192 protein-coding genes, 1 pseudogene and 2 riboswitches are annotated in these 200,765 nt (G+C 64.1%); of the genes and pseudogenes, 91 read left to right on the top strand and 102 right to left on the bottom strand.

Going from position 1 to position 200,765, the window contains the following annotated elements; genetic code table 11:
• Positions 1–258 precede the first annotated feature (258 nt).
• Positions 259–921, bottom strand: a complete 663-nt coding sequence (locus ABEH27_RS15340; protein WP_346614409.1) for a class I SAM-dependent methyltransferase — start codon at positions 919–921, stop codon at positions 259–261.
• A gap of 294 nt (positions 922–1,215) precedes the next feature.
• On the opposite strand from ABEH27_RS15340, the gene ABEH27_RS15335 reads away from it, so the two are divergent.
• From ABEH27_RS15335 to ABEH27_RS15325, 3 genes are all read left to right on the top strand, one after another.
• A complete protein-coding gene (locus tag ABEH27_RS15335) occupies positions 1,216–3,381 on the top strand; it encodes a methyl-accepting chemotaxis protein (protein ID WP_346614408.1) in 2,166 nt (721 codons plus the stop codon).
• 113 nt (positions 3,382–3,494) lie between these two features.
• Complete coding sequence (locus tag ABEH27_RS15330) at positions 3,495–3,695, top strand: DUF1289 domain-containing protein (protein WP_346614407.1); 201 nt, start codon at positions 3,495–3,497, stop codon at positions 3,693–3,695.
• An 80-nt stretch (positions 3,696–3,775) separates the two neighbouring features.
• The gene (locus ABEH27_RS15325; protein ID WP_346614406.1) at positions 3,776–4,411 is read left to right on the top strand and encodes a LysE family translocator; all 636 of its coding nucleotides are present in this window, start codon (positions 3,776–3,778) and stop codon (positions 4,409–4,411) included.
• Positions 4,412–4,449: 38 nt separating this feature from the next.
• Here the strand turns inward: ABEH27_RS15325 and arsH are convergent, their stop codons facing one another.
• Genes arsH through ABEH27_RS15310 form a run of 3 tightly spaced genes read right to left on the bottom strand, consistent with a single transcriptional unit; the run spans position 4,450 to position 6,021 of the window.
• A complete protein-coding gene (gene arsH / locus ABEH27_RS15320; RefSeq protein WP_346614405.1) occupies positions 4,450–5,151 on the bottom strand; it encodes an arsenical resistance protein ArsH in 702 nt (233 codons plus the stop codon).
• A 14-nt stretch (positions 5,152–5,165) separates the two neighbouring features.
• The gene (locus ABEH27_RS15315) at positions 5,166–5,636 is read right to left on the bottom strand and encodes an arsenate reductase ArsC (RefSeq protein WP_346614404.1); all 471 of its coding nucleotides are present in this window, start codon (positions 5,634–5,636) and stop codon (positions 5,166–5,168) included.
• 37 nt (positions 5,637–5,673) lie between these two features.
• A complete protein-coding gene (locus tag ABEH27_RS15310; RefSeq protein WP_346614403.1) occupies positions 5,674–6,021 on the bottom strand; it encodes a metalloregulator ArsR/SmtB family transcription factor in 348 nt (115 codons plus the stop codon).
• A 134-nt stretch (positions 6,022–6,155) separates the two neighbouring features.
• Between ABEH27_RS15310 and ABEH27_RS15305 the strand changes: the two genes are divergently transcribed.
• On the top strand, positions 6,156–6,311 hold the full coding sequence (locus ABEH27_RS15305; RefSeq protein WP_346614402.1) for a DUF2986 domain-containing protein: 156 nt from the start codon (positions 6,156–6,158) through the stop codon (positions 6,309–6,311).
• A gap of 40 nt (positions 6,312–6,351) precedes the next feature.
• Here the strand turns inward: ABEH27_RS15305 and ABEH27_RS15300 are convergent, their stop codons facing one another.
• A complete protein-coding gene (locus tag ABEH27_RS15300) occupies positions 6,352–6,786 on the bottom strand; it encodes a GFA family protein (protein ID WP_346614401.1) in 435 nt (144 codons plus the stop codon).
• Positions 6,787–6,892: 106 nt separating this feature from the next.
• Between ABEH27_RS15300 and ABEH27_RS15295 the strand changes: the two genes are divergently transcribed.
• Positions 6,893–7,777, top strand: coding sequence for a LysR family transcriptional regulator (locus tag ABEH27_RS15295; protein ID WP_346614400.1), 885 nt, complete (start codon positions 6,893–6,895; stop codon positions 7,775–7,777).
• A gap of 3 nt (positions 7,778–7,780) precedes the next feature.
• Here ABEH27_RS15295 and ABEH27_RS15290 read toward each other — a convergent pair whose 3' ends face one another.
• The 5 genes from ABEH27_RS15290 to ABEH27_RS15270 all read right to left on the bottom strand — a co-directional run bounded on the left by ABEH27_RS15290 (position 7,781) and on the right by ABEH27_RS15270 (position 13,135).
• Positions 7,781–8,164: a tautomerase family protein gene (locus ABEH27_RS15290; protein WP_346614399.1), complete on the bottom strand. Its 384-nt coding sequence runs from the start codon at positions 8,162–8,164 to the stop codon at positions 7,781–7,783.
• A gap of 188 nt (positions 8,165–8,352) precedes the next feature.
• Positions 8,353–9,597, bottom strand: a complete 1,245-nt coding sequence (locus ABEH27_RS15285; protein WP_346614398.1) for an OprD family porin — start codon at positions 9,595–9,597, stop codon at positions 8,353–8,355.
• A gap of 116 nt (positions 9,598–9,713) precedes the next feature.
• Positions 9,714–10,643: a dihydrodipicolinate synthase family protein gene (locus ABEH27_RS15280; protein ID WP_346614397.1), complete on the bottom strand. Its 930-nt coding sequence runs from the start codon at positions 10,641–10,643 to the stop codon at positions 9,714–9,716.
• Between the two features lie 141 nt (positions 10,644–10,784).
• Entirely contained in the window at positions 10,785–12,167 is a 1,383-nt protein-coding gene (locus tag ABEH27_RS15275) for an MFS transporter (RefSeq protein ID WP_346614396.1), read from the bottom strand.
• A 125-nt stretch (positions 12,168–12,292) separates the two neighbouring features.
• Positions 12,293–13,135, bottom strand: a complete 843-nt coding sequence (locus ABEH27_RS15270; protein ID WP_346614395.1) for an IclR family transcriptional regulator — start codon at positions 13,133–13,135, stop codon at positions 12,293–12,295.
• 372 nt (positions 13,136–13,507) lie between these two features.
• Between ABEH27_RS15270 and ABEH27_RS15265 the strand changes: the two genes are divergently transcribed.
• On the top strand, positions 13,508–14,272 hold the full coding sequence (locus ABEH27_RS15265) for a hypothetical protein (RefSeq protein WP_346614394.1): 765 nt from the start codon (positions 13,508–13,510) through the stop codon (positions 14,270–14,272).
• Between the two features lie 7 nt (positions 14,273–14,279).
• Here the strand turns inward: ABEH27_RS15265 and ABEH27_RS15260 are convergent, their stop codons facing one another.
• The 3 genes from ABEH27_RS15260 to ABEH27_RS15250 form a co-directional block, all read right to left on the bottom strand.
• Entirely contained in the window at positions 14,280–16,616 is a 2,337-nt protein-coding gene (locus ABEH27_RS15260) for a TonB-dependent receptor (RefSeq protein ID WP_346614393.1), read from the bottom strand.
• 78 nt (positions 16,617–16,694) lie between these two features.
• Positions 16,695–17,813, bottom strand: a complete 1,119-nt coding sequence (locus ABEH27_RS15255; protein WP_346614392.1) for an aryl-sulfate sulfotransferase — start codon at positions 17,811–17,813, stop codon at positions 16,695–16,697.
• Between the two features lie 59 nt (positions 17,814–17,872).
• Positions 17,873–18,892, bottom strand: coding sequence for an ABC transporter substrate-binding protein (locus ABEH27_RS15250; RefSeq protein ID WP_346614391.1), 1,020 nt, complete (start codon positions 18,890–18,892; stop codon positions 17,873–17,875).
• Between the two features lie 31 nt (positions 18,893–18,923).
• Between ABEH27_RS15250 and ABEH27_RS15245 the strand changes: the two genes are divergently transcribed.
• The 11 genes from ABEH27_RS15245 to ABEH27_RS15195 all read left to right on the top strand — a co-directional run bounded on the left by ABEH27_RS15245 (position 18,924) and on the right by ABEH27_RS15195 (position 28,135).
• Positions 18,924–20,060 (top strand): helix-turn-helix domain-containing protein, encoded by a 1,137-nt coding sequence (locus tag ABEH27_RS15245; protein ID WP_346614390.1) that lies wholly within the window; start codon positions 18,924–18,926, stop codon positions 20,058–20,060.
• Between the two features lie 182 nt (positions 20,061–20,242).
• Positions 20,243–21,094 (top strand): STAS domain-containing protein, encoded by an 852-nt coding sequence (locus ABEH27_RS15240; RefSeq protein ID WP_346614389.1) that lies wholly within the window; start codon positions 20,243–20,245, stop codon positions 21,092–21,094.
• Positions 21,095–21,098: 4 nt separating this feature from the next.
• Positions 21,099–21,461: an STAS domain-containing protein gene (locus tag ABEH27_RS15235; protein ID WP_346614388.1), complete on the top strand. Its 363-nt coding sequence runs from the start codon at positions 21,099–21,101 to the stop codon at positions 21,459–21,461.
• On the top strand, positions 21,458–21,862 hold the full coding sequence (locus ABEH27_RS15230) for an ATP-binding protein (protein WP_346614387.1): 405 nt from the start codon (positions 21,458–21,460) through the stop codon (positions 21,860–21,862). Before ABEH27_RS15235 ends, ABEH27_RS15230 begins: the two co-directional genes overlap by 4 nt.
• Positions 21,853–22,869 carry an ATP-binding protein gene (locus ABEH27_RS15225; protein WP_346614386.1) on the top strand — a complete coding sequence of 339 codons (1,017 nt, stop codon included), beginning with the start codon at positions 21,853–21,855 and terminating at the stop codon, positions 22,867–22,869. The genes ABEH27_RS15230 and ABEH27_RS15225 overlap by 10 nt, the downstream gene beginning before the upstream one ends.
• The gene (locus tag ABEH27_RS15220; RefSeq protein ID WP_346614385.1) at positions 22,862–23,734 is read left to right on the top strand and encodes an ATP-binding protein; all 873 of its coding nucleotides are present in this window, start codon (positions 22,862–22,864) and stop codon (positions 23,732–23,734) included. Before ABEH27_RS15225 ends, ABEH27_RS15220 begins: the two co-directional genes overlap by 8 nt.
• On the top strand, positions 23,724–25,670 hold the full coding sequence (locus ABEH27_RS15215) for a response regulator (RefSeq protein WP_346614384.1): 1,947 nt from the start codon (positions 23,724–23,726) through the stop codon (positions 25,668–25,670). The genes ABEH27_RS15220 and ABEH27_RS15215 overlap by 11 nt, the downstream gene beginning before the upstream one ends.
• 66 nt (positions 25,671–25,736) lie before the next feature.
• On the top strand, positions 25,737–26,009 hold the full coding sequence (locus ABEH27_RS15210; RefSeq protein ID WP_346614383.1) for a PepSY domain-containing protein: 273 nt from the start codon (positions 25,737–25,739) through the stop codon (positions 26,007–26,009).
• 295 nt (positions 26,010–26,304) lie between these two features.
• Positions 26,305–26,904 carry a hypothetical protein gene (locus ABEH27_RS15205; RefSeq protein WP_346614382.1) on the top strand — a complete coding sequence of 200 codons (600 nt, stop codon included), beginning with the start codon at positions 26,305–26,307 and terminating at the stop codon, positions 26,902–26,904.
• Positions 26,904–27,332 (top strand): phage holin family protein, encoded by a 429-nt coding sequence (locus tag ABEH27_RS15200; protein WP_346614381.1) that lies wholly within the window; start codon positions 26,904–26,906, stop codon positions 27,330–27,332. Before ABEH27_RS15205 ends, ABEH27_RS15200 begins: the two co-directional genes overlap by 1 nt.
• Positions 27,329–28,135: a DUF3618 domain-containing protein gene (locus tag ABEH27_RS15195; RefSeq protein WP_346614380.1), complete on the top strand. Its 807-nt coding sequence runs from the start codon at positions 27,329–27,331 to the stop codon at positions 28,133–28,135. Before ABEH27_RS15200 ends, ABEH27_RS15195 begins: the two co-directional genes overlap by 4 nt.
• A gap of 29 nt (positions 28,136–28,164) precedes the next feature.
• Here the strand turns inward: ABEH27_RS15195 and ABEH27_RS15190 are convergent, their stop codons facing one another.
• The 7 genes from ABEH27_RS15190 to galB form a co-directional block, all read right to left on the bottom strand.
• Positions 28,165–29,511: a cation:proton antiporter gene (locus tag ABEH27_RS15190; protein ID WP_346614379.1), complete on the bottom strand. Its 1,347-nt coding sequence runs from the start codon at positions 29,509–29,511 to the stop codon at positions 28,165–28,167.
• 100 nt (positions 29,512–29,611) lie between these two features.
• Positions 29,612–31,813, bottom strand: a complete 2,202-nt coding sequence (locus tag ABEH27_RS15185; RefSeq protein ID WP_346614378.1) for a xanthine dehydrogenase family protein molybdopterin-binding subunit — start codon at positions 31,811–31,813, stop codon at positions 29,612–29,614.
• On the bottom strand, positions 31,810–32,811 hold the full coding sequence (locus tag ABEH27_RS15180; protein WP_346614377.1) for a xanthine dehydrogenase family protein subunit M: 1,002 nt from the start codon (positions 32,809–32,811) through the stop codon (positions 31,810–31,812). Before ABEH27_RS15180 ends, ABEH27_RS15185 begins: the two co-directional genes overlap by 4 nt.
• The gene (locus ABEH27_RS15175) at positions 32,808–33,335 is read right to left on the bottom strand and encodes a (2Fe-2S)-binding protein (protein WP_346614376.1); all 528 of its coding nucleotides are present in this window, start codon (positions 33,333–33,335) and stop codon (positions 32,808–32,810) included. The genes ABEH27_RS15180 and ABEH27_RS15175 overlap by 4 nt, the downstream gene beginning before the upstream one ends.
• 77 nt (positions 33,336–33,412) lie before the next feature.
• Positions 33,413–34,501, bottom strand: coding sequence for a 4-oxalomesaconate tautomerase (locus ABEH27_RS15170; RefSeq protein WP_346614375.1), 1,089 nt, complete (start codon positions 34,499–34,501; stop codon positions 33,413–33,415).
• A gap of 2 nt (positions 34,502–34,503) precedes the next feature.
• On the bottom strand, positions 34,504–35,220 hold the full coding sequence (locus ABEH27_RS15165; RefSeq protein ID WP_346614374.1) for a 4-carboxy-4-hydroxy-2-oxoadipate aldolase/oxaloacetate decarboxylase: 717 nt from the start codon (positions 35,218–35,220) through the stop codon (positions 34,504–34,506).
• Positions 35,217–35,951, bottom strand: a complete 735-nt coding sequence (galB, locus tag ABEH27_RS15160) for a 4-oxalmesaconate hydratase (RefSeq protein WP_346614373.1) — start codon at positions 35,949–35,951, stop codon at positions 35,217–35,219. Before galB ends, ABEH27_RS15165 begins: the two co-directional genes overlap by 4 nt.
• A gap of 151 nt (positions 35,952–36,102) precedes the next feature.
• On the opposite strand from galB, the gene ABEH27_RS15155 reads away from it, so the two are divergent.
• Complete coding sequence (locus ABEH27_RS15155; RefSeq protein ID WP_346614372.1) at positions 36,103–37,338, top strand: LysR family transcriptional regulator; 1,236 nt, start codon at positions 36,103–36,105, stop codon at positions 37,336–37,338.
• Here the strand turns inward: ABEH27_RS15155 and ABEH27_RS15150 are convergent.
• Together ABEH27_RS15150 and ABEH27_RS15145 are read right to left on the bottom strand one after the other, a co-directional pair.
• A complete protein-coding gene (locus tag ABEH27_RS15150) occupies positions 37,280–38,542 on the bottom strand; it encodes a gallate dioxygenase (protein ID WP_346614371.1) in 1,263 nt (420 codons plus the stop codon). The two genes, ABEH27_RS15155 and ABEH27_RS15150, sit on opposite strands and share 59 nt — an antisense overlap.
• Positions 38,543–38,564: 22 nt before the next feature.
• Positions 38,565–39,902 (bottom strand): aromatic acid/H+ symport family MFS transporter, encoded by a 1,338-nt coding sequence (locus tag ABEH27_RS15145; protein ID WP_346614370.1) that lies wholly within the window; start codon positions 39,900–39,902, stop codon positions 38,565–38,567.
• 354 nt (positions 39,903–40,256) lie between these two features.
• Here ABEH27_RS15145 and ABEH27_RS15140 point away from each other — a divergent pair, with 354 nt between their 5' ends.
• The 3 genes from ABEH27_RS15140 to ABEH27_RS15130 are packed head-to-tail and all read left to right on the top strand — an operon-like array spanning position 40,257 to position 42,347.
• Positions 40,257–40,721, top strand: coding sequence for a hypothetical protein (locus ABEH27_RS15140; protein ID WP_346614369.1), 465 nt, complete (start codon positions 40,257–40,259; stop codon positions 40,719–40,721).
• Between the two features lie 53 nt (positions 40,722–40,774).
• Positions 40,775–41,620 (top strand): DUF692 domain-containing protein, encoded by an 846-nt coding sequence (locus ABEH27_RS15135; protein WP_346614368.1) that lies wholly within the window; start codon positions 40,775–40,777, stop codon positions 41,618–41,620.
• A complete protein-coding gene (locus ABEH27_RS15130; RefSeq protein ID WP_346614367.1) occupies positions 41,613–42,347 on the top strand; it encodes a putative DNA-binding domain-containing protein in 735 nt (244 codons plus the stop codon). Before ABEH27_RS15135 ends, ABEH27_RS15130 begins: the two co-directional genes overlap by 8 nt.
• 168 nt (positions 42,348–42,515) lie before the next feature.
• Here the strand turns inward: ABEH27_RS15130 and ABEH27_RS15125 are convergent, their stop codons facing one another.
• Complete coding sequence (locus ABEH27_RS15125; RefSeq protein WP_346614366.1) at positions 42,516–43,154, bottom strand: TetR family transcriptional regulator C-terminal domain-containing protein; 639 nt, start codon at positions 43,152–43,154, stop codon at positions 42,516–42,518.
• Between the two features lie 232 nt (positions 43,155–43,386).
• On the opposite strand from ABEH27_RS15125, the gene ABEH27_RS15120 reads away from it, so the two are divergent.
• On the top strand, positions 43,387–44,538 hold the full coding sequence (locus ABEH27_RS15120) for an MFS transporter (RefSeq protein ID WP_346614365.1): 1,152 nt from the start codon (positions 43,387–43,389) through the stop codon (positions 44,536–44,538).
• Here the strand turns inward: ABEH27_RS15120 and ABEH27_RS15115 are convergent.
• Positions 44,526–44,924: a hypothetical protein gene (locus tag ABEH27_RS15115; RefSeq protein ID WP_346614364.1), complete on the bottom strand. Its 399-nt coding sequence runs from the start codon at positions 44,922–44,924 to the stop codon at positions 44,526–44,528. The genes ABEH27_RS15120 and ABEH27_RS15115 overlap by 13 nt on opposite strands.
• A 234-nt stretch (positions 44,925–45,158) precedes the next feature.
• Here ABEH27_RS15115 and ABEH27_RS15110 point away from each other — a divergent pair, with 234 nt between their 5' ends.
• A complete protein-coding gene (locus ABEH27_RS15110; RefSeq protein WP_346614363.1) occupies positions 45,159–45,638 on the top strand; it encodes an isochorismatase family protein in 480 nt (159 codons plus the stop codon).
• A 62-nt stretch (positions 45,639–45,700) separates the two neighbouring features.
• Here ABEH27_RS15110 and ABEH27_RS15105 read toward each other — a convergent pair whose 3' ends face one another.
• Both ABEH27_RS15105 and ABEH27_RS15100 read right to left on the bottom strand, forming a co-directional pair.
• Positions 45,701–46,402, bottom strand: a complete 702-nt coding sequence (locus tag ABEH27_RS15105) for a DUF3053 domain-containing protein (protein WP_346614362.1) — start codon at positions 46,400–46,402, stop codon at positions 45,701–45,703.
• 96 nt (positions 46,403–46,498) lie between these two features.
• Positions 46,499–47,452, bottom strand: a complete 954-nt coding sequence (locus tag ABEH27_RS15100) for a LysR family transcriptional regulator (RefSeq protein ID WP_346614361.1) — start codon at positions 47,450–47,452, stop codon at positions 46,499–46,501.
• 146 nt (positions 47,453–47,598) lie between these two features.
• On the opposite strand from ABEH27_RS15100, the gene ABEH27_RS15095 reads away from it, so the two are divergent.
• From ABEH27_RS15095 to ABEH27_RS15080, 4 genes are read left to right on the top strand one after another with little or no spacing between them, the layout of a single operon-like run.
• The gene (locus ABEH27_RS15095) at positions 47,599–48,426 is read left to right on the top strand and encodes an amidohydrolase family protein (RefSeq protein ID WP_346614360.1); all 828 of its coding nucleotides are present in this window, start codon (positions 47,599–47,601) and stop codon (positions 48,424–48,426) included.
• A 42-nt stretch (positions 48,427–48,468) separates the two neighbouring features.
• The gene (locus ABEH27_RS15090; protein WP_346614359.1) at positions 48,469–49,818 is read left to right on the top strand and encodes an MFS transporter; all 1,350 of its coding nucleotides are present in this window, start codon (positions 48,469–48,471) and stop codon (positions 49,816–49,818) included.
• Positions 49,815–50,555 carry an SDR family NAD(P)-dependent oxidoreductase gene (locus ABEH27_RS15085; protein ID WP_346614358.1) on the top strand — a complete coding sequence of 247 codons (741 nt, stop codon included), beginning with the start codon at positions 49,815–49,817 and terminating at the stop codon, positions 50,553–50,555. Before ABEH27_RS15090 ends, ABEH27_RS15085 begins: the two co-directional genes overlap by 4 nt.
• Positions 50,552–51,352 carry a TIM barrel protein gene (locus tag ABEH27_RS15080; RefSeq protein ID WP_346614357.1) on the top strand — a complete coding sequence of 267 codons (801 nt, stop codon included), beginning with the start codon at positions 50,552–50,554 and terminating at the stop codon, positions 51,350–51,352. Before ABEH27_RS15085 ends, ABEH27_RS15080 begins: the two co-directional genes overlap by 4 nt.
• Before the next feature lie 13 nt (positions 51,353–51,365).
• On the opposite strand, the gene ABEH27_RS15075 is transcribed toward ABEH27_RS15080, so the two are convergent.
• The 3 genes from ABEH27_RS15075 to ABEH27_RS15065 are packed head-to-tail and all read right to left on the bottom strand — an operon-like array spanning position 51,366 to position 53,929.
• Positions 51,366–52,115: an ABC transporter ATP-binding protein gene (locus ABEH27_RS15075; RefSeq protein WP_346614356.1), complete on the bottom strand. Its 750-nt coding sequence runs from the start codon at positions 52,113–52,115 to the stop codon at positions 51,366–51,368.
• Positions 52,116–52,118: 3 nt separating this feature from the next.
• The gene (locus tag ABEH27_RS15070) at positions 52,119–52,937 is read right to left on the bottom strand and encodes an ABC transporter permease (protein WP_346614355.1); all 819 of its coding nucleotides are present in this window, start codon (positions 52,935–52,937) and stop codon (positions 52,119–52,121) included.
• Complete coding sequence (locus ABEH27_RS15065; RefSeq protein ID WP_346614354.1) at positions 52,937–53,929, bottom strand: aliphatic sulfonate ABC transporter substrate-binding protein; 993 nt, start codon at positions 53,927–53,929, stop codon at positions 52,937–52,939. Before ABEH27_RS15065 ends, ABEH27_RS15070 begins: the two co-directional genes overlap by 1 nt.
• A gap of 460 nt (positions 53,930–54,389) precedes the next feature.
• Here ABEH27_RS15065 and ABEH27_RS15060 point away from each other — a divergent pair, with 460 nt between their 5' ends.
• Genes ABEH27_RS15060 through ttdB form a run of 3 tightly spaced genes read left to right on the top strand, consistent with a single transcriptional unit; the run spans position 54,390 to position 57,305 of the window.
• Positions 54,390–55,721, top strand: coding sequence for a dicarboxylate/amino acid:cation symporter (locus tag ABEH27_RS15060; protein ID WP_346614353.1), 1,332 nt, complete (start codon positions 54,390–54,392; stop codon positions 55,719–55,721).
• A gap of 49 nt (positions 55,722–55,770) precedes the next feature.
• Positions 55,771–56,670 carry a L(+)-tartrate dehydratase subunit alpha gene (gene ttdA / locus ABEH27_RS15055; protein ID WP_346614352.1) on the top strand — a complete coding sequence of 300 codons (900 nt, stop codon included), beginning with the start codon at positions 55,771–55,773 and terminating at the stop codon, positions 56,668–56,670.
• Positions 56,671–56,696: 26 nt separating this feature from the next.
• Entirely contained in the window at positions 56,697–57,305 is a 609-nt protein-coding gene (gene ttdB, locus ABEH27_RS15050; protein ID WP_346614413.1) for a L(+)-tartrate dehydratase subunit beta, read from the top strand.
• A 51-nt stretch (positions 57,306–57,356) separates the two neighbouring features.
• Here the strand turns inward: ttdB and ABEH27_RS15045 are convergent, their stop codons facing one another.
• Together ABEH27_RS15045 and ABEH27_RS15040 are read right to left on the bottom strand one after the other, a co-directional pair.
• A complete protein-coding gene (locus ABEH27_RS15045) occupies positions 57,357–58,871 on the bottom strand; it encodes an MDR family MFS transporter (protein WP_346614351.1) in 1,515 nt (504 codons plus the stop codon).
• Between the two features lie 50 nt (positions 58,872–58,921).
• Complete coding sequence (locus ABEH27_RS15040; protein WP_346614350.1) at positions 58,922–59,584, bottom strand: CerR family C-terminal domain-containing protein; 663 nt, start codon at positions 59,582–59,584, stop codon at positions 58,922–58,924.
• 273 nt (positions 59,585–59,857) lie between these two features.
• On the opposite strand from ABEH27_RS15040, the gene ABEH27_RS15035 reads away from it, so the two are divergent.
• Positions 59,858–60,178 carry a hypothetical protein gene (locus ABEH27_RS15035; RefSeq protein ID WP_346614349.1) on the top strand — a complete coding sequence of 107 codons (321 nt, stop codon included), beginning with the start codon at positions 59,858–59,860 and terminating at the stop codon, positions 60,176–60,178.
• 149 nt (positions 60,179–60,327) lie between these two features.
• A complete protein-coding gene (locus ABEH27_RS15030; protein WP_346614348.1) occupies positions 60,328–61,143 on the top strand; it encodes a transporter substrate-binding domain-containing protein in 816 nt (271 codons plus the stop codon).
• 2 nt (positions 61,144–61,145) lie between these two features.
• Here ABEH27_RS15030 and ABEH27_RS15025 read toward each other — a convergent pair whose 3' ends face one another.
• Genes ABEH27_RS15025 through ABEH27_RS15010 form a run of 4 tightly spaced genes read right to left on the bottom strand, consistent with a single transcriptional unit; the run spans position 61,146 to position 66,250 of the window.
• Positions 61,146–62,168, bottom strand: a complete 1,023-nt coding sequence (locus ABEH27_RS15025) for an XdhC family protein (protein ID WP_346614347.1) — start codon at positions 62,166–62,168, stop codon at positions 61,146–61,148.
• A gap of 12 nt (positions 62,169–62,180) precedes the next feature.
• A complete protein-coding gene (locus ABEH27_RS15020) occupies positions 62,181–63,527 on the bottom strand; it encodes a cytochrome c (RefSeq protein WP_346614346.1) in 1,347 nt (448 codons plus the stop codon).
• Between the two features lie 18 nt (positions 63,528–63,545).
• Positions 63,546–65,795, bottom strand: coding sequence for a xanthine dehydrogenase family protein molybdopterin-binding subunit (locus tag ABEH27_RS15015; RefSeq protein ID WP_346614345.1), 2,250 nt, complete (start codon positions 65,793–65,795; stop codon positions 63,546–63,548).
• Positions 65,795–66,250, bottom strand: coding sequence for a (2Fe-2S)-binding protein (locus ABEH27_RS15010; RefSeq protein WP_346614344.1), 456 nt, complete (start codon positions 66,248–66,250; stop codon positions 65,795–65,797). The genes ABEH27_RS15015 and ABEH27_RS15010 overlap by 1 nt, the downstream gene beginning before the upstream one ends.
• Before the next feature lie 245 nt (positions 66,251–66,495).
• Between ABEH27_RS15010 and ABEH27_RS15005 the strand changes: the two genes are divergently transcribed.
• The gene (locus ABEH27_RS15005; RefSeq protein ID WP_346614343.1) at positions 66,496–68,682 is read left to right on the top strand and encodes an OsmC domain/YcaO domain-containing protein; all 2,187 of its coding nucleotides are present in this window, start codon (positions 66,496–66,498) and stop codon (positions 68,680–68,682) included.
• 237 nt (positions 68,683–68,919) lie between these two features.
• The gene (locus ABEH27_RS15000; protein ID WP_346614342.1) at positions 68,920–69,732 is read left to right on the top strand and encodes a class I SAM-dependent methyltransferase; all 813 of its coding nucleotides are present in this window, start codon (positions 68,920–68,922) and stop codon (positions 69,730–69,732) included.
• 28 nt (positions 69,733–69,760) lie between these two features.
• Here ABEH27_RS15000 and ABEH27_RS14995 read toward each other — a convergent pair whose 3' ends face one another.
• Positions 69,761–70,060 (bottom strand): hypothetical protein, encoded by a 300-nt coding sequence (locus tag ABEH27_RS14995; RefSeq protein ID WP_346614341.1) that lies wholly within the window; start codon positions 70,058–70,060, stop codon positions 69,761–69,763.
• A 188-nt stretch (positions 70,061–70,248) separates the two neighbouring features.
• Here ABEH27_RS14995 and ABEH27_RS14990 point away from each other — a divergent pair, with 188 nt between their 5' ends.
• From ABEH27_RS14990 to ABEH27_RS14975, 4 genes are all read left to right on the top strand, one after another.
• On the top strand, positions 70,249–70,677 hold the full coding sequence (locus ABEH27_RS14990) for a DUF2231 domain-containing protein (protein WP_346614340.1): 429 nt from the start codon (positions 70,249–70,251) through the stop codon (positions 70,675–70,677).
• Positions 70,674–71,966: a sorbosone dehydrogenase family protein gene (locus ABEH27_RS14985; protein ID WP_346614339.1), complete on the top strand. Its 1,293-nt coding sequence runs from the start codon at positions 70,674–70,676 to the stop codon at positions 71,964–71,966. The genes ABEH27_RS14990 and ABEH27_RS14985 overlap by 4 nt, the downstream gene beginning before the upstream one ends.
• A 75-nt stretch (positions 71,967–72,041) precedes the next feature.
• Positions 72,042–72,620, top strand: coding sequence for a hypothetical protein (locus ABEH27_RS14980; protein ID WP_346614338.1), 579 nt, complete (start codon positions 72,042–72,044; stop codon positions 72,618–72,620).
• Positions 72,621–72,775: 155 nt separating this feature from the next.
• On the top strand, positions 72,776–73,294 hold the full coding sequence (locus ABEH27_RS14975) for a DMT family transporter (RefSeq protein WP_346614337.1): 519 nt from the start codon (positions 72,776–72,778) through the stop codon (positions 73,292–73,294).
• Here ABEH27_RS14975 and ABEH27_RS14970 read toward each other — a convergent pair whose 3' ends face one another.
• Positions 73,295–74,203 carry a LysR family transcriptional regulator gene (locus ABEH27_RS14970; RefSeq protein WP_346614336.1) on the bottom strand — a complete coding sequence of 303 codons (909 nt, stop codon included), beginning with the start codon at positions 74,201–74,203 and terminating at the stop codon, positions 73,295–73,297.
• Between the two features lie 643 nt (positions 74,204–74,846).
• Between ABEH27_RS14970 and ABEH27_RS14965 the strand changes: the two genes are divergently transcribed.
• On the top strand, positions 74,847–76,061 hold the full coding sequence (locus ABEH27_RS14965; RefSeq protein WP_346614335.1) for a YeeE/YedE family protein: 1,215 nt from the start codon (positions 74,847–74,849) through the stop codon (positions 76,059–76,061).
• A gap of 65 nt (positions 76,062–76,126) precedes the next feature.
• On the opposite strand, the gene ABEH27_RS14960 is transcribed toward ABEH27_RS14965, so the two are convergent.
• From ABEH27_RS14960 to ABEH27_RS14950, 3 genes are all read right to left on the bottom strand, one after another.
• On the bottom strand, positions 76,127–76,456 hold the full coding sequence (locus ABEH27_RS14960; protein WP_346614334.1) for a hypothetical protein: 330 nt from the start codon (positions 76,454–76,456) through the stop codon (positions 76,127–76,129).
• Positions 76,457–76,531: 75 nt separating this feature from the next.
• Entirely contained in the window at positions 76,532–77,182 is a 651-nt protein-coding gene (locus ABEH27_RS14955) for a DUF998 domain-containing protein (protein ID WP_346614333.1), read from the bottom strand.
• A 93-nt stretch (positions 77,183–77,275) separates the two neighbouring features.
• Positions 77,276–78,013, bottom strand: coding sequence for a GntR family transcriptional regulator (locus ABEH27_RS14950; protein WP_346614332.1), 738 nt, complete (start codon positions 78,011–78,013; stop codon positions 77,276–77,278).
• Positions 78,014–78,130: 117 nt separating this feature from the next.
• Between ABEH27_RS14950 and ABEH27_RS14945 the strand changes: the two genes are divergently transcribed.
• The 3 genes from ABEH27_RS14945 to ABEH27_RS14935 all read left to right on the top strand — a co-directional run bounded on the left by ABEH27_RS14945 (position 78,131) and on the right by ABEH27_RS14935 (position 81,678).
• The gene (locus ABEH27_RS14945; RefSeq protein WP_346614331.1) at positions 78,131–79,486 is read left to right on the top strand and encodes an adenylosuccinate lyase family protein; all 1,356 of its coding nucleotides are present in this window, start codon (positions 78,131–78,133) and stop codon (positions 79,484–79,486) included.
• Between the two features lie 60 nt (positions 79,487–79,546).
• Complete coding sequence (locus ABEH27_RS14940; RefSeq protein ID WP_346614330.1) at positions 79,547–80,848, top strand: cation:dicarboxylase symporter family transporter; 1,302 nt, start codon at positions 79,547–79,549, stop codon at positions 80,846–80,848.
• An 80-nt stretch (positions 80,849–80,928) separates the two neighbouring features.
• Positions 80,929–81,678, top strand: coding sequence for a FadR/GntR family transcriptional regulator (locus tag ABEH27_RS14935; protein WP_346614329.1), 750 nt, complete (start codon positions 80,929–80,931; stop codon positions 81,676–81,678).
• A 189-nt stretch (positions 81,679–81,867) separates the two neighbouring features.
• Here the strand turns inward: ABEH27_RS14935 and ABEH27_RS14930 are convergent, their stop codons facing one another.
• The 11 genes from ABEH27_RS14930 to ABEH27_RS14880 form a co-directional block, all read right to left on the bottom strand.
• Complete coding sequence (locus ABEH27_RS14930) at positions 81,868–83,448, bottom strand: aldehyde dehydrogenase (NADP(+)) (RefSeq protein ID WP_346614328.1); 1,581 nt, start codon at positions 83,446–83,448, stop codon at positions 81,868–81,870.
• A 23-nt stretch (positions 83,449–83,471) separates the two neighbouring features.
• On the bottom strand, positions 83,472–85,025 hold the full coding sequence (gene garD / locus ABEH27_RS14925; protein WP_346614327.1) for a galactarate dehydratase: 1,554 nt from the start codon (positions 85,023–85,025) through the stop codon (positions 83,472–83,474).
• Positions 85,026–85,100: 75 nt separating this feature from the next.
• On the bottom strand, positions 85,101–86,465 hold the full coding sequence (locus ABEH27_RS14920; protein ID WP_346614326.1) for an MFS transporter: 1,365 nt from the start codon (positions 86,463–86,465) through the stop codon (positions 85,101–85,103).
• A 105-nt stretch (positions 86,466–86,570) separates the two neighbouring features.
• The gene (gene kdgD, locus ABEH27_RS14915) at positions 86,571–87,482 is read right to left on the bottom strand and encodes a 5-dehydro-4-deoxyglucarate dehydratase (protein WP_346614325.1); all 912 of its coding nucleotides are present in this window, start codon (positions 87,480–87,482) and stop codon (positions 86,571–86,573) included.
• An 843-nt stretch (positions 87,483–88,325) separates the two neighbouring features.
• A complete protein-coding gene (locus ABEH27_RS14910) occupies positions 88,326–89,135 on the bottom strand; it encodes a type 1 glutamine amidotransferase (protein WP_346614324.1) in 810 nt (269 codons plus the stop codon).
• Positions 89,136–89,615: 480 nt separating this feature from the next.
• Positions 89,616–90,398, bottom strand: coding sequence for an amino acid ABC transporter ATP-binding protein (locus tag ABEH27_RS14905; protein WP_346614323.1), 783 nt, complete (start codon positions 90,396–90,398; stop codon positions 89,616–89,618).
• A 22-nt stretch (positions 90,399–90,420) separates the two neighbouring features.
• On the bottom strand, positions 90,421–91,665 hold the full coding sequence (locus ABEH27_RS14900) for an FAD-binding oxidoreductase (RefSeq protein ID WP_346614322.1): 1,245 nt from the start codon (positions 91,663–91,665) through the stop codon (positions 90,421–90,423).
• A 14-nt stretch (positions 91,666–91,679) separates the two neighbouring features.
• Positions 91,680–92,390 (bottom strand): ABC transporter permease subunit, encoded by a 711-nt coding sequence (locus tag ABEH27_RS14895; RefSeq protein ID WP_346614321.1) that lies wholly within the window; start codon positions 92,388–92,390, stop codon positions 91,680–91,682.
• Positions 92,387–93,106 carry an ABC transporter permease subunit gene (locus tag ABEH27_RS14890; RefSeq protein ID WP_346614320.1) on the bottom strand — a complete coding sequence of 240 codons (720 nt, stop codon included), beginning with the start codon at positions 93,104–93,106 and terminating at the stop codon, positions 92,387–92,389. The genes ABEH27_RS14895 and ABEH27_RS14890 overlap by 4 nt, the downstream gene beginning before the upstream one ends.
• Positions 93,107–93,221: 115 nt before the next feature.
• Entirely contained in the window at positions 93,222–93,974 is a 753-nt protein-coding gene (locus ABEH27_RS14885) for a transporter substrate-binding domain-containing protein (RefSeq protein WP_346614319.1), read from the bottom strand.
• Positions 93,975–93,995: 21 nt separating this feature from the next.
• Positions 93,996–94,859: a MurR/RpiR family transcriptional regulator gene (locus ABEH27_RS14880; RefSeq protein WP_346614318.1), complete on the bottom strand. Its 864-nt coding sequence runs from the start codon at positions 94,857–94,859 to the stop codon at positions 93,996–93,998.
• Between the two features lie 143 nt (positions 94,860–95,002).
• On the opposite strand from ABEH27_RS14880, the gene ABEH27_RS14875 reads away from it, so the two are divergent.
• The 9 genes from ABEH27_RS14875 (at position 95,003) to ABEH27_RS14835 (ending at position 111,130) form a co-directional block, all read left to right on the top strand.
• Positions 95,003–96,028 carry an Ldh family oxidoreductase gene (locus tag ABEH27_RS14875; RefSeq protein ID WP_346614317.1) on the top strand — a complete coding sequence of 342 codons (1,026 nt, stop codon included), beginning with the start codon at positions 95,003–95,005 and terminating at the stop codon, positions 96,026–96,028.
• Positions 96,029–96,146: 118 nt separating this feature from the next.
• Positions 96,147–97,343: an amino acid aminotransferase gene (locus ABEH27_RS14870; protein WP_346614316.1), complete on the top strand. Its 1,197-nt coding sequence runs from the start codon at positions 96,147–96,149 to the stop codon at positions 97,341–97,343.
• A gap of 273 nt (positions 97,344–97,616) precedes the next feature.
• Complete coding sequence (locus tag ABEH27_RS14865; protein ID WP_346614315.1) at positions 97,617–98,897, top strand: serine/threonine transporter; 1,281 nt, start codon at positions 97,617–97,619, stop codon at positions 98,895–98,897.
• A gap of 168 nt (positions 98,898–99,065) precedes the next feature.
• The gene (gene tpx / locus ABEH27_RS14860) at positions 99,066–99,566 is read left to right on the top strand and encodes a thiol peroxidase (RefSeq protein WP_346614314.1); all 501 of its coding nucleotides are present in this window, start codon (positions 99,066–99,068) and stop codon (positions 99,564–99,566) included.
• A gap of 286 nt (positions 99,567–99,852) precedes the next feature.
• The gene (locus ABEH27_RS14855) at positions 99,853–101,145 is read left to right on the top strand and encodes an MdtA/MuxA family multidrug efflux RND transporter periplasmic adaptor subunit (protein ID WP_346614313.1); all 1,293 of its coding nucleotides are present in this window, start codon (positions 99,853–99,855) and stop codon (positions 101,143–101,145) included.
• Positions 101,142–104,240, top strand: a complete 3,099-nt coding sequence (locus tag ABEH27_RS14850; RefSeq protein ID WP_346614312.1) for an MdtB/MuxB family multidrug efflux RND transporter permease subunit — start codon at positions 101,142–101,144, stop codon at positions 104,238–104,240. Before ABEH27_RS14855 ends, ABEH27_RS14850 begins: the two co-directional genes overlap by 4 nt.
• Positions 104,237–107,344, top strand: a complete 3,108-nt coding sequence (locus ABEH27_RS14845; RefSeq protein ID WP_346614311.1) for an efflux RND transporter permease subunit — start codon at positions 104,237–104,239, stop codon at positions 107,342–107,344. Before ABEH27_RS14850 ends, ABEH27_RS14845 begins: the two co-directional genes overlap by 4 nt.
• Positions 107,341–108,828: an efflux transporter outer membrane subunit gene (locus ABEH27_RS14840; RefSeq protein WP_346614310.1), complete on the top strand. Its 1,488-nt coding sequence runs from the start codon at positions 107,341–107,343 to the stop codon at positions 108,826–108,828. Before ABEH27_RS14845 ends, ABEH27_RS14840 begins: the two co-directional genes overlap by 4 nt.
• Positions 108,829–109,042: 214 nt before the next feature.
• Positions 109,043–111,130 carry an EAL domain-containing protein gene (locus tag ABEH27_RS14835; protein ID WP_346614309.1) on the top strand — a complete coding sequence of 696 codons (2,088 nt, stop codon included), beginning with the start codon at positions 109,043–109,045 and terminating at the stop codon, positions 111,128–111,130.
• On the opposite strand, the gene ABEH27_RS14830 is transcribed toward ABEH27_RS14835, so the two are convergent.
• The 3 genes from ABEH27_RS14830 to ABEH27_RS14820 form a co-directional block, all read right to left on the bottom strand.
• Positions 111,127–111,387: a DUF1652 domain-containing protein gene (locus ABEH27_RS14830; protein WP_346614308.1), complete on the bottom strand. Its 261-nt coding sequence runs from the start codon at positions 111,385–111,387 to the stop codon at positions 111,127–111,129. The two genes, ABEH27_RS14835 and ABEH27_RS14830, sit on opposite strands and share 4 nt — an antisense overlap.
• 292 nt (positions 111,388–111,679) lie before the next feature.
• A complete protein-coding gene (locus ABEH27_RS14825; RefSeq protein WP_346614307.1) occupies positions 111,680–112,354 on the bottom strand; it encodes an RHS repeat-associated core domain-containing protein in 675 nt (224 codons plus the stop codon).
• A gap of 82 nt (positions 112,355–112,436) precedes the next feature.
• Entirely contained in the window at positions 112,437–113,084 is a 648-nt protein-coding gene (locus ABEH27_RS14820) for a DUF1345 domain-containing protein (protein WP_346614306.1), read from the bottom strand.
• A 161-nt stretch (positions 113,085–113,245) separates the two neighbouring features.
• Between ABEH27_RS14820 and ABEH27_RS14815 the strand changes: the two genes are divergently transcribed.
• Positions 113,246–114,160 (top strand): tyrosine-type recombinase/integrase, encoded by a 915-nt coding sequence (locus ABEH27_RS14815; protein WP_346614305.1) that lies wholly within the window; start codon positions 113,246–113,248, stop codon positions 114,158–114,160.
• A 482-nt stretch (positions 114,161–114,642) separates the two neighbouring features.
• Here the strand turns inward: ABEH27_RS14815 and ABEH27_RS14810 are convergent, their stop codons facing one another.
• Positions 114,643–115,833, bottom strand: coding sequence for a type II secretion system F family protein (locus ABEH27_RS14810; RefSeq protein ID WP_346614304.1), 1,191 nt, complete (start codon positions 115,831–115,833; stop codon positions 114,643–114,645).
• Between the two features lie 11 nt (positions 115,834–115,844).
• A complete protein-coding gene (gspG, locus tag ABEH27_RS14805) occupies positions 115,845–116,270 on the bottom strand; it encodes a type II secretion system major pseudopilin GspG (RefSeq protein WP_346614303.1) in 426 nt (141 codons plus the stop codon).
• A 192-nt stretch (positions 116,271–116,462) separates the two neighbouring features.
• On the opposite strand from gspG, the gene ABEH27_RS14800 reads away from it, so the two are divergent.
• The 4 genes from ABEH27_RS14800 (at position 116,463) to ABEH27_RS14785 (ending at position 121,793) form a co-directional block, all read left to right on the top strand.
• The gene (locus ABEH27_RS14800; RefSeq protein ID WP_346614302.1) at positions 116,463–117,056 is read left to right on the top strand and encodes a transglycosylase SLT domain-containing protein; all 594 of its coding nucleotides are present in this window, start codon (positions 116,463–116,465) and stop codon (positions 117,054–117,056) included.
• A gap of 98 nt (positions 117,057–117,154) precedes the next feature.
• Positions 117,155–118,615, top strand: coding sequence for a HAMP domain-containing sensor histidine kinase (locus ABEH27_RS14795; RefSeq protein ID WP_346614301.1), 1,461 nt, complete (start codon positions 117,155–117,157; stop codon positions 118,613–118,615).
• Between the two features lie 288 nt (positions 118,616–118,903).
• On the top strand, positions 118,904–120,400 hold the full coding sequence (locus ABEH27_RS14790) for a HAMP domain-containing sensor histidine kinase (protein WP_346614300.1): 1,497 nt from the start codon (positions 118,904–118,906) through the stop codon (positions 120,398–120,400).
• Positions 120,369–121,793, top strand: a complete 1,425-nt coding sequence (locus ABEH27_RS14785; RefSeq protein ID WP_346614299.1) for a sigma-54 dependent transcriptional regulator — start codon at positions 120,369–120,371, stop codon at positions 121,791–121,793. Before ABEH27_RS14790 ends, ABEH27_RS14785 begins: the two co-directional genes overlap by 32 nt.
• Positions 121,794–121,856: 63 nt before the next feature.
• Here the strand turns inward: ABEH27_RS14785 and ABEH27_RS14780 are convergent, their stop codons facing one another.
• The 3 genes from ABEH27_RS14780 to ABEH27_RS14770 all read right to left on the bottom strand — a co-directional run bounded on the left by ABEH27_RS14780 (position 121,857) and on the right by ABEH27_RS14770 (position 124,248).
• On the bottom strand, positions 121,857–122,156 hold the full coding sequence (locus ABEH27_RS14780) for a hypothetical protein (RefSeq protein WP_346614412.1): 300 nt from the start codon (positions 122,154–122,156) through the stop codon (positions 121,857–121,859).
• An 87-nt stretch (positions 122,157–122,243) separates the two neighbouring features.
• A complete protein-coding gene (locus ABEH27_RS14775; protein ID WP_346614298.1) occupies positions 122,244–123,596 on the bottom strand; it encodes a GntP family permease in 1,353 nt (450 codons plus the stop codon).
• 112 nt (positions 123,597–123,708) lie between these two features.
• Entirely contained in the window at positions 123,709–124,248 is a 540-nt protein-coding gene (locus ABEH27_RS14770; protein ID WP_346614297.1) for a gluconokinase, read from the bottom strand.
• 206 nt (positions 124,249–124,454) lie between these two features.
• Between ABEH27_RS14770 and ABEH27_RS14765 the strand changes: the two genes are divergently transcribed.
• Together ABEH27_RS14765 and ABEH27_RS14760 are read left to right on the top strand one after the other, a co-directional pair.
• The gene (locus ABEH27_RS14765; RefSeq protein WP_346614296.1) at positions 124,455–125,474 is read left to right on the top strand and encodes a LacI family DNA-binding transcriptional regulator; all 1,020 of its coding nucleotides are present in this window, start codon (positions 124,455–124,457) and stop codon (positions 125,472–125,474) included.
• Positions 125,475–125,574: 100 nt separating this feature from the next.
• Positions 125,575–126,894, top strand: coding sequence for a PAS domain-containing methyl-accepting chemotaxis protein (locus tag ABEH27_RS14760; protein WP_346614295.1), 1,320 nt, complete (start codon positions 125,575–125,577; stop codon positions 126,892–126,894).
• Here ABEH27_RS14760 and ABEH27_RS14755 read toward each other — a convergent pair.
• The 7 genes from ABEH27_RS14755 to ABEH27_RS14725 form a co-directional block, all read right to left on the bottom strand.
• On the bottom strand, positions 126,869–130,144 hold the full coding sequence (locus ABEH27_RS14755) for a transporter substrate-binding domain-containing protein (RefSeq protein WP_346614294.1): 3,276 nt from the start codon (positions 130,142–130,144) through the stop codon (positions 126,869–126,871). The two genes, ABEH27_RS14760 and ABEH27_RS14755, sit on opposite strands and share 26 nt — an antisense overlap.
• A 13-nt stretch (positions 130,145–130,157) precedes the next feature.
• Positions 130,158–130,772, bottom strand: a complete 615-nt coding sequence (locus tag ABEH27_RS14750; RefSeq protein WP_346614293.1) for a response regulator transcription factor — start codon at positions 130,770–130,772, stop codon at positions 130,158–130,160.
• Positions 130,773–130,995: 223 nt separating this feature from the next.
• Positions 130,996–131,238, bottom strand: coding sequence for a DUF1272 domain-containing protein (locus tag ABEH27_RS14745; RefSeq protein WP_346614292.1), 243 nt, complete (start codon positions 131,236–131,238; stop codon positions 130,996–130,998).
• A 66-nt stretch (positions 131,239–131,304) separates the two neighbouring features.
• The gene (gene cobM / locus ABEH27_RS14740; RefSeq protein ID WP_346614291.1) at positions 131,305–132,057 is read right to left on the bottom strand and encodes a precorrin-4 C(11)-methyltransferase; all 753 of its coding nucleotides are present in this window, start codon (positions 132,055–132,057) and stop codon (positions 131,305–131,307) included.
• 31 nt (positions 132,058–132,088) lie between these two features.
• Entirely contained in the window at positions 132,089–132,499 is a 411-nt protein-coding gene (locus ABEH27_RS14735; protein WP_346614290.1) for a cobalamin biosynthesis protein, read from the bottom strand.
• Positions 132,499–133,209, bottom strand: coding sequence for a CbtA family protein (locus ABEH27_RS14730; RefSeq protein WP_346614289.1), 711 nt, complete (start codon positions 133,207–133,209; stop codon positions 132,499–132,501). Before ABEH27_RS14730 ends, ABEH27_RS14735 begins: the two co-directional genes overlap by 1 nt.
• Positions 133,210–133,218: 9 nt before the next feature.
• Complete coding sequence (locus ABEH27_RS14725; RefSeq protein WP_346614288.1) at positions 133,219–133,404, bottom strand: CbtB-domain containing protein; 186 nt, start codon at positions 133,402–133,404, stop codon at positions 133,219–133,221.
• Positions 133,405–133,511: 107 nt separating this feature from the next.
• A riboswitch (cobalamin riboswitch) is annotated at positions 133,512–133,736 on the bottom strand.
• 179 nt (positions 133,737–133,915) lie between these two features.
• A riboswitch (cobalamin riboswitch) is annotated at positions 133,916–134,127 on the top strand.
• 99 nt (positions 134,128–134,226) lie between these two features.
• Here ABEH27_RS14725 and cobW point away from each other — a divergent pair.
• The 4 genes from cobW (at position 134,227) to ABEH27_RS14705 (ending at position 140,730) form a co-directional block, all read left to right on the top strand.
• Positions 134,227–135,297 (top strand): cobalamin biosynthesis protein CobW, encoded by a 1,071-nt coding sequence (gene cobW / locus ABEH27_RS14720; RefSeq protein WP_346614287.1) that lies wholly within the window; start codon positions 134,227–134,229, stop codon positions 135,295–135,297.
• 3 nt (positions 135,298–135,300) lie between these two features.
• A complete protein-coding gene (cobN, locus tag ABEH27_RS14715; RefSeq protein WP_346614286.1) occupies positions 135,301–139,062 on the top strand; it encodes a cobaltochelatase subunit CobN in 3,762 nt (1,253 codons plus the stop codon).
• A 1-nt stretch (position 139,063) separates the two neighbouring features.
• Positions 139,064–140,065, top strand: a complete 1,002-nt coding sequence (locus ABEH27_RS14710; RefSeq protein ID WP_346614285.1) for an AAA family ATPase — start codon at positions 139,064–139,066, stop codon at positions 140,063–140,065.
• 98 nt (positions 140,066–140,163) lie between these two features.
• Positions 140,164–140,730: a VWA domain-containing protein gene (locus ABEH27_RS14705; protein WP_346614411.1), complete on the top strand. Its 567-nt coding sequence runs from the start codon at positions 140,164–140,166 to the stop codon at positions 140,728–140,730.
• A 106-nt stretch (positions 140,731–140,836) separates the two neighbouring features.
• Here the strand turns inward: ABEH27_RS14705 and ABEH27_RS14700 are convergent, their stop codons facing one another.
• Positions 140,837–141,103, bottom strand: a complete 267-nt coding sequence (locus ABEH27_RS14700; RefSeq protein ID WP_346614284.1) for a hypothetical protein — start codon at positions 141,101–141,103, stop codon at positions 140,837–140,839.
• 163 nt (positions 141,104–141,266) lie between these two features.
• Positions 141,267–141,452, bottom strand: coding sequence for a hypothetical protein (locus ABEH27_RS14695; protein ID WP_346614283.1), 186 nt, complete (start codon positions 141,450–141,452; stop codon positions 141,267–141,269).
• On the opposite strand from ABEH27_RS14695, the gene ABEH27_RS14690 reads away from it, so the two are divergent.
• A complete protein-coding gene (locus ABEH27_RS14690) occupies positions 141,447–142,772 on the top strand; it encodes a sigma-54 dependent transcriptional regulator (RefSeq protein WP_346614282.1) in 1,326 nt (441 codons plus the stop codon). The genes ABEH27_RS14695 and ABEH27_RS14690 overlap by 6 nt on opposite strands.
• Positions 142,773–142,808: 36 nt before the next feature.
• Here ABEH27_RS14690 and ABEH27_RS14685 read toward each other — a convergent pair whose 3' ends face one another.
• The 10 genes from ABEH27_RS14685 to ABEH27_RS14640 all read right to left on the bottom strand — a co-directional run bounded on the left by ABEH27_RS14685 (position 142,809) and on the right by ABEH27_RS14640 (position 153,732).
• Positions 142,809–145,010, bottom strand: a complete 2,202-nt coding sequence (locus ABEH27_RS14685) for an LTA synthase family protein (protein WP_346614281.1) — start codon at positions 145,008–145,010, stop codon at positions 142,809–142,811.
• A gap of 132 nt (positions 145,011–145,142) precedes the next feature.
• Positions 145,143–146,423 (bottom strand): hypothetical protein, encoded by a 1,281-nt coding sequence (locus ABEH27_RS14680; protein WP_346614280.1) that lies wholly within the window; start codon positions 146,421–146,423, stop codon positions 145,143–145,145.
• A 46-nt stretch (positions 146,424–146,469) separates the two neighbouring features.
• Positions 146,470–147,216 (bottom strand): hypothetical protein, encoded by a 747-nt coding sequence (locus ABEH27_RS14675; protein WP_346614279.1) that lies wholly within the window; start codon positions 147,214–147,216, stop codon positions 146,470–146,472.
• 32 nt (positions 147,217–147,248) lie between these two features.
• The gene (locus tag ABEH27_RS14670; protein ID WP_346614278.1) at positions 147,249–147,929 is read right to left on the bottom strand and encodes a C39 family peptidase; all 681 of its coding nucleotides are present in this window, start codon (positions 147,927–147,929) and stop codon (positions 147,249–147,251) included.
• 67 nt (positions 147,930–147,996) lie between these two features.
• On the bottom strand, positions 147,997–149,493 hold the full coding sequence (locus ABEH27_RS14665; protein WP_346614277.1) for a heme utilization protein: 1,497 nt from the start codon (positions 149,491–149,493) through the stop codon (positions 147,997–147,999).
• Positions 149,494–149,542: 49 nt separating this feature from the next.
• Complete coding sequence (locus ABEH27_RS14660; protein WP_346614276.1) at positions 149,543–150,121, bottom strand: adhesin; 579 nt, start codon at positions 150,119–150,121, stop codon at positions 149,543–149,545.
• A gap of 1 nt (position 150,122) precedes the next feature.
• Positions 150,123–150,560 carry a hypothetical protein gene (locus ABEH27_RS14655; RefSeq protein WP_346614275.1) on the bottom strand — a complete coding sequence of 146 codons (438 nt, stop codon included), beginning with the start codon at positions 150,558–150,560 and terminating at the stop codon, positions 150,123–150,125.
• 297 nt (positions 150,561–150,857) lie between these two features.
• Positions 150,858–151,409 (bottom strand): AAA family ATPase, encoded by a 552-nt coding sequence (locus ABEH27_RS14650; RefSeq protein ID WP_346614274.1) that lies wholly within the window; start codon positions 151,407–151,409, stop codon positions 150,858–150,860.
• Positions 151,406–151,984, bottom strand: coding sequence for a nicotinamide riboside transporter PnuC (gene pnuC, locus ABEH27_RS14645; protein WP_346614273.1), 579 nt, complete (start codon positions 151,982–151,984; stop codon positions 151,406–151,408). Before pnuC ends, ABEH27_RS14650 begins: the two co-directional genes overlap by 4 nt.
• Positions 151,985–152,097: 113 nt before the next feature.
• A complete protein-coding gene (locus ABEH27_RS14640; protein ID WP_346614272.1) occupies positions 152,098–153,732 on the bottom strand; it encodes a methyl-accepting chemotaxis protein in 1,635 nt (544 codons plus the stop codon).
• A 299-nt stretch (positions 153,733–154,031) separates the two neighbouring features.
• Here ABEH27_RS14640 and ABEH27_RS14635 point away from each other — a divergent pair, with 299 nt between their 5' ends.
• On the top strand, positions 154,032–154,862 hold the full coding sequence (locus ABEH27_RS14635) for an undecaprenyl-diphosphate phosphatase (protein WP_346614271.1): 831 nt from the start codon (positions 154,032–154,034) through the stop codon (positions 154,860–154,862).
• 1 nt (position 154,863) lies between these two features.
• Entirely contained in the window at positions 154,864–155,292 is a 429-nt protein-coding gene (locus tag ABEH27_RS14630; protein ID WP_346614270.1) for a DUF1294 domain-containing protein, read from the top strand.
• 10 nt (positions 155,293–155,302) lie between these two features.
• Here ABEH27_RS14630 and ABEH27_RS14625 read toward each other — a convergent pair whose 3' ends face one another.
• Positions 155,303–155,662, bottom strand: coding sequence for an MmcQ/YjbR family DNA-binding protein (locus ABEH27_RS14625; RefSeq protein ID WP_346614269.1), 360 nt, complete (start codon positions 155,660–155,662; stop codon positions 155,303–155,305).
• On the bottom strand, positions 155,655–156,557 hold the full coding sequence (locus ABEH27_RS14620; RefSeq protein WP_346614268.1) for a LysR substrate-binding domain-containing protein: 903 nt from the start codon (positions 156,555–156,557) through the stop codon (positions 155,655–155,657). The genes ABEH27_RS14625 and ABEH27_RS14620 overlap by 8 nt, the downstream gene beginning before the upstream one ends.
• 131 nt (positions 156,558–156,688) lie before the next feature.
• Between ABEH27_RS14620 and ABEH27_RS14615 the strand changes: the two genes are divergently transcribed.
• Positions 156,689–157,300, top strand: a complete 612-nt coding sequence (locus ABEH27_RS14615; protein ID WP_346614267.1) for an FMN-dependent NADH-azoreductase — start codon at positions 156,689–156,691, stop codon at positions 157,298–157,300.
• A gap of 129 nt (positions 157,301–157,429) precedes the next feature.
• Positions 157,430–158,476, top strand: a complete 1,047-nt coding sequence (locus tag ABEH27_RS14610) for a dienelactone hydrolase (RefSeq protein WP_346614266.1) — start codon at positions 157,430–157,432, stop codon at positions 158,474–158,476.
• Here the strand turns inward: ABEH27_RS14610 and ABEH27_RS14605 are convergent.
• From ABEH27_RS14605 to ABEH27_RS14590, 4 genes and pseudogenes are all read right to left on the bottom strand, one after another.
• The gene (locus tag ABEH27_RS14605) at positions 158,438–159,631 is read right to left on the bottom strand and encodes an MFS transporter (RefSeq protein WP_346614265.1); all 1,194 of its coding nucleotides are present in this window, start codon (positions 159,629–159,631) and stop codon (positions 158,438–158,440) included. The genes ABEH27_RS14610 and ABEH27_RS14605 overlap by 39 nt on opposite strands.
• Positions 159,632–159,779: 148 nt before the next feature.
• Positions 159,780–161,366 (bottom strand): ABC-F family ATPase, encoded by a 1,587-nt coding sequence (locus ABEH27_RS14600; protein ID WP_346614264.1) that lies wholly within the window; start codon positions 161,364–161,366, stop codon positions 159,780–159,782.
• Positions 161,367–161,399: 33 nt separating this feature from the next.
• Positions 161,400–161,684: pseudogene (locus tag ABEH27_RS14595) on the bottom strand (integrase); the annotation flags it as partial.
• A gap of 66 nt (positions 161,685–161,750) precedes the next feature.
• Positions 161,751–162,470 carry an SOS response-associated peptidase family protein gene (locus ABEH27_RS14590; protein WP_346614263.1) on the bottom strand — a complete coding sequence of 240 codons (720 nt, stop codon included), beginning with the start codon at positions 162,468–162,470 and terminating at the stop codon, positions 161,751–161,753.
• 101 nt (positions 162,471–162,571) lie between these two features.
• Between ABEH27_RS14590 and umuD the strand changes: the two genes are divergently transcribed.
• Positions 162,572–163,000, top strand: a complete 429-nt coding sequence (umuD, locus tag ABEH27_RS14585; protein WP_346614262.1) for a translesion error-prone DNA polymerase V autoproteolytic subunit — start codon at positions 162,572–162,574, stop codon at positions 162,998–163,000.
• Positions 162,990–164,264 (top strand): Y-family DNA polymerase, encoded by a 1,275-nt coding sequence (locus ABEH27_RS14580; protein ID WP_346614261.1) that lies wholly within the window; start codon positions 162,990–162,992, stop codon positions 164,262–164,264. The genes umuD and ABEH27_RS14580 overlap by 11 nt, the downstream gene beginning before the upstream one ends.
• A 230-nt stretch (positions 164,265–164,494) precedes the next feature.
• Here ABEH27_RS14580 and ABEH27_RS14575 read toward each other — a convergent pair whose 3' ends face one another.
• Positions 164,495–164,842: a hypothetical protein gene (locus ABEH27_RS14575; RefSeq protein ID WP_346614260.1), complete on the bottom strand. Its 348-nt coding sequence runs from the start codon at positions 164,840–164,842 to the stop codon at positions 164,495–164,497.
• A 29-nt stretch (positions 164,843–164,871) separates the two neighbouring features.
• On the opposite strand from ABEH27_RS14575, the gene ABEH27_RS14570 reads away from it, so the two are divergent.
• From ABEH27_RS14570 to ABEH27_RS14555, 4 genes are all read left to right on the top strand, one after another.
• The gene (locus ABEH27_RS14570; RefSeq protein ID WP_346614259.1) at positions 164,872–165,204 is read left to right on the top strand and encodes a hypothetical protein; all 333 of its coding nucleotides are present in this window, start codon (positions 164,872–164,874) and stop codon (positions 165,202–165,204) included.
• 63 nt (positions 165,205–165,267) lie between these two features.
• Positions 165,268–165,564 (top strand): hypothetical protein, encoded by a 297-nt coding sequence (locus ABEH27_RS14565; RefSeq protein WP_346614258.1) that lies wholly within the window; start codon positions 165,268–165,270, stop codon positions 165,562–165,564.
• Between the two features lie 177 nt (positions 165,565–165,741).
• Positions 165,742–166,074 (top strand): hypothetical protein, encoded by a 333-nt coding sequence (locus ABEH27_RS14560; protein WP_346614257.1) that lies wholly within the window; start codon positions 165,742–165,744, stop codon positions 166,072–166,074.
• 295 nt (positions 166,075–166,369) lie between these two features.
• Complete coding sequence (locus ABEH27_RS14555) at positions 166,370–166,729, top strand: hypothetical protein (RefSeq protein WP_346614410.1); 360 nt, start codon at positions 166,370–166,372, stop codon at positions 166,727–166,729.
• A gap of 45 nt (positions 166,730–166,774) precedes the next feature.
• On the opposite strand, the gene ABEH27_RS14550 is transcribed toward ABEH27_RS14555, so the two are convergent.
• Positions 166,775–166,981, bottom strand: coding sequence for a hypothetical protein (locus ABEH27_RS14550; protein ID WP_346614256.1), 207 nt, complete (start codon positions 166,979–166,981; stop codon positions 166,775–166,777).
• 196 nt (positions 166,982–167,177) lie between these two features.
• Here ABEH27_RS14550 and ABEH27_RS14545 point away from each other — a divergent pair, with 196 nt between their 5' ends.
• Both ABEH27_RS14545 and ABEH27_RS14540 read left to right on the top strand, forming a co-directional pair.
• Entirely contained in the window at positions 167,178–167,966 is a 789-nt protein-coding gene (locus tag ABEH27_RS14545; protein ID WP_346614255.1) for a lipopolysaccharide biosynthesis protein, read from the top strand.
• Between the two features lie 84 nt (positions 167,967–168,050).
• Positions 168,051–168,551: a methylated-DNA--[protein]-cysteine S-methyltransferase gene (locus ABEH27_RS14540; RefSeq protein WP_346614254.1), complete on the top strand. Its 501-nt coding sequence runs from the start codon at positions 168,051–168,053 to the stop codon at positions 168,549–168,551.
• A gap of 26 nt (positions 168,552–168,577) precedes the next feature.
• Here the strand turns inward: ABEH27_RS14540 and ABEH27_RS14535 are convergent, their stop codons facing one another.
• The 3 genes from ABEH27_RS14535 to ABEH27_RS14525 form a co-directional block, all read right to left on the bottom strand.
• Entirely contained in the window at positions 168,578–168,820 is a 243-nt protein-coding gene (locus ABEH27_RS14535; RefSeq protein WP_346614253.1) for a hypothetical protein, read from the bottom strand.
• Positions 168,817–169,560 carry a carbon-nitrogen hydrolase family protein gene (locus ABEH27_RS14530; protein WP_346614252.1) on the bottom strand — a complete coding sequence of 248 codons (744 nt, stop codon included), beginning with the start codon at positions 169,558–169,560 and terminating at the stop codon, positions 168,817–168,819. The genes ABEH27_RS14535 and ABEH27_RS14530 overlap by 4 nt, the downstream gene beginning before the upstream one ends.
• A 78-nt stretch (positions 169,561–169,638) precedes the next feature.
• Entirely contained in the window at positions 169,639–170,154 is a 516-nt protein-coding gene (locus ABEH27_RS14525) for a DUF3016 domain-containing protein (protein ID WP_346614251.1), read from the bottom strand.
• A 74-nt stretch (positions 170,155–170,228) separates the two neighbouring features.
• On the opposite strand from ABEH27_RS14525, the gene ABEH27_RS14520 reads away from it, so the two are divergent.
• Positions 170,229–170,954: a metallophosphoesterase gene (locus tag ABEH27_RS14520; RefSeq protein WP_346614250.1), complete on the top strand. Its 726-nt coding sequence runs from the start codon at positions 170,229–170,231 to the stop codon at positions 170,952–170,954.
• On the opposite strand, the gene ABEH27_RS14515 is transcribed toward ABEH27_RS14520, so the two are convergent.
• Entirely contained in the window at positions 170,902–171,516 is a 615-nt protein-coding gene (locus ABEH27_RS14515) for a LysE family translocator (protein WP_346614249.1), read from the bottom strand. The two genes, ABEH27_RS14520 and ABEH27_RS14515, sit on opposite strands and share 53 nt — an antisense overlap.
• 64 nt (positions 171,517–171,580) lie before the next feature.
• Positions 171,581–172,423, bottom strand: a complete 843-nt coding sequence (locus ABEH27_RS14510) for an AraC family transcriptional regulator (RefSeq protein ID WP_346614248.1) — start codon at positions 172,421–172,423, stop codon at positions 171,581–171,583.
• Positions 172,424–172,670: 247 nt separating this feature from the next.
• Between ABEH27_RS14510 and ABEH27_RS14505 the strand changes: the two genes are divergently transcribed.
• Positions 172,671–173,294, top strand: coding sequence for a LysE family translocator (locus ABEH27_RS14505; RefSeq protein ID WP_346614247.1), 624 nt, complete (start codon positions 172,671–172,673; stop codon positions 173,292–173,294).
• Here the strand turns inward: ABEH27_RS14505 and ABEH27_RS14500 are convergent.
• The 9 genes from ABEH27_RS14500 to ABEH27_RS14460 form a co-directional block, all read right to left on the bottom strand.
• The gene (locus ABEH27_RS14500) at positions 173,291–175,630 is read right to left on the bottom strand and encodes an autotransporter outer membrane beta-barrel domain-containing protein (RefSeq protein WP_346614246.1); all 2,340 of its coding nucleotides are present in this window, start codon (positions 175,628–175,630) and stop codon (positions 173,291–173,293) included. The genes ABEH27_RS14505 and ABEH27_RS14500 overlap by 4 nt on opposite strands.
• Positions 175,631–175,765: 135 nt before the next feature.
• Positions 175,766–176,041 carry a peptidylprolyl isomerase gene (locus ABEH27_RS14495; protein WP_009686637.1) on the bottom strand — a complete coding sequence of 92 codons (276 nt, stop codon included), beginning with the start codon at positions 176,039–176,041 and terminating at the stop codon, positions 175,766–175,768.
• Positions 176,042–176,148: 107 nt separating this feature from the next.
• On the bottom strand, positions 176,149–176,628 hold the full coding sequence (gene eco, locus ABEH27_RS14490; protein ID WP_346614245.1) for a serine protease inhibitor ecotin: 480 nt from the start codon (positions 176,626–176,628) through the stop codon (positions 176,149–176,151).
• 55 nt (positions 176,629–176,683) lie between these two features.
• Positions 176,684–177,454 (bottom strand): 3-hydroxybutyrate dehydrogenase, encoded by a 771-nt coding sequence (hbdH, locus tag ABEH27_RS14485; protein ID WP_346614244.1) that lies wholly within the window; start codon positions 177,452–177,454, stop codon positions 176,684–176,686.
• A gap of 46 nt (positions 177,455–177,500) precedes the next feature.
• Positions 177,501–178,517: an ABC transporter permease gene (locus ABEH27_RS14480; RefSeq protein WP_346614243.1), complete on the bottom strand. Its 1,017-nt coding sequence runs from the start codon at positions 178,515–178,517 to the stop codon at positions 177,501–177,503.
• Positions 178,517–179,575, bottom strand: coding sequence for a microcin C ABC transporter permease YejB (locus tag ABEH27_RS14475; protein ID WP_346614242.1), 1,059 nt, complete (start codon positions 179,573–179,575; stop codon positions 178,517–178,519). Before ABEH27_RS14475 ends, ABEH27_RS14480 begins: the two co-directional genes overlap by 1 nt.
• Positions 179,572–181,497 (bottom strand): extracellular solute-binding protein, encoded by a 1,926-nt coding sequence (locus ABEH27_RS14470; protein WP_346614241.1) that lies wholly within the window; start codon positions 181,495–181,497, stop codon positions 179,572–179,574. The genes ABEH27_RS14475 and ABEH27_RS14470 overlap by 4 nt, the downstream gene beginning before the upstream one ends.
• A gap of 13 nt (positions 181,498–181,510) precedes the next feature.
• Positions 181,511–181,792, bottom strand: a complete 282-nt coding sequence (locus ABEH27_RS14465) for a peptidylprolyl isomerase (protein ID WP_039602126.1) — start codon at positions 181,790–181,792, stop codon at positions 181,511–181,513.
• A gap of 80 nt (positions 181,793–181,872) precedes the next feature.
• Complete coding sequence (locus tag ABEH27_RS14460) at positions 181,873–182,934, bottom strand: 3-deoxy-7-phosphoheptulonate synthase (protein ID WP_346614240.1); 1,062 nt, start codon at positions 182,932–182,934, stop codon at positions 181,873–181,875.
• Between the two features lie 635 nt (positions 182,935–183,569).
• Here ABEH27_RS14460 and benA point away from each other — a divergent pair.
• The 12 genes from benA to ABEH27_RS14400 all read left to right on the top strand — a co-directional run bounded on the left by benA (position 183,570) and on the right by ABEH27_RS14400 (position 194,310).
• Positions 183,570–184,928: a benzoate 1,2-dioxygenase large subunit gene (benA, locus tag ABEH27_RS14455; protein WP_346614239.1), complete on the top strand. Its 1,359-nt coding sequence runs from the start codon at positions 183,570–183,572 to the stop codon at positions 184,926–184,928.
• Positions 184,925–185,410 carry a benzoate 1,2-dioxygenase small subunit gene (gene benB / locus ABEH27_RS14450; RefSeq protein WP_346614238.1) on the top strand — a complete coding sequence of 162 codons (486 nt, stop codon included), beginning with the start codon at positions 184,925–184,927 and terminating at the stop codon, positions 185,408–185,410. The genes benA and benB overlap by 4 nt, the downstream gene beginning before the upstream one ends.
• 70 nt (positions 185,411–185,480) lie before the next feature.
• Complete coding sequence (benC, locus tag ABEH27_RS14445; RefSeq protein WP_346614237.1) at positions 185,481–186,491, top strand: benzoate 1,2-dioxygenase electron transfer component BenC; 1,011 nt, start codon at positions 185,481–185,483, stop codon at positions 186,489–186,491.
• 46 nt (positions 186,492–186,537) lie between these two features.
• The gene (locus ABEH27_RS14440; RefSeq protein WP_346614236.1) at positions 186,538–187,299 is read left to right on the top strand and encodes a 1,6-dihydroxycyclohexa-2,4-diene-1-carboxylate dehydrogenase; all 762 of its coding nucleotides are present in this window, start codon (positions 186,538–186,540) and stop codon (positions 187,297–187,299) included.
• Positions 187,300–187,350: 51 nt separating this feature from the next.
• On the top strand, positions 187,351–188,472 hold the full coding sequence (locus ABEH27_RS14435) for a muconate cycloisomerase family protein (protein WP_346614235.1): 1,122 nt from the start codon (positions 187,351–187,353) through the stop codon (positions 188,470–188,472).
• Positions 188,473–188,626: 154 nt separating this feature from the next.
• Entirely contained in the window at positions 188,627–188,917 is a 291-nt protein-coding gene (gene catC, locus ABEH27_RS14430) for a muconolactone Delta-isomerase (protein ID WP_346614234.1), read from the top strand.
• 40 nt (positions 188,918–188,957) lie between these two features.
• Entirely contained in the window at positions 188,958–189,872 is a 915-nt protein-coding gene (gene catA, locus ABEH27_RS14425; protein ID WP_346614233.1) for a catechol 1,2-dioxygenase, read from the top strand.
• Between the two features lie 216 nt (positions 189,873–190,088).
• Positions 190,089–191,174 (top strand): metal-dependent hydrolase, encoded by a 1,086-nt coding sequence (locus ABEH27_RS14420; protein WP_346614232.1) that lies wholly within the window; start codon positions 190,089–190,091, stop codon positions 191,172–191,174.
• Positions 191,175–191,177: 3 nt separating this feature from the next.
• Positions 191,178–191,879, top strand: a complete 702-nt coding sequence (locus ABEH27_RS14415; RefSeq protein WP_346614231.1) for a TraX family protein — start codon at positions 191,178–191,180, stop codon at positions 191,877–191,879.
• A 66-nt stretch (positions 191,880–191,945) separates the two neighbouring features.
• On the top strand, positions 191,946–192,857 hold the full coding sequence (locus ABEH27_RS14410; protein WP_346614230.1) for a LysR family transcriptional regulator: 912 nt from the start codon (positions 191,946–191,948) through the stop codon (positions 192,855–192,857).
• A 99-nt stretch (positions 192,858–192,956) separates the two neighbouring features.
• Positions 192,957–193,937 carry an LLM class flavin-dependent oxidoreductase gene (locus ABEH27_RS14405; protein ID WP_346614229.1) on the top strand — a complete coding sequence of 327 codons (981 nt, stop codon included), beginning with the start codon at positions 192,957–192,959 and terminating at the stop codon, positions 193,935–193,937.
• Between the two features lie 160 nt (positions 193,938–194,097).
• Positions 194,098–194,310 carry a cold-shock protein gene (locus ABEH27_RS14400; protein ID WP_016499620.1) on the top strand — a complete coding sequence of 71 codons (213 nt, stop codon included), beginning with the start codon at positions 194,098–194,100 and terminating at the stop codon, positions 194,308–194,310.
• Positions 194,311–194,369: 59 nt separating this feature from the next.
• Here ABEH27_RS14400 and ABEH27_RS14395 read toward each other — a convergent pair whose 3' ends face one another.
• Together ABEH27_RS14395 and ABEH27_RS14390 are read right to left on the bottom strand one after the other, a co-directional pair.
• A complete protein-coding gene (locus ABEH27_RS14395; RefSeq protein WP_346614228.1) occupies positions 194,370–195,467 on the bottom strand; it encodes an alkene reductase in 1,098 nt (365 codons plus the stop codon).
• Between the two features lie 128 nt (positions 195,468–195,595).
• Entirely contained in the window at positions 195,596–196,606 is a 1,011-nt protein-coding gene (locus tag ABEH27_RS14390) for an aldo/keto reductase (RefSeq protein WP_346614227.1), read from the bottom strand.
• A gap of 274 nt (positions 196,607–196,880) precedes the next feature.
• Here ABEH27_RS14390 and ABEH27_RS14385 point away from each other — a divergent pair, with 274 nt between their 5' ends.
• Positions 196,881–199,061, top strand: coding sequence for a PQQ-dependent dehydrogenase, methanol/ethanol family (locus tag ABEH27_RS14385; RefSeq protein ID WP_346614226.1), 2,181 nt, complete (start codon positions 196,881–196,883; stop codon positions 199,059–199,061).
• Between the two features lie 8 nt (positions 199,062–199,069).
• Positions 199,070–200,503 (top strand): aldehyde dehydrogenase, encoded by a 1,434-nt coding sequence (aldA, locus tag ABEH27_RS14380; RefSeq protein WP_346614225.1) that lies wholly within the window; start codon positions 199,070–199,072, stop codon positions 200,501–200,503.
• The last annotated feature ends 262 nt before the right edge of the window (positions 200,504–200,765 follow it).

Here is a 200,765-nt window from a genome sequence, read left to right as displayed (position 1 = left end):
ACGGGCTCGATGCCCTAGGAGCGGCTCCGCTTCAAGACCTTCCCTCGATGATCAGTCGAGAACTTTCGCCTCTTGGGAGGCGAAAGTCGAGATACAAGGAGCGGCTTCAGCCGCGAAGCAGGCGCCGTGGTGGATGGCACCGGCTTCGCCGGTGTTCGCGGCTGAAGCCGCTCCTACAGGATCCCCGCCATATCAGTAAGTTAGCGTTTGTTTTGTGGGAGCGGGCTTGCCCCGCGAATGGGCGGCGCAGCAAAGCACCTATTCAGCGACCAACAATAAAGATTGCGGCACAGCACTTTGAGGATGCTGCGGCTCCTGCAAGTTCACCAAGCGCAACCCCGCCATATCCAGCGCATTCAACCAGCTGGCCAAGGTGCGGAAATACCACGGCATCGGCTGCCACTGGCCGGCAAGCCCGGCAAACGATTCTTCGCGCCAACCATCCTGGTAATCCCCGTTCGCCATGCTCCAAGGGTGCAGGGTCTGGATCACCATCGTGCCGCTTGGGGCCAATAGCGCTTTCATCGCCGCCAGCAGGGGGATGATGTCCTGGTGCAGCAAGGCGAAGTTGGCGCAGATCAGGTCGTAGTCGCCGCCAATGTCCACTTCTTCAGCGGCCAGTTGTTCATAGCTGGCTTTATGAACCGCTGACGAACCGGCTGCGCGCGCCGCTTCGACCAGCACAGCATCACCGTCCACTCCGACAGCATCGATGCCCCGGTCAGCCAAGGCGCGAAGCAACCAGCCTTCGCCGCAACCAAGATCGAGGACGCGTTCAGGCTGGCGGCCGAGAATCGCCAGCAGGATGGCCTGGTCGGTGACCTGCCGGCGGCTTTCGATGGCGCCGCCGCGAACGGCGTCGATCCAGGCTTTGGCATTGAGCTGCCAGCTAAGCTGCAAGTCGGCTTCAATGGACGGCATGGCGGTATCCTGGCGTGACGTTCACCAAGCATAAATGCCCCGGAGCGGCTCCCGCTACCCCCGCCAGCCACCGCCACGCGGGGTTCACATATTCGCCAGCTCCAGGCTGCTCAGCCCCTGCTGCGGCTTGACGGCGCGTCGCTCCGGATGGGCGCTCGGTGTGATCGAAGCACCTAATTGGTGCGCAGCACATGTGCGTTGCGTAGCCCAAACGTCGAAATCGTTAGCATGCATACGAGTTGGCGCACTCCTTGCTGTCACTTTGCCATTTTCATGTCGCATGTGGTGAAGATAATGTCGCTTTCAAGTAGTTCCATGCCGTTGTCATCAAGCGAAAAGCGTTGGCTCCCCTGGTTGGGGAAAACAGGCAAACTCAGCATGGGCTGGGCCTGCTGGCTCAACCGGGCCAGCTACCCCGTGATCGAGCAAACGTTTGAAGCCATCGCCCAGACCCGCATGCGGTTGCTGCACAGTTGGGCCCGTGAACAGTGGGAGCACTTGAGCGAACTGGCCGATCACCTGACGCCGGGGTTCGCCAATCTCGACAGTAAGGCACTGCACAGCAAGCTTGCGCAGGCTGAAGACTTCTCGGAACTGTTCGTCATCGACTGCATCGGCACGGTCATCGCCTCGACCTGGCCGCAACGCGAAAAGCAGCGGGTCGAGCAAACCGCAGCCGTGGCCGAAGGGCTCAAGGCAGCGTTCCTGCACGGCCCCTACAGGGACCCGCTGACCCTGCAGATTGGCCCTTCGTCGTCGCGCTTTCACGATGAAGTCACCTTGATGTTCTATCAGCCGCTCAAGGCCAACGGCAAGGTGGTCGGCTGCCTCTGTGGCCGGGTGCCCAACGATGTGTTGGGGGACCTTATCCAGCGTGAGGCCGGGCACATCTTCGCCGAGTCGGGCGACAACTACCTGTTCATGGCGCACTCGCGCTTCGACCCTGCAGTCCAGCCGGGCACCGCGTTGTCACGCTCGCGTTTCGAAGACGCTACGTTCACCCAGGGCGAAAACCTCAAGAGCGGGGTGCATACGCGCTGGGCCACCGTGCAGGTTCAACGCCATACGGAGCTTGAGCTGCGCTTCACCGACCCGGCCACGCAGCAGCTTCACCCCGGCGTGCGGGAAACCATCCGCCACGGCGCCAACCTGTTCGTCACCTCCCCCGGTTATTCCGACTACCGCCATGTACCGGTAGTGGGCAAAGGCGTGACGTTCCAGCTGCCCGGTTCACCGGACCGTTGGGGGATGATGTGTGAAGCCGACCTGGAAGAAGTCTACCGTCGGCGCTCGCTCAGCTACGGGCTGATGAAACCGTACATTGCGATCATGGCCGGGCTGTTCGGTTGCAACTTCCTGGTGCAACACTACGCCGGCCTGGCCCAAGGGCTGAACGATGCATTGGCAGCCTTGAGCATGCTGGGGGCCACGCTGTTGTTCAGCGTGGTCGGGCCCCGAAGGCTGGCGGCCAGGCTCAATGACATGAGCGGGGTGCTGCGGACCATCGCCGAGGGTGAAGGCAACCTGCGCCAACGCCTGGACACCACGGCCATGGCCAATGACGAGACCGGCGACATGGCGCGCTGGATCAACAGCTTCATCGACCGCCTCGATTCAGTGGTGGGGCAAGTGGTCAAGGCCAGCCGCACGGTGGGCGCCACCAACCAGATGATGCTGGGGCGCAGCCAGGAGGCGAGCGTCAGCTCTGCCGAGGTAGCCGATGCAGTGCACCAGATGATGATCATCATGGAGGATCAACTGGGCGAACTGCAGCAAGCTTCGGTCAGCGCCGAGCAGATGAAACAGGCCATGGATGAGGTGGTCAGCCGTGCCCGTGAGCAATACCTGGCGGTGCAGGAGGGCACCCAGTCGATTCGTGATGTGGTGGCGCGCTCAGCCTCCAGCGTGCAGTCGCTCGACAGCAGGATGACGCAGATCGGCAACATCACCGGGCTGATCAGCGACATCACCAACCAGACCAACCTGCTGGCCCTCAATGCCGCCATCGAGGCCGCGCGGGCGGGTGAACATGGCCGCGGCTTCGCAGTGGTGGCCGATGAGGTACGCAGCCTGGCCCTGCGCACTGCGCGCGCCGCCGATGAAATCCGGGAAAAAGTCGAAGGCCTGCAGAACGAAACCCAACAAGCAGTGAGCTTCATGGAGGAGGGCGTGCAGAACGTCGATGACAGCCTGCGCCTGGCTGAAGGTGCGTCGTCGGAAAACGTACAGTTGCATCAAGCGGTGGAAGGCATGTTCGCGATCATTCAGCAGCTTCACAGGCGCAGCCTCGTATATGGCAAGACCATCGAGCAGGTCAACCAGTCTTCCAGCGAAATGCGCCAGACGGCGGTGGTGTTGCAGAACAGTGCAGAGACGGTGAAGGTCAATGCCAACAAGCTGCAAAAGCTGGTAGGGCAGTTCGAGGTCAGCAGCGATATCGAACGGGTGGCTGCGGCGTGAACTGCAGTGTGGCTCGATGACTTGGGCGCGAGTTTGTGGGCGGCGGTCTACTTGCGATTCACCCAACGCTGCTGCCTTGCGTTACCATCCGCACCCCGCAAACGGAGCCGCCCATGGCCAAGGACATCGACAACCCCTGCGTCTCGCTCTGCCAGCTCAACAGCGAGCTGTGCGTGAGCTGTGGCCGAACGCGGGATGAGATACGCAAGTGGCGCGGCATGAAGCGCCCGGAGAAAATGGCCACGGTGCAGCGGGCCGCCACGCGAATGAAGGCCATCGTCAAAAAAAGCGCCAAGCGCAAGGGCAGCGACTGATTCATTACTCGTCACCGCCTGTAAAGCTGCGCCTGGATCTCAGGTAAGATGCACGCTCCGTATTCAACGAGCCATGCAACATGGACCCGCACTCGCTTCTCGCCTTCACCCTGGTTGCCGCGATCGCCATCGCCAGCCCGGGTCCCGCCACCCTGATGGCCATCAACAACAGCCTGGCCCACGGGCAGCGCAGCGCGGTGTGGTCGTCGCTGGGCAATGGCAGTGGCCTGTTCTGCCTGTCGGCGGCGGCCATGCTTGGCCTGGGGGCGCTGCTTGCCAGCTCCGAAATGCTGTTCAACGCAGTCAAGGTCATCGGCGCAGGCTACCTGTTCTACCTCGGCGCCCGGCAACTGCTGAAAAAAACCTCGACCCCGGTTGGCACTGCAGAGGCCAGTGCCAGCAAGCCCACCCCGTTCAAACTGTACAAGTCGGCATTCCTGACCGCCGTGACCAACCCCAAGGCGACGATGTTCTTCACCGCCCTGTTCCCGCAGTTCATCGACCAGAGCGCCGCGCTGCTGCCGCAGTTTCTGGCCCTGACCGGCATCTTCGTGGCCTTGTCGCTGGCGTCTCTGAGCCTCTATGCCGCGCTGGCCGCGCGGGCTAAAGGGGTATTGACCCGGCCTGAGTCGTCGCGCTGGGTCAACCGCGTGGTCGGTACCACCTTCATCGGTTTCGGTGCCGCGATTCTGGCCATGCGCCGCCAGGCCAGCTGAGCGCAGGAGCGAGGTTCAGCCGCGCTACGGCCAGGGTTTCAGATGGAACGTTGATTGACCCGCGCCGACAGCTGCTCGGCGCTTTCCTTGCGCTCGGAATAGCGGTCCACCAGCGCGTCCTTGCGATCGCGCAGCAGCAGGGTGAACTTCAGCAGTTCCTCCATCACATCGACAACCCGGTCATAGTAGGCCGAGGGTTTCATTCGCCCCGCCTCGTCGAACTCCAGATACGCCTTGGGCACCGAAGACTGGTTAGGGATGGTGAACATGCGCATCCAGCGGCCCAGCACCCGCAGCTGGTTGACCACGTTGAACGATTGCGAACCGCCGCAAACCTGCATCACCGCCAACGTCTTGCCCTGGGTGGGGCGAACGGCACCCAGCGCCAATGGCACCCAGTCGATCTGCGCCTTGAACACGGCAGACATCGCCCCGTGACGCTCTGGTGAGCACCACACCTGGCCCTCCGACCACTGCATGAGGTCGCGCAACTCTTGCACTTTGCAATGCTCGACTGGCGCATCGTCGGGTAGCGGCAATCCCGATGGATCGAAGATGCGGGTCTGCGCACCGAAGTGCTCCAGCAGGCGGGCGGCTTCCTCTACCAGAAGGCGGCTGAACGAACGCTCTCGCGTGGAGCCGTACAGCAGCAAGATGCGCGGCTTGTGGTTGCTGGCGCGGGTTTCGGGTGGGGCATCGCCGAGCAGGGAAAGGTCGAGGTTGGGCAATTCATTGTGCATGCAGTTGTACCTGTTCAGAGCGAGCCGATGCGGTCCAGCTCGTGCTTGAGTTGTTGAGGGCCGAGCTGGTCGAAGGCGAGCGCGAAGAAGGCGCTGCAGCGCACTTCGATGCGCAGCAGCGTGGCGACAAAAGCGGCGTTGATCTGTGCATCGTCCCCTGCCACGTCGGACGGGTCTTCAAGCCCCCAGTGCGCCTTCAGGGCAGCGCCGAAGTACACCGGGCAAGTCTCGCCGGCTGCCTTGTCGCAGACTGTGATGACCAGGTCTGGCGGGTTGCCTTCGAAGGCATCGTTCCCTTTGCTGCCAAGGCCGTCGATCGAAATACCCGCCTGCTGCAGCGTGGTGAGGCTGCGCGGCAATACCTGGCCTTTGGGAAAACTGCCGGAACTGACAGCTTCAAAGCCTGCCGGCGCCAGGTGATTGAACAGCGCTTCGGACAGGATGCTGCGGCAACTGTTGGCCGTGCACATGAACAACACTCGCATCGATAACTCCTGCCGCTGTGTGGCGGCGTCAAAGGGCTCAGCAGCAGGTGGCTTCACGGACGGGACGCCCGTCCATGGTTTTCAAGCGTGCGCAGTCGTGCGCCAGCCAATCGGCATTGGCCTGCAGCGTGACGTGCAACATCTCGCCCACCCAAGCCGGCAGGGCAGGGTTGAGGCGGTAATAGACCCATTGGCCTTGACGACGGTCCAGCAACAGGCCGCTGTTGCGCAGTTGCGCCAAGTGCCGGCTGATTTTCGGCTGACTGTCATCCAGCGCGCACATCAGTTCGCAGACGCACAACTCGCCCTGGCTGGCGATCAGCAGCGTCGCGCGGGCACGGGTTTCGTCTGCCAGGCTCTTGAAGACTTCAGGAGGGGTGATCATGGGGCATCCATATATGTGAATATGCGTATATACGCATATTCGGATTTCTATCGCAAGCCCTCATCCGCAATGTGATGTTGGTTACGCGCACGCGTATGATGCCAATTGATCAAACCTGTAAACCGAGTGTCACCATGAACCGTCGCAAAAAAATCAACCAGCTACTGAAAGCCCACCAGAAAAAAGCCGCGGCGAAGCTGGCGCCCAAGAGCAAGCCCAAGTACATCTGCAAGGCCGACCGATTGAAGATGGAGGCGCAGGCTGCAGCCGAGCAGAGCACCGTTTCCTAGGGCTGAGGCCGCCTGCCTGGCGGCCGCTACCCCAGGTGTCTCACCCCATCAACGCAGCCGCGAAGGCTTCGGCTGTTGGTGTTTCCTGCCACTGGGCAACGCCGTCCGGCAGGGTTACCCACTGCTGTTTGCGTCGGGTCCAGATATGCGCGACAGGGGTGAGGTGCGCTGCGCCCTCCAGCACGCCGGCGCGCACCACCCGCATGCCGGGCGCGGCTGTCGTCTCGTTGAACATGCGGGTATGGCAAACGCCACAGGCATATTGCGTCGACGTCTGCCCCTCATGTTCATGGGTGTAGGTGCTGGGTTCCCCGGTTAGCTGCACCGCTGACGCCACGCACAGCATGTGCAGGCCGAACGCGCTGCCGCTCCAGCGCTGACAATTGAGGCAGTGGCAGGCATACAGGGGAGGGCGCGCAGCGGCTTCGATTTCGAGCGCGAGTTGCCCGCAGCGGCAATGACCGGTGAATCGCATGATGTTAGTCCTTACAATGGCGTCCGAGATGAATCAGGGGCGCATCATCCTCGTTGGCCGCCCCCGGTAGAAGAGCGAAAAGGGAGCAGCCGTTGGTCAAGAATGTATGAGCGGGCTTGAATGGGAAAGCCAGCGGGTGTTTCTGGCGGTGCTGCGTTCCGGCAGCCTGAGCGGCGCGGCGAAGCTGCTGGGGATTGCCCAGGCCACGGCGCGGCGCCGGCTCGACCACCTGGAACGCTCGCTGGACCTGAGCCTGTTCACCCGCACGCCTGCGGGCCTCACGCCGACCACCGCGGCGCGCGGGCTGATCGAGCATGTCGAGCGTATGGACCATGCTGCGCAGGCGTTCAGCCGCATGGCCAGCGCCGAAACGGCCACCGACAGCGGCACGGTGCGGGTAACTTGTGGCAACTTGCTGGGCGTCGAGGTGCTGCCTGGGTTATTGCGCGACTTTCATCATCGCCACACCGGCGTGAAGCTGGAGTTGAGCATCGGCGACGCGCTTGAAGACATCGCCAGGCTGCAGTCGGACATTGCCGTGCGCCTGCTGCGCCCGGTTGAAGCCGACATCACCGTCAGGCGCGTCGGCAGCTTGCGCATCGGCGTGCATGCCAGCGCCGAGTGCCTGCAGCGCTACGGTAAACCTGAAAACCTCGATGCGTTGCGCCGCGGCCCGCTGATCGGCCCTGACCGGCGCTCGGCCGATGTGCGCCGGTGGGTTGAAACAGGGCTATGTGAGCCGGACCAGTATTTCGCCGTAGCATCCGACAATCATCTGGCCCAGCTCGCTGCGCTGAAGGCTGGGCTGGGTTTCGGCCTGTGCCCGACCTGCATCGGCAAACAGCAGGGGCTCACCCACGTGCTACCCGACAGCTTCGGTTTCGAGGTCGATGTGTGGATCGCGATGCACAGCGACCTGCGCCGGGTCAAGCGTATCGCTCAGGTGTTCGAGGTGTTGGGCGAGGCGTTGCATGACCACCTGAACGCGTGAGCGTCAAAGGGCATACTGGGCGATGCCGTTGCCAAACGACCAGTTCTCTTTGCGTACCTCGACCAGGTTGATGAACACATCCTCCATACGCACCCCGGCTTCGCGGTTGAGCCCTTCGGCGATGGCCAGGTACAGCGCCTTTTTCTGTTCGACCGTACGCCCCTCGCTGAGCGTGATCTGGATGAACACCTGGCCATCGGTGCGCTGGATGCCCAGGTACTGAGGGTCATACACCAGGCGGTCGCCGTCGTGCTCGGTCAGCACCTGGAAGTTGTCGTGATCGGGGACATTGATCGTTTGCTTGAGGGCGGCGTAAACGACGCCACCCAGCTTCTGCAGGTGAGTGGGGTCGGGGTGTCTTCTGATGTCGATGCGTACCAGAGGCATGGGCGGCTCCTAGGCTTGAAAGCTTGGCAGGTCAGCTCACCTGCGAGCTTAGCCAACGCAAGCCACCGCCGCTGGCCGATCATCATCGATGGCGACCTTGCTTGAACGCTGCCACTGCGGCGCTCGCGGGCTTTGTGGGAGCGGCCTTGCCGCGGCTACAAAACAGCCAAGACTGGCCAGGCCAGATGTCAGAAGATATCGATCGGATAACTGATGATCACCCTGTGCTCATCGTAGTCGCTGGCGTTGAAGCCACGGCGAACACTCGCGTTGCGCCAGCGGACTGATGCATTTCGCAGCGCCCCGCTCTGGATCACGTACCCGATCTCCGTCTCCCTGACCCATTCCGTGCCATTGTCCACGGCCGATGTCTTCACGTTGCGGCCCTGCACGTAGCGCGTCATGAATGTCAGGCCCGGGATGCCATAACCCACGAAGTTGAGGTCATAGCGAACCTGCCAGGATTTTTCCCTGGCGTTATCGAACGCATGGTTGAACGTGTTGTTGGCCAGGTAACTGCCACCGGTGCCGGTGATTCTCATCCATCCGCTATCACCGCTGACATCCTGCAGGCCGATGCTCACGGTGTGTTGCCGCACAGTGAGGCCGATCAGTGCGGACGCCGTCTTGTTGTGCAGGCGCCCTGCCTTTGCGCGCCCATCGTCGCTGCCCTGGAAATAGGCAAGGTTTGCGTTCAGTGCTATCCCGGGCGCGAGCTGCCAACCTTGCATCAGGCCCACATAGTGCTGCTCGTAGATATCCTTCAGCTGCCCTGACGCCAGGCGCAACTGGGTCTTTTGCGTGGGTAGCCGATAGTCAGCGCCCACGAATCGGAAGGCATCCGAGCGGGCATTTGCGAACGCCAGGTCTTCCATCGAAGAGTCGTTGCGCAAGCTGGTGCTTGTGAACTGGCCAGCGTACAGGCTCCAGTCCTTGAGCGCTTCAGAGGCAAGCTGTGCGCCCCTGAACGTTTGCGGCAGCGCGCGGAAGTCATCTGCTGTAACAAGAGGAAGATTGGGCATCCATTCACCCGCTTTCAGTTCAGTGGCTGAAAACTTCGCTTTGAAGGCGATGCCCAGTCGGCCAAAGTTGCGTGCGGGGCGTCCGTCATCATCTTTGGGCAGCAACAGCGCGCCGTAATGCCCCGCGCCGCCGTCGAGCTTGATGGCATATTTGCCAAGCACATCGATGCCCACGCCTGAACGCCCTGAGGTGAAGCCGGATTTCAGGTCGAAGATGAAACCTTGTGTCCACTCGCGTGCGTAGTGTTGAGGGGTGTTCGGTGACGTGAAGTTTCTATCGAACAAGAAGTTTCTGGTCGTTAGCGTCGCTTTCGTGTTGTCGATGAAGTCATTGCCATAAGCCTGCGCAGCGCCCATGGCGAAGGGAATCACTAATACCGTGATGCGCGAACCCGCGTGTATTTTCAACATGCCAACCCTTGTTATTTTTATTGATGGGTTCAGGAGGTGACAAGGCCCTGTCAACACAGGGCCTTGTTTGTCTCAGTGGTTGAGTGCGGCGCCTGGGCCAGGCGCCAAGGGTTCGTTCAGATCAAGCCAGCCGAACGCAGTGCGTCGGCGATTTCACGATCTGCGCCTTCGGCAAGTGGCAGCAGCGGCGAGCGTACCGTGGCATGGTCCAGGATGCCGCGGGCAACCAGGCCGTGCTTCAGGGCCACGGTGCCTTCCATGTGCGAGCCACGGTGGTAGACGTTGCGGGTCACCGGCAGCAGCTTGTCGTGAATGGCGCGGGCAGCCGGGTAGTCGCGACGCTTGCCGGCAGCGATCAAGTCGATCAGAGGCTCTGGGGTCAGGCCGCCGTAACCCACCAGCGCGCCATCGACGTCGAACATGGTGTGCAACAGGTATTCGTCGTGGCAGGTGAGGATCTGCAGTTCAGGCACTTCTTTGCGGATCACCGGGATTTCGGTGTCCCAGCGGCGCATGTTGCGTACGCCGTTTTTCATGGCGAAGACGCCGGGTTGTTTGGCGATTTCCAACTGTGTTTCAAGGTCGTAGGTGGCTTTGGTGGCATCCGGGTATTGGAACAGGATCAACGGCAGGCCGCTGTTTTCATAAATTGCCTTGTAACGGTCTTGTGCTGCGCCTTTCTGGTAGCCGAAGCGCAGCCAGCCGTGGGAGGGGTAGACCAGCCCGGCGCTGGCACCATTATCTACGGCACGCTTCGCTTCTTCGGCAGCCACTTGCGTGCCTTCACCGGTAATACCGGCAATGATCGGCAGGCGGCCGCCGCAGGATTCTTTGAACGCTTGAATGACGCGCCCTTGTTCAGCCTGGGTCAGGAAGGTGCCTTCACCGGCGTGGCCCAGCACCACCAGGCCTTTGACGCCGTCGAAACTGGCCAGCCAGGCCCCCAGCTTGTGAATGGCGTCGTAGTCCACCTGGCCCTCACGGGTGAATGGGGTCACCGGCGCAGGAACCAGGCCTTTGAGATCCAGGGTGTTTTTAGTGCTCATGATGTTTCCTCTTGGTTATGAAATGCCGCCACTGACGCGTGCGGGGGCGCAAAAAATACAGGTCTGTACTTTCTGGTAAGTTGGGATCTGAACTTCGGTGTTGCAGGTAATTACGGTTTTATAAACATTGAGTGTTTAGTTTCAGGGTGAGAGTTCTTCCAGAATGCGGCCCTTGGTTTCAATGGCAAACAGCGATGTCATCAAGCCTGTGATAACCAGAACCAATGCGAATGCGCCGAACACGTAGTGGACACCGCCACCGCCTACTGCCAGGCCTACGATCAATGGGCCTGTGGCGGAACCCAACCTGAGCCACGCACTGCCAACACCGGTGCCCAGTGCGCGAAGGCGAGTGGGGTATAACTCTGCCGAGTACAGGTACAGTGAGAACGTCACGGTTTGTACCAAGGCATATGCCAGGCCCGCCAGGGCAAGGATCTGCAGGGGGGCCGTTGCCCCTGTGAAGGTGAGCAGGGCCAATGGCACTGAACCGAGGAACAATGCCCCGACGTACCAGCGGCGGCGCCCTACCTTGTCGATGAGCAGGGCGCATATCACCGCTGCCACCACACCGGCTGCCGAAGTAATGAAGCCATACGCCAGGCTGGTTTCCAGCGGCAGGTTGAAGTGCTGTCGGTACAAGGTGGGCAGCCAGGTAATCAGGCCATTGGCGACCATGTAAGAGCCGAACCACATCGCCCAGATCACCAGCGAGCGCTTGAGGTACATGCCCCGGAACAGTTCCTTCCAGCCCTGGGCATCCGGGGTGCGCTGAATCTGTGGCACTTCAACGGGCGGCTGCAGCACCTTGCCAGCTTTGATGGCGCTGTCCTCCAGCCGATTGACGATCTGGTCCGCTTCCTCAAGCCGCCCTTTGGAAGCCAGCCAGCGCGGCGACTCGAAGAGGAAGAACCGTAACGGGATCAGCAGTGCGGCCGGTACCAGGCCCACCGCGAACATGGCTTTCCAGCCATACACGGGGACGAGCAGGTAGCCGATGACGCCTGCACCCACCAGGCCCAGGAGGAACATCACCTCGTACAGCAAAAAGAACTTGCCGCGTTTTTTCGACCCGATCAGCTCGTTGATATAGGCACTGGCCACCGGCACTTCGCCACCCGTGCCGATGCCCTGGATAAACCTGAAGGCGATCATCATCGCGGCGCTGGCGGCAAACAGGCATGCAACGTCCATGGCCACGAACAACAGGATGGTGAAGGTGAGCACCTTCATGCGCCCGATGCGCTCGGCAAGCCAACCGAAAATCAACGCGCCGAACAGCTGGCCCAGGTAGCCGGCTGAGAGAATCATGCCGATCTGTGCGCCGGACAGCCCCCACTCTTTGGCCAATACCGGCATGGCATAGGCAATTGCGATGATGGTATAGCCGTCGAAGAACGTGGCGGCGCCAATGATGTTGCGTGCCCAGAACACCTGACGGGTGATTGGAAGCCGTTCAAGCCGTGCGCTGATGTTCGCCTGGCTTTTGACCTTGTCGGGCAATGTTTCAACTTCCTGCTGCATCAACATAGCGTGTCCTTTATTGTTGTTAGCTTTATCAGGGACGAGCAGAGCCCGCTGTCTATTGTTCAGCAATCGGGTTTACCGCTGCAGTTTCAGCACTGTTTCGATACAGGCGCGCCGGTGGCTTAGCCGACACTTCCATTGGCTTGCAGTGCTTTGCCAATGGCATCGGCGGCCGCCAACGTTGTTTCCAACGCCCGAACTTTCAGTTCTTCGGCGGTACAACGGACCGCCGGCGCGGCAATACTGATAGCACCCACCGGGTAACCATCGATATCCAACACCGGCACTGCGAGTATTCTCAAGCCTTCGGTAAACAGGGAGTCAGTCAGCACGTAGCCGTTTTCACGAATGTGTTCCAGGGTGTCCGAAAGTCGTTGTTCATCCGCTTGCGGTTTCATGATGAAAGGCATCAAAGGCTGCAATTGGGCGATGCGTTCCACCTCAGCCTTTGGCAGGAAGGCCAGGATCGCACGGCCAACAGCGGTTTGCGCTGCGGGGACCGTGGTGCCGACTCGGATATCGACACCGAGGCGGGTGATGCCTGCGCGCACTCGCTCCAGGTAAAGCACGTCGGCCCCCTGCAGCACGGCGAAACTTGCAGCCTCATGGGTTTCGCTGACCAGGCCCCGCAGAATGGGGCGCACGATACTGCGCAGGTCTGTTCTGGCAATGGCGTGGAAGCCAAGGTCGAGCACTTTCAGCGTCAAGGCAAAACGGCGACTCTCTGGCAGCCTGGAGACATAGCCCAGGTCCACCAGGGTATTGAGCATCCTGAACGTGGTGCCGGGGTCGAGCTCAGCGGCTGCCGCGATTTGGCTCAGCGTGAGCTCTTCATTGTCGGCAGTGAACGACTCCAGTACCCGAAAACCTTTTGCCAGCGATTGCACAGTACTGCGTGCTTTCTTGTCATCCAGTTCCTTCATGGCGGTAGTGCCGGGAGCAACTTGTTTAACGACTTTATCCATGGCTTCGCACCTTTTTTGTTTTTTCGGATTGCGAAATATTTTTCTTTCATTTAGATTATCACTTAGTCTGCTAACGATCTATTCGATTTTTAATCGCTTGAACTCTTTTCTATTCTGATAGTGAATAAGCAGCGCACTAGGCTATGCGTCGCGTGGTCTAAACCCTGTACCGTATGACGGTATTAATGCTTTTATTTTCATTAGTTTAACCAGCGTGCCATTGGCGTCATCGACGGCTTCTGCGCGGATCGCCCACGCGCTTCCTCCCACTAAAAATCGCGTCATGTCACCCCAGTTCAATTAGCATGGGGCGCCCAACGCCGCCTGCCTGGCACATCAGGCTCCCTTCTCTGCGAACTGACATAGCTCCCGATGACCGTCTTTTATCTCAAGTTCCTCATCACCCCCACACTCATGCTGGCCATCTCGCTGGCGGCCAGGCGCTGGGGTACGCAAATTGGCGGGCTGCTCTCCGGGCTGCCCGTGACGTCCGCGCTGGTCATGCTGTTTCTGAGCCTTGAACAAGGGCCGGGCTTTGCGTTGCAGGCGGTGCCTGGGGCATTGGCGGGGTTGGCTGCGGTGCAGGCGACTTACCTGTTCTACTTCCTGGTGACGCGCCGCGTGGGTGCGCTTACCGGCTGCATCGCGGCGCTGGCGGTCTACGCTGCGAGCGCCTTTGTAATGAGCCGGATAGGGGAGGTGGCGCTGTCGGTCGGCGTGACGGTGCTGCTGCTGACGCTGATCATCGTCGTCACTTCGACGAAGGCACAGGCCCACGCCGCAAACGTCGTGCCGTTGCCACGCTGGGTGATCCCGATGCGCATGCTCACGGCAACGCTGCTGCTGGCGGCGATCACCGCCAGTGCCCAATGGCTCGGGCCGGTCGCCAGCGGGCTGTTGGCGCCGATCCCGATCATTGCCTGGCCGCTCGCGGTGTTCGCCCACGTTCAGGGCGGGCACCACGAGTTGGGGGCCATTGTGCGTGGCAACGCCATTGGCGCGGTGGGGGTGCTGGGCTTCTACCTGGCTGTGAAAAGCACCATCGTAGCGCTGGGGACTGTGCCGTCGATCTCGGCCGCAGTGGTGCTTGCGGTGGTGGCGACCTTCGTGTTGGCGAAGGTGCTGGACAAGCGTTGAGCCGCCCTCAGAAGTCGTAGCGGGCCGTGACCCCCAGCGTGCGCGGCGTGCCCAGCACGCCGGTGTAGGCGCCATTGGGCGAGTTCCACAAGGTGGTGTAGTAGGTCTTGTCGAAGGCGTTTTTCAGCCACAGCGAGACGTCCCACTGGCCATCCCCAAGGTCGCCGCGCAGCCCTGCCGATACATTCACCAGCGCATAGCTCGGCAATTGTGCGTAGCGCGAGTCGTCGACCGTGCCCACGGCATGGGAGCGGAACGCGTAACTGGCATTCACGTAGGGCCGCAGCGCTTGCAGTTGCCATTCGTAGGTGCCGTTGCCATTGAAGGTCCACTTCGAGGCGCCGACCACAGCGTGCCCGCCCAGGTCGCAGGACGCCGGCGCGCCCGGCTGCAGTGCCACCTCGGCGGGGCAGGGTGCGTCGGGGTAGGAGAGGTAGCGCACGTCGTTGAAGGCGCCGTTGAAGTTTAGCGTCAGCCCTCTTGCGGGCAGAATGGTGGCCTCGAACTCGGCGCCACGGCTGCGCACCGCACCCGCATTGGTCAGGTAGCTGGTCAGGTTGACGTCGTCGTAGGCGTTGGTCTGGTAACCGTGCACCAGCGTCCAGAACAGGTTGGCGTTGAGTTGCAGGCGTTGGTCGAACAGCGAACTCTTGATCCCCAGCTCGGCATCATTGGCGCGCTCGCTGCCGATCAGCAGCGAATCGGCGCCGGCCACCGGGGCGCTGGCCACTGACAGGTTGACGCCGCCGGACTTCTCGCCATGGGACAGCGAAACGTAGCCCATCACCTGTTCATCGAAGCGATAACTCAGGCTCAGCAGCGCCGAGGGGCTGAAACTGTACAGGTTGAGGTCGCCCGAGTCGTAGGCGCCGAGCCTTGCGTTGCGCACGTTGGCAGCGCGACCGTCGACGGCCACACCGCCAACCGGCGCATCGCGGGTAACGCGTGCCTGCTTGGCCTCGTAGGTGCCGCGCACGCCGGCAGTGAATTCCAGGCGCGGTGCAAGGTGCCAGGTACCTTGGGCGAACAGCGCGAAGCTGTCGGTATCGACATGCCCGTGGCCGATGCTGGTGACGTTGTTCAGCGCGCCCTGGGGCGTGCCGTTCCAGGTGTCGGCGAGTGGCCCGTAGGCGGTGAACACTTTGTTGCGCATCGCCTGATGGAAGTAGAACGCCCCCAGTACATAGTCGAATGTGCCACCCGACGGCGACGCCAGGCGCAGCTCCTGGCTGTATTGCTCGTCGCGCGCTGACTGGCCGACGTTGTACATCACCGGCACGTTCAGTTCGTCATCGTTGCGTGGGGTGAAATCCCACCAGCGGTAGGCACTGACCGATGTCAGGGTGTAGTCGCCGGGGGTGGTCCAGTTGGCTTCCAGGCTGGTCCCCCCCTGGAACACCGTTACGCGTTGGTCTGCGTCCAGGTTGACGTGGCGACCGTGCGCCAGTGTCGCGCCGACCGCGTCAGCGCGCTGCTGGTAAAGGTTGACGCCGTTGATGGCCGGCCCGGTGCTGAACAGCGAGCGAGTTCCGGCACTGGACGCTTCTTCGTTGTAATCGGCGATCCAGCGTGCGTTGAACGCTTCGTTGGGCTCGAACAGCAATTGGCCGCGTACGCCCTGGCGGGTGCCGCCGCCCAGGGTATGCCCGTCGAAATCGTTTTTCACGTAGCCGTTCTCGCGGGTGCGGTACGCCGAGACGCGCCCGGCCACTGTCGTGCTCAACGGGCCGGAGACACTTGCCTGGCTCTGCACGTAGCCATCTTCGCCCAACGAGCTGGACACGCGCCCCTCCGGGGTGAAGGTGGGCTTGTGGGTACTGATGTTCAGCACCCCGGCAGTGGTGTTCTTGCCGAACAGCGTGCCTTGCGGCCCGCGCAGCAGCTCCAGCTGGTCGATGTCCAGCAGGTCGAACACGGCCATGCCCGGGCGGCCCAGGTAGACGTTGTCCAGGTAGATCCCGGCACTGCCTTCAAGGCCGTCGCTGGCCGGGTTGTTGCCCAGCCCGCGAATCGACAGGCTCGACTGGCGGGCGTGCATGAACGCGACGTTGACGCTGGGCAGCGCCTGCTGAAGGTCTTGCAGGCGATACAGGCGCTGGTCATCGAGGGTTTGCGCCGAGAGCACGGTCATGGCGGCAGGCACCGACTGCGCATCTTCGCTGCGTCGGCGGCTGGTGACAGTGACCGTGCGCAGGGTGGTGTCATTGGCCGCGGCGCCGGTGTTTACGGCTGTGCTGTCAGCGGGGGCGGCCCATACCGGCGGCGCGCAGGCCAGGGCAAGCAGGGAAGGGGCCAGCATGCGCAAGGCGCACGCGCAGGCGAGGTGTGGAACGGGCGTGGTCATCATGAACTCCAGGCATGAATGGACCTCGCTGCGCGTGGTTTGCGTAAGCGTGATCAACGGTTGGGGGTGGGGTAGGGGTCAGTCGCGCAGCCAGGGGATGTCCTGGCGCTGGTAACGGTGTGCGCGGAAGATGGCGTTGTTTTCACCGGGCAGGTAGGCCCGCGAGGCGGCGTCCGGGTAGGCGGCAAAATGCGGGTTGATGTACTCCCACACCACGTCACCTGTGCGGGTCACTTCGAACAGGCGGCCAAAGTTGGCTTCGGTGACCAGCACGTTGCCGTTGTGCAGCGCCTGGGCACCGCCCATGAACGGGCTGAAGAACGCGTAACCGGGGGCATCGGCATACTGCCAGACGATGCGCTGCTCGACCGGGTCGACCTCGATCACGCGCGAATGCGGCATCGACACATGCGGCCGCGAAATGCCGTTGTCGAACACCAGCACGTTGCCGTTTTCCAGCTCGCTGGGGCAATGCTGCTGCGCCACCAGGTCATGGCCCAGGCGCCACAGCACACGGCCGCTGCCGCGCTGCACGCAGATCACCGAAGACACGCTGCGCAGGCTGAGCAGCACCTTGCCATCGCTGGCTGGGGTCACGGCATTGGTCATCGGCCAGTGGTAGCGTTCGAAACAGTCGTGCAGGGGATAGTCTTCCGGGGCCAGGTGCTCCCAGCTGCGCCACTCCCACAGCAGGTTGCCGGCGCGGTCGACTTCTTTCACCACATCGCCGTAGATCACGCCGCCGGGGGCTTCACTGCCCGGGATGCCGCCCAGCACCCGCTGTGCAATGTGCACTGGCAGCGGTTCGGCGGTGGTGTACAGCAGGTTGCCGTTGGCCAGCCATTGGGCATCGTGGTGGTGCGCAAGGTCGGTGTGCTGCCAGACGATCTCGCCCTCCGGGGTCACCTCGCTGAACTGGCCGCCATGCCACACCGACCAGCCCGGGAAGCGATCTGCCGAGTCCGGGTGGTTGCCGTTGTAGCCCAGGTTGCCGTTGGCCAGCAGCACCGCATCGCGCCCAGGGCGCTGGGGCAGCGCCCAGCGATGCACTTCGCGGCCTTGCAGGTCGATCAAAAAGACCTTGCCGCCTGCCGTTTGCGGGGCGAACAGGGTGTAGCCGCCAGCAGAGCGTTGTTCGTCCACGGCGATCAGGCCGGTGGCGTGGCGCCGCAGGGTGGTGGTATCGAGTCGTGACATGGGTTTCTCCAGGGTGAGCGCCGCCGTACCGCGTGGGGCGGCAGGCGGGCGAAACGGGTTCAGTGGGCGCTGGGCAGCAGGGCGTTGTAACGCGGGTCGAAAAAGTCGCTGACCTGCACCGGCCGGGGGATCAGGCGGGCCTGGGCGAAGGCATCGGCCAGGCGCTGTTGCAGTGCGCTGACCCGGTCATCCAGCGGTACGAAGCGCAGCTGCTGATGGTCGAGCATCTCCTGCACCAACGGCAGTGGCAGCCGCGTGGCCTGCGCCAGCTGCTCGGCCCAGGGCCCGGGGTTGGCGCTGGCCCAGGCCTGTGCCCTGGCCAGGCGCTGGATAAAGTCACCGACCAGTGCGCGCTGCAGCGGGTCGCCCAACGAACGCTCGCTGGCCAGGGTGAAGTTCAGGCCGGTCTCCGGCCACGGGCTGCCGTCCAGCAAGCGCCGCGCGCCTTGTGCGATGGCCTGGCCAACGAAGGGGTACCACACCGCCCAGGCGTCCAGCTGGCCACCGGCAAAGGCGTTCTGCGCGTCCACAGGGCTTGCATACACCACCTCTACATCGCGGCTGCCCAGCCCCGCCTGGGCAAGGGCGGCGAGCAGCAGGTAGTGCCCGCTGGTGCCCTTGGCCACGGCGATGCGCTTGCCCTTGAGGTCGGCTACCCGCTGAACGGTCGAGTCGCCGGGGACCAGCAGGGCATTGTTGTTCTGCGCGCCTTCGGCTGCTGCGACGATACGCACCTGAGCGTGGCCAGCCTGGGCGAAGACGGGTGGGGCGTTGCCCACCACGCCTACGTCGATGGCCCCGGCGTTCAGCGCCTCGAGCAGCGGCGGGCCAGCGACGAAGGGGCGCCAGGCCAGGTGATACGGCAGCGCGCGGTCTTCCCCAGCGGCGCTTAGCAGCGCGCGCGTCAGGCCGCTCTGGTCGCCGACCTTCAGCTGCGCCTCGGCCAGCGCTGCCGGGCTTTGGCCTGCCAGCGCCGAGGGTTCGGCCTGCACCTGGCCTGCGAGCAGCAGGTGGCTGGCCAGCGCACTGAAGAGCAGGGTGTGCAGGCGCTTGGTCAGGCTCGGCTTTGTGTGCATCATTGCGGCTCTCGAATCATCGGACGGCTTGAGTATGTCGAGGCAACCGCTGCGCCACTATGCCAAACACCCCTCCTTTTCTGCCATGGGCTGCCCGCGTACGGTGCTGGTGCTGGCGTTTCCAGGGGCATTGCTGCTCAACGCGGCCGGGCCGCTGGAGGTGTTTGCGGCCGCCGCGCGCGTGCTGGGCGACGCGTTCGCCAGGCAGCCGCCTTACCGGGTAGTGCTGGCGTCGCCGGCAGGCGGGCCGATCGAAAGCATCTCTGGCATCGTCGTGCAAACCCGAGCCCTTGCCGATATCGGTGGCGACGAGGCGGTGGACACACTGATCGTGATCGGCGGCCCTGGCGTTACTGTTGTTGAACAGAACAGCGGTGTGATCGACTGGCTGCGTGCCCGTGTTCCGGCGCTGCGGCGGGTCTGTTCGGTGGGCACGGGGGCCTTCGCCCTGGCCGCGGCAGGGCTGCTGGAGGGGCGGCGGGTGGTCACCCACTGGAAGTTCGCCGATGACCTGCAGCGCAGTTACCCCAGCCTGGATGTGGAGCGCAGCGCGCTGTTCCTGCGCGATGAAGGGTTGTGGACCTGCGGCGGCGCCGCAGCAGGCATCGACCTGGGCCTGGCCTTGCTGGAGGAAGACCTAGGCCCCCATGCCGCGCTGGCCCTTGCCCGCTACTTCACCGTGTTCCTGCGCCGCTCTGCAGAACAGTCGCAACTGAGCGCCACCCTCAAGGCCCAGAGCGACGCCCTGCGCACCGACCGGGATCAGCGCCTGGTGCGCCTGCACGCGTGGATGGCAGAGAACCTGGGCGGCGACCTGCGCGTCGAGCGGCTGGCCGAACGCTTCGGCATGAGCCCCCGGCATTTTGCCCGCGCTTATGTTGCAGCCACCGGCGGCACACCGGCCCAGACCGTCGAAACGCTACGCCTGGAAGCGGCCTGCCGGCTGCTGGAGACCAGCGCCGAGCCCGTCAAGCGCATTGCGGTGTCCACCGGTTTTGGCAACGAAGAGCGCATGCGCCGCAGCTTCCAGCGCCAGCTTGGCATCAGCCCGTTGGGTTATCGCTCGCGGGCGCGCACCCGGCAACTGGAAGGGCAGGCGCCAATGCAGGGCCAGACTGGCTACCGCCACGATGAAGCGGTGCTGGTCGGGCTGTCGCGCATTGCCAACTGATCACGGCTGACTCGCGCGACAGGCCACGCGGCCGGTGAACTTGGCCTAAAGTTAGCGGCACGCTAGATGGCGCAATGAAATTATCGAACCAGACCACAACTATTTTCATCGCCGGCTGTCACTTCTCGAAGCCGCCATGATCATCGGTCAGTCGGCATGTCATTTTCAGGAGCGAACCGCACATGGCAGCACTGCAGAACAGCACGTTGGAAGCGATTGTCAGCAATCAGGCGCAACTGCTAGGGGAATGGCTGGCCGCACTCGAAGCCAACGGCGCCACGCGAAATATCCGTGAGCAGGACCTGCGTCAGGAAACCCGGGATTTTCTTCAGCTAGTGATCGACGGCCTGCGCAGCGAGTGTGGTACCGAGATTAGTGTCGCGGGCTGGGAGGAAGCCCGACGTTTTCTGGAGAAGCTATCTGCCAGCCGTGCGCAGGTCGGCCAAGAGTCCCACCAGACTGCCTACTTCATTTTTGCCCTCAAAGGCCCGCTGTTCACGCTGCTGCAGGCGCATTACCGCGAGCAACCGGCGTTGCTCGCCGAGCAGCTCTGGGAAGTTTCGCAGCTGCTCGATGCATTAGGCCTGCACAGCATCCGCACCTACCAGAAAAACCGTGAGGCGGTGATCAAGCGCCAGCAGGAAGAGCTGCTGGAGCTGTCTACCCCGGTCGTCAAACTGTGGGAGGGCGTACTGGCCCTGCCGCTGATCGGCACGCTCGACTCGCAGCGCAGCCAGACCGTGATGGAATCTTTGCTGCAGCGCATCGTCGACACCGGCTCCGAAATCGCCATCATCGACATCACCGGTGTGCCCACCGTGGATACACTGGTGGCCCAGCACCTGCTCAAGACCGTGACGGCCATCCGCCTGATGGGCGCCGATTGCATCATCAGCGGCGTGCGCCCGCAGATCGCCCAGACCATCGTGCACCTGGGCCTGGACCTGGGCACGCTGACCACCAAGTCCAACCTGGCCGATGCCCTGAAACTGGCGCTGTCGCGCCTGGGTACCAGCACTGGCGAGCGGGTGTGAGCCGATGGAGCGTATTCCCATTCTGCAAATGGGCGAATTCCTGCTGGTGACCATTCAGGTCGACATGCATGACCAGCTGGCGCTGCGCCTGCAGGACGATCTCACCGACCGGATCGACCAGACCTCGGCCCGTGGCGTGTTGATCGATATCTCCGCCCTGGACATGGTCGATTCGTTCATCGGCCGGATGATCGCCAGCATCTCCGGCCTGTCGCGCATCATGGATGCCGAGACCGTGCTGGTGGGCATGCAGCCTGCCGTGGCGATCACCCTGGTGGAACTCGGCCTGACCCTGCCCGGGGTCAGCACAGCCCTGAATGTCGACCGTGGCATGAACCTGCTGCGCCAGCGGGTAGGCCGCCCATGACCATTCGCCAAAGCGGCAGCCAACCGGTGCGTATCGAACAGGATGTGGTATTGGCCCGCCAACTCACGCGCAAGGTTGCCAGCGAGTGCGGCATGCGCCTGGTCGACCTGACCAAGCTGGTCACGGCCGTCAGTGAACTGGCCCGCAACACCGTGGTGTACGGTGGCGGCGGCGACATGGACTGGGCGGTGATCGAGGACGCCGGCCGGGTTGGCCTGCGCCTGGTGTTCCGCGACGAAGGGCCGGGTATCGCTGACGTCAAGCTGGCGCTCACCGATGGCTGGACTTCAGGCGGTGGCCTGGGCCTGGGCTTGACCGGCGCCAGGCGCCTGGTCGATGAATTCGAACTGGACACCACGCCCGGGCAAGGTACCCGGGTAACGATCACCCGATGGGCCTGAACCTGGCGGCAAGCCTTACCCAGGTCCTGCGGCTCGACGATGTCAGCCAGGTTGGCCACGCCCGCCGTGTCGTGCAGAAGCTCGCCGAGCAGCATGGGTTTGCTACGGCCGATGCCGGCCGGGCGGCCCTCGTCGCAACCGAGCTTGCCAGCAATGTGCTCAAGCACGCCCAGCGCGGTGAACTGCACCTGCGGGTGCTGGCGCATGGCAGCCAGCCTGGGATCGAACTGATCGCGGTGGACCGCGCCCACGGTTTCGACCTGCCCAGTTGCCTGGTCGATGGCTATTCCACCGGGGGCACCCAGGGCATTGGCCTGGGGGCGGTCAGCCGCCTGGCCCAGGTGTTCGATGTGCATGCGGACGCCCAGGGCGCCGTGGTGCTGGCACGCCTTTACCGGCAAGACGACCAGGGCAAGGATGTCCGCGTGGGCGTGAGCCAGCATTCATTGCATGACGACCCGGCTTGCGGTGACAGCTGGCACGTGACACTGGACGGTCAGCGCGTGAGCGCCTTGGTGGTCGACGGCCTCGGCCACGGCGAGGAAGCCGAGCGCGCGGCCAGGGCCGGCGTGGATGCGTTCGTGCAGGCGCCTTTCACCCCCCCTCAGCAACTGCTCGGCGAGTTGCACCATGCCATGGGTGGTACCCGCGGCGGGGCTGTGGCGATCGCCCAGTACGACGGGGAACGCGACAGCCTGGCATTCATCGGCATCGGCAATATCGGCGCCACCCTGGTGGGCGGCGACCGCCCGCGGGGCCTGGCCTCGCACCCGGGCATCGTCGGCGGGCAATACCGCAAGGGCCAGGTGTTCGACTACGCTCACTTGAAGGGGCATCTGTTGGTCATGTTCAGTGACGGCCTGCAAACGCGCTGGAACCTGCAAACCTACCCCGGCCTCGCTCACCGCCACCCGGCGGTGATCGCCGCCGTGCTGCACCGCGACTTCTGCCGTGGGCGGGACGATGTGACGGTGCTGGTCATCGATCTGGAGGCCGTGCATGGCTGAGCCAACCCCCGACAGCAGCGCGCAGGCCGACGTAGCGCGCCTGCACGCCGAAAACCAGGCCCTGCGCGCCGAACTCGAGGACACCAACCAGGGTGTGCTGGCGCTGTATGCCGAGCTGGACATCCAGGCCGAGCAGTTGCGCCAGGCATCGGACCTGAAAAGCCGCTTCCTGTCGTACATGAGCCACGAGTTCCGCACGCCGCTGGGGTCGATCCTGAGCATCACCAGCCTGCTCGCCGACGAGGTGGACGGGCCGTTGAGCAAGGAGCAGCAGTTGCAGGTGGCGTTTATCAGCACCGCGACGCGCGAACTCAGCGACATGGTCGACGACCTGCTCGATCTGGCCAAGATCGAGGCGGGGCGGCTTACCATTTCACCGGCCTGGTTCGACATGCTCGACCTGTTTGCCGCCTTGCGCGGGATGTTCCGCCCGATCGTCGACGCCGGCACGGTCGATCTCATCTTCGAAGAGCCGCAAGGCTTGCCGCAGATGTATACCGATGACAAGAAGCTGGCGCAGATCCTGCGCAACTTCATTTCCAATGCACTGAAGTTCACCACCCGTGGTGAAGTGCGGGTGTCGGCGCAGTTGCATGGCAGCAACCAGGTCCGTTTTGCGGTGAGCGACACCGGCATCGGCATTGCCCCCGAACTGCTTGGCGGGCTGTTCGAAGACTTCGCCCAGCTCGACTCGCCCCTGCAGAAACGCCTGCGCGGCACCGGCCTGGGGCTTTCGCTGTGCAAGCGCTTCGCCGCGCTGTTGGGTGGCGAGGTGGGCGTGGAGAGCGCGCCCGGCGTTGGCTCGTCATTCTTCGTCACTCTCCCGCTGGCCCTGGCCCCCGAGGCGCGCACTGATGAACCCTGACATCCGCCTGCTGATCGTCGACGACAATGCCGCCACGCGCTATGCGCTGCGCCGGCGCCTGGCGCTGCATGACTATCAGGTACTGGAGGCTGGAACCGGCGGTGATGGCCTGGCCTTGATCCGCAGCGAAGCGATCGATGCGCTCATCCTCGACGTCAATTTGCCCGACATGAGCGGCTTCGACATCGTCAGGTTGCTGCGGGCAGACCCGGCGACCGCCTTGCTGCCGGTGATTCACGTGTCGGCGGCGTCGATCCAGAGCGGCGATATCATTACTGGCCTGGATGCCGGGGCCGACGCTTACCTGGTGCACCCGGTGGATGCCGACGTGCTGGTGGCGACCCTGCGTACCCTGTTGCGGGTGCGCGATACCGAGCGGGCGCTGCGCGACAGCGAGGCCCGGTTTCGTGAGATCTTCAGCAATGTCTCTGCGCCCATCGCCGTGCTCGATGCCGGGCTCAAGGTGCATGAGTGCAACCAGGCGTTTGCCCAGCTGATCCAGGACAACCGCAACCCCGAAGCGCTGCAGGAATGCTTCGGCGACGACCAGCAGGCCGCCATCGCCGCCTTGCGCCGCCATGTGGCGGATGGTCAGCGCTGGCGCGGCAACCTGGGCATGACCGTGAGCGGCCAGCCACGGGACACCGAATGGCAGCTTTCGCCTTACCGCGCGCCAGGGCTGTGCCTGGTGTTCGTCGAGGATGTCACCGAACACCGCCACCGCGAGCGCTCGCACCTGGCGCGCCTGGACGATGCCAATACCCAGCTGGCCCGCGAAGTGGCGCAGCGTGCGCGGACCGAGGCGCAACTGTTGCAACTGCAGAAGATGGACGCCCTGGGCAGCCTCACCGGAGGCATCGCCCACGACTTCAACAACCTGCTCACCGGCATCATCACCAGCCTTGAACTGATTCGCAAACGCGTGGCGCAGAACCGCGTGGAGAAAGTCCCAAGCTACGCCGACGCGGCCCTCAGCTCGGCCATGAGCGCCGCGTCGCTGACCCATCGAATGCTTGCCTTCGCCCGCCAACAACCGTTGGACACCCGTCCGGTGGACATCAACGAGCGTGTACGGTCATTGGAAGAGCTGCTTACTCGTACCATCGGCGAGCGCATCGTGCTGGCCCTCACCCTTTCCAGCGAGCCGACCATTGCCCTGGTCGACCCGATCCAGCTGGAGAGCGCAGTGCTCAACCTGGTGATCAACGCGCGCGATGCCTTGGCCAAGGGCGGGCGTATCTGGGTGACCACCGCCGCTACCTGGTCACACGGTGACCCCAACCTGCAGGACGGCCCGTATGTTGCGGTTACGGTGCGCGATGACGGCTGTGGCATCGAGCCTGAGCTGCTTGAAAAAGTGTTCGACCCGTTCTTCACCACCAAGCCGGTGGGGCAGGGCACGGGGCTGGGGTTGTCGACCATCTACGGCTTCGCTCGCCAGTCCGGCGGCCATGTGGCATTGCGCAGCGTAGTCGGGCAGGGCACCGAAGTGACCTTGCTGCTGCCGGCCAGCAACCAGCAGGAGGCCCGTGAGGAGCGCGGGCCACAGCTCGACCAGCAGGGGGGCGGCGAACATGTGCTGGTGGTCGAGGACATGGCCTCGGTGCGGCTGTCGGTGGCCGAGGTGCTGGCCGATGCCGGTTATCGCTGCACCCTGGCCGACACCATCGAGCGGGCGCTGGACCACCTGCGCCAAGACCCAAGCATCGAGCTGCTGCTGACCGATGTCGGCCTGCCGGGCATCAGTGGCCGAGAGTTGGCCGACATGGCGCGAACCTACCGGCCGGGGCTTCCGGTGCTGTTCATGACCGGTTACGCCGAGACGGCGCTGGATCGCCAGGCCTTCCTCGACACGGGCATGGACCTGTTGATCAAGCCGTTCCAGACCAGCGAACTGCTCGCCAAAGTGGGGCGCACGCTGGGCCTGGTGAGTTGACCCGATGGAACTGCCGCAGCCTTGGATGAGTCGCAGTCTTGAACCCGACAAAAAAGGATGTTGGCAATGAAAGCGATGACTCGACTGTTTACCGGCCTGGCTCTGGTCGGTGCACTGGGCGCTTCCGCTGCCTGGGCGGACCAGCCCGGCGCTGATTGGAAGGTCACCAAGGACCAGGCCGAAGCCACATTGAAGGGCGCCGGCTACACCCAGATCACCAAGATCGAAGCCGATGACGGGCACTGGGAAGGCGAGGGCCTGAAGGCTGATGGCAAGCAATATGAGTTTCAGGTAGACCCGCACAACGGCACCATCATCAAAGACGAGCTGGATCGCTGATACAGGGGCCGCTCTGCGGCTCCCTTTCGCGGCACAAGGCCGCTCCCACAGCGTTCGCGTATGCCCTCTAGATAAGGTTATAGCGCGGTCAGTGTGGGAGCGGCCTTGTGCCGCGAAAGGTCCCCCAGCCTTTTTGCTGCCGGCCGCGCACCAGTAACCCCCCCGCAAGCTCTTGGCGCGACAGCTAACGGTCGCCGATCACTCTCAATGAACTCCAAGCCCATGCACCACGTCACCCGTGTGAGAGGCACACATTCCGGCAGCCGCCGGATGACCACTTGCGAGGGACATGACCATGGAACGCGAGCAAAACTCAGCATCGCCCCCCAGCGATACCCAGGAGCACCTGCACGCCATCACCGACGAAGCGGGCGCGCTGCTGAACGAGGCGAAGGCGCAAGGCACCGAGCAGTTCGAACACTACCGTGACACCGCCGCCGAGCAGCTGGACTCATTGAAGCAGGGCGCGCAGTCAGCAGCCTCTGCACTGGAAGGCAATGACTCGTTGGGGCTTTCCCAATACCTGGGCCAGGCCGCTGAATATATCGGCAGCTTTGCCGAGCAGATCCGCCACGAGAGTGCTGAGGACCTGCTGCACAGAGGTTCGCGCCTGGCGCGGGACAACCCTGCGCTGTTCCTGGCCGGCAGCGTGGCCGTAGGTTTCGCCTTGTCGCGGTTCCTGCGTGCCAGCGCCAGCCATGCACCGGCTGCTGCCTCCCCAGCCCCGGCCTATGGTGCCAGCGAGCCCTACCACAGCACGGCGCCCCAGCCGGACCGCGCCAGCGACGTGGCCACCCACAAACCCTATACCCCGGTCGACCCGGTCGGCATGGGCGCCGGAACCTTGGTAAGCGGCGGGCCCCTGGACCGCGATCCGCTCAAAGGAGGTGAATGATGAACAAGGACCCGCTACAAGCCACCCCCCCGCTGCACACCCCCATCGAAGACGCCGTGGGTGTCGGTAGCCTGCTGCGTCAACTGATGCGTGAAGTACCCGAACTCTTCAGCAAAGAACTGGCACTGGCCAAGGCAGAGCTGCAGCACAACCTCAATACCCTGAAAGCGGGCACCGCTGCCGTGGCGGCAGGCGCGATCGTGCTGCTGGCGGGCTTCATCATCGTGCTGCTGGCTGCGGTGTATGCCTTGGCCATGGTCGTCGCGCCCTGGCTGGCCGCGTTGATCGTGGGTGCCATTACCATGATCGTCGGCTTTGTCATGCTGCAGTCGGGCAAGAAACAGTTCGAACCCGGCCAACTGGCCCCGGACCGCACGCTGCATGCCATGCAGCAGGACAAGGACGCGCTGAAGAGGAAACTGCCATGAATACCTCCTTCGAACATGACACGCACAAGGACCCGGACGTGCTCGAGCAGGAAATCAACGCCAAGCGTGAGCACATCAGTGACCTGGTCGATGCCCTGGAGCAACGCCTGAGCCCGGGCCAGTTGATGGACCAGATGCTCGCTTACACCAAGGGTAATGGCGGCGAATTCTTCCATAACCTGGGCACGACGCTGAAGAACAACCCGGTGCCGACCACCCTGACGGTACTGGGCCTGGCCTGGCTGGGCCTCAACCAGAACCGCCCGTTCAACCCCGGCCCTGCGCATACCGGGCCGGGTATGGGTGAAAAGCTGGGCGAGGCGGTCGACGCGGTAAAAGGCGCCTTTGCCCATGCGGGTGAAGCGCTGCACGATGCCGGGCGCAGCGTGAGCGGCAAAGCCCATGACCTGCGGGACCGGGCGGGTGACATCGGCCGAGGTGCTCGGGATTCGGTCGAGGGCTCGGCTGACAGCCTGCGCGGTGCAGCCGATCAGGTCAGTGCACAAGCCACGGCACTGAAAGGCCAGTTCGATCATCTGCTCAAAGAGCAACCGTTGGTGCTGGCCGCCCTGGGCATTGCCTTGGGCGCAGCGCTGGGGGCGGCGCTGCCTGGCACCCGCAAGGAAGACGAACTGATGGGCGCCAGCAGTGACCGGTTGACCGACACCTTGAAAGCCAAGGGCGAGCAAGCCAAGCAGGCGGTCAAGGAAACGGTGAAGGAAGCGACGGCCAAAGAAGCGCCCAGCGGGACCCACAGGGCAGGGGATTCGGACCTGTCTGCGGGCCTGGGCTTCCCGTCCTGAAGTGCCAGGCTGTGCTCGCCTCTGTTGCATCAGCGACCGGGGCGAGCACCCCGCTGTTGATATCGCGCCAGAATGGGCTGCACGCTGAGCCCGTGCACCGCTATGCTCAGCGCCACCACCGACAGGGTGAGGTTGGTGCTGGACGCCGCGACGTCCGGCGGCAATTGGTGGTTGAGCGCGTAGAACAAGTAGTACAGGCTGCCGATCCCGCGTATCCCAAACCACCCCAGCATGCCGCGCTGACGCACGTCCAGCAGCCCGCCGAAAGGCAGTAGCAGGGTGCTGAGTGGCCGGATCAGCACGAACAGTGCCCCAGCGACCCACAACGCCCGCCAGTCCCAGTGCTCAAGCAAGACCACGCCGAGCAAGGTCACCAGAAACACCTCCATCGCACGCTCCACCAGGCCGCCAAACGAAAGCATGTCGCCGAGCATGATGCCCGCCGCCACTTGCGTGTCTTCCAGGTCGGCAACATCGCCTTTTACCGCATGCTCGGGGGCCACGTGCTGATGGCCAACCACCGGCTGCACCAGGTGCTCGGCGGGCTCGTGCGGCTCGGGGGTGGAGTGGACTTCGGCTTGTCGCAGGCCCAGGCCTGCGGCGAACACGGCGAGAAAACCGTAGCCATGGATCAGGTCGGCGAACACATAGGCCATCGCAATCAAGGCCAGCGCCAGGTAATCGTTGGGCGAAACGGTGCTGTCGTCGTGCCGGGTGCGCAGGTACAGGGCGAAATACCCAAGCCCGCGCCCCATCCAGTAGCCACACAGCAGCCCGGCGGGCACGGCCCACAACAGGTCCTGGACAAGCCAGTCCATGAGCCATTGTTCGCCTTGGGTGTTCTGCAGCAGCAACAGGCCCAGGATCACGAACGGGAAGGCCACGCCATCGTTGAGGCCCGCTTCGCCAGACAAACTGAAGCGCACGCGGTCATAGTCTTGCGCATCGTTGACCTGCACCAGCGTCGCCAGCACCGGGTCGGTGGGGGCGAGAATCGCGCCAATCAACAGCGACAACCCCCAGCTCAAGTGCAACCCGTAATGCAGCAGCAGGCTGACCCCACCGATGCACATCAGCATCAGCGGCCCGGCCAGCATCGACGCAATTCGCCAGTTGCGGCTACGTAACGGCAGCCGCAGCTTCAGGCCGCTGACAAACAGGGAAAACAGCACGGCGACTTCGGTGAGGTGCTCGATCCAGCCGCTGGCCTTGGCCAGGTCCAGTTGCAGCAGGCCCAACCCGCTCGGGCCCAAGGCGATGCCCAGCGCCAGGCACACCACCGAGGTGGTGACCGGCACCCAGCGCAGGTAAGAGGCGGTCAGCGCCAGCAGCAACAGCACTGCGCCGAGCATGGCGACCCAGACAATAAAGCTCATGTGTGCAGTTGCCTCCGCGCAATCGGGCGCCGGGCCTGTAGTTCAAACGCCACCCGGCCAGTCGCCGTTCCGCTGGCCGGGCCACCACCGGTCAGCCGCCCTATAGCACCTTGTCGAGAGTGACCGGGAACTCCCTCACGCGTTTGCCGGTGGCATGGTAGATGGCATTGGCAACTGCGGCGGCGACGCCGACGATGCCGATTTCGCCTACCCCTTTGGAGCCCAGTTCGTTGACGATGTCATCGTTTTCTTCAACGAATATCACCTCGATGTCCGCGATATCGGCATGCACCGGTACGTGGTATTCGGCCAGGTTGTGGTTGAGAAATCGACCTAGCGGGTGGTCGGTTTGGGTTTCTTCCTGCAGCGCCATGCCCAAGCCCCACACCACACCGCCGAGGATCTGGCTGCGGGCGGTCTTCGGGTTGACCACGCGGCCTGCTGCCACCGCGCTGACCACCTTGGTCACTTTGATGGTGCCAAGGTCCTCATCGACCTGGACCTCGACGAACACCGCCGAATGGGTGGCCGTGGCGTATGGCTCACGCTTGGCGCTGGGCTCGGCGGTAACCTGTACTTCAAGGGCTCCGTCTGCAGACCCGGCGACGACATCGGCGATGGCGATACGGTGTTGGCCAGCCTGCAGGTACCCGTCGCCGAAGGTTATTGCCTGCGCCGGCGTTGCAGCGATTGCGGGGAAGGCCTGGCGTGCCAGCGCCAGCACCTGGCTGCGCAGGGCCAGGCAGGCCTGGCGCACGGCGGAGCCCACCGAAGACACGGTGAATGACCCACCTTGCAAAGGCGCTGTCGGCAGTGAAGAGTCGCCCAGGACGAAGGTCACGTCCTGCAGCATGACGCCAGCAGCATCCGCCGCGATCTGGGTCATCACGGTATAGGTGCCGGTGCCGATGTCGGTAGTGGCGCTGCTGACGGTCAGTTTGCCCTGGCGGTCGATGCGGGCCTTGGCGCTGGCCTTCATCTGCATCGCTTCCCAGACACCGCCAGCCATCCCCCAGCCAATCAGCTGGTTACCCGTGCGCATGCTGCGCGGCTGCGGTGTACGTGCGCCCCAGCCGAACCGTGCGGCGCCCTGGTCGTAACAGGCCAGCAGTTCCTTGCTGGAATACGGTTTACCTTCATTGCCATTGCTGGCGGCAAAATTGGCCCGACGCAGTTCGATTGGGTCGAGGTTCGCGGCACACGCCAGCTCATCCATCGCGCACTCGAGGGCGATCACGCCGCTCGCGGCGCCCGGGGCACGCATGTCCAGCGGCGTGTACACGTCCAGCGGGGCCAGGCGATAGCTCAGCGCAACGTTGTCGCACTGGTAAAGCATGCCGCTCCACTCCACCAGGTGCTCGGTGAAGTCTTCGAAGCGCGAGGTCTGGCCGATCGCATCGTGGGCGATCGCCAGCAGCTTGCCCTGCGCGGTTGCGCCCAGCCGGACCCGTTGCCGGGTGCGTGGGCGGTAGCCGAAGGTGAACATCTGCTGGCGGGTCAGGGTCACGCGTACCGAGCGTTTCAGGTGCAGGGCTGCCATCACGGCCAAGGGCAGCTGGTACTGCGGGCGCAGCCCCGAGCCGAAGGCACCGCCGACGAACGCGGCGAGGATTCTGAGCTTGTCTTTGGGCAGGCCGAACACCTTGTGCAGGTAGTCCTGGCAATTTTGCGTGCCTTGGGTCTTGTCATGGATCTCAAGCGCGCCGTCGGCTTTGTAGAATACCGTGGAGGCATGGGGCTCCATGGGGTTGTGGTGCTCGTTGGGCGTGTCGTAGGTTGCGTCGAGCTGTACGGCCGCCTGCGCATACTGCCCGGCGAAATCGCCACGGGGCTTGGGGGTTTCAGCAGGGGCGGGGTGGGCTCGGTCGAGCACGGCATGCAAGTCAGTCTGGTGGCCTGCCTGGTCATAGTCGATGCGGATCAACGAGCCGGCATGCCGCGCCAGTTCGAGGCTCTCGGCAACCACCAGCGCCAGCGGTTGGCCGCTGTAGAGGACACGATCGTTGAACAGTGGACGCAATGGCGCACCTTCGGCCGCGTCGGCATCGCTGTAATCGTCGTCATAGCTGGAAATCCGTGGCCGATTGGCGTGGTGCAGCACCGCGATCACCCCCGGCACGTTCAACGCCTGCGCGCTGTCGATGCTGCGTACTCGGCCGCAGGCGATGGTGCTCGAAACCACACTGCCGTACAGCAGCCCAGGCTCGGGATACTCACCGGCGTAGCGCGCCTTGCCCGTCACTTTGGCTACGCCATCCACACGGTCAAGGGGCGTGCCCACTACAGTTTTCATTCGGTTCATGGGGCTGTCCTGCAGGTGCTGGCGCCGGCCGCGGCTTCTGTGAGCGCACGGACGATCGCACGTTTGCCGAGGGCTACCTTGAAAGCGTTGTGCTTGAGCGGCGTTGCCTGTTGCAGCAATGCGTCGGCCGCACGTGCAAACAGTGCGGGCGACACCGCCTGGCCTTTCAAGGTTGCCTCGACGGCCTGGTTTCGCCAGGGTTTGTGCGCGACACCCCCTAGCGCTACACGAGCGTCCTGGATGACGTCGCCGTCGAGTTTGAGCGCGGCAGCCACCGACACCAGTGCGAAGGCGTAGGAGGCGCGGTCACGAATCTTCAGGTAACGGTAATGCGCTTCGAACGCTGGGGGCGGCAGCTCGATAGCGGTAATCAGTTCATCAGCGCTCAACTGGTTGTCGCGCTCCGGCGTATCACCCGGCAACCGGTGAAACTCGGCGAAGGGGATGCGCCGCTGCCCAGCCCGGCCCTCCACGTGGACCACGGCATCCAGCGCGGCCAAGGCAACACACATGTCCGAGGGGTGCGTGGCCACGCAGCTGTCGCTGGCGCCCAGAATGGCATGTATCCGGTTGAGGCCTGTGCGTGCAGGGCAGCCGCTGCCCGGCTCACGTTTGTTGCAGGGCGTACCGGTGTCGTAGAAGTAGTAGCAGCGGGTACGTTGCAGCAGGTTGCCGCCGGTGCTGGCCATGTTGCGCAACTGCGGCGAGGCGCCCGCGAGGATGGCCTGCGACAGCAGCGGGTAGCGCTGCTCGATCAAGGGGTGCCAGGCCAGGTCAGCGTTGCTGACCAGTGCGCCGATCATTACGCCGCCGCTTGAAGTCTGCTCGATGCCGTTCAACGCCAGGGCGGTGATGTCGATCAGGCGGGTGGGGCTCACCACGTTTTCCTTCATCAGGTCGACGAGGTTGGTACCCCCGGCAATGAAGCGCGAGGCGTGGTCCGCCAGATTGACCGCTTCGCTGACAGAGGACGGCTTGTGGTAGCTGAAGGGGGTCATGGCTGCGACCCTCCTTCAGGCTCGCGCTCATCGCGCATCAGCGGCAGGGCCTCTTCCACGGCGGCAACGATGTTGCTGTAGGCGCCGCAGCGGCACAGGTTGCCGCTCATCAGCTCGCGAATGGCTTCACGCGTGTGGGCCCGGCCTTCGCGGGCAAGGCCGATGGCCGAGCAGATCTGCCCTGGGGTGCAGTACCCGCACTGGAAGGCATCGTGGGTAATGAAGGCCTGTTGCATCGGATGAAGTTGCTCACCCTCGGCCAACCCCTCGACGGTGACCAGCTCGGCGCCGTCGCACATCACGGCGAGGGTCAGGCAGGCATTGATACGCTTGCCGTCGCGCAGCACAGTACAGGCACCGCATTGCCCATGGTCGCAGCCCTTTTTGCTGCCGATCAGGTCCAGCTGCTCGCGCAGCAGGTCGAGCAACGTCGTCCACGGCTGGACCTGAAGCGACCGGGGGACGCCGTTGAGTGTCAGGCTGATGGCATGCCCATCGACGCCCGCTTGGGAGTTCGCGCTCATGGAAAACCTCACGGTCAGGAATGCATCGCGCAGTCGGCTGCGTCTATTTGCTGCGACCGGAGGTGTTTGGCAAACGTTCAGGTTTTATCGGCGAGCGACCAGACCTGTTGCGCAATGCAAACGTACCCGTCGAACAGCAGACGCGCCGTGCGCACCAGGCCGCAACGGCCGATCGCGCCGTTCTGCAGGCTGATCTGCACGGTAAATTCGCCGCTGGGATGCTCGACCGAGAGCCGTTGCGTGCTACCTGGAGTAATGCGCGCAAGCCCCTGCACCACCGAACCTTCGATCAGGCAGGCGCTGGCGACGCTCACCGCGCCGAACACGCCAATCGAGGCGTGACAGCGGTGGGGGATGAATGAGCGTGTATTGATTGCCCCGCCCTGGTGCGGCGCTGACACCAGGCACATCTTTGGCACGTTGCGCTGGCTGACGTCACCCAGCTGCATGCGCGGGCCGGCCTGCAGGCGGATCGACTCCAGGCGTGCTTTCAGGGCGGCATTGCCGTCCAGCTGTTCCCGGTTTTCATGGCCGGTAATGCCGAAGTCCTCGGCACGCAGCACCACCACTGGCATGCCATTGTCGATGCACGTCACGGGCACTGCGTCGATCAGGTCATGGCTGTTGCCGGTGGGCAGCAGGGCGCCGCAGCTGGAGCCGGCAACGTCTGCAAAGCTCACCAGCACCGGCGCCGCCAGCCCAGGCACACCGTCGATACGTGTGTCCCCGGCATACTGCACCTGGCCGTGGGCGGTGGGCACCTGGGCGACGGCAAGCTGCCCGGTGTTCTCCATGAAGATGCGCACAGGGGTCGACGCACCGGTGGCCGTCACCAGCCCACGCTCGATGGCGAATGGGCCCACGCCGGCCAAAATGTTGCCGCAGTTCTGGCCGTAGTCCACCCGCGCTTCGTCCACCACCACCTGGGCGAACAGGTAATCGACGTCGGCATCTTCGCGGCGCGAGCGGCGAATGATCGCTACCTTGCTCGTCAGCGGGTCGGCGCCGCCGATGCCATCGATCTGACGCGGGTCTGGCGAGCCCATCACGGCAAGCAGTACACGGTCGCGCAACGCGCCCTCGGCGGGCAGGTCGTCTGCCAGAAAGTACGCCCCTTTGGAGGTGCCGCCACGCATGAGCAGGCACGGGATGCGGGTCTGGGCCATGTTCAGCCTTCCAGGTCGGCGAGCTGGTCGACGTAGCGCAGGCCCTTGTCGGCCAGGCGTTGGCGCATGTCGTAGATGTCCAGGCCAAGCTCACCGGCGGCCAGGCGCTGGCGCTTGCGCTCTTCCAGGGCGGCGCGCTGGCTGGCGGCGTCCAGCACGGCGCCGGCTTGTTCATGGCGGACCACGACCACTCCATCGTCGTCGGCGACGATGATATCGCCGGCATTGACCAGCTGCCCGGCGCATAGCACGGGCAGGTTCACCGACCCGAGGACTTCTTTCACCGTGCCTTGCGCGCTGATGGCGTTGGACCAGACGGCAAAGCCCATCTCGCGAAGGGTCTGGCTGTCACGCACGCCGGCGTCGATAACCAGGCCGCGCACGCCCCGGGCCTTGAGCGAGGTTGCCAGCAGGTCGCCGAAGTAACCGTCGCTGCACGGCGAGCTCGGCGCCACCACCAGCACGTCACCGGGCCGGCACTGCTCGACGGCAACGTGGAACATCCAGTTGTCGCCCGGTGCGACCAGCACCGTTACTGCGCTACCCGCCACCGCGACACCCTGCTGGATGGGGCGCAGCCCGGCGTTGAACAGGCCTTTGCGGCCCTGGGCCTCATGCACGGTGGCAACACCCAGGCTGCCCAGCGTGTCGATCAGGCCCGTGGGGGCGCGGTTGATATTACGTACCACGATGCCGGTCTTGCCGATCAGCCCGCTCATGCCAGTTGCTCCGCTACCCGCGGGAAGACGCTCTGGAAGCCTTCGGCGTAGACGATGTTGCGCGCACTGGTGATGCCGACATTACGCTTGGCCTGCACACCGCGTTGCAGGGCGACGCGGGTGTAGTACTCCCACAGGTGCTCCTGGCCGGCCATGCACTGGATGGCGGCGTACTTCTTGCCCCACACCGGGGTGATATCGAGGAAGGTATCGGGGCGCCATTCGCACTGCTCCGGCTGGTGCGGCTCGAAGGCGTAGACCGGTGGCGCGCCGACAATGCGTTCGCCAGGCTTGTAGCCCTCTGCCTGGGCGATGATGCGCGCTTCCTGGGCCAGGTTCATGGCCAGCGGGTGATCATAGTTGTAGGGGTCTTTAAGCGAGTGGCTGAGCACGAAGGCCGGTTGAACCTTGCGGAACACGTCAGCCAGGCGGAACAAGGTGTCCTTGTCGGCGCGCATCGGGTAATCGCCGATGTCGAAAAACTCCACGCTGGCGCCGAGGATTTCAGCGGCGGCCAGTGCCTCATCGCGGCGTGCGGCCTTGACCTTGTGCTCGGTCATCTCGCCTTTGCGCCACAGCTTGGCCGACTCACCACGCTCACCGAAGGACAGGCAGACCACGTGCACGTGATGGCCTTGCTCGGCATGCAGGGCGATGGCGCCGCCGGCCCGCCAGACGAAATCGGCGGAATGAGCACTGACCACGAGGGCGGTTTTGGGTGATGCATTCATTAGAGTTGGCTCCTGCAAGGGGTGTACGCAGGATGGCATCGGCGTTGGGCCTGGACTAATGCGTTCCAGTAGTCGGGGTATGCTTTTTGTTTATTGTTGTGTTCAAGCGGTGCATAGTCGCAGCTGTTACCAAGGCCTGGCAGAAGACACGATGATCGACACCGACCTACCTAACCTCATGCAGGTGCGCGCATTCGTTCGCGTGGCGGATGTGGGCAGCGTGTCCAAGGCGTCCGAGTTGCTGTTTCGTGCGCAGTCAGTAGTCACCCGCGCCATCGCCGAACTGGAAAAGCGCCTGCAGGCGCCCCTGTTCGAGCGCCATGCCAATGGCATGCGCCTGTCCGACTTTGGCGCCTGTGTGTTGCCACGCGCCCGCCGTGTGCTGGCCGAACTGGGTGCGGTACCGCGCCTGCTCGGTGCGGACACTGCCCTGGAGCCGCTGTACCTGTTCCAGGCGCGGCGCCTGGAGGTGTTCGTGAAGCTTTGCCAGGCGCGGCACATGCAGACAGTGGCCAGCCACTTCGGGCTCAGCCAGCCGGCGGTGAGTTCGGCGCTGAAGGTGTTGGAAGGCGGGTGCGGCAAGCCGCTGTTCGAGCGCACCCCGCGTGGGTTGCAGCCCACGCGGGTCAGCCAGGACATCCTGGTGCCGATCCGCCGCGCGCTGAACGAGCTGCGCCATATCGACAGCGACCTGAGCGCCATGCGTGGCACCGTGCAAGGCGTCGTGCACGTGGGCGCGCTACCGCTGGGTCGCTCGCGCATCCTGCCTGAGGCGATTATCCGTTTGATCGATGCCCACCCGCAGGTGCGGGTGATCACCAACGAAAGCCCGTTCGACTTGCTTGCTACCGAGCTGCGGGCGGGGGATGTCGACTTCGTGCTAGGGGCGCTGCGCGCGCACGGTTACGCCAGCGACCTGGCCGGTGAGCGGTTGATCACCGAGGAGCTGGTCGTGCTGGCCCGGCAAGAACACCCGCTGTTCAGGGCGCCGGTTACGCTGGCCGATGTGCGCCAGGCGCGCTGGGTGTTGCCGCGGGCTGGGTCGCCTGCGCGGCATCTGCTGGACGCCTGCTTTGCCGCCGAACAACTGCCCGCGCCGCGCCCGGTGGTGGAGAGCGCAGACCTTGCGATCATCAGGGGGCTGCTGTTGCACTCGGACATGCTGGCAGCGGTATCCGCGCACCAGCTGGCGCATGAGATTGCCAGCGACGAGCTGCGGCGCCTGCCATTGCCGCTGCCCGGCACCACCCGGGACATCGGCCTGACCTACCGCAACGGCTGCCTGCACTCGCCGGCAGCGGCAGCCCTGATGGCCTGCATTCGCGAGGTTATCGGGCAGGCTTGCCCGCTACCGAATAACGCACCTGTTGATTGCGGGTCTTCATGAAGTCCTCGGTACTCTGGCCACGCATGGCCGCGTAGATGTCCAGGTTGGACACGCCCAGCACCGCGCCGAGTTTTTCCAGCACGAAGAAAATCACGCCGTAGTGGATCAGCCCACGCCAGTCGCGGCGGCGCAGCAGGTCGCGTTCTTCTTCGGTCAGCCCGGACTCTTCATAAAGCGCCTCGGGCTCGGCGAGAAAGCGCTGGCGCCACTGTGGCTCGATCAGGCGGTGCAGGCATTTGTTCAGTGCGTAACCTTTGGCGCTGCGCTCCAGGGTGTAAGGGTACGTGCCCTCGAGTTTCTCCGCGCCTGCCAATTGATGACGCATGTGCTGGCGGTGGCGTTCATTGACTGGCGCAGGCAGGCCCTGGTCGCGGTTTTCCAGCAGCAGGGTGGCGATGCCGGTCATCGACGGCAGGTAGTAGCCCTGGTGCAGGCGGTTGACCGAAGACGACAGCGCCCCGCGCATGATCAGCCAGGTGATGACCTCGGCGCCTTCCATGCCGCCGAGGGTGGCGTATTCGGCCAGGGTCATTTCGGTCAGGCGCTGGGGGTCATCGACCAGCAAGTCGATGAACTGGGCGTCCCATTGCGGGTTGTTGAAGCCGCAGCGTTCCCCGTGCACCTGGTGCGAAACGCCGCCGGTGGCGACGATCGCGACCTTGAGGTCGTCGGGGTAGCTTTCGATGGCCCGGCGCAAGGCCTGGCCAAGCTTGTAGCAACGCCGCGCAGTGGGGATCGGCAGTTGCAGCACGCCCACTTGCAGCGGCACGATCTGCACCGGCCAGCCTTCGTCGCAGGGCAGCAATGCCGACATCGGCGAGAAAAAGCCATGGTCCAGCGGCTTGTCGCGGAAGAAACTCATGTCGAATTCGTCGGCCATCAGGCTCTCGCCGATGTGCCGGGACAGCGCCGCATGCCCACCCACGGCGGGCAGGTCGCGGGGGTTGCCGCCTTCGTCGGCCACTGCATACTGGCTGTCGACGCCCAGGGTGAAGGCGCTGTAGTGGTCGAAGAAGAACGAGGTGACGTGGTCGTTGAAGATATAGAACAGCACGTCGGGCTGCTGCGCCTGCAACCAGCCACGGATCGGTTCGAAGCTCTCGAAGATCGGCGCCCAGGCGGCTTCCTGCTGTTTGTCATGGTCGACCGCGAAGCCGATGGTGGGGGTATGGGAGACGGCAAGGCCACCGATGATACGCGCCATTGAAAAGTCCTCTGTTTCAGGTTTACCGCACGGCCGTGACCGGCAGCACACGTTGCCGGGCATAACCGTTGGCCAGGATTGCCAAGGCTGCGACGAACGCCGGCAGGCCAAGGGCGATGAATAACAATGGCAAGCCCAGGCCCAGACTGAGCACGGCGCCGCCGATAAGTGAACCGAAGATGGCGCCGAAGCGGCCGATGCCGAGCATCCAGCTTACACCTGTGGCGCGACACGCCGTGGGGTAGTAACCCGGCGCGAAGGCGTTCAGGCCGGTTTGCGCGCCGCTCATGCAAAAGCCCGCAGCGGCGACGCCAACGGCCAGCAGGCTCGACTCCAGGCCGTACGCACCGAGCGAAACGATGCACAGCCCGCCGAGTGCGTAGGCGGTGGCGATCACCCGGTTAGGGTTGCGCCGGTCCATGGCCCAGCCGACCACCAATGCGCCCGCGGTGCCCGCCAGTTGGAACAGGCCGGTGATGGTCGCGGCGCGTTCAATGCTCTGGCCGCCATCACGCAGCAGGGTCGGCAACCAGCCCATGGTCAGGTAGATCACCAGCAAGCCCATGAAGTAGGTCGCCCACAGGGTCAGGGTGCCGAGGCGATAATGCCCGCTGAACAGCTGGCGCACAGGCGCTTTGGCTTGGGTGGCGGCTTCGCTGACGATAAAGCGAGTGGTCGCGGTGAACTGGCCGCCGAGGCGGTTGAGAATGGCTGCGACCTGTTTGGCCGGTGCAGCCTGCGCCGCCAGATAGCGGGGTGACTCAGGCAGCAGCCAGCACAGCAATGGCAGCAGCGCCATTGGCAGCAGGCCGCCCACCAGCAGCACCGAATGCCAGCCTTGATGCGGGATCAACCAGGCGGCCAGAAAGCCCCCCAGGCCCGACCCCATGTTGAAGCCGGTGAACATCAGGGTGATCAGCAGCGCGCGGCTGCGCTCAGGCAGAAACTCTGAAAGCAACGTCGTGCAGTTGGGCATTGCCGCACCTAGCGCTACGCCGGTGAGCAAGCGCAGCGCTGCCAGTTCATAGGGGTTGCGGGCAAACGCGCAGGCCAGGCTGAGCACGCTGAAACCGCTTACTGCCAGCAGCAGGATGTTCTTGCGGCCCAGGCGGTCAGCATACGGGCCGGCGGTGATGGCGCCGATGGCAAGGCCGACCATGCCAGCGCTCATCACCGGGCCGAAGGCTGCACGTGACAAGCCCCAGTCCTGCATCAATGAAGGCGCGATGAAGCCCATGACGGCGACATCGAAGCCGTCGAACAGCACGATCAAGAAACAAAGAATCAGTATCAACCGTTGGTAGTGAGTGATGGGACGGCTATCGATCCACTCTTTTACATCGACGCTGGGCGTGTGCATGCGCGTTCACCGATTATTGTTGTAGTGGTGACGATTTCTGTGGACAAAGCGCAGGGCAGGTCGCCAGAAATCACCCGCCGGGTTACGACGTGGGCAGACTCTAATCGCTGGAGGGGCAGCAGCGCCGCTGGGAAATCCTTAATAAGGGATCGAATTTGGTTATGAGGTCGGCAGGAAGCATGTATCACTGTGTATCAAGGCGCGTGCTTCGGCCACTCGCTTACAAATCCCTGCCGCTGTGGATACGCCACGGATACATGCCGACGGCTAAATGGGCCAACCCGAACGAACAGCCCGAACCGCTGCTTGTTCTGGCTCTTGCGCCCTTGTGGCATCACCTGATGGAGAAACCCCATGACCCGTATCCAGCGCCCCAACAAGACCCGCCTTGGCCTGCTGAGCATTGCCCTGGTTGGCGGTATGAACCTGGCCGCATCGGCCTTTGCTGTCGAAGCGTTGCCCCAGGGCTACCAGCTCGCCGCCGCTGAAAAGGCCGGCGAGGGCAAGTGTGGCGAGGGCAAGTGCGGCGCCAGCGGCGCCAAGGGCAAAGCCACCCAGGCCGAGGGTAAATGCGGCGAAGGCAAGTGCGGTGATGCCTCGTTCGCCCGCACCGATGCCGACCACGACGGCCAGGTATCGCGCGCCGAGCTGCTGGCGGTGGCGCCGGGGGCCAACGCGGAGTTCGATGCTATCGATGCCAATCACGACGGCTACCTGTCCGAGGCTGAGGTCTATCAGTTCCGCAAGCACCAGTTCGACGCAAACGGCAAGCCGTTCCCTTCCGATCTGTACAGCAAGTTGAGCCAGGCCAGGAACTGACCGTCACCGGCACCCTCCCAGCGGGGAGGGTGCTTTGCCTCCAGGAGTACGCCATGAGTCGTTCCCTTTCCCTGCAAGGTGCCGGCCTTGGCCTGCGTCGTGCGCTGTTGCCTGAATTGCTGACCATGAGCACGGGTGCCGTGGACTTCCTCGAATGTGCCCCCGATAACTGGATCGGCGTTGGCGGCACTTATAGCGAGGGCTTGGCACGCCTGGCCGAGCGCTATCCGCTGGCCTGCCACGGCCTTTCGCTGTCACTCGGCGGCCCCGCGCCGCTGGACCATGCCTTTGTGCGGCAGATTCGCGTTTTTCTTGACCGGTACAACGTACCGCTGTTCAGCGAACACCTGAGCTATTGCGCCGATGACGGTCACCTCTACGACCTGATCCCCATGCCCTTCACCGACGAAGCGGTGCGCCACACGGCCGCGCGCATTCGTGAGGTGCAGGATGCCCTTGGCCGGCGCATCGCAGTGGAAAACATCGCCTACTACGCAGCGCCCTACCAGGCAATGAGCGAAATCGACTTCCTCCGCGCGGTCCTCGACGAGGCCGACTGCGACCTGCTGCTGGACATCAACAATGTGATCGTCAATGCCTGCAACCACCGTTATGACGCTGCCGACTTCCTCGCCGCGGTGCCGGCCGAGCGGGTGGTTTGCCTGCACGTGGCCGGGCATTACGACGAAGCGCCGGACCTGAAGATCGATACCCACGGCGCAAGCGTCAAGGCTGATGTCTGGCGCCTGCTGGCCGGCGCCTACCAGCATTTGGGGAGCGTACCGACCGTGCTGGAGCGTGACTTCAACCTGCCACCGCTGCCTGAGTTGCTCATTGAGGTAGATTACATCCGCGACCTGCAAACTGCCGCGCAAACGCCAGAGGTGCGCCATGGCTGAGACATTGCGCGAGCAGCAGCTGCGCATGGCCCGCTTCATCCGCGACCCGCAGGCCAACGCGCCGCCGCCAGGCATTGAGGAACGGCGGCTGGCGGTTTATCGGCAGCTGTTCTTTGGCAACATGAAGTCGTTGCTGGCAGGCAGCTTTCCGGTGCTGCATGCGACCCTCGCCGCCGAGCAATGGCAGGCGCTAACCGAAGATTTCTACGCCAGCCACCGCTGCCAGACACCGTTGTTCACCGAGGTGGCTGGCGAGCTGGTCGACTACCTGCAAACCAGGGAGGATCTGCCGGGCTGGGTGGCTGAACTGGCCCATTACGAGTGGATCGAGACGGTGTTGTTGCTCGGCGAGAATACCGAACCTGCGCATGACCCCGCCGGTGACCTGCTCGAGGGGGTACCGTTGCTGTCCAGCCTGGCGCTGCCGCTGGCCTACGTTTGGCCGGTCAGCCAAATTGGGCCGGGCACCATTCCTCTACAGGCACCCATCGAACCCACACGGTTGCTGGCCCGTCGAGGCGCCGACCACAAGGTGCACTTCTCCCGCTTGGCGCCGCTGGCCCACGCGTTACTGGTGTCGTTGCAACAGCAGCCGCTCAGTGGCCGCGAGCACTTTGCAGCATTGGCAGAACACAGTGGCGTAGCGCCGGACTTCATCGAAGCTCACGGCCTAGCGCTGTTGGTCGGCCTCAAATCAGAAGGCGTGGTGCTGGGCACAGCGTTGTAGGCGCGGGCTTGCCCGCGAAGCAGTCACCGCGGTGGTTGGCCAGGGCTTGGCCCTGGATCGCGGGCAAGCCCGCTCCTACAAGAATTTGTGCTGTCCGCAGGCGGCCAATGGGCTCGAGTGCGGGGCGCTACAGTCGCAGGCCTGGATTGATTGAGGCCGTATGCTCGGTCAGGGAGTGGCGGGCGCCAGGCCATTGAGCAGCAAGCGCACGGAGGAAGCGGTGGCGGCGTGGTAATCGATGCCCGGCCTGGGGCCACCGGCGGCATGCCAGCCCATGTTGACGCATGACTGCGCCATGGCCCACACCGATGGCAGCACATGCTCCGGGTTCACCGGCGCCAATTGCCCGCTGCCGATCCACTGGCGTATATGCGCGGTATTTTCCCGCGCCTGGCTGGCCCAGCGTTCGAGGAAATCACCGGGAATACGCCGGCCGCCTTCCTTGAGCTCCTGCAGCAGCACCTTCGAGGCGAATGGCCGCCCTTCGAACAGGTGAATCATCGAGGTGACCGTGCGGCTAAGCGCCTGCAGCGGCTCGTCGTCGTGCTGAAAGGGCGCGCAAGCTTGCAGGTAGCCGGGTGCGATGTCTTCCAGCACCCCGTGATAGAGGTTGGCCTTGGACTTGAAGTAGTACAGCACGTTGGACCTGGGCAAGCTGGCCAGGGCAGCGATGACCGACAGCTTGGTTGCGGCATAGCCCTGTTGGGCGAACGCCTCGCTGGCGGCGTTCAGGATGACCCTGCGTACCGGGTCGGCTTGGGGCGCCTCGGGTGCGTTGGGCGTTTTACGTGGCAGATCGAACGGCATGATGTACACGGCAATGCACCTGAGAAGAATACCGAAATATACAAAACTATACAGCGGTAGTCTGCACAAGGGTTACACAAGCCGGCGGCTGGCCACGGTGGACTGGGCCAGCGCCGTGGTGATCGCGGGTAAACCCGCTCTTGCACGGATTGCGCATGCAGGCTGTTTGCGCCTGTATTGCGCCACGCTGGCTGGGTTATCCTGCGGGCCTTCTGTCGTTGCCGAGATCGCCATGTCGTCAGCTGCCGTGCAGGCCCCACTGAAACTCGCCGATCGCGATTCGCGCCATTCTGCCCAGGTGCTCGGCCTGTGTTTGCCCAGCGATGTGGTGCTGTACCTGCTGCTGCCCATGTACGCAGGCAATTTCGGCGTCACCCTGGTAGAGGCGGGCATTTTGCTGGCCGCCAACCGCCTGGTGCGCATCATCGGCTATGGCTGGGTGCTGCGCTTCTATGCCCGCCAGGGTGATCGCGCCGCCTGCACGGTCGCGGCAGTGGCGGCGGCAACCTGCGCACTGGGTTACGCTACCGTGTCGGGTTTTGCCGCGCTGCTGGTGCTGCGCCTGACCTGGGGCCTGTGTTTCGCCACCTTCAACCTCAGCACGCAAACCCTGGCCACCGCGCAGGCCGAAGGTGCCGCGCGGCGCGCCGGGCGCTCGCGGGCAATCATCTCCATCGGGCCGATGCTGGCCTTGCCGCTGGCGGCGCTGATGGCCCAGGCCTGGGGGCCGCGCAGCGTATTCCTGGTATTGTGCGGCAGTTGCTTGTGCAGCCTGTGGGCCGCCCGCGCCTTGCCCGCCAAGCCTCACGAAATCCTGCCCAACCGTGGCCGACGGCTGCGCCTGCCTGACAGCATCGCCACCTGGTCGTTCGTCGAAGGTGTGGCGCTTGACGGGTTGTTCATCTTTGGCTTGTCGCTGTATGCGCAGACCCACCTGGGGAGTAATGGCGTGTTGGCGGCGGGTGTGCTGATGGCGGTGCGTTACCTGAGCGAGATGCTCTTCAGCCCCCTGGGTGGTCGCTTGGCCGACCGCTTCGGCGCATTGCGCATGCTGGTGGTGCTGTCGCTGGCGACCGCCGTGGCGCTGCTGCTGTTTGGCAGCCACTGGCTGTTTGTCGGAGCATTCTTCGTGTTGGTGCTGCGCGCCTTGCAGCTGCCGTTGGTAGTCACGCTGGTGGCCGGCCGCTACCCCGAGGGGCGTATCCAGGCCCTGGCGGGCAATGCAGTGTGGCGCGATATCGGTGCCGGGCTGGGCCCGATCCTGGCCGGGCTGTTGCTACCGAATTTCGCGCCACTGTGGGTGTATGCCGTTGCTGCGCTGATGCTCAGCATGACGGCACTGGGTTGTGGTTGGGCAGGGCGTAGCTTCGCTCAGCGGCGGTAGTAGTGGTGGTCGGCCTCGTAGCGGTGGTGCGCGGCCCGGTCATGGTGGCGCTGCCATTCGCGGCGGCGTTCGGCTTCGCGCCGCGCCTGCTCGCGGCGCCATTGTTCACGGCGCCAGTTTTCGCGGCGCCAGTCGTCGCGACGGTCATGCCGGTAGCCGTCGTGGCGGTAACGGTCATCATGCGCCAATAGCGTGGCGGGCTGCTGTGCAGCCACGCTCGCCAGGCTCGGCCAGGGGTTGTCGGCACCCTCGGCATGGGCTTGCACAGGCATGGCGTCGAAGGTATGAACAGGCGTTGGCGCCTTCATCGGTGTAGCGGATGCCGAGCCCATTGCCGCGAACGCGAACAGGCCGAGGAGCACTATCCGGGGGACATGGATTTTCATGAGCGAAGACAACCTCTGCTGGATATTGGGGCGTTGGGCCATGCGTTCGCGGGCCAGCCTGAAGGCTGCCTGGCGCACTGCATGTGCCTGATCACATAGACCAGCAAAGCGGAAAAAGTTCGGGAAAACCGTTACTTAAATGGCAAGGCTGGCATGGCGGCGGCTGCCGCAATGCCCTCAATGCACGCCGGGAACGGTATACTTGGCGCCTTTGCCAGCGCCCGGGAGAAGTTCATGCGGCAGGTCTTGTTAATCGTCGATGTCCAGTCCACCTTCAGCCCGCCGGAGTGGCTGGTCGATGGCGTGCGTGCGTTGTCCGCGACGATCCCGACCATCGCCTCGGTCGAATTGCATGACGAGCAGGTGACGCCTTTCGAGCGGCAGCTGGGCTGGCACCCTGCCGCTGAGGATGAGAGCCTGGTCGAAGCCGACAAGGTGTTCATCAAACACGGTTATGGGCAGACTGCCGAGACCCTTGAGTACATCCGCCAGCTGGGCGTCGAGCGCGTGCTGGTCTGCGGGCTGCAGACCGAAACCTGCGTGCTGGCCGCAGGCTTCGCGCTGTTCGATGCGGGGCTGACGCCCACGTTGATCACCGACTTGACGGTGGGCTCTTCCCTCGATCGCTCAGGCAAGATGGGCATCGAGTTGTGGAAGCACCACTTCGGCAATGTCACCACCCGCGCCGAGGTGCTGGCCGAACTCGCCAGCTGACTGCTGCTGCGCGCCGGTCACTGACTCAGTGACCGGCAGGGGCAGATTGCCTTGCCCGGTTTTTAGCGGCCAAGCATCACGGTTTTCAGCTGTGTTTGTGCCTGTTGCACTGTTTTGGCCTGGGTGTTCAGGTCCGCCAGCATGGCATTCAGCTCGGCTTGAACTTTCGGGTCTGAAACCTTCACGATCGCGCCGTTGATGTCGATCTTTGCCTTGTTCGCGTCCACGTAGTCGGCGATTTTCAGGCTGCTGTCGAGGGTGCCGCTGATCTGCGGCAGTACGGCCAGGAAGGTATCGGCCGGAACGCTGACGGTACGCTCGAAGGCCTTGTCGTACACCACCTTGAGGTCTTCTGGCTGCTTGAGCTGGGCGTGGGCGCTGTCTGCCTTGGCTTTTTGCGCCTGCAGTTGGGTACCCATGTCATTGAGGCCGGTCTGCACCGCCTTGATGTCGTCACGGCGCGCGGTGACATCATTCAACGAGCGCACTGCGCCTTTTTGCAACAGGTTGCCCAGCGGTTTGACGGCGGCATCCATGGCGCCGTTGAAGTCAGTGATGACCGCGTAGTGCTCGGTGTAGGGGCCAAACGCCTGGGTTTCGTCCGGGGTCAGCTTGGGCACGTGAACGCCTGGCTTATCGACGATACGGGTTTGCAGGAACTCGCTGAACGCAGTGCGTTGTTTGGGTTCGTTGTCACCGCAGGCGGCGAGGGCGAGGGGCAGGGCGAGGGCAAGCAGCCAGCGGGGGCGGAACGTGACATTCATGTCGGTGAATCTCCTGAAGGATAAGGTACGCGCCACCCGGGCATCGCGCACGGCGTGGCGGGAGAAGAATAGTGGTTTCTGCGTTGGGATCCAACACTAGGCCATAGGCAGCTCGAAACCCGCGATGCCGCGCCCAAGCTTCTGGGCTTGTGCGTACAGCACCCGCATCAGGTGCAGCGCCGCCTGCGACGGTGGCTCGAAGCGCGAGTAGACGAAGCTGATATCGAAATGAATCTCCTCGGCCAGCGGCACCACGGCGAGGCCGCTGTCCTGTGCGACGAACTCGTCGATCAGGGTAATGCCCATGCCTTGCTTGACCAGCGCCACGGCTTCGTTGGCATTGGTGAACGACAGCAACGAATCCAGTTGCAACCCGCGCTGGGCAATTTCATCCGCCAGCAGCTTGCCGAACGGCATGTCCGGGCGGAACAGCAACAGCGCCTGGCCCTCCAGCTGTTGCAAGGCCAGTGAGGGTTGCTGGGCCAGCGCGTGGGAGGCGGGCATTACCGCCACCATGCGCCCCCGCATGAAGGCCTGCGAGTGCAGGTGATCGTGGACCACCGGCAGGGCGGCGATCGACAGGTCGACCTTTTTCGACAGGATCTGGTTGGGCATCTCGCCCATCAATGAGGTCTGCCATTCGATGTGCAGCGCTGGCGCCTCACGCTTGAGCTGCGCCAGGGCAATCGGTATGACCACCGTCGACAACGACGCGCTGCAGGAGATGCGCAGCTTGCGGTGGGTACCGGAGGCCAGCGACAGCGCGGTCTCATTGACCTGCAGAGCCGCCTGGTACACCCGCTCGACCTCACGGAACAGGATCTGCGCCTCGGCGGTGGGCACCAGGCGGTTGTTGATGCGCTCGAACAGGCGGTAAGCCAGGCGCCCCTCGATGTAGCCAATCAGCTTGCTCACCGCCGGTTGCGAGACATACAGCATTTTTGCCGCGGCACTGATCGAGCCGGTCAGCATGACGGCACGGAACACTTCCATATGGCGCAATTTGAACACCATGTTGCTGGCGTCGGCGCCTGCTTGGCCGGGGAGCATGAGTATTACCTTCGGTTATGGTCTTGGCCATCTGTGTATGAGCGCCGTGGCGGCGCCCGCAGTATCTTGAGCCTAGGCAAATCGCCCTGGTGGCGAACAATAACAAGATCTGCAGGCAAGCGCAGTGGCGCTTGAAGGAGCCGCCTTTGAACATCTTTGACGAACCGAAGATCGATTGCCATAACCATTTGTTTGACCCTGCACGCTTTGCGTATCACCCCGATGCCCCCTATGCCCCCTCGGGGCAGGAGGTTGCGCCGCTGGAGCAGTTCAACCAGGTGATGGACGCCTATGGCGTGCGCCATGCCTTGCTGGTGGGCCCCAACAGTGGCTACCACACCGACAACCGTTGCCTGTTGCACGCCCTGGCCAGCGGCCAGGGGCGCTTCCGGGGCGTGGCGGTGGTCGACCGCCAGATCAGCCTTGAACAACTGGCCGCGCTGCGTGAGCAGGGCGTGGTCGGCGTGGCATTCAACCCAGCGTTGTATGGCGTGGCCAGCCTGCGAGACGTCGAGCCGCTGTTCGGCAAGCTGGCCGAGCTTGGCCTGTTTGCCCAGGTGCAGGTCTGCGAAGACCAGTTGCTCGAACTGCTCGGCCTGATCGAGCGCAGCGCGGTGCGAGTACTGATCGACCACTGCGGGCGCCCGGACGCGGCTGCCGGTATTCATCAGGCCGGTTTCCAGGCCTTGCTCAGGCTCGCCCGGCATGGGCGGGTCTGCGTGAAGCTATCAGGCATGCAGAAGTTCGCCGCTGCCGATGCCCTGCACGAGCAGAGCCGCGCCTACGTGCATGAGCTGATCAACGCCTTCGGCCCGCAGGCCTGCGTGTGGGGCTCCGACTGGCCGTTCATTCGCCAGCGCACGCGGGTGGATTACGGCCCCTTGCTGAAGCTGGCCGAACGTTTGATGCCGGACCCGCACCTGCGCCGCACCATCATGTGGGACACCCCCAGGCGCCTGTTCGGCTTCGCCTGACGCCTGCGCATTTGCCATTCCAATAACAAGAGAGCAACCGTCATGAACGCTGATCAGCCTATCGGCGCCGGGGTGTTCGACACGCCCGCCCGCCTGCAACAACGCACCCGCACCCGCTTCATGATCCTGGCGCTGATTTCTGGCGGCACCATGATCAACTACCTTGACCGCAGCGTGATGGGCATTGCTGCCCCGAGCATCAGCGCCGACCTGGGCCTGAACGCGGCGATGATGGGCCTGATTTTTTCGGCGTTTTCGTGGACGTATGCGGCTGCGCAAATTCCCGGCGGCATCCTGATCGACAAGCTCGGCACCAAACTGACCTACTGGCTGGCCCTGACCCTGTGGTCGCTGTTCACCGGCCTGCAGGGTTTGGCCCAGGGGTTTTTGTCCTTGCTGGGCATGCGCTTTCTGGTGGGTGTGACCGAAGCGCCGTGCTTCCCCACCAACAGCCGCGTGGTGGCGACCTGGTTCCCGCAAAGCGAGCGCGCCAGGGCGACCGGCATTTACACCTTTGCCGAGTACACGGGCCTGGCGTTCCTCACGCCGCTGCTGTTCTGGGTGCTGCACGCCTATGGCTGGCGTTTTCTGTTGATGGCGGTCGGCGTGATGGGGGTGCTGTACGGCCTGGTGTGGTGGCGCAAGTACCACGAGCCGCACCAGTCCAAGACAGCCAACCAGGCCGAACTGGACTATATCGCCGCCGGCGGTGGCGTGGTCGATGGCGGGCAGAAGGCCACGGTGTTCCGCTGGTCGCAGATCCCGGCGCTGCTCAAGCACCGCAACATGCTCGGCATCTGCCTGGGGCAGTTCGCCTGCAACTCGACCAACGTGTTTTTCCTCACCTGGTTCCCGACTTACCTGGTGACCGAGCGGCACATGCCATGGCTGAAGGTCGGTTGGGTTGCCGTACTGCCCTTTATTGCCGCCTCGCTGGGTACGCTGGTGGGCGGCTGGCTGTCCGATGCGCTGTTGCGCCGCGGCTACTCGCTGAACGTGGCGCGCAAGCTACCGGTGATTGCCGGCCTGCTGACCGCTTCGGTGATCGTCCTTGCCAACTATGTCGAGTCCGACGTGCTGGTGATCGCCATCCTCTGCGTGGCGTATTTCGCCCAGGGCATGTCGGCGCTGGCCTGGATGATCGTGTCCGACATCGCGCCCAAGGGCCTGCTGGGCTTGAGTGGCGGCTTGTTCAACCTGTTCGCCAACGCCGCTGGCATCGTCACCCCGCTGACCATCGGCCTGATCGTCAGCGCCACTGGCTCGTTTGTCTGGGCGCTGGTCTTCGTGTCTTCGATCACGGCGCTCGGGGCGCTGTGCTACCTGTTCATGGTGCGCGACCTGCGTCGCCTGCCGGATATTCCCTGTGTCGAAAAAGGAGCTGAACAATGAGCCAATCCCTGCAAGGGCAAACTGCAATCGTCACCGGCGGCATGCGCGGCATCGGCCTGGCCATCGCCCAACGCTTGCATGCCGCAGGCGCCCAGGTGGTGATCTGGGACCTCGCGGTCGACGGTTGGGACAGCGCAGGGAGTGGCTTCGAGCCGGTGCTGCGCCAGGCTGTGGATGTCGCCTCGCTGGCCTCGGTCGAGGCAGCGTTCGCTGACGTGCTGGAGCGTGTGGGGCCGGTGCAGATCCTGGTCAACAATGCCGGCATCAATGGCCCGGTAGTGCCGTCCTGGGAGTACCCGCCAGAAGCCTGGGACAAGGTCATGGCCATCGACCTGAATGGCGTCTTCTACTGCTGCCGCACCGCCATCCCGCACATGCGCGAGCGTGGCTATGGGCGTATCGTCAATATCGCCTCGATGGCAGGCAAGGACGGTGTGCAGTTCATCTCGGGGTACTCCGCTGCAAAGGCGGGTGTGATTGCCTTCACCAAGGCCGCAGCCAAAGAGCTGGCGCAGGATGGCGTGCTGCTCAACTGCATCGCGCCAGCCATGGTCGAAACCCCACTGATGGCCGAAATGACCGCCGAGCACATTGCCGCGAGCAAGGCCAAGATCCCCATGGGGCGCTTCCTCAAGGCGCAAGAGATCGCCAACATGGTGGCCTGGATCGCCGGGCCGGAATGCAGCTTCACCACGGGCTTTGTGTTCGACCTCAGTGGCGGGAGGGCGACCTATTGAGGCCGCTGGGGGTTGCCCACCTGACAGCGCTGGACCTTGCCCCGCAGGCCCTGGTGCGTGAGGCCGGCCGCGCCGGCTTCAGCTCGGTGGGCCTGCGCCTGCACCCGGTGATGCCGGGGGCGCAGGCATACCCGCTGGCCGTGGGCAGCGAAGCGCTCCGTGAGCTGAAGGCGGTGATGGCGGGTGAGGGCGTCAGCGTTGCCGACATCGAGTTCGTCTCGCTGACGCCGCAGGTGCGCATTGCCGAATGCGAAGCGTTGCTGGCGGCCGGTGCCGAGCTGGGAGCGGTGAGCCTCACCGTTTCCGGCGATGACCACGACAACGTGCGGCTTGCGCACAACTTCGCGGCGCTGTGTGAACGGGCCAAGGTGCATGGCCTGCGCGTGGACCTCGAGTTCATGCGCTGGCGGCCGGTGGCGACGTTGCAGCAAGCGCTGGCCGTGTTGACGGCCGCCGGGCAGGGCAACAGCGCGGTGCTGGTGGATGCGCTGCACCTGTTCCGATCGGGTGGGGACGTGGCAGCGATTGCCCAGGTGGACCCGCATTACCTGCGGGCCGTTCAACTGTGCGATGCACCGCTGCAGGCACCGGTTGAAGCACTGATCATCCAGGAGGCCCGTGAAGGGCGGCTGTTGCCGGGGCAAGGGCAACTGCCGTTGCTGGCGTTGCTGGAGGCGTTGCCGGTGGATGTGGCGGTGAGTGTGGAGACGCCTTCGTCAGGGCTTCAACGTGAACACCGTCTTCAGCAGGCGTATGGCGCCACACGCAGTTGCCTGGAGGGTAGCCGCCTGCACTGACGTCTGCGGCAGATCAGATCACCCGAGCACGGTGCAACGCCTCCAATGCCTCGTTGCGCAACCGCGCCAGCCGATCATCGCGACGCTCGCGCGGATACCCCAGGCCAACCTGCAACTCCCGGCACACTGTGCCTGGGCGGTTGCTGATGACCAGCACCCGGTCGCTCAGGTACAGCGCCTCATCCACATCATGGGTCACCACCAGCAAGGCAATCCCGTGCCGTCGGGCCAGTTCCAGCAACAAGTCCTGAAGCTTGAAGCGGGTAAACGCATCTACCGCGCTGAACGGCTCATCCAGCAACAACAGCTGCGGCTGGCCATACAGGCCGCGCGCGATGGCAACGCGCTGGGCCATGCCGCCCGACAAGGCCTTGGGCAGCGCATCGGCAAAACCGGCAAGGCCCACTTCTTCGATCAGCGCGGCCACGCGGGTGCGGTCGTAGCCTTTGTCTTCGCTGAAGCCAATGTTGTCGGCCACATTCAGCCACGGCATCAGCCTGGGCTCCTGGAACACGAAACCGACTTGCTCAGGGCGCCGCTGCAAATGGCCGACGAAGCGCTGGTCCAGCTGCGCCACCAACCGCAACAGGGTGCTTTTGCCGCAGCCACTGGGGCCCAGCAGGCTGACGATTTCGCCCGGGTGCAGTTGCAGGTCGATCTTGCCGAGCACGGGCGTGTCGCCGAATGCTTTGTGTTCAACCTGCAGGTCGAGCAACGGCGCTTTGCCCGGAGCGGTTTGATGAATGCGCAAGGGTTGATTCATGGTTCAAGCCTTTGTGTCGGTGCCATCGAAAGTATCGCGCCAGGCCAGCCAGCGTTTCTCCAGCCCGGCCAGCAGCCCGTCGCTGAGCTTGCCAAGTAGCGCCAGGACAATGATCGCGGCCAGCACCAGATCGGGCCGAGAGGTTTCCCGTCCATCACTGAGCAGGTACCCCAGCCCGCGGGTGGCAGCGATCAGTTCAGCCGCTACCAGGAACATCCAGCTCAGGCTCAGCGCGCTGCGCAGCCCGGTGAATACCCCGGGGATGGCGGCTGGGAGCAGCACCCGCCGGGCCAGGCGCAGCGGGCTGAAGCCATACATGCGCGCCACCTCCACCAACTTGCGGTCAATGTTACGGATCGCCGCCACGCCATTGAGGTAGACCGGGAAGAACGCGCCGATGGCGATCAGGGTGATCTTGGAGGTTTCACCAATGCCCAGCCACAGTAGCAACAGCGGCACCCAAGCCAGGCTGGGGATAGCCCGCAGGCTGGCGAAGGTCGGCTCCAGCCACGCTTCGGCCTCGCGGCTCAGGCCCACCCAGGCGGCGAACAGCAAGCCGAGCAGGGCACCGATGGCGAAACCTGCCAGTACCCGCGAGAGGCTGGCACCGATGTGTTTCCATAGCGCACCGTCGGCGAGCTGCAACAGGGTTTGCGCGACCTCGCTGGGCGCAGGCATCTGGTAGGCGGCGATCCAGCCCAGGCGCACCACGGCTTCCAGCAGCAGAATGATCGCCACCGGCAGCGCCAGGCCTTTGAGGCGGCGCGGCCATTGCCGTGGCTGAGCGGTGCCTGCGGCGAGCAGGTTGCTGTGGCTACTCATCACTCGATACTGGCTTTGCCGAAGGAAGGGTCGATCAGCTGATCGATGACGTCATTGACGTCCACGCCACGCTTGACCAGTTCTTCTGAAACCAGAATCGGCGCGGCAGCCTTGGACGCGGCGACATCCTGGGCGCTCAGTTGCGGGGTGGAAAGGTCGGTGCGCGACAGCTGCAGCTTGGCCACATCCAGCGGTAGCTTGGACTCTTCAGCCAGCAACTTGGCGAACTCTTCCGGATGCGCGACCGCCCAGTGGCGGGCTTGTTCGTACGCCTTTATCACTTTGGCTATGGTCTGTGGATGCTGTTTGGCAAACGTCTCGGTCACGCTGACCACGCCATAACTGTTGAAGTCCTTGTTGCGGTACAGCAGACGTGAACCGGCCTGCAGTTCGCTGGCGGCCATGTGCGGGTCGAGGCCGGCCCAGGCGTCGACGTCGCCTTTCTCCAGCGCGGTGCGGCCGTCCGGGTGCTGCAGGTGCAGCAATTCGACGTCGTCTTTTTTCAAGCCGGCTTTTTCCAGGGCGCGCAGGGTGAACAGGTACGGGTCGGTGCCTTTGGTGGCGGCGATCTTCTTGCCTTTGAGGTCTTCGATGCCCTGGAGGGCTGAGTCCTTGGCGACCACCAGGGCGGTCCATTCGGCGCGGCTGTAGACGTACACCGACTTGATCGGGCTACCGTTGGCGCGGGCCAGCACGGCCGAGAGGCTCGCGGACGAGCCAAAGTCGGCGCCGCCGCTGTTGAGGTATTCCAGCGAGCGGTTGCTGCCCTGGCTGAACACCCAGCTGACCTTGGCTTCGGGCAGGGCTTTTTCCACCCAGCCGAAATGCTTCAGCACCAGGCTCACGGGGGAGTAATAGGCGTAGTCCAGGCGCACTTCCTTGGGCGCAGTTTCGGCGTAGGCGGCCGGGTTGCAGATGAGCGCTAGCAAGCCTGCGCTAGTCAACGTCTTGAGGCTGCGGGGGAGGGCGAGGGCCAGGTGGGTCAGGCGCATTGCAGGGTCCAGTCGAATGAAGGTGTGACCACTCGATTGCAGGGTGCATGCCATATGGCCATTGAGCCGCTCGCCCACCTGCATCAATGGGTTTGCCGGGCGGCCGCGGGCGCGGATTAACCCGCGAACATGGGTGCAGGCAGTGGCTTACTGCCCCATGCGTCTATGCCTGTAAATCGCTGACACAAGAGCGCAGGCGGCCGGCAGCCTGTGCGGTGCGGGGCATTCTGCTGATCTGCTGTTGCCTGGCAGACAGTGCCTGCCTTCAAGGCTCGGTCGACTGTTAACCTCAGGTAACTAATGAGGTGAATCCAACTGTATTACCGCACTGCAGAAAACCCCTTACCGTTAGCCCACGTGACAACCACACGTTACCTGGGCTAACGCGCGTCCTGCCTGCACGCAGCCGTTGGCCCAGCCGCCACATTCATCCGACCACAACAATAATTCGGAGACGGCAATGGCCAAGCGATTGATAGGCAAACTGTACGTACAAGTGCTGATAGGCGTGACGCTGGGCATCCTGGTCGGCGTGTTCTGGCCGCAGGTCGGTGCCGACATGAAACCGCTGGGTGATGCGTTCATCAAGCTGATCAAGATGGTCTTCGCGCCGATCATCTTCGCCACGGTGGTGCTGGGCATCGCCAAGATGGAGAACATGAAGGAACTCGGCCGCGTCGGTGTGCGGGCGTTGATCTACTTCGAAGTGCTGTCGACCTTCGCCCTGGTGCTGGGCCTGGTGGTGGTCAACCTGGTGCAGCCAGGGCAGGGCATGAACGTCGACCCTGCCACCCTCGACGCCCAGGCCATCTCCAGCTACACGGCCGCTGCGGCCAATGGTTCGGGCGGGTTCACCGATTTTCTTCTGCATGTGATCCCCGGCAGCGTGGTCGACGCGTTCGCCAAGAATGAAATCTTGCAGATCCTGCTGTTCTCGACCCTGCTGGGCATCGCGCTGGCCAACCTGGGCGAGCGCGGCAAGCCGGTGGTCGATGTGCTCGAGTCGTTTTCCCACGGCATGTTCTACATCGTCGGCCTGGTCATGCGCGTCGCGCCACTGGCGGCCTGTGGCGCCATGGCCTTCACCGTGGGCAAGTATGGCCTGGGGTCGATCGTATCGCTGGGCAAGCTGATGGCGACCATGTACCTGACGTGCTTCCTGTTCGTGGTGATCATTCTGGGCACCATCGCGCGCCTGTCGGGCTTCAGCCTGTGGAAATTCCTCAAGTACCTGCGTGAAGAGCTGTTCACCGTGCTGGGCACCAGTTCGTCCGAGTCGGTGGTGCCGCAGTTGATGAACAAGCTGGAGAAGGTGGGTGTATCCAAGCCCGTGGTGGGCCTGGTGATCCCGTCTGGCCTGACCTTCAACCCCGATGGCCAGTGCATCTACTACACCATGGCGGCCATTTTCATCGCCCAGGCTACCAACACGCCGCTGACCTTGATGGACCAACTGATCGTACTGGGCGTGCTGCTGCTCACCTCCAAGGGCTCGGCGGGCGTCACCGGCTCGGGTTTCATTACCTTGGCCGCCACCCTGGCGACCATGGACAACATTCCCGTGGCCGGCATGGTCCTGCTGCTGGGCGTCGACCGCTTCATGTCCGAAGCCCGCGCCATCACCAACACCATCGGTAACGCGGTCGGCACCATGGCCATCGCCAAGTGGGTCGGCGCGCTGGACAGCACCCGCATGGCGCAGGTGCTGGATGGCCAGGCCGAGCCGGAGGCCGACAAAAGCACGTTGCCCACCCCCGTAGTACAGGCTGCGACGACCCCCACCCGCGCCTGAGCCCAACAACTAGAACGACCCGCCTTGCAATGCCCTGAGGAGATAACCCGTGGATAAAGAAACAGCCGTGTCATCGCTGACCGACGTGATGGCCAAGTTCACCGCCTACATCGGCAAGCGCCTGCCCAAGGACGTCAAGGAAAAGACCGCCAAGCTGCGCGCCGCCGAAACCAACCCGCTGGCCATCGCGGTGTACGACTCGATGGCCGACAACCAGGAATACGCAGACAAACTGGACCGTCCCAGTTGCCAGGACACCGGTGTGATCCAGTACTTCATCTCGGCCGGCGCGCGGTTCCCGTTGCTGGGCGAGCTTGAAGGCATTCTGGAAAACGCCACGCGCGAGGCGACCATCAAGGGCCCCCTGCGCCACAACGCGGTGGAGACCTTCATCGAGAAGAACACCGGTACCAACACCGGCTCGAAGATCCCGTGGCTGGACTGGGAAATCATCCCCGACGCCGACCATGCCATCGTCGACGTCTACATGGCCGGTGGCGGCTGCACCTTGCCAGGGTCGGCCAAGGTACTGATGCCGGGCCAGGGCTACGAAGGCGTGACCGAGTTCGTGTTCGACGTGATCACCTCGCGCGGCGTCAACGCCTGCCCGCCGCTGCTGGTCGGTGTCGGGGTGTCGACCTCGGTGGAAACCGCTGCACGCCTGTCCAAGCGGGCCATCCTGCGCCCGGTCGACTCCAGCCACCCCAACGAGAGCGCGGCGATGATGGAAAAGCTGCTGGAAGACGGCCTCAACGAAATCGGCATCGGCCCGCAGGGGCTGACCGGCAACAGCAGCGTCATGGGCGTGAACATCGAGTCCTCGGCGCGCCACCCTTCGACCATCGGCGTGGCTGTTTCCACCGGTTGCTGGGCGCACCGCCGCGGCAAGATCCGCATCAACGCCGACCTCTCCTATGACATCCTCTCGCACGAAGGTGTAGTCCTGTGAACCCGACCACTGTGAACAAAGGCGCTGTGAAAAAGATCCTCAGCACGCCGATCAAAGACGAAGACCTGGCCGACCTCAACGTTGGCGATGTGGTCTACCTGACCGGCCAGCTGGTCACCTGCCGCGACGTGGCCCATCGCCGCCTGATCGAGCTCAAGCGCGAGCTGCCGGTAGACCTGCGCGGCGGGGCGATCTTCCACGCCGGGCCGATCGTGCGCAAGAAGGACGATGGCAGCTTCGAGATGGTGTCCATCGGGCCGACCACCAGCATGCGCATGGAAAAGTTCGAGAAGCAGTTCATCGAAGAAACCGGCGTGAAACTGATCGTCGGCAAAGGCGGCATGGGCCCGGAAACCACCACCGGCTGCCTGGAGAACAAGGCCGTGCATGCGGTGTTCCCGGGCGGTTGTGCGGTGCTTGCGGCCACCCAGGTGGAGGAGATCGAACGGGCGGAATGGCAGGACCTGGGTATGCCGGAAACCTTGTGGGTCAACCGGGTGCGTGAGTTCGGGCCGTTGATCATCTCCATCGATACAAAGGGCAATAACCTGTTCGAGCAGAACAAGGCGCGCTTCAATGAACGCAAGGGGGCGGTGATCGAGAAGATCAACAGCCAGGTGCGGTTCATTAAGTGACTGTGGTGGCCCCATCGCCGGCTTGCCGGCGATGGGCCGTCAACGACGACCTCACCCCTGAGCCGTACGCAACGGCACCTCGCGCAGCAACCACGACAACCCGAACGCCACACAGGTCACCACCGCTGCCACCAGAAACACCCCATGCATGGCCCCGGAAAACGCCTGCAGGTACGCCTGCTGCAGGGGCGCCGCCAAGGCGTGCACCGCCGTTGGCGACAGGCTGGCGGCCCCACCGGCATTGGCGGCGAAGTCGCCGGGCAGCCCATCCAGCAAGGCACGCGAGAACAACGCGCCGAACACCGATACGCCAACCGAGCCGCCAATGGAGCGGAACAGCGTGGCGCCTGATGTCGCCACGCCCATGTGGCGCCGTTCGACGCTGTTTTGCACGGCCAGGATCAACACCTGCATCACCATGCCCAGCCCTGCGCCCAGTAAGCCCATGTACAGGTTCATCTGCCACATCGGCGTATCCAGCTCCAGCCGGCTCAGCAGGCCGAGGGCGATCACCTGGAGCAAGGTGCCGACGATCGGGAAGAGGCGGTAGCGCCCCCAACGGCTGATCAGCCGCCCGGTAATGGCCGACACCACCAGCAAACCGCCCATCAGCGGCAGCATCTGCAGGCCGGCGCTGGTCGGTGAAACCTCCTTGACTACCTGCATGTACAGCGGCAGGAAGGTCACCGAACCGAACAGCGACACACCGACGATCAAGCCGATCAGCCCGGCGAGCACGAAGGTGCGGTGGCGGAACAGGTGCAGCGGCATGATCGGCTCGGCGGCCCGTCGCTGTTCGAAGACGAAACCGACCAGGCCGATCACGGCGAACAACGCCAGGCACAGCACATCGAGCGAGGCCCATGGCAACAGGCTGCCACCCAGGCTGGTGATCAGCACCAGTGCGCCCAGCAGCACGGTCAGAAAGAACGCGCCGATGTAGTCGACCACGTGCTTGACCGGTGCGACATGCGGGCGGAACACACTGCCGATGACCACCACCGCCAGCAGCCCCAGCGGCAGGTTGATGAAGAAGATCCAGTGCCAGGACAGGTGCTCGACCAGAAAACCGCCAATCAGCGGCCCGACGACGGTCGCCAGGCCGAACACGCCGCCGAACAGGCCTTGGTAGCGGCCACGCTCGGCCGGTGGGATGACATCGCCGATGGCGGCCATGGCAACCACCATCAGCCCGCCACCGCCCAGGCCTTGCAAGGCACGGAACAGGATCAACTGGCTCATGTTCTGCGCCAGCCCGCACAGTGCCGAGCCCAGCAGGAATAGGGCGATTGCGATCTGCAACACCCGCTTGCGGCCATACAGGTCACCAAACTTGCCATACAGCGGCACCACCACGGTGGAGGCCAGCAAGTATGCCGTGACCACCCACGACAGCCAGCGTAGCCCACCGAGGTCACTGACGATGGTGGGCAGCGCCGTGGACACGATGGTCTGGTCGAGCGCGGCGAGGAACATCACCAGCATCAGCGCGCCGAGCAGCAAAGGGATGGAGGCCTGCGCCTGCGGTTCGGCCAGCGCGGGGGTGTTGCCTGCGGTCGGTTGCATGGGGCCGCCTTGCACCTGAGGGTGCGCTTGAGGGTTGCGGTTAGCCACGGTCAGTGGCCTTTGCCTTGGGCATACAGGCGGCTGGTTTCCTGCAGGCCTGCCAGGGCGAAGCTGTACAAATGGGCAGCGACCTCGTCGGCGGGCATGCCAAGAATCTCGTGAAGCGCACCGGAGGCGCCGCGGGGGCCGATCAGCAGCATGGCCCAGGGTGCTGTGACGCACAGGATGCAGCGGGTAAGGGCTGGCTGCTCCGGGGCAATGCCGGTGATTTCGCTGAACAGCCCTTTGAGCAGTGCCAGCTTCATCGGTGCACCGGCCTGCAGATGGGCCTGGCCATGGGGGCTGGGGGCGAGGATCTCGGCAGCTAGCACGCGCAGGTGCCAGTTGTTGCGCCCTTGCGTGGCCTTGCGCACCACCAGCTCGACCAGGGCACGCAGCTTGTCGGTTGCCGGCTGCTCGGCGAGGGTAATGCGCTGCAGATCGGAAATATCCAGAAAGCGCCGACGGGCTTCGTCCAGCACCGCCAGGTACAGGCCGTTGCGGCTGCCGAAGTGGTAGTTGATCGAGGCCAGGTCGACCTCGGCCTTGGCCGCGACCGCCTTGTTGCTGGCTTCGGCATAACCCACGGCAGCAAACAGCTCGCCGGCGGCCTGAAGAATCCGGGTGCGGGTGGCTTCGCCATCCTTGCGGGGTTCGCGCGGGGTTGTCGCCATGGCTTCGATTCCTGGGGCTATCAATTACGCCAAGAGTGGTTCAGTTTTAAGTTAAATTCAATTTAAATTTAGTGTTTGTGACCAGAGGTGCACCGGTAATCGGCAGCGCACGCGCACAGGCAACCGGACAGCGCACACCGCTAGGGCGAGAGGCCCCACCTATGGTATACAGGCCTGATAACGACACCACTATCGCCTGGCACCCGGATGCGTTCAGGCATGGCTGGTAATTTCATGTAATTGCTCCATTTATTGAGAAACGGAGATTCGAAGATGACCGCCACCGACCGTCTGAGCCTGCTTCAGTATGAGCACCTGGGCCTGGACGATGTTGCCGCCGCTGAATTCAAGGTGGCACTGGGTGAACTGCGCAAGTTGGCGCTGGGTGACCGTTATGAGCACCATGCCGCGCTGCACCTGGGTGATATCGCTGAAGCCGAAAACCGTCAGCAACTGGATCAGACCAAGAACTGGGGCATCGGCTTCCTGCAGGGCCTGACCTGCGCCCATACCCTGTCGGAAGAGCAGGTCAAGGCACTGCGCGGTGTGTTCCAGGCAGCAGCCAAGCGTTCGCTGGCGCGTATGCCCGCGTGAACCGACCCGGTTGAAAGCCCTGGCGGCTGGCTGAATCTGGTCCAGACTGTGTAAGGCATGCGCCCAGCAGTACAGCAGGCGCCTACAGGATGTGGCAGCCTTTTGCGACCACGCCAGGCCGCCGAAGGCCGCATGCACCGAGGGTGGAGATGATCGAGTGCGGGTCTGGCCGGTCCTGGTTGCTTTCACTTTGCCTGCTTCTGCTGCCGCAGTTATCGGTGGCGGAGGCGGGTTGTGGGCAATTGACGGCGACCGGCAATCCGGAATATCCCCCCTACCTGTGGCGCGACCCGCACAACCCCCAGGTGCTGATCGGCGCCAATGCCGACTTGCTCAAGCACCTGGGTGAATCGCTGGGGCTCAAGGTGGACGTGCGTTATGGCGGGCCGTGGTCGCGCGCGCAGGAAGAAGTGCGCACCGGCCGCATCGACCTGTTGGCCGGCTACTTCCTGACCCAGGCGCGCCTGCAGGAGATGGACTTCATCAGCCCACCGTTTCTGCATACCCCAAGCGTTGTCTGGGTGCGCCAGGATGCAACTTTTGCCTATCGCGGCTGGGCGGACCTCAAGGGGCTGACGGGCGGCACCCTGGTCAGCAACAGCCACGGCCAGAAATTCGACGATTACGCCAACGCCAACCTCTCGCTCGAAGCGGTGCCCAGCGCCAGGCAGGCGTTCGAGAAGCTGCTGCACAGGCGCAACGACTACGTGATCTACGAGCAGTACCCCGGTATGGCGCTGGCACGCACGCTAGGCATGGACAAGCAGTTGAAGGTGCTGGAGCCGCCGGTGTCCAGCGAAGGGTTGTACCTGGCGCTGTCCCATGACTCACCCTGCAACCAGCCCGCGCTGCGTGAACAGTTGGCGCAAAAAATGAAAGAAATCGCCTCCGGCCCGTTGCCCGGCCAGTTGCTGGAAAAAAACCTTGAGCGCTGGCAGCAGGAGCAGGCGGGCGTGCCGCACTGACGCTACAGTGGCGGTGCCAGCGCGCCCAGTGCTTGCTTGGCCTTGCTTACATTGACTGCACTGGGCAAGGCAACGCCGTTCTTCACCGCCAGAATCTCGGCCATGACGCTGACCGCGATCTCCGCCGGTGTCTTGCTGCCGATATAGATGCCGATCGGGCCATGCAGGCGTGCCAGCGACGCTTCGCTTTCGCCGAAATGTTCGATCAACCGTTCGCGGCGCAGCTGGTTGTTGCGCCGTGAGCCGATCACGCCGATGTAGAACGCCGGGCTGTGCAACGCTTCCAGTAGCGCCAGGTCATCCAGTTTGGGGTCGTGACTGAGGCCGACGATGCAACTGCGCAGGTCGGGGGCGAAGGCCCGGACCACGTCGTCCGGCATGCCAACGATCTTTTCCACGCCCGCGACATTCCAGCCGCCCATGTATTCGGGGCGGGGGTCGCAGACGGCCACCTTGAAGCCGTTGAACAGGGCCATCGTTGCCAGGTACTCGGCCAGTACCCCGGCACCGATCAGCAGCATGCGGTAACCGGGGCCCAAGGTATTGACCATGCGCTGGCCATCGAAGCTGAATTGCTCGGGCGTGGCGGTGGTGCTCAAGTGAACGTGACCGCTGCCCAGGTGCAGTTCGCGACGTACCAGGTGGCCCGCGTCCAGCTGCGCCAGCAACTGCTCCAGGCTCGCCAACGCAGGGGTGAATTCGAGGATCAGCTCAAGGGTGCCGCCGCAGGGCAGGCCAAAGCGGTGCGCCTCGTCGGCGCTGACGCCGTACTGCACCACTTGCGGCGGCCCTTCGGGCATGCCATCGCCGCTGTAGGCGGTGGTGTAGCGGTGCACCAGGTCATCCTCGATGCAGCCGCCCGACACACTGCCGATCACCCGGCCATCGCCGCGCAGGGCCATCATCGAGCCCACCGGCCTGGGCGATGAACCCCAGGTGCGCGCCACGGTGGCCAGCATTGCTCGATCGCCAGCCTGCAGCCAGTCGCAGGCGGTGCGCAGCACCAGCAGGTCGATGCTTTCCATTGGCAGCTCTCCTCAGCGCATGTGCAAGATGATCGGGCTGCTGCTGGCCGGGTCGGTGTGCCCGCGCAGTTTGCCGACCGCCTGTGCATCCACCGCGCCGCCGTGGTTGCCCCAGGTGCTGCGAACGAAACTCAGCACATCGGCGACTTCCTGGTCCGACAGCTGTTCGCGGAAGGCCGGCATGCGGTAGGCATCGGGCAGCCCTGCGGTGACGACGCGTTGCGAGCCATTGAGGGTGATGTTGATCGCCGAGGCGTCCTCCTTGGCCAGCGCCGATGTCGCGCCCGCCAGTGGCGGCATCCATTCGGCCTGCCCCTTGCCGTCCAGGCCGTGGCACGTGGCGCAGCGGGTCACGTAGGTGTGGGCGCCGGGGCTGTTCAGCCGTTCGCCAGCAGCAACGGCCTGGTATTGCCAGGGGGTGCCGTCGCGCTGAGGGTCGCCGGGCAACGACTTGAGGTAGCGGGCAATCGCCGCCAGGTCGTCATCGCTCATGAACTGCGTAGAGTTGTTGAACGCTTCGGTCATCGAACCGTACACCACCGCGTGCTTGTTGCGCCCGGTCTTGAGGAACTGCACGATCTCGGCCTCGCTCCAGCGGCCCAGGCCGGTGTTGGGGTCGTCGCGCAGGCTGGGCGCGTACCAGCCATCCAGCAAGGCACCCGCCAGGTAGGGTTTACCGGCTTCATCCAGGGCCTTTTCGTTGAACGCCAACCCGCGCGGGGTGTGACAACTGCCGCAGTGGCCGGGGCCCTGGACGATATAGGCGCCGCGGTTCCACAGCGCGTCCTGCCCGTCCTTTGCCGCATAGGGTGTGGTAGCGGCGAACACGCCGTTCCACAAGGCAATCGGCCAGCGCATGTTCAACGGCCAGGGAATGTCGCTGGGGAGGTTCGCCTGTTGCGCAGGCTGCACACCCTTCATGAAGAAGGCATACAAGGCCAGCACGTCGTCATCGCTGAGCTTGGCGTAGGACGGGTAGGGCATGGCCGGGTACAGCCGCCGACCACCCGGCGCCACGCCCTGGCGCACCGCACGGTCAAAGTCGGCGAGGCTGTAATTGCCGATGCCGGTCGCAGGGTCGGGGGTCACGTTGGTGGCATGGATCGCGCCCAGCGGCGTGGCCATTTCCAGGCCGCCGGCGAAAGGCTTGCCTTCGGGCAGGCTGTGGCAGGCGACGCAGTCGCTGAGCCTGGCCACGTATTCACCGCGGCTGACCAACGCCGGGTCGAAGCTGACGTTCTGTTCACTGGCGAAGGGCGAAGCGGGCTCGCGGGTGACGTACCAGGCCAGCAGGCCTGCCGCGATCAGGCACGGCAGCGCCAGCCAGCCTGCGGTTCTTGCGAAGCGACTCTGGGTCATGGGGCAGTCCTTGTCCGGTCAGCTGAAGGTATGGCGGCTTAACGGCAGGCTGCGCACGCGCTGGCCTGTCAGCTGCGCCACCGCGTTGGCCACGGCGGGTGCCACGGCGGGCAGCGGCGGCTCGCCGATCCCCCCCATCTTCGCGCCGCTTTCAACGATGCGCACATGCACCCGGGCCATGCGCGAAGCCGGCAGGATCGGGTACAGGTCGTAGTTGCGCGCCCGCGGTTTGCCATCGATGAACACCGCTTCTTCGACCAGCGTCTGCGACAGGCCGAGCGCCACGGCGCCATTGACCTGGGCTTCGATGATCGCCGGGTTGACGATGCTGCCGGGGTCGATGGCCTGCCAGATGTCGTGCACCTTGACCTGGCCACCTTCAAGCGACACTTCGGCAATCACGGCCGCTTCCGAGCCGAACGGCGAGGCCATGGCCACACCGCGGGCCCGCTTGCTGCCATCTTCAGCCGTGAACGGCCCGCGCTTCCAGCCGCCGGACAACTCGCCAACCGCTTGCAGCAGGGTGGTCAGGCGCGGGTTGTCGCGCAGCAGGTGCAGGCGCAGCTCGAACGGGTCCTTGCCGCCTTTGTCGGCCAGCTCGTCGAGGAACGACTCATAGAAAAAATCATTCAGCGAGTTGCCCACCGAGCGCCAGTAGCCCAGCATGGCCGGGCCTTTGACGTAGATCTGGGCGATGCGCTTGTTGGCGATGGCATAAGCCTTGCCCGACAGGCCCTCGAGCGCTGTCGGGTCGATTTTCTCGCCTTGCTTGCCCGCCAGTGCTTCGGTCGGGCCCTCGGTGGCGCTGACCGCTTCGATGGCCACCGGCAGGCCATCGGCATCGAGCCCGGCGCGGAACTTGACCACGGCAACGGGCCGCAGCACATCGCGCAGAAACTCCTCCTCGCGGCTCCAGATCAGTTTGACCGGCTGGCCGACCGCCTTGGCCAGCAGGATGGCCTGCGGGTAAGGGTTGGCCGAGTCATACAGGAAGTGGCGGCCGAAGAAGCCGCCCAGCAGCGGCGAGTGCAGGGTGATCTGCTCAGGGGCCAGGCCGGTGCGCTTGGCGATGTCGTCGCGGAACATGTCCGGCGCCTGGTTGGGCAGCCACACCTCGAGCGAACCGTCCGGGTTGAACCGCGCGATGGCGGATGGCGGTTCCAGCTGAGCGTGGTTGAGGTATTGGTTGTGGTAAGTGGCCTCGACCTTGGTCTTGGCATTGGCCAGGGCACCGGCGATATCGCCGTCGTTCTCCTCGTCACGGGTTGGGCCCTGCTGGGCGGCCAGGTGGTCGCGCCAGGCGTCACTGGAGAAGTCGGCCGGCATCGGCCGCACCTTGCTGTCGGCCCCCGGTTCCTGCCAGTCCACCTGAATGGCTTCGACCGCGCGCTTGGCGTGCCACCAGCGTTCGGCGACCACGGCCACGGCGCCGGGCAGTTGATGCACCGAGTGCACACCTTTCATGGCCTTGACCTGCGCTTCGTTGCGCAGGCCGCCCACGGTCATGCCCAGGCGCGGGGCGTGCTGCACGGCGGCATGGAGCATGCCGTCGAGCTTGATGTCGATGGTGTACAGGGCTTTGCCGGTGGACTTGTCGTAGGCATCGACGCGGCGTACCGGCTTGCCGATCCAGCGGAACTGGCTGGGGTCGCGCAGCTTGACGCTGGCAGGGTCGGGCACGGGCAGGTCCATGGCGCGTTCGGCCAGTTCGCCGTAGGCCAGCGAACGGCCGGAGGCGGCGTGCAGTACCTTGCCAGGTTCGGTGGACAGTTCGCTGACCGGCACGCCCCACTGGTCGGCTGCGGCCTGCATCAACATCGCCCGGGCCAGGGCGCCAAGGCGACGCATGGTCGGGTAGCTCATGCGCACCGACATGCTGCCGCCGGTGATGCGCATGCCGTTTTCCATCACCACATAGGCTTCGCCGGGCGGCGCGCTGTCGACCAGGAAAGTGGCTGGGTCGGCATCCAGTTCTTCACCGACGATCTGCGCCATGGCGGTGTAGGTACCTTGCCCACCCTCCATGAATGGGCACAGCAGGCGCACCGTGCTGTCCGGGCGGATCTCAAGGAATGCCGGCACCTGGGTGCCGCGTTCGGCAGTGGCCGCAGTGGCGGCCTGAACCCGGCTTGAGCCCAACGGCAGGCCGAAGCCCAGTACCAGAGCGCCGATTGCGGTACCGGCCATGAAGCGCCGACGCGACAGGTTGACCGTTTCGCCCAGCGGCAGGTCGAGCAGGGCTGCAGAGGTATCGACAGGCGTGTTCATCAGGCCTTCTCCCCTTGGGCAAGCTCATGCACGGCAGCATGGATGGCGTTGTAGGTGCCGCAGCGGCACAGGTTGACCATCGCCGCGTCGATCTGCGCATCGCTGGGTTGCGGGGTGTGCTTGAGCAGCGCGGTGGCCGCCATCACCTGGCCAGACTGGCAGTAGCCGCACTGGGCCACCTGGTGTTCGACCCAGGCCGCCACCACGCGCTTGCCCACGTCATCGGCCTCGATGGCTTCGATGGTGGTCACTTCACGCCCGACCACCCCGGCCACCGGCGTGACGCATGCACGCACCACATTGCCGTCCACCAGTACCGAGCACGCCCCGCACTGGGCCAGGCCGCAGCCATATTTGGTGCCGGTCAGGCCGAGGTCGTCGCGGATCACCCACAGCAGGGGCGTGTCGGCGTCGGCCTCGACCTGGTAGGTCTTCTGATTGATTCGAAGTTCCATGGCTCACCTGCTGATCATCGGTTGTTATCGTTGCTATCAGGTGGGGAATGCGTTGTTCCCCAATCCGCAAACGCTAGCACAGCGCAGTGACCGCCTGTCTGGCAGACGCTGCAGGTTCAGAGGATCAGGCAAGTAATCCGGTGAAATGCGCAATTGCGCAGGGGCAGGGCGGTGCCCCAAGACTTCCCGGTAAAAAAACCGGATAATGCCCGCCATTCGTTCCGCACGCTTTCTGGTACCCCCGCATGGAAATCAAGGTCAACTTTCTGGACAACCTACGTCTGGAAGCCAAATTCGACGACTTCACGGTAATCGCCGACCAGCCGATCCGCTACAAGGGCGACGGCTCGGCCCCGGGGCCGTTCGATTATTTCCTTGCCTCGTCGGCCCTGTGCGCCGCCTATTTCGTCAAGCTGTACTGCCAGACTCGGGATATCCCCACCGAGAATATCCGCCTGTCGCAGAACAACATCGTCGACCCCGAAAACCGCTACAACCAGATCTTCAAGATCCAGGTCGAGCTGCCCGAAGACATCTCGGAAAAAGACCGCCAGGGCATCCTGCGTTCCATCGACCGTTGCACGGTCAAGAAGGTGGTGCAGACCGGCCCCGAGTTCATCATCGAAGAGGTGGACAACCTCGACGCCGATGCCCAGGGCCTGCTGATGCCGGTGGCCGATACCACCACCTACATCGCTGGCAAGGACCTGCCGCTGGAGCAGACCATCGCCAACATGTCCGGCCTGCTGGCCGGCTTGGGCATGAAGATCGAGATCGCCTCGTGGCGCAACATCGTGCCGAACGTGTGGTCGCTGCACGTGCGCGATGCGCAGTCGCCGATGTGCTTCACCAACGGTAAAGGCTCGACCAAGGAGGCCGCGCTGGCCTCGGCGCTGGGTGAGTTCATCGAGCGGCTGAACTGCAACTTCTTCTACAACGACCAGTTCTGGGGCGAGGAAATCGCCAACGCAGCGTTCGTGCATTACCCGAACGAGCAGTGGTTCAAGCCGGGGCCGAAGGATGAATTGCCCGCCGAGATCCTCGACGAGCACTGCCTGGAGATCTACAACCCGGATGGCGAACTGCGCGGCTCGCACCTGTATGACACCAACTCGGGCAATACCGAGCGCGGTATCTGCTCGCTGCCGTTCGTGCGCCAGTCGGACGAGCAGGTGGTGTACTTCCCATCCAACCTGATCGAAAACCTGTTCCTCAGCAACGGCATGAGCGCCGGCAACACCCTGGCCGAAGCGCAGGTGCAGTGCCTGTCGGAGATTTTCGAACGGGCGGTGAAGCGTGAAATTCTCGAAGGTGAGCTGTGCCTGCCCGACGTGCCGCAGGAGGTGCTGGCCAAGTACCCGGGCATCGTCGCCGGCATTCAGGGGCTGGAAGAGCAGGGCTTCCCGGTGCTGGTCAAGGATGCGTCGCTGGGCGGTGAGTTCCCGGTGATGTGCGTCACCTTGATGAACCCGCGCACGGGCGGTGTGTTCGCCTCGTTCGGCGCGCACCCAAGCTTTGAAGTGGCGTTGGAGCGCAGCCTGACCGAACTGCTGCAAGGCCGCAGCTTCGAGGGCCTCAACGACCTGCCGCAGCCGACCTTCGAAAGCCATGCGCTGACCGAGCCGAACAACTTCGTCGAGCACTTCATCGACTCCAGCGGCGTGGTGTCGTGGCGTTTCTTCGGCGCCAAGGCCGACTTCGAGTTCGTCGAGTGGGACTTCAGCGGCCACGGCGAAGACTCCAATGTTCAGGAAGCTGCCACCCTGTTCGGCATCCTCGAAGCATTGGGCAAAGAGGTGTACATGGCCGTGTACGACAACCTCGGCGCCAATGCCTGCCGCATTCTGGTGCCGGGTTACTCGGAGATCTACCCGGTCGAAGACCTGATCTGGGACAACACCAATCGCGCCCTGGATTTCCGCGCAGACATCCTCAACTTGCACAGCCTCGACAACCGCGCCCTGCGCGCATTGCGCAAGCGCCTGGACAACTGCGAGGTAGATGACTACACCACCATCACCACGCTGATCGGTGTCGAGTTCGACGACAACACGGTGTGGGGCCAGTTGACCATCCTTGAGCTGAAGCTGCTGATCTGCCTGGCGCTGAAGCGGTTCGAGAACGCCAAGGAGCTGGTCGAGGCGTTCCTGCAGTTCAACGACAACACGGTCGAGCGTGGTTTGTTCTACCAGGCGCTGAACGTGGTGCTGGAAGTGATGCTGGATGACGATCTGCAGATGGAAGACTACGAGGCCAACTTCCGCCGCATGTTCGGCAACCCACGCATGGATGCGGTGCTGGGGTCGGTCGATGGTAGCGTGCGCTTCCATGGGCTGACACCGACCAGCATGAAGCTGGAAGGGCTGGACCGTCACCTGCGCCTGATCGAGAGCTACAAGAAGCTGCATGCCGCACGGGCCAAGGCGGTGTGAATGACCGCGGGGCGCTTTGCGCCCCATTGGCGGGCAAGCCCGCTCGCAAAGAACCGCCTAAATAGCTCAATGGCATACGGGCTATTGCCAATCCGTATTGCCCATCGGGCATTACCGCTTGCCGCGTCCCGCCAGCAGCGCTTAGCTATTGACCGGCCTCGACTGGCCACCTCATTCCATGGCGCGTAGACCGCCAGACGGACCTCGGCCGCGCACCCCACAAGAAGGGCGCAGACCATGAGCACTCCTTTGGATACCAATGCACTGAAGGCCCGCCAGCAGGCGGCATGGGCCAGTGGTGACTATGCGGTGATCGGTACCACCTTGCAGCTGGTGGGTGAACGGCTTGCCGAAGCCTGCGACCTGCGCTGGGACGAGCAGGTGCTGGACGTGGCTGCCGGCAATGGCAACGCCACCCTGGCCGCTGCCCGGCGAGGCTGCCGGGTCACCTCCACCGACTACGTGCCCGAACTGCTCAAACGCGGGGAAGAGCGCGCCCGCGCCGAACACCTCCACGTAGACTTTCAGGTGGCCGATGCCGAGGATTTGCCGTTCCGGGACGGCAGTTTCGACGCCGTTGTTTCGACCTTCGGCGTGATGTTCGCCCCCGACCAGGCGCAGGCCGCCCGTGAGCTGGCGCGCGTCTGCCGGCCCGGTGGCCGGGTCGGCCTGGCCAACTGGACCCCGCAGGGTTTTGTCGGGCAGATGTTCAAGACCCTGGGTCGGCATGTGCCACCGCCTGTCGGGGCGCTGCCACCCTCGCGCTGGGGCGATGAAGAGCAACTGCGGGGGATGTTCGAGGGCGCTATCGGTGCCATGGACGTTACCCGCCAGCAGTTCAACTTCCGCTACCGCTCGGCGGCACATTTCATCGAGGTGTTCCGTACCTGGTATGGGCCAGTGCACAAGGCGTTTGCGGCGTTGCCGGCCGATGCGGCGGCGGCGTTGGATAGTGACCTGAGGGCATTGCTGGATGAGCACAACGTGGGCGGGGCGGCGTCGCTTGTGGTGCCCAGTGAATACCTGGAAGTGGTGATCGTGAAGCGTTGAATCGGGTGGAGTTGTGTTGCGCCGCCAACTAGTTCTTGCACTTGGCCATGACCACCTGGCACGTATTGGGTGTACCGCCGGACCGGCCTGCATAACGGATGCAGTTGTTCATCGACTTCTGCCGGGCAATGCTCAGGGTATTACCCCAGGCCAGGCCGCCTTCGCCCAGGCTGGGCACGGCTTTGGCGAAGCAGTTCGAACCCGGCGCCGCAGCGATGTAACGTGCCTGCTTGGGCTTGCTCGAACAGCCAGCAGTCAGCGCCAGGCTGAGGGCAAGCAGCGCATGCACGGCCCAGAGCGCGAACCGTTGTGGGGTGTGAGCATTCATGCCATTGCCTCAGCTGAGCCCGTGAAGCATTTCACGGGTTAATGCTTTCAGGATATGTCAAACAAGCCAAACGGTGAACTTATCGGACGACAGAGCGATCCTTTGCAGTGCGCACCCCGCGCACGCCTGATGGACCGGGCATCGCCCCAGGTCATCAGTTTCGGGTCACTGACTGATAAGGAGGCGCCGTGACCGTTACCGAGCAAACCCTCTACCGATGCACGCCCAGCCCGTTGCATGCAATCCTGCTGGCCGGCACGGTGCCGCTGTTCCTCGGCGCGTTGCTGAGCGACATCGCCTACTTCAAGAGCTACCAGATCCAGTGGAGCAACTTCGCCGCCTGGCTGATCGCGGGCGGGCTGCTGTTCTGCGGGCTGGCACTGTTGTTCGCGCTGGTCAACCTGGTCCGTGCGGAGCGCAAGGGCGGCCGGCCGACGGTGTACTTCCTGTTGCTGCTGGTGACCTGGGTGCTGGGCCTGGTGAATGCGTTCGAGCACGCCAAGGACGCCTGGGCCGTGATGCCGGCAGGCCTGGTGCTGTCGCTGGTGGTGACGGTGCTGGCCTGTGTGGCGGCATGGCTGGGCATGAGCAACTTGCGTTCGGGAGGTGTGGAATGAAGCCGTTGCATGCATTGCCGGTATTGAGCGTGGCGCTGCTGCTGAGCGCCTGCGGCGGTGAAGGCGAAGCCACTCAGGCACTGGGCCCCGACCCGAAACTGCCGGCCCCCGAGCGTGGCCTGCTGCCGAGCATGAAGATCGCGCAACCCGCCCAGTGGGGCGAGCAGAAACCGACGGTGCCCGAGGGCTACAGCATCACCGCCATTGCCACCGACCTGAAGATCCCACGCCAGAGCCTGGTATTGCCCAACGGGGACATCCTGGTGGCCGAAGGCCGAGGTGGCAATGCGGCCAAGCTCAAGCCCAAGGACGTCATCGCCAGCCAGATCAAGGCCAAGGGCAATACTCAGGTCAAGGGCGGCAACCGCCTGACCTTGCTGCGCGACGCCGACGGCGACGGCACCTACGAGGTGCAGACGGTGTTCGCCGAAAACCTCAACGCGCCGTATGGCCTGGCCTTTGCCGATGGCAAGTTGTACGTGGCCAACCAGGACGCGCTGGTGCGTTTCGATTACCAGGACGGCCAGACCCAGGCGTCCGGCGCGCCCACCAAGCTCACCGACCTGCCGGGCGAGATCAACCACCACTGGACCAAGGCCCTGACCATCAGCCCCGATGGCCGTTACCTGTATGTGGGCATCGGCTCGAACAGCAACATCACCGAGCGTGGCATGGAGGCTGAAGTCGACCGCGCCATGGTCTGGCAGATCGACGCCGCTACCGGCGCGCACAAGCCTTATGCCACCGGCCTGCGCAACCCCACGGCGCTGACCATCCAGCCCGACAGCGGGCAGCTGTGGACCGTGGTCAACGAACGCGATGAACTGGGCCCGGACCTGGTGCCCGACTACCTCACTTCGGTGCGTGAAGGGGGCTTCTACGGCTGGCCCTACAGCTACTGGGGGCAGAATGTCGATGAGCGGGTGAAGCCACAGAACCCGGACAAGGTGGCCGCCGCGATCAAGCCCGATTACAGCCTGGGTTCGCACGTCGCCGCGCTGGGCGTGGACTTCTCCCTCCCGGCCATGGGCGAGCGGTTTGCCAATGGCGTGTTCGTGGGCGAGCACGGTAGCTGGAACCGCCCTAACCCGGTGGGCTACAAGGTGATCTTCGTGCCGTTCAGCAACGGCAAGCCTGCTGGCGAACCGGTGGACTTCGCCACGGGCTTCCGGGGTGAGGATGGCAAGACGCGCGGCCGGCCGGTGGGGGTGACGGTCGATCCGAAGGGCGCGCTGATCATTGCCGACGACTTGGCCAACACCGTGTGGCGGGTGACCCGCAATCAGTAACTCCAGCTATGGTGTAGGAGCGGCGCGTGAACCGTTCACGCGCCATTGCGGTCTTGAACACAGGGATGCAGGCCTATGAATGCTATTTGTACACTCGCTCGCGCTGTTGCTCTTGCCTCGTTGCTAGGCACTGCCAGTTTCGCTGTGCAGGCAGCCGATATACCGATTGCCAGCGAAGCGCTGGAAAGCCATGTCACCACACAGGTCACGGCCATCGACCAGGCCAATCGCCAGGTCACGGTCAAGGGCCCGCACGACAAGGACGTGACCTTCCAGCTCACGGAAAAGGCCAAGGCGCTGCCCAACCTGAAGGTGGGTGACGAGGTCGACATCTACGTGACCCGCGCGGTCGCCTATGTGCTCAACACCGATGTTGGCGGGGCGCCGAAGGCAAGCGAGGAGTCCGGTACGATTCGCGCCACCAAGGACAACCCCAACCCGGGGGGCGAAGCGTTCCGCCAGGTCAGGGTGACTTCGCAGATCAAGAAGATCGACCTCAAGAACCATGAGGTGAGCCTGCTGCCGCCGGAAGGCAAGTTGCAGGTGGTCAAAGTCGAAGACCCCGAGTTGCAGGCGCGCATGAAGAACCTCAAGGTCGACCAGACAGTCGATGCGATTTACACCGAAGTGCTGCGGGTCGAGACATCGCGGTAAGTCTGTTAAAGCCTCTTCGCGGGCGAGCTCGCGAGGAGGCCATTGCAGCCCACGACTATTCACCAGGCGAATACTGAAAGTGCATATCTTCAATTTCCATCATCCTTGTCGATTCTTGCATCATCCAGGCATCTTCCCCCTCGATGAGTCCATACATGGTTAACAAGGCGCTGCTTATCGCGTTTCTTCCTCTGGTGCTGGCCCTCTTGGCGGGCGTCGTGCTGCCCTACCAGGCTGCCAGCAACGCAGCAGTCGGCCGCGCGCTCGGGCACTGGCTATGGGGTGCTTTCACGTCGCTGACGGTCAGCTCGGTGGTGGTCATCGCTGCGCTGCTGATCCTGCGCGTACCCATGCCCGACTTGGGCAAGGCACTGCAAGGCCCGTGGTGGCTGTGGATCGGCGGGGTATTGGGTGCGCTGTATGTGGCGGCAGCTGCGGCGTTGACGCCCAAGCTCGGCACGGCGGGGTTTCTGGTGCTGGTGGTGGCGGGGCAGATCCTGACGTCGGTGATCGTCGATCACTTCGGCCTGATGGGGGTTTCCGCCAAGCCGGTCAGCCTGCCCAGGATTGCCGGGGTGGTACTGATTCTGGCAGGCGTTTTCCTGGTGCAGAGTACCTGGGCGGCGAGCCCGTCTACCGATCAGGCTGCAATCGTCAAACAGCCAGAAGGCTGATCAATGCCCGGGCTGGCAGCAGGCCCAGACCGCCTCGCGCAGCCAGCGATGACCCGGGTCGCTGTCTTTCCTGTTGTGCCAGGCCTGCTGATAGGCCAGGGAAGGGATCGCCAAGGGCGGTGCGAACTGGCGCAGGGCCTTGTGCTGGTGCATCGGGCCCACGGCACGTTTTGCGACGGTGAGGATCAGGTCGGTACCACCAAGCACCTCGACCGCTGCACTCCAATGCGGTAGCGCCAAGGCGATGCGCCGGCGCAAGCCCTGCGCGGCCAGGGCGCGCTCGATCTCGTCATGGGCATCCGGGCGCATGGCCATGAGCACGTGCGGCCGCGCCAGCCAGTCGTCCAGCGCCAGGCCGCTCTTGGCCGGCAGCACCTGGCGATCGGCGATGCTGACGAAAGTGTCTTCGAACAGGGTTTGGGCCGTGATGCCTTGCGGCAGCTCGGGGAAAATGCCCAGCGCCAGGTCGAGCTCGCCATCGAGCAACTGCGCCAGCATCGCTTCGCGACTGGCCTGGCTGATGGCCAGGTCGACGCCGGGGGCTGCCTGGCGCAGATAGCGAACCAGCGGGGGCAGGATGATCCGCGAGGCGTAATCGGACAACGACAAGCGGAACCGCCGCTGCGCCAGAGCCGGGTCGAAGCGTGGGGCGGCCAGCAAGCTGTCGAGGCTGGCCAGAGCGTCCTGCAGGGGCTTGGTCAGCGATTGGGCGCGGGCGGTGAGGGCCATGTGCCCGTTCTGGCGAATCAGCAGCGGGTCGTTGAAATGCGTGCGCAGTTGCGCCAAAGCGTGGCTGACCGCCGGCTGGCTACGGTGCAGGCGAATCGCGGCGCGGGTGACGTGCTTTTCACTGAGCAGTGCGTGCAGGGCCAATAGCAGGTTGAGGTCGATCTTGCGCAGTTCATCCATGGGGCGAATGGTCTGGGTGGCTTCAGGGGCTTTGCATCAGCCTAACAGATGTTCCGGCGCCCTCACGCGCGCTGAAGCTGCGGTGGGTCTGGCGCTGGCCGTTGTTGATTTGTTGTTCATGAGACCGAGCGCCGCCCGCGGCGCATCGCGAAGCGCTTGCCTTGAGATCTTTAGCGCCTTTGAGATCGAGCGCCGCCCGCGCGGCGCTTCGCGGGGCAAGCCCGCTCCCACATTTGTTGCAACGTGCCATGGCCTGTGAGGCCATAGTTGCCAGCCTTGTTGGCATGACCCAATTTTTCGGCTGGCGCTGCCGGCGCCCCACCTGTCTTCAGTCACGCACCAAGGCGAACAACCATGGCCTGTCTGGAACGGCGCGTTGCAACAAATGTGGGAGCGGGCTTGCCCCGCGAAGCGCCGCGCGGGCGGCGCTCGATCTCAAGGGCGCTAAAGATCCCAAGGCAAGCGCTTCGCGATGCGCCGCGCGGGCGGCGCTCGATCTCAAGGGCGCTAAAGATCCCAAGGCAAGCGCTTCGCGATGCGCCGCGCGGGCGGCGCTCGATCTCAACGGCGGCAAATACCTCCAGGCATGCCCCCGCACCTTCGCTATAATCGCCGCCCGTTTTACTGTAATCCGAGCATTCCAATGGGTCTCTCCACAACCGCCACACCTGAACCGCGCCGCCTGGGCGCCCCCGTGATCGCCTTGGCCCTGTTGCTGTCCGGCGCCTGGTTTCTCAACCTCAACGCCGGCTTCAAGCAGGTGCTGCTGCTGATCGTCGGCGCCGCCCTGGGCCTTACGCTGTACCACGCCGCCTTCGGCTTCACCTCGGCCTGGCGGGTGTTCATCAACGAGCGCCGCGGCGCCGGCCTGCGTGCGCAGATGGTCATGCTGACCCTGGCGGTGCTGCTGTTCTTCCCGGCGCTTTCCGCCGGCAGCCTGTTCGGTAATCCGGTGACCGGGCTGGTGGCGCCTGCGGGCGTTTCCGTGGTGTTCGGTGCCTTTATCTTCGGCATCGGCATGCAACTGGGCGGTGGCTGTGCGTCGGGTACGCTGTTCACCGTGGGCGGCGGCAACGCGAGGATGCTGGTGACCTTGCTGTTCTTCATCATCGGTTCGGTGACGGCCACGCACCACGCCGACTGGTGGTTCGCACTGCCGTCGTTGCCGGCAACCTCGATCGTCCAGGCTTGGGGCGTTGGGCCGGCGCTGGTGGTGAGCGTGGCCGTGTTCGCGCTGATCGGCTGGGCTACCGTGGTGCTGGAAAAACGCCGCCATGGTGGCCTGGAAGCCCCGGTGAGCAGCGAGCATCAGGGCCTGCGCCGCTTCCTGCGTGGCCCGTGGCCGCTGCTGTGGGGCGCCATCGCACTGGCCCTGCTGAACTACGCCACCCTGGCCTTGGCCGGGCGCCCGTGGGGCATCACCTCGGCCTTCGCCCTGTGGGGTGCCAAGACCCTTTCCAGTTTTGGTGTGGATGTCGGCAGCTGGGTGTTCTGGCAGGCCCCGGCCAATGCCAAGGCGCTGGCCGCGCCGCTGTGGCAGGACGTGACCACGGTGATGGACCTGGGCATCGTGCTAGGTGCGCTGCTGGCGGCGGGCCTGGCCGGGCGTTTTGCGCCAAGCCTGAAAATCCCGCTGCCGTCGCTGATTGCCGCAGTCATCGGCGGCCTGCTGCTGGGCTACGGTTCGCGCCTGGCCTACGGCTGCAACATCGGCGCCTACTTCAGCGGCATTGCCTCGGGCAGCGTGCATGGCTGGCTGTGGCTGGTTGCGGCATACACCGGCAACCTGATCGGCGTACGCCTGCGCCCGTGGTTCTTCGCCGGCGAGCGTCGGCCAGTGGCGCTGACCGGCTGCTAGGCGCTAGGCTCAAAACTTAATGGCTGGGATGAAATAGTTGTCGCAACTAACTGATACGTAAAGGCTTATCGTTTGGCGACTGCGTGCTGAACGCACTGTTCGTAGTACGTCTGCTTGATCGCTGCCGGCTTGAGCTGCGAGCGGCTGTTATAGGTCTGCTCGGTGATACCGAAGGCGGTCATGCGCATCCATGGCTTGGCGAACCTGCGCACCTGCAGCTTCTTGCGCGTGGCATACAAGGTCACGCCGGAGAGTTTGGCCTGCTGGGCCTCGGCGGCGATCTGTGAGCCCCAACCACAGGTCTGGCGATCGTTCTGGCTCAGCGTTCTGGCCTGGGCGCCGAAAGCAGTCGTGGCCAGCAGGCAGCCGGCCACCGTTGCTAGAAATACTCGCATGTTGCTGTCCTAAGCATCTGACGGAGAACGAAGTTTGCCTTCGCTTCAGATGCCTGGGGGCCAGTACTATGCCGCTCAGGTGGTGGCGATGCGCAGGCGATTTGCCAGCGCAGGGCGCAAGCTGTGCAGTGCAAGGCCCGCCACCCATATCACCGAGACTGCGTAGTTCAACCGTTGGTACAGGCCGAACAACTGGCCGCTTTTGGCGGCCTGTGCCATCAGTACCACGGTGATGATCGCCCCAACCACACAGGCCAATGAGAACCGCCCAAGCGCTGGTGAGCCCGCCACGCGTTTGCCGGCCCATATCCAGAGGGCGCTGGCCAGGGTCAACGAGAGGAACATCAGCAGGCCGGACGCATTATGCAGCTGTTGCGACAGCGAAGCGTGATCAGGTGCACAGCCCTGGTCGCAGGGGAACCAGCCGGTGCCCAGGCTGCCCAAGCCATGCAGCAGTAACAGCGCAGCACTTGCCAATGCCACCTTCGAACCCTGCCAACGCCGCGCCAGGCCCCAGGCGAACAAGGCGAACAGCACCGCGAGCGGGAAATTGTTGAGCAGTGGCGACCAGGAATAGGTGGGGGCGCCTACAGCCCCCAGCTGGCTCATGGCTTGCTGCAGGTGGTCGTAGCCGGGGTAGGCCTGGGCGGTGAGCCAGACGCCCAGCAGCAGCCAGAACGGGATGAGCAGGCCGCAATTCAGCAAAATACGGTCGAGCGTTTTCATCGGTGGTTTCCTTCCGTGGAATGGTTAGATCAAGCATCTACAGTAGCGTGAGCGTTGCGGTCTGCCCCGACCTGATCGCGGGCAACTAGGTTTTCAGCCAGCCGCCTTGTCCCGGCGCATCTGCGTCACCAAGGTGAATCTATCATCCGGGTGGACGGTTTCGGATACCGCCATCAGCCCCCCGTCGTCATCCCGGTAGTGCCTCAGAATCTTCAACCCCGGCGCCCCTGTTTCCGCCTTCAGGGCCCGCGCCAATTCTGCGGTCAGCAGCACCGCACGCACCTGTTGGTCCACCACTGCGATAGCGCGCCCGTAATGCTGCTCGATCAGGCTGGCGATCAGTTGGTCGGGGTGTTCACGGGCCAGCTCGATAACGTCGGCATAGTCACGCTGGGCGTAGACGTCGGTCCAGCACAGCGGGGCGGCGCTGTGCTGCCGGTCGACGCGAATGCTCGACACGCAGAAGTAATGCTCGCCCGGCACCAGCCCTAGCCGCGCTGCCTCGCTGAGGTCGGCGACGAAGTGGCGCACGTCCTGGATCTCACGCTGCTGGGTTTCTGCCAGATGCGCAAGGTCGGCCACGGTCGCCAGCGACTGCGAATACCCGCCACGCGGGCTGCTGGCTTCCACCCGGGTGCCGACGCGCTTACGGCGTGACACCAACCCTTGGTTGAGCAACTGGTTGATCGCCGCTCGCACGGTGTGCCGGCTCACTTCATACAGGTCACACAGCTCGAACTCAGTGGGCAACAGACTGCCGACCGGGTAGCGGCCGTTGGCGATGCCTTCCATCAGGTCCCTGGCTACCACGGCGTAGCGCGCTTCGTTCATACCTTCGGTCAGTCCCGTCAATTTCTTCGGTTGACAGTGTAACAGTGGCAGGGCAAGAATTATGTACGGACATATCAAATATGTACGCTCAATAAAAACATTTCAGGATCCTTGCCTATGTCCACCACCGTTTTCGACTCCACCCTGTTCCGCGACATGTTCGGTACTGCCGAGATGCGCGGGGTGTTTGCCGACCAGGCGCTGATCGAGCGCTATATCGAAGTTGAAGTGGCGCTGGCCAAGGCCGAAGCACGCTGCGGCGTGATCCCGCAAGACGCCGCCGAGCAGATTGCCGAGCTGTCGCGCTATGCCTCCCTCGACCTGGCGCTGATGCAACACGAAACCGAAATCGTCGGTTACCCGATCCTGCCCCTGGTAGAACAACTGTCGAAGCTGTGCGGGGACGCGGGCCGCTATGTGCACTGGGGCGCGACCACGCAGGACATCATGGACACCGCCGTTGTACTGCAGGTGCGCGCGGCGCTTGCCATCGTCGAACGTGACGTGCAGGCCGTAAGAGGCCTGCTGGCAGAGCTGGCGCAGCGCTACCGCGACACGCCAATGGCCGGCCGCACCCACCTGCAGCACGCGCTGCCGATTACCTTCGGCTACAAGTGCGCGGTGTGGCTGAGCATGTTCGACCGCCATGCCGAGCGCCTGATGGAGCTGCGCCCGCGGGTGGAAGTGGGGCAGTTCGCCGGTGCCGCTGGTACCCTGGCGTCGCTGGGCGACAAGGGCCTGGAGGTGCAGGCAGCGTTGATGGACGAATTGGGCCTGGGCGTGCCGCAGGCCACCTGGCACGTAGCTCGCGATGGCTTGGCCGAGACCCTGAACTTCCTCGGCCTGGTTACTGCTTCGCTGGGCAAGGTGGCGCTGGACGTGATGATGATGATGACCAGCGAGCTGGGCGAGGTGTACGAGCCGTTCGTCAAGGGCCGTGGCGCCAGCAGCACCATGCCGCAGAAGCGCAACCCGATTTCCTGCGAGCTGATGTACGCCGCAGCCAAGGGCGTGCGCCAGCAGGCCGGGCTGATGCTCGATGCGATGATTCAGGACTTCGAGCGCTCCACCGGCCCATGGCAGGCTGAGTGGATCGCCATCCCCGAAGCATTCGCTTTGACCGCCGCCTCGCTGAGCCAGGCGCGTTTCATGCTGGCTGGCCTGGACGTACGTACCGAGCGCATGCGCAAGAACCTCGACATGACCCAGGGCCTGATCGTCGCCGAGGCGGTCATGATGGGACTGGCCCCGGCGCTGGGCCGCCAGGTGGCACATGACGTGGTGTATGCCGCCTGCCGCATGGCCAACGATCAGGGCATCAGCCTCCTCGAAGCGCTGCAGGCCCAGGGCGAGGCCACCGCGCGCCTGGACCTGGCAACCCTGGAACGCCTGTGCGACCCGACCAACTACCTAGGCCTGGCGCCGCAGATGGTTGACCTGGCGCTTTCGCGCCCCGGTGCCGTCGCCCGCTGATGCTGCACGGGCCTGGCCGCCGCCAGGCCCTCCCATTACAAGAACAATGAGAACACAATCATGTCTTGCGCCACCAAGAAACCGCTGTACAAGGACCTGACCTTCCAAGTCATCGCGGCGATGCTGCTGGGCATCGCATTCGGCTTCCTCGCCCCAGAGCTTGCTGCCAAGTTCAAGATCCTTGGGGACATCTTTCTCAAACTGATCAAGACTGCCGTGGCACCGCTGGTGTTCTTCACCGTGGTGCACGGCATTGCGTCGGCTGGCGACATCAAGCGCGTCGGCAAGGTTGGCTGGCGGGCGCTGGTGTACTTCGAGCTGCTGTCGACCCTGGCCCTGGCCATCGGCCTGCTGTGGGGTAACCTGATCGGCATCGGCTCAGGGATGCACGGCGCCCATGCCAGCAGCGCTGCCTCGGCCGCTGCCAGCGCCGCTGTTGCCAAGGGCCATGCGCCGAACTCGACCATGGACTTTATCTACGCGATTTTCCCCGACAACTTCGTCGGTGCCTTCGCCGATGGCCAGTTGCTGCAGGTCCTGGTGATCGCGGTGCTGTTCGGCTTCGCCCTGCTGGCTCTCAAGCATGAGCGCCGCGCAGTGATCGAAGATGGGCTGAACCGGGTGTCCGAGTGCTTCTTCGAGTTCATCAACCTGATCATGAAGTTCGCCCCACTGGGCGCTTTCGGTTCGGTGGCCTACGCCGTGGGCAGCAATGGTTCGGCAGTGCTGATGTCGCTGGCCAACCTGGTGCTGATGTTCTACCTGGCCGTGGCGTTCTTCCTGTTCGTGGTGCTGGGTGCGGTGTGCCGGTTATCCGGGTTCAGCCTGTGGCGCTTTCTGACCTACATCAAGGACGAGATATTCATCGTGCTGGGCACCGCCTCGTCGGAAAGCGCCTTGCCACGCCTGCTGCAGAAGCTCGAAAGGTTCGGTTGCTCCAAGCAGAGCGTGGGCCTGGTGCTGCCCACCGGTTACGCCTTCAACCTTGACGGTACCTCGATCTACATGTCGATGTGCGTGCTCTTCATCGCCAACGCCTATGGGGTGCCGCTGGGCTGGGAGCAGCAACTGGGCATCCTGGCGATCATGCTGGTCACCTCCAAAGGCGCGGCAGCGGTGTCCGGTGGCAGCTTCGTGGTGTTCGCCGCCACCGTCACCGCCATCGGTGTGCTGCCGGTGGAAGGCCTGGCGTTGCTGTTCGGCGTGTACCGCTTCATGTCCATGGCCATTGCTACCTGCAACACCATTGGCAACAGCGTAGCGACCGTGGTGGTGGCCAAGTGGGCGGGCGAGTTCACCGAGCAGGCTGCACGCGAGGAGTACACGCGAGTGCTGGGCCGAGCGCCTGGCGCAGCGCTTTGATAAATACCGCGTCAGGTGTATGTGATCGTACAACCGCTTGCGCTATCATGACGGCTGTCTTTCAAGGTGAAATACAGGGCATGACAGAGCAGCAGGTACAGGCAAGGACCCGGCGCAAGCCGCGCAGTCTGGCCCAGGAACTGGTCACGGTGCTGACCGAGCGCATTCGCAGCGGCCAGCTCAAGCGCGGCGACAAGTTGCCGACCGAATCGCAGATCATGGCCGAGGAGGGCGTCAGCCGCACCGTGGTGCGTGAGGCGATCTCGCGGCTGCAGGCTGCCGGGCAGGTCGAGACGCGCCATGGCATCGGCACTTTTGTGCTGGATACGCCCTCCACCGGGGGTTTCCGCATCGACCCGGCCACCGTGGTCACGCTGCGTGAAGTGCTGGCTGTGCTGGAGCTGCGCATCGCCCTGGAAATCGAATCGGCCGGCCTGGCTGCGCAGCGGCGCAGCGATGAGGAACTGGCCGGCATGCGTGCGGCGCTGGACGAGCTGAACGAAGGTGCCGCGCATGCCAACGATGCGGTGTCGGCGGACTTCCAGTTCCACCTGCGCATCGCCCAGGCCAGCGGCAACCACTACTTCGCCGACATCATCAACCACCTCGGTACCAGCATCATTCCGCGTACCCGGCTCAATTCTGCACGCCTGGCGCATGATGACCAGGCGCATTACATGAGCCGCCTGATGCATGAGCACGAGGCGATCTACGAGGCCATTGCCCGGAGTGACAGCGAAGGGGCGAAGATGGCCATGCGCATGCACCTGAGCAACAGCCGCGAGCGGCTGCGCCAGGCGCATGCGGAGGCCGAGGCGCAAGGGGTTTGAATTCACGGTTGGCGTTGTTGGCCCTATCGCCGGCAAGCCGGCTCCCACAGGTACGCCGCTGTTCTCAGGCTCAGCGCAAACCCCGTGGGAGCCGGCTTGCCGGCGATAGGGCCGGTAAATTCAATGCAAGACTCAAAAGAAAGCCCCGCAAACGCGGGGCTTTCTTTTATCTCAGGGCATTCAGGGCATTCAGATCGCCCCGTCACTCCACTGCCCATTCACCAGCCGGCGCAAGCCCAGCGGGTTGCTGTCGCGCAGCGCCTCAGGCAGCAGCGTCTGCGGGTAGTTCTGGTAGCAGACCGGGCGCAGGAAGCGGTCGATGGCCAGGGTGCCGACGGACGTGCCACGGGCATCGGAGGTGGCCGGGTACGGGCCGCCGTGCACCATGGCATCGCACACTTCAACGCCAGTGGGGTAGCCGTTGACCAGGATGCGGCCTACCTTTTCTTCCAGCAGCGGCACCAACCAGGCAAACGCTTCGAAGTCTTCCGGCTCGCCGATCAGGGTGGCAGTCAACTGGCCACGCAGCCCGAGCAGGGCGGCGCGCAGTTGCTCATTGTCCTGTGCCTCGACGGCAACCGTGGTCGGGCCGAACACTTCTTCCTGCAGCAGCGGGTCGGCGTCCACCAGCAGGCGGGCATCGGCCTTGAACAGCTGCGCGCGCGCCTGGCTGCCTTCCTGAGGCTGCCCGGCCAGGTGTTCGATGCCGGCGTGCGCCTGCAGGTGCTCCAGGCCGCCAACATAGCTGCGCAGGCCACCGGCGTTGAGCAGGGTCTGGCCGGCTTGTTGGTCCAGGTGCTGGCCAAGGTCGCTCAGCAGTTGGCTGAACTGCGGCGATTGCAGGCCGATCACCAGGCCTGGGTTGGTGCAGAACTGGCCGGCGCCCAGGCACACGGAGCCGGCGAGCTCGCGGGCGATGGCCTCGCCACGCTTGGCCAGCGCGCCCGGCAGGATGATTACCGGGTTGATGCTGGACATTTCGGCGAATACCGGGATCGGCTGCGGGCGTTCGGCGGCCATGCGGCACAAGGCGTCGCCGCCCTTGAGCGAGCCGGTGAAACCGACGGCCTGGATGGCCGGGTGCTTGACCAGCCATTCACCGACACCACCGCCGAAAACCATGTTGAACACGCCCTTGGGCATGCCGGTGCGCTCGGCGGCGCGGACGATGGCTGCACCGACCAGGTCGGCAGTGGCCATGTGGCCGCTGTGCGCCTTGAATACCACCGGGCAACCGGCGGCGAACGCTGCAGCGGTGTCGCCGCCGGCGGTGGAGAAGGCCAGCGGGAAGTTGCTGGCGCCGAACACGGCAACCGGGCCGACACCAATGCGCATCTGGCGCAGGTCTACGCGCGGTAGCGGTTGGCGGTCGGGCAGTGCCAGGTCGATGCGTGCGCCCAGGTAGTCGCCACGGCGCAGCACTTGGGCAAACAGGCGCATCTGGCCGCTGGTGCGGCCACGTTCACCCTGGATACGCCCAGCGGGCAGGGCGGTTTCGCGGCAGACAACGGCGACGAAGGCATCGTCCAGCTCGTCAAGCTCAGCAGCAATGGCGTCGAGGAACTCGGCGCGGCGCGCCGGGGCCAGCTGGCGGAATTCGGCGAACGCGGCAGCGGCGGCCTGGGCCGCCTGGTCCACTTCGGCCTCGGTGGCCTGGGCGAAGCTATAGGGCAGGGCCTCGCCGGTGGTGGCGTCCAGGCTCTGCAGGCGTTGCGCGCCAGCGGCGCTGCGCTGGCCGGCGATGAAGTTGTGGCCAAGAATCTCAGGCATGGGGTGCTCCTGTAGGTGAGTAATCAGGTGATAGGCGCCGGGTTGAACAAAGTGATGTCGTTGTGCAGCCGGTGCTGTTCGGCCCAGGTCTGTTTGCGGCCGCTGGCCACGTCCAGGTAGTAGTGGAACAGCTCCCAGCCCAGCTCTTCGATGCTCGACCGGCCGCTGGCGATGCGCCCGGCGTCGATGTCGATCAGGTCCGGCCAGCGCTGCGCCAGTTCGGTGCGGGTGCAGACCTTGACCACCGGCGCCATGGCCAGGCCGTACGGGGTGCCGCGGCCGGTGGTGAACACGTGCAGGTTCATGCCGGCCGCCAGTTGCAGGGTGCCGCAGACAAAATCGCTGGCCGGGGTGGCGCAGAAGATCAGGCCTTTGCGCCCGACCCGCTCGCCGGGGCCGAGCACACCTTGAATAGCGCCGCTGCCTGACTTGACGATCGAGCCGAGGGATTTTTCGACAATGTTGGACAGCCCGCCTTTCTTGTTGCCCGGCGTAGTGTTGGCGCTGCGGTCCGCCGCACCTTGCTGCAGGTAGCGGTCGTACCAGTCCATTTCACGCACCAGCGCGTCGGCGACGTCCTGATTCTCGGCGCGCGAGGTGAGCATGTAGATAGCGTCGCGCACCTCGGTGACTTCCGAGAACAGCACGGTAGCGCCAGCGCGCACCAGCAGGTCGGCGGCATAACCCAGCGCCGGGTTGGCGGTGATGCCCGAGAACGCGTCGCTGCCGCCGCACTGCATGCCGAGGATCAGTTCACTGGCCGGCACGGTTTCGCGGCGGCGCTGGTCGAGCTTTCTCAGGCGGGTTTCGGCCAGGCCCATGATCTGCTCGATCATTTCGGTAAAGCCGAGGCTGGCGTCCTGCAGGCGATACAGCCAGGGTTCGCTGAGGTCCACCGACGGGTCGTTGTCGTGCATTACCTGGCCGGCCTGCAGCTTCTCGCAGCCCAGGCTGATGACCAGCGCTTCGCCGCCCAGGTTGGGGTTGCGCGCCAGGTTGCGCACGGTGCGGATCGGGATGTAGGCGTCGCGCGCGTTGATTGCCACACCGCAGCCGTAGCTGTGGGTGAGGGCGACCACGTCATCGACGTTGGGGTATTGGGGCAGTAATTCGGCGCGGATGCGCTTGACCGCGTGTTCCAGCACGCCGGTCACGCATTGCACGGTGGTGGTGATGCCGAGGATGTTGCGGGTGCCGACGGTGCCGTCGGCGTTGCGGTAGCCTTCGAAAGTGAAGCCGTCGAGGGGCGGCAGGGGCGCAGGGACGGCATCGCAGCGCGGCAGGCTGTCCAGTTCCGGCGCCGCCGGCATGGCCAGCTGGCTTTCCTGGACCCAGCTGCCTTGGCGCAGGTCTTCCAGGGCGTAACCGATGATTTGCCCGTAGCGGCGCACCGGCTCGCCCTTGGCGATCAGCACGGTGGCGACCTTGTGGCTCTGCGGCACGGCTTCGACCAGGGTCAGGCCGTCGGGGAAGCGGGCGCCTTCGCCCAGGCCGCCGTCGTTGACCACCACCACGACGTTATCGTCGTCGTGCAGGCGGACGTAGCGGGGCGAGTCGGAATGTTCGATCAACTGCATGTTCAGGCCCTACGTTTAGGTTCTCAGGCTTTTGTACATCCGCCCGCACCGGCAACCCGGCGCGGGCGTGTTCACTCAGTGACGCGAGCTGGCCAGTTCACCGTTGGCGGCAGGCTCAGCCTGTGGCTTGGGGGCGTCTTCGCGCAGCTCGATACGCTTGATCGGGCCGACGATCACCAGGTAGCTGAACACCGCCACCAGGGCGTTGGCACCCACATACACCAGGGCCCACTTGAACGAGCCGGTAGCACTGATGATGTAGCCGATGACAATCGGGGTGGTGATCGAAGCGATGTTGCCGAAGGTGTTGAACAACCCACCAGACAACCCGGCGATCTGTTTCGGCGAAGTGTCGGCGACCACCGCCCAGCCCAGCGCACCGATGCCTTTGCCGAAGAAGGCGAGGGTCATGAAGCCGACCACCATCCATTCAGCGTCTACATAGTTGCAGAAGACCATGGTGGTCGACAGCAGCAGGCCACAGACGATTGGCAGCTTGCGCGAGAAGGTCAGCGAATTGCCGCGGCGCAGCAGCCAGTCCGACAACACGCCACCCAGCACACCCCCGATGAAGCCGCAGATGGCCGGCAGCGAGGCGATGAAGCCTGCCTTGAGAATGGTCATGCCGCGCTCCTGCACCAGGTACACCGGGAACCAGGTCAGGAAGAAGTAGGTGATCGCGTTGATGCAGTACTGGCCCAGGTAGACGCCCAGCAGCATGCGGCTGGTCAGCAGTTGCTTGATGTAGCCCCATTTCGGGCCGTCATTGCCGCGCTTCTGGTCCATGTCCACCAGGCCGCCGTTCTGCTCGATGTGCTCGAGCTCTTGCGGGCTGATGCGCGGGTGTTGGCGTGGGTTGTAGATGGTCTTCAGCCACACGGCAGAGAACACGATGCCCAGTGCACCCATGACCACGAACACGTGCTCCCAGCCGAAGCTGAACACGATCCAGCCCATGATCGGGGCGAACAGCGCGGTGGCGAAGTACTGCGCCGAGTTGAAGATCGCCGACGCCGTGCCACGTTCTGCGGTGGGGAACCAGGCCGCGACGATACGGGCATTGCCCGGGAACGACGGGGCTTCGGCGAAACCGACCAGAAAGCGCAGGGTGAACAGGGTGACGACCGCCCAGGCGACCGGCAGGCCACCGACAAAACCCTGCAGCAGGGTGAACAGTGACCAGGTGAAGATGCTGAACGCGTACACGTTCTTGGAACCGAAGCGGTCCAACAGCCAGCCACCAGGGATCTGGCCGGCAACGTAAGCCCATCCAAAGGCGGAGAAGATATAACCGAGGGTTACGGCGTCAATGCCGAGGTCTTTCTGCAGGCTGGAGCCTGCGATGGCGATGGTGGCGCGGTCGGCATAGTTGATCGTGGTCACCAGGAACAGCATGAACAGGATCAGGTAGCGCACATGCGTCTTTTTAGTCGCTTGCATGCTGGCAATACTCCCACTAGTTATTTTTGTGCGGGCTCACGAGTTGTAGCCGGAGTGGGGGTAGCCCACTCCGGGTGCGGCATTGGCAGGCCGCTGGGGGTGCGCTTATTGCGGACCCATCTTGTCCATCAGCGCTGCGAGCATTTCGTATTCTTCAGCGGTCAGGTCGGTCAGCGGGGTGCGCACCGGGCCTGCGTCGTAACCGGCGATCTTGGCGCCAGCCTTGACGATGCTCACGGCATAACCGGCCTTACGGTTGCGGATGTCCAGGTACGGCAGGAAGAAATCGTCGATCAGCTTGCCAACGGTGGCGTGATCTTCACGGGCGATGGCGTGGTAGAAGTCCATCGCGGTCTTCGGCACGAAGTTGAACACCGCCGACGAGTAAACCGGCACACCCAGGGCTTTGTAGGCCGCAGCATACACTTCGGCGGTCGGCAGGCCACCCAGGTAGCTGAAGCGGTCACCCAGGCGACGACGGATCGACACCATCAATTCGATGTCGCCCAGGCCGTCCTTGTAGCCGATCAGGTTCGGGCAGCGTTCGGCCAGTTTTTCCAGCAGGTCGGCGTTCAGGCGGCAGACGTTGCGGTTGTAAACCACCACACCGATGTTCACCGATTTGCACACGGCTTCGACGTGGGCCGCAACACCGTCCTGGCTGGCTTCGGTCAGGTAGTGCGGCAGCAGCAGCAGGCCCTTGGCACCCAGGCGCTCGGCTTCTTGAGCGTATTCGATGGCCTGGCGGGTGGAGCCGCCGACGCCGGCGAGGATGGGTACCGACGTGGCGCAGGTGTCGACTGCGGTCTTGATCACCTGGCTGTACTCGCTGGCGGCCAGGGAGAAGAACTCACCGGTGCCGCCGGCGGCGAACAGGGCGCTTGCGCCGTACGGGGCCAGCCATTCCAGGCGCTTGATGTAGCCGGCCTGGTTGAAATCGCCCTGGGCATTGAAGTCGGTGACCGGGAAAGAGAGCAGGCCGTGGGAGAGGATGGATTTCAGTTCTTGTGGATTCATTGTTGTTGGCATCCTGTGGCGCTTGGGTGAAGGTGTGATGTGTTGCGATGGAGGTAAGTTATCGTACAACCTCCGGAATGGCTAGTCCTTTGTTGGAGATTTTTTTGGGGGAGCGTGAGGGTGCTTGTCATAGGATTTGCGGTGGGGCATAGATCGAGCGCCGCCCGCGCGGCGCATCGCGAAGCGCTTGCCTTGAGATCTTTAGGGCCTTTGAGATCGAGCGCCGCCCGCGCGGCGCATCGCGAAGCGCTTGCCTTGGGATCTTTGGCGCCTATGAGATCGAGCGCCGCCCGCGCGGCGCTTCGCGGGGCAAGCCCGCTCCCACATTTGTTGCAACGTGCCATGGCCTGTGAGGCCATAGTTGCCAGCCTTGTTGGCACTACGTGATTTCTCGGCTGGCGCGGCCTGCGCCCCACCAGTCTTCAGTCATGCGCCAAGGCTAACAACCATGGCCTGTCTGGAACGGCGCGTTGCAACAAATGTGGGAGCGGGCTTGCCCCGCGAAGCGCCGCGCGGGCGGCGCTCGATCTCAAGGGCGCTGAAGATTCTAAGGCAAGCGCTTCGCGATGCGCCGCGCGGGCGGCGCTCGATCTCAAGGGCGCTGAAGATCCTAAGGCAAGCACCCCGCGGGCGGCGCTCCATCTCCCAGGCGCAGAAAATCCTACGACGACCACACATACGGTCATCGTATCTCTTAAGGAGGAAAGGAAAAAACGATCGCGGAGACAGGCACAAGCCCGCCGCCCGCTTCCACGGGAAGTGTTCTGGGACCAGCAGAGGGTGACCGAGGAAGCGGGGGCGACCTTGCGCCGCCCCGCGATCAAAACCTAACGAAGCTGAGGGTCAAGCCGCCTGTTGGCGCTTGATCTGAGACTTGCGAACCTGGGCACGGCAGGCATCGCCGAAGGCCTGGAAGATCTTGATAGAGTCAGGGTTCTTCGCCGCTTGCCACTCCGGGTGCCACTGCACGGCGAACAGAAACGGCGAGATGCTCGGGCCGTGGATCGCTTCGACCAGGCCGTCTTCAGCATGGGCGATCGGCTCAAGGCCGGCACCCAGGTTGCGCAGGCCCTGGCCGTGCAACGAGTTGACGCGAATCTCGTCGGTGCCGAGGGTGTCACGCAGCCAGCTGCCCGGCTTGATCTTCACGCTGTGCACCTGGGCGTACTGCACCTCGACCGGGTCTTCCGGGTTTTCACGGTGGTCGTTGAAACCAGGTTCGGCGTAGACCTTCTGGTAGATGTCGCCGCCCAGGGCCACGTTGATTTCCTGCATGCCGCGGCAGACGCCGAAGATTGGCAGGCCGCGCTTGAGCGCTGCCTTCACCAGCGGGATGTCGAACAGGTCGCGATTGACGTCCTGGCCTTTGCCCGGGGTCTGGTTTTCCTGGCCGTACAGGCTTGGCTCGATGTTGCTGCCGGCACCGGTCAGGTACACGCCGTCGGCCATGTCCAGATAGGTCTCGAGGTCTTCGACGCCACAGCAGGTGGGCACCAGAACCGGGACGCAATCGGAGAAGTCGACCAGCGGGGTAATGTATTTGTGGGTCATGACCTGATAGTCATGGCCTTTGCGCTCTTGGCTGCCCATGGTCATCAGGACGACGGGTTTGCGCAGGGAAGGTTGCTTGTTGCCAATGTTGCTGTTGGACATATGTCACCTTATGACAGGTTCGACCTGTCGTTGTTGTGCAGGTGCACGGCCCGGGGCCTGATGTGCTACCTGAAGCCCCGAGCACTGCCGGCTCGTCAGAGGCGACGATTCCGGTCGGGGCTTGTAGACAGCTTGCCAGAGCCGTTCGATATGTCAAACGACTGGCAGGGGGGATGGAAGGGATAAAGCGCCTGAATTCGGGGGCTAAAACCCTTGCGGGCCTCAGGCGGCAAGGGTTTGGCAGGGGGTGAGGTCAATAATATTTAACGACGCAGTTGGGTCATTGCAGCGGTGCAATGAAAGGCCGCTTGTGTGGTGTTCGCTGGCCCTATCGCCGGCAAGCCGGCTCCCACAGGGAAATCAGCGCATTCAAGACCTGCGCCGTACCTGGGCTGCCCCCAAGGATTGGATTGGTGTCCAACTTCTTGGGGGCAGTCCATACCTGTGGGAGCCGGCTTGCCGGCGATAGGGCCAGTGGCCTCAATGAAGGATCTGCGCCAGAAAACTTTTGGCCCGTGCGGTGCGTGGTTGGTTGAAGAACACCTGCGGCGGGCTGTCCTCGATGATCTGCCCACCCTCAAGAAACAGCACCCGCTCTGCTACCTGCCGGGCGAAGCCCATTTCATGGGTGACGCACAGCATGGTCATGCCGGTGCCAGCCAACTGCACCAGCACATCCAGTACTTCGGCGACCATTTCCGGGTCGAGTGCCGAGGTTGGCTCGTCGAACAGCATGATGCGCGGTTTCATGCACAGTGCCCGGGCGATCGCCACGCGTTGCTGCTGGCCACCGGACAGCTGGCTGGGGTACTTGTGCGCCTGGCTTTCGATACCGACCTTGCTCAGGTACATCCGCGCCCGTTCCTCGGCGTCCTTGCGCGACAGCCCGCGCACGCTGGTGGGCGCCAGCAGGCAGTTGTCCAGCACGCTCATGTGCGGGAACAGGTTGAAATGCTGGAACACCATGCCGATCTCGCTGCGCACCTGGGCCGCCTGGCGGGTGGTGGCAGCGAGGTCGGTACCGGCCACCTGGACGCTGCCTTGTTCAGCGACCTCCAGGCGGTTGATGCAGCGGATCAGGGTGGATTTGCCCGAGCCGGACGGGCCGCACAGTACGATGCGCTCGCCTTCGCGCACCTGCAGGTCGATATCGCGCAGCACGTGATAGGCGCCATAGTGCTTGTTCAGGCCCTCGATGCGGATCAGCACCGGGCGTGGGTCGGTTTCAGAAGCAAGGCTGGCAACACTCAAAGGGGCGGTCATGTTGTTGTTCTCCCGCTTGGATTCAGTCGAAACGTGCCGCGCTGTAAGGCGCAGGGTCGGTAAAGGGGCGCTCGCCGGTGAGCAGTTCAGCCAGCAGCCGGCCGCTGACCGGGCCGAGGGTCAGGCCGTGGTGGGCGTGGCCGAAGTTGAACCACAGGCCTTCGTGTCGCGGCGCCGGGCCGATCACCGGGCGCATGTCCGGCAGGCACGGGCGGCGGCCCAGCCAGGGTTGGTCGTCCAGGCGCTCGCCCAGGGCCGGGAACAGCTTGCGCGCCAGCGCTTCGCAGCGCTTGAGCTGGATCTCGTTGCCCGGCGCGTCACTGGCGGCGAACTCGATGCCGGTGGTCAGGCGCACGCCACGTGCCATGGGGGCCAACACATAGCCGCCTTGGGTATCGCAGATCGAGTGCTGCAACTGGGCGCCGCCGCGGGTGCCGTAATGCATGTGGTAGCCGCGCTTGATGCCCAGCGGGATCTGGTAACCCAGGCGCTGGTAGAGGTCGGCCGACTGCGGGCCGAGGCAGGCCACCACTTCGTCGGCGGTGATCGAACCGCGCTGGCTGTCGACCTGCCACTGCCCGCCGGCCTGGCGCAGGCTGCATGCATCGCCATGCAGGAACTGCCCGCCACGCTGCACGAACAATGCGGCGTAACCACGCGTGAGGGCGCCGGGGTCCTTCACGGTTTTCGGGTCCAGCCAATGGATGCCGCCGACCACGGCACTGTCGAGCTGATGCTCGCGGGCTTGCATTTGCCCGCGCTCGAGAATCTCGTAGCGCAGGCCGTAACGGGCCAGGCCCTTGAGCTCGGCCTTGGCCTGCTCGAACAACGCAGGATCGCGGTATACCTCGATCCAGCCCTTGGCCTGCACCAGCCCTTCAAGGCCGGCGGCGGCGATCAACGCGTCATGCTCTTCGACGCAGCGCTGCACCAGCGGCAGCATATCGGCGGCAGCGCCGGCCAGCCGCCCAGGCGCCGATTGCCGCCAGTAGCGCAGCAGCCACGGCGCGGCTTTGGGCAGGTGCAGCAGGCTGTAGCGTACGTCCGGTTGGCGGTTCAGGCCGTAGCGCAGCAGCGCGCCGAATTGCCGCGGGAAGGCATAGGGAATGACGCTGGAGCGCTCGATCAGCCCGGCGTTGCCATGGCTGGTGCCGCTGCCGGGCTGGTCGCGGTCGATCAGGATCACCTGGCGCCCGCGTGCCTGCAGGTGCAGGGCGGTGCTGACGCCGACGATACCGGCGCCAAGGACAAGGGTCTGGCAATGCATGAATGGATCCTCGGTCAGTTCAAGTGGCGGCCCAGGCGGGCTTCCAGGTGTTTCAGCAGGCGCCGTACCAGCTCCACGATCACCAGGTAGAGCACAGCGGCCCACAGGTAGATCTGGAAGTCGAAGCTGCGCGAGAACGCCAGCTTGGTCACCCCCATCAGGTCGTAGATCGTCACCAGCGAGGCGATGGCGCTGGCCTTGATCATCAGGATCAGCTCGTTGCCCAGCGGGCCGATGGCTACCAGCAACGATTGCGGCAGGATCACCTTGAAGAAGGTGGTCGAGCGTTTCAGGTTCAATGCCCGTGCGGCTTCATGCTGCCCGGGCGCCACCGCCATCAGGCTGCCGCGGAAAATTTCGGCCTGGTAGGCGGCGGTGTTCAGGGTGAAGGCCAGCAAGGTGCACAACCAGGCTTCGCGGAAGAACCACCAAAGGCCAACGTCCTGCCAGAACCCCTTCAACGAACCCAGGCCGTAATACAGCAGGAACAGCTGCGCCAGCAGGGGCGAGCCGCGGAAGAAATAGACGTAGCCGGCGGCCAGCCGTTGCAGCAGCAGGTGGCGCGACATCCGCGCCAGCGCCAGCAGCAGGCCGAGCACGGCACCCAGGCTGAAGGAAATCGCCACCAGCTTGGCCGTTACCAGCAAACCCTCCACAAAACGCGGCCCGTAGCGCTCCAGCAGCTCGGGGTCCAGCACCAGGTTCAGCAGTTGTTCGGCACTCATGTGCGTGCTCCTTGCAGGTGACGGTTGCTGCGCCGTTCGATGAAGGCGAACACCCGCCCCGACAGTGCTGCGAACAGCAGGTACCCCAGGCAGGCCACGCCATAGAAGAACATGGGCTCTTTGGTGACGCTGACCGCGAGGTTGGTTTGGCGCATCAGGTCGACCAGCGAGATGGTCGAAACCAAGGAGGTGTCCTTGAGCAACGACAGCCAGTTGTTCGAAAGCCCTGGCAGGGCAATGCGCGTCAGCTGTGGCAGCACTACCTTGAAGAACGCCGTGCGCCTGCCCAGGCCCAGCGCCGAGCAGGCTTCAAGCTGGCCTTTGGGCAGGGTCTTGAAGGCAGCCAGCCAGATCTCGCTGGAAAACGCGGCGAACACCAGGCTGAAGGCGATCATGGCGGCGAGGAAGGTATTGATCAGGAACTCACCCTGGTAGCCCATCGCGGCCAGCAGCTTCTGCGCGGCGATCTGGCAGCCGTAATAAATGATCAGCAGGGTCAGCAGCTCGGGCAAGCCACGGAACACGGTGGAAAAGCAGGTTGCCCAGGCGCGCGCCAGGCGTTTGCGTGAGCGCGCCGCCAGGGCCACGGCCAGGCCCAGCGGCAGGCCGATGGGCAGGCAGGCGAGGGCCAGCGACACGGTGACCAGCGCGCCGGCCAGCAGCGCCTGGCCCCAGCCGCCACTGGCGAAGGACAGCAAGGACAATTGATCGAGCATGACATATCCCTTGTATTGGCTGGCCCGGCCTCAATCGCCGGCAAGCCGGCTCCCACAGGTGTCGCAGCGAACCTGGGATCTCTGTGGGGGCCGACGTGCGGCGTTGGGCTGAACGTCAGTTATAGATGTCGAAGTCGAAATACTTGCTGGCAATCTTCTGGTAGGTGCCGTTGGCGACGATCGCTGTCAGTGCGGCATTCAGGCGCTGGCGCAGCGCCTCGTCGTCCTTGCGCACGGCAATGGCGGCATCGGCCTTGGTCCCGGCCACGTCGCCGAGTACCTTGCAGCAGTCCTGGCCGTTCTTGGTCATCCACTCGTGCAGCGGGAACTTGTCGGCGATCACCCCGTCCAGGCGGCCGGCGGCGAGGTCGGCGTTGGCCTCGTCCAGGGTCGGGTAGAGTTTCACGTCGGCGCCGGCCTTGGCGTATACGTCCTCGGCATAGATCGCCTGGGTGGAGGACGACTGGGCGCCCACGGTGTAGCCGTCGAACGTGGTCTGAGCGTCGCTGATCTTGCTGTCCTTGGCCACGGCGACGGTCAGCGGGGTGCGGTAGTAGTGCTCGGTGAAGGCGATCTTCCTGCGCCGCTCTTCGGTGTCGATCATCGAGGCCACCACGGCATCGTACTTGCGCGCCATCAAGGCGGGGATGATGCCTTCCCAGTCCTGGGCGACCAGGGTGCACTCCACCTTCATCTGTTCGCACAGGGCGTGGGTGATGTCGATGTCGAAGCCATGCAGCTGGTTATCGGCATCCACATAGTTGAAAGGCGGGTACGCGCCCTCGGTGGCGAAGCGCAGGGTTTCGGCGCTGGCGGCACCCGCCAGCAGCAGGGCACACGCACCCACCAAAGCCATGGTCTTGTTCATCTCGCACCTCTTGCACTCTTGCTATTGTTGTTTGCCCGTCGTGTAGCCGACGAACTCGTTATGTAGAGCGGCAGTCGCTTCCAAGCGTTTTTCAACATCCGGCCCAAGTTTCTTGCAGACCTCGTTGACCATCAGGTGCACCCACGACAGCATCGCCGAGGTGGATTCCCAGAACAGATTGAATTCGGTGGGGATGCGGAACACCTCGTCGGCGTTGGCATCGGCCCAGTCACAGAAGGTGTCGGTCACCAGCGTCACCGGTATGCCGGCCTGGCGTGCCTTCTGGCACAGCAGCAGGGCATGGCGGGAATACCGGCGCGCCTCGAACACCACCAGGGCGCTGTTTTCCGGGCGGCCAAGCAGCACGTCGCCAAAGTGCCCAGCGCTGCCATCCACCACCTGCACGCCATCGCGCAGGTAGTGCAGCAGGTGCGCCATGCACTGGGCGACGCCGCGCTCGGTCTGAAAACCGGCAATGAACACCCGTGGCCTGTCCGCCAGGCGCTGGGCCGCCTGGTGCCAGGCATCGCTGCGGCTGTATTCATGCACCCGCACCAACGCGGCGATTTCCAGCTCCAGGCTGCCGGCGCGGTGGCTGTCATCGTGCTGCTGGCGATACTCCTGCAAACGGTCGCCCACCAGCCACGGGCCGTCACCCAAGTCGCTCTGCAGGTCTTGCTTGAGCGCCTTGAGATGGGCATAACCGAGGGAGCGGCAGAAACGCCCGACGCTGGATTCGCTGACCCCCAGCTTGTCTGCGATGCTGGCAGAGGTCTGGAACGGCAGTTGCTGAAGATTGGCGAGCATGTAGCTGGCGATCTTGTGGCCCGAAGCCGTGGCCCCTTGCAGGCTGTTTTCCAGGCGTTGCTTGATCGGTTGGCTCATGCCGCTGCTCCAGGTGAGGCGTGGAATAGAAAATGGATGTTTTCTGTCACTGCGTCAATATTTGACAGATAGCTGTCACATGCAGGAAAGTTTTTGTCGCTGCCAATGCTGTTGCCATTCCAAATCCAAGAAAGGAGCTTCAGATGTCTGCACCTTCCACCGAACCCGTCGTGCGCGTGCCTTTTGCCGAGCTGCAGGGCCTGTTGCAAGCAATCTTCCAGCGCCACGGCTGCAGCGAGGCGGTGGCCGGCGTGCTCGCCCACAACTGCGCCAGCGCCCAGCGTGATGGCGCCCATAGCCACGGGGTGTTTCGTATTCCCGGGTACGTCTCGACCCTGGCCAGCGGCTGGGTCAACGGCCAGGCCGCACCGCAGGTGAGCGATGTGGCATCCGGTTATGTCAGGGTCGACGCGGGGGGTGGCTTTGCTCAACCGGCCTTGGCGGCAGCGCGTGGGCTGCTGGTCGAAAAGGCCCGCAGTGCTGGTATTGCGGTGCTGGCGATCCACAATTCGCACCACTTTGCCGCGCTGTGGCCGGATGTCGAGCCGTTCGCCGATGAAGGCCTGGTGGCGCTGAGCGTGGTCAACAGCATGACCTGCGTGGTGCCCCATGGTGCGCGCCAGCCGCTGTTCGGCACCAACCCGATTGCCTTTGCCGCACCGTGCGCGGGGCATGACCCGATCGTCTTCGACATGGCCACCAGCGCCATGGCCCATGGCGACGTGCAGATTGCCGCCCGTGCCGGCCAGCCGTTACCCGAAGGCATGGGCGTGGACGCCGACGGCCAGCCGACCACCGACCCCAAGGCCATTCTCGAAGGGGGCGCACTGCTGCCGTTTGGCAGCCACAAGGGCTCGGCGCTGTCGATGATGGTCGAACTGCTGGCGGCGGCACTGACCGGTGGGCATTTTTCCTGGGAGTTCGACTGGTCGGGCCACCCGGGCGCGAAAACGCCGTGGACCGGGCAGTTGCTCATCGTCATCGACCCGAGCAAGGCCGAAGGCGACCGCTTTGCCCAGCGCAGCCGTGAGCTGGTCGAGCAGATGCAGGCGGTGGGGTTGACGCGGCTGCCGGGCGAGCGGCGTTACCGGGAGCGTGAAATTGCCGAGCGCGAAGGGGTGGCGGTGACCGAGCAGGAGCTGCAGGGCCTGAAGGCGCTGCTGGGCTGATTGCCCTGTGCATTCTTGCATAGACAACCTTGCACATTAGGTGATGTTCCTTCCCGCCGACTCCGGGTATCCTCAGGGCAGCCTTTCCGAACTGTCCTGATCCAAGGAGCTGCACGCTGTGTTCAAACATGTCGATGCCTATGCCGGCGACCCGATCCTCTCGTTGATGGAAACCTTCAAGGCCGACCCGCGCGCCGACAAGGTCAACCTGAGTATCGGCCTGTACTACGATGAGGCCGGCGTGGTGCCGCAGCTGGCGGCCGTGGATGCGGTGGAAAAACGCATTGCCGGGGTTGACCACGAAGCCTCGCTGTACCTGCCGATGGAAGGCCTGGCCAGCTACCGCCAGGCCATCCAGGCGCTGCTGTTCGGTGCCGACCACCCGGCCGTCACCGGCAAGCGCGTGGCCACCGTGCAGACCGTTGGCGGCTCCGGCGCGCTCAAGGTCGGTGCCGACTTCCTCAAGCGTTACTTCCCGCAGTCGGAAGTCTGGGTCAGCAACCCGACCTGGGACAACCACCGCGCCATCTTCGAAGGCGCTGGGTTCAAGGTTAATAGTTACCCGTACTTTGACCAGACTACCCGTGGCGTCGACTTCGACGGCATGCTGGCCACCCTGCAGACCCTGCCGGCCAACAGCGTGGTGCTGCTGCACCCGTGCTGCCACAACCCGACCGGTGCCGACCTGACCCAGAACCAGTGGCAGCAAGTGGTGGAAGTGGTCAAGGCTCGCCAGCTGATTCCGTTCCTCGACATCGCCTACCAGGGCTTTGGCGAAGGCCTGGTGGAAGACGCCTACGCCATCCGCGAAATGGCCCGTGCCGGCGTGCCGTGCCTGGTCAGCAACTCGTTCTCGAAAATTTTCTCGCTGTACGGCGAGCGGGTAGGGGGCCTGTCGGTGGTCTGTGACGACGAAGCCACTACCCAGAGCGTACTCGGCCAGCTCAAGGCCACTGTGCGCCGCAACTACTCCAGCCCGCCCAACTTCGGTGCCCAGCTGGTGGCCGGCGTGCTCGGCGATGCTGCCCTCAATGCCCAGTGGGAAGCTGAAGTGGAAGTCATGCGCAAGCGTATCCTCGACATGCGCCAGGCGCTGGTCGATGCGCTGGCGGTACTGCTGCCAGGTCAGGACTTCCAGTTCTTCCTGCGCCAGCGCGGCATGTTCAGCTACACCGGTTTCAGCGTCGAGCAGGTCCGTCGCCTGCGTGACGAGTTTGGTGTGTACCTGATCGACAGCGGCCGGGTGTGCATGTCCGGCCTGCGCCCGGCCAACCTGCAACGGGTTGCCGAAGCGTTCGCTGCCGTTCAGAAGTGATGTGACAAGGGGGCTGCTTTGCAGCCCATTCGCGGGGCAAGCCCGCTCCCACAAGTGCTGAGTTGCACCTGTGGGGGCGGGCCTGCCCTGCGAAGCGGCCCTCCTGGTGACACCTTGTTGTCATGACAAGTGCAACCGTCCCTCGGACGGGGCTTCGCAACCGCCCACTTTCAGTGCACAATCGCGCCCCTCTTGATCTGGTTGGGGTGCACGAAGCGTCTGTTTCGCCATTCCCAGCCCTGTTGCAGTCTTGCGAGTGGAGCTACACCCGGAATGAATGAGCAGGCCCCAAGCGTCGAACGGCGCTATGAAGAATCAACCCCGGCCGCCCTGGGCAGCTGGTCGCGTCAAGACACTACCTGGATGCTGGGCCTGTTCGGCACCGCCATCGGTGCAGGCACCTTGTTCCTGCCGATCAACGCTGGCCTCGGCGGGTTCTGGCCGCTGATGATCCTCGCCGCACTGGCGTTCCCGATGACCTACTTCGCCCACCGTGGCCTGACCCGTTTCGTGTTGTCCGGGCGCAACGGCGGCGACATCACCGAAGTGGTCGAAGAGCATTTCGGCATCAAGGCCGGCGCACTCATCACCGTCCTGTACTTCTTCGCCATCTTCCCGATCCTGCTTATCTATAGCGTGGCGCTGACCAACACGGTGACCAGCTTCATGGAGCACCAGCTGCACATGGCGCCGCCGCCGCGGGCGCTGCTGTCGTTCATGCTGATCCTCGGTTTGCTGGCCATCGTGCGTTGCGGCGAGCAGGCCACGGTCAAGGTCATGAGCCTGCTGGTCTACCCGTTCATCGTCGCCCTGGCGCTGCTGGGCCTGTACCTGGTACCGCACTGGACCGGTGGCATCCTTGATAGCGCCACCCAGCTGCCGTCGGGTTCGGCGTTCCTGCACACCGTGTGGCTGGCGATTCCGGTGATGGTCTTCTCGTTCAACCATTCGCCGATCATCTCGGCCTTTGCCGTTGACCAGAAGCGCCGTTACGGCGAGCACGCCGACGAGCGCAGCGGCCAGATCCTGGCCCGCGCCCACCTGCTGATGGTGGCCATGGTGCTGTTCTTCGTGTTCAGCTGCGTGCTGACCCTCGACAGCGCGCAACTGGCCGAGGCCAAGGCGCAGAACCTGTCGATCCTGTCGTACCTGGCCAACCACTTCAGCAACCCGACCATCGCCTTTGCCGCGCCGCTGATTGCCTTCATTGCTATCGCCAAGTCGTTCCTGGGCCACTACATCGGTGCCAGCGAAGGCCTCAAGGGCATCATCGCCAAAACGGGTGCGCGCCCCGGCGCCAAGGCGCTGGACCGCGTGGTTGCCGCGCTGATGCTGGTGGTGTGCTGGATCGTCGCCACCCTCAACCCGAGCATCCTTGGCATGATCGAGTCGCTGGGCGGCCCGATCATCGCCGTGCTGCTGTTCCTGATGCCGATGTACGCCATCCGCCGCGTGCCCTCGATGCGCAAGTACAGCGGCGCGATGTCCAATGTATTCGTGGTAGTGGTGGGGTTGGTCGCGCTGACCTCCGTGGTGTACGGCCTGCTGGCCTGATTCGCTGCTTGCTGTAGACGTGTCCGGGTTGGCTGTCGCCACCCGGACATTTTTTTGTCCACAAGAATTGTCCGTCATTCGAACAATTTCGCTGTACCCCATAGGCACCCGGCCGCCTTCATGCTTAACTCAGGGTCCTTTTCAAACCCCGTATAAGGATTTCGTCCCATGGCTCAAGTGACGCTCAAAGGCAACCCGGTTCAGGTCAACGGCGAACTGCCGAAAACCGGTGCCCAGGCTCCTGCTTTCTCCCTGGTAGGTGAAGGCCTGGCCGACAAGTCGCTGAAGGACTTCGCCGGCAAGCGCAAGGTGCTGAACATCTTCCCAAGCGTCGACACCCCGACCTGCGCCACCTCGGTGCGCAAGTTCAACGCCCAGGCCAACGATGTGGCCAACACCGTGGTGCTGTGCATTTCCGCCGACCTGCCGTTCGCCCAGGCTCGCTTCTGCGGCGCTGAAGGCCTGGAGAACGTGAAGAACCTGTCGACCCTGCGTGGCCGTGAATTCCTCGAAGCCTATGGCGTCGCCATCGCCGACGGCCCCCTGGCCGGCCTGGCTGCCCGCGCCGTGGTGGTGCTGGACGAGAACGACAAGGTGCTGCACAGCGAGCTGGTTGGCGAAATCGCCGACGAGCCGAACTATGATGCGGCGCTGGCTGTTCTGAAGTAAGGATTGCGGGGGGCAGGGCGGGTTCTTGCCGCCTGTTCCGGCCTCTTCGCGGGCAAGGACGCGCCTACAGGTACGTCCTGGACAACGGAACTCTCCACCCCCCATCCTCTCCAAGCAACACCCTGTAACGGCCCGGAACGCTTTCCGGGCCGTTTTCATTTAAAGTTCAACCTTTTGGCAACGTCAGGCAAAGGTAAACCTCTGGTAAAGGGCCTTTGCTAAAACGATGCCAGTGCTTATCGTTCACCCTCCCAAGTCGCCATTCCGAACAAGGTTCGTTCAACCCATGCAAGCTTCTGTCTCCCGATCCTCCCGTCGCTGGCTCGTCGGCCTGCTGATCCTGCTGCTGGCGGCCTTGCTGGCCTGGTGGCTGTGGCCCGCCGCAACGCCTGCCCACAAGGAGGGCGGCGGGGGACGGCCGGGCAAAGGCATGGGCATGATGGGCGGCCGCCCAGGCTTCGGTGGCTCCACCGAGGCAGTGCCGGTGCGGGTCGAGCCGGTACGGGTGGGCGACTTCCCGCTCTACTACAAGGCCTTGGGCACGGTCACCGCGACCAACACGGTCAACGTGCGCAGCCGGGTGGCCGGCGAGCTGGTGAAAATCCACTTCAAGGAAGGCCAGCAGGTCAAGGCCGGCGACCTGCTCGCCGAAATCGACCCGCGCTCCTACCGCATCGCGCTGCAGCAGGCCGAAGGCACGCTGGCGCAGAACCAGGCACAGCTGAAAAACGCCCAGGTCGACCTGGCCCGCTATAAAGGCCTGTACGCCGAAGACAGCATCGCCAAGCAGACGCTCGATACTTCCGAAGCCCAGGTCGCGCAGTTCCAGGGGCTGGTGAAAACCAACCAGGCCCAGGTCAACGATGCCCGCCTGAACCTCGACTTCACCCAGATCCGCGCACCGATCAATGGCCGCGTGGGCCTGCGCCAGCTGGACCTGGGCAACCTGGTGGCGGCCAACGACACCACAGCGCTGGTGGTCATTACCCAGACCGAGCCGATCAACGTCGCCTTCACCCTGCCGGAAACCGAGCTGAGCACCGTGCTCGAGCGCTACCGCAGCGGCGCCAGCCTGCCGGTCGAGGCCTGGGACCGCAGTGACAGCAAACTGCAGTCCACCGGCGTGCTGGGCAGCATCGACAACCAGATCGACACCACCACCGGCACCCTGAAGTTCAAGGGCCGTTTCGAGAACAAGGACCTGGCCCTGTTTCCCAATCAGTTCGTCAACGTGCGCCTGCTGGCCGATACCCTCAAGCAAGTGGTCATGGCCCCGGCGGCGGCGATCCAGTTCGGTAACGACGGCACCTTTGCTTATGTGGTCAATGCCGAGAACACGGTCAATGTGCGCAAGCTCAAGGTGGGCGCCACCGACGGTGAGAACAGTGTGATCCTCGAAGGCCTGAAGGCGGGTGACAGGCTGGTGCTCGAAGGCACCGACCGCCTGCGCGAAGGCACCAAGGTGGAAGTAGTCGAAGACAGCTCGCAGGTGCCGACCACCCCAGGCCAGCACCTGCAAGGCCAGGACTCGAAAGGTTCGGCGCAGGCCGGTGAAGCGGCAGGCAAGGCGGGCGCATGAACCTGTCGCGCCTGTTCATCCTCCGCCCGGTCGCCACCACGCTGAGCATGCTGGCCATCGTCCTGGCCGGCCTGATCGCCTACAAGTTGCTGCCGGTGTCGGCCTTGCCCCAGGTCGATTACCCGACCATCCGGGTCATGACCCTGTACCCAGGCGCGAGCCCACAGGTAATGACCAGCGCCGTGACCGCGCCGCTGGAGCGCCAGTTCGGGCAGATGCCGGGGTTGACCCAGATGGCCTCGACCAGCTCGGGCGGTGCCTCGGTGCTGACCTTGCGCTTCAGCCTGGACATGAACATGGACGTTGCCGAGCAGCAGGTGCAGGCGGCGATCAACGCCGCCAGCAACCTGCTGCCCAGCGACCTGCCGGCGCCACCGGTGTACAACAAGGTCAACCCGGCCGATACCCCGGTACTGACCCTGGCGATTTCCAGCAAGACCATGCCGCTGCCCAAGCTCAATGACCTGGTCGACACCCGCGTGGCGCAGAAGCTTGCGCAGATCAGCGGGGTGGGCATGGTGAGCATTGCCGGCGGCCAGCGCCAGGCCGTGCGCATCAAGGTCAACGTCGATGCCCTGGCCGCCAACGGCCTCAACCTGGAAGACGTGCGCACCCTGATCGGTGCGTCCAACGTCAACCAGCCCAAGGGCAACTTCGACGGCCCGACCCGGGTGTCGATGCTCGACGCCAACGACCAGCTGCGCTCCCCGGCCGAGTACGCCAACCTGATCCTGGCTTACAACAACGGTGCGCCACTGCGCCTGAAGGACGTTGCCGAAATCGTCGACGGCGCCGAGAACGAACGCCTGGCGGCCTGGGCCAACCAGAACCAGGCGGTGTTGCTGAACATCCAGCGCCAGCCGGGCGCCAACGTCATCGAAGTGGTCGACAGCATCAAGCAACTGCTGCCATCGATTACCGACAACCTGCCGGCTGGCCTCGACGTGTCGGTGCTGACCGACCGTACCCAGACCATCCGCGCCGCCGTCAAGGACGTGCAGCACGAGCTGCTGATCGCCATCGTCCTGGTGGTGATGGTCACCTTCGTCTTCCTGCGCCGCTTCAGTGCCACCATCATCCCGTCGATTGCCGTGCCGCTGTCGCTGATCGGCACCTTCGGCGTGATGTACCTGGCGGGCTTTTCGATCAACAACCTGACGCTGATGGCCCTGACCATCGCGACCGGTTTCGTGGTCGATGACGCCATCGTCATGCTGGAGAACATTTCGCGGCACATCGAAGAAGGTGAAACCCCGATGCAGGCCGCGCTCAAGGGCGCCCGGCAGATCGGCTTCACCCTGATCTCGCTGACGTTCTCGCTGATTGCCGTACTGATCCCGCTGCTGTTCATGGCCGATGTGGTCGGCCGCCTGTTCCGCGAGTTCGCCATTACCCTGGCCGTGGCGATCCTGATTTCCCTGGTGGTTTCGCTGACCCTGACGCCGATGATGTGCGCGCGGCTGCTCAAGCGTGAACCAAAGGAGGAAGAACAGGGCCGCTTCTACCGTGCCAGTGGCGCCTGGATCGACTGGCTGATCGAACACTACGGGCGCGGCCTGCAGTGGGTGCTGCGCCACCAGCCGTTGACCTTGCTGGTGGCCGTGGCCAGCCTCGGCCTGACTGTTGTGCTGTACATGGCGGTGCCCAAGGGCTTCTTCCCGGTGCAGGACACCGGCGTGATCCAGGGCATTTCCGAAGCGCCGCAATCCACCTCGTTCGCCGCCATGAGCGAACGCCAGCAGGCCTTGAGCAAGGTGATCCTGCAAGACCCGGCGGTGCAGAGCCTGTCGTCCTACATCGGCGTGGACGGTGACAACGCCACACTCAACAGCGGCCGTCTGCTGATCAACCTCAAACCCCACGGCGAGCGCGACGTGACCGCCGGTGAAGTGATCAGCCGGCTGCAACCGCAGCTCGACAAGCTGGTGGGTATCCGCCTGTTCATGCAACCGGTGCAGGACCTGAGCATCGAGGACCGGGTCAGCCGCACCCAGTATCAGTTCAGCCTGTCTTCACCTGACGCCGACCTGCTCGCGCAGTGGAGCGGCAAGCTGGTCAGCGCCCTGCAACAACGGCCAGAACTGCAGGACGTGGCCAGCGACCTGCAGGACAAGGGCCTGCAGGTGTACCTGGTGATCGACCGCGACATGGCCAGCCGCCTGGGGATCAACGTTTCGCAGATCACCAACGCCCTGTACGACGCCTTCGGCCAGCGGCAGATTTCGACCATCTACACCCAGGCCAGCCAGTACCGCGTGGTACTGCAGTCGCGTGATGCCGCCAGCATCGGCCCGCAGGCGCTGGAGTCGATCCACGTCAAGGCCAGCGACGGTGGCCAGGTACGCCTGTCGGCCCTGGCGCGCATCGAACAGCGCCAGGCCCAGCTGGCCATTTCGCACATCGGCCAGTTCCCGGCGGTGATGATGTCGTTCAACCTGGCCCACGGTGCGTCCCTGGGCGAGGCTGTCAAGGTGATCGAGCAGGTGCAGCAGGAGATCGGCATGCCGATCGGCGTGCAGACCAAATTCCAGGGCGCCGCCGAGGCGTTCCAGGCGTCGCTGTCGAGCACCTTGCTGCTGATTCTCGCCGCCGTGGTGACCATGTACATCGTGCTTGGGGTACTGTACGAAAGTTACATCCACCCGGTCACCATCCTCTCGACCCTGCCGTCGGCGGCTGTCGGCGCCTTGCTGGCGCTGCTCATCAGCGGCAACGACCTGGGCATGATCGCGATCATCGGCATCATCCTGCTGATCGGCATCGTCAAGAAGAACGCGATCATGATGATCGACTTCGCCCTCGAGGCCGAGCGCCACCAGGGCATGACCCCGCACGACGCGATCTACCAGGCGGCGCTGCTGCGCTTCCGGCCAATCCTGATGACCACCCTGGCAGCGCTGTTCGGCGCCATACCGCTGATGCTGGCCACCGGCTCCGGCGCAGAGCTGCGCCAACCGTTGGGCCTGGTCATGGTCGGCGGCCTGCTAGTGAGCCAGGTACTGACCCTGTTCACCACGCCGGTCATCTACCTGTACTTCGATCGCCTGGCACGCCGCTGGCGCCCGGCCACTGACGCCAGGCAGGCCGAGGCATGAACCTGTCCGGCCCATTCATTCGCCGGCCCGTGGCGACCATGCTGCTGAGCCTGGCGATCATGCTGCTCGGTGGCGTCAGCTTCGGCTTGCTGCCGGTGGCGCCCTTGCCGCAGATGGACTTCCCGGTGATCGTGGTGCAGGCCAACTTGTCCGGCGCCAGCCCCGAGGTGATGGCGTCCACGGTGGCCACGCCGCTGGAGCGCAAGCTTGGCAGCATCGCCGGTGTCACCACCCTGACCAGCAGCTCCAACCAGGGCTCGACGCGGGTCGTCATTGGTTTCGAGCAAGGTCGGGATATCGACGGCGCCGCGCGCGAGGTGCAGGCGGCCATCAATGCCACCCGCAACCTGCTGCCCAGCGGCATGCGCAGCATGCCCACCTACAAGAAGATCAACCCGGCGCAGGCACCGATCATGGTGCTGTCGCTGACTTCGGATGTGCTGCAGAAGGGCCAGCTGTACGACCTGGCCGACACCATCCTGTCGCAGAGCCTGGCCCAGGTCAGTGGGGTAGGGGAAGTGCAGATCGGTGGCAGCTCGCTGCCAGCGGTGCGCATTGCCGTCGAGCCGCAACTGCTCAACCAGTACAGCCTTTCGCTGGACGAAGTGCGTACCGCCGTGGACAACGCCAACCAGCGCCGGCCGATGGGCTTTGTCGAAGACAGCGAGCGCAACTGGCAGGTGCGGGCCAACGACCAGCTGGAAAAAGCCAAGGACTACGAACCGATCGTGATCCGCCAGGAGAACGGCACAATCCTGCGCCTGTCCGACGTGGCGACCATCACCGATGGTGTCGAGAACCGCTACAACAGTGGCTTCTTCAATGACCAGAGCGCGGTGCTGCTGGTGGTCAACCGCCAGACCGGCGCCAACATCATCGAGACGGTCGACCAGATCCACGCACAGTTGCCGGCATTGCAGTCGCTGCTGCCGGCCAGCGTCCAGCTGAATGTGGCCATGGACCGCTCACCGGTGATCAAGGCCACCCTCAAGGAGGCCGAGCACACGCTGTTGATCGCCGTGGTGCTGGTGGTCCTGGTGGTGTACCTGTTCCTTGGCAGCTTGCGCGCCTCCCTGATCCCCACCCTGGCGGTGCCGGTGTCACTGGTGGGCACCTTCGCGGTGATGTACCTGTGCGGTTTCTCGCTGAACAACCTGTCGCTGATGGCGCTGATCCTTGCCACCGGCCTGGTGGTGGACGATGCCATCGTGGTGCTGGAGAACATTTCGCGGCACATCGAGGACGGCCAGCCGCCCATGCGCGCGGCGTTTCTCGGGGCCAAGGAGGTCGGCTTCACCTTGCTGTCGATGAACGTCTCGCTGGTGGCAGTGTTCGTCTCGATCCTGTTCATGGGCGGCATCGTGCGTAACTTGTTCCAGGAGTTCTCGATCACCCTGGCGGCGGCGATCATCGTCTCGCTGGTGGTGTCGCTGACCTTGACGCCAATGCTCTGCGCCCGCTGGCTGAAGCCGCACCGCGCCGAGCAGACGCGCCTGCAGCGCTGGAGCGACAACGTGCACAAGCGCATGGTCGATGGCTACGACCGCAGCCTGGGCTGGGCCTTGCGCCACAGGCGGCTGACCCTGATCAGCCTGCTGGCGACCATCGGTATCAACATCGCGCTGTACGTGGTGGTGCCGAAAACGCTCATCCCGCAACAGGACACCGGCCAGCTGATGGGCTTCATCCGCGGTGACGACGGCCTGTCGTTCAGCGTGATGCAGCCGAAGATGGAGACCTACCGTCGCGCCCTGCTGGCCGACCCGGCCGTGCAGAGCGTTGCAGGGTTCATCGGTGGCAACAGCGGCACCAACAATGCCATGGTGCTGGTGCGCCTGAAGCCGATCAGCGAGCGCAAGATCGACGCGCAGAAGGTCATCGAGCGCTTGCGCAAAGAGATGCCCAAGGTGCCTGGCGGGCGCCTGTTCCTGATGGCCGACCAGGACTTGCAGCTGGGTGGCGGTGGCCGCGACCAGACCTCGTCGCAGTACCTGTATACCCTGCAGAGCGGCGACCTGGCTGCCCTGCGTCAGTGGTTCCCCAAGGTGGTCGCCGCCATGCGTGCGCTGCCCGAGCTGACCGCCATCGACGCCCGCGACGGCTCCGGCACCCAGCAGGTAACCCTGGTGGTCGACCGTGACCAGGCCAAACGCCTGGGCATCGACATGAGCATGGTCACCACGGTGCTGAACAACGCCTATAGCCAGCGGCAGATCTCGACCATCTACGACAGCCTCAACCAGTACCAGGTGGTGCTGGAGATCAACCCGAAATACGCCTGGGACCCCAGCACGCTGGAGCAGGTGCAGGTGATCACCAGCGACGGTGCACGGGTGCCGCTGTCGACCATCGCCCACTACGAGAACAGCCTGGCCAACGACCGGGTCAGCCACGAAGGGCAGTTCGCCTCCGAAGACATCGCCTTCGATGTCGCCGAGGGCTACAGCCCGGACCAGGCCATGGCGGCCGTGGAGCGGGCGGTGGCCAAGCTCGGGCTGCCCGAAGAAGTGATCGCCAAACTCGGTGGCACTGCCGATGCCTTTGCCAAGACGCAGCAAGGCCAACCGTTCATGATCCTCGGCGCGCTGGTGCTGGTGTACCTGGTGCTGGGCATTCTGTACGAAAGCTACATCCACCCGCTGACCATTCTGTCGACCTTGCCCTCGGCCGGGGTCGGTGCCTTGCTCGCGCTGTACGTCACGGGCGGGGAGTTCAGCCTGATTTCGCTGCTGGGCCTGTTCCTGCTGATCGGGGTGGTGAAGAAGAACGCCATCCTGATGATCGACCTGGCGTTGCAGCTGGAACGCCACCAGGGCATGACACCGGAAGAATCCATCCGCCGTGCCTGCCTGCTGCGCCTGCGGCCCATCCTGATGACCACGCTGGCGGCCATGCTCGGCGCCTTGCCGTTGCTGCTGAGCCGGGCCGAGGGCGCAGAAATGCGCCAGCCGCTGGGCCTGACGATCATTGGCGGCCTGGTGTTCAGCCAGGTGCTGACCCTTTATACGACGCCGGTGGTGTACTTGTACCTCGACCGCCTGCGTCACCGATTCAACCATTGGCGTGGCGTGCGCACCGACGCCGCTCTGGAAACTCCGCTATGAACTTTGCCCAGACTCCACTCCACCACGCCCTGAAGTTGCTGACCCGCGGGCGTGGCTCGCGCCTGGTCGGCGCCGGGCTCTGCGTGGCGCTGCTCAGCGCCTGTACCCTGAGCCCGGACTACCAGCGCCCCGAGCTGAGCACGCCGGCGCAGTTCAAGCAGGCCGAAGGCTGGACCCAGGCCAACCCGTCCGATGCCATTGCCCGTGGCGCCTGGTGGGAGGTTTACGGCGATGCCGGGCTCAATGCGCTGGTCGAGGAGCTCAACCGCAGCAACCAGACCGTGGCGCAATCGGAAGCTCAATACCGTCAGGCTCAGGCACTGGTACGCAGCAGCCGTGCATCGCTGTTCCCCAGCCTGGACCTGAGCGCCAGCAAGAACCGTTCGGCGCAAGGCACCGGCAGCTCCAGCTCCAGCCTGTCCAACAACAGCAGCGGCATCCGCAACACCTACAACGCGCAACTTGGCGTGAGCTGGGAAATCGACCTGTGGGGCAAGTTGCGCGAAACCATGAACGCCAACGAGGCCAGCGCCGAAGCCAGCTTCGCCGACCTCGCCGCGATCCGCCTCAGCCAGCAGTCGGAGCTGGTCCAGAACTACCTGCAGTTGCGCGTGATCGATGAGCAGAAGCGCCTGCTCGAAGCCACCGTCGCCACCTATGAACGGTCGTTGCGGATGACCGAGAACCAGTACCGCGCCGGGGTTTCCGGCCCTGACGCGGTGGCTCAGGCCCGCACCCAGCTCAAGAGCACCCAGGCCGACCTGATCGACCTGATCTGGCAGCGCGCCCAGTTCGAAAACGCCATCGCCGTGTTGCTCGGCAAGGCGCCGGCTGAGTTCGCCCTGGCCGACAGCAAGCGCATCCCGGCCTTGCCGCAGATTCCGGTCAGCTTGCCGTCGCAACTGCTCGAACGCCGGCCGGACATCGCTTCGGCCGAGCGTAACGTGATGGCGGCCAACGCCAACATCGGTGTGGCCCGTGCGGCGTATTTCCCGGATTTGAGCCTGAGCATGAGCGGCGGCTACTCCAGCAGCACCTTCAACAACTGGATTCAGTTGCCCAACCGCTACTGGTCGGTGGGCCCGCAACTGGCGCTGACGTTGTTCGATGCCGGCAAACGCAGCGCCGAAGTGGACCGTACCGTCGCGGTGTACGACCAGACCGTGGCGCAGTACCGCCAGACCGTGCTCGATGGCTTCAAGGAGGTCGAGAACTACCTGGTTCAACTGAAGGTGTATGCCGATGAGGCGGTGGTGCGCCAGGAAGCGCTGGATGCCGCGCGCGAATCGTTGCGCCTGACCGAGAACCAGTACCGCGCCGGGTTGATCGGTTACCTGGATGTGGTGAACGTGCAGACCACCGCGCTGAGCAACGAACGCAGCGCGCTTAACCTGCTTCAGGGGCGGTTGGTGGCCAGTGTGCAGTTGATTGCCGCGCTGGGTGGCGGTTGGGATGCCGATCAGGCGTTTGCCGAGCAGGATTGATCGGGGGAAAGTGACGGGCTATGGGCTGACAGCAAACCGACCAGTGGCAATATGCCTTCATTCTAACCCATAACGCGTCTAGGTCAGGCTTCGCGCTGGTTTCGCCGCGTTATTGGATCCGTTCCCATTCGCAAAAAGCCCGTGCGTTTCGGCAAAGCTTGAGTACAATCGTCAGTTTTTCCGGGCACCCCCTGACCCGTTGCTGGAACTCCCAATGCTGACCGGTAGCTACTCCTCTTCGCTGGTGTTGATTTCGCTGTGCGTGGCCATCCTGGCGTCCTACACCGCCCTTGACCTGACCGGTCGCATCGCCACCGCCAAGGGGCGCGGCGTCTACCTGTGGATGGGCGGGGGCGCGCTGGCCATGGGCATTGGCGTGTGGTCGATGCACTTCATCGGCATGCTTGCCTTCAGCCTGCCGATCAACCTGGGCTACGACATTGGGCTCACGGCATTCTCGTTACTGATCGCCGTGCTGTCGTCCGGCTTCGCCCTTTGGCTGGTGAGCCAGCCCAGCCTGCCCGGGCTGCAGTTGGGGTTTGGCGCGTTGATCATGGGCGCAGGCATCAGTTGCATGCACTACACCGGCATGGCGGCCCTGCGCATGCTGCCGGGCATCGACTACGACCCCACGCTGTTCGGCGCCTCGCTGGCAATAGCGGTAGGGGCATCGGCGGCGGCGTTGTGGATTGCCTTTCGCCTGCGCAAGCATACCCCCTATGTGCGGCAGATCCGTGGCCTGGCTGCGGTGCTGATGGGCGTTGCCATCGTCGGCATGCACTACACCGGCATGGCGGCGGCGAATTTCCCCGCGGGCAGTTTCTGCGGTGCCCTGGCGGGCGGCCTGCAGGGGGACAGCTTGGTGTACCTGGTGCTGATCACTACCCTGGCGGTGCTGGCGGTGGCCTTGCTGACCTCGGTGCTGGACGCGCGCCTTGAAGCGCGCACCGCAGAGCTTGCCCGTTCGCTGACGCTCGCCAACCAGGAACTGACCCAACTGGCGCTGCATGACACCCTGACCGGCCTGCCAAACCGCACACTGCTGTCCGACCGGATCGAGCAGGCGATTGGCAAGGTGGCAGAGCAGGGTGGCTGTTTCGCATTGATGTTCATTGACCTGGATGGCTTCAAACCGGTCAATGATGCCTTCGGCCATCACATTGGCGACCTGCTGCTCAAGGCGGTCGCTGCGCGCTTGCGCGGCCACCTGCACAGCCAGGACACCTTGGCCCGCATCGGCGGTGACGAGTTCGTGCTCCTGGTGGAGTTGCAGGAGCCGGAAGATGCCATGGATGTAGCGGTCAAGCAGGTCAACCTGGTGTCACGCGCGTTCCACGTGGCCGAACATGAGCTGCAGCTGACCGCAAGCCTGGGCATTGTGCTGTACCCGGGCAACGGCCAGGACCAGCTTGAACTGCTGCGCAATGCCGACGCGGCCATGTACCACGCCAAGAGCGCGGGCAAGAATGGCTACAGCTTCTTCGACGTGTCGATGAACAGCAACGCGCGCCAGCAGTTGCAACTGCTACAGGACCTGCGCCTGGCCTTGGAGCAGCGCCAGTTCCGCCTGCATTACCAACCCAAGTTCGACGCTCTGGCCTGCCAGCCAATCGGGGCCGAAGCTCTGCTGCGCTGGCAGCACCCGCAGCATGGCCTGCTGCTGCCGGACCGCTTCATCGGCCTGGCGGAGAAAACCGGGCTGATCATCCCGATTGGCGAGTGGGTGCTGGACGAAGCCTGCCGGCAGATGCGCCAGTGGCTTGATCAGGGGCGCAAGGGTTGGCGCATGGCGGTCAACCTTTCAGCCATCCAGTTCTGCCATACCGGCCTGGTCGACAGCGTCGCCCGCGCCTTGCGCGACAACGACCTGCCGGCCAACTGCCTGACACTGGAAATCACCGAAACCACCGCGATGCACGATGCCGATGCCAGCCTGACGGTGCTGCAACGCCTGTCCGACATGGGCGTTGACCTGTCCATCGACGACTTCGGTACTGGTTATTCGAGCCTGATGTATCTCAAGCGCTTGCCGGCCAACGAGCTGAAGATCGACCGCGGCTTCGTCCGCGACCTGGAGCAGGACAGCGATGACGCCGCCATCGTCTCGGCCATCGTCGCCCTGGGCCAGGCGCTGGGGCTGCGTATCGTCGCCGAAGGCGTGGAAACGGACGGGCAACAGGACTTCCTGACCCGCCTGGGGTGTGATTCGTTGCAAGGTTATCTGCTGGGCCAACCCGTGCCGGCGGAGCAGTTCATGGACAAGTGGCAGGCGCTGCAGCAGAGCCCGGAAGCGGTCGCCTAGACCGCATTACGCAGCGCAACGGCCGACCCGAACACCTCCATCTCCGCCTCCACGGCCTCGATGATGCGTTCGACATCCGCCGCCGCCATGATCGCGGTGCAGGGGATGCCGGCAATGGCCAGCAGGGTTTCGCCGGTGGCGCGGTCGAACAGGCGGGCGATCATGCTGCGTGGCGCATCCATGCTGGCTTCGAAGCCTAGCGGATGGAAGTGCCAACGCATCACCTGGCAGGCGTTGGGGAACGTCATCTTGTTCATGCCAGCCTCCTTGTCCGTACCTGGACGCGGTGATCGAGGGGCCGCGAAGACAGCCGCCGGGAAGCTAAAGATAGCACCGGTTCCGTGACAGTTCTGCGCCTAACAAGACAAATGTACTAATGCATGACCCCGGTCACAAAGGCGTCCTGCACACCGTTTGGCGGCAAATTGCCAGGCAAACGTTTTCCCTGCCTTCAGGCAACCAAAACGCGGGAGGACTCTGCAGTTTTTAATCCAATCCCGCAAATTATTTTCGGACCAGCGGTTCGCTGGGTGTATCTGGCCGTTAAAGCTAAGGCATCCTGCGCAAGACAATCGCTCCCTCCTGCGGGGCGGGTTGGAGCAGCCTGCGATTGTGAGCGAGGTAGGCCTGTATTCGCATCGACCGGGGGGAGGGAACTCTTGGTGCAGCGGCAAGTACAACCCGAACAGCTTCGTAAGCCGGCGTTAACTGACGACGTGCATCGGACACCGTTGCGCTCAAAACATGACCAACGGTACGTAAGGTAGTTGCGTCAAACCCGAGGAGGTGGCGAGTTATAGCGCTAGTCACTCGGGCGGCGGCGCGAAGCACAGCAACCCAAAACTGCCCGCTCGGATCGTGTCGGTTGAGGGGGTCGCCCTCGCAGTAGGCATATGAGTTCGGTCCGCCTTTTCCAAAGGGGGACAACCCATCCGGGCGGGTGAACCGCAACAGTTCCGGCTTATAGAGCCGCAGGCCATTGCCTAGTGGATAGCCGCCAGAGACTCCATCAAATCGCTGGCCTACAAAAGAGATCATGAGCATCTCAGGATAGACGTTCACTCCCCCATAGGGAGGATAGTGATAAGTTGCCGGTGTTATAGCTGTGCCTATGACCGACTGAGCGATGTCCAGTTGATAAAGCTGCACCCTCCTGGCATTGGTTCGAGGCCTTGTTTGCAAGCAAAAGCGATCAGGCGATGGTGGCGTGGTGAGAGTAGGCATGGTTCGATTCTTGAACAGTCAGCGGGTAACGGATTGTTTCTATTTGTTGGGCGCACGGCTACTGGTAAAACTGTCAGGTTGATTAGCCGAGTAGTCCCGCCGCAATATTGATGGTGAAACCCAGAATCGCCGTGTTGAACACGAAGCCCACCAGTGAATGCGCCAGCACCACCTTGCGCATGCCGCGCCCGCTGACGCCGACGTCGGAGGTTTGCACGGCGACGCTGAGGGTGAACGAGAAGTAGTGAAAGTCCCAATAATCCGGGTTGCGTTCCCCGTCGGCGAAGCGCAGCGCCGGTTCGTCACCCTCGCCGGTATAGAACAGCCGGGCGTAATGCAGGCTGAAGATACAACCTATCAGCAGCCACGAGCCTGCGATGGTCAAGCCGGTGTAGAGGTAGTGCAGGGCCTGGTCGGTGCCTTGCAGGCCGCGGCTTGAAGCCAGCTGCAGGGTCACTGCGGCCAGGCTGGCAATGGCGGCGGTGCACACGGTGAACAGCACCAGGCCCGCGTTTTCGTCCTCGACCCGAGCGACTGTGCGAACTTTCTCGGGCGTTGCCCGGCAGGTTAGCCAGAGCACCAGCAGCAGGTATAACCAGACACCGATGTTCCAGCCGGCGAGAACGCGTTGGATGGTGTCTGCGCCTGAAATGAACCAGGCGCTGGCCAAACCTGCCAGCGCAGCGATGCTCAGGCGGGGGTGGCTACGGGTAAGGCGGTGCAGAGCCATGGGGCCTCATCGACAGGGAGTCATGGCTACCACGATAGCCTATGGGATAACATTTCAGCTCATGCCCGTGTCGAAGCCCCTGAATTTCAAGGAAATCACACTGGCCGCTTTACGCCTGGCGGGGTGCCTGCCGCGCCAGGCACCGCTACAGGATCCACGTTTTGTCCGACCTTTCGCAAAATCCGCTGCTGCAATACCTTGCCCGGCTGGCACCCTCCAGCCAGCAGACCATGCGCTACATCCTGCAAGACGCTGCCGACCGGCTGGGTTTCGTTGACTGCAATCTGCTCGATGTGCCGTGGCACCGGCTGGAGCCGGGCCACGTGATCGGCCTGGTGGCGGCACTGCGCACCGATGGCTACGCGCCCAACAGCTCATCGCTGTACGTCAACGCCATCCGCGGAGTGATGAATGAAGCCTGGCGTCAGGGCCTGATCGACCATGAGCAGCTGCTGCGCATCCGGGAGGTCAAGCCGGCCACCGGCAGCCGATTGCCGCCTGGGCGCAACCTGCGCCGCAGCCTGATTCGCGAGCTGATGGAGGTGTGCGCAGCCGACCCACGCCCACAAGGGGTTCGTGATGCGGCGATCATTGCGCTGCTGTACGGCACCGGTATGCGCAAGTCCGAGTCGGTGGACATCGACCTGGACCAGGTGGATTTTGAAGCCCGTAGCCTGCAGGTATTGGGCAAGGGCAACCGGCAGTTGATCAAGTATGCGCCGGTGTGGGCCTTCGAAAAGCTGCAGGCCTGGCTTGACCTTCGCCGGCAGGACCTGCCTGCAGGGGCCTCGGACGACCCGTTCCTGTTCAATCGCATTCGCCGTGGCAACCACATCACCCGTGCCCGCATCACCAAGCATGCGATCTACTACATCGCTCGCCAGCGTGGCGCGCAGGTGGGGGTAAAAATCATGCCGCATGATTTTCGCCGCGCGTTCATCACCCGGGTGATCGAGGAGCACGACCTGTCGATTGCGCAGAAGCTGGCGCACCATGCCAACATCCAGACCACCGCCAGTTATGACCGACGCGATGACAATGAGCGGCGGCGGGCGGTGGATCGGTTCGACTATTGAGGGGGGGGCGGGTGTAGGGCGGGAGCGTTGTTGTTGCTTTCGAGATCGAGCGCTTGCCTTGGGATCTACAGCGCCCCTGAGATCGAGCGCCGCCCGCGCGAAGCGCTTGCCTTGGGATCTTCAGCGCCTGTGAGATCGAGCGCCGCCCGCGCGGCGCATCGCGGGCAAGCCCGCTCCTACATTTGTTTCAACGCGCCGTTCCAGTCAGGCCATGGTTGTCCGCCTTGGCGCACGGCTGAAGACAGGTGGGGCGCCGGCAGCGCCAGCCAAAAAAATCGCGTCGTGCTAACAAGGCTGGCAACTATGGCCTCACAGGCCATGGCACGTTGCAACAAATGTAGGAGCGGGCTTGCCCGCGATGCGCCGCGCGGGCGGCGCTCGATCTCAAAGGCGCTGAAGATCCCAAGGCAAGCGCTTCGCGATGCGCCGCGCGGGCGGCGCTCTATCTCAAGAACGAAAAACACTCCCGGGCGCGCAGGCCTTCAATGAATACTCGATGCCAGCTCGAAGATCGGCATGTACATCAAAATCACGATCACCCCGATCAGCAACCCGATAAAGGTCATCAGCAGCGGTTCGAACAGCTTCACGAACCACTCCACCCAGCGCCCGATCTCCTGGTCATGAAAATCCGCGCAGCGTTCGAGCATTTCCCCCAGGTTCCCCGATTGCTCCCCCGCCCGCAGCAGCCGCAGCGATACCGGGGTCACCAACTGGCCGGCCTCCAGTGCCTCCGACAGCGGCAGGCCTTCTCCCACCCGTTGGCTGGCCTGCGCCAGACCTTGCGCTGCGGCGCTGCCGAGCAGCCCGCGGGCCATGCCCATGGCGGTAAGGATGGGAATGCCGCCCTGCAGCAGAATGCCAAGCGAACGGTAAAAGCGCGCCAGCTCATACATCATCAAACGTTGGTGCAAGGCCGGCATGCGCCGTATCTGGCGTGACACCCAACGCCGCAGTAGCGGGTTGCGACGCAGCAGCACCAGCGCACCGAGGGAGCCGGCCGTGGCCAGTGCCAGCGGCAATTGATGGGCATGCAGGAACATGCCGACCTGCATCAGCATGCGTGACAGCCACGGCAGGTCACTGCCCATGCCCTCGAACACCAGGCTGAAACGCGGTACCACATAGCCCAGCAGAAACAGCACCACGCCACCGCCGACCAACAGCAGCAGCATCGGGTACACCGAGGCGCCCACCAGCTTCTGCCGAACCAGGTCCAGCCGCTGCCGATATCCGATATAGCGGTGCAGGGCGTCACCCAAGGCGCCCGTGCGTTCACTGGACTGCACCAGTGCCACGTACAACGGCGGGAAAACGCGCGGCTGCTGGGCCAGTGCCTGGGACAGCGAGCGGCCCTCGTACAGCTGGCGAACCAGCGCAGCCAGGACCTTGCGCGCGGCCCCGGGCGGGGCTTTCTCCGCCAGGCTTTCCAGGGCATCGATCAAGGGCAGGCCGGCGTGCAGCAGCGTGGTCAGTTCCTGGCTGAACAACACCAGGTCGAACATGGCCTGGCGGCGCCAGGCGATACCGCGCAGGGCGCCGCCGTGGCCGCGCACGCTGACCACCCGCAAACCTTGGCCCTCGGCCTGGCGGCGCGCCTGCTCAGCGTCCTCGGCATCGATCTGCAATTGCACCACGCCCTGTCTGCCCAGGGCCTTGAGGCTGTAGCGCATGGCCGTGCTCCTCATTGCCAACTGTTGATTTCGGCGTTCTCACCGTCGCCGCCGGGCTGGCCGTCCTTGCCCATCGACAGCAAGTCGTACTCGCCGCCGTTTTCGCCAGGCTGGCGGTAGATGTATGCCCGGCCCCATGGGTCTTGCGGCACCGCTTTCTGCAGGTAGGGGCCAGACCAGCGCGCCTCGCCGCTGGGTGCAGCCACCAGCGCCTGCAGGCCCTGTTCGCTATTGGGGTAGTGGCCGACTTCCAGGCGGTACAGGTCCAGGGCCTTGCCCAGGCCTTCGATCTGCGCCCGGGCCACCTTGGCCTCCGAGCGGCCGAGCTGGCTGAAGTATTTGGGTGCGACGATGCCGGCCAGCAAGCCGAGCACCACCAGCACCACCAGAAGCTCGAGCAGGGTGAAGCCAGTTTGGCGGTTGGGTGTGCGCTGCATGGTGAAGCCCTCCTGCATGGGGGCATGCTTGCCCAGGGTTTCGCTGCTCCATGCAACAGCCGTGCACGTCTGCCTCGGGGCCTTGCGCCATGCGCCATGGCAAGCGGCACAGTGCTTGCGTCATCCCCGTAAAGCCCGGGTTTTCCGGGGCATTTCCCCCACATCGGGGGCACCGGCGGGGAGGCGACCGACATGCGTGGGATTATCCTGGGACTGATCTGGCTGGCAGGGGCGAGCGCCCAGGCCGACGTGTACATTTCCATCGATGCCAAGGGTGGCTACGTACTGACCAACGTCCACCGGCCCGGGCGCCACTATGAGCGGGTGATCAGCGAACCCCTTGCCCAGGCAGGCCCGGCCAATGCGCAACTGATCACCGGCCGCCCGTACGCTGCCCTGGTGGCCACCGCGGCACGCAAGCACAACGTGCCGCAGGCGCTGCTGCATGCGCTGATCAAAGCCGAGTCCGGTTACAACCCCAAGGCCCGCTCGGCAGCGGGGGCGGTGGGGCTGATGCAGCTGATGCCCGATACGGCGAAGGAGATGGGCGTCGAAGATGCCCTGGACCCTGAAGACAACGTGCTGGGCGGCGCGCGCTACCTCAAGCGCATGCTGACGCTGTTCGACAACGACATCACCCTGGCGGTGGCCGCCTACAATGCCGGCCCCGATGCGGTAATGCGCCGGGGTGCGGTGCCGCCGTTCGCCGAAACCCGACGTTATGTGCCCAACGTGCTGCGCGAGTACCGCAAGTTGCAGGGGCTGGCGGCCGATTCGCCACTGTGACTGCAGGGCACCTTGCATCGGCATGATGGAAATCAGTGCCATGGTTTCCCCAACTCTGGGCTATACCCTTTCACAGGTGCTCAGCAGTGGAAGCCACCATGGACATCGCTCCCCGTACCGAGATGCCAGAGGCACCTGCCGGCGCTGAAGCCGGCACCCCGCGCAAACCGTTCAACCTGCTGCGCTGGTACGCCTGGGTGAGCCTGGCCATCATCGTTTCGGTGGCTGCGGGGCTTGGGTTGATCTCAAGCCGTTTCATCATCAACGAAAGTGTCGAGCGCGATGCGCTGCTTACCGCCCAGTTCATCACCTCCATCGCCGATGCAGAAGTGCGCCATGTGTCGATCCCCAACGTTCGCACCATGGGCGAACTGCTCGACCCACGCACCGACCATTCCGCCTTGCCGGGCGTGGACCCTGAAGCGCGGCGCAAGGCCCGAGGCGAATTTCTCGACCACATCGCCCACCTGCCCGACATGCTCCTGGCCAATATCTACGCCCCTGACCGCACGGTGATCTGGTCGAGCAACCCCGCGCTGATGGGCAAGCTGATCGATGGCGATGACGACCTCGATCGGGCTTTCGAGTACAAGCAGCGGGTCTCGGCCAGTTACCACCATTTCGAGCAGGCCCGCGCCGAGCAGAAGTTCGTGACCCCGCCCGAGCAGTTGTTCATCGAAAACTACATCCCGCTGTTCGACGCCGATGGCGAGCGGGTCACGGCCATGGTGGAGATCTACAAGGAGCCCCACGACCTGATCGTGCGTATCGAGCATGGCCTGGTGCGTATCTGGCTGGCGATGACCGTGGGCGCCGGGCTGGTCTATATCGGCCTTTACGGCATCATGCGCCGCGCCGCACGGCTGATGGCGGTGCAGCAGAAACGCCTGATCAGCAACGAAACCTATGTGGCGCTGGGCGAGGTGTCCTCGGCCGTGGCGCACAGCCTGCGCAACCCATTGGCCAGCATCCGCTCCAGTGCCGAGCTGGCGCAGGTGTTCGATGAGGGGCCCGCCCAGCGCAATATCGATGAAATCATCAGCCAGGTCGACCGCATGTCGCACTGGATTCGCCAACTGCTGCAGTCGCTACGGCCATTGAACGACGAAGCGGTCGCGGTGGACCTGCCCCAGGCCTTGCAGGAGAGCCTGCAGACTTTTGCCGCAGCGCTTGCTCGCGGCGGCGTGACCGTCGACCTGCAACCGTTGCCCGCCGTGCAGGTGCTGGGCCAGCCGGTGCTGCTGCGGCAGATTTTCAACAGCCTGATCGACAACGCCCTGGAGTCGATGGAGCAAGGTGGCCGGCTGCGGGTGGAGGTGGTCAAGCAGGACCGGCGCAGCGTTACCTTGCGCTTGTCCGACACCGGCAGAGGCATGAATGAACGCCAGCAACGCATGGCATTCCGGCCCTTCTTCACCACCAAGCAAGGCGGGTTGGGGGTTGGGCTGGTGCTGGTGAGACGCATCATGGAACGCTTCGGTGGCTCGGTGAGATTGAGTAGCAGCGTGGGGCATGGCACGCGCGTTTCCCTGAATTTCAGACTGGCTTTATCTTCATAGCTGTTATCAGGAAACCATTGTAACTATCTGATCTAAAAGCGTTATTACACATATGGGGCATAAAGACCCAAATGTGGGGGATGTTTCTCGAATCAACGTTCCAATAGTTCTGTAACTAGTTGACATACATAGATATTGTATTTCCAGGTACCTATGGCTGGTTTTTTGCAGCGCTACATTGGCGACAAATGGCGGCTGCGGCGTGGCTGGCGAAGTGCTATCAACTTGCTACGCACGGTAAAGTCCACGGGTGCGACCTTGAACGCAATCTTGCGCGGGAACGAAGCGATGCAGACGCTGGAAACCGAATTCCCCGACAAGACCCCGGCGCAGCCTGGCAGCGGCTTCGCTGCCCCGCTTCGCGAGTTCAACCTGCTGCGCTGGTTTTCGGTGATCAGCCTGCTGATCATTGCCTCGGTGGCAGGCGGCCTGGGTTACGTCTCGACGCGTTTCGTGGTGCGTGACAGCGTCGAGCGCGACGCCATGCTCACCGCCCAGTTCATCCAGGCCATGGCCCAGGCCGAGGTGCGCCATTCGCAGCTGCCGCCCGGCACCACCATGGGCGAATTGCTCGACCCACGGCTGGACCATCAACACCTGCAGGTCAGCCCCGCGCTCGCCGAGTCGACCCGCGTCGAATTTCTCGACCATGTCGAGCACTTGCCCGACACGCTGCTGGCCAACGTCTATGCCCGCGACCGTACCATCGTCTGGTCGACCAACCCGGCACTGGTCGGCAAGCGCATCGCGGCCGATGGCGAGCTGGAGCATGCATTCCGCTCGCGCAAGGCGGTATCGGCCAGCTACCACAAGGCCGAAGAAGGCCGCGAAGAGCAGAAGTTCCAGCGCGCCCCGCAGTACCTGTTCATCGAGAACTACGTCCCGCTGTTCGACAGCCAGGGCGAGCAGGTGATGGCGATGGTCGAGATCTACAAAGAGCCCAAGGACCTGATCCGGCGTATCCAGCGCGGTTACGTGCTGATCTGGGCCTCGACCTTGCTGGGCGGGGCGCTGATCTACTTTGGCCTGTTCTGGATCGTGCGCCGTGCTGCGTCCATGCTGCGCCACCAGCAGGACCGCCTGGTGGCCAGCGAAACCTATGTGGCCCTGGGCGAGATGTCTTCGGCGGTGGCGCACAGCATGCGCAACCCGTTGGCCAATATTCGCTCCAGTGCAGAGCTTGCCCAGGAAATCGCCAACCCCCAGGCGCAGCAGAACATTGTCGACATCATCAGCCAGGTCGACCGCATGTCGCGCTGGGTGCGCGAACTGCTGGTGTCGCTGCGCCCCACCAGCGACATCGCCGAAGCCGTGGACCTGGTGGCGGCCATTGACGATACCCGCCAGGCCTTTGCCCAGCAGATCGAGCGCAACGGCGTGCGCTTCACCTTCGAGGGGCCGCAGGCGCAATGGGTGGCCAGCCAGCCGCTGCAGTTGTCGCAGATCCTCAACAGCCTGTTTTCCAATGCCATCGAAGCCATGCCCAGCGGCGGCCAGTTGCGTGCTCAGGTCAGTGTGCGGGATGGCCAGTGGGTCGACTTGCTGCTCAGCGACACCGGCAAAGGCATGACCAAGCAGCAGGAACGGATGGTCTTCAAGCCGTTTTTCACCACCAAGCAGGGCGGCCTCGGTGTAGGCCTGGCGCTGGCCAAGCGCATCATGGAACGGTTCGGCGGCTCGGTCAGCCTGAGCAGCCGCGAAGAGGAAGGAACCCGCGTCAGCCTCACTTTCAATATTGCAGCGGGAGGGGAACATGGAGCACAGCATCCTGGTAGTCGAGGATGATGAAATCCTTGCCAACAACATTCGCACCTACCTGAGCCTCAAGGGCTTCGAGGTGACCGTGTGCAACAGCGCAGAGCTTGCCTTGGAGCAGATCAAGCGCATCCAGCCCGACGCGGTGCTCACCGACAACTCGCTGCCCGGCATGAACGGCCACGACCTGTTGCGCACCCTGGTGGCGCAGGCACCGGAGCTCAAGGTGATCATGATGACCGGCTACGGCAACGTCGAAGATGCCGTGCAAGCGATGAAGGAGGGCGCGTTCCATTACCTGACCAAGCCCGTGGTGCTCGCCGAGCTCAAGTTGACGCTGGAAAAGGCCCTGGCGACCGACCGCATGGAGCGCACGCTGTCGTTCTACCAGGAGCGCGAGGCGCAGAAGTCCGGGCTACAGGCCCTGATCGGCGAGTCACCGGTGATGCTCACGCTCAAGCACACGCTGCGCCAGGTGCTCGATGCCGAGCGCCGCATGGCCAGTGACGACCTGCCGCCAGTGCTGGTCGAAGGCGAAACCGGCACGGGCAAGGAGCTGGTCGCCCGCGCCTTGCATTTCGATGGGTCGCGCAGCAAGGGGCCGTTCATCGAGTTCAACTGCGCATCGATCCCCGCCAACTTGCTGGAAGCGGAGCTGTTCGGGCATGAAAAGGGCGCCTTCACCGATGCCAAGGAGCGCCGTGTGGGGCTGGTCGAGGCCGCCGATGGCGGCACGCTGTTCCTCGATGAGATCGGCGAGATGGACCTGGTGCTGCAGGCAAAGCTGCTGAAGCTGCTGGAAGACCGCAGCATCCGCCGCATCGGCGCGGTCAAGGAGCGCAAGGTGGATCTGCGGGTGATCAGCGCCACCAACTGCAACCTCGAACAGATGGTGCAGCAGGGCAAGTTCCGCCGAGACCTGTTCTTCCGCTTGCGCATCATTGCCCTGAAGGTGCCTCGGCTGTTCGCACGTGGGCAGGACATTCTGATCCTGGCCCGGCATTTCCTGGCCCACCACGGGCGCCGCTATGGCAAGCCGAACCTGCGCTTCAGTGCCGAGGCCGAGGCCCTGATGCTGAGTTACAGCTGGCCGGGTAATGTGCGTGAGCTACGCAACATGCTGGAGCAGACCGTGTTGCTGGCGCCCAATGAAGTGGTGCAGGCGCATCAGCTCAACCTGTGCCTGACCTTGGTCGACGAGCCGCTGGCCCAGCCCACCGCCACACTGTATGAAATGCCGCGGCATGAACCGGAGCCTGGCACCAGCTTGCCGGACATGGAGCGCGACCTGGTGTGCAAGACGCTCGATCGCACCGATTGGAACGTCACCAAATCGGCGCGGATGCTTGGCCTTTCGCGGGATATGCTGCGCTACAAGATCGAAAAACTGGGGTTGACCCGGCCTGACAAGCGTCAGTGGTGAGCGGTATCCGGTAGGGGCTAGTCCGGCCCCTTCACGGTTTACCCGCGAGGAGGCCAATGAAGTCTAACGCTGGCCACCGTCCGAGCCGGCCCCCTGGCCACCCGTTCCTTCCGACCCCGTGCCATCCATACCCGGCAGGTCGCGGTTGTCATTCTGCCTGGCGGGCGGGCTTTCCGGGTCATTGCCCTGTATGCGCGGGTCGGTGTCCCGCGGCATGGGCTTTTCGATCGGGTTGAGGGTGCTGTCGACACCCGGTTTTGGCGCCGGGTTGTGCGGGTCGTCAGGGTAGGTCGGGCCGGTGCCAACCGCCAGGGCCAGCGGGGCGGCGAGCAGGGTGGCGAGCAACAAGCTGGTGCGGATCATCATGGGCAGGCTCCTTTGCGAGGGTAGGGCACGTATGTCTGTTCGGCCCTACCCGACGCACCAAGGTGCCATTACGCCGATCAGCGGTCACACCACCGTCGACAGCGCCATGATGAAAATGATGCCGACTACCGACAGGATGGTCTCCATCATGCTCCAGGTCTTGAAGGTTTCGGCCACCGTCATGTTGAAGTACTGCTTCACCAGCCAGAAGCCGGCATCGTTGACGTGGGACAGAATCAACGAGCCAGCGCCGGTGGCCAGCACCAGCAGCTCCCGGTTGACCCCGGGCACCAGGTCGATCACCGGTGCGACGATACCTGCACCGGTGATGGTCGCCACGGTCGCCGAGCCCGTGGCGATGCGGATAACCGCCGCCACCAGCCAGGCCAGCATGATCGGCGAAATTTCCGCCTGCACCGCCATCTGCCCGATCACGTTACCGACACCGGTGTCCACCAGCATCTGCTTGAAGCCACCGCCAGCGCCGACGATCAACACGATGGCTGCGGTGGGTGCCAGGCTCTGGTCGAGCATCTTCATGATCTGCTGCCGGGTGAAGCCACGCGCCGAGCCGAAGGTGTAGAACGCCAGCAACAAGGCAGCGAGCAGGGCGGTGATCGGGTGGCCGATCAAGTCCATCCACTGGCGTACGATGTGTTCGGCTGGCAGGACCACGTCAGCGAAGGTCTTGAGCAGCATCAGTACCACCGGCAGCAGTACGGTGACCAGGGTGATGGTGAAGCTGGGCAGGTTGCTTTGATCGGACTCCTTGGCAATCTGGTCCATCAGTTCCTGCGACGGGTTGCCGGGGATGTAGCGGGAGATGAAGTTACCGAACAGCGGGCCGGCAATAATCGCCGTAGGTAGCGCCACCAGCAGGCCGTAGAAGATGGTCTTGCCGATGTCGGCCTTGAAGATGCCGATCGCCAGCAGTGGGCCTGGGTGCGGCGGCACCAGGCCGTGAACCACGGAAAGCCCTGCCAGCAGCGGGATGCCGATCTTGATCAGGGATACCCCGGAGCGTCGGGCGACGATGAACACCAGCGGAATCAACAGCACGAAGCCGATTTCGAAGAACAGCGGGATGCCCACCAGAAACGCGGCGAACATCATCGCCCAGTGCACGTTCTTCTTGCCGAAGGCGCGGATCAGGGTTTGCGCGATCTGGTCGGCGCCGCCGGAGTCGGCCATCAGCTTGCCGAGCATGGTGCCCAGCGCGAGGACGATGCCGACGAAGCCGAGCACGCCACCAAAACCGTCCTGGAACGATTTCATGACCTTGGCCACTGGCATGCCGGACGTCAGGCCGAGAAAGCCCGCAGCAATGGTCAGGGCAACGAAGGGGTGGACTTTGAAATGGGTGATCAGCAGGATCAGCCCGATGATGGTCACCAGGGCGTCGAGCAGCAGGTAGGTATCTGTAGCCAGTCCGAACATGGTTTTAAGGCCTCGGTCTTATCGTTGTTTTTGGCGTTGCTTTTAATTGAACTTTCGCCGTTTCAGGGCATCGAGACAGCGCTGTCTTTGGTGAGCCGGATAAACCGCCGGGTCAGGCGGTCCGCGCCAGGTTCCGCTCACCGCAGGGCTTTAGCCAGGCGTCTACCGACTCGGCCAGCGCTTCGATGGGCAACGTGGCATCCAATGGCAGCGTCAGGGGCTCGCCATGGGGAGATTCAAGGGCGGCGAACTGGCTGTCGATCAGGCTTGCCGGCATGAAGTGGCCAGGGCGGGCGAGCACGCGCTTTTCAGCTTCGGCAGGGGTAAGCTCGAGGAATACGAACACCAGCCCCGGCATCGCCTCGCGCAGGGTGTCGCGATAGCGGCGCTTGAGAGCCGAACAGGTGAGGATCGGGCGTTCGCCATCCTTGACCGTGGCTTGCAGTTCCTGGCCAAGGCGCACCAGCCAGCCGGCTCGGTCGTCGTCGTTGAGGGGGGTGCCAGCACTCATCTTCTTGATGTTTTCGGCAGGGTGAAACGCGTCGCCTTCAATCAGGCGGCCGCCGCTTCTGGCGGCAATGGCAGCACCGACGCAGCTTTTGCCGCAACCGGCCACGCCCATCACCACAATGGCGGACAGGGGAGAATTCATCAGTACCTCCTGCGGGGCGAGATAGCGCTGTCTCGTCGTGGACGAACGGCTACTCCCCGGTGTTATTGATCTTGTCGTTACGCAGTATGGACGCTTGGCAGAAGGCGTGTAGCGGCCACCACCAAAGATTACATTGCCTGCGTCCTGAGACAGCGCTACCTTAGTGACCGTTCCCCTCCCTTGCAAGTAGTAAAATTACAACATTCATGTCCCGATCAGGCTCCCGCACTACCGGTCGTCCCACCCTGGCAGAAGTCGCCAGGCTTTCCGGGGTTTCCCCGATTACCGCCTCCCGCGCGCTGCGCGGCGTCAGCACCGTTGCCCCGGAATTGGTGGAAAAGGTGGTGGCCGCTGCAGCCAGCCTGGGCTATGTCGCCAACCCGGCCGCCCGGGCGTTGGCTTCTGCACGCAGCCAGTCGGTGGTGGTACTGATCCCGTCGCTGTCCAACCAGCTGTTCATCGACACCCTGGAGGCCATCCACGATGTCATGCGCCCCCGCGGGCTCGAAGTACTGATCGGCAACTATCACTACGATATCGACGAAGAAGAAAACCTGATCCGCAACTACCTGGCGTATCAGCCGTGCGGCATGCTGCTCACCGGCTTCGACCGCAGCGAGGCTTCGCGGCAAATGCTGACGGCCAGCGGGGTGCCCTGCGTGCACATGATGGAGCTGGGCGGCGAGGCGGGTGCGTTGTCCGTCGGTTTTTCCCAGCAGCAGGCCGGCCGCGCGGCCGCGCAGCACTTGCTCGAGCGTGGTCGGCGGCGCCTGGCGTTCATCGCCGCGCAACTCGACCCGCGCGTGATGCAACGGGCCGAAGGCTTCCGCCAGGCTTTGGCCGAGGCAGGCATGGCCGCGACCGAACTTGAAATCCTCTCGCCGCAGCCCTCGTCCATTGCACTGGGCAGCGAGTTGTTCAGCCAACTGCTGGCGCAGGCGCCGGATGTGGACGGCATTTTCTTCTGCAACGACGACCTGGCCCAGGGCGCGGTGCTGCAGGCGTTGCGGCAGGGGATCGAAGTGCCGCGCCAGGTGGCGATGGTCGGTTTCAATGACTTGCCGGCCTCAGCGCACATGGTGCCGCGCCTGACCTCGATCCGTACGCCACGGGCTGCCGTCGGTCGGGGCGCGGCACACGCGTTGCTGGCCTTGCTCGATGGCAAGCGCGTGTCCACCGAGCAGCAGGACCTGGGGTTTGAATTGATGGTGCGCGAAAGCTCCTGACTTTTATTTGTCACTAATGACTAAGTGATATCAGTTCGCTTGCATGCTTTCGGCGCCGATCTATGCTCAGGAAACCCCGCGCACAAAGGACCCCGGCGCCATGTTCGATTTTCATCGCAAGTCAGATTTGATCGAAATTCAGCGCACTCGCCAAGCCCTTGCCGAAGCCCAGGCAAAGCTCGCGGCGATCAGCCGTTCCATGGCAATGATCGAGTTTGCCCCCGATGGCACCATCCTCGACGCCAATGCCCATTTCTGCCAGACCATGGGTTATACCGTCGAAGAGTTGCGCGGCAAGCACCACCGGTTGTTTTGCGACCCGGCCTACGTGAAAACGGCCGAGTACCAGCAGTTGTGGCGGGAGCTGGGGGAAGGCAAGGCCATCAGCGGGACATTCGAACGTGTCGACAAGGCGGGCCGCGAGGTGTGGCTCGAAGCCAGCTACATGCCGGTGCGTGATGAGCTGCAGCACGTGACCAGCGTGATCAAGGTGGCCTCCGATATCAGCCAGCGGGTAAAGGAAGAGCACGAAAACCAGAGCCTGCTCAAAGCCATCGGCCGCTCCATGGCTGTGGTCGAGTTCAACCCGCAGGGGCGGGTGATCAAGGCCAACCAGAATTTCCTCTCGACCATGGGGTACCGCCTGGAAGAGGTGGTTGGCCGCCACCATGGGCTGTTCTGCCTGGCGCATGAGCGCGAGTCGGCCGGGTACCGCGAATTCTGGGCGTCGTTGAACCGCGGCGAGTACCACTCGCATCGCTTCGAGCGGGTCAACAAGCAAGGCCAGACGGTGTACCTGGAGGCTTCCTACAACCCGATCTTCGACAGCAAGGGCCGGCTTTACAAAGTGGTCAAGTTCGCCAGCGACATCACAGCGCAGGTCAGCACTCAGCAGAGCGCGGCCGAAGCGGCGCATGCCAGCTCTGTGCAGACCGACGCCTGCGCCCGCAAGGGTACCGAGGTGGTGCAGCAGACGGTGCAGGTCATCGAACAGATTTCCCAGGAGCTCAATGACGCGGCGCGCAGCATCGATGCGGTCAGTAAACAGTCGGATGTGATCGGGCAGATCGTTTTGACCATCCGCGGCATTGCCGACCAGACCAACCTGCTGGCCCTGAATGCCGCCATTGAGGCGGCCCGCGCCGGTGAGCATGGTCGCGGCTTCGCCGTGGTCGCCGACGAGGTGCGCAGCCTGGCTGCCAGGACCAGCAAGGCCACCTTGGAAATTGTCGATGTGGTGCGGCAGAACCATGACCTTTCGCTCACCGCAGTGGCCAGCATGCAGTCGAGCCTGACGCGCACGGGGCGAGGCGTTGCCCTGGCGAACGAGGCCGGCACGGTGATCATGGAAATCCAGCAGGGCTCACGCCACGTGGTCGATGCCATCAGCCAGATCAACTCGACGCTGCAATTGCACTGAGGGCATCCGCCAGTTCGCGCTGCAGGGCCTGCAGGCTGGTTTTAAGCCGCAACTGCAGCGCGTCGGTCGGCAAGCCTTCGGCCTGGGCCTGTTCGATGGCTTCGCAATCGCGCACGACTGCGCGCACCTTGAGCATCTTGGCGCCGCCCTTGATGCGGTGGGCCACCGCACGCACCGCGTCGCGGTCCGGCGCTGTGCCCAAGGCATGCAGCGCGGCCAGGTCTTCGCTGGCGCTTTGCGACAGCTGCTCGAGCAGGCGCCGCACCAGTTGCTCGTCGTCCTGGGTAAGGTGGCGCAACTCGTTCAGGTTGAAACCGCTGCCACTTGGCACACCTGCAGCAGCACCGGGGCGGGCCTGCGGTAGATGGGCTGCGAGGGTGCGCAGGCCGAGTGGCTTGAACAGGCAATCGTCCATGCCGCTGGCGAGGCAGCGCTCGCGCTCCTCTGCTTGAGCATTGGCGGTAATCCCGAGAATCTTGCAGGCGGGCAGACCAAGCGCCTGCTCCTGCTGACGAATCCTGCGCGTCAGGTCGTGGCCATCCATGACCGGCATGCTGCAATCGGTGATCACCAGGTCGAACGCCGCTTGCTGCCAGTGATCCAGGGCCGTTTGACCGTCCTCTGCCAAGGTCACCCGATGGCCCAAGGTGGTCAGCTGTTTTTCCAGCAGCAGCAAATTGGCGGGGTAATCATCCACCACCAGGATGTTCAATGGCCCGTGTTCGCCTTCCTGGGCCGGCGTTTCGGCCTCGGCGGGGGCGGGCGCTTCGCTGACGGGAAGTCGAAGTTCGACCAGCACCTTGGTACCTACGCCCTCGACGCTTTGCAGGCTCAGTGTGCCGCCCATCAGCTCGGCCAGGGTCCGGCTGATGACCAGGCCCAGGCCTGCGCCTTGGCGTGCCCGCGGGCCTCGCGCCTGGGCGAAGGCACTGAACAGTCGCGCCTGGTCCGCCGGGCCAATGCCAATGCCGGTGTCGCGCACGTTCAGCTCGACCAGCACGGCATTGCTTGCGGTTGCTGGCTGAATCACCAGGCTGGTTTGCACCTCGCCGCGGTCGGTGAATTTGATGGCATTGCTCAACAGGTTGGAAAGAATCTGCTTGAGCCGCAGGGCGTCTGCCAGTACCCAGGCGGGCGCGTCAGGCAATTCGCTCTGCAGGCGAAGGCCCTTGGTTCGTGCATTGCCCTCGAAAACCCTCAAGGTGCTGCGTACCAGTTCAACCAGGTCGGTAGCCACCGGTTGCAGGGTCATATGGCCGGATTCGACGCGTGAGATATCCAGAATGTCGCCGATCAACCCCAGCAGGCCAATGGCCGAATCGTGCGCCGTCTGCAGCGCCAGGACGTCGCAGCGCCCGGCTCGGCCGTCTTCGAGCGCCAATTCGAGCAGGCCGATCACCGCATTCATGGGGGTGCGAATCTCGTGGCTCATGGTTGCCAGGAAGGTGCTCTTGGTATGGCTCGCCTGCTCTGCGTCGTCTTTCGCCTGGCGCAGTTGTTCGAGCAGCCCGCGGCTCAGTGCCAACTGCTCCTGCAGCGCGCGTTGGGCTTCTGTGCGCTGGTGGATGAGCTTGCGCAGGTAGCTGTTCCAGAACACCACGCCGGCCAGCACCAGTGCAGACAGCACCAGTACCTGCAGCGCCAGCGTACGGTAATTGCGCCATGGGCTGTCGCTGACCAGGCTGCTGGTGCGCCAACGGTTGACCAATTGGTCCAGCTCCTCTGGCGGGATGCTCAGCAGGGCCTTGTCGAGAATGGCCTGCAGTTGCGGTTGGCCGGGGGCGACGGCGAACGCAGCCAAGGCCGGGTTTTCGCCGAGCACGCTGGCAATGCGCAACTTATCCTTGAAGACCTGGTTGATGTAGTACGTGGCATTGATGTGGCTGCTGTAGGCGACGTCAGCGCTGTCGTTGGCCACGGCTTCCATGAGCCTCAGGGGGTTGTTCACCTCGACGACCTTGGCCTTGGGGTAGCGGCGCTGCACCTCGGCGCGCAAGGGGGAGCCACGCACCACGGCAATGCGCTGGCCATCAAGGTCTCTGGATTGCACCTGCCACCCCGCCTGGTTGCGCGTTACCAGGACCCGCGGGCTTACCAGGTAGGGGCGGGTATAACGCAGCTGGGCCGCACGCTGCGCGCCGTAACCCAAGGCACCGATCATTTGCGCCTCGCCACGTGCCACCTGCTCGACCATGGTCTGCACGGCATTGCGCTCGATGAACTTGAAGTGCAGCCCGGTGCGCAAGCCGATCCGCTTGAGCAGGTCGATGGTAATGCCTGTCGGTTGCTGGCGGGCATCGTTGAAGGTCAGCGGGGCGAGTGCCGTGTCGATCAGTACGCTGACCGTCGGGTTGCGATCGATCCAGGCCTGCTCTTCAGCGCTGAGCGCTGACAAGTGACGCTCGAGCAGGATGCTGGTGTTGCCGCTGCTCCAGCGGCGCAGGATGCTTAAACGTTCACTTTCGGTAATCTTCCCCAGGGCTGTATCCACCAGGCGACGAAGCCGTTGGTTGTCACTGGCCAGGGCGAAAGAGAAACTCCCGGGAGGCACCTGGCAGAAATGGTCGATCCTTACCAGGCCCTGGTAGCTTTTGCCGATGAGATAGTCGGTACTGATGGCATCGCCCAGGTACGCATCCGCATCGCCCATCTCTACCGCCGCCAGGCCGGCCAGGGTAGAGCGATAGAAACTCAGTTGAGCCTTGGGGTAGAGCGTGCGGACCGTTTCGCCCGGCAAGTAATGATCGACCATTGCCAGGCGCAGGCCGGCGAGGTCTTTGTCGTTTTTCAGGGTGCGCCCTTCGCGGGTAACGATGACCGGCAAGTCGTCGGCGTAGGGCTGGCTCAGGCTTAGCTGGGCATCGGCGGCTTCGAAGCCGTTGGAGCTGCCCAGCAAGTCGATCTTGCCATCACGCAGGGCAGCGATCGCCTCATGGCGGTTGGAAAATCGCCTGACTTCGATCGGTATGCCCAGTTGCTCGGCAATCAGCCCGGCATAGTCTGCGCTGAGGCCTTCATAGTCGGCCTGGCTGATGTTGATATCGAACGGCGGGTAATCGGGGCGGGAGCTACCCAGCAGCAAAGCCTTGCGTTGCTGCAGCCATTGCCGGTCTTCGCTGCCCAGTTTTAGCGGTGGCGCAGCACTGATGGAGCGCGCCAGCAGCTGCCGTGGCTCGGCGTCGGCGAGGGTTGCAGGGGAGCAGCAGGCCAGGCCGATGGCCATGAGCAGGCCTGCCAGCGAGCGTTTCATGGCGATTGCGGGCCTACTTGACGTAGTTGCGCGTGGCCAGGTCAACCATTTCCACCAATGATTCAGTCTTGAGCTTGTCCATGATGCGTCCACGGTAGGTGCTGATGGTCTTGGCACTGAGGTTCATGCAATGGCCAATGTTCTTGTTGTTCTCGCCACGAGCCAGGCGTCGCAGTACCTCCATCTCGCGGTTTGACAGGCTGCCCAGCCGCGCCGCCTCGCTTTCCAGGGAATTGCTGTTGACCGACATCTGCGGAAAGGTGGAATAGCCCTTCACCAGCGCCTTGAGTGCAAAGACGACAGCCTCGAGGTCTTCATCCTTGGTCACGAAGGCGCCAATGCCGGCGTCCAGGCAGCGGCGTACGTACAGGTCGGTGGCTTGCCCGGTCAGCACCATGATCCTTGGCACTTTGGGTAGCTGCTGCAGGCGCTTTATCACCTCCATGCCGTCAAGCCCCGGAAGCCCGATGTCCAGTACCACCACATCCGGTTGCAGGTTGCGTGCTACCTGCCCAACTTCACTCCCATTGTCGACCTCACCAATAACTTGAAAGCGCTCGCGCTCAAGCAACATGCGCAGCGCGAAGCGGACGGTAGAGTGATCGTCGACGATCAGCACGGTTGTCATGAGGAAAACTCCTGTCGAAATGTGGTCCGTTTCCCGCGGTTATCAGGAATACGTCTGCAAGGTCTTTCTGCAGCGCAGCACGATACTTCCATTCCGACGCCTTGATAATGGCGAGTATAGATCTGTTGACTAAGCGGGCTGACTTTGTTGAAAAATCCTACAAAAACGGCTGAGGGCGGGCATCGTCAGAGGCATCTCGACGCTGCCTGCCCTCGGTAGCTGCTTATGCGCAGGCGGCGTGAGGCTTCGACACGCGCTGGGTAGAGGCAGGGTTGTTGCTGAGCGCCTGGCCGACGCGCGGGGGGCGGGCCAGCAACTGGCCGGCGCAATTTGGGCAGCGGCCCTGGAAGCGGGTTTCGGCACAGTTGCGGCAGAAGGTGCATTCGAACGAGCAGATCAGCGCGTCAGGGCTGTCGCCCGCAAGATCAACGTCGCAGCATTCACAATTGGGGCGTAGCTCGAGCATGGGCGTGACTCCGGTCCGCGCAATGGAGCCTGGAGTCTGCTACGGCACCTGGCAGGTTGGCAATGGTCAATCACCCGGGCGATAGAGGTGTGCGTGCCCTGCGCGGTACAAGGCTGACGCGGCGAACGGTGCGTCCCCGAGCACGTGGCCGACGAGGATCAGCGCCGTGCGGCGAAAGCCCTTGGCGGCCACCTGTTCGACGATAGTGCCAAGCGTGCCGCGGGCCCAATCCTGATCCGGCCAGGTTGCACGGTGCACCACGGCGACCGGGCAGTCGAGACCGTAATGGGGCACAAGTTCGTCGACGATACGGGCCAGGTGCTTGACCCCCAGGTGGATGGCCAAGGTACTGCCATGGCGCGCCAGGTCGCTCAGTTGTTCGCCAGCAGGCATCGGTGAGCTGTCGCCGTAACGGGTGAGAATCACCGTTTGCGCGACCTCTGGCAGGGTTAGTTCACAGCCCAGCAATGCGGCGCTGGCGGAGGTGGCCGTAACGCCGGGGATGATCTGGTAACCGATATTCAACTCGCGCAGATGGCGGATCTGTTCGCCGATGGCGCCATACAGGCTGGGGTCGCCACTGTGTACCCGGGCCACATCCTGGCCTTTTATATGGGCCGTGTGCATGGCCTCGATGATCTGGTCCAGGTGCAGTTCGGCACTGTTGATGACTGTCTCGGCCTGATGGCCCTCGAGCACTGCCGTCGGCACTAGAGAGCCGGCGTAGATGATCACCGGGCACTGACGGATCAGGCGTTGCCCCTTGACCGTGATCAGCTCGGGGTCGCCGGGGCCGGCGCCGATGAAGTAGACCGTCATGAAGATTCCTTGCAGGTAATGGATGTAGCGATTATCCGCCGCAGGCGAGGGCGAGGGTAGCGGGGCCAAGCGATTGCCGCGTCACCTGGAGCCTGGCATTGCCGTGGTCGAGGTGCGCGAGGGCCAGGGCCGCGCTTTCCGCGACACCCCAGCAGCCGCTGTGGGCGTGGGCCAGCGCAGAGCGATGGCTGAGCAGGGGCTCGAAGGGGTGCAGCTGGCTGGCGGTGAACAGCATCAAGGGTAAGCCGTAACGTTTGGCGAGTTGTTGCAGGCCTGGCTCGTCGGCCTTCAAATCGATGCTGGCAATGCCGCGCAGCGCTGCCAGCGCCAGGCCGTGGCTTTCCAGGGCCTGACGCAGCAGCGTGTCGAGCACGTCCACCGGGCAGCCCCGGCGGCAACCAAAGCCGGCGTACAGGGCCGGCGGTGGGTGCTGGTTTGCCATCAGGCGTGGCTGGAGCGGCGGTACAGCCAGGCGCTGAGCAGGCCCAAGGCCAGCCAGAAGGCGGCATTGGTTACCCAGGATGCGATCTTGAACTGGGTTTCCAGGGCCTCAGGAGCCAGGCTTTGGTGGACGTCGGGTTGCGGAGCACCGATCACGTGGGGGACTGCCAGCAAGACCACGCCGATCACCTTGAATAGCCAATGGCGGGCGAACACCAGCAGCGCCAGCCCCAGCCCGGTGGCGGCAGCGGTGCCGATCCACCAGCTTTGGCGCTGGCCGAGGTCGGCGGCGGCGGTGCCGGGCAGCTCCGGCGGCAGGCCCAGGGTGGGCGCCAGGCAGAACACCGCAAACCCGGCCAGGCCCCAGAGCGCACCGGTGCTGACGCGGTTGGGTTCACGCAGGCTGTAAAGCGCAGCGAGGATCAGGGCAAAACCGACGGCGACGACCAGGTTGCCACCGGTGGTGGACAGGATGCGCTGCCAGCCGTCCTCTGGCGACCAGGCCTCGGCACTGTGTTCATGGCCTGCTGCATGTTCGTGGGCAACGGCCGCTTCGCCGTCATGGCTATGGTGCTCGGCGGCAGGGGCTGCCGATTCGTAGGTTTCCGCCTGGAGGATCAGCGGGGCGACCCAGAAGCTTTGCAGCAGGGTCAGCAGCAACGCTGCAAGCAGGCCGCTGAACCCGGCGGTGCGGGCAATGCGCTTGATCATGGGGCGGTCTCAGTGGCAGGGGAAGGCGGCGCTGTGGCGGGTGTCGTGGGCGGCGTTGTGCACGGCTTCGATGTGCGAGAAGCCGGCGAAGTAAATCAGGCACAGGCCAAGCAGGCTGGCGCCGGCGGCGATGATGACGCGCTGGCTGAGGGTGACGGGGGTGGCGATGGTGTGTTTGGCGCTGGTGGTGGGCATGACGCGTTCCTCTGCTTTGCTTTTTATAGGGGCAACGGGGCACAGGCGAGCGCGACAGCCCCGGGCGTGGATGGCCCAGGGGAATGCGACAGCGCCCGCCCACCGCGGGGTGTTCATGAACGCCAGGCCGGTCTCCGGGCTTGCGAGGAGGAGCAGGGCTCCTGTGAACGCGTCACCTTCCCATGCCGTACTGCTTGGCACAGTGGTCTAGACGCTTCGCTCGCTTACCGTTGCGGGGGCAGCACCGGAGTTGTCGGGCCCTGGTCGAGGGCCTGCGACGCACCGGTTTCCCGTTTCACCCCCGTGGGGGCACCTGAACGCAGGGTGTAAGGAGAGCACGGGGCAGGGGTGGCGTCAATTGGTTGATGGGGTTGGGGGGAGGCGGAGTGGGACGCGAAGGGGGCTCCTTGAATGCCGTGGTGGTGCGCAAATCGAGCGCCGCCCGCGCGGCGCTCGGTCGCCAGGGCGCCACAAATCTCAAGCCATGAGTTGACCACCCGCCACCCCCCGCGTAGCCTTGCCGCTTCGAGGTTCTTCGGCCAAACCGAAGCTAAGACGGGAACGCGGTACAAGCCGCGGCTGCCCCCGCAACTGTAAGTACCGGCAACGGATCGACACAGCCACTGCGCCCAGGCGCGGGAAGGCGTCATCCCGCCAGGCTCTTGTCTGATCAAGGCCTGAACGGTGCAAGCCAGGAGACCTGCCTCGCAACGATTTCGACTTTCAACCGGGCGGGGTGATCCGGTGGCGAACGAGCCCGGCCGGCCTGGCCCGAGGCTTTCGTCCCGCATGCCCGCGCCATCCTGCCAAGGGCAACGCGACATGAAAACACTGGCCAAGCTCCCCGTCACCATCGTCACCGGCTTCCTCGGCTCGGGCAAGACCACCTTGCTCCGGCACATGCTCGACAATGCTCAGGGCCGTCGCATCGCGGTCATCGTCAACGAGTTCGGTGAGCTCGGCATCGACGGCGAAATCCTCAAGCAGTGCAGCATCGGCTGCACCGAGGAAGAGGCCAGCGGCCGTGTCTACGAACTGGCCAACGGCTGCCTGTGCTGCACCGTGCAGGAAGAGTTCTTCCCGGTGATGCGCGAACTCGTGGCCCGCCGCGGCGACCTCGACCACATCCTCATCGAAACCAGCGGCCTGGCCCTGCCAAAACCGTTGGTACAGGCCTTCCAGTGGCCAGAAATCCGTAACGCCTGCACCGTCGACGCGGTAATCACCGTGGTCGACAGCCCGGCCGTGGCCGCTGGCACCTTCGCCGCCTACCCCGACCAGGTCGACGCCCAGCGCAAGCTCGACCCCAACCTGGACCACGAATCGCCGCTGCACGAACTGTTCGCCGATCAGTTGGCCAGTGCCGACCTGGTGGTCCTCAACAAAGCCGACCTGATCGACGCCGAAGGCCTGGCCAAGGTGCGCGCCGAAGTCGCCGAAGAACTGCCGCCTGCGGTCAAGGTGATCGAAGCCAGCAGCGGCCGCCTGCCGCTGGACGTGCTGTTGGGTATTGGCGCTGAGTCGGAAGCGCACATCGATGGCCGTCGCACCCACCATGACGCCCACCATGACGGCGACGACGATCATGATGACCACGACCATGACGCCTTCGATTCCATCTCCATCGACCTGCCGGAAGCCGACGAAGCCCTGCTGCTCGACGCCTTGACCCAGCTGGTAGTGGAGTTCGGCATTCTGCGGGCCAAAGGTTTCGCAGCCATCCCCGGCAAGCCGATGCGCCTGCTGGTCCAGGGCGTGGGCACCCGTTTCGACAAGCACTTCGACCGTGCCTGGCGCGCTGGCGAGCCGCGCATGACCCGCCTGGTACTGATTGGCCAGGACCTCGATGCCGCGCAACTGGAAGCGCGCCTGCGCCAAGCCCTGGGCGCCTGACCCATGCACCTGCTGCGGACCCAGCCCGGCGGCTTCGTGCCGGACGACAGCATCGCCGACCTCGGCCAGACACCCGCCGAGCTGGTGATCCTCTGCAGCGGCGACTCGCACCTGGCACTGCTCGCCGAAACCGCCGAGCAACTGCCAGACGACTTTCCCAGCCTGCGCCTGGCCAACCCCATGCAGGTGCAGAACCATGCTTCGGTCGATCTGTATATCGACGAGGTACTGCGCCATGCCAAGGTAATCCTGGTGTCGTTGCACGGTGGGGTCGGCTATTGGCGCTATGGCGTCGAGCAGTTGGTCGAGCTGACCGCGCGCGGCGTGCAGCTGATTCTGGTGCCGGGTGACGACCGCCCGGACCCTGAGCTGACCGGCCTTGGCACCGTTACCGGTGAACCGGCCGAGCGCCTCTGGCACTACCTGCGCCAGGGCGGCAAGGCCAATGCCGTCAACCTGTTCAAGTGCCTGGCCAACCAGTGGCTGGGCCGCGATTACAGCTGGGACGCGCCGCAGCCGCTGCCGCGCACATCGGTCTATCACCCGGCCAAACCCGCGGCGGCCCTGGAAGACTGGTACGGCGAGTGGCACCCGGACTACCCGGTGGCGCCGCTGCTGTTCTACCGTTCGCACCTGCAGGCGGCAAACACTGCGTTCATCGACGTGTTCTGCGAACGCCTGCAGGCCGCAGGCCTCAACCCGTTGCCGATTGCCGTCGCCAGCCTCAAGGAAAGCGCGTGCCTGGAACAGGTCGAACGCTGGCTGGACGACGTTGGGGCCGAGGTGTTGATCAACACCACAGGTTTTGCCCTGTCCAGCCCGGAGCGCCCCAACCTGCGGCCGTTTCGTCGCGACATCCCGGTGCTGCAGGCGATCTGCGCGCAGGACAACCAACCCGGTTGGGAAGCCAGCGAGCAGGGCCTGGGTGCCCGCGACCTGGCCATGCACATTGCCTTGCCCGAGCTGGACGGGCGCATCATTACTCGCCCGGTGAGCTTCAAGGACATGGCCTGGCGCAGCGAGCGCAGCCAGTCCGACGTGGTCTGCTACCGCGCCCACCCCGAGCGCATGGACTTCGTGGCCGAGCTGGCAAGGCGCTGGGTCGAGCTGGCGCGCCTGCCCAACGGGCAGAAACGCGTGGCGCTGTTGCTGGCCAACTACCCGACCCGTGACGGGCGCATCGGCAATGGCGTCGGGCTCGACACCCCCGCAGCCGCCCTGAACATTCTCAAGGCGCTGCGGGCAGAAGGTTACCCGCTCGACGCACTTCCCGGCAGCGGCACGCAGCTGATTCACCAGTTGCTCGGCGGCGTGACCAACGACCTCGATCACCTCGACCAGCGGCCCTGTGCGCAGAGCTTGAGCCTGGTGGATTATCAGGCCGCCTTCGCGCGCCTGCCCGTCGCCAACCAGCAAGCGGTGCTGGAACGTTGGGGCCCGCCCGAGCAAGACCCGATGTACCGCAGCGGCCGGCTGATGGTGGCCGGCCTGCGTTTTGGCCTGACCTTCGTCGGCATTCAACCTGCGCGCGGTTATCAGGTCGACCCCAGCGCCGTGTACCACGACCCCGACCTGGTGCCGCCGCATGGTTACCTGGCGTTCCATTTCTGGCTACGCCATGCCTTTGCTGCCGATGCGGTCATCCATGTGGGCAAGCATGGCAACCTCGAGTGGTTGCCAGGCAAAGGCGTGGGCCTGTCCGCCCAGTGCTGGCCGGATGCGCTGCTGGGCCCGTTGCCGAACATTTATCCGTTCATCGTCAACGACCCGGGCGAGGGCGCCCAGGCCAAGCGGCGCACCCAGGCGGTGATCATCGACCACCTGATGCCGCCGCTGACCCGCGCCGAAACCTACGGCCCGCTGCGTCACCTGGAGCAACTGGCCGACGAGTTCTACGAAGCGCAGATGCTCGACCCACGGCGTGCCCGTGAGTTGCAGCGCGACATCCTTGAGCTGGTCAAAGCCAACCACATCGACCGCGAGTTGCAGTTGGAAGGCCAGCTGGATGATGCTGCCGTGTGGTTGCCGCGCCTGGACACCTACCTGTGCGACCTCAAGGAATCGCAGATTCGCGACGGCCTGCACGTGTTCGGCGAGTCTCCGCAGGCACGCCTGCGGCTCGATACCTTGCTGGCCCTGCTGCGCGTCGAGCGCGCAGATGGGCGCGGCGGCAACGCCAGCTTGCTGCGCACGCTCGCCAAGGCTTTGGCGTTAGGCTTCGACCCCTTGGACTGCGACCTCGGCCAAGCGTGGGAAGGGCCATGCCCAACCCTGCTGCAAGCCATCAGCCAAGCGCCGTGGCGCACCTTCGGTGATAGCCGCGAGCGTCTCGAATTGTTGGCGTTGCAGGTCATCGAGCAAGCCTTGAACGGCGAACTGCAACTGCCCGCCGAGGCGCAATGGCAGGCGGTGCACGAGGTGGTCCAGGCCTTGCTCGAGCAGGTGGCACCCAACCTCGACGCGTGCGGGCCAGCAGAAATAAACGGCCTGCTCGCAGCCCTGGCGGGCCGTTTCGTGCCGGCCGGGCCCAGCGGCGCACCCAGCCGCGGCCGCCTGGATGTACTGCCCACGGGCCGCAACTTCTATACCGTGGATGTACGCAACCTGCCCACCACCACGGCCTGGCGCCTGGGTTTTTCCTCGGCGAACCTGATCCTCGAGCGCCATTTGCAGGACCATGGCGACCACCTGCGCCAGCTCGGCCTGTCGGTGTGGGGCACGGCGACCATGCGCACCGGCGGTGATGACATCGCCCAGGCCATGGCGCTGATGGGGGTAAGGCCGGTGTGGGCCACCGGCAGCCAGCGCGTCGACGATTTCGAGATCCTGCCACTGAGCCTGCTCGACCGCCCGCGGGTGGACGTGACCTTGCGCGTCTCGGGGTTTTTCCGTGATGCGTTCGGCAACCTGATCCGTCTGTTCGATGCGGCGGTGCAGGCCGTGGCGGCGCTGGACGAGCCGGATGACCTCAACCCCTTGGCCGCGCGCGTGCGCAGCGAGCGTGAAACGCTGCAAGCGCAAGGTGTGCAAGCCGAGCAGGCCGCACGCCAGGCCGGCTGGCGGGTATTCGGTGCCAAGCCCGGCGCGTATGGTGCCGGGGTGCAGAATGCAATCGATGGCCGCCTGTGGAACAGCCGTGACGACCTGGCCGAGGTGTACCTCAATCATGGCGGCTACGCGTATGGCGCCAGCGACGAAGGCACCCCCGCGCGGGCCCAGTTCGCCCACCGCCTGGGCCAGGTGCAGGCGGTGCTGCAGAACCAGGACAACCATGAGCACGACCTGCTCGATTCCAACGATTACTACCAATTCCAGGGGGGCATGCTGGCGGCGTCCGAGACCTTGTCCGGCGAGCGGGTGGCCAGTTATCACGGCGATCACAGCCAGGTCGACCGGCCGCGTATCCGCACCCTCAAAGAGGAATTGAACCGCGTCATACGTGCCCGCGCCCTCAACCCCAAGTGGATCGACGGTGCCAAGCGGCATGGCTACAAGGGCGCCTTCGAGCTGGCGGCGACAGTCGACAACCTGTTCGCCTTCGACGCCACCACGCACCTGATCGACGACCATCATTACCAGTCGCTGGCCGATGCCTACGTGCTCGACCCGGCGACGCGCGACTTTATGCGCGAGCATAACCCCGAGGCCTTGCGTGACCTCACCGAGCGTTTGCTGGAGGCCCAGCAGCGCGGGCTCTGGGAAACCCCCGGTGAATACCGCGAAGCCTTGGAGGAACAACTGCTCGACGGCGAGGAACAGGCTTGAAATGAGTGACCCCGTACAGTTTCCCCTGGCGGCCGTGGTCGGCGCCGACGACCTCAAGCTGGCCCTGTGCCTGACTGCCATCGACCCGAAGATCGGCGGCGTGCTGATCGAGGGGCCACGCGGCATGGCCAAGAGCACCGTGGCCCGTGGCTTGGCCGACCTGCTTGGCGAGGGGCCGTTCGTGACCTTGCCGCTGGGCGCCAGCGAAGAGCGCCTGGTCGGCACCCTCGACCTCGATGCGGCGCTGGGGCAGGGCAAGGCGCAGTTCTCACCGGGGGTGCTGGCCCAGGCAGATGGTGGCGTGCTGTATGTCGACGAGGTCAACCTGCTGCCCGACACCTTGGTCGACCTTTTGCTGGACGTGGCTGCCAGCGGCACCAACCGGGTTGAGCGTGACGGTATTTCCCACCGGCACAGTGCGCGTTTCGTGCTGATCGGCACCATGAACCCCGAAGAAGGTGAGTTGCGCCCGCAGCTGCTCGACCGCTTTGGCCTGAATGTGCTGCTCGAAGGTTTGCCGGCACCAGAAGCGCGTCAGCAGATCATTCGCCGTCGCCTGGCTTTCGACACCGACCCGCATGCGTTCTGCGAGCAATGGGCCGCCGCCCAGGCGCAACTGCGCGAGCGCTGCCAGGCGGCGCGCCAGGGCTTGGCGGCCATCGCCCTGGACGACCAGGCCCTGGCCTGGATCACCGAGCGTTGCTATGCCGCCGGGGTCGATGGCCTGCGTGCCGACCTGGTCTGGTTGCGCGCCGCCCGCGCGCATTGCGCCTGGCGCGGTGGTGAAGCGATCGAGGAGGGCGATGTCGATGCCGTGGCAGAGTTCGCCCTGCGTCATCGCCGGCGTGCGGCGCCAGAAGCCGCTGCGCCTTCAGCGCCGCCTGAGGTGGGCGGCCGCGATGCGCCCAGCCAGGGCGGGCAGGGCGATTGGGGGGCGCTGCCCGCGCAACCGGTGGCCAGCGGCGCCAGGCGCGAGGTGCCGAACTGGGCAAAAAAGCCCTGAGCATCCGCCCTGCGGGCAAGGTGGCGGATGCCCTGCCGCGTGTCGGCAAACTGGCCGGTAGCAGCCGCGGGCGCGTACGTGCAGCGTCGGCTGGCCGCGTGGCCTGGCTTGCCACTTTGCTCAAAGGGCGGCCGCGGCAGCGCCAGGACCTTTGCTGGCAGCAGCGTCAGGCCCAGGCCGCTGAACTGTGGCTGGTCATCGTCGATGCTTCGGCGTCCACTCGCCGCTATCAGGCACTGGCACAGAGCAAGGGACTGTTGGCCGAGGTCTTCGACCAGGCATATCGCCAGCGTGCCCGCCTGGCGTTGCTGACCGCCAGCGGTGCCGGCCCGCAGTGGCAGCGCCATGGCCTGAAAGCCTCGGCAGCACTTCAGCCGTGGCTGCAAGCCCTGGGCGCGGGTGGCGGCACGCCCTTGATTGCAGCGTTGGAGCAAGCCCGACACTGGTTGCTGGCACGGCAGCAGGCCCACCCTCAGGAGGTGCAGCGTTGCCTGGTATTCACCGATGGCCGCCTGCAGCGCTGGAATACCTTGCACCCCATGCCGTGTGCCACGTTGTTGGTGGACATGGAATTGGCGCCAGTTCGGCTGGGGCGCGCGCGGCAGTTGGCCATACAGTTACAGGCCGAATATCAGCATCTTGAACAATTCAGGATAAAAGACTGAAGGCGAGGGCGCGACACTATGTCGCAATGGCAAAAGTTGCCGGAAGGGTAATGGCAAAGTTGCACAAGTGCGTGCGAGGCACGCACTTGCAGGCGACGTACTGGAATTACTTGGGCATCGACCAGGGTTGCAGGTCATAGCCTTTCTGGCACAGTTCGGCGCGCACTTCCTCGATCAGGCTAGCCCACTGCGCAGGGTCGGAGTAAATGCGCGAGGACACTTGTTTGCTGCCGATACGGGTGTTGGTCCGGTCGACCACTGCCAGGCTCAGCTCACCCGTACCGTTGGGTGCGTCCCAGGCAACGCACTGGAAAGGTTCGAAGGCGTGGTCGGCGATCAGCAGTGCTTCGTTTACACGGAGCTGGGCATTCATGGTTCGGTCTCTCTATGGTCCCAAACATCGAAATTCATGTCCGCGTTACTGCAATGGCGCTTCAGGTAATCGCGATCTGCAGTGCGGGGTTATTTGTACTGATGCTCCCTGTTGGGGGTGAAGTCACACAGTCACTGTAATTTTTTCACTGTGAAACATTTTTTTAATATCCTGCGCCGCCTGTGACGCTGATTAAATTGAAAAATTCCCGACTGGCGTAGTGGCCAAAGAATTCGGCAGACAGACGGTAGTGGGCGCCGTCAGGTTCGTTGCTACTGTTAAGCAGGCGCCGCAACTTACTGTTTTCACGTAAAAAACCACAATTTGGCGCCAAGGAACGGTCATGCACGAAACCGCCTCCCTTCGTCGCTTGCTCATCGTCGACCCCTGCGACGATTGCCACCGCTTGCTACCGGGCCTTGAGAGTGCCGGCTGGGACGTCCACAGCTGTAGCCTGGACCTGGCGCTGGAGCACCGCTGCGATATCGGCCTGCTGCGCCTGCAGGAGTCGCACCTGCGTCACCCCGACGCGGTAAAAGACATGATCAAGCGCAGCAATACCGAATGGATCGCCGTGCTCAATGCCGAGCAACTGCGCATGCAGAATGTCGGTGACTTCGTCTGCGAGTGGTTCTTCGATTTCCACACCCTGCCGTTCGACGTCTCCCGGGTGCTGGTGACGCTGGGCCGTGCTTTCGGCATGGCACGCTTGCGCGGCAAGGGGGCGGTGCCTGTCGATGGTGTGGAAGACGAATTGCTGGGGGACAGCCGACCGATTCTGGAGTTGCGCAAACTGCTGGGCAAACTGGCACCGACCGAATCGCCGGTGTTGATCCGCGGCGAGAGCGGCACCGGCAAGGAGCTGGTTGCACGTACCCTGCATCGTCAGTCGCAGCGCTGCGAAATGCCGTTCATCGCCATCAATTGCGGGGCAATCCCGGAGCACCTGATCCAGTCCGAGCTGTTCGGGCATGAAAAGGGCGCGTTCACGGGTGCGCACCAGCGCAAGGTGGGGCGCATCGAAGCCGCTCACGGGGGTACGCTGTTTCTCGATGAAATTGGCGACTTGCCGCTGGAGTTACAGGCTAATTTGCTGCGTTTTCTGCAAGAAAAACACATCGAGCGGGTGGGCGGCAGCCAGCCGATACCGGTGGATGTGCGGGTGCTGGCGGCCACGCACGTGGACCTGGAGCGGGCCATCGAGCAAGGGCGATTTCGCGAGGACCTGTATTACCGGCTCAACGTGCTTCAGGTGGTGACAGCGCCACTGCGCGACCGCCATGGCGACCTGTCGATGCTGGCTAACCATTTCTCCCACTTTTACAGCCTGGAAACAGGCCGCAGGCCACGCACCTTCAGTGATCACGCCCTGGCTGCCATGGGCCGGCACCACTGGCCGGGCAATGTGCGCGAGCTGGCCAACCGGGTGCGCCGCGGGCTGGTGCTGGCCGAGGGGCGGCAGATCGAGGCCCAGGACCTCGGCCTGCACGTGCTGGAGCAGGAGGAGCAGCCCTTGGGTACGCTGGAAGACTACAAGCACCGGGCGGAACGCCAGGCGCTGTGCGATGTGCTGGACCGGCACAGCAACAACATGAGCATTGCCGCGAAGGTGCTTGGGGTATCGCGGCCAACGTTCTATCGGTTGCTGCACAAGCACCAGATTCGCTGAAACCGCGGCCCCGTGAGGGGCCAGTGCTGCGAGCGGTCAGCTCGACTGGGCTATGTGCCCGTCCGACAGCTCCTCGACCGACTCTTCTTCGTCCGGCAGTGCCGTGATCACGCTGAAATCGCTGACCTCGACCTCACCACCGCCATACCCCAGCAAATGGAAAGAGAACGCTTTGCGCACGGTCGGGTTGTCGAAGCCGAATTCCATGTCCAGCGGCTCATCGGCGGTCACGCGAATCTCTTCCGGCAGCCCCAGCGGCACATCCTGCTCCAGCTCCTTGGCCTTGAGTTGAATGTAGGCGGCATGCTGCGGGTCGAGTACCCGCACCTTCACCCGTACACGCGTCCGAGAGCCCTCGGGCATTTCCAGATACTGAGCGCCAATCAGGTTGTCGGCCCAGTCGTCGCGGATCTGCGCCTGCAACTGGATGGCCGAGGGGCCACCGAACTGGTAGCGCAGGTTGAGCGGGGTCTGCAGCAGGGACTGGTCGAGCACACCGGCGAGGGCGCCGAGCTGTGGGCCGAGGGTGCTGTCGCCGGCGCCCAGGTACTTGGCCTGGTCAGCGATGAACCCTTCGCTGGCATAGCGGCGGCAGCGCTGCTGGAAGTCGCACTCGGTGAACACGCCCTGGCCGTTGTGGTAACGCAACATGCCGTTGGTGTAGGAGATCATTTCCCGGCCGCTGTCGTAATCGCGGAACATCGAGCGCCCGGCCAGTGCCACGGGCATCGGCAAGGCAAAGTAGTCGAGCAGGGTGTTGGCCAGGTCGACGTGGCCGTAGGTGCCGCGTTTTATGTGCGGCAATTGCGCCTGCTCCGGTGCCAGGGTCAGGTTGAACCCCCAGGAGGAGGCCAGGCGTACGCCATCGATACCGTGGGACTCGTCCGAAGTCACCACCACCAGGGTGTCCTTGAGCACGCCCTGGCGCTCCAGGTTGTCGAGGAACGCGCCGATGGCGTCGTCCAGGTACGCCACTGCTGCCTGCTTGGGCGTGTCGTAGCGGTCCAGGTAGTCTGCAGGCGCCGAATAAGGCTGGTGGGTGCCCACGGTCAGCAGGGTGAGCATCCATGGGCGCTCCTGCTGCCTGAGCTGGCCAACATAGTCCAGCGCGCCTTCGAAGAATGCCCGGTCATCCTTGCCCCAGGGGAACTCCAGGTAGTTGTCGTTGCTGAACCATTCAAGGCCATGCACCGAGTCGAAGCCGATGTGCGGCATGATCCGGTCCTTGGCCATGAAGCGCAGGCCCGCACCCTGCAGGTAATGCGTGGTGAAGCCGGCCTGGCGCAGTTGGGCAGGCAGGCAGGCTTGGTTGCGCTGGTGCTGGGTGAGCAGCTCCATGCCCTTGGGCGTGCCGTTGGCCAGCTTGTCGTAGTCGCCGCAGAGCATGGCGTACAAACCGCGGATGGTCTGGTGGGTATGCAGCACGTAGTCCGGGGTGTTCATGCCGCGCTCGGCCCAGCGGCTGAGGTTGGGCATCAGGTCTTCGTCAAAGCGGCTGTGCAGGGCCTGGCGGTTGGGCCGTACATAGGCGCCGGGGATGCCTTCGACGGTGATCACCAGCAGGTTGCGCGCATTGCCGGGGCCAGCGAGCAGCCGCTGGCCATGCAGGTCGGGCTGGGTCAGCCCGGCGCTTGGCAGCGGTGTAACGGGTTGCGTCTGCCCGGCCCAGCCGAGTGCCTGCTGCTGCAGGTCGGCGACGCCGGCGGACAGTAGCTGGTGCGCAAGGTTGTATTGCCGCCACTGGTCGGCATCGGACGGCGCCAGGTGCTGGCTACCCCAGTGCAGGCCGAACAGCGCCAACGGGATGGACAGGGCTTTCAGCCCGAATGCGGCGCCACGCTGGCCACGGCTGCGCCAGGCAGCCAGCGCCCAGGCCAGCAAGCCTGCACCCAGGGCCCAGGGCAGCCAGGCGTGGGCCAGGCCACCGCCGGTGGAGTTCTCCATGAATTGGGGGTCGAACAGGTAGCCCAGGTCGGCACTGTTGGGCAGCCGCCCGACCGCACTCACCAACTCGGCCGATGCCACCCACAACGCGGCCCATGCCACCAGCACGGGCAGGGCCAGCCACAGCGGCCGGCGGTGCAGAAGCAGTACCAGCAGGCTGCCAAGCGCGAGGTCCGACACATAGCCGAGCGGGTTGGACCAGCCCAGCAGGGCGCGCGCAGCCAGTGGAACCACCAGCACCAGGGCTGCCAGGGCGACAAGCCGGGTGTGCGAGGGGCCGAGCAGGTTTTTCACGAAAACTTTCCTTAATTGCCGTTAAAACGTCACTAATCTGTGCGCGATGATAACAGGCTGGGGTCAGGAAAGCGGTGGGCTACAAGGTTGGTTACCAAAAGCCGGGCCCGCGCGGGCCCGGGCATCGAGCGGTCAGAAGTAGTAGGGGAATTTCAGGCTGAAGGAAAAGTCTGGCGCGTCGTCGGTCAACCCGATGGACAGGTTTGGCACAATGGTCAGGTTGTTGGAGGCCGCGAAGGTCATGCCGATGTTGAAGTTGGCCGCGTTGTAGTCGCTGTTGGTGATCGATTGCCAGTCGCCGCCGTCGGGTTTGATCTTGCTCTTGCGCGAGAACTGGTCGGTGACCGAGAACGACATGCTCATTTTTTCGTTCAGGGCGAATGCGATACCGCCACCAATCTGCCAGGAGTCACCCAGCTTCACGTCGCCTGGCACCTTGGTATTGACCGTAGGGCTGATGTCGCTGAACGAGTCTTCCATGTTGTAGGTGTAGGACAGGCTGCCGAACAGCACTGCCGGGTCGAATGTCTTGACCAGCGAGATGCCCGGCGTGATCGCCCAGACACCGTTACCGGTCGGGAGGTCTTCAGGCACGGCGAGGTTGTCGTTGCCGGCCACCTGGATCAGCTTGATGCCATACGGGTCCTTGCCGGTTGGCGCCTTGACGCGCAGGGTGGCGACGGCGTCTGGCCAGTTCTCCGACTCGTCGATGAACTTGTAGGCTACGCCGAAGTTGACGTCGCCGATGGTCGGGTCGCGGGTGACCGTACCGTCCGAACTTACCCCCGCAGCGCCGCCGGCACCGCCGGAGGAGTAGGTCGATTCGCGGTAGACAATGGGTACGTTAATGTCGAACTGCCAGCGCTGGTCGACGTTATAGCGGGCGGTCAGGTCAAGCGTCCAGTTGTCGGCCTTGATACGGTCGATGTTGATATTGCCGAGGAAGATCGAGTCGAGCGCGAGGAACCCGTTGAGGGTCAAGGCGCGCGTATCGTAATGGGTGTAGGTCAGGCCGGTTTCGACACTGAACTTGCCGCCGCCGAAGAAGCCGCTGGCTTCGTCGTACAGGTTGGACACGCTCTGCGCCGGCTCCGAATTGTCCTGCAGCGATTGCCCATACGAGCTGCCGGTGGTGCCTGGCGCGCCGGAGGCCACGGTTTGCGCACCCTTGACTCCTTCGGCGGGCGATTTGGTCAGGCGTTTCGGTGCGGGGGCTGGCGGTGCCTCTTCCACCTGCTTGAGCCGTTGTTCCAGCACCATCAAGGCGTTCTGTTGGGCTTCGTAGCGCTGTTTCAGCGCGATGAGTTCCTGTTTGAGTTGCTCGACCTGTGGGTCGGTTGCCGCCTGTAGCAGAGTGGCCGGGGCCAGGGTTGTCAAACAAACGATAGCTCTGAACGTCAACAAACGGTGCATGGATTAGCCGTCCCTTCTGACTACATACGATGAGACTGAGCGTAGATCAGTATCCGAGATTGCGAAGGCCTTTGAGCTGGTCAAGGTTGGTGCCCACCGATCCGGCCGTGGGCGCGTTGTCACGCAGCACCACATTGAGCGACGTCAGGTTGCTGACGCGGTTGCTGGCGCCCAGCAGGGTGGTGTTCTGCATCAGCCCACCTTGCCCCAGGCGCTGCAGGGTGCTGCCCTGGTTGTCGCTGGCGACGATACTTAGCTGCACCCCCGTGCCGCTGGACGAAACGCTAAGCGAGCCTGCGCCATTGGCGCCGACCAGCGTGGAGCCAGCCGCCAGGGCCTGGCCCTGGGGTTGCGTCGCCGGCGCCTGGTTGGCCTTGGTTACATTGATGTCGACATTGTTATGGGCGGTGTTGTAATCGCCGGCAGCCCGCACCACCTGGGTTACCCCTTCGGTGGTGTTGAGGCCGCTGCCCCCCGTGACGGTCCCCGTCCCGGCGCTGCTCGGTTGCGCGCCGCCACTGCCTTTTTCATTGATCATCGACACATAGAATTGCGGCTTGATGGTGGTTTGCTGAACCTGCATGGCCGACGTTGCCCCGATCACCTCACCATTGGCGTTCTGCCAGGTGCTGGTCATGACGATGCCGAAGCTGACGATGCGCCCGGGCATCACGTAGCGCCCGCGCAGGTTGGCCAGCTCCTGGTCCTTGAGTTCGATCGGTTTGAACGTTTGTGCCTGGGTCGGCAGGCTGGCAGCCATGCAAAGGGCGGCCAGCCAGATAGAAGTCTTCATGGGATGCTCCCGGAGCGTCTTGCCCACAGTCGTTAGAAGAAGTCGCTTTGGATGAAGCCGAAGTCCATCAACTCGGCGTCCTGCACCGGGGTGAAGTTGCTGACGCGGTTCTTGGCGCTCAGCGGCAGTGGCGGGTCGAGCAGGGCGTTGGCCTTGTCGTACCCTTGGCCGATGACGGCAAAGATGATGCCGTTCCAGCCTTTGACGAAGTCATCGAGCTTGAAGCGTTTGTGGCCGAGCACCGGGTCACCGATGTACACCCAGCCTTTGTCGACCTTTTGCATGACCACGAAGTGCTTGTAGCCGCGGATGTCCATCAGCACCACCACGGGGATGCGGATGCTGTGCAGCGTGTCAGGGGCCACCTTGTAGCCGCGTGCGCGCATGCCAAGGCTTTCCACGTAGCGCTTCATGTCGAGCATCGAAAAGCCCTGCGTGCGGACCAGGTCCGGGTCGGCGTGTTCCAGCATGCCTTCGATGATCTGATGTTCGTCGACGTCAAGCCAGTAGGCTTGGCGCAGGATGGTTGCCAGCGACGCTGCGCCGCAACTGAAGTCGGTTTTCTGCTGTACCAGGTCGGCGAACTTGCGCTCGCGGATGCTCTGGATGGGCTTGTAGATCACCGCGCCACCGGGCAGGACGGACAACGGCATCTGGGCTGCTTCGCTCACACTGGCCATGCACAGCAAAAACGCCAAGGCGATAATGCGCATGTTCGACGCCCCCTGTTTTTTCTTGTTAGAAAGAGGCCCCCCGAAGGGGGCCTCCAGGCCGCAGTGGTTACATCGAGGTGTTGGAGATGGCCAGCGAGTTGCTTTGCTGGTTGCCTACACCGGCTGCCACGTTGACGCCCAGGTTGCCGCTGCCGCCATTCACCGAGCCACTCAGGGTTGCGGTGTTGGTTACAGGGTTGGCCCAGCCGGTCGGGGTCAGCACTTGGAACGACACGGTGTTGCTCAGGGCAAACTCGCTAGACTCGCTGAAGCTCTTCGAGATGCTGTCCGACGATTCGGATGCTTTCTCGCCAGCTTTCTCGTAGGCCGAAGCGCTCGCTTTTTCCCATGCCGAGGCGTTTGCCTTCTCGTACGACGTATCGCGAGCCTTGTCATAGGACGAGTCGCGGGTGCGGTCATACGAAGAGTCGTACGCCTTGTCGAAGGACGAGTCGAAGGACTTGTCAAACGACGAGTTGCTGGCCGACTCGTGCGAGCGGTCGATCGATGCATCCAGCGAAGCGCTGAGCGATGCGTCGAAGTCGGAGCTGCGCGACCGGGTGAAGTTGCCGAAGGTTTGCGACGACGATGCACTGCCGTTGGCACTGGCATCGAGCGAAGCATTCAGCGAAGCGCTAGACGAAGAGCTGTGGTCGCGGCTGGCCGAACCACTGGCATCCCAGCTGTTGGAGCCACTGGCGGTCATGCTGTTGGTGCCACTGGCGCTGCTGCTGTTGGAGCCGCTGGCGGTCATGCTGCTAGACCCGCTGGCGCTGCTGCTCTTCGAACCGCTGGCGCTGTTGCTGTTGGAGCCGGACGCGCTGTAGCTCGAGCTGGAGCTCTTGTCGACGCTTGCATCGTACGCACCGCTACGCGAGGCCGAGCCACTCGAAGAAGTGGTGAAGGTCAGGGTGTCGAGGGTGTAGGTGCGGTCGGCACGGTTGTTCACTTCCAGGCCAGGGCCGTTCTGGTCGGCCGAAGCGGTGGCGCTCGAGTTACCGATACCTGCGGCATTGTTGGCGATTGCCATGGTATTTTTCTGCTGGTTCAGGTCGCCGCCAGCAATGTTGATACCAATGTTGCCGCTGCTGCCGTCAGCCGAGCCGCTCATGACCGCAGAACTTTGCGTCGACCAGTTGTTGACGACGTTGTTGTTGCTGCGCTGAACCACCTCGGCGCTGGCGGTGGCGGTGCCGAAGACGAAGCTGTTGTCGATGTCGGCGTTATCGGACGAGGTGTTGGCGATGGCCGCGGCGTTGTCCTGCTGGTTGCCGTTACCGGCCGCCACGTTGACGCCGACGTTGCCACTGGCACCCGCGCCGGAGCTGCTCATTTCGGCTTCGTTGATGGTGCCTTCGTTGCGGATGGAGTTACCCGTGCTCCGTTGGGAATCAGTAGCTGTGGCATTGGCGTTGGTATAAACCGCCCTGTCCATCTGCTGGTGATTGTTGTTGTTATTGTGGCCGTGGCCACCGCGTCTATCGTTCTGATCCGCTTGTGCAGCAACAGCCATGACCGCAGCAATTGCGAAAACCAGAGGCTTGATTGCCATCGAGGGTTTCATGGTGTTTCTCCGTCTTCTTTAGGTTAAGTGTTGTTCTTACCTTTTTGGGTCAATTGGCGACCCGTACGCTCAGGGTGTTTGCCGTCTGGTTGCCCACCCCGGCGCTCTGATTCAGCTGGATTACCCCGCGGCTACCGGTGAATGCCTGGTCACCGGTGGTGACCTGGCGATAGCCGGGGGAGGTGTCAGCTGGATCTGAGCTGTTGATCAGCGCCACGTTCTGCTGCAACAGGACGCTGTCATCGATGCTTTGTGGTTGTGTACTGAGGCTGATGCGCAGGGCGTTGGCCTGCTGTGTGCTGGCGCCGGCGCTCTGGTTCACGCCCAGTGCGCCACTGCCATGGCTGAAGGCGTCGCCCTGGATGCTGGCACTGGCGCCCATGTTGGGGTCGACGATGGACTGCTGGCGTTGGCGGATCTGCGTGCTCGCAGCCGCTTCGCGGCCGGTGGCGATCGCCCGGGCATTGGCCTGTTGCTGCAGGTCGCCCGCGGCCTGGTTGACGCTGAAGTTGCCTTGGTACTGGGCGCCGGAACTGTCGATGTTGGCGCTGTTGATCACGGGAACGGGGGATTGGGCGAGGGCCGATGCACTGCACAACGTGGCGAGGATTAACAGCGTCTGCCTCATCTCATTTGCCTCCGGTCAGGATCTGCAGAGGCGCAAGGCCGCGCTGAACGCTGGAGTTGACCATGTTGGAGATACCGTTGCCCGAGCCAGTGCCACGCCCGGCTGCCATGTTTGGCAGTTGGTTCTGGTTGCTGATGTTGCCGCCCAGGTTGTCGGTCTGTTGGGTGATCAGCGAGGAGATCCCGGTGCCGCTGGTGATGTTGGCGAAGTCGCCATCACTCAGTTCGGTGCTCTGCTTGAGCACGTAGGCGGACGGGTTGGCGTTGGCGGTGGTGGGGTAGGGGTCGGGTGCCAGGGGTGCACGGGTGGCCATGCGCGGTTGCACATCGCGGGTGATCACGATGATGCCGTTGTCGGCCTGGACCGGCAGGCTCAAGCCTGAGCCCACTACACAACCCACGAGCACCAGGCGAGCGATGCCTTTGTCCAGTTTCCTCACGACGGCGATTCCTTCTACGAGCGCTGGCGTGGTGCAGCGTTGCGAGGAGGAGAGCACGAGGCGTGCCGCTTTTTAGAACTGCTTTGATATCAGCAGGTTGCGCCAACTACCTGGGGGCGGTGGGAAATTGTTGTATCAGCGCTGAGACAGATTTCGCTGCACGTGAGGTTTTGCCCGTTATGCACGTTGCCCGAGGAGCATTTCCCGGCAATGTCTCATCCGCTTGACACTCGCCCCTCGATTGCCGAAGAAGCCCGCAAATACGGGGCTCCAGTCGCTATGGGGTGTGTCAGCGGTTTAACACTCGGTGGCACATTCCGGTGTTTTTCCCTCCAGCAGGTGCTGTACGGCGCGCAATGCTGCCGCGCTGCGCCGTGGCCAGTCGCCGTCAATGATCTGCAGCTTCTGCCCATGGCCTTGCAGCCAATGCAGGCTGTCATCGAAGAACCTTTGACGGTCAGCCAGGTCAGGCTGGCAGCGCTGGGGGTCGGCCACCCAGCTTACGCCCTGTGGGCTAAGCAGCAAGTGCAGGTCGTACGGGCGTGACAGCAGGGCCTCTTCCAGCCAGGGTGGGCAATCCTGGAACAGCGCGCGGCTCCACAGCATGTTGCTGAGCAGGTGGGTGTCGAGGATCAGCAGTTGCGGCGCTTGCCCCCGTGCCTGGTCTTCCCAGGCCAACTGCCCAAGGGCGATGGGGGTGATGTCGGCGTAGCAGGTGTCACGGCATTGCTGGTCAATGAAATGCCGCACGTATTCGCCGACCACCACGCCGCCGAAGTGTGCCTGAATCTCGCCACTGAGCCAGCTTTTGCCGCTGGATTCGGGGCCGCATAGCACCACGACTTTCATGCCTGCACCTTGCTTGCCTGCAGGGCCGGGTCACGGCGCCATTCCCGCCAGCCACGCACGGCAATCAGGGTAAGCACGACGAAGAAGCCCGCCGTGAAGTAAAGCTGCTGGTGCAGGTACTGGCCGACATAGACCACATCCACCACCATCCACAGCGGCCAGCATTGCACCCGCTTTTGCGCCATCCACAGTTGCGCGACCAGGCTGAAGCCGGTCAGCGTGGCGTCGAGCCAGGGCAGGGCAGCATCGGTCCAGTGGGCCATGGCCGCGCCGAGGGCGACGCTGATCACAACGCCTGCAGCCAGCCCGGTGAACACCGCCTGGTTAGACAGGCGTGACACGACGCGCGCGTCCTGCGCTCGGCCGGGGCGTTTCCACTGCCACCAGCCGTAAAGTTGCAGTACCGCGTAGGCCAGTTGCAGCAGCATGCCCGAGTACAGCTTTACCTCGAAGAACAGCCAGCCATAAATAAGCACCATCACCAGACCGATTGGCCAGCACCAGGCGTTCTGTTTGACGGTGAGCCAGACGGCGGTGACGCCAAGCACGGCGGCGATGAGTTCGAGGCCGGACATCGGCGATCCTTGGAAAGGGGAAGGGCCGCGATTGTAGCCTGTAGGCGCGGCCTTGTGTCGCGAAAGGGCTGCTGTGGCCGCCGAAGCGGCCAGGCCTTACAAGACGCGCGCTTTCAAACCTTGAACTGCCTCAGCAACAGCTCCAGCTCCTCACTCAAACGGCCCAGCGCCACCCCGGCGTCGCTCGACTGGCGCGCCGCATCGGCGGTTTGCTGTGACAACCCGGCCGTGTCCAGCACATTACGGTTGATCTCCTCGACCACATGCGACTGTTGCAGGGTGGCGCTGGCGATGGTGGCGTTGAGCACGGTGAGGTTGTGCAGGGCCTGGCTGATGGCATCCAGGCTGGAACCGGCCTCACGGGCCTGTGCGACGGTTTGGCGCGACGCCTCGCTGCTGGTATCGATGGCCCTGACCGCTGCGTCCGACTGCCCTTGCAGGTGCTCGATCATGGTGTGAATTTCGGCGGTAGATTGCGCAGTGCGCTGGGCCAGCAGGCGCACTTCATCGGCCACCACCGCGAAGCCACGGCCCTGTTCACCCGCGCGGGCCGCTTCGATGGCGGCATTGAGTGCCAGCAGGTTGGTCTGCTCGGCGATGGAACGGATGACATCGAGCACCCCGCCAATCTTGGTGCTGTGCCCGGCCAGTTCGCGGATCACCTGCACGGCCTGGTCGATGGTCGCCGAAAGCCGGTCGATCTGTTGCAGGCTGGCGTGGATAGCCTGCTGGCCATGCTCCACCTGCTGCTGCGCTGCGCGCATTTCGCCGGCGGCCTGCTCGGCTGTCTTGGCCACGTCCTGCACCGCATAGGTGACTTCGTTGACGGCAGTGGCCACCTGGTCCATCTGCATCGACTGCTGCGCGCTGCGCTGTTGCGCCGCGCCGGCATTGTCACCGACACGCCCGGCCGATTGCGCCAGCGAATGCGCTGCGCCCTGCAACTGGCCGACCACACCCTGCAGCTTGCCGTTGAAACGGTTGAAATGCTCACCGAGGTGAGTGATTTCGTCGCGCCCGTGCGTATCCAGGCGCCGGGTCAGGTCGCTTTCGCCGCTGGCGATGTTGCCCATGGCCTGCACGGCGTCCTGCAAGGGCTGGGCAATGCTGCGGGCGATCAGCATGACCACCAGCGCCATCAGCAGGGCGATACCAAAGCCGACCAGCGAGGCATCGCGCAACTGGCGGGCGAACTCGGCCTGTACGTCGTCGATGTACACACCAGAGCCGATCACCCAGCCCCAGGGCTTGAACAGTTGAATGTACGAGGTCTTGGCCACGGGGTCGCTGGCACCGGGTTTGGGCCAGCGGTAGTTGACCGGGCCGGCGCCCTGGCTGCGGGCAAGGGCGGCCATCTCGTTGAACACGGCAAAACCGTCGGGGTCGCGAATGGCCGAAAGGTCCTGGCCGTCGAGCTTGGGGTTGGCCGGGTGCATGATCATCTTCGGCCCCAGGTCGTTGATCCAGAAGTAGTCGTTCTGGTCATAACGCAGCGCTCGCACCACCTGCAGGGCCTGTTGCTGGGCGGCCTCGCGGCTGAGCGTGCCGGCGGCCTCAAGGCCCTGGTAATAGGCCAGCACTCCGGCCGCGGTCTGTACCACATGGCGGGTTTTCTCGGCCTTTGCCTGGTACAGATCGCCATGGATCTGGCGCAGCATCAGCAAGCCCAGCACCACCAGCATCGCCACAGCCACCAGCAGGATCAGCCATAAACGGCGGCTGATCGACATCGACCTCAAGGTCTTCATGAATAGCACTCCGCATTGTTCTTGTTATCAAGGTGCATCCAAGCATGCTTTGGCGGTGCTCCCTAGCCGACTTATGGCTAAGTGCCATTTATTGCCTGATCTGCCAAATACCGCACAAGCCATTGCAAAGCCGCTCTGTTAGGATTTCGGCCGTGCAAGATGAAACCTTTAGGGCTTGTGAACTTTTCTACTGGCGTTGGTCCCACCAGTCGCTGTAAAAATGCCGCGCCGCGTGCGGCAATCAAAAGCAAATCAAGAATAAGGGGCCTGCAAGCAGCAGCGCTCCAACCGGGGGAATGATGGATTTTTGGACTGCCTTTCAGGCAATCATCTTGGGTGTGGTCGAGGGGCTGACAGAGTTCTTGCCGATTTCCAGTACTGGCCACCAGATCATCGTCGCCGACCTGATCGGTTTCGGCGGCGAACGCGCCATGGCCTTCAACATCATCATCCAGCTGGCGGCGATCCTGGCGGTGGTGTGGGAGTTTCGGCGCAAGATCCTCGATGTGGTGTTCGGCCTCACCAGCCAACCTGCGGCGCGGCGGTTCACCGGCAACCTGCTGCTGGCGTTCATGCCGGCCGTGGTGCTGGGCGTGCTGTTCGCCGACATGATCCATGAATACCTGTTCAACCCGATCACCGTTGCGACCGCGTTGGTGATCGGCGGGGTGATCATGCTCTGGGCCGAGCGTCGCAGCCACCGTGTAGAGGTGGACCACGTCGACGACATGCGTTGGTCGCATGCCCTGAAGATCGGTTTCGTCCAGTGCCTGGCGATGATCCCAGGAACCTCGCGCTCCGGCTCGACCATCATCGGCGGCCTGCTGTTCGGCCTGTCGCGCAAGGCGGCGACGGAGTTTTCATTCTTCCTGGCGATGCCGACCATGGTCGGTGCAGCGGTGTACTCGGGGTACAAGTACCGCCATCTGTTCGAGCCGAGCGACCTGCCGGTGTTCGCCCTCGGTTTCGTGACGTCGTTCATTTTCGCCATGATTGCGGTGCGCGCGCTGCTCAAGTTCATCGCCAACCACAGCTACGCTGCCTTCGCCTGGTACCGCATCGTCTTTGGCCTGCTGATCCTCGCCACCTGGCAGTTCGGCTGGGTCGACTGGTCGACGGCGCACGGCTGACATGGCACGCACGCACACCGCACAGCGGCCCGCCGCGGGCAAGGAGGAGGGTGTACGCAATGTGCGCCTGAAGCTGCTGGTGCTGGGGCTGCTGTGCCTGCTACCGCTGGTGGGCGCTGCGCAGATGGCCTGGAGCGGGCAATCGTGGCTGCCGCTGGCCGTGTATCCGGCAGTGAGCCTGATCACCGCCTTGCTTTACTGGCAGGACAAGCACCAAGCCCGTACCCAGGCCTGGCGCACGCCAGAGAAGGTGCTGCACGCCAGTGAGCTGCTGGGCGGCTGGCCTGGGGCCCTGGTGGCGCAGCAGCTGTTTCGGCACAAGACCCGCAAGCTGTCGTACCAGCTGATGTTCTGGGCGATTGTGCTGCTGCATCAGCTGTTCTGGGTCGATCACCTGCTTCTGGGCGGGCGATTTCTCGCGTTGGGTTGAGGCCTGCGGCTTACAGCAGCAGGCCTGCCTGCAACCGTTTCGGTAGCCGTCGCACCACCAGCTGGTGCGAGCGCTGCAGCAGATCGCACAATTCTTCACGGGCCATGGGGTAGGGCGGTACCATGCTGACCCACCGCGCCCGCGCCAGGTACGGCGCCGGGCGCACGCCAGGGCGGTCGCAGTAGCCCAGAAACAGCTCATCGGCCACCTTGAACGACAACCCCGCACCCGCCAGGTCGAGCACCGCGAACATCTTGTTGCCGGCCACCGAGAACACCCGGATGCCGCCCCATTTGTAATCTTCCCGCGCGCCAGGCAGGCCCAGGCAGAACGCCGCCACCTGCTCTTCGGTCATCTTCTGCTTAGACATAACGCTCTCCACACGCCTCGAACGACGCTGCCAGGTGGTCGATCCACACCCGCACCGCCGGCAGCAGGCCACGCCGATGCGGGTAAACCGCCTGCAGATAACCGCCCGGTAATGACCAGTCCGGCAGCAGCCGCACCAGTTCGCCGCGTTGCAGTTCCTCTTCGCAGAACATGCTCGGCAGTGCCGTAAAGCCCAGCCCGGCTTTCACGGCGGCGTTGCGCACGACGAAATCATCGATGGCCAGGCGCGGCTCCAGGGCCATTTCCTGCTGACGGCCATTGGGCCCCAGCAGGCGCAAGTGCACCAGCCGGTCAGCTTCGGCGGCGCCCAGTACGGGCAGCGTCGCCAGTTCCGACGGCTCGCGTATGTGGTCGGCAAAGCCCGGCGCGGCCACCAGCTGCATCTGCGCCTGGCGCAGGCGGCGGGTGACCAGCGCCGGGTCCTCGTCGCCCAGGTCGCGCACGCGCAGAGCAACGTCGATGCCTTCGGAAATCAGGTCGACGCGGCGGTTGAGCAGCACCATGTCCAGCTGCACCTGAGGGTATTGCGCCAGGAAACGGCTGATCACATCCGGCAGAAACGCATGGGCCAGCGCCACCGGGCAGGACACCCGCAAGCGCCCACGCGGTTCGCTGCTCATGCTCGCCACTGCCTCATCCGCGGCCTCGGCCTCCAGCAGCATGGCCTGACAATGGTGCAGGTAGCGTTCGCCCACCGCGGTCAGCTTCAGCTGGCGCGTGGTGCGTTGCAGCAGCCGCGTACCCAGGCGTTCTTCCAGCTCGGCGATGCGCCGCGACAGGCGCGACTTGGGGATGCCCAGCTGGCGCCCGGCGGCGGCGAAGCCCCCGGCTTCTACCACCCGGGCGAAGTAGAAGAGGTCGTTGAGGTCTTGCATGGCTGTCTCACTGTTCTATCTGTGGGACAAACTAACGCATTTTTGCCGACTTATCAGCCATTCGACGCCCCGGTAGGATTCTCCCCATCGTGATCGCCCAACGCTGCGGTCTTCATACACAGGAGAGTCCCATGAAACTGTTGCACATCGATTCGAGCATCCTGGGTGACAATTCCGCCTCCCGCCAGCTGAGCCGTGAAGTGGTCCAAGCCTGGCAAGCCGCCGAGCCGGGTATCGAAGTGGTTTACCGCGACCTGGCCGCCGACGCCATCGCCCACTTCTCGGCCGCTACCCTGGTCGCTGCTGGCACGCCGGAAGACGTACGCGACGCAGCCCAGGCCTTCGAAGCCAAGCTCAGCGCCGAAACCCTGGAAGAATTCCTCGCCGCCGACGCCGTGGTGATCGGTGCGCCGATGTACAACTTCACCGTACCCACCCAGCTCAAAGCCTGGATCGACCGCGTTGCCGTTGCCGGCAAGACCTTCCGCTACACCGAGGCCGGCCCTGAAGGCCTGTGCGGCAACAAGAAAGTGGTGCTGGTGTCGACCGCTGGCGGCTTGCACGCAGGCCAACCGACCGGTGCTGGCCATGAAGACTTCCTCAAGGTGTTCTTCGGCTTCATCGGCATTACCGACCTGGAGATCGTTCGCGCCCACGGCCTGGCCTACGGCCCGGAACACCGCAGCCATGCCATCGATGCCGCCCAGGCGCAGATTGCCAACGAGCTGTTTGCCGCCGCCTGATCGGCAGGTACGAAAAAACCGGCTGTCGCCGTGCGGCAGCCGGTTTTTTTCATTCAGTTTTCATCTGCCCCACCCCAGCCCCGACCTATTCTGACGCTATCCCCTCGCTCCGCGTGGAAGCGCCGGCCGATGAACCTTTCCCGTTGCTTGCTGGCACTGCTGCTGTTCGCTGGCCTGTTGGCGCCTGCCGAGGCTGCGCCCTGGGTCGCCGGGCTGCACCACATGACCCTGACCGACCCCGTCGATGCGCGCCCGATGCAGGCGCTGGCGTTCTACCCGGCACAAGGCACCGCTCACAGCACCCGCATTGACGGTTACCCCGTCGAAGTCGCCGATGAAGCCCCGGTCGCCCTCGGGCAGTTCCCGCTGCTGGTGCTGTCCCACGGCAATACCGGCAGCCCGCTGGCGCTGCATTACCTGGCGACCGGCCTGGCGCGGCAAGGGTTTGTGGTGGTGGCGGTGGTGCACCCTGGCGACAACGCCCGCGACCCTAGCCGCCTGGGCACCCTGAGCAACCTGTATGGCCGGCCTTTGCAGGTCAGCGCTGCGATTACCGCCGCCCGTGACGATGCCTTGCTCGGGCCTTACCTGAACGATGGCAAAGTGGGCGTGATCGGTTATTCGGCCGGCGGCGAAACGGCGCTGATTCTCTCCGGCGCCCAGCCCGACCTCGACCGCCTGCGCCAGTATTGCCTGGAGCGCCCCACCGACGCCGATGCCTGCAAGACCCACGGCGTGCTGATCGCCGACCGCAGTGAGCTGGCGCCCAAGGCCGATGCCCGCGTGGGGGCGGTGATGCTGATGGCCCCGCTGAGCCTGATGTTCGGGCGCCACGCCTTGGCCAGTGTCAGGGTGCCGGCACTGATCTACAGCGGCGACAACGACCAGCTGCTGGCCGTGGACCGCAATGCCGAGGCGCTAGCGCGCAAACTGCCGGTAACGCCGGACTACCGCCTGCTGGCAGGCGCCGGGCATTTCGTGTTCATGGCCCGTTGCGACAAGGAGCAGTGGGCCCGCATGACGGCGCTGTGCAAGGACGCAGCGGGCGTCGACCGCCGCCATATCCATCACTCCCTGCAGCGCGACACGGCTGCCTTCTTCAGCCAGGCCCTTGGCGCCCCGGAGCACGGCGAGCGCTCAGCCGCGACGGCTGCGCCGCGCCAGCAACAACGTTAGGCCCACCCCGGCCAGGGCCAGCAAGGCGGCTACGCAGAAGATCGAGGCATACCCCAGGTGCACCGCCACGGCGCCCATCACCGGCCCGGCCACTGCCAGTGCCATGTCGAAGAACACCGCGTAGGCGCCCAGCCCGGCACCGCGGCTGCTGCTGGGCACCTGCCTGATCGCCTCGACACCCAGCGCCGGGTACACCAGCGACAGGCCAAAACCGGTCAAGCCGGCACCGACCAAGGCCCAGAGCGGCGAGGGCGCCAGCCATAGCAGGCTCAAGCCGAGCACTTCGGTGGCCATGCAGGCGACTGCCACGTTGTAGCCGCCAAAGCGGTTAACGGCGTTGACGAACAACAGCCGCGAAACGATGAAACACAGGCCGAAGGCACTCAGGCACCAGGCCGCACCTGCCCAGCCGCGCTCCAGGTAATAAAGGGTGACGAACGTGGTCAGGGTGCCGTAACCGATCGATGCCAGCGTCAGCCCCAGGCCGCAAGGTGCAACCCGGCCGAACGCCGACCAGAACGGCAGCCGCTCACCCCGCACCACCAGCACGTCCGGGCGCTTGCGCAGCACCAGCAACCCCAGCACGGCAAGCACCAGCAAGGCGGGTCCGAGCACGCTGAAATCCAGGCCATCGACCGCCAGCACCCCCACCGGCGCGCCGATGGCGATGGCGCCGTACGAAGCGATGCCGTTCCAGGAAATGACCCGCGCCGTATGCTCAGGCCCAACCTGGCTGATGCCCCAGCTTAGCGTCGCAACACCGATCAGGCCCTGGGCAAGCCCCAGCAGCAAACGCCCGCCCAGCAACAGTGCCAGGCTCAGCAGTGGCAGGCTCAAGGTCCAGGCCGAAGCGAACGTCAACACCCCGCAGGCAGCAATGCCCATCAGGCCGTAACGGATCGCCTGCTTGCCGCCCAGGGTGTCTGCCACGCGCCCGGCAAACGGCCGGCTGAGCAGGGTGGCCAGGTACTGCAGGCCAATGGTCACCCCGGCAACCACCGCACCAAAGCCCAGCTGATCGTGCACATAGCTGGGCAACACCGCGATCGGCAGGCCGATGCAGAGGAATGCGATAAAGGTGTAGAAGACGATCGACAGGATCTGCAGGGTGATGCTGAAGGTACTGCTGGCGGGGGCGGGCTGTTGCGCGGTCATGGGCTCGTTCGCGGGCGGGCGGTTGGGCGTGGCTTCATCATGGCCGTTGCGCGAAGGAAATGAAAGCAGGCTAACGAATTAATCCTCGCGGCTGCCCGCGATGAGGTCCGCCCGGCCACCCGAAGATGACCAGGCCACCTCACTTACCTCAGACCACTACACCCTGGCTACGCAGGTAGTCGTCATAAGTACCGCTGAAGTCCACCACACCGTCCGGCGACAGCTCGATGATGCGGGTGGCCAGCGACGACACGAACTCACGGTCGTGGCTGACGAACAGCAACGTGCCCGGGTAGTTTTCCAGCGCCAGGTTCAGCGCCTCGATCGATTCCATGTCCAGGTGGTTGGTCGGTTCGTCCATCACCAGCACGTTCGGCTTCTGCAGGATCAGCTTGCCGAACAGCATGCGGCCCTGTTCACCACCGGAAATCACCTTCACCGACTTCAGAATCTCGTCGTTGGAGAACAACATGCGCCCCAGGGTGCCGCGGATGACCTGTTCACCGGAGGTCCACTGGCCCATCCAGTCGAACAGCGACACGTCGTCTTCGAAGTCGTGCGCGTGGTCCTGGGCGTAGTAACCCACTTCGGCGCTGTCGGTCCACTTCACGGAGCCGGCATCTGGCGTCAACTCGCCGACCAGCGTGCGCAGCAGGGTGGTCTTGCCGATGCCGTTGGGGCCGATGATCGCCACGCGCTCGCCGGCTTCGACCGTGATGTCGAAGTTCTTGAACAGCACCTTGTCGTCGAAGGCCTTGGCCATTTTCTCGACCACTACGGCCTGACGGTGCAGCTTTTTGGTCTGCTCGAAGCGGATGAACGGGCTGACACGGCTGGAAGGCTTGACCTCGGCCAGCTGGATCTTGTCGATCTGCTTGGCCCGCGACGTTGCCTGCTTGGCCTTGGAGGCGTTGGCCGAGAAGCGGCTGACGAAGGTCTGCAGCTCGGCGATCTGGGCTTTCTTCTTGGCGTTGTCCGACAGCAGCTGCTCGCGCGACTGGGTGGCCGCGGTCATGTACTCGTCGTAGTTGCCCGGGAACAGGCGCAGCTCACCGTAATCCAGGTCAGCCATGTGCGTGCACACGCTGTTGAGGAAGTGACGGTCGTGGGAAATGATGATCATGGTGCTGTTACGCGCCGTCAGAATCGTTTCCAGCCAGCGGATGGTGTTGATGTCCAGGTGGTTGGTCGGTTCGTCGAGCAGCAGCACGTCCGGGTCCGAGAACAGCGCCTGGGCCAGCAGCACACGCAGCTTCCAGCCCGGCGCCACTTCGCTCATCGGGCCGAAGTGCTGCTCCAGCGGAATACCCAGGCCCAGCAGCAGTTCACCGGCGCGCGATTCGGCGGTGTAGCCGTCCATCTCGGCGAACTCGGTTTCCAGCTCGGCGACGGCCATGCCGTCTTCTTCGGTCATTTCCGGCAGCGAGTAGATGCGGTCACGCTCGGCCTTGACCTTCCACAGCTGGCCGTGGCCCATGATCACCGTGTCGATCACGGTGAATTCCTCGTAGGCGAACTGGTCCTGGCGCAGCTTGCCCAGGCGGGTGTTCGGCTCGAGCATGACCTGGCCACCGGACGGGTCCAGGTCGCCGCCGAGGATCTTCATGAAGGTCGACTTGCCGCAACCGTTGGCGCCGATCAGGCCGTAGCGGTTGCCGTTGTTGAATTTGACCGAGACGTTTTCGAACAGCGGCTTGGCGCCGAACTGCATGGTGATGTTAGCGGTAGAAATCAAAGTGCTTGTCCTGCGGGGGTTCCAGAGGTGTATTTAGGCCCTCTTGTCTGTGTTGGGCCAGTTCTGGGCCAATTCGACTCGGGGCGGCAGCTTCTCCAGCTCCCTCCAGTCCGAGGAGGAGCTGATCCATTTCGCGTAGGTAGAGGGCAACATCTCGACGCTGTGACCGAGCGGGTCTGCGATGAACGCAGGGTTCATCCCAACCATCAGGCTCAGGGTTGCAGAGGTGTGGCGGGTGTCGTACTGCCGGCGTTCACGGATGGCCAGCGCCTTGAGCGCTGATTTGAAGGGACGGATTGTAACACTTGGTTAGTCAAGCGCGCACGTAGCTGTTCGTCTCGCCGCCTTATGCAGCAGTGAATTGCGTTGCGTAGCCGCACCCGCTCAAAACTCCAGGTCACCCTGCCGAGCGGGTTCACTGATCGGCTCCAGCAACGCTGCCCCCTGATTTCGTACATTGCCCACAGCCTTGTCGACGGGATACCAGCGAAAATCCTCAGCCGGCCTGCAACCGCCCTGCATGATCGCGACTGCTCGCGCTGGTGATGTGGCCGAGTCAAGCCACTCCCTTGCCGTTTCCGCTGTGAGCACCAGCGGCTTCCTGTCGTGGATGTCTACCAAGCCCTGGTCGGCAGCCGCCGTGATGATCACGAACCCATCGCGTTCATCTGGCTCCAGGCCCTGGTGCACTTCGGCAAGCGCTGCGAAATACAGCGGCCCGCCGTCGGCGCTGGTGATGTAGTAGGGCTGCTTGCGTTTCGGGTCTGCAGGGTCGGGTATCCATTCGAACCAGCCGTTCGCCGGCGCCAAGGCGCGGCCGCCTGGCCATAGCCCTTTGAAGAATTTCCCGGTCACCACAGTCTCGCCCCGTGCATTGATCGGGTCTGGGCGCTTGCCCTTCGCCCAGAACGGCGACCACCCCCACTTGACCCGGTCCACGCTCAGCCCGCCCTCCACCTGGCGAATAATCTCGACACGCGTCGAGGGCGCTACGTTGTAGCGGTCGATTGACGCGTGGTCATAGCCATTGATCACCACCAGGTCCAGTGACAGCTGCCGAAGGTAGTGATCCATCGACTCGTAGATCGAGTACCGCCCACACATATGCACCTCTCGCTTGTCAGAAATTTCGCTGCCCAGGATTGACCGGGCGAACGATGCCGGATTAACTGTATATGCATACAGCCTGCATCGGACCTTCCATCATGACCATCACGTTCCTGGGTACGCCAACCGGCGGTACCGAACCGCTACCGCTGTACTCATTCCATGTCCCGGCAGGTTTTCCATCACCTGCGGCAGACCACCTGGAAGGTCATATTTCCCTCGATGAGCTATTCGACCTCCGCGCGCCGCATGTGTATCTGGTGAAAGTCGAGGGCGACAGCATGCAAGGGGCGGGCATCTATTCTGGTGACATCGTCATCGTAGACCGCGGGCGTGAAGCAGAGCACGACGATATCGTCATAGCAGCAGTCAATAGCGAGCCTGTCTGCAAGCGGCTGCACCGCCGCGCCGGGGTGGTGATGCTCAAGTCCGAGAACCCCGCCTACCCACCGCGTTACATCATGGAAGGCGACGAGCTGGTTGTCTGGGGTGTGGTGCGGTACAGCGTGCGCGACCATGCCCAGTGACCAGGTGTTCGCGCTGATCGACTGCAACTCGTTCTATGCGAGTTGTGAGCGTGTGTTCCGGCCCGATTTGGCCAGGACGCCCATCGTCGTGTTGAGCAACAACGACGGCTGCGTGATTGCCAGGTCGTACGACGCCAAACCGTTCGTGAAAATGGGCGAGCCGTACTTCCAGGCAAAGGACAGGCTGCGCAAGCATGGGGTCATGGCCTTCAGCAGTAATTACGCGTTGTACGGCGACATGAGCGAGCGTGTCATGACGCTGATCGAGTCGATGGTGCCGGCGACCGAGGTGTACAGCATCGATGAGTGCTTCGCTGACCTGCGCGGCATTCAGGGCAACCTGACCCAGTTTGGCAGGCAGGTGCGTGCGCGGATCTTTCAGTGCACGGGGATCCCCGTGGGCGTGGGGATCGCGGCCACCAAGACGCTGGCCAAGCTGGCCAATCACACCGCCAAGCGCTTGCTGGAGCAGACCGGTGGGGTGGTCGATATCTGCGACCCCTTCAAGCGCGACTGGGTGCTGCGCAATACCGACGTGAAGGAGGTGTGGGGGATCGGCCGGCGAATGACAGCGCACCTTGAGGCGATGGACATTCGCACGGCCATGGACCTGGCCAGAGCGAACCCGGCGACGCTCCGCCAGAAGTTCAGCGTGGTCGTGGAGAAGACCGCCCGGGAGTTGCGTGGCACACCGTGCCTGGAGCTTGACGAAGCTGTACCCCCGAAGCAGGAAATCTGCTGCAGCCGCATGTTTGGCAAGCGGCTTGCCGAGCTTGCGCCAATCAAGCAAGCGGTGGCCACCTACGTGGGTCGAGCGGCAGAGAAACTCCGCGCCCAGGGGTCGGTGTGCAAACGCATGCGCGTGAGCATCCGCACCGGGATGTTCAACCCGGACGAGGCGCATCATGCCCAAGGTGCACTGGTGGAACTGCCTTACCCGACCTGCGACACGCTGCTGATGACCCGGCTGGCCACCGATGCAGTAGCGCGGGTTTTCCGGCCGGGTTTCCGTTACAGCAAAGCTGAGGTGCTGCTGATGGACCTGCGCCAACCTGGCGAGTTTTCCGAAGACCTTTTCGCGCTCAAGCAGTCGGTAGCGTGTGACCGGCTGATGCAGGTGATGGACGACATCAACGAGCGTTGGGGCAGGGGGACCATGAGAGCGGGCAGCGTGCCGGTGTCCCCAGACTGGGGAATGCGTAGGGACATGATGAGCCAGTCATACACCACGCGGATTGATCAGCTGTGGACCGTCAGGTGTTGAGGTACCGTTCGGGGTGGGCGGGGCTTTCTACGGAAGATCGCGTATTGCGGTCTCTGTAGGAGCTGGCTTGCCTGCGATCGGCTGCGCAGCAGTCGTAAATGCTGTATCCGCATTCTGTCTGGCACTGCGCAGATACCGATTTTACGACTGCTGCGCAGCCGATCGCCGGCAAGCCAGCTCCTACACCAGCCGATCGCAGCAAGCCAGCTCCTACACCATTCGGGCAAAACCTAGAGCTTGTATTGAATGGTGTAGGACGCATCGGTTCGAGGTTCAATGATAACCGGCATGCCGAATAGCTTGCCTTTACATTCGCTGACGACGCAGCGATACACAGACCCCTGCTTGAGCTGGGTCCACAGGCCTTCGTCATGTATCACGATGCGCACGACTCGGTTTTCCGGAGCATCTCTGACCTGAGCAACATGGTGGTCCAGGTCGCAGCCGAATTCCGGCGTGGTGAACTCGGGGTCATAGCCGATCAGCACCCCGTGCCGTTTAAGATCGTCCCTGATACGCTCAATCACGTCGTCTGCTTCTTGTTTTAGCATGATCGTCATCTCACGGTGCTTGAACACATCAAAACTCTAGCTGACCCTGATGATTTTTGCTGTTCAACAAAGCAATCAACGGCCGCTTGACGCTAAACGGCAGCCTGGCCGATCATTGCCTCACCCCGTCATGCCTGCGCGTGTTGAGGCGTGATGCAGAAGCCCGACATAACGTCGGGTTTTTTCGTTATGGGGCAATTACACGATTCAGGATGTGTGGGTTGTTGCGATTTACCAGAAGAAAGCTGTATCGGTTGTTCAGGCGGTGGTTTGTCTACCTCTCTATTGCAGGCGCGATGGGAAGCGCCAACCGGCTGTTCGAGCATTTCTCCTTGTGGAAATCCTGGCATCTGGTCAAAGGCATTGTCGCGCACTGGGTCGTTTACTGAGCTGTCATGCCTCAGCGGCGTTCTACACTTTGTTGAACTGCGACCGTTGATCAGGAGTTTTGTATGGAGCGCTTACTGTTGGGTGCTGTTCTGCTTGCCATGGCCAGCCTGGCCAATGCCGATATGCCGTTGGTGAACGCTAACTGCCCGGGCAACATTGAAGTGCATGCGGACGAGGGCGGGCCGGTGTATATCAATGGCAAGGAAGCAAAGCTGAAAAAATTCAGTGATGCCTACTACGAGGCCAAGGGCAGCGGGGTGACCATTTCCATTACGATCAACCCCGACGAGTCGCTGGGGGTGTCGTACACGGGGAAAGGGGGCGTGAATGGGGTGTGTGAACTGACTGAGCAGGATTGAGCACAGTCGTTCATATAGCGAACAAGAATATTGGCGCTTTGCTGGCGCGGTTTAATATAGTCACGCCTACAACTAAAACAGGGGCTTTTCTGCTTCGCCAATTTTGCAACGTACTTGCAGGGGGCTGCAGGAGTGTGTCGCGTGAAGAGCCCAATATCATTCGCAGGTGCAATACTGATGTCGGCTTTGGCTACAAGTTTCATTGCGGGGTGTGCACAAAACCCTGATGTTCGTGATGGCCACGATTATACGTCTGGCATTACCGACAAGAGCCCGCCGGATTATCTAGGGTGCGTCAAGGAAGAGTTGCATGGCAGTGCAACGACGTATGAAGTCGGTACCGGTGACGCGCTGAAGCTGTTCGTTGACAGTACTGATCCCACTACTGCCAACGGCTTGATAGAGCTGCGTAACGCCGGCACGCACCATCAATTCACCGCCTACCAACGTGATGCCTGGTATGACCACGGGCGGTTACTGGACGCGGCACTCATGTGCTCCAAAGCCTGATCGTAGTGTAGGAGTTGACCTGTGATCGGCTGTTGTAGGAGCTGGCTTGCCGGCGATCGGCTGGTGTAGGAGCTGGCTTGCCTGCGATCGGCTGCGCAGCAGTCGTAAATCCTGTATCCGCATTCTGTCTGGCACTGCGCAGATACCGATTTTACGACTGCTGCGCAGCCGATCGCAGGCAAGCCAGCTCCTACAAGGATCGCGTAGAACCCGGTACAGAGTTACCGCCGCGCATATGGAATGCGCCGCAAGTTCTACCTTGGTGGATTAGTGCATTGGCAAAAGCATGGCTAAAATGCACCCTGTCCACTTGGGTCAATTGCAAATGCCTACACTTCGCATTCTTTTCTGCTCCGTATTGGTCGTCGGCCTTGCCGGCTGCGCAAACCCTGGTAAGCCCACCGCCAGCAAGCTGACCAACAAATCCCCCGATGTCTATGCCGCGTGTGTCTTGCCAAAGTGGCAAGCACTGGCGCCGCTGACTACGCAGAAGTCCATCAGCCACGGTTATCGGCTGACCGCGCCCAGCGCAGTGGCATCGGATGAAGTCCTCGAAGTGGTGGAGAGCCGCGCAGGCAGCCGGGCGACGTTTTACAAAGGCAGCTTCCTGTCGGGCAACAAGCTGCGCCAGGCGGCGAGGGAGTGCCTGGATTGACTGCCCCATAGCCCGACCCGCCGGCATGAGCGGGCCGCGGCTTTTCTAGCGCATTTCAACCTTCAGGTTCATTTGCCGGCATTGCACCTCCGCGTCCACCTTGCTCGGGTAGCTGGGTTTGAGCCGCTCCTTCGCATGGTTGTCATAGATGTCGAAGCCCCCGCATACCGTAGCTGCGCAGTACCTGCCACTGATGCGCAAGGACTCCCTTTCGATGGGCACAGCAGGAACGATAACGAATCGTGGTTGCATTGATCGTGCCTCCCCAGGCAGAGACTTAAGTATTAGTACCGCAAGGGATAACCAGCAAGGAAACTCATGGATAAATGAGCAGGGCGCACGATCAGCGACCCGTTGGTCGGATTGTGTAAGGTTTTGGTAAAACCGACTGCAACGTACGCATCAGTGGGTACTCTGTTCTAGATAGTCCAAACCGATGATTCAACAGATGAACACACTTCCGTCGCAGCTCAATGCTGAACGCGGGGCGTTCTCCAGTTTCGAGGCGTGTCGCAATACCCAAAAGGGCCCTGTGGTGATTCTCGCCTCAGGGGCCTCGGCCAGGCAGTTCCCCTTGCGTGAATTCGCCCACCTTCCCGTCATTGCCATGAATGGTTCAGTCGCGCTCACCGCCGCCTGCGGGATAAAGCCGTTTTTCTACGTCTGCACCGACAAGAGCTTTCGTGATCAACAGCCTGAGCTGTTTGCCACGGCCTTGCGTGACAGCGAGCGCCTGGCCCTGTGGCCCGAGCAGTTCGCCGGCGCGGATATTCCGGCAGGCACCGAGTGCTACCCGCTGCACAAGGCCGACAACCCGGGAGTACTCGATGGCTTGCGCGGGCATGGTGCAAGCCATGTCTGCAGTCGCGCGCTGTGGAGCAAGCGGGCGCGCTCGATCGCCTTCAGCAAGGACCTGTCCAGTGGCTACTACGATGCTCGCACGGTGGCCTATGTCGCCCTGCAGCTGGCGTACCACCTGGGTTTCGAGCAGGTGCTGATGGTTGGTGTGGACCTCGACCAGTCGCTGGGCCGTTTTTACGAGAACGGCGAGGGCGAATGTTCACCTTGCGGGCTCGACCAGCACTGGGACAGCCGCATCCTGCCATCGCTGGCGCTGATGGCTGAGCACGTAGTCAACGAACATTTTCAGGTGTACAACCTGTCTGCCGTGTCGCGCATCCCGCCGGCGTTGATCCCCCGAATCGGCCTGGCCGAAGCGCGGCGCATCGCGGCCTGAACATTACCGGCGCAAGAAAGCGAGTGCGCAGGCCGGGGCAGGGCGCTACAGTGCGCCGACCTTGCCACGCAGTGAGTATCTTGCATGTCCAGCGCCTTCACCTTCATGCATTCCCCGGTTGGTACCCTGACCCTGGTGGCCCGCGGCGATTGCCTGGCCGCCGTGCTGTGGCAAGAAGAGCGGGAAAACCGCGTGCGCCTGGGCGCGCTGCACCGTGATGATCAGCAGCCGATACTGCGCGAGGCCGCGCGCCAGTTGGGTGAGTATTTTGCCGGCAAGCGCCGACGTTTCGAGCTGGCGCTGGACTTTGCCGGTACCGAGTTCCAGCGCCAGGTGTGGGCGGCGCTGCTGACCATTCCATTTGGCGAGACGCGCAGCTACAGCGACATCGCCCGGCAGATCGGCAGCCCCAGTGCGGTAAGGGCGGTGGGCGCGGCCAACGGGCGTAACCCGATCTCGATCATCGCGCCGTGCCACCGCGTGATTGGCGCGTCCGGAAGCCTGACCGGTTTTGCCGGTGGCTTGCCGGCCAAGCAATTCCTGTTGGCGCTGGAAGGGCGACAGAGCCTGGCGTTGGACTTGTAGCCGATACAGCCCGCAGCCCGGCGGCATCAGCTGAGCGCATAGACCATCAGGCAGATCACCAGCGCTACCGCGGAGCCCGCCATCAACGTGTACTGGCGATGTGCCCGACGTGCATGCGGCCGCACTTCCCGCAAGTACTGCGCGGGCGGCGGTGCATCCGGGCGGTGGCGCAACCCCTCGGCAATGTCGGCCAACTGGCCCTGGATCAACAGCCCTACCAGGTAGTAGGTGCTGGCAAAACTGGCCAGGGTCAAAAGCAGGTATTTCATGCCGCTGGCGCGTCCAGCGGTACGCCAATGGCGCAGGAAGCCAGGGTATCCAGCACGATCATGCCTTCGTCACGTTCGCCCAGCGCCGCCAGCAATTGGCCCTGGCTGCCCCAGGCGGCCGAGCCACCGGCACCCACGAAGTTGTCGGCAGGGCCGACGCAGTTGGCCATCAACACCGGAATACTCAAGTTACGCGCCACTTGCGGGTAGTGCTCGTAGCCTTCGCGGATACCCTTGGCAGTCTTCGCCACGCTCACCAGGTACAGCTGCGCGCCACGTGCGCGCGCGTCTGCGGCATGCGCCATGAACATCGATTCGTAACAGATGGCAGGCGCCACCTGCAGCTGCCCGGCCGCGAACACCAGTGGCTGGTCACCGGCCGCGAAAAACGCCAGCTCGTCGGCATGCAGGCGCTGTTTGGCGTACGCCAGCGGCGGCTGGCGGGGGCGCAGGATCGGCATGCCGATCTGTATGCCCGCTGGGGTAGGCAGCGGCAGGCCCACGGCGATGCAGATATTCAGGCGGTCACAGAGTGCCTGCAACGGCTCGAGCCGGGCAGAGTTGATCGGCAATGCCACCTGCCGGGCCAGGGTGGGCTCGTAGCCGGTCAGCGACAGTTCGGGAAACACCACCAAGTCGGCGCCCAGCGCTGCGGCCTGCTCGATGCAGCGCAAGTGCCGGTCAAGGTTGCCTGGCAAATCGCCTTTGCGTGATGCCAGCTGGACGGCGCAGAGTTTCATGGGTGAGTCCCTTCCCTGATACAGATCGAAGGGCCGAGCATACTCTCGGCAGGATCGCCTGTGCCAGTGAAGGGATTTTCAGGAGGCTGGCTGGGGCGCGAAACGCTGGCGGAACCAGTCGTTCAACATGGCTTTTTCCGCAAACAGCCGGTCGCTGCTGCTGGTCACCCGGCCCGGGCGGCTGAGGTACATCTTGTCACTGACCCGTTCTTCAGCCTGCTGGCTCGGTTGGCCGGGCTGGCTCAGGGTGTAGCTGAGGTCGATGGTCGGCCAGGTGATGTCGCGCATGAAGCGCACATCGTAGGCACGGCTGTGCCACGGCTCGAAACGGCCGGCCAGGTCGATGTCACGGATGTCGATGACCAGTTGCTGGCCCGGTTGCAGGTAGCGCTGGCCAAGCTTCTGCAGGAATTGAGCAAGGGTCTTGATCACGTAAGCGTCGGCGCCGCGCTCGTAGCCTGCGCTGTCCAGGCTGGCATCGCGGAATTTTTCCGGGTGATCGAAATGCACCTCGACCTGCGCAGGTGGGGTGGCTTGTGCCATGCTGTTGGTTGATAGCGCCATCAGCGCGGCACAGACAAGAACGGTACGCATGATGCACCTCCGGGGCGGGCTACGTATTCGTCCATTTTACGCCTGCCAGGGTGCGGCAGCAGAGGAACATTGTAATGAGCCGGTTTCGGCGGGTAGCCGCCAACAGCCACGGGCGTGACCTGGCCGTTGGCGATATTCACGGGCATTTTCGGCGCCTTGAGCAGTGCCTGGCCGCAGTGGGCTTCGACCCGCAGGTGGACCGGCTGTTCAGCGTCGGCGACCTGGTTGACCGCGGCCCGCACAGCGAAGAAGCACTGGCCTGGTTGGCCAAGCCGTGGTTCCACGCGGTGCAGGGCAACCACGAGTCGCTGGCCATCACCCACCTGTATGGCGGGCGGCTTGACCTGGAGATGTACCGGGCGGCGGGCGGTGGCTGGTTCATCGACTTGCCCAGTGACCAGCAAGCGGTGTTTGTCGAGCAGTTCCTGCAACTGCCGATTGCCATGGAGGTACAGACCCCGGCCGGTTTGATCGGCCTGCTGCACGCTGATAGCCCCTTCGCTGACTGGGCCGCATTGCGCGAGAGCCTGCTGTTCGACGATGACGCAAAAGTCCGCGAGGTCTGCCAGTGGTCGCGTCAACGCCTGAAGGCCAGTGATACCCAAGCCGTAGAAGGCGTGCGAGCCCTGCTGGTCGGGCACACACCGGTGTTGCAGGCCAAACGGTTGGGCAACGTCTGGCACCTGGACACCGGTGGCTGGGCCAGTGGCCATTTCAGCCTGATGGACATGGCCACCTTGGCCCTGCTCAGCCCTGCACCAGGTGAACCAGCAACGCCGCCGCCAGCAGCATCAACATGACCCCCGATGCCCGCTCCAGCCCGGGCAGTGCATGGGTGAAGCGGCGTAGCAGGCGTTGATTGCCGATGGCCACGGCCACCAGCAGGTCCCAGAGCAGCACGATGCTGAACATCCAGGCACCATAGGCCCACTTCCAGCCGGCACCACTGCTGGCGACCATGCTCGCCAGGCTGGCATAGAACAGCGCGTTCTTGGGGTTGAGGATGCCAGACACAAAGCCCATGCTCAGCCCCCGCCACCAACCCCGAACAGCCCCGCGCGCGTCGACGACAGCCAAGTCGGACTGCCCGGCATGGCGCAGGAACAGCGCGCCGATGTACAGCAGGTAGGCCGCACCGGCCAGCTGCAGGGCGATGAACAGCGCACTGCCTTCGCGCAGGATGGCCAGGCCGGCGAAGGCCACGCCGATGAACAGGCCATTGGCCAGGGCGATGCCCAGGCAGGCACCGCTGGCCACGCGCCAACCGGCATTGATCGAGGTGCGGGCAACGAGGAAAAAGTCCGGCCCGGGTGACAGCAGGGCGAGGAAGTGGGCGAGGGCGACGATCAGGAACTGCTCCATGGGCTGGGCTTGCTCAGGTGAGAAAGCCGCAGTGTGGAGGCAGGCCAGGCGCGGGTATTGAAGATTATTGCAGGTGGGCCGACACCTGCCGGTATTCGCCAGGCGTCACTCCCACGTGCGCCTTGAACACCCGCTGGAAATGGCTCTGGTCGGCGAAGCCCAACCGGTAAGCCACCTCGGCCAGGGCAAGCCCTTGGCGGAGCAAATGCCGGCCATGGTTAACCCGGGCATTGATCAGGTAGGCATGCGGCGTCAGCCCGGTTGCGGTGCGGAACGCCCGGATCAACTGGTAACGGCCAAGGCCTGCCTGGCGGGCCAGTGCTTCAAGGCTCAACTGTGCAGGATCTTGCGCTTCGATATGCTCGATCAGGCCTTTCAAGGCTGGCAGGGCCAGTTCAGGCGCTGGAGCAGGCGCCAACGGCGGGTGGGTGGAAAAATCCTGGTCCCCCATGAAGGCGATCAGCGTGGCTTCCTTCTCGCCGATGCTCGCGGCAGAAAACAGCAGATCATTCAGCGCGCAAAACGCGTGATACAACGCCGGTGCCCGGCTGATTCGGGCCGGTGCCCCAGGCTCGGCCGCATCAAGCCCGGATTCCAGGCGCATGGCGGCCAGCCAGTGCGCATCCACATGCAGCATCTGGTAGCTCCAGGCCTCGCCGGGCGCGGGGTTGCACGCATGCACCCGCTGCGCGGGCACCAGCACCACGGTGCCTGGCGTCAGGCGTTGCTGGCCTTCGGCAGCACCGGTGAAGTGGCTATGGCCTGCGTCCACAGCGCCCATGGAAAAGGTCGGGTGGCTGTGCGCCTTGTAGCAGGCGCGGCTATGGCAGGCGCGGCGGCTTTCCACCCAGGGCAGGGCGGGGTCGCGCCAGAGGGAGGCTTGGGCTAAAGCGCGAGTGCGAGACATGGCGGCTTCCTCGGTAGGGCCGCAAGCTTAGCAGCGCCAACCATACCGGGGCAAAACGGAGGAGGCTCCCGGGCGGAGCCTCCCCAGGCCTTGGTCAGCTTCATCCATTTGGAGGGCGGCACAGCGTAAGCCAACAGGCGAGCCCGCATAGCGCATGGGGGGGGCCATACAGTTTTATTCTCTGGCTGTACCTTGACCGGATGGCCGGTAAGCGCCGAAATGACTGGCTGATGACAAGGAGAAGAACATGGACCTTTCGAGCCTGCTGCTATTCATCCCCGCCTGCTTCGCCCTGAACATGGCGCCGGGGCCGAACAACCTGCTGTCGCTGCACAACGCCAGCCGTTATGGCCTGCGTACCGCCTGCGTGGCGGGTGGTGGGCGTATCGTCGCCTTCAGCGGCATGATCGCCCTGGCCGCCATGGGCCTGGCCGTGGTCTTGCACACCAGCGAATACCTGTTCCTGGCGATCAAGGTGGCGGGCGCGGCCTACCTGTTCTACATCGCCTGGCAACTGTGGCGTGCCCCGGTGGGCGAAGCGCTGGTGGCTGGTGAGCAACCACGTGGCGGCTGGCGCCTGGCGCGGCAGGAGTTCTGGGTGGCAGCGGGCAACCCGAAGGCGATCTTGATCTTCACCGCCTTTCTGCCCCAGTTCGTTTCAGTCGGCAGCCCTACGCCAGTGAGTGAGCAGTTCCTCTACCTGGGTGTGCTGTTCCTGTTGCTGGAGTGGGCGGCGATCGCCATCTACGCGGGCCTGGGTGCCTACCTGCAGCGCTGGTTCAGCCAGCCCGGGCCGCGGCGGATGTTCAACCGGGCCAGCGCATCCCTGCTGGGCTGCGCTGGCCTAGGGTTGCTGGCAGCGCGCCGCTAGAACTGCCAGCGCACGCCCAGGTTCACGCCGCTGGCTTCCTGCTGGCGGCTGTCCAGGTTGCTGGCGTACTGCACACCGCCGTGCAGGCTCAGCGCTGCGTTCACCTGGGCGACCAGACCGGTTTCAAGCTGCAGCGAGGTGCAGCGGTAATCGGTCTTGATCGAGTCCACGCCATCAAACGTCAGGGTGTCGCGGCCACCGTCGCCATGCCACAGGTTGACCTGCGCGTAGGGCTGCAGCAGGCGGGCGCTGCTACCGGTGAAGCTGCCCTCCAGGCGCACGCCGAGGCGGCCGGTCAGCTCCACCTGGGCGTCGTAGGTAACATGCGAAATGCTGTCGTTGGCGCTGTCGAGTGACACCTTCTGGGCGATGAGCTGGGCCTGCGGTTCGACGGTCCAGCGTTCGGATACGCTGATCGGGTAACCGGACTCCAATGAAGCCGTCCAGGCGTGGCCGTTGATGTTCAGCTTGTCGCCACGCTGGGAGCGGGCGCGGCCGTCCAGGTCGGTGTACTGCAGCACGGCATCGAGGTACCCGCGCTGCGGGCCGACCAGCGTCCAGTAGGCACCCACGCTGTCCCCATCGAGCGTGAGGTCACCGACACTGCGGTCCTCGACGGCCAGGGCGAAGCCTTTTACATCAGCCTCCAGGCGGCTGTGGCTGACGTAAATGCCCACCTGCTGGCGGTAACCGCTGTCACTGACGCGGGCATACAGGTCCTGACCTACCTTGAAACCGTACAGGTCGCCGTCCAGGCTCGGGCTGACCGTGCCACTCCATTGCTGGCGCAAGGTGCCGCCATAGGCTTGGCCCCAGGCTGCGGGCAGGCCACCCTGGCCGTCGAGCAGTTGCTGATCGCCCTGGCGTTGGTGGAACGTGCCAAGGGCCTGGCGGGCGATAAGGGCGGCGCCGCGTGGGGCAGCCGCGTAAACCGGCACTTCGGGGCGGTACAGCGGCGTGCTGACGCCGGCTACCGGCGCAGGCAGTTCGGCCTGGCCAGGGGCGGGGGCTGCCACCGGCGGCGTGGCCGCCGGCTCCACGGGGTCTACCGGGGTGCCAGGGTCAACCGGTACGCCCGGCTCTGGCGTCACGGGGGCGACTGGCGGTGCCGCCACCAGCGTGGAACGCAGGAACCAGCTGTTTTCCGAACCTGCGGTGACACCGCCCTTGAACAGCCGGTAATCGTAGGCGCCTGCCGACAATGTCTGCGTCTGCGTAAACGCGGTGGCGCTGCTGGTGGCGCCGTCGCGGGCTTCGACCACCTGGATACCGTTTTGCGGCGTGGCCGCACCCGCGCCGCCCAGGTTGTTGACCAGCAGGCGGGTGCTGCCGCTGATGGCCCCTTGGCTGACCACCAGCCGGTCGGAGGCAGCGTCGTCACCGGCCAGTACGCTGTTCACACGCAATACGCCGTCGTTGCCTTGGTAATCACCCTTGATCGTGAGGCGCCCCTGGGCATCGTTGCCGCCGCTCAAGTCAATTGTGCCGGCGTTGGTTAGCGTTGCGCGTTGCCCTTCGGTGAACGCCGCAACCGTGCCCTGGCGGGAACGCAATGCGCTGCTGCCATCAAGGCTCAACGTGCCCGTTGCGCTATTGGCATCACCCAGCGTCATCGTGTCGTCGAGTGTAAGGCTGCTGTTGTCGGTCAGGCTGATCGACTCCCAGTTGGGATACAGCGCGCCGCCCGCCACCTGGCTGTTACTGAAGCGCACGCTGTCATTGCCGTCGCCGCCGTCCAGCGGGTTGACCAGGGTGTTGCCGTCGAGGTTGCTGATAGTGGCCTGGTCATTGCCCAGGCCCATGTCGACCCGGCCACCGATGCTGCCGCCCGACCAGTTGAAAACGTCGTCGCCGGCACTGGCCAGTACGTTGCCGCGCAGGGCGCCGCCACTGATGGTGATCGTGTCCACACCGCCACTGGTGCTGATGTTGCCGCCGATGGTGCCACCGCGCAGGATGATGGTGTCGTTGCCGAAACCGCTCACCAGGTTGCCATCGATGAGGGTCGCTACGGCCGTGTCCTGGGACATTTCGAAGAAGTTGTTGGCGAGTTTGAGGTCTACCCGGCCGATGCGCCCGCCACTGAAAATGGCCCGGTCGCCATCTTCGAAGGCACCGATGATGCGCCCGTCGGACATGCTGAAGGTGTCGTAGCTTTCACCCTGGTTCAGTGACTGAACCGTGCCGCCTGTCATGGTGAAGTCATCGATGGCCGGTGTCTGCACCACGGCACCCAAGGTGTCGCCGGCCGCGACGGTCAGGTTCGCAGCGTGAATCGCGGCAGGCAAGGCAAGCAGGGGTAACGCGGCAGCGGCCAGCAAGTGAGGAAAACGCATCGGCAGGTCTCCGTGTCCATGTGAGAGGGACCACTACCTGGCGCCCCCCGATGGGTGCAACACCGGCCCTGCCTGCTTTGTAAGTAAATGCCCGCCAGTGGACAACTGGCAGAAATGTTAGGTGGCCCGTAGCTATCAGTCGCGATAGAACGTCTGCACCAGGTGGTAACCGAACTTGCTCTTGATCGGCCCGTGCACCACGCGCAGTGGCTTCTTGAAGATCACCTGGTCGATCGCGCCCACCATCTGCCCGGGGCGCACCTCGCCCAGGTCGCCGCCGCGCTTGCCCGAAGGGCAGGTGGAAAACTTCTTGGCCAACACGTCGAAGGCCTCGCCGTTGGCGATGCGCTGCTTGAGCTTTTCGGCTTCGTCAGCGGTCTTGACCAGGATGTGGCGGGCTTGAGCTTTCATGGGACACCTGTGCTTCGGGGTAAAAAAAGGGCGCCATTATGCCTGATCGCGCAGCTGCGTGCGGTCACGCAACTGCACGAGCACCTTAGGGGCAAGGCGCGGGTTACTTATTCCACCTTGGCCTTCTTCACATCCTTCGACGCCGACCACACACGGTAACGCACCTCGACACCTTCCGGCACATACACCACGACCGGTAGCTTGCTGTTGTAGCGCAGCATGAAACCTTCACCGACTACCGGTACGAAGTCCTTTTTCTTCTTGCCGTCCGGGCAGGCCATCAGGGTGCTGGCAGGGCCGCCGACCTTGTCCAGGCGGTAGTAGGTGTAGCCCCAGCCTTCGAGGGTACGCTCTTCCAGGCTGCCGGCCAGGCGCTGGCGGTTGCAGTCGACCTCCAGCGTCTTGCCAGCCAGAATTTCCAGCTTGTAGGCGTATTCATCGGCTTGTGCCGGCAGGTGGATCACCTGCCGGGTGAAGCCTTTTTCTGCATCGGGGTAGGGTGCGACGTCTTTGAGGCTGGCGGCCATCGCCGGGGCGGCGGCTGCCAGGGTCAGGGCCAAAATCACGGGCAGTGGGGTTGGGCGCATACGGCCTCCTTGCAATTGAACGGGTGCCAGGCCAACGCCAGGCCCAGGCCGGCCATCACTGGGCCAACCAGCCACCATCGACGTTCCAGGCGGCGCCGCGGACCTGGCTTGCGGCCTCGCTGCACAGGAATAGTACCAGTTCACCCAGGTGCTCAGGCGTGACGAAGGCCAATGAAGGCTGTTTCTCGGCCAGCAGATCCGCCTGCGCTTGCTGCGGGTCAATACCCTTGGCGGCACGCTCGTCGATCTGCTTCTGCACCAGCGGGGTCAGCACCCAGCCCGGGCAGATAGCGTTGCAGGTGACGTTGCCGGTGGCCGTTTCAAGCCCCACCACCTTGGTCAGGCCGACCACGCCGTGCTTGGCAGCCACGTACGCCGCCTTGCCGGTGGAACCGACCAGCCCATGCACCGAGGCGATGTTGATGATCCGCCCCCATTCGCGCTCACGCATGCCCGGCAGCGCCAGGCGCGTGCCGTGGAACACCGCTGACAGGTTCAGGGCGATGATCTTGTCCCAGCTTTCCACCGGGAATTGCTCAACCGGCGCGACGTGCTGAATACCCGCGTTGTTGACCAGAATATCGACGCCGCCGAACTCGCGCTCGGCGAAGGCGAACAGTGCTTCGATCTGGGCCACATCGGCAAGGTCGGCCGGGTGGTGCGCAGCCTTGCCGCCATGCTGCGCAACCTCGGCCAGTGCCGCTGCGGGGTCGCCAAACCCGTTGAGCAGAATGTTGGCTCCGGCGCGCGCCAGGACCTGGGCGATGCCCAGCCCGATGCCACTGGTGGAACCGGTGACCAGTGCAGTTTTACCGCTGAGTGTCATGCCAATCCTCCTTGCAACGAAATGCCCGCGATAAGGCCGCTGCGCACTACCGCCGCGGATCAAACGCCTCCCGCAAGGCATCCCCGATAAACACCAGCAACGACAGAATCACCGCCAGTGCAAAGAATGCAGTAAAGCCCAGCCACGGCGCCTCCAGGTGCTGCTTGCCCTGCGTCACCAGCTCACCCAGCGAAGCGCTCCCGGCCGGCATGCCAAAGCCCAGAAAGTCCAATGCGGTCAACGTGGTGATGGCCCCGGTCAGCATGAACGGCACATAGGTCAGCGTGGCGTTCAGTGCGTTGGGCAGGATGTGCCGGAACATCACCTGGCTGTCCCGCAGCCCCAGGGCGCGGGCAGCCTTGACGTATTCCAGGTTGCGCCCGCGAAGGAACTCGGCGCGTACCACATCGACCAGCGTCAACCACGAAAACAGCGCCATGATGCCCAGCAACCACCAGAAGTCCGGCTCGACGAAGCCACTCAGAATGATCAGCAGATACAGCACCGGCAACCCCGACCATACCTCCAGAACACGCTGCCCAAGCAGGTCGACCCACCCGCCGTGGTAGCCCTGCAAGGCGCCGGCGACCACGCCAATCAGCACGCTGACCACGGTCAGGGCGAAGGCGAACAGCAGCGACACCCGGGTGCCGTACAACACCCGCGCGAGCACGTCGCGGCCCTGGTCGTCGGTGCCCAGCCAGTTGCTGCTGCTCGGCGGGCTGGGGGTGGGCACCTGCAGGTCATAGTTGGGGGTGTCGGCGCTGAACGGGATGGGCGCAAACAGCATCCAGCCACCCTGGCCTTCGATCAGCTGGCGTACATAGGCGCTGCGGTAATCCGGCTGGAACGGCAGCTGGCCACCGAACTGCTGTTCGCTGTAGCGCTTGAGCGCTGGCACGTACAGCTCGCCCTTGTAGCCAAGCAGCAAAGGCTTGTCATTGGCCACCAGCTCCGCCCCGAGGCTCAGCAGCAACAGGCCGGCGAACAGCCACAACGACACCCAACCCAGGCGGTTGCGGCGAAAACGCTGCAGGCGGCGACGCGATACCGGGGAGAGCATCAGCGGCTCCTCGCGTCGAAGTCGATGCGGGGGTCGAGCAGGGTGTACGACAGGTCGCCGATCAGGCGGATCAGCAGGCCCGCCAGGGTGAAGATGAACAACGTGCCGAATACCACCGGGTAATCACGCGACACCGCCGCCTCGTAACTCATGCGCCCCAGGCCATCGAGCGAGAAAATCACCTCGATCAGTAACGAGCCTGCAAAAAACACCGTGATCAACGCCTGCGGCAACCCCGCCAGCACCAGCAGCATGGCGTTGCGCAACACATGCCCGTAAAGCACCCGGCGCTCGCTCAGGCCTTTGGCCCGGGCGGTGACCACATACTGGCGGGAGATTTCCTCAAGGAAGGCATTTTTGGTCAGCAGCGTCAGCGTGGCGAACCCACCGATCACCAGCGCACCGACCGGCAATACCAGGTGCCAGAAGTAATCGGCGACCTTGCCCAGCAGGCTGAGCTGGTCGAAGTCGTCAGATACCAGGCCGCGTACGGGGAACCAGTTCAGCGAGGTACCGCCAGCGAACAGCACGATCAGCAGCAGGGCGAACAGGAACGAGGGCAGGGCGTAGCCGATCACGATCAGCGCGCTGCTCCAGGCGTCGAAGCGGCTGCCGTGGCGCACGGCCTTGCGGATGCCCAGCGGGATCGACACCAGGTAGGTGATCAGCGTGGCCCAGAAGCCCAGCGACAACGTCACCGGCAGCTTGTCGAGGATCAGGTCGGTGACCTTGGCACCGCGGAAGAAGCTCTGGCCGAAGTCCAGCCGCGCGTACTGGCCGAGCATCAGCCACAGGCGCTCGGGGGCCGACTTGTCGAAGCCGTACTGGCGCTTGATCTCTTCGATCAGTTTCGGGTCCAGGCCACGGGTGGCGCGGGATTCACCGTGCATCACTTCAGTGCGCGCCCCTGGTGCACCGCCGCCGATGCCTTGCAGCCTGGCCACGGCCTGCTCCACGGGGCCACCGGGCGCGGCCTGAACAATGGCGAAGTTGACCAGCAGGATCGCCAGCAGCGTGGGGATGATCAGCAGCAGGCGCCGCAGGATATAGGTGGTCATGGCGTGGCCTTTTGGCGCTCGGCCATCTGCGCGTTGGTCAGCGCGCTGGGGCTGACTTCCCACCAGCTGTCCAAGCCTTCGTCATAGGCGGGCTGCACCTTGGGCAGGCCGAAGCGGTTCCACCACACGGTCGAGCTGCCCGGCGGGTAATAGTTGGGGATCCAGTAGTAGTTCCACTGCAGCACCCGGTCCAGCGCGTGGGCGTGGCGCAGCATGTCGGCCTGGGTGTCGGCGCGCACCAGCCCGTCGATCAGGCTGTCGACGGCGGGGTCTTTGAGCACCATCAGGTTGTTGGAACCTGGGTCGTTGGCCGCCGCAGAGCCGAAGTAGTTGTACAGCTCGGCGCCCGGCGACAGGGTGGTCGCATAGCCGGTGACGATCATGTCGTAATCGCGGGCCATGACGCGGTTGACGTACTGCGCCGAGTCGACGTTGCGGATGTTCAGGGTGATGCCGATCTGTGCCAGGTTGCGTTTCCATGGCAGCAGCAGGCGCTCGAGGCCGGACTGCCCATTGAGGAAGGTGAAAGCCAGAGGCTCACCGGCCGCGTTCACCAGCCGATCATTTTCCGGGTGCCAGCCCGCTTGTTCCAGCAACGCCAGCGCCTGCAACTGTTGCGTGCGGATGATCCCCGAACCATCGGTTACCGGTGCCGTGAACACCTGGCTAAAGACTTCGTCCGGCACCGTGCCGCGCAGCGGTTCCAGCAGTTGCAGCTCGCTGGCATCGGGCAGCGCGCGCGCGGCCAGCGGGGTGTTGGCGAACACGCTCTGCTGGCGGATGTACAGGTTGCGCATCATCTGCCGGTTGCTCCATTCGAAGTCCCAGAGCATGGCCAGTGCCTGGCGCACGCGGCGGTCCTTGAACTGCGGCTGGTCGAGGTTGAACACGAACCCCTGGGCGGTCTGTGGCTTGGCCGGGCCCAGGTGGGCGCGCTGCAAGCGGCCGTCGTCCAGTTGTGCGCCGTTGTAGCCGAGGGTGTAGGCGGTTGCGGAAAACTCGCGGTTGTAGTCGTAGCCACCGCCCTTTAGCACCTGGCGCGCCACTTCGGTGTCACCGAAGAACTCGACGCGGATACGCTCGAAGTTGAAGCGGCCGCGGTTTACCGGCAGGTCCTTGGCCCACCAGCGCGGGTCGCGCTCGAAGGTGATGCTGCGGCCGTTGTCGATGCGCCCGATGCGGTACGGGCCACTGCCGACCGGCGTGTCGAAGCCGGCGCCGTTGGCGAAGTCGCGGTGTTGCCAATCGTGTTCGGGCAGCACCGGCAGGCTGGCGAGGTCCAGCGCCAAGGCGCGGCCGTGGGGCTGCTTGAAGTCGAAGCGTATGCGGTGCGGGCCTTCAACGGTAACACCGGTGACGTCGGCGAACTGGGTGCGGTACTTGAGGCTGCCCTGGCTCATCAGTTTCTCGAAACTGAACCGTACATCTTCGGCGCGTACCGGCTTGCCGTCGGCGAAGGTGGCCCTGGGGTCGATCTCGAAGCGTAGCCAGGCGTCTTGCGGGCCGCGCTCCATGCGCCGGGCGATCAGGCCATAGACGGTGTAGGGTTCATCGAACGAGCGCACCGCCAGTGGCGCATACAGCCAACCGTCGACCTCGCTGACGCCGGTGCCTTTGTCGATGTAGGGCAGAATATGGTCGAACTGGCCGATCTCCATGGCCGAGCGGCGCAGGGTACCGCCCTTGGGGGCGTCGGGGTTGACGTAGTCGAAGTGGCGGAAGCTTTCAGCGTAGCGGGGCGTTTCGCCGTAGACGGTGAGGGCGTGGGTGGGTGCAGCCAGGGCCGCAAGGCTCATGCACGCCAGTACCAAGCCCAGAAAAACCTGTAGGAGCGGGCTTGCCCGCGATGAGGCCCGGCCAGACAACGGCGTTGCCTGCTCGGGCCTTATCGCGGGCAAGCCCGCTCCTACAAGGATATTCATCGCCAGTGAGGACTTAGTCCTGACGGCTGGTCACTTCCAGCAGGTGGTAACCGAACTGGGTCTTCACCGGGCCTTGCACGGTGTTGATCGGGGCGCTGAACACCACAGTGTCGAATTCCTTGACCATCTGGCCTGGGCCGAACGAGCCCAGGTCACCGCCCTGGCGGCTGGACGGGCAGGTGGAATTGGCTTTGGCGATTTCAGCGAAGTCGGCACCGGCTTCGATCTGGGCTTTGAGCTCGTTGCATTTGTCTTCGCTGCTGACGAGGATGTGGCGGGCGGTTGCGCGTGCCATGGGGTACTACTCCTTGGGTGAAAAGGGCAAGCCTAGCGCACTTGCTTGGGAAATGTCTCGCAAGGCTTGCTGTACGCTTCCTACAGCCGTGCCGCAGCTTCGCGCAGCAGGCTTTGCGTCGCTTCCCAGCCCAGGCAGCCATCGGTAATCGACACGCCGTACTTCAGCGGGCCTTTGCCCAGTGCCTGGCAGCCATCGAACAGGTGGCCTTCGAGCATGACCCCGACAATCGACGTATCACCGCCCAGGCGCTGGGCCAGCACGTCCTCGAACACAGCCGGCTGACGCGCCGGGTCTTTAGCGCTGTTGGCATGGCTGCAATCGACCATGATCCGTGCCTGCAGGCCGGCCTTGGCCAACCCTTGGCGGGCCTGGGCAATGCTGGTGGCGTCGTAGTTCGGGCCTTTGTGGCCGCCGCGCAACACCAGGTGGGTGTCCGGGTTGCCCAAGGTCTCGATGATCGCTGGGTAGCCTTGCGCATCCATGCCGAAGTGGCGGTGCGGGGCGGCGGCGCTGCGCATGGCGTCACAGGCAATGGCCACGCCGCCGTCGGTGCCGTTCTTGAAACCGACCGGCAGCTCCAGGCCGCTGACCATCTCGCGGTGCACTTGCGACTCGGTGGTGCGCGCACCAATCGCCGCCCAACCCAGCAGGTCGTCGAAGTAGCCGGCCGCCATCGGCTGCAGCAGCTCGGTGGCGATCGGCAGGCCGCGTTCGATCATGTTCAGCATCAAGCCACGGGACAGGGCGATGCCGGCATGCATGTCGTCGCTGCCATCGAGGTGTGGGTCGTAGGCCAGGCCTTTCCAGCCCACCGTGGTGCGCGGTTTTTCCACGTAGGCGCGCATCACCAGCAGCAGCTTGTCATCCACTTCGCGGCTGAGGGCGGCCAGGCGGTCGGCGTATTCCAGGGCCGAACGTGGGTCGTGGATCGAGCACGGGCCGACAACAACCAGCAGGCGCGGGTCGCGGCCTTCGAGGATGGCGCGGATGGCCTGGCGCTGGGCCTGGACTTGCTGGGCGTGTTCGACGGTCAGCGGCATCTGCTGCTTGAGCAGGTGCGGGCTGGGCAGGCGGCGGCTGACGGTGGTGTTGGCAGCGTGCGGCTGGGTCAGGGGCAGAGCGAGGTTCGAAGCGTGCATGGCGTAGGTTCCCTGGGCGGACGGCGGGCTCTGGCCCGCGCGGTCGGCCCCTATCGAGGTGTTCGACTGATCGTTGAATTCACATTGGCTGCAGCATTGCCACCACGGATGGACCGGTCGGAGGCGGCAGGCTGGCCCGAACGGGATTGGCTAAATCGCCAGGCGTAGGTGCTTGCGTAGTAATAAGTGGCGTAGTTCATGGCAGTGTCCTCAAGGTGAATCAGTAATTTTGAAAGGCCTGAAACGCAAAACCCCCGGTCGGGGAGCCGACCGGGGGTTTGAGTATTCTCATGTTCGGCGGCCCCTCGAAGGTGGGCGCCGTGTGGGTATCGGCGCCTAGTGGCTAAACCAATACCCAAAATAAAAGCTCGCAGCAGCCTTGCAGCCGGCAACGGCCAGCACAGGGCGCAGGGTGCGACCGGTGTGGTTGGCGTTGTTGCGGGTGTGTTTCGGCATGTTGCTCTCCAGTGAATGAGCCCGAGCTTACTTCAGGTGGCACACGCCGTTCAATGGATAAATGCTATGGCGTCGATATCTGCACAAACTGGATAGTGCTGTGCAGCAGGCGGATATTGCCGGCGTGGTCCAGCCCCTAACCTGACCGGGTCTGAACAATAACAATGGAGACCCTGGCCATGTCCCTGGGATTCGACTACCTCAATGCCATGCTCGAGGACGACCGTGAACAGGGCATCTACCGCTGCAAGCGCGAGATGTTCACCGACCCACGGTTGTTCGACCTGGAGATGAAGCACATCTTCGAGGGCAACTGGATCTACCTGGCCCACGAAAGCCAGATCCCCGAGAAAAACGACTTCCTCACCCTGACCATGGGGCGCCAGCCGGTGTTCATCGCGCGCAACAAGGACGGTGAGCTCAATGCCTTCCTCAACGCCTGCAGCCACCGCGGTGCCATGCTGTGCCGGCACAAGCGCGGCAACCGCGCAAGCTACACCTGCCCGTTCCACGGCTGGACCTTCAACAACAGCGGCAAGCTGCTCAAGGTCAAGGACCCGAGCAACGCCGGCTACCCCGACAGCTTCAACTGCGGCGGCTCCCATGACCTGACCAAGGTGGCGCGCTTCGAGTCGTACCGGGGTTTCCTGTTCGGCAGCCTGAATGCCGACGTCAAGCCGCTGGTCGAGCACCTGGGTGAGTCGGCCAAGATCATCGACATGATCGTCGACCAGTCCCCCGAAGGCCTTGAGGTACTGCGCGGTGCCAGTTCGTACATCTACGAAGGCAACTGGAAGCTCACCGCCGAAAACGGCGCCGACGGCTACCACGTAAGCTCCGTGCACTGGAACTACGCCGCCACCCAGGGCCAGCGCAAGCAGCGCGAGTCGGGGGAGGAGATCAAGACCATGAGCGCCGGGTCCTGGGCCAAGCAGGGCGGCGGTTTCTATTCCTTCGACCACGGCCACCTGCTGCTGTGGACCCGCTGGGCCAACCCCGAAGACCGCCCGGCCTACGAGCGCCGTGAACAGCTGGCCGCCGACTTTGGCCAGGCGCGCGCCGACTGGATGATCGAAAACTCGCGCAACCTGTGCCTGTACCCGAACGTGTACCTGATGGACCAGTTCAGCTCGCAGATCCGCGTTGCCCGGCCTATTTCGGTGAACAAGACCGAAATCACCATCTACTGCATCGCGCCCAAAGGCGAGAGCGCCGATGCCCGCGCCAAGCGGATTCGCCAATACGAAGACTTCTTCAACGTCAGCGGCATGGCCACCCCGGATGACCTGGAAGAGTTCCGCTCCTGCCAGACCGGCTACGGCGGCGGTACCGGCTGGAACGACATGAGCCGCGGCGCGAAACATTGGGTAGAAGGCGCCGATGAGGCAGCCCGGGAAATCGAACTGCAACCGCTGCTGTCCGGCGTGCGCACCGAAGATGAAGGGCTGTTCGTGCTGCAGCACAAGTACTGGCAGGACACCATGATCCAGGCCCTCAAGGACGAGCAGCAACTGATCCCCGTGGAGGCCGTGCAATGAACCTGCATGACACCGTGCGCGACTTCCTCTACCGCGAAGCGCGCTACCTGGACGACGCCCAGTGGGACCAGTGGCTGGAGCTGTACGCCAGCGACGCCACCTTCTGGATGCCCGCATGGGATGACGACGACCGCCTCACCGAAGACCCGCAAAGCGAGATCTCGCTGATCTGGTACGGCAACCGTGGCGGCCTCGAGGACCGGGTGTTTCGGATCAAGACCGAGCGCTCCAGCGCGACCGTGCCCGACACCCGCACCTCGCACAACATCAGCAACATCGAGATCGTCGAGCAGGGTGAAGGCCACTGCCAGGTGCGCTTCAACTGGCACACCCTGAGCTTTCGCTACAAGACCACCGACAGCTACTTCGGCAGCAGCTTCTACACCCTCGACCTGCGCGGCGAACAGCCGCTGATCAAGGCCAAGAAGGTGGTGCTGAAGAACGACTACGTGCGTCAGGTCATCGACATCTACCACATCTGATCCGAGGTAACGCGAACTGCCCGGTGTGCCCCAAGGCGCGCCGCGGCCAGGTTCGCCCGCGAGGTGCAACATGAGCTTCCAGATCGCGCTTAATTTCGAAGACGGGGTCACCCGCTTCATCGAGGCCAACGGCCATGAAACCGTGGCCGATGCCGCCTACCGCCAAGGCATCAACATCCCGCTGGACTGCCGCGACGGTGCCTGCGGCACCTGCAAATGCAAGGCTGAGTCTGGCCGCTACGACCTGGGCGACAACTTCATCGAAGACGCCCTGAGTGAAGATGAAATCGCCGAAGGCTACGTGCTGACCTGCCAGATGCGCGCCGAAAGCGACTGCGTGGTACGCATCCCGGCGTCTTCGCAGGTGTGCAAGACCGAGCAGGCCAGCTTCCAGGCCGCCATCAGCGACGTGCGCCAGTTGTCGGCCAGCACCATCGCCCTGTCGATCAAGGGGGAGTCGCTGAGCGGCCTGGCCTTCCTGCCGGGGCAGTACGTCAACCTCAGCGTGCCCGGCAGCGACCAGAGCCGCGCCTATTCCTTCAGCTCGTTGCAGAAGGACGGCGAGGTCAGCTTCCTGATCCGCAACGTGCCCGGTGGCCTGATGAGCAGCTTCCTCACCAGCCTGGCCAAGGCCGGCGACAGCATGAGCCTGGCGGGCCCCTTGGGCAGCTTCTACCTGCGGCCGATTCAACGCCCGCTGTTGCTGCTGGCCGGTGGTACGGGCCTGGCGCCGTTCACGGCGATGCTGGAGAAGATTGCCGAGCAGGGCAGCGAGCACCCATTGCACCTGATCTACGGGGTGACCAACGATTTCGACCTGGTCGAGCTGGACCGCCTGCAGGCGCTGGCCGCGCGTATCCCCAACTTCACCTTCAGCGCCTGCGTGGCCAACCCCGACAGCCAGTACCCGCAGAAGGGCTACGTGACCCAGCACATCGCGCCGCAGCACCTCAATGGCGGGGATGTGGATGTGTACCTGTGCGGGCCGCCGCCGATGGTCGAGGCGGTGAGCCACTACATCCGCGAACAGGGCATCACCCCGGCCAACTTCTACTTCGAGAAGTTCGCCGCAGCGGCCTGAATTTCCTTGGGGGCCGCTCCCACAGCGTCAGCATGGAGAACTACCAATGAATGCAAGATTCCAAGGCAAAGTCGCCCTGGTCACCGGTGCCGCGCAGGGCATCGGCCGTGGCGTGTGCTGGCGGCTCAAGGCCGAAGGCGCGCAGGTGGTGGCGGTTGACCGCTCCGAGCTGGTCCACGAACTGGCCGGGGAGGGCATGCTGACCCTCATCGCCGACCTCGAACAGCCCACCGACTGCGCCCAGGTCATGGCCACGGCAGTGCAGGCCTTCGGCCGCCTCGACATCCTGGTCAACAACGTCGGCGGCACCCTCTGGGCCAAGCCGTTCGAACACTACGAAGTGGCGCAGATCGAGGCCGAAGTACGCCGCTCGCTGTTCCCCACCCTGTGGTGCTGCCACGCGGCGCTGCCCTACATGCTCGAACGCGGCAGCGGCGCCATCGTCAACGTCTCGTCCATCGCCACCCGCGGTGTCAACCGCGTGCCCTACGGCGCAGCCAAGGGCGGCGTCAACGCGCTTACTGCCTGCCTGGCCTTCGAAACCGCCGGCCGTGGCATCCGTGTCAACGCCACTGCGCCGGGCGGCACCGAAGCGCCACCCCGGCGCGTGCCGCGCAACCAGGCCGAGCAGAGCGAGCAGGACAAACGCTGGTACCAGCAGATCGTCGAGCAGACCCTCGACAGCAGCCTGATGCACCGCTACGGCAGCATCGACGAACAGGTCGGCGCGATCCTTTTCCTGGCCTCGGACGAGGCCTCCTACATCACCGGTGTGACCCTGCCGGTAGGGGGCGGCGACCTCGGCTGAGGCTCCCCCCAGCACACTCCATTTCATCGCTGACCTAACTGGAGCTCTTGCATGACAAGCCCGACCATTGACCGGCTGGAGGCGCTGATCGTCGACCTGCCCACGATCCGCCCGCACAAGCTGGCCATGCACACGATGCAGCAGCAGACCCTGGTGGTGCTGCGCCTGCGCTGCAGCGACGGCGTCGAAGGCATCGGCGAGGCCACCACCATCGGCGGCCTGGCCTACGGCTACGAGAGCCCCGAGGGCATCAAGGCCAACATCGATGCGCACCTGGCGCCGGCGCTGATCGGCCTGCCGGCGGACAACATCAACGCCACCATGCTCAAGCTCGACAAGTTGGCCAAGGGCAACACCTTTGCCAAGTCCGGCATCGAGAGCGCCTTGCTCGACGCCCAGGGCAAGCGCCTTGGCCTGGCGGTTAGCGAGCTGCTTGGCGGGCGGGTGCGCGACAGCCTGGAAGTGGCCTGGACCCTGGCCAGCGGCGACACCGCCCGCGACATCGCCGAAGCCGAACACATGCTGGAGGTTCGCCGTCACCGCGTGTTCAAGCTGAAGATCGGCGCCAACCCGCTGCAGCAGGACTTGAACCACGTGGTGGCGATCAAGCGCGAACTGGGCGAGCGCGCCAGCGTGCGCGTCGATGTCAACCAGTACTGGGACGAGTCACAGGCCATTCGCGCGTGCCAGGTGCTGGGCGACAACGGCATCGACTTGATCGAGCAGCCGATCTCGCGGGTCAACCGTGGCGGGCAGGTTCGCCTGAACCAGCGCAGCCCGGCGCCGATCATGGCTGACGAATCCATCGAAAGCGTCGAGGACGCCTTCAGCCTGGCCGCCGACGGTGCCGCCAGCATCTTCGCCTTGAAAATCGCCAAGAACGGCGGGCCACGTGCAGTGCTACGCACGGCGCAGATCGCCGAGGCAGCCGGCATCGCGCTGTACGGCGGGACCATGCTCGAAGGCACGATCGGCACTTTGGCTTCGGCCCATGCCTTCCTCACCCTGCGCCAGCTGACCTGGGGCACCGAGCTGTTCGGGCCGCTGTTGCTCACCGAAGAAATCGTCAACGAGCCGCCGCAGTACCGCGACTTCCAGCTGCACGTGCCGCGCACCCCAGGCCTTGGCCTGAGCTTGAACGAAACGCAGCTGGCGCGCTTCGCCCGCCGCTGATTGCAATTGGCGCAACACCTGTGGGGCGGGCTTGCCCCGCGAACATGAGCGCAGCCCGTGCCACCCACCGCGGGGCCTGCTTCGCGGGCAAGCCCGCGGCTACAAGGGCCGTGCCAGACCAACGATCCACGACCTCAGAGTAAGGAGAACCCCCATGCTGTTCCACGTGAAGATGACCGTGAAACTGCCGCCCGACATGGACCCGGCCAAGGCCACACAGCTGAAGGCCGACGAAAAGGAGCTGGCCCAGCGCCTGCAGCGCGAGGGCACCTGGCGCCACCTGTGGCGCATCGCTGGGCATTACGCCAACTACAGCGTGTTCGACGTGCCCAGCGTCGAGGCGCTGCACGACACGCTGATGCAGCTGCCGCTGTTCCCGTACATGGACATCGAGGTCGATGGCCTGTGCCGACACCCGTCGTCGATCCACGCCGACGACCGCTGAACCCAAGCCTTCTGCACAAGAACAAGACGAGGTAAGCCCCATGACCGTGAAGATTTCCCACACTGCCGACGCCCAGGCGTTCTTTGAGCAAGCCGCAGGTTTTGGCAACGACGCCGGCAACCCGCGCCTCAAGCGCATCATTCAGCGCGTGTTGCAGGACACTGCCCGCCTGATCGAAGACCTGGACATCAGCGAAGACGAGTTCTGGCACGCCGTCGACTACCTCAACCGTTTAGGTGGGCGTGGCGAGGCCGGGCTGCTGGTGGCGGGGCTTGGTATCGAGCACTTCCTCGACCTGCTGCAAGATGCCAAAGACGCCGAGGCCGGCCTCACCGGCGGCACCCCGCGCACCATCGAAGGGCCGCTGTACGTCGCCGGTGCGCCAATTGCGCAGGGCGAAGTGCGCATGGACGACGGCAGCGAGGAGGGCGTGGCCACGGTCATGTTCCTCGAAGGCCAGGTGCTCGACCCCCAAGGCCAGCCGCTGGCCGGCGCCACGGTCGACTTGTGGCACGCCAATACGCGTGGCACTTACTCGTTCTTCGACCAGAGCCAGTCCGCGTACAACCTGCGCCGGCGCATCGTCACCGATGCCGAAGGCCGCTACCGCGCCCGCTCGATCGTGCCGTCGGGCTATGGCTGCGACCCCCAAGGCCCGACCCAGGAATGCCTGGACCAGCTCGGCCGCCACGGCCAGCGCCCGGCGCATGTGCACTTCTTCATCTCGGCGCCGGGGCATCGGCACCTGACCACGCAGATCAACCTGTCCGGGGACAAATACCTGTGGGATGACTTCGCCTATGCCACCCGTGATGGGCTGGTGGGTGAGGTGGTGTTCCGTGACGGTGCCCAGGGCCGCTATGCCGAGCTGAAGTTCGACTTCCAGCTGCAAAAGGCCCAGGAAAGCACGGACGAGCAGCGCAGCGGGCGGCCTCGGGCCCTGCAGGAAGGCTGAGGTGCAATCGTCGGCACAGCTACAGCGCGGGCCTTGAATTCAACACGGTCTGGGTGGGGGCCGGCTTGCCGGCGATCAAGGGCAAAGCCCCTGCCATCCACTATCGTCGCCAGAGTGCGCGCCCCAGACGTTGCCAAGCGTTGTCACACAGCAGTGTTTGCACCACGGGCTGTTCGAGGGTTAGGTTTCCGTATTGCCCATTCAGGAAGCCTTCCCTTGGACTCCATCACCCAAGCCGTACTCGGCGCCGCCCTGCAGGGCACGGTGCTCGGCCGCATACAGGGCCGTCGCTCGCTCATCTACGGTGCGCTCCTTGGCACCGTGCCAGACCTCGACGTGGTTATCCGCTACGCCGACCCGGTATCGCAGATGACCTTCCACCGGGGGTTCTCGCACTCCATCTTCGTCCTCACCGGGTTGGCCCTGCTGCTGGCGTGGCTGGTCAACTGGCAAGGCCGCAGGCGCTGGCCCGACAAGGGCTACACCTTGCCCAGGCTGTTTCTGGCGTTCTGGCTGGTGCTGGTCACGCACCCGATTCTGGACGCATTCACGGTGTACGGCACCCAGCTGTTCTGGCCGCTGACCTTCACCCCGCTAAGCTGGGCCTCGGTATTCATCATCGACCCGGTGTACACCGTGCCACTGCTGGCTGCCGTGCTTTACGCCGCGCTCAAGGGCGTCAGCGGCAGAGCCGTGCGCCTGTTGAGCCTGGCGCTGGTATTCAGCACGGCCTACCTGGGCTTCGGCCTCGCCAGCCGCATGGCCGCCGAGCAGCGCTTCCAGGCTGCGCTGGACCAGCAGGGCATTGCCGTCAGCAGCGTGCGCGCGGTGCCGATCGCCTTCAACAGCCTGGTCTGGCGGGTGCTGGCGAAAACCCCCGAGGGCGATTATTACGAAGGCGTCAGCAGCACGTTCGACCGCGAACCCCCGGAAATGCAGCGCCTGCCACGCAACCTGCCGCTCGCCGAGGCCCTGGCCGACGCGCCGCTGCTGCAGCGCCTGCGCTGGTTTACCGATGACTGGCTGCGCTACGACGAAGTGAACGGTGCGCTGGTGGTCACCGACCTGCGCATGGGCATCCCGGGTAATTACACCTTCCGCTTCAACATGGCCCAACGCGACGCGCAGGGGCACTGGGTCGCCCACACGCCAACCGCGTGGCAGGGCGCCGGGGTGGGCTCGATGTTCAACAGCCACGACCTGGCGTTGATCTGGCGGCGCATCTTCGACCAGCAACCGCCGCTGCCGCTGGCCGCCTGGGCCAGCAAATATCTGGGCCAGGCCGCCGTGCCGGGGCGTTGAGGCGTGCGTTCGGCGGGGTTGGACCTGGTCAAGTGGACAGCCATCGTGACCATGGTCGCCGACCATCTGCGTTTTCTCTGGCCGGCAGCCGATGGGCTGTTCATCATCGGCCGGCTGGCGTTCCCGCTGTTCTGCCTGGCTATCGCGGTCAATGTCGCGCGCAGCCCACAGGGGCAGCTGTTCACCTGCGGCAACCTGCGCTACCTGGGCTGGATGCTGGCCTTCGCAGTGCTGTCCGAAGGGCCTTATCGCTGGCTGGACCCTGCCACGCAAACGCTCAGTGTAATCCCGACGCTGACGTTGGGGCTGCTGGCTGCCTGGGCTGTGTGGCACCCACAATTGCAGGCACGGTTGATCGGCCTGGGCGCCTTGTTGATCGCGACGCTGTTCAGTGCGCAGCTGATGTACGGCTTGCCGGGTGTACTGTTGCCTGCTGCCTGGCTTGTGGCGCGCAACCGCGGTGGTGTTGCCTGGCTGCTGCCGTGCCTGTTGGCGGTGGCCGGCAACCTGACCAACAGCTGGTTGCTCGAACACCTGACGGCACCCGTCACTGTGTTGACCATGATCGCCGCCTTGTTGGCCATCCCCCTCGGCTGCCTGCTGCTGCGGTGCGATGATCGGCCCGTGCCAGCCGTGGGCCGTTGGGGCTATCTGTTCTACCCGTTGCACTTGCTGATCATCAAAGGGCTGCAGGGGGTGCTGTGACTCTGCCCTTGCAATACGGCAAAACGCACCCATCTAAGCCGGTCTTCAGTACCGCAGGAGCCTTCCATGGAACCCAACCGCTTCGGCGACATCGCCGCCTTCGTCAGCGCCGCGAAGGCCGGCAGTTTCACCGCTGCAGCGGCAAGCCTGGGGCTGACGCGCTCGGCCGTGGGCAAGAGCATCGCCCGGCTGGAAGCGCGCATGGCGGTGCGCCTGCTCAACCGCACCACGCGCAAGTTGAGCCTGACCGACGAGGGCCTGGTGGCGTTCGAGCGCTGGCGGCAGATCCTCGACGACCTGGACGAGGTCGAAAGCACCATGGCCCAACGTCGCGGCAAACCGACCGGCACCTTGCGCCTGACCGCGCCGCTGTCGTTGGGCCAGCGCCATGTGTTGCCGATTCTCGATGGCTACCTCAAACAGTGGCCGGAGCTGCGCGCCGACATCCGTTTTACCGACCGTTTCGTCGACCTGGTGGAGGAGGGCGTGGACGTCGCCGTGCGTATCGGCGCGCCCAAGGAAGACTCGCAACTGCTTACCCGCACCGTGGCCTGGCAGCAGTTCGTCACCTGCGCCTCGCCCGACTACCTGCGCCAGCACGGTGTGCCGCAGGTGCCTGCAGACCTCTACGGGCATGACAAGATCGCCTTTCTGGCGGGTGAAAAATCCATGCCCTGGCGCTTTCATACGGCCGAAGGCCTGCACCTGTGCGAGGAACCCGGGCGGCTCAACATCGACAGTTCCGAAGCGATGCTGGATGGCGCGCGGGCAGGTTTCGGGCTGATTCACCTACCTACCTATATCACCGGCGACGACCTGCGCGCGGGCACCCTGGTGGAGGTATTGCACGCCTACAGGCCACCGGCAGACCCGATTCGTGTGGTGTACCCGAGCAAGCGCCACCTGTCCCCGCGGGTGCGCGGTTTCATCGACATGCTGGTCGCCACCTGGGAGCAGGGCGTGCCTTGGGAGCAGTGATTGGGGAATATCAGGCCCGAATGTAGGGCCTGAACCTGGGTTTATTCCTGGCGCTACAGGCTGGACACTGGCGTCACTGATAATCCCTTTGGAGACCCCATGACTGCTCTGTCCGTACTGGATCTGGTGATGATCGGCGAAGGCAAGACCTTTGCCGACGCGATCGAAGAGTCCCGCCAACTGGCCCGTCATGTCGAACAGCACGCCTACAGCCGTTACTGGATCGCCGAGCACCATGACATGCCCGGCATCGGCTCTGCCGCCACCTCGCTGGTGATCAACGAAATCGCCAATGCCACACGGCACATCCGCGTGGGTGCCGGCGGCATCATGCTGCCCAACCACGCGCCATTGGTGGTGGCCGAGCAGTTAGGTACCCTCGACACCCTCCACCCGGGCCGCATCGACCTTGGCCTGGGCCGTGCCCCCGGCACCTCGGGGCCGACCGTGCGTGCCTTGCGCGGCGCCACGCCCGAACGGGATTTCGCCCAGGACATCGCCGAGCTGCGCGACTACCTGGCCGACAATGGCAAGCGCCAGGTGCGTGGCGTGCCAGGCGCCCATGACGTGCCGGTGTGGATCCTCGGCTCCAGCCTGTTCGGCGCCGACCTTGCCGCCAAGCTGGGCTTGCCGTATGCCTTTGCCTCGCACTTCGCGCCGCGCTTTCTGCTGCAGGCCGTGGCCCATTACCGGGCGAACTTCCAACCGTCCGCGCAGCTGGCCAAGCCTTACGTGATGGTGGGCGTGAACCTGTTTGCCGCCGCCAGCGATGCCGAAGCCGATTACCATGCCAGCTCTCATCGGCAGTGGATGCTCGACCTGCACGTAGGGCGTTACGGCCTGCTGCCCAAACCGCAGGAAGGGTACGTTGAAAGCCTGCCAGCCCACGAACGTTCAGTGCTTGAGCAGGTGATGGCATGCACCATCGCCGGTGGGCCGGAGCGGGTGAGGGAAGGCCTGCGCTCGCTGATCCAGCAGACAGGCGCCGATGAACTGATGATCGATTGCCGGATCCATGACCCGCTGGCCCGTTTGCGCTCGCACGCCTATGCGGCGCAGGCATTGAGCGCGCTCGGGTAACAAGGCCTTGGGCAGGCAGGGTTGGCTGCGCTGACAAAAATGGCAGTGGCGCCTTTTCAATGTATGGCTGAAACTGTTAACGCCCGGGCCTTGTAAAGCGACAAGGTTCCCGTGACCTTCAACTCATGCAGCAAGCTGCCAGCGACCGAGGATTCAGCGCATGTCCAACAGACAGTCCGGAACTGTTAAATGGTTCAACGATGAGAAAGGCTTCGGCTTCATTACCCCGGATGGGGGTGGTGATGACCTGTTCGTGCACTTCAAGGCCATTGAGTCCGATGGCTTCAAGTCTTTGAAAGAAGGCCAGAAGGTCAGCTTTGTTGCCGAAAAAGGGCAAAAAGGCATGCAGGCCGCCCAAGTACGCGCGGAGTAAACCGGGGCGTAAATAAAAAGGGGCCGTGTTCGGCCCCTTTTCAGTTGCTGCGGTCCCGATCAGGCCTGCTGCAGGAACGGGTAATCGGTATACCCCTGCGGCCCGTTGGCGTAGTCGAATTGCGCGCGGTGCTCGTTCAAAGGGGCTTGGGCTTGCAGCCGCGCCACCAGATCCGGGTTGGCAATGAAGCTGCGGCCGAACGCGGCGGCGTCGATCAGGCCGCGCTGGATCAGGCCCTCAGCCTTCTCGGCGGTGTACGCGCCGGCTGCCACGATCACGCCGGGGTAGGCCGCCCGAATCGCCTCACGGAACGTGTCACGCAGCGGTTTGCCGCCTGCCCAGTCCGGCTCGGACAGGTGCAGATAGGCAAGGTTGCGCTTTGCCAGTTCCTGGATCAGGTACAAGCCTGCCGCTTCCTGGTCTTCGCCATTGTCCACGCCATTGAAGCCGCCCAGCGGGAAGATGCGGATCGCCACGCGGTCGGCGCTCCAGTTGGCAATCGCCGCGTCCACGGCCTCCAGCACGATGCGGGCGCGGTTTTCGACACTGCCGCCATAACGGTCTTCACGCTGGTTGGCGCTGGGGGTGAGGAACTGGTGCAGCAGGTAGCCGTGGGCGGCATGCAGCTCGATGAAGTCGAAGTTGGCCTCACGGGCATTCGCTGCCGCCTGGCCGAAGTCGGCGACGATGCCGGCGATTTCAGCTTCGCTCAATGCCCGCGGGGCAGAGGTTTGCTCACGCACCAGGTTGCCTTGCTCATCGCGCAAGGTGGTACGCGCTTCAGCGGGCAGGGCAGACGGTGCCACCGGGGCAGCGCCACCGGGTTGCAGCGATGTATGCGAGACCCGGCCGGTGTGCCAGACCTGCACGGCGCTGTGGCCGCCTGCGGCGTGGATGCCTTCGTTGACCAGGCGCCAGGCGGCGATCTGCTCGGCGCTGTGGATGCCGGGCGAGCCTGAATAGCCCTTGGCCTGGAAGGAAATCTGCGTGGCCTCGGTGATGATCAGCCCCGCGCTGGCACGCTGGGCGTAGTACTCGGCCATCATCGGCGTCGGCACATCGCCGGGTTCCCGGCTGCGCAGGCGGGTGAGAGGGGCCATGAACACCCGGTTGGGCAGTGTCAGTGGGCCGATCTGCAGGGGTTGGAAGAGTTTCATTACCGCTCCAAAGGTGGAAAACCAATGGCGCGCACGATACCGGGATGATTGGGGAAAGGGGGGACCGGCACCCCGGCGGTGGGCTCCCCAATGGAAATCGGTTTGCCCGTGCCGGCCGCTTCGCGGGTTTACCCGCGAGCCAGTCGCCCACTGACAAAATGCGCCACATCATTGAACCCGGGCGTCGACGCATGCCCCGGCGTCACCAGCGAGTCGATGAACGCCTCATCGTCGGCGGTGATCTGCACCGCCAGCGCCCCGGCATAGGTGTCCCACTGCGCCTCGGTGCGCGGCCCGACGATCGCCGAGCTGACCAACTGGTTGTTGAGTACCCAGGCAATCGCGAACTCGACCATGCCCACGCCCTTGGCCTCGACATACGCCTGGATCTGCCGGGCGATGCTCAGTGACTCCTGGCGCCATTCCACTTCGAGGATGCGCTTGTCCTGGCGCGCGGCGCGGCTGCCGGCTTCAGGCTCGGCGCCGGGGGCGTACTTGCCGCTGAGCACGCCACGGGCCAGCGGGCTGAACGGCACCACGCCCAGGCCATGGTAGGCCGCTGCAGTCAACTGCTCAGGCTCGGCCTGGCGGTTGACGATGTTGTACAGCGGCTGGCTGACCACCGGCTTGGCCACCCCCAGGCGCTCGGCCAGGTTGCAGATTTCGGCGATGCGCCAGCCGCGGTAGTTGGATACGCCCCAGTAGCGGATCTTGCCCTGCTGCAGCAGGTCGCCGATGGCCCGCACCGTCTCCTCCAGCGGCACCTTGTGGTCCTCGCGGTGCAGGTAGTAGATGTCCAGGTAGTCCAGCCCCATGCGCGTCAGCGTGGCGTCAATGCCATTGAAAATGTGCTTGCGCGACAGCCCGCTGCGGTTGGGCAGGCCATCGGCCGGGCCCATGCCGACTTTCGAGGCGACGATCCAGTCCTGCCGGTGGCGCGCCACCGCTTCGCCGACGATTTCCTCGGAACGGCCAGCGTTGTACACGTCGGCGGTGTCGATGAAGTTGATGCCCTGGTCCCAGGCCTTGTCGATGATCCGCAGTGCATCCTCGGTGCTGGTCTGCTCACCGAACATCATGCTGCCCAGGGTGAGCGCGGAGACTTGCAGGCCGCTGTGGCCGAGGGGGCGGTAGATCATGCCGGGTGTCCTTGAAAGGGAATGATCCGCCTGTTTTACACAGAACCGGCCGGCATTGAAAGGCCGCAGGCCAGGCTGGCACACCTGTGTCATACCTGCAGCGGGTGTTTCGCCCGTGCGCCATTGCCTACCGGCCGGGGCTTTACCGCACGTAGGGCTTCAGGCGCTCTAGCATGGGCTGTTCGAAGGTGGGCTGCGCCTGTGGCACAGCCGTTGCTCTGTCTGTTGACGATGCCCGTTGCGGTGTCGCCATAACAAGAACGGAGAACCGAGCATGAACCAGACAGGCCCGCACCGCCGGCCCCTGCCACACATCCTCAGCTGCCTGGCCCTGAGCCTGGCGTGCAGCGCAGGTGCCTTTGCTGCCGAAGTCGATGGCCAGCGCATCATCAATGCCGACCAGGAGCCCGGCAACTGGATGAGCCACGGCCGTACCTATGACGAGCAGCGCCACAGCCCGCTGAAGGCGATAAACCAGGGCAACGTCAACCAGCTCGGCCTGGCCTGGAGCTACAAGCTGGACCTGGACCGTGGCGTCGAGGCCACGCCGATCGTGGTCGATGGGGTGATGTACACCACCGGGCCGTTCTCGGTCGTGTATGCCCTGGACGCGCGCAACGGCAAGCTGTTGTGGAAGTACGACCCGCAGTCCGACCGCAACCGCGCTGGCGAAGCCTGTTGCGACGCGGTCAACCGCGGTGTGGCGGTGTGGCAGGGCAAAGTCTACGTTGGCGTGCTCGATGGCCGCCTGGAGGCCATCGACGCCAAGACCGGCAAGCGCGTGTGGTCGGTGGACACCCGCGATGATGACAAACGCAGCTACACCATCACCGGCGCGCCGCGGGTGGTCAACGGCAAGGTGGTGATCGGCAACGGCGGCGCCGAGTTCGGGGTACGCGGCTATGTGACCGCCTACGATGCCGAAACCGGCAAGCAGGCCTGGCGGTTCTTCACCGTGCCCGGCGACCCCAAGCTGCCGCCCGAAAACAAGGCCATGGAAATCGCCAGCAAGACCTGGCATGGCGACGCCTACGTGGAGTGGGGTGGCGGTGGCACGGCCTGGGATTCGTTCGCCTACGACCCCGAGCTGAACCTGTTGTACATCGGCGTGGGCAATGGCTCGATGTGGGACCCGAAATGGCGCAGCCAGGCCAAGGGCGACAACCTGTTCCTGTCATCGATCGTGGCGGTCAATGCCGACACCGGCGAATACGCCTGGCACTACCAGACCACGCCGGGCGATGCCTGGGACTTCACCGCCACCCAGCACATGATCCTCGCCGAGCTGCCCATCGACGGCAAACAACGCAAGGTGCTGATGCAAGCACCCAAGAACGGCTTTTTCTACGTGCTCGACCGGGCGACCGGCGAGTTGCTCTCGGCGAAGAACATCGTGCCGGTTAACTGGGCCAAGGGCATCGACATGAAGACCGGCCGGCCAATCCTCGACGACGAGGCAGCGGCCTACTGGAAGGACGGCAAGCGCAAGCTGGTGACCCCGGCATTCTGGGGCGCCCACGACTGGCACCCGATGTCCTACAACCCCGAGACGGGCCTTGTGTACATCCCGGCGCACATCATGTCGGCGTACTACGAGCACATTCCCGAAGCGCCGAAGCGCAACCCGTTCAAGAGCGTGTACCAGCTGGGGCTGCGCACCGGCATGATGCCCGAAGGCGCCGATGGCTTGCTGGAGATGGCCAAGGGCTGGTCCGGCAAGCTGATCGCCTGGGACCCGGTCAAGCAGGCGCCGGCCTGGGAAGTGCCGTACATCACCATCTTCAACGGCGGCACCCTGAGCACTGCCGGCAACCTGGTGTTCGAAGGCAGCGCCGATGGCCGGGTGATCGCCTATGCCGCCGACTCGGGCAAGAAGCTCTGGGAGTCGCCAGCGGCCAGTGGGGTGATGGCCGCGCCGATCACCTATTCGGTGGATGGCGAGCAGTACGTGACCTTCATGGCAGGCTGGGGCGGTGCGTTCTCCACCTTTGCCGGGGCGCTGTCGCTGCGCGCTGGCGTGCAGCCGTTCTCCCAGGTGCTGACCTACAAGCTCGGCGGCACCGCCACGTTGCGTGAGCCCGCGCCACCCGCCAATGCGCCGGAACCACCCGCGCTGACCGCCGATGCGCAAACGGTCGCAGCCGGCGCTGCCCTGTACGACGGCAACTGCTCGCAATGCCACGGCATCCATGCCGTCAGCGGCGGCGTGCTGCCTGACCTGCGCAAGCTCACCGCAGAAAAACACCAGATGTTCCTCGGCATCCTTTATGGCGGCCGAGTGCCGGACGGCATGCCCTCGTTTGCCGACAACCTCAAACCCGAGCAGGTCGAGCAGGTGCACCAATACCTGATCAAGCGCGCCCATGACCTGAAGGCTGAAGGCAATACCTGGCAGCAGTTCAGCGCCAAGCCTGCCGCGCACTCGCCGCTGGCTGACAACCACCCACAGGAGTGAAAACGAGCATGACTGACACCACCTACCAGAACTTCATCGACAACGCCTTCGTCCCCAGCGAAGCACTGATCGAGGTCTATAACCCGGCCAATGGGCAATTGCTGGGGCGGGTGCCGGAGTCGCCGGCCGAACAGGTCGAGCGCGCCATCGCCGCAGCGCGCAAGGCGCAAAAGGGCTGGGCCGCGAAGGCCGCCATCGAGCGGGCCGGTTACCTGCGCCAGATCGCCAGCAAGGTGCGCGCCAATGCCGACCGCCTGGCCCGCATCATCACCCAGGAGGGCGGCAAGGTGCCGGCCCTGGCCCTGGTCGAGGTCAACTTTACCGCCGATTACCTGGATTACATGGCCGAGTGGGCGCGGCGCCTGGAAGGTGAGGTGCTGAGCAGCGATCGCGCCAGCGAGCATATCTTCCTGCTGCGCAAGCCGCTGGGCGTGGTGGCGGGCATTCTGCCGTGGAATTTCCCGTTCTTTCTCATCGCCCGCAAGATGGCGCCGGCGCTGCTTACCGGTAATACCATCGTGATCAAGCCCAGCGAGGAAACCCCGATCAACTGCTACGCGTTCGCCCAACTGGTGGCCGAAACCGACCTGCCGGCGGGGGTGTTCAACGTGGTCGGCGGCAAGGGAGCGAGCGTAGGGCATGGGCTGTCCAGCCACGCAGGCATCGACCTGGTGAGCTTTACCGGCAGCGTCGCCACCGGCGCGCGGATCATGGCCGCGGCGGCGCCGAACATCACCAAGCTCAACCTTGAGCTGGGCGGCAAGGCGCCGGCAATCGTGCTGGCTGACGCCGACCTGGACCTGGCCGTGAAGGCAATCGTCGCTTCGCGGGTGATCAACACCGGCCAGGTGTGCAACTGTGCCGAGCGGGTGTACGTGGAGCGCAAGGTGGCCGACGCCTTCGTCGACAAGGTGGCCCAGGCCATGGCCGCCACCCGTTATGGCGACCCGTCGCGCCAGGCCGACCTGGACATGGGGCCGCTGATCAACCAGGCAGGGCTCGACAAGGTGGCGCAGATGGTGCGCACGGCGGTCGGGCAGGGCGCCCAACTGGTGACCGGCGGGCAGGTGGCCGACCTCGGTGCCGGGTTCCATTACCAGCCAACCGTGCTGGCCGGCTGTGCGGCGGGCATGGAGATCATGCGCAAGGAAATCTTCGGCCCGGTGCTGCCGATTCAAGTGGTGGACGACCTGGACGAGGCGATCGCCTTGGCCAATGACAGCGAGTACGGCTTGACCTCGTCGCTCTACACCCGTGACCTGAACGCGGCGCTGAAGGCCTGCCGCGAAATAGACTTTGGCGAGACCTACATCAACCGCGAGAATTTCGAGGCCATGCAGGGCTTCCACGCCGGGGCGCGCAAATCCGGGGTCGGCGGGGCGGATGGCAAGCACGGGTTGTATGAGTACACGCGCACGCAGGTGGTGTATATCCAGGGGTAACCATTGGTTTAGCAGGGACTTGTGGGAGCGGGCTTGCCCCGCGAACCAGGGCGCAGCCCTGGCCATGCATTTTGAATTGACGGGGATCCTGTAGGAGCGGCTTCAGCCGCGAACACCGGCGAAGCCGGTGCCATTCACCGCGGCGCCTGCTTCGCGGCTGAAGCCGCTCCTTGTATCTCGACTTTCGCCTCCCAAGAGGCGAAAGTTCTCGACTGATCATCGAGGGAAGGTCTTGAAGCGGAGCCGCTCCTAGGGCATCGAG

Source organism: Pseudomonas sp. P39-UII1 (assembly GCF_039672635.1).
Taxonomy (GTDB): domain Bacteria; phylum Pseudomonadota; class Gammaproteobacteria; order Pseudomonadales; family Pseudomonadaceae; genus Aquipseudomonas.
The sequence above is the reverse complement of the archived record's forward strand: the minus strand, read 5'-3'. Positions and strand labels throughout refer to the sequence as shown.

Excerpts from the sequence above, each read along its gene's own strand:
- ABEH27_RS15270 (WP_346614395.1), bottom strand. The coding sequence starts at position 13,135 with ATGGATAAAGTCGTTAAACAAGTTGCTCCCGGCACTACCGCCATGAAG.
- ABEH27_RS14460 (WP_346614240.1), bottom strand. The coding sequence starts at position 182,934 with ATGCACGCTTCGAACCTCGCTCTGCCCCTGACCCAGCCGCACGCTGCC.
- ABEH27_RS15265 (WP_346614394.1), top strand. The coding sequence starts at position 13,508 with ATGACCGTCTTTTATCTCAAGTTCCTCATCACCCCCACACTCATGCTG.
- benA (WP_346614239.1), top strand. The coding sequence starts at position 183,570 with ATGTCCCTGGGATTCGACTACCTCAATGCCATGCTCGAGGACGACCGT.
- ABEH27_RS15280 (WP_346614397.1), bottom strand. The coding sequence starts at position 10,643 with ATGAGCACTAAAAACACCCTGGATCTCAAAGGCCTGGTTCCTGCGCCG.
- cobM (WP_346614291.1), bottom strand. The coding sequence starts at position 132,057 with ATGACGGTCTACTTCATCGGCGCCGGCCCCGGCGACCCCGAGCTGATC.
- ABEH27_RS15030 (WP_346614348.1), top strand. The coding sequence starts at position 60,328 with ATGATCGAGTGCGGGTCTGGCCGGTCCTGGTTGCTTTCACTTTGCCTG.
- galB (WP_346614373.1), bottom strand. The coding sequence starts at position 35,951 with ATGAATGCATCACCCAAAACCGCCCTCGTGGTCAGTGCTCATTCCGCC.
- ABEH27_RS14750 (WP_346614293.1), bottom strand. The coding sequence starts at position 130,772 with ATGACAACCGTGCTGATCGTCGACGATCACTCTACCGTCCGCTTCGCG.
- ABEH27_RS15110 (WP_346614363.1), top strand. The coding sequence starts at position 45,159 with ATGCGGCAGGTCTTGTTAATCGTCGATGTCCAGTCCACCTTCAGCCCG.
- ABEH27_RS15065 (WP_346614354.1), bottom strand. The coding sequence starts at position 53,929 with ATGCGCCTGACCCACCTGGCCCTCGCCCTCCCCCGCAGCCTCAAGACG.
- ABEH27_RS15190 (WP_346614379.1), bottom strand. The coding sequence starts at position 29,511 with ATGAGCTTTATTGTCTGGGTCGCCATGCTCGGCGCAGTGCTGTTGCTG.
- ABEH27_RS14825 (WP_346614307.1), bottom strand. The coding sequence starts at position 112,354 with ATGCCTACTCTCACCACGCCACCATCGCCTGATCGCTTTTGCTTGCAA.
- ABEH27_RS14520 (WP_346614250.1), top strand. The coding sequence starts at position 170,229 with ATGAGCCGGTTTCGGCGGGTAGCCGCCAACAGCCACGGGCGTGACCTG.
- ABEH27_RS14745 (WP_346614292.1), bottom strand. The coding sequence starts at position 131,238 with ATGCTCGAGCTACGCCCCAATTGTGAATGCTGCGACGTTGATCTTGCG.
- tpx (WP_346614314.1), top strand. The coding sequence starts at position 99,066 with ATGGCTCAAGTGACGCTCAAAGGCAACCCGGTTCAGGTCAACGGCGAA.
- ABEH27_RS15300 (WP_346614401.1), bottom strand. The coding sequence starts at position 6,786 with ATGCGATTCACCGGTCATTGCCGCTGCGGGCAACTCGCGCTCGAAATC.
- ABEH27_RS15070 (WP_346614355.1), bottom strand. The coding sequence starts at position 52,937 with ATGAGTAGCCACAGCAACCTGCTCGCCGCAGGCACCGCTCAGCCACGG.
- ABEH27_RS15205 (WP_346614382.1), top strand. The coding sequence starts at position 26,305 with ATGGAACGCGAGCAAAACTCAGCATCGCCCCCCAGCGATACCCAGGAG.
- ABEH27_RS14875 (WP_346614317.1), top strand. The coding sequence starts at position 95,003 with ATGTCTGCACCTTCCACCGAACCCGTCGTGCGCGTGCCTTTTGCCGAG.
- ABEH27_RS15275 (WP_346614396.1), bottom strand. The coding sequence starts at position 12,167 with ATGCAGCAGGAAGTTGAAACATTGCCCGACAAGGTCAAAAGCCAGGCG.
- ABEH27_RS15165 (WP_346614374.1), bottom strand. The coding sequence starts at position 35,220 with ATGAGCGGGCTGATCGGCAAGACCGGCATCGTGGTACGTAATATCAAC.
- ABEH27_RS14980 (WP_346614338.1), top strand. The coding sequence starts at position 72,042 with ATGAATGCTATTTGTACACTCGCTCGCGCTGTTGCTCTTGCCTCGTTG.
- ABEH27_RS14610 (WP_346614266.1), top strand. The coding sequence starts at position 157,430 with ATGAACCTTTCCCGTTGCTTGCTGGCACTGCTGCTGTTCGCTGGCCTG.
- ABEH27_RS15185 (WP_346614378.1), bottom strand. The coding sequence starts at position 31,813 with ATGAACCGAATGAAAACTGTAGTGGGCACGCCCCTTGACCGTGTGGAT.
- ABEH27_RS15130 (WP_346614367.1), top strand. The coding sequence starts at position 41,613 with ATGGCTGAGACATTGCGCGAGCAGCAGCTGCGCATGGCCCGCTTCATC.
- ABEH27_RS14635 (WP_346614271.1), top strand. The coding sequence starts at position 154,032 with ATGGATTTTTGGACTGCCTTTCAGGCAATCATCTTGGGTGTGGTCGAG.
- ABEH27_RS14945 (WP_346614331.1), top strand. The coding sequence starts at position 78,131 with ATGTCCACCACCGTTTTCGACTCCACCCTGTTCCGCGACATGTTCGGT.
- ABEH27_RS14845 (WP_346614311.1), top strand. The coding sequence starts at position 104,237 with ATGAACCTGTCCGGCCCATTCATTCGCCGGCCCGTGGCGACCATGCTG.
- ABEH27_RS15010 (WP_346614344.1), bottom strand. The coding sequence starts at position 66,250 with ATGGAACTTCGAATCAATCAGAAGACCTACCAGGTCGAGGCCGACGCC.
- ABEH27_RS15315 (WP_346614404.1), bottom strand. The coding sequence starts at position 5,636 with ATGCGAGTGTTGTTCATGTGCACGGCCAACAGTTGCCGCAGCATCCTG.
- ABEH27_RS14545 (WP_346614255.1), top strand. The coding sequence starts at position 167,178 with ATGAACACACTTCCGTCGCAGCTCAATGCTGAACGCGGGGCGTTCTCC.
- ABEH27_RS14475 (WP_346614242.1), bottom strand. The coding sequence starts at position 179,575 with ATGACCACCTATATCCTGCGGCGCCTGCTGCTGATCATCCCCACGCTG.
- ABEH27_RS14800 (WP_346614302.1), top strand. The coding sequence starts at position 116,463 with ATGCGTGGGATTATCCTGGGACTGATCTGGCTGGCAGGGGCGAGCGCC.
- ABEH27_RS14395 (WP_346614228.1), bottom strand. The coding sequence starts at position 195,467 with ATGAAACTCTTCCAACCCCTGCAGATCGGCCCACTGACACTGCCCAAC.
- ABEH27_RS15335 (WP_346614408.1), top strand. The coding sequence starts at position 1,216 with ATGTCGCTTTCAAGTAGTTCCATGCCGTTGTCATCAAGCGAAAAGCGT.
- ABEH27_RS14835 (WP_346614309.1), top strand. The coding sequence starts at position 109,043 with ATGCTGACCGGTAGCTACTCCTCTTCGCTGGTGTTGATTTCGCTGTGC.
- ABEH27_RS15150 (WP_346614371.1), bottom strand. The coding sequence starts at position 38,542 with ATGGCGCGTATCATCGGTGGCCTTGCCGTCTCCCATACCCCCACCATC.
- hbdH (WP_346614244.1), bottom strand. The coding sequence starts at position 177,454 with ATGACACTCAGCGGTAAAACTGCACTGGTCACCGGTTCCACCAGTGGC.
- benC (WP_346614237.1), top strand. The coding sequence starts at position 185,481 with ATGAGCTTCCAGATCGCGCTTAATTTCGAAGACGGGGTCACCCGCTTC.
- ABEH27_RS14920 (WP_346614326.1), bottom strand. The coding sequence starts at position 86,465 with ATGCAAGCGACTAAAAAGACGCATGTGCGCTACCTGATCCTGTTCATG.
- ABEH27_RS14985 (WP_346614339.1), top strand. The coding sequence starts at position 70,674 with ATGAAGCCGTTGCATGCATTGCCGGTATTGAGCGTGGCGCTGCTGCTG.
- ABEH27_RS15180 (WP_346614377.1), bottom strand. The coding sequence starts at position 32,811 with ATGACCCCCTTCAGCTACCACAAGCCGTCCTCTGTCAGCGAAGCGGTC.
- ABEH27_RS14975 (WP_346614337.1), top strand. The coding sequence starts at position 72,776 with ATGGTTAACAAGGCGCTGCTTATCGCGTTTCTTCCTCTGGTGCTGGCC.
- ABEH27_RS14660 (WP_346614276.1), bottom strand. The coding sequence starts at position 150,121 with ATGAGGCAGACGCTGTTAATCCTCGCCACGTTGTGCAGTGCATCGGCC.
- ABEH27_RS14615 (WP_346614267.1), top strand. The coding sequence starts at position 156,689 with ATGAAACTGTTGCACATCGATTCGAGCATCCTGGGTGACAATTCCGCC.
- ABEH27_RS15235 (WP_346614388.1), top strand. The coding sequence starts at position 21,099 with ATGGAGCGTATTCCCATTCTGCAAATGGGCGAATTCCTGCTGGTGACC.
- ABEH27_RS14465 (WP_039602126.1), bottom strand. The coding sequence starts at position 181,792 with ATGGCACGCGCAACCGCCCGCCACATCCTCGTCAGCAGCGAAGACAAA.
- ABEH27_RS15155 (WP_346614372.1), top strand. The coding sequence starts at position 36,103 with ATGATCGACACCGACCTACCTAACCTCATGCAGGTGCGCGCATTCGTT.
- ABEH27_RS14730 (WP_346614289.1), bottom strand. The coding sequence starts at position 133,209 with ATGATCAAGCGCATTGCCCGCACCGCCGGGTTCAGCGGCCTGCTTGCA.
- ABEH27_RS15060 (WP_346614353.1), top strand. The coding sequence starts at position 54,390 with ATGGCCAAGCGATTGATAGGCAAACTGTACGTACAAGTGCTGATAGGC.
- ABEH27_RS14810 (WP_346614304.1), bottom strand. The coding sequence starts at position 115,833 with ATGCGCTACAGCCTCAAGGCCCTGGGCAGACAGGGCGTGGTGCAATTG.
- ABEH27_RS15240 (WP_346614389.1), top strand. The coding sequence starts at position 20,243 with ATGGCAGCACTGCAGAACAGCACGTTGGAAGCGATTGTCAGCAATCAG.
- ABEH27_RS15120 (WP_346614365.1), top strand. The coding sequence starts at position 43,387 with ATGTCGTCAGCTGCCGTGCAGGCCCCACTGAAACTCGCCGATCGCGAT.
- ABEH27_RS14855 (WP_346614313.1), top strand. The coding sequence starts at position 99,853 with ATGCAAGCTTCTGTCTCCCGATCCTCCCGTCGCTGGCTCGTCGGCCTG.
- ABEH27_RS14650 (WP_346614274.1), bottom strand. The coding sequence starts at position 151,409 with ATGAAAGTCGTGGTGCTATGCGGCCCCGAATCCAGCGGCAAAAGCTGG.
- ABEH27_RS14895 (WP_346614321.1), bottom strand. The coding sequence starts at position 92,390 with ATGAGTGCCGAACAACTGCTGAACCTGGTGCTGGACCCCGAGCTGCTG.
- ABEH27_RS15075 (WP_346614356.1), bottom strand. The coding sequence starts at position 52,115 with ATGAATCAACCCTTGCGCATTCATCAAACCGCTCCGGGCAAAGCGCCG.
- ABEH27_RS14735 (WP_346614290.1), bottom strand. The coding sequence starts at position 132,499 with ATGGCAAACCAGCACCCACCGCCGGCCCTGTACGCCGGCTTTGGTTGC.
- ABEH27_RS14885 (WP_346614319.1), bottom strand. The coding sequence starts at position 93,974 with ATGAACAAGACCATGGCTTTGGTGGGTGCGTGTGCCCTGCTGCTGGCG.
- ABEH27_RS15005 (WP_346614343.1), top strand. The coding sequence starts at position 66,496 with ATGGAAATCAAGGTCAACTTTCTGGACAACCTACGTCTGGAAGCCAAA.
- ABEH27_RS14565 (WP_346614258.1), top strand. The coding sequence starts at position 165,268 with ATGGAGCGCTTACTGTTGGGTGCTGTTCTGCTTGCCATGGCCAGCCTG.
- ABEH27_RS14900 (WP_346614322.1), bottom strand. The coding sequence starts at position 91,665 with ATGCATTGCCAGACCCTTGTCCTTGGCGCCGGTATCGTCGGCGTCAGC.
- ABEH27_RS14880 (WP_346614318.1), bottom strand. The coding sequence starts at position 94,859 with ATGAGCCAACCGATCAAGCAACGCCTGGAAAACAGCCTGCAAGGGGCC.
- ABEH27_RS15115 (WP_346614364.1), bottom strand. The coding sequence starts at position 44,924 with ATGAAAATCCATGTCCCCCGGATAGTGCTCCTCGGCCTGTTCGCGTTC.
- cobW (WP_346614287.1), top strand. The coding sequence starts at position 134,227 with ATGAAAACACTGGCCAAGCTCCCCGTCACCATCGTCACCGGCTTCCTC.
- ABEH27_RS14515 (WP_346614249.1), bottom strand. The coding sequence starts at position 171,516 with ATGGAGCAGTTCCTGATCGTCGCCCTCGCCCACTTCCTCGCCCTGCTG.
- ABEH27_RS15230 (WP_346614387.1), top strand. The coding sequence starts at position 21,458 with ATGACCATTCGCCAAAGCGGCAGCCAACCGGTGCGTATCGAACAGGAT.
- ABEH27_RS15040 (WP_346614350.1), bottom strand. The coding sequence starts at position 59,584 with ATGGCGACAACCCCGCGCGAACCCCGCAAGGATGGCGAAGCCACCCGC.
- ABEH27_RS15085 (WP_346614358.1), top strand. The coding sequence starts at position 49,815 with ATGAGCCAATCCCTGCAAGGGCAAACTGCAATCGTCACCGGCGGCATG.
- ABEH27_RS14760 (WP_346614295.1), top strand. The coding sequence starts at position 125,575 with ATGTTCGATTTTCATCGCAAGTCAGATTTGATCGAAATTCAGCGCACT.
- ABEH27_RS15225 (WP_346614386.1), top strand. The coding sequence starts at position 21,853 with ATGGGCCTGAACCTGGCGGCAAGCCTTACCCAGGTCCTGCGGCTCGAC.
- ABEH27_RS15305 (WP_346614402.1), top strand. The coding sequence starts at position 6,156 with ATGAACCGTCGCAAAAAAATCAACCAGCTACTGAAAGCCCACCAGAAA.
- ABEH27_RS14670 (WP_346614278.1), bottom strand. The coding sequence starts at position 147,929 with ATGCGCATTATCGCCTTGGCGTTTTTGCTGTGCATGGCCAGTGTGAGC.
- ABEH27_RS14480 (WP_346614243.1), bottom strand. The coding sequence starts at position 178,517 with ATGCTCTCCCCGGTATCGCGTCGCCGCCTGCAGCGTTTTCGCCGCAAC.
- ABEH27_RS14665 (WP_346614277.1), bottom strand. The coding sequence starts at position 149,493 with ATGAAACCCTCGATGGCAATCAAGCCTCTGGTTTTCGCAATTGCTGCG.
- ABEH27_RS14675 (WP_346614279.1), bottom strand. The coding sequence starts at position 147,216 with ATGAAGACTTCTATCTGGCTGGCCGCCCTTTGCATGGCTGCCAGCCTG.
- ABEH27_RS14905 (WP_346614323.1), bottom strand. The coding sequence starts at position 90,398 with ATGACCGCCCCTTTGAGTGTTGCCAGCCTTGCTTCTGAAACCGACCCA.
- ABEH27_RS15125 (WP_346614366.1), bottom strand. The coding sequence starts at position 43,154 with ATGCCGTTCGATCTGCCACGTAAAACGCCCAACGCACCCGAGGCGCCC.
- ABEH27_RS15015 (WP_346614345.1), bottom strand. The coding sequence starts at position 65,795 with ATGAACACGCCTGTCGATACCTCTGCAGCCCTGCTCGACCTGCCGCTG.
- ABEH27_RS14440 (WP_346614236.1), top strand. The coding sequence starts at position 186,538 with ATGAATGCAAGATTCCAAGGCAAAGTCGCCCTGGTCACCGGTGCCGCG.
- ABEH27_RS14410 (WP_346614230.1), top strand. The coding sequence starts at position 191,946 with ATGGAACCCAACCGCTTCGGCGACATCGCCGCCTTCGTCAGCGCCGCG.
- ABEH27_RS15200 (WP_346614381.1), top strand. The coding sequence starts at position 26,904 with ATGAACAAGGACCCGCTACAAGCCACCCCCCCGCTGCACACCCCCATC.
- ABEH27_RS15310 (WP_346614403.1), bottom strand. The coding sequence starts at position 6,021 with ATGATCACCCCTCCTGAAGTCTTCAAGAGCCTGGCAGACGAAACCCGT.
- cobN (WP_346614286.1), top strand. The coding sequence starts at position 135,301 with ATGCACCTGCTGCGGACCCAGCCCGGCGGCTTCGTGCCGGACGACAGC.
- ABEH27_RS14550 (WP_346614256.1), bottom strand. The coding sequence starts at position 166,981 with ATGCAACCACGATTCGTTATCGTTCCTGCTGTGCCCATCGAAAGGGAG.
- ABEH27_RS14865 (WP_346614315.1), top strand. The coding sequence starts at position 97,617 with ATGAATGAGCAGGCCCCAAGCGTCGAACGGCGCTATGAAGAATCAACC.
- ABEH27_RS15025 (WP_346614347.1), bottom strand. The coding sequence starts at position 62,168 with ATGGAAAGCATCGACCTGCTGGTGCTGCGCACCGCCTGCGACTGGCTG.
- ABEH27_RS15295 (WP_346614400.1), top strand. The coding sequence starts at position 6,893 with ATGAGCGGGCTTGAATGGGAAAGCCAGCGGGTGTTTCTGGCGGTGCTG.
- ABEH27_RS14755 (WP_346614294.1), bottom strand. The coding sequence starts at position 130,144 with ATGAAACGCTCGCTGGCAGGCCTGCTCATGGCCATCGGCCTGGCCTGC.
- garD (WP_346614327.1), bottom strand. The coding sequence starts at position 85,025 with ATGCAGTTGATCGAACATTCCGACTCGCCCCGCTACGTCCGCCTGCAC.
- ABEH27_RS14690 (WP_346614282.1), top strand. The coding sequence starts at position 141,447 with ATGCACGAAACCGCCTCCCTTCGTCGCTTGCTCATCGTCGACCCCTGC.
- ABEH27_RS14910 (WP_346614324.1), bottom strand. The coding sequence starts at position 89,135 with ATGTCCAACAGCAACATTGGCAACAAGCAACCTTCCCTGCGCAAACCC.
- ABEH27_RS14630 (WP_346614270.1), top strand. The coding sequence starts at position 154,864 with ATGGCACGCACGCACACCGCACAGCGGCCCGCCGCGGGCAAGGAGGAG.
- ABEH27_RS14785 (WP_346614299.1), top strand. The coding sequence starts at position 120,369 with ATGGAGCACAGCATCCTGGTAGTCGAGGATGATGAAATCCTTGCCAAC.
- ABEH27_RS14995 (WP_346614341.1), bottom strand. The coding sequence starts at position 70,060 with ATGAATGCTCACACCCCACAACGGTTCGCGCTCTGGGCCGTGCATGCG.
- catA (WP_346614233.1), top strand. The coding sequence starts at position 188,958 with ATGACCGTGAAGATTTCCCACACTGCCGACGCCCAGGCGTTCTTTGAG.
- ABEH27_RS14935 (WP_346614329.1), top strand. The coding sequence starts at position 80,929 with ATGACAGAGCAGCAGGTACAGGCAAGGACCCGGCGCAAGCCGCGCAGT.
- ABEH27_RS15340 (WP_346614409.1), bottom strand. The coding sequence starts at position 921 with ATGCCGTCCATTGAAGCCGACTTGCAGCTTAGCTGGCAGCTCAATGCC.
- ABEH27_RS14930 (WP_346614328.1), bottom strand. The coding sequence starts at position 83,448 with ATGCCTGAGATTCTTGGCCACAACTTCATCGCCGGCCAGCGCAGCGCC.
- ABEH27_RS15250 (WP_346614391.1), bottom strand. The coding sequence starts at position 18,892 with ATGATGCACACAAAGCCGAGCCTGACCAAGCGCCTGCACACCCTGCTC.
- ABEH27_RS14560 (WP_346614257.1), top strand. The coding sequence starts at position 165,742 with ATGTCGGCTTTGGCTACAAGTTTCATTGCGGGGTGTGCACAAAACCCT.
- ABEH27_RS14795 (WP_346614301.1), top strand. The coding sequence starts at position 117,155 with ATGGACATCGCTCCCCGTACCGAGATGCCAGAGGCACCTGCCGGCGCT.
- ABEH27_RS15220 (WP_346614385.1), top strand. The coding sequence starts at position 22,862 with ATGGCTGAGCCAACCCCCGACAGCAGCGCGCAGGCCGACGTAGCGCGC.
- ABEH27_RS14840 (WP_346614310.1), top strand. The coding sequence starts at position 107,341 with ATGAACTTTGCCCAGACTCCACTCCACCACGCCCTGAAGTTGCTGACC.
- ABEH27_RS14775 (WP_346614298.1), bottom strand. The coding sequence starts at position 123,596 with ATGTTCGGACTGGCTACAGATACCTACCTGCTGCTCGACGCCCTGGTG.
- arsH (WP_346614405.1), bottom strand. The coding sequence starts at position 5,151 with ATGCACAATGAATTGCCCAACCTCGACCTTTCCCTGCTCGGCGATGCC.
- ABEH27_RS15245 (WP_346614390.1), top strand. The coding sequence starts at position 18,924 with ATGTCGAGGCAACCGCTGCGCCACTATGCCAAACACCCCTCCTTTTCT.
- ABEH27_RS14890 (WP_346614320.1), bottom strand. The coding sequence starts at position 93,106 with ATGCTCGATCAATTGTCCTTGCTGTCCTTCGCCAGTGGCGGCTGGGGC.
- ABEH27_RS14955 (WP_346614333.1), bottom strand. The coding sequence starts at position 77,182 with ATGAAAACGCTCGACCGTATTTTGCTGAATTGCGGCCTGCTCATCCCG.
- ABEH27_RS14535 (WP_346614253.1), bottom strand. The coding sequence starts at position 168,820 with ATGAAATACCTGCTTTTGACCCTGGCCAGTTTTGCCAGCACCTACTAC.
- ABEH27_RS14770 (WP_346614297.1), bottom strand. The coding sequence starts at position 124,248 with ATGAATTCTCCCCTGTCCGCCATTGTGGTGATGGGCGTGGCCGGTTGC.
- ABEH27_RS14580 (WP_346614261.1), top strand. The coding sequence starts at position 162,990 with ATGCCCAGTGACCAGGTGTTCGCGCTGATCGACTGCAACTCGTTCTAT.
- aldA (WP_346614225.1), top strand. The coding sequence starts at position 199,070 with ATGACTGACACCACCTACCAGAACTTCATCGACAACGCCTTCGTCCCC.
- gspG (WP_346614303.1), bottom strand. The coding sequence starts at position 116,270 with ATGCAGCGCACACCCAACCGCCAAACTGGCTTCACCCTGCTCGAGCTT.
- umuD (WP_346614262.1), top strand. The coding sequence starts at position 162,572 with ATGACCATCACGTTCCTGGGTACGCCAACCGGCGGTACCGAACCGCTA.
- ABEH27_RS14820 (WP_346614306.1), bottom strand. The coding sequence starts at position 113,084 with ATGGCTCTGCACCGCCTTACCCGTAGCCACCCCCGCCTGAGCATCGCT.
- ABEH27_RS14590 (WP_346614263.1), bottom strand. The coding sequence starts at position 162,470 with ATGTGTGGGCGGTACTCGATCTACGAGTCGATGGATCACTACCTTCGG.
- ABEH27_RS14390 (WP_346614227.1), bottom strand. The coding sequence starts at position 196,606 with ATGATCTACCGCCCCCTCGGCCACAGCGGCCTGCAAGTCTCCGCGCTC.
- ABEH27_RS14765 (WP_346614296.1), top strand. The coding sequence starts at position 124,455 with ATGTCCCGATCAGGCTCCCGCACTACCGGTCGTCCCACCCTGGCAGAA.
- ABEH27_RS15330 (WP_346614407.1), top strand. The coding sequence starts at position 3,495 with ATGGCCAAGGACATCGACAACCCCTGCGTCTCGCTCTGCCAGCTCAAC.
- ABEH27_RS14640 (WP_346614272.1), bottom strand. The coding sequence starts at position 153,732 with ATGAAGACCTTGAGGTCGATGTCGATCAGCCGCCGTTTATGGCTGATC.
- ABEH27_RS15100 (WP_346614361.1), bottom strand. The coding sequence starts at position 47,452 with ATGCTCCCCGGCCAAGCAGGCGCCGACGCCAGCAACATGGTGTTCAAA.
- ABEH27_RS14435 (WP_346614235.1), top strand. The coding sequence starts at position 187,351 with ATGACAAGCCCGACCATTGACCGGCTGGAGGCGCTGATCGTCGACCTG.
- ABEH27_RS15195 (WP_346614380.1), top strand. The coding sequence starts at position 27,329 with ATGAATACCTCCTTCGAACATGACACGCACAAGGACCCGGACGTGCTC.
- ABEH27_RS14495 (WP_009686637.1), bottom strand. The coding sequence starts at position 176,041 with ATGAAAGCTCAAGCCCGCCACATCCTGGTCAAGACCGCTGACGAAGCC.
- ABEH27_RS14790 (WP_346614300.1), top strand. The coding sequence starts at position 118,904 with ATGCAGACGCTGGAAACCGAATTCCCCGACAAGACCCCGGCGCAGCCT.
- ABEH27_RS14605 (WP_346614265.1), bottom strand. The coding sequence starts at position 159,631 with ATGACCGCGCAACAGCCCGCCCCCGCCAGCAGTACCTTCAGCATCACC.
- ABEH27_RS14940 (WP_346614330.1), top strand. The coding sequence starts at position 79,547 with ATGTCTTGCGCCACCAAGAAACCGCTGTACAAGGACCTGACCTTCCAA.
- pnuC (WP_346614273.1), bottom strand. The coding sequence starts at position 151,984 with ATGTCCGGCCTCGAACTCATCGCCGCCGTGCTTGGCGTCACCGCCGTC.
- ABEH27_RS14960 (WP_346614334.1), bottom strand. The coding sequence starts at position 76,456 with ATGCGAGTATTTCTAGCAACGGTGGCCGGCTGCCTGCTGGCCACGACT.
- ABEH27_RS14530 (WP_346614252.1), bottom strand. The coding sequence starts at position 169,560 with ATGAAACTCTGCGCCGTCCAGCTGGCATCACGCAAAGGCGATTTGCCA.
- ABEH27_RS15210 (WP_346614383.1), top strand. The coding sequence starts at position 25,737 with ATGAAAGCGATGACTCGACTGTTTACCGGCCTGGCTCTGGTCGGTGCA.
- ABEH27_RS14700 (WP_346614284.1), bottom strand. The coding sequence starts at position 141,103 with ATGAATGCCCAGCTCCGTGTAAACGAAGCACTGCTGATCGCCGACCAC.
- ABEH27_RS15175 (WP_346614376.1), bottom strand. The coding sequence starts at position 33,335 with ATGAGCGCGAACTCCCAAGCGGGCGTCGATGGGCATGCCATCAGCCTG.
- ABEH27_RS14400 (WP_016499620.1), top strand. The coding sequence starts at position 194,098 with ATGTCCAACAGACAGTCCGGAACTGTTAAATGGTTCAACGATGAGAAA.
- benB (WP_346614238.1), top strand. The coding sequence starts at position 184,925 with ATGAACCTGCATGACACCGTGCGCGACTTCCTCTACCGCGAAGCGCGC.
- ABEH27_RS15000 (WP_346614342.1), top strand. The coding sequence starts at position 68,920 with ATGAGCACTCCTTTGGATACCAATGCACTGAAGGCCCGCCAGCAGGCG.
- ABEH27_RS14970 (WP_346614336.1), bottom strand. The coding sequence starts at position 74,203 with ATGGATGAACTGCGCAAGATCGACCTCAACCTGCTATTGGCCCTGCAC.
- ABEH27_RS14780 (WP_346614412.1), bottom strand. The coding sequence starts at position 122,156 with ATGATCCGCACCAGCTTGTTGCTCGCCACCCTGCTCGCCGCCCCGCTG.
- ABEH27_RS15325 (WP_346614406.1), top strand. The coding sequence starts at position 3,776 with ATGGACCCGCACTCGCTTCTCGCCTTCACCCTGGTTGCCGCGATCGCC.
- eco (WP_346614245.1), bottom strand. The coding sequence starts at position 176,628 with ATGCGCCCAACCCCACTGCCCGTGATTTTGGCCCTGACCCTGGCAGCC.
- ABEH27_RS14525 (WP_346614251.1), bottom strand. The coding sequence starts at position 170,154 with ATGCGTACCGTTCTTGTCTGTGCCGCGCTGATGGCGCTATCAACCAAC.
- ABEH27_RS14725 (WP_346614288.1), bottom strand. The coding sequence starts at position 133,404 with ATGCCCACCACCAGCGCCAAACACACCATCGCCACCCCCGTCACCCTC.
- ABEH27_RS14850 (WP_346614312.1), top strand. The coding sequence starts at position 101,142 with ATGAACCTGTCGCGCCTGTTCATCCTCCGCCCGGTCGCCACCACGCTG.
- ABEH27_RS15290 (WP_346614399.1), bottom strand. The coding sequence starts at position 8,164 with ATGCCTCTGGTACGCATCGACATCAGAAGACACCCCGACCCCACTCAC.
- ABEH27_RS15255 (WP_346614392.1), bottom strand. The coding sequence starts at position 17,813 with ATGTCACGACTCGATACCACCACCCTGCGGCGCCACGCCACCGGCCTG.
- ABEH27_RS14625 (WP_346614269.1), bottom strand. The coding sequence starts at position 155,662 with ATGTCTAAGCAGAAGATGACCGAAGAGCAGGTGGCGGCGTTCTGCCTG.
- ABEH27_RS14965 (WP_346614335.1), top strand. The coding sequence starts at position 74,847 with ATGGGTCTCTCCACAACCGCCACACCTGAACCGCGCCGCCTGGGCGCC.
- ABEH27_RS14470 (WP_346614241.1), bottom strand. The coding sequence starts at position 181,497 with ATGAATATCCTTGTAGGAGCGGGCTTGCCCGCGATAAGGCCCGAGCAG.
- ABEH27_RS15020 (WP_346614346.1), bottom strand. The coding sequence starts at position 63,527 with ATGACCCAGAGTCGCTTCGCAAGAACCGCAGGCTGGCTGGCGCTGCCG.
- ABEH27_RS15215 (WP_346614384.1), top strand. The coding sequence starts at position 23,724 with ATGAACCCTGACATCCGCCTGCTGATCGTCGACGACAATGCCGCCACG.
- ABEH27_RS14540 (WP_346614254.1), top strand. The coding sequence starts at position 168,051 with ATGTCCAGCGCCTTCACCTTCATGCATTCCCCGGTTGGTACCCTGACC.
- ABEH27_RS14510 (WP_346614248.1), bottom strand. The coding sequence starts at position 172,423 with ATGTCTCGCACTCGCGCTTTAGCCCAAGCCTCCCTCTGGCGCGACCCC.
- ABEH27_RS14505 (WP_346614247.1), top strand. The coding sequence starts at position 172,671 with ATGGACCTTTCGAGCCTGCTGCTATTCATCCCCGCCTGCTTCGCCCTG.
- ABEH27_RS15140 (WP_346614369.1), top strand. The coding sequence starts at position 40,257 with ATGACCCGTATCCAGCGCCCCAACAAGACCCGCCTTGGCCTGCTGAGC.
- ABEH27_RS14405 (WP_346614229.1), top strand. The coding sequence starts at position 192,957 with ATGACTGCTCTGTCCGTACTGGATCTGGTGATGATCGGCGAAGGCAAG.
- ABEH27_RS14620 (WP_346614268.1), bottom strand. The coding sequence starts at position 156,557 with ATGCAAGACCTCAACGACCTCTTCTACTTCGCCCGGGTGGTAGAAGCC.
- ABEH27_RS15135 (WP_346614368.1), top strand. The coding sequence starts at position 40,775 with ATGAGTCGTTCCCTTTCCCTGCAAGGTGCCGGCCTTGGCCTGCGTCGT.
- catC (WP_346614234.1), top strand. The coding sequence starts at position 188,627 with ATGCTGTTCCACGTGAAGATGACCGTGAAACTGCCGCCCGACATGGAC.
- kdgD (WP_346614325.1), bottom strand. The coding sequence starts at position 87,482 with ATGAATCCACAAGAACTGAAATCCATCCTCTCCCACGGCCTGCTCTCT.
- ABEH27_RS14500 (WP_346614246.1), bottom strand. The coding sequence starts at position 175,630 with ATGCGTTTTCCTCACTTGCTGGCCGCTGCCGCGTTACCCCTGCTTGCC.
- ABEH27_RS15045 (WP_346614351.1), bottom strand. The coding sequence starts at position 58,871 with ATGCAACCGACCGCAGGCAACACCCCCGCGCTGGCCGAACCGCAGGCG.
- ABEH27_RS15105 (WP_346614362.1), bottom strand. The coding sequence starts at position 46,402 with ATGAATGTCACGTTCCGCCCCCGCTGGCTGCTTGCCCTCGCCCTGCCC.
- ABEH27_RS15170 (WP_346614375.1), bottom strand. The coding sequence starts at position 34,501 with ATGGCCCAGACCCGCATCCCGTGCCTGCTCATGCGTGGCGGCACCTCC.
- ABEH27_RS14950 (WP_346614332.1), bottom strand. The coding sequence starts at position 78,013 with ATGAACGAAGCGCGCTACGCCGTGGTAGCCAGGGACCTGATGGAAGGC.
- ABEH27_RS14555 (WP_346614410.1), top strand. The coding sequence starts at position 166,370 with ATGCACCCTGTCCACTTGGGTCAATTGCAAATGCCTACACTTCGCATT.
- ABEH27_RS14710 (WP_346614285.1), top strand. The coding sequence starts at position 139,064 with ATGAGTGACCCCGTACAGTTTCCCCTGGCGGCCGTGGTCGGCGCCGAC.
- ABEH27_RS14680 (WP_346614280.1), bottom strand. The coding sequence starts at position 146,423 with ATGCACCGTTTGTTGACGTTCAGAGCTATCGTTTGTTTGACAACCCTG.
- ABEH27_RS15090 (WP_346614359.1), top strand. The coding sequence starts at position 48,469 with ATGAACGCTGATCAGCCTATCGGCGCCGGGGTGTTCGACACGCCCGCC.
- ABEH27_RS14385 (WP_346614226.1), top strand. The coding sequence starts at position 196,881 with ATGAACCAGACAGGCCCGCACCGCCGGCCCCTGCCACACATCCTCAGC.
- ABEH27_RS15145 (WP_346614370.1), bottom strand. The coding sequence starts at position 39,902 with ATGCACACGCCCAGCGTCGATGTAAAAGAGTGGATCGATAGCCGTCCC.
- ABEH27_RS14830 (WP_346614308.1), bottom strand. The coding sequence starts at position 111,387 with ATGAACAAGATGACGTTCCCCAACGCCTGCCAGGTGATGCGTTGGCAC.
- ABEH27_RS15035 (WP_346614349.1), top strand. The coding sequence starts at position 59,858 with ATGACCGCCACCGACCGTCTGAGCCTGCTTCAGTATGAGCACCTGGGC.
- ABEH27_RS15285 (WP_346614398.1), bottom strand. The coding sequence starts at position 9,597 with ATGTTGAAAATACACGCGGGTTCGCGCATCACGGTATTAGTGATTCCC.
- ABEH27_RS15260 (WP_346614393.1), bottom strand. The coding sequence starts at position 16,616 with ATGACCACGCCCGTTCCACACCTCGCCTGCGCGTGCGCCTTGCGCATG.